The sequence below is a fragment of the Sorangium sp. So ce124 genome (assembly GCF_051525235.1).
Classification (GTDB): domain Bacteria; phylum Myxococcota_A; class Polyangia; order Polyangiales; family Polyangiaceae; genus Sorangium; species Sorangium atrum.
In genome coordinates this window covers 403700-634385 of the sequence record NZ_CP150312.1, presented here as the reverse complement: position 1 = coordinate 634385, position 230686 = coordinate 403700, and the positions used below count along the sequence as shown (strand labels likewise).

Here is a 230686-nt window from a genome sequence, read left to right as displayed (position 1 = left end):
GGCTTTCGGGCCTCGAACAGCTCGGCGACGCGGGGCAGACCGCCGGTGATGTCCTGCACCTTCGTCGTGTCGCGCGGGATCTTGGCGATGACCTCGCCGGCCTCGATGAGATCCCCCTCCTGCGCGACGATGTGGGCGCCGACAGGGAGCAGGTAGCGCGCCTCGAGCTCGCTGTTCGGGAGCTTCAGCGTCCTGCCCGACTCCGGGTCCTTCAGCGAGATGCGCGGGCGGACGTCGGCCGCCTTCGACTCGATGACGACCTTTCGCGAGAGGCCCGTCACCTCGTCGAGGCGATCCTGCACGCTGACGCCCTCGATGAGGTCGCCGAACTTCACAACGCCGGAGACCTCTGTGAGGATCGGCGTCGCGAACTGGTCCCACTCGGCGAGCAGCTCGCCGGGCTTGGTGCGCTCGCCGTCGGCCTTCTTGAGGATGGCGCCGTAGACGAGGCGGTTGTGCTCGCGCTCGCGCCCCGTCTCGTCGACGACCACGATCTCGCCGTGGCGGTTCATGACCACCATGGTGCCGTCCTTCTTCTTCTGGACGACCGCGCGGCGGAGGCGGACGGTGCCCTCGGTGCGGGCCTCGAGGTAGCTCGCCTCGATCTTGCCGCGCGCCGCGGTGCCGCCGATGTGGAAGGTGCGCATCGTGAGCTGCGTGCCCGGCTCGCCGATCGACTGGGCGGCGATGATGCCCACCGCCTCGCCGATGTTGACCCGGTAGCCGCGGGCGAGGTCGCGCCCGTAGCACAGCGCGCAGACCCCGCGGCGGAGCTGGCACGTGAGCACCGAGCGGATGACGACCTCCTCGATGCCGGCGTCCTCGATGGACCGCACCGCCTGCTCGTCGAGCTCGGTGTTCGCCGTGATGAGCACCTCGCCGGTGAGCGGGTCGACCACGTCCTCCAGCGCGACGCGGCCGAGGATGCGGTCGCCGAGCGGCTGGATGACCTCGCCGGCCTCCTCGAGCTTCGCCACGCGGATGCCGTCGAGCGTGCCGCAGTCGAACTCGGAGATGACCGCGTCCTGCGCCACGTCGACGAGACGCCGGGTGAGGTACCCCGAGTTCGCCGTCTTGAGCGCCGTGTCGGCGAGGCCCTTCCGGGCGCCGTGCGTCGAGATGAAGTACTGGAGCACGCTGAGACCCTCGCGGAAGTTCGCGGTGATCGGCGTCTCGATGATCTCGCCGGACGGCTTGGCCATCAGGCCGCGCATCGCGGCCAGCTGCCGGATCTGCTGCGTCGACCCGCGCGCGCCGGAGTCGGCCATGATGTAGATGGGGTTGAAGCTCGGCTCGATCGACTCCTTGCCGGTCTCGTGATCGACGACCGTCTCCTTGCCGATGCCGCCCATCATCTCGGTCGTGACCTGGTCGGCGATGCTCGCCCAGATATCGACGATCTTGTTGTACCGCTCGCCGTCGGTGATGAGCCCCTCCTGGTACTGCTCGACGACGCGCTCGACCTCCTTCTGCGCCTCGCCCAGGAGGACCTTCTTGGCCGCCGGGATCACCATGTGATCCATGCAGATCGAGATGCCCGCCCGCATCGCGTGGTCGAAGCCGAGCGTGCGGAGCCGGTCCGCGAGGAGGACGGTCTCCTTGTTGCGGTGGATGCGGTAGCAGACGTCGATGAGCGCCGAGAGCGCCTTCTTGTCGAGGGTCTTGTTCGCGTACTCGAACGCGACCCCCTTCGGGAGGACCTCGGAGATGATGACGCGGCCCACCGTGGTCTCGACGATGCGGCGCTTCACGTGGCCGAACTCGTCGAGCTGCGGGTTGCCGTCGTCGTCGATGATCGGAACGCGGACGCGGACGCCGGCGTGCAGCGCGACCTCGCCGTTGTCGTACGCCATCCGCACCTCCTCGGGGGAGGCGTAGATGCCCCGCAGGTAGCCCTGCGCCACGCCGTCCTCGCCGAAGGCGAGGGTGTCCGCGCGGTACGACCCCTTCTCGAACTTCCGCTCGCGGGTCGCGTAGTAGAGCCCGAGAACGATGTCCTGGGTCGGGTTGATGATCGGCTTGCCGCTCGCGGGCGAGAGGATGTTGTTCGTGCTCATCATGAGCACGCGCGCCTCCATCTGCGCCTCGACCGACAGCGGCACGTGGACCGCCATCTGGTCGCCGTCGAAGTCGGCGTTGAACGCCGCGCAGACCAGCGGGTGCAGCTGGATCGCCTTGCCCTCGATGAGGACCGGCTCGAACGCCTGGATGCCGAGGCGGTGGAGCGTCGGGGCGCGGTTCAGGAGCACCGGGTGCTCGCTGATGACCTCCTCGAGGATGTCCCAGACCTCCGGGCGCTCCTTCTCCACCATCTTCTTGGCGCTCTTGATGGTGTTGACGTAGCCGCGCTCTTCCAGCTTGTTGTAGATGAACGGCTTGAAGAGCTCGAGCGCCATCTTCTTGGGCAGACCGCACTGGTGCAGGCGCAGCGTCGGGCCCACGACGATGACCGAGCGGCCCGAGTAGTCGACGCGCTTGCCGAGCAGGTTCTGGCGGAACCGGCCCTGCTTGCCCTTCAGCATGTCGGAGAGCGACTTGAGCGGGCGCTTGTTCGGGCCGGTGATCGTCTTGCCGCGGCGGCCGTTGTCGAACAGCGCGTCGACCGCCTCCTGCAGCATCCGGCGCTCGTTCCGGATGATGATCTCCGGCGCGTTCAGCTCGAGGAGCCGCTTCAGGCGGTTGTTGCGGTTGATGACGCGGCGGTAGAGGTCGTTGAGATCGCTGGTCGCGAAGCGGCCGCCGTCCAGGGGGACGAGCGGGCGCAGATCCGGCGGGAGCACCGGGATCACGGTCAGCATCATCCACTCGGGCCGGTTGCCGCTCTCGCGGAACGCCTCGACGACCTTGAGCCGCTTCGCGAGCTTCTTCCGCTTGGCCTCGCTGGTCGCGGCGCGCATCTCCGTCCTGAGCAGCTCCGCCAGGCCGTGGACGTCGACCTGCTTGAGCATCTCGAGGATCGCCTCGCCGCCCATGCCGGCGCTGAACTTGTCGTCACCGTACTCGTCGAGGAGCTGCAGATACCGCTCCTCGCTCAGGAGATCGCCCCGCATGAGGCCAGTCTCCTTGGGATCGATGACGATGTACGCCTCGCAATAAAGCACCTTCTCCAGGTCCTTGAGCGTGATGTCGAGCATGTTGCCGATGCGCGACGGCAGGCTCTTCAGGAACCAGATGTGGGCGACCGGCGTGGCCAGCGAGATGTGCCCGAGCCGCTCGCGCCGGACCTTCGACTGGATGACCTCGACGCCGCACTTCTCGCACACGATCCCACGGTGCTTCATGCGCTTGTACTTGCCGCAGTTGCACTCGTAGTCCTTCACAGGCCCGAAGATCTTCGCGCAGAACAGACCATCGCGCTCCGGCTTGAACGTCCGGTAGTTGATGGTCTCCGGCTTCTTCACCTCGCCGTGCGACCACTCGCGGATCTTCTCCGGGCTCGCGAGCGAGATGCGGATGGCGCTGAACGACAGCGGGTCCTTGGGCTTCTCGAAGAAGCTGAAGATGTCACGCATGGAGACCTCCGGAGACAGAAACGAAACCGATGAACCTGTCCGCGCCCACTGCTTGAGCGCTCGGGAGCGCGCCGCCCGCGCGGCGCGCCTCCCCTGCCGTCACCGAAAAGGCGCGCGGCGCTCGTGACGTGACGAACTGCATCACTCCTCTTCCTCCGCGGCCGACGCCTCCACGCCCGCGCTCGTCTCGACCAGCTCGACGTTCAGGCACAGCGACTGGAGCTCCTTGATGAGCACGTTGAAGCTCTCCGGCAGCCCCGCCTCCAGGGTGTAGTCCCCCTTCACGATGGCCTCGTACATCCGGGTGCGGCCCATCACGTCGTCGCTCTTCACGGTGAGGAACTCCTGCAGCGCGTAGGCCGCGCCGTAGGCCTCCATCGCCCAGACCTCCATCTCGCCGAGCCGCTGCCCGCCGAACTGCGCCTTGCCGCCGAGGGGCTGCTGCGTGACGAGCGAGTACGGCCCGATCGAGCGAGCGTGGATCTTGTCGTCGACCAGGTGGTGGAGCTTCAGCATGTACATGATGCCCACCGTGACGTTCTGATCGAACGCGTCGCCCGTGCGCCCGTCGAACAGGATCGCCTGACCCGAGGTCGGGAGACCCGCGAGATCGAGGGCGCCCTTGATGTCCGACTCGTGCGCGCCGTCGAACACCGGCGATCCCATGAACACGCCCTCATCGACCGTCTTGACGAAGCGCTTGACGTCGCCGTCATCGAGGTTGTCGAAGAAGCCGTTCATCGTCTCGTCGCCCGCATAGATGGCCTTGAGGTGCTCCTTGATCTCGGCGCTCGCCCGCTGCTGCTCGATCATCCGCTGCAGCTGGTTGCCGAGCTCGAAGGCGCCCCACCCGAGGTGGATCTCGAGGATCTGACCGACGTTCATGCGGCTCGGCACGCCGAGCGGGTTCAGCACGAGATCGACCGGCCTGCCGTCCTGCAGATACGGCATGTCCTCCTCGGGGAGGATGCGGCTGATGACGCCCTTGTTGCCGTGGCGGCCCGCCATCTTGTCGCCGACCTGGAGCTTGCGCTTGATGGCGATATAGACCTTCACCATCTTGATGACGCCCGGCGGCAGCTCATCGCCCTTGGAGAGGCGATCGATCTTGTCGCGGAAGTGCTCCTCGCGCGTGCGGACGAGCTCCTCGAGATCGCGCAGGATCTGCTGGACCCGCTCGGCGTCGTCGACGGGGATCTCCCCCCAGTACTTGCGGGGGATCTCGGCGAGCGAGGGCTCGTCGATGATGGCGCCCTTCTGGAAGAGCACCTTGCCCTTGTCGTCGACGAGCTTGCCCGTCGTCTCCTTGCCGAGGAGGAGCTCGCGGATGCGGCGGAAGAACGAGTCGCGGAGGATCTTGATCTCCTCGTCGCGCGTCCGCTCGATCCTGGCCCGCTCCTGATCCTCGATGTCCCGCGCGCGGTCGTCCTTCTCCGTCCCCTTGCGCGAGAACACGCGGGCGTTGATGACGATCCCGCCGACGCCGGGCGGCACCTTGAGCGAGCTGTCGCGGACGTCGCCGGCCTTCTCACCGAAGATCGCCCGGAGCAGCTTCTCCTCGGGGGAGAGCTGGGTCTCGCCCTTCGGCGTGATCTTGCCGACAAGGATGTCGCCCGGCCGCACCTCGGCCCCGATGCGCACGATGCCGGAGTCGTCGAGGTCCTTGAGCGCCTCCTCGCCGACGTTCGGGATGTCGCGGGTAATCTCCTCCTTGCCGAGCTTCGTGTCGCGGGCGACGCACTCGAACTCCTCGATGTGGATCGAGGTGAACACGTCGTCCTTGGCGATGCGCTCGGAGACAAGGATCGAGTCCTCGAAGTTGTAGCCCTGCCACGGCATGAACGCGACGAGCACGTTCTGGCCGAGCGCGAGCTCGCCCATGTCCGTCGACGGGCCGTCGGCGAGCACGTCGCCCTTCTTCACCACCTCGCCCGTCCTGACGACCGGCTTCTGCGTGTAGCAGGTCGACTGGTTCGAGCGCTGGAACTTCATGAGGTGGTAGATATCGGGCACCTCGGCGCCCTCGCCCTCGGCGCGGACGACGATGCGCGTCGCGTCGACGCTCTCGACGACCCCGGGGCGCCGCGCGATGACGCAGACGCCGGAGTCGCGGGCGAGCCGCTCCTCCATGCCGGTGCCGACGAGGGGCGCGTGCGACTGCACGAGGGGCACGGCCTGACGCTGCATGTTGGCGCCCATGAGCGCGCGGTTCGCGTCGTCGTGCTCGAGGAACGGCACGAGCGCGGCGGCGACCGACACCATCTGGTTCGGCGCGACGTCCATCAGCTCGACCATCTCGGGCGTGACGATCTTGAACTCGCCGTTGTAGCGGGCCGAGACCAGCGACTCCTTGAAGCGACCGCCCTCGTCGAGGTTCACGGTCGCCTGCGCGATGTACTTGCCCTCCTCTTCGAGCGCGGAGAGCCAGATCACGTCCTCGGTCACCCGGCCGTTCTCGACCTTCCGGTACGGCGTCTCGACGAACCCGAACTCGTTCACGCGGGCGAAGGTCGACAGCGAGGCGATGAGGCCGATGTTCGGCCCTTCCGGCGTCTCGATCGGGCAGATACGGCCGTAGTGGGTCGCGTGGACGTCGCGCACCTCGAACCCGGCCCGCTCGCGGGTCAGGCCGCCCGGGCCGAGCGCCGAGAGGCGGCGCTTGTGGGTGACCTCCGAGAGCGGGTTGGTCTGGTCCATGAACTGCGAGAGCTGGGAGCTCCCGAAGTACTCCTTCACGACCGCGCTGACCGGCTTCGCGTTGATCAGATCGTGGGGCATGAGCGTGTCGATCTCCTGCGACATGCTCATGCGCTCCTTGATCGCGCGCTCCATGCGGACGAGGCCGATGCGGTACTGGTTCTCCATCAGCTCGCCGACCGCGCGCACGCGGCGGTTGCCGAGGTGGTCGATGTCGTCGACCGAGCCGCGCCCGTTCTTGAGCTCGATCAGGTGGCGCACGGTCTCCAGGATGTCCTGGGGCGTGAGCACCGTGAGATCGAGACCCGGCCGCTCGTCCTCGGGGACATCCCGGTAGAACTTGTAGTTCAGCTTCAGCCGGCCGACCTTCGACAGGTCATAGCGCTCGGCGTTGAAGAACAGGTTGTGGAACAGGGTCTTGGCGGTCTCGAGCGTCGGCGGATCGCCCGGCCGCAGCCGCCGGTAGATCTCCAGGATCGAGTCCTCCATCGTCTTCACCTTGTCGGTGAGCAGCGTGTCGCGGAGGTACGAGCCGACGTTCAGGCCGTCGATGAAGAGGATGCGGAACTGCTCGATGTTCGCGTCGCGCAGCCGCTCGAGCTTCGCCTCGGTGAGCTCCTCGTTCACCTCGACCACGACCTCGCCGGTCTCCGGGTCGACGATGTCGTGCGCCGCGACCTTCCCGACGAGCTCCTCCGGCTCGAGGCTGAGCCGCTCGAGCTTCGCCTCCTTCATCTTCCGGATGGCAGCGCGGGTGAACTTGGTGTTCTTCTTGACGATGACGTCGTTGCCGATCTTGATGTCGCGCGTCGTCCGCTGACCGGCGAGGAGATCGTACTCGATGCTCTTCGCGTACTTCCCACCCTTCTCGAGGTACACGGTCTCGGTCGAGTAGAAGTAGTTCAGCAGGTCCTGGGTCGAGTACCCGAGCGCGCGCAGGAGCACCGTGGCGTGCATCTTCCGCCGCCGATCGATGCGAACATAGATGATGTCCTTCGGGTCGAACTCGAAGTCGAGCCACGAGCCGCGGTACGGGATCACGCGCGCGGAGTAGAGCAGCTTGCCGCTGGAGTGCGTCTTGCCCTTGTCGTGATCGAAGAAGACGCCGGGGCTCCGGTGCAGCTGGCTGACGACGACGCGCTCGGTGCCGTTGATGATGAACGTGCCCGTCTCGGTCATCAGCGGGAGCTCGCCGAAGTAGACCTCCTGCTCCTTGATGTCGCGCACGATCCGCTCCCCGCCGTCGCGGGTGTCGTAGATCATCAGCTGGTTCGTGACCTTGATCGGCGCCGAGTAGGTCATGCCGCGCTGGCGGCACTCATCGACGTCGTACTTCGGCGGCTCGAGGTTGTACGAGACGAAGACGAGCTCGCTCGTGCCGTTGAAGTCTTTGATCGGGAAGACCGAGCGGAACACCGCCTGCAGCCCGACCTCCTCCCGCTCGTTCGGCGGAACGCTCATCTGGAGGAATTTGTCGTAGCTCGACTTCTGGATGTCGATCAGGTTGGGGACGTCGATGATGCGACGAACGCGACCCAGGTTCTTACGGACGCGGAAGTTGGATTGGACGACCGACGGCATCGATTTCCTCCGGCTCACACGAGCCGTGCGGGGCGGGCGCACGGCTCGAACCGAGCAACGAACACGAAGCTACGCACGAATGGCGAGCGAGCGTCCCCAGGGAATGAGGACCCAAAACATCTTGGCTGTGGGGGCAGAGCGGACCGCGTGGCGACCCATTGAGCTCCGACGTTGGCCGAGGACCCGCACCCGCGGTCCTCTTCAGAGTTGACCGAGGACCCGTACTCGCGGTCCTCTTCAGCGTTGCGCGAGGGCCCGCATCCGCGGTCCCGTTCATCAGACAAAAGCGGGACGTGCGGCAGGGACGACCGCCCCTGCCGCCGTCCGCCGGCGGATCCCGATTTCCCTAGCAGGGAGCGGTGATCGTTACTTGAGCTCGACGGTAGCACCTGCCTCGACGAGCTTCTTCTTCATCTCCTCCGCGTCCGCCTTGGAAACCTGCTCCTTGACGGTCTTCGGCGCGGCCTCGACCAGGTCCTTCGCCTCCTTCAGGCCCAGACCGGTGATCTCGCGGATCGCCTTGATGACGCCGATCTTGTTGCTGCCGGCGTTCGCAAGGATGACGTCGAACTCGGTCTGCTCCGGGGCCTTCTCGGCCGGAGCGGCGCCGGCCGCGGGGCCGGCGGCGACGGCCACGGCCGCGGGGGCAGCCTTGACGCCCCACTTGTTCTCGAGGTCCTTGATGAGCTCGGCGATCTGGATGACAGGGAGGTTGGAGAGGTAATCGACGACCTGCTCGCGCGTGATCTCAGCCATTGCAAGACTCCTTCAAACTCTTCTGCGCGCCCCGGGGAGGGGGCCATGTAAACCAAAACCAGACGGGCGCAAGGCCCAATTGATACGAAAGCACCCTCTCAGGCCTGCTTGCCCGCTTCCTCTTCCTTCGCCTTCAAGAGATAAGCGAAATTCTGGAGAGGCGCGTTGAGCTGCTGCACGAACTGCTGGAGCGGCGCCTGCAGCGTCGCGAGCAGCGTGGCACGAAGCTCATCCTTGCCGGGCATCGTCGCGAGCTGCGTCTCGACGGCGTCGCCCGAGAGGATCTGCCCCTCGATGAGCCCCGCCTTGATCTGCAGCTTCTGGTTGTCCTTGCGGAACGCCTTGACGACCTTGGCTGCCGCGCTCGGATCCTCGTAGCTCCAGGCCACGCCGGTCATGCCGGTCAGGCTCTTCGAGAGGGTCTTCGCCCAGGGGTGCTCCTTGATGGCGTGGCGGACGAGCGTGTTCTTCACGACCCGGTACTCCACGCCGGACTTCCGGAACTCATCGCGAAGCTTGGTGACCGCCTCGACGTTCATCCCCTTGAAGTCCAGGAAGACCGCGGAAGACATCCGCTCGAACTTCTGCCGGACGGAGCCGATCAGCACTTCCTTCTGGGACCGTTCCATGGGCTACGCCTCCTCCGTCTTGCCGATGAAGTGGACCGGGTCGATACGAACCCCGGGGCCCATCGTGGAAGACAGCGTGATGCTCCGGAGGTAGATGCCCTTGGCCGTCGCCGGCTTGGCCCGGACGAGCGCCTGGATCAGCGCGTCCGCGTTCACGTGGAGCGCGTTCTCCGCGAAGGAGACCTTGCCGATCCGCGCGTGCACGATGCCCGCCTTCTCGACGCGGTACTCCACCTTGCCGGCCTTCGCCTCCGAGACGGCCGTCTTCACGTCGAACGTCACGGTCCCGACCTTCGGGTTCGGCATCAGGCCGCGCGGACCGAGGATACGGCCGAGCTTGCCCACCAGACCCATCATGTCGGGCGTGGCGATCACGCGATCGAAGTCCATGAAGCCTTCCTGGACCTTGTTCACGAGATCTGCCTCGCCGACGAAGTCGGCGCCGGCCGCCTCGGCCTCCTTGGCCTTCTCACCCTTGGCGAAGACCAGGACCCGGAGCGACTGCCCCGTCCCGTGCGGCAGCACGACGGCGCCGCGGACCATCTGGTCTGCGTGCCGCGGGTTGACGCCCAGCCGGACCGCGAGGTCCACCGTCTCGTCGAACTTGGCGGGCGCCGCTTGCTTCACGAGCGCGCACGCCTCCTGCAATGTGTACTTTCGCGCGCGGTCGACGACTGCCCGCGCAGCGACTTTCTTCTTGGCGACTTTCGGCACATGCCCTCCTTCTTAACGGCTCTCGCCTCCCACGGTGCGCCTAAACTACCGTGGTAAGTCTTGCTTCTGGCCCGCCGGGCGCCCCTCGGAGCGCCAGCGCGGCGGGGGCGCATCCCCGACGGCGGGGAGCGCGACCACCTCAGTCGACGACGTCGATGCCCATCGAGCGCGCCGTGCCCGCCATGCTGCGCATCGCGGACTCGAGGTTGGTCGTGTTCATGTCCTGCATCTTGAGCTGGGCAAGCTCCTGCAGCTGCTTCTGCGTGACCTTGCCCACCTTGACCTTGTTGGGCTCCTTGGAGCCCGCGCCCGGCTTCTTCTTCGTCTCGAGCCCCGCCGCCTTCTTGAGGAGCACGGAGGCCGGCGGCGTCTTCATGATGAACGTGAACGAGCGGTCCGAGTAGACCGTGATCACCACCGGGATGATCATGTCCCCCTGCGCCGCCGTCCGCGAGTTGAAGTCCTTGCAGAACGCCATGATGTTGACGCCGTGCTGGCCGAGCGCCGGACCGACGGGGGGCGACGGGTTGGCCTTGCCCGCCGGAAGCTGCAGCTTCACGTACCCTGTGACTTTCTTCGCCATGATGAATCTCGCACCCTATCGAACCGCCGCCCGACGGGCGGTCTACTATTCAGAGAAACAGCGAAGCACCGCGGAGGCGCGGTGCTCGCCCGCAGGTTTGCAGCCGTCCGTTCCGGCTAGCGCTTCTCCACGGCTGAGAAGTCGAGCTCCACGCTGGTGGGTCGGCCGAAGATGCTGACCTTCACCTTGAGCTTCTGCTTGTCCATCTTCACGTCGTCGACCGTGCCGGTGAAGTTCGCGAAGGCGCCATCGAGGACCCGCACCTCCTCACCCACCTCGAACGTGAGCCGCGGCTTCGGCTTGACCGCCCCTTCGACGATCCCCCGCCGGAGATTGTCGATCTGAACGATCGGGACCTCCTGCGGCGTCTGGTTGCCGATGAAGCCGGTGACCTTGGGGGTGTCCTTGACCAGGTGCCAGACCTGCTCGTTCATCTCCATCTCCACGAAGATGTAGCCGGGCAGGCTGAGCTTCTGACGCACGCGGGTCTTACCGCCGGGACGGTTCTCCGTGACCGTCTCGCTCGGGATGAGGATCTCGCCGAATCGATCTTCCAGGCTGTACTGCTTCACGCGCTGCTGGAGCGCGTCGCGCACCTTCGCCTCGTATCCCGAGTAGGTATGGATGACGTACCACTTCTTGGCCATGGCGCTTGATTCCCTCAGGATCTCCCTGCTTCAGCTTCCATCGCCGTAAACGATGTTGGTCACGAATGCCCAGAAGCGGTCGAGCAGCGCCAGGTAGAGGGTCGCCACGGTGGTCGTCGCGATGACGACGAACGTCGCATTCGTCACCTCTTTCTTGGTCGGCCACTTCACCTTCGCCAGCTCGGCGGCGACCTCGTCGCTCCAGGCGCGGAGCTCGGCGTTGCGGAACGCGCGCAACACGACGACCAGCGCGACGACGCCGCCGGCGATCATGCCGTACGTCGTCTTGTCGTCGTCACCCACCGCGGAGAGCGCCGGAAGCGTCCGGCTGAACCAGTCCTTGTTGGCCAGGGTCGCCCAGACGCCATGGACGACCTTGCCAAGCAGGTAGGCGAGCAGCATCCCCGCGGCGAAGAAGCCGGCGAGCACATAGCGCTCCGAGCCGAGCTGAGCAGCCGCGACCTCTCCGTCCTCGGCCTCATCGGCCTCGTTCGACTCATCGGCCCGCGGCGCCTCGGCGTCCTTCGCGTCAGCAGCCCCCGTCCTCTCGCTCTGCGCCACGAGGGACGAGTCCTCGGCGGGCGAGCTCGGTCCGGATTCTTCCGGCTCCTCGTCCTCCGCGACCTTCGGCGGCTGCTTGTCTTTTTGACCCTTCGCCATAACAACACCAAACGCGCCGACCCGCGGCAGACAGAGGCCTGCTCGGTGGGGATCCAAGGGCGGCCATGAGGCACCCACATCCCCCGGCAGGGGCAGAGAGGCTCGAACTCCCGACCTGCGGATTTGGAATCCGCTGCTCTACCAACTGAGCTATACCCCTAGAATCGCTGCGCCTTCCTGAGCACCCGTTCACTTCGTCTCGTCGTGAACCGTGTGCTTCTTGCACTGCTTGCAGAACTTCTTGAGCGACACCACCTGGTCCGGCGCCTTCGTGGTCTTGTAGTTCCGCGACTTGCACTCGCGGCAGGCCAGTGAGACGGCGATGCGCGCCGCACGCCACCCACCGGCCTGCTCGCCCACGTCGGCCTCCTACGCGAGGATCTTGGTGACGACGCCGGCGCCCACCGTCTTGCCGCCCTCGCGGATGGCGAAGCGCATCTGCTCCTCCAGCGCGACCGGCGCGATGAGCTCGATCGTCATCGTGATGTTGTCGCCCGGCATCACCATCTTCACCCCCTCGGGGAGGTTCACCGTGCCGGTCACGTCCGTCGTCCGGATGTAGAACTGCGGCCGGTAGTTGGTGAAGAACGGCGTGTGGCGCCCGCCCTCCTCCTTCTTGAGGACGTACACCTCACCGGTGAACTTCGTGTGCGGCGTGATCGACCCAGGCTTCGCCAGCACCTGGCCGCGCTCGATCTCTTCCTTCTCCACGCCGCGGAGCAGACACCCGACGTTGTCGCCCGCCTGCCCCTGATCGAGCAGCTTGCGGAACATCTCGACGCCGGTCACGACCGACTTCTTCGTGTCCTTGAAGCCGATGATCTGCACCTCGTCGCCGACCTTGATGATGCCGCGCTCGATGCGGCCCGTGGCCACCGTGCCGCGGCCCTTGATCGAGAACACGTCCTCGATGGCCATCAGGAACGGCTTGTCGATGTCGCGCACCGGCTCGGGGATGTAGCTGTCCAGCGCGCTGAGCAGCTGCTGGATCGTCTCCTCCCACTTCGGGTCGCCCTGCAGGGCGGGCAGCGACGCGCCACGGACCACCGGCGCGTTGTCGCCGTCGAACTTGTACTTCGACAGCAGCTCGCGGACCTCCATCTCGACCAGGTCGAGCATCTCCGGGTCGTCCACCGCGTCGCACTTGTTGAGGAACACGACGATGTGGTTCAGGCCGACCTGCCGGGCGAGCAGCACGTGCTCGCGCGTCTGCGGCATCACGCTGTCGAGCGACGACACGACGAGGATCGCCCCGTCCATCTGCGCCGCGCCGGTGATCATGTTCTTGATGTAGTCGGCGTGCCCGGGGCAGTCGACGTGCGCGTAGTGGCGGTTCGCCGACTCGTACTCGACGTGCGCCGCCGCGATGGTCACCGTCTTGGTCTCGTCACGGACCGTCCCGCCCTTCGCGATGTCGGCGTACGAGATCGCCTTCGCCAGGTTGCGCTTCGACTGCACCTTGACGAGCGCCGCCGTGAGCGTGGTCTTGCCGTGGTCGATGTGGCCGATGGTGCCCACGTTCACGTGCGGCTTCGTACGAGTGAATTTCTCCTTGGCCATCGAGATGTCTCCTGCCGAAATGAAGTTCGCGACTGCGTTTCGCTGTCCTCGCTGGAGCCCACCATCGGGATTGAACCGACGACCTCGTCCTTACCAAGGACGTGCTCTGCCAACTGAGCTAGGTGGGCAAACGACCGACCACGGAGCGGGCGACCGGGTTCGAACCGGCGACGTTCAGCTTGGAAGGCTGACGCTCTACCAACTGAGCTACGCCCGCGGGCTTCCGTCGGGAGTGACCCCAGCGGATCTGTATCCTGGTCGGACCGCCTTCGGAGCGTAAAGACGCCCCGGTGGAGGGTGATGGATTCGAACCATCGTAGGCATTGCCGGCAGATTTACAGTCTGCTCCCTTTGGCCGCTCGGGCAACCCTCCAGATTTTCTCTATTTATTAGATTTTGCCGTCTTTGTCTCTGCCGCGACCTCCCGAACCATCGACCTGTTGCCTTGCATCGGAGCTGACGAGGGGACTTGAACCCCTAACCCCCTGCTTACAAGGCAGGTGCTCTACCGATTGAGCTACGCCAGCGGCATCCACCCGCTGCCCGTCCCCGGGCTCCGGGAAACGTGCGTGCTGACCTAGCGAAATGTCCCAAGACCGATCACTTCTGTGCGAGCAATCAACTCCCGGCCCTGCTGGACCGCCACCTGCACGGTTCGGAGTGCCCCGACCGGGCTGGACCGCAGCGAGGTGAAGCAGTTGGTGCCGCTCACGTCGCTCCGAAGGTAGACGAGTCCCGCGAAGGGAGGAGGCTCTTAGCCCCCTGCAAGAGACGTGTCAAGCGGTGTGCATCGTTTTCGTCCGTTTCGCTGGAATCGGCTTCGAGAGCGCGGGGCTGGCCGCGCCGTCGAGGTGGGCGGTCCAGAGCACCGGCGTCCTCCGGCGGCGCCGATCTCGCTCGAGCGCTCCCGGTTTTCAAGTGCGGACGTCGAGGAGCACGCTCCCGCGGCGCGCGGAGCGCAGCGGCGCGGCCCGCGCGGGGTCGCCCGGGCAGCGTTCCCCACGCCGAACGCCACGCGCAGCGACGACGCGGCGCGGGCGAGCAGCTGCGTGAGCGCGAACGCAAGCGAACGAGGACGACGACGACGACGAGGAAGCGCGCTGGCGGCGGCTCGGGCCGGCGAGAGGTCCCTTGCGCTCCGCTCGCGGCTGCTGCGATCCTGCCCGGCGCACGTTCGCTCGGGCGCGCCGCGGAGCGGCCCGAGGCGACGATCGCGTTCCGTCACGCTTCGGGGGTAGAGGTTCGATCGCATGGAATGTCCCGCTTGCCATCAGCCAAACATCGATGGGGCGCGCTTCTGCGCCACGTGCGGCGCGCTCCTCCCTGTCGCGCCGGTGGAGGCAGACCCGCTCATCGGCGCGATCGTCGGCGGCCGGTTCCGCATCATCGGCGTGCTCGGCGAGGGCGGGATGGGCCGCGTCTACAACGGCGAGCAGCCGATGGGGACGTCGGTGCGGAAGGTCGCCATCAAGACGCTCCTCTCGCAGCACGCGAAGGATCCGCAGGTGGTCGCGCGCTTCATGCGGGAGTGCGGCACGGTCAGCGAGCTCGAGCACCCGAACACCATCAAGGTCTACGACTTCGGGCAGACGAACACCGGGGAGCTCTACATCGCGATGGAGCTCCTCAACGGACAGTCGCTGGAGACGGCGCTCGAGCGGGGCGGCGCGCTCTCTCCAGAGCGTGTCGATCGCATCATCGCGCAGACGTGCGGGTCGCTCCAGGAGGCCCACGAGAAGGGGATCGTCCACCGCGACCTGAAGCCCGCCAACATCTTCTTGACCAAGCGCGCCGGCGAGGAGGACTACGTCAAGGTCCTCGACTTCGGCATCGCGAAGCGCGACGAGCGCAGCGCCAAGGCCGAGCAGAAGCTGACCCAGCAGGGGACGGTGCTCGGGACCCCGCCGTACATGAGCCCCGAGCAGTTCACGGGGACCGAGCTTGACGCGCGGAGCGACATCTACTCGCTCGGCGTGCTGACCTACGAGATGCTCACCGGGCGCCTGCCGTTCGACGCCGACACGCCATGGGCGTGGGCGACGCAGCACATGACGGCGCAGCCGTTCCCGTTCGAGGCGGTGCCGATGGGCGCCGCGGCCCCGCCGAAGATGAAGGCGGCCGTCATGAGGGCCCTCAGCAAGAGGCGCGAGGACCGGCAGCAGTCGGCGCGGGAGTTCTACGAGGATCTCACGATCGGCGCGGGCGCCCGCCTCTCGGTGCTCGCGGCGGCGCCCCGCACGCTCGTCGGGAGCGACGCGCCGACCAGCGGGACGGCGCTCATGCCGTCGCGCTCGGGTCAGACGCAGCTCGGGGAGCCGCTGTTCGTCGCGGGGCCGCCCACGGGATCGGGACCGGTGAGGACCGTCGTCAACCATCAGGCCCATCAGGCCCATCAGGCCGCGACGGTCATGGATCAGGCTGTCGTCCCGGCGCACCCGGCCGTGCCCACGGGCAGCGGCCAGGTGTTCCCCGCGCCGCCGCCGGCCCCGCAGAAGAGCAAGGCAGCTCCGATCCTCGCCGCGGTCGCGGCCGTCGCGGTGCTCGGCGTCGTGGGCGTCGTCATGATGACGAAGGGGAGCGGCGGGAGCACGACCGAGGAGAGCACGTCGACCGCGATCCCGCTGCCCACGGGCGCGCCGTCGGTCACCGTGGCGTCGGATCCCGTGGGCACGCCCACGAGCACGCCCACCACCACCCCGGAGCCTACGCCGCCCGAGCCCAACGGCCCGGACAAGACGGCTCCCGACACCCCGAAGCACACGTCGACCCCGACGACCCCGGCCGCGACCACCGGGCCCAAGGCCCCGCCGCCTGGCAACGAGAAGGCGGAGCAGGAGTGCAGGGCCGCGATCAACCTGGCGAACGGCGGCAACACGGATCTCGCGGTGAAGCGCTTCGCGGCCTGCGATGGCCCCAAGAAGGCCGAGGCGAGAGCCGCTATCAGCGGTAGCGCCAAGCGCGCGGTCGCGTCCAAGGGGTGCGCGGCGAAGTCCCACGCCTTGGCCGCCGCGCGGATCGGGGCAGGCGAGGCGATGTCCCAGCTGCCAGCGCAATGTCGGTGAAGGACGTGGGCCGGATCGAGCACAACGCCCAGAGGGTCCGGGCTGTTCCAGGCTTGCCTTGACGCCCGATTTTGAGCGGTGCTAGATCCTGCCCCGACAGTTCTGAAAGTTCAGTGCACGCCGCGCCCTGGCTTTGCTTGGTCGGCGCTTGACTTTGGAACATGGGGGAGAAGGTCGCTCACGGGAAATGGGCAGTAAGATTCGTTTGGTCGCGCCTCGAATGAGCTGGCGCGACATATGTCGATCTGAACAGTTCGCTGGGCGATGGATCGCCCTTGACAATGTTAGATACGTTCAAGGCGGTTCCCAGCCGGCCGAAGCCGACGTTGTGGACGCCGACGATGACCTGGCCGACTTATGCGCGAGGATGCGCGAGGCCGACCGCACGGCGTGTGCGATCCTCTTCGTCGAGGACGACGCCGGAGTACCTGCGCGGGTCCAGCGGCTGCCGCAGCTTTGGCGCCGCGTCGCACATCACTGATCCGCCGGAACATCCTCATCCGCCCAGCCCAACCGTCTGACGCGGCGAGCGCCCTCGGGAACGTCTCAGCCAGAGCGGGGCGCGGTTTCGTGAGATACGGGCTCAGCCGTTAGGCAGGCGAGCGAGGCGTACGAAAGTACGCCGCAGCGAGCCGAACCACGCGGATGAGCCCGTAGCGCACGAAGATGCATCCCGCTCTAACCGAGCTTGGCTCGGAGAGCTCATGCTCCTGGCGCTTGCCGCGCCGAACGCTGCTCGCGCGTCGATCGCTGCCTTGGGATGTCGCGTCCGCGCTGCTGCCAGCCGATCTCAGGCTACTTGAGGATCGGCTTCAGCAGGGTCTTGCCGTCCTTGACGACGACATCGTAGTCGACGGACTTGGCCGGGTTCGTCGCACGCAGCTTCGCGGCCTGCGCGCGGAGGCTCTCGGCCAAGCGCTCGTAGGTGACGCCGGCCGTCGACTCACGCGCGGCGCGCTTCGTCTCGACATACTTCGCGTAGATCTGACGCAGCCGCTGCTCCGGGAGCTCGTCGTCGCGCGCGGCAGATCGCTGCGGGGGCGGCCCGGGTCGCGCGCGCACCGCGGTGTCGAGGCCGGCGCGCGCGGCCTCCGGGGGGCGCGACGGCGTCCGCGGCGCCGGGCTCCGAGCGCCGCTCGCCGCGCCGGCCTCCGCGGCAGGCGGCGCGGTGGAGCGACGGCGCCGGGCCGACGGCGGGCGCTCCGAGTGCAGGCGCTCCTGCCGCCTCGCTCCCGCGCCCTTCGCCTCGCCCGTCGCGGCAGCGACCGCTGAGGCTTCGGCCGGAGGGCCGGGAGAAGGCTTGACGGGAACCGGGGGCGGCGGTCGCTTCGGAGCGGGCGGAGGCTCGGGCGCGACGTCTGTCAATGCGTCCGGAGGTCCGGCCGCGGCCTTCGCCGCGTCGCCGGTCTTGGTGCGCTGAGCGCGCATCTCCGCCGCGAGCTCGGCGAGCCGCTGGCGGCTGTTCCCGCCCGCCGCGGGCTGGGCCTTCTCGACGGCAGGGCGCGCCGAGGTCTTCGCGCCCGCCAGCGAGGCCTCGACCGGCTTCGCCTCTGCCGGCTTGATCTCCGCCGGCTTCTGCTGCGGCCTGGTCAGACCGAGCCCCCGGGGCAGCCCTCCGAGCGGAGCGGGCTTCACGGCCGCGGCGGCCTGCGGCATGGCAGGCGGCGCGAGCGCGGGGCGCACCGGCGAGCTGGCGGGCGCCGCGCTCGCCGCCTCCGGCGCGGTCAGCGGCGCGACCGCGGCGCGAGGCGCGGCCTCCTCGGCGGCCAGCGCGGCCAGCGATCGCTTCCCCAAGAGCGACGCGGCGGGCAAAGGAGGGGGCGCCAGCGTGACCGCCTCGTCGTCGACGTCGATCTCGTCGTGATCGCCGCCGTCATCGGCGCGGTGGACCGGCTCGCGCGCCGTCTCCTGCTGCTCGGCGAGCTCCGCGTAGCGCTCCGCCCGCTTGCGGCCGACGATCGTGAGCGCCTCCTTCGCGCCGACCCGCTTCGCTGCGCGGATGACGTCGCGGCGGTACGTGCCGTTCTCGATCTCGCGCGAGATGCGGCCCCAGTACTGCTGGAACGTGTTGTAGCGCTGGATGAGCATCTGGAACTTGAACCGGAGCCCGGTGTTCCTGATCTGCTCCCGCCGCATCACCCAGATGCGACGCTCGACGTCCTTGCGCGGGATGAGCGGCTCCAGCCGCTCGATCCCCATGAAATACTGCTCGTAGAGCGCGCGCAGCCGCTCGATGCGCGTCTCCAGCTCCTCGAGCTCCCGCTCGACCTCACCCGATTCCATCGCGGCTACAGGGGCGTGATGCGCAGGTTGTCGAAGCAGACCGGCGCATCCCATGCGTTGAAGCCCATGTGCTCGTGCCCTGGACCGGAGAGCGGAGCAGGGTCGCTGAGCTCCAGATACTCGACGTCGTTCACCGACCAGGAGAGGGTCCTGCCGTCACGACGCTCTATCCGGAAGCGATACGGTTGCCCCGGCGCGACCGGGCGCGCTCGGTCGTCGTCGCTGTCTGGATCCACGTCGATCTCCAGCCGATCGGCGCCATGCTCGTCGAGGCGCGCGAGCACGTGCTTGGTGTTCTTCCATCCTCCGAGGATCACGAGGTAGCTCGTCGCGTTCGTGTAGCTCGCCGCCGTCGCCCCGCTCCGACCGTCTCCCCAGAGCTCGGCCTTGAGATCGCCGTCCGGGGCCTCGGCGATGGCCTCGAACTCGATCCGGGCGTTCTCCGGCAGCGGCCGATTCAACCACACGCCGCGGTTCCTCGCGGCGCGCACGCAGAGCTGCCCCTCGTCGATCGCCCACTTGGAGCTCAGGGCGTTCCAGTCGGGGCCGAGCGCCGACCGGTTGAAGTCGTCCTCGAACACGCCCGTCCCCTGCGCTCCCTGAGCTGCACCCGCGGTCGAGGAGACCGACGGCGCGACCGTCCCGGCCGGCCGCGCGCTCGCGTCCCCCGTGGCCGGCCCTTCGGGAACACACGCCGCGCTCACGAGCAGTCCAGGCACTGCGAAGACCCCGACGGTGGCACGGCCAGAGAGCACGGAATCGATGCTAGCAGCGGCGCGCGCGGACTTCGAGGGTCGCTTCGCGGGCGCCGTCGACAGGATGGGGAGAGCGCCGCGCTTCGCTGATGGCCCGGGCACATCGAGATCGCCCGACGCGGTTGGACCAGCGTCAGCGAGCGCCTTGGCTCGCTGCGTCATGCGCGAGAGACGATGCTTGATGGTCCCCAAGCCCAGGCGTAAGGAGAGGCGCCATGCATCCCATCCTGTTCCGCGTCCCGCTGCCCGCCTGGACCGTGCCCCTGCTCTGGGTCTTCCTGATCGCTGCGGGCATCGCTTTCGCGGGCGCGATCGGGCTGCTCATCGCGAAGAACAAACCAGGCGCGACGACCGCGGGCATCGCAGGCGTCGCGCTCGCCGCGATCGCCTCCCAGGTCAAGGAGCAGACCTACACCCTGGGTCCGCTGCCCATCTACAGCTACGGTGTCATGCTCGGGCTCTCGCTCGTGGTCGGCTGGTACCTGACGCTCGGGCTCGCGGAGCGCGACGGCCTGCCGAAGGAGACGATGGCCAACTGCTACGTCGTCACCGCCCTCGCCGCGGTCGTCGGGTCGCGCGTGCTCTACATCCTCACGAACCTCGACGAGTTCGACTCGTTCGGCGCGATGTTCGACATCCGACGCGGCGGGCTCGTGGCGTACGGCGGCTTCCTGGGCGGCTTCCTGGGCTCGTACCTGTTCCTGCGCTCCCATCGCATCCCGCTGCTCCCCTGGGCCGACGTCGCCGTCCCGAGCCTCGCCTCGGGCCTGATGATCACGCGCATCGGGTGCTACCTCTTCGGCTGCGATTTCGGCCGTCCGCTCGGCGAGACGGCGCCCGCCTGGCTGAAGAAGCTCGGCACGTTCCCGCGCTGGGCCGAGGGCACGCTGGACCACGGCAGCGGGTCCCCCGCGTGGGTGCAGCACGTCAAGGAGCGCGGGCTGGATCCGACCGCCGAGGCGTCGCTCGCCGTGCACCCGACGCAGATCTACGAGTCGCTCGTCGGCGCAGGGCTGCTCGCGCTCCTGCTCCTCGCGCGCCGACGGCAGAAGTTCCGTGGCGAGATCTTCCTCATCTTCACGTTCTCCTACGGCGTCTGCCGCTACCTGCTCGAGCTCCTCCGCGACGACGCGGAGCGCGGCTCGATCCCGCCGACGCTCCCGGAGCACGTGTTGCTCCCCGCCGGCCTCGTGATCTTCGCCGTGGGGTACACGATCGGGTTCTCCCACCTCCTCCGCGACAACGTGGTGCGCAAGGTGACGCAGGTGCTCTCCTTCGTTCCCGCGGTCGCCCTGTACCTGGCCCTCAGGCCCGAGACGTTCGCCGCCTCGGCGACCCTCCAGTACTCGACCTCCCAGGCCGTCGCGCTGGCGACCGGGATCGCCGCGTCGATCGCGTTCGCGGTCTATTACAAGGCCGCCCTGGCCCACCCGGAGCAGGCGATGGCGCTCAGCCTCCCGGAGAGCCCCGCCGCGGCCGCCGACAGGCAAGCAGACGGGGACGACGACGAGGACCAGGACGACGAGGACGAGGACGACACGCCGAGAAAGAAGCCGAGCGCGCCGTCGAAGGCCGGCGCCAGGCGCAGCAGCGCGAAGGACGAGGGCCGGGCGACGGCCCGCGAACACGGCGCCGCCGAGGCGCCCGACACCACCGGAGAGGCATAGACCGTGAAGATCGCATTCGGAGAGGGCAAGCTCGTGCCGGCTGTCGTGCAGGATCGGCTGACCGGGCAGGTCCGGATGCTCGCGTACATGACGCGGGAGTCGCTCGCCAGGACGCTCGAGACGGGGCGCGCCACCTTCTTCAGCCGATCGCGCGGCGAGCTGTGGGAGAAGGGGGCGACGAGCGGCAATACGCTCGCGGTGACGAGCATCCACGCCGACTGCGACGGGGATGCGCTCCTGATCCTCGCGGAGCCCCGCGGCCCGACGTGCCACACGGGGAGCGCGAGCTGCTTCTTCCGGCAGGTCGATGCCCGCGGCGACGGGGAGCCCGAGGCCGCCGACGAGGGGCAGGACGCGTCCGCGCTGCTCGAGGCCCTCGAGCGCGAGATCGAGACGCGCAAGGCGTCGTCGGCGACGAAGAGCTACACCCGGAAGCTGCTCGACGGAGGCGCGCCGCTCATCGGCGCAAAGCTCCGCGAGGAGGCCGGCGAGCTGGCCCAGGCGATCGCCGGAGAGAGCGACGAGCGCGTCGCGTCCGAAGCGGCGGACGTCATCTACCACCTGCTGGTCGGCCTCGCGTCGCGCGGCGTCCCGCTGCGCGCGGTGCTCTCGGCGCTCGCGTCACGCATGGGCACGAGCGGCCTCGTCGAGAAGGCGTCGCGGGCACCGAAGGACAGCGCCGGAAAGCCGTGACGCGCCGAGAGCCGCTGCCTCGATGTGGCGGCGGCTCGCTGTTCGTATGCCGAAGCGCTGCGCTGCCAGCAGCCGCATGGCCCGTTGTAGACGGACGAGATTTCGCCGCCGCAACACGCTTCTGGCGCCGCCGCAGCTGCGCGCCGGGCCGTGCCCTCCGCGAGGGCAGCGCATGGGCTATTCTGGAGGGGTGAGCCCGTTCCGTGAGCCGCCCGGCGTCGAGCTCGGCCCGCTGGAGGTCGGCCTCGGGCGCGCGGCGCGGCGAGCCATGGTGGGCCTCATCCCGAGCGGAGGACGGCTCATCGCGCCGGATGGCTATGCGCGGACCCTCCACGGCGAAGGCGGCTCCTGGCGCGGCCGCTCGCACACCGCGGGCGCGCTGGGCTCCCTGGGGCTCTTGCTGGTGTCCGCCTGCGCCTTCATCGCGGCGACCGGCGGCTGGGAGCTGCACGGCCTCGAGGCCACGGCGGTGACGGTCGCGCTGGTGATCGCGGGCGGGGTGTCGCTGGCCGCGGTGCTGCGCGCCATCGATGCGCCGCGCGAACGCCTCACCGTGCACGGCGCGGTGGTCGGCAGGGCGGCGAGGCGCGCGCTCCGCAGGGCATGGCGCCTCGCGCGCCACGCGGCGCGCGCGCCGGAGCGGTTCGGTCCTCGCCGCGTCACCGCGCTGCGCAAGACGCTATCCATGCTCGCGGATCCGCTCATCGCCGACTGGATCCCCGCGGACGTGCGCGGCCGCGCGGAGCTCCTCCTCGCCCGCGCCATCGCCGCGAGCGTCGGCGCGCGCTGGGCGCGAGAGGCCAGCGTCCGGACCGAGGTCCGGGCGCTGCTGCTCGCCGCGGCCGATCACCTGATCGAGCCGACGCCGGCCCGGCTGGACCTGCTCGTGCTGGCAGAGCACACAGAGCCCGCCCCGACGCCCCGCGATGCTCGGTGGCCACAGCGCGTGAGCGCCGCAGCGCAGATCCGCCGCAGGGCGCCGTCGCGCCCTGTCCCCACCGACGCCGTCGCGGAGGACGCCGCGGCGGGGGTCGATCTCGACGCGACCGATTCCTCCGGCGAGGCGATCGATCGTGCTAGGGTGCGTGGCTGAAGGGCGCGTCGCCGACGCCTCGGCAGGCTCCGGCGGCGTTGCAGGAATCCTGTGAATCCACCTCGATTCCGGAGCTCTTCACGCTCCCGGGCCGTCCCCCTGCCCTCTGCGCTCGGCCGCGCCCACCTCGCGCTCTGGTGCGTGTTGCTCCTGGGGACGTGCCCGAGGCGCGCGCTCGGGCAGGGCGCGGAGGCCGCCGCCGGCGCAGGGCCCACGGCGCCGGAGCGAGCGCCGCACGCTGCCGCGTCCCCCCACGCGGCAGCGCTGTCGCCCGGCGCGGCGCTCCAGGAGAGACATCGCGTCCGGTACACCCTCGACGGCATCGAGATCCGAGGCAACGTGCGGACCGCCGCGCGCGTGATCCTCCGCTACGTGAGGTTCCGCGCGGGGGACCTGCTCGACGTCGAGGATCCGGAGATCGAGCTCACGCGCTACCGCCTCCTCGGGACCGGGTTCTTCGCCTCGGTCGGGTTCTCGCTCCGCAAGGGGGTCGAGCGCGGGAGCGCGACGCTCGTGATCGACGTCGTCGAGCGCAACACGTTCGTCGTGCAGGACCTCTGGCTCGGCATCGCGGCCGACGAGGACACAGCGGGCAACGCGAAGCCGCTCTCCGCGTTCACCGGCGTGCAGGTCGCCGAGACCAACCTCGCCGGGACAGGGATCACGCTCGGCGCCGGCGTCGGGCTCGCGGCGGACCAGCTCGCGCTGAGGACCCGCTTCGTCGACCCCGCGTTCGTGGGGACCCGCTGGTCGGCCACGGTGACGCTTCTCTACAACGACGCCCGTGACTTCTTCGGCAACCGGGCCGTCGTCTTCGAGTCCCCGTTGCTCGAGCAGCGCGAGGTGACGGGCTACGCCGTCGTCGCCTACAAGCGGTTCGGCGCGACGCTCGGCACAGGTCACGACGTCTCCTCCTCCTCGCGGCTGTCGCTCGATTACCACCTGGAGCAGATCGACGCGACGGTGCCCACGGTCGCCTCGCACATGCGCGGCAACAGCCGCGAGCCCATCGAGTTCGACATCCTGGGCGGCAAGACGGTGCTCTCGTCGCTGCACGCCGCGATCGATCACGACACGCGCGACGCGCCCTTCCTCGCGACGCAGGGCACGCTCGCCTCGGTCTCGGTCACGGTGGGCGTACCGCCGTTCGGCAGCGACTACGGCTACCAGAAGTTCGAGTTCGGCGCGCAGCGCTGGTTCCGCCTGCCGCTGCGGCACGTGCTCCGCGTCGAGGCGTTCGCCGGCGCGATCGCCGGGGACGCGCCTTTCTTCGAGAAATTCTACGTCGGCGATCTCACCGACCTCCTGCCGGATCGGCTGCTCGACCTCGCGCCCGATCGGAGGCAACCGCCGAACTTCCTCAGCACGGACATCATCGAGGTCCGGTACGGAGACTTCGCCGCGAAGCTCGAGGCGGAGTACCGGATCCCGGTCTACGCCGGCCGCGGCTCCATCTACGGCGTCGATCTCTTCGGCGCCGCGGGCCTGTACGGCCTCGCGACGCGCCGCGAGTTCACCGACGCGCCGACCGGATACGAGGGCTTCGCCCGCGTGCCCGTGGACATCACGTACAACCTCGGTCTGCGGGTCGACACCGCGGTCGGCGGCGTGACGCTCGCGTTCTCGAACCTGCTCGGGCTGATCCCGGCGCGGCGCGGTGAGCGGAAATGATCTGCTCCGACGCACCTCGCGGACCGAGGCGCGCGACGCACGGCGCGCGGCGCTCGGGCGGTGGCCGCCGCGCCTGGCACCTCCGAGACGCGCGGCGAGCGCTCGTGGCGCTCGGCCGCGGCGCGGCGCGCTGGCTCGGGATCGCGCTGCTCGCGACGCTCGCCCTCCGAGCGAGCTGGTCGATGGCCCAGGAGGGGCCTGGGCCCAAGGAGATCGCCGACGCGGACGCGCAGCAGGCGCTCGGCGCGCCGGCCGCGCTGCCCACCCGGGTGGCGAGCTTGACGCTGGACAAGACGATCGTGCAGCTCACCGTGGGTTTCCGCGACGTCGTCGACGGCGAGATCTCGAAGAAGCTGCTCAGCGGGCTCCCCACCGTCATCACGATGCGCGGCTACCTCTTCCACGAGAGCGGAGGCAACCCTGTCGCGCTCGCCGCGAAGAGCTGCCGGATCGTCTACGACCTCTGGGATGAGGTGTTCCGGATCCAGCTGATCCAGGCCGGAGGTCAGTCGAGCACGGTCGCGATCAACGTCGAGGGCGTGCTCCGCAACTGCGCCGAGGCCCGGCGGCTGCCGCTCGTGGAGCGGTCGCTCATCCGCGACGGCAGCCGCTATTTCGTCGCCGTGCTGGTCGAGGTGAACCCCATGAGCGCCGAGATGCTCGATCGCATCAAGCGGTGGGTGACCCGGCCGCCCGGCTCGACGGCGATCGGGCCGGGCGACTCGCTGTTCGGCTCTTTCGTCGGCCTTTTCGTGACGCGCATCGGCAACGCCGACCGGAGGCTCGCCTTCCGCACGCAGCCCTTTCTGCCGCCGGTGCCACCGCCCAGCCCGCCTCCGCCTCCCCAGAGGCCTCCCGGCCGCTGAGCCCCACACGCGGCGGCCTCGCTCGCCGTCACGCCCCTCGCCCGCCGGGCGGCGCGTCGGTCTACAATCGCCGCGCGGCCCCGCGTTCGTGGCCGCTCCATCCCCATGCGCCTCTTTCCCATCGCGCTCGCTCTCAACGGCCAGCGGGCCCTCGTCATCGGCGCGGACGGCGAGGCGCCCTACACGGTGGAGCGCCTCCTCTCGGCGGGCGCTCGAGTCTCCGTCGTCGCGCCAGGGCAGGTCGACGGGTCGATCGAGCGAGCCAGCCGGGAGGGGCGGCTCGATCTGCACCGGCGAGCGTTCGTGGAGGACGACCTCGCCGGTGCGGCGATCGTGTTCCTCGTGCCGGGCGACGAGGCGCTCTCGCGGCGCCTCCACCGAGAGCTCGCGGGCGCCGGGCGCCTCGTCTGCACCCTGGATCGCCCGGAGGTGTCGAACTTCGCCAATCCTTCGGTGGTCTCTGCGTCCGGACTGACGATGAGCTTCAGCAGCCATGGCGTCAGCCCCGGAACGATACGGCGCATCCGGGAGGACCTCGGCGCCCTCTTCTCGGATCCTCGGTTCGCCCGCTACATCGAGGCGCTGCGGCGGCTCCGCGAGAGCCTCCCTCGGGGCCCGGAGCGGGCGGCGCGCATGCGCCAGGCGACCCTGGGCTTCGGGCTGGAGGCAAGGCTTCGGTTCCCTGCATGGCTGGAGCGAGGCGACGAGCCTTGATGTCCGAGGAGGCCGCGCCGGAGCAGCGGGGGCGCGGGCCTCGGCGCGGACCTAGGCCAACACGCGCGCGCCCCCGGATGAACGCGAAACCCCTTGTGTAGAGCGGCCTTCAAGGCTTAAGTGGGCGCCCACGCGACACTATCCGCGGAGGAGGGCTTACGGTATGCGTTCACGATCGGGCCGGCTGACGATGTTGACCTCGGCGGCGATGGTCTCTGGGCTCCTGACGCTGACGAGCGTCAGTCCGGCATCTGCGCAGACGGATGCCAAGCCGGCAGCGCCCCCGGCGGGTAAGCCGGCCGCCCCGGCGGCGGCTCCTGCGAAGCCAGCCACATCCGCGGCGCAGGCGCCCACCACCGCTGCGACGCCGGCCGCGGCCGGCGCGACACCTCCCGCGGCCGGCGCGACGCCGCCCGCGGCCGGGACGCCCGCCGCGGCTCCCGCGAAGGCCGGGACGCCCGCGACGGCTGCCCCTGCGAAGGCCGGTGAGCCCGCGACGAAGGTGACCACCACCAAGCCGAAGAAGGCGCTGACCGAGAAGCAGAAGAAGGACGAGGCCAAGAAGCTCTACAAGGAGGCCGAGGCCAGGTTCGACAAGGGCGAGTTCGCCGTCGCGGCCGACCTGTATCGCCAGGCGGACGAGTACGTGCCCGGCGCCGCGCCGAAGTACAAGCTCGCCCTCTCGCTCGACAAGCAGGGCCTCGTCACCGAGGCCGTCGCGGCCTGGCAGGCGTTCCTCGATTCGAAGCCGGACGCCGAGAAGTTCAAGGAGAAGATCGCCGAGGGGCAGGCGCGCGTCGAGGCCCTGAAGAAGACGCCGGCGAAGGTGAAGGTCGCGACCGTCCCGGAGGCGCCGCCAGGCCTCAAGGTCGCGGTCGACGGCGTGGCCCAGACCGGCAAGGAGCTCTCGGTCCCGCCCGGCAAGCACACCCTCACCGTCTCCGCCGAAGGGTTCGCCGACGCGAGCCAGGAGCTCGATGTCACCTTCGCCGAGGCGCGCGAGGTCAACGTCACGCTGACGCCGCAGGCGCCGGCGCCGGTCGCTGCGGCGCCCGCGCAGCCCCCCGCCCCGCCGCCCGCCGAGGCGCCGCCCGCGCAGCCGCCGCCGCCGGCAGCGCCGATCGAGCCGCGCTCGCCGGTGCCGGCCTACGTCACCCTCGGGCTCGCCGGCGCCGGTGTGGTGGTCGGGACGATCTTCGGCATCCAGGCGCTCGGCGCGAAGAGCGACTTCGACGACGCCCCGACGACCAAGACAGCGGACAAGGTCGATCGCTTCGCGCTCATCGCGGACATGTCCTTCGCGGTGGCGCTCACGTTCGGCGTCACCGGCGCGGTCCTGCTCCTCAGCGACGACCCGGCCCAGGCGAAGGCCGCAGCGTCGAGCGTGACGAAGAAGGCGTTCGTCACTCCGTTCGTCAGCCCGACAGGCGGTGGCGCCGCCGCGCGGTTTACCTTCTAAGGGGACTACTATGTGGAAGAAACAGCACCTTCTCGCGGTGGCGCTCTGCGCTGGCGCGCTCTCGACCCTCGGCATGGGTTGCGAGCTCATCGCCTCCGTCGATCGCTCGCGCATCCCGGGGGACGTGGGTCCCGACGACGGATGTTCTGACGGCACGAAGAACAACGAAGAGACCGACGTCGACTGCGGCGGCTCCGTCTGCCCTCAGTGCGACAACGCCAAGGCGTGCACCGCGGCCGGCGACTGCACGAGCGGCTTCTGCGCCGACGAGGTCTGCTGCGACACCGCCTGCGACGCGGACTGCGACGCCTGCACCGCCGCGCTCAAGGCGTCGGGTGAAGACGGCACGTGCGGCCCCTCGAAGGCCGAGACCGCGTGCGGCGAGGCGACGTGCTCCGAGGGCGTCGAGACGAGCCGCGGCACCTGCGACGGTGAGAGCGTGGAGTGCGCGCCCGGCGAGGAGAAAGAGTGCGAGGAGTTCGCCTGCGATCCGAAGGCCAACGCCTGCTTCACCGAGTGCATGGAGGACGCGCATTGCGCGAAGTGCCACGAGTGCGGCGCAGACGGCGCCTGCGCGCTGGCCGCGGCCGGCACGGACGGCCTGGGCTGCGACGAGGGCCAGGCGTGCGACGCCGCGGGCGAGTGCAAGCCCGCGAACGGCGTGGAGTGCACGGAAGCGAGCGAGTGCGCCAGCGGGCTCTGCGTCGACGGCGTCTGCTGCAACGCCGCCTGCGACTCGGCGTGCATGGCCTGCAACGTCGAGGGGTCGGAGGGCACATGCTCGAACGTCCCGCTCGGCAGCGAGGACGGGACGGATTGCAGCGAGGCCAACGTCTGCGACGGCAAGGGCGCTTGCAAGCTGGCCGCTGGTGAGGACTGCACCACCAACGAGCAGTGCGCGAGCAACAAGTGCCTCCCCACGCTCTTCACGTGTGACGCCATCCCGACGCCCTGAGCTCTCCCCGGCTCCCGCCGGGCTCCCCAGGGAGCCCGGCGGAGCTCACGCCTCGAACGTCCCTCTCACACGCGAGCTGATCTCCCCTGCCCGGGAGCTCGAAGGCGGGCCCAGCACCGTCATCGACTCGGCTTCCCCCTCGAACAGCCCGCCGTCCCCGAGCTCGCCCTCCGCGGCTTCCACCTCGTAGGTGGGCACCATCGCGGCCTCTTCCCAGCGGCTCTTGAGCCGCTCCGCGAGCTTCGCGAGCAGCTCCCGCGTCGTCTCCCGGTCCGTGGCGGACAGGACCACCGCATCCGGGTGCCCGAGCAGCAGCCGCCGCCCCTCCGCCGGGGCGATCAGGTCCGCCTTGTTGAACACCACGATGCGGGGGATGCCGATGAGATCGAGCTCGGTCAGCAGCGCCTCGGTCGTCTCGATGTGCTGGTCGCGCGCGGGATCGCTCGCGTCCACGACGTGGAGCAGGAGGTCGGCGTCGGCGGCCTCCTCGAACGTCGCCCGGAAGGCGGCGAACAGGTCCTTCGGCAGCTCCCGGATGAAGCCGACGGTGTCGGTGATCACCACCTCGCGCTCCTCGGGGAAGCGCAGCCGCCTCGAGCGCGTGTCGAGGGTCGCGAACAGCTTGTTCTCGGCGAGCACGTCGGCGCCGGTCAACGTGTTCAGCAGCGTGCTCTTGCCGGCGTTCGTGTAACCGACGATCGAGACCACCGGCACGCCGAGCCGGGCGCGGCGGCGGCGGCGCTGCTCCCGCTGGCGGGAGAGGCGCTTCAGCTGCGCCTCCAGGAAGCTGACGCGCTCCTTCGCGCGGCGGCGCCCGATCTCCAGCTTCGTCTCGCCGGGACCGCGCCCGCCGATGCCGCCCGTCAGGCGAGACAGGGAGTCGTCCTTCTGCCCGAGGCGAGGGAGCGTGTACTTCAGCTGGGCCAGCTCGACCTGGAGCTTGCCGTCGGACGACTCGGCCCGCTGGGCGAAGATGTCGAGGATGAGCTGCGTCCGGTCGAGCACCTTGAGGTCCGTGTGCTTCGCGATCGCCGAGGCCTGGGAGGGGGTCAGATCCCTGTCGAAGACCAGCGTCTCGGCGTCGAGCTCCGAGGCGCGCAGCACGACCTCGTCCAGCTTGCCCTTGCCGAGCACGAGCCGCGGGTCGAGGCGATCGCGCAGCTGGAGGACCGTGTCAGCGACGTCGACGCCCGCGGTGCCGGCGAGCTCGGTCAGCTCGCGCAGGCTCTCCTCGGCCCGGGCGAGCGCGCCCGCCTTGGATTTCTCGGCGACGTGGACGAGGATCGCGCGGCCGTCCTTCGCCGCGACCGACCGCGTGCGCGACCGCTTCGTGAACTCGTCCTCGAGCGCCTGGATGAGCGCGCCGAAATCGACGTCGGCGCGGCCGATCGCAACGGGGCCCACGGTCCAATACGGCAGCGCCGCCTCCCCGCGGCCGTCGCCGCGCCCCTGGGCCTCGTCCACGGTCACCGTGACCGCTTCCTTCCCGTGGACCGGCACGTTGTACGCGTACTGGAGGGTCCGCGGCTCGCCCTGCGGGGTGAGCTGCACGGCCGCGACGAGGTCGAGCCGGAGGCGGACGAGATCCACCAGATCGTCCCGGGTGAGCGGCTCGTTGAAGAGGTGCGTGTGGATGAGCCGTAGCGCCCTGAAGCGGCCCTGCGCGGCGCGGAGGCGCCCGATGTCCGGCAGCATCAGCCGGGTCGCGTCGCCGACGATGACGTAGTCGATCTCGCCCGAGCGGTGGACCAGCGCGCCGACCTGGCGCCCCGTCTCATGCGACGCCTCGGCGAGCGCCTTGATGAGCTCGGGGGTGGCGATGCTGGCGAGCGGGACCTTGCGGCGGTAGATGCGCTCGAGGGTCTTGGTGGCCTGGGGGCTGAGTCCGGTGGTGTTTCCGTAGAGGGTGGGCATTCGATAATCGAAGGGGGATGTTGCTCCCGCTCACTCGATTTCATAACGCACGCTGGGCCGGTCCGCGACCAGGGGCACCGTGGATCTTCGTGAGGAGCGCGCATTTTCTCATCGCTCGTCCCCCTTCCGTTGCTCCCCGTCCCTCCTCGCCTCCCGCTCGGCGCGCTCCTCCAGGTTCCTATGGAGGCCGCGCGCGAGACGAGGCTACCCTGCGCCGCGATGGCCATCCTGACCCCCCTCTCGCTCGCGGATGCCCGCCGCATCGGCGCGCTGTACGGCCTGGAGATCGCCGACGTCCGCGGCCTCCTCGCCGGGAGCGTCAACTCCAACTTCGCGTTGACGCTCGCCGACGGCCGCGGACAGGTGTTCCTGCGGGTCTACGAGGAGCAGCAGCTCGGCGCGGCGTCACGCGAAGCGCGCATGCTCGAGCACCTCGCGGCCGGGGGCGTCGCCACCCCGCAGCCGCTCCGGCGCCGCGACGCGGCGCCCTCCGACGCGGCGTCCGTGTCGGAGGGGGCCGCGTCGGAGGGCGCCGCGTTCGTCGCGGAGCACGCAGGAAAGCCTGTCGCGCTGTTCCCGTGGGTCGCGGGCGCGTCGCTCTGCCAGGCGCGCGTCACGCCGGACGCGACCCGCCGCGTCGGCGCGGCCCTCGCGCGGGTGCACCTCGTCGGCGCCTCGTTCGAGGGGGCGAACGCCAGCCGGTTCGACCTCGACAGCCTCGACCAGCGGCTCCGGGGGCTCCGCTCCCCTGCGCCCGCCGCGGGCGCGAGGTCGACGGCCCCCGCTGCCGCCCCGGCCCTCCCGCCCGACGTGGCCGCCGCCGTCGACGAGCTCACCGGCCGGCTCGAACGGATCCGCGCCGCGGCGCCGAGGACCCCCGGCCCCCAGACGCTGATCCATGGCGACCTCTTCCGCGACAACGTGCTCTGGGAGGCCGGCGAGATCTCCGCGCTGCTCGATTTCGAGAGCGCCTCGCGCGGGAGCGCCGCGTTCGACCTCGCCGTCACGATGCTCGCGTGGTGCTTCGGCGACGATCTCGACCCGGACCTCGTGTCCGCGCTCGGCGCCGGCTACACGGCGGTGCGGCCGCTCTCAACCGAGGAGCGCGACCGTTTGTTCCACGAGAGCGTGATCGCGGCGCTGAGGTTCTCCATCACGCGCATCACCGATTTCGAGCTCCGCCCGAAGGGCAGCGGTGTCTACAAGGACTTCCGGCGCTTCCTTGCGCGGCAGCGGACGCTCGAGCGCCTCGGCCCGGAGGGGCTCCTCGCTCTGCTCGGCGTCTGATCCGCGTCGACCCGCGCCCGGTCCGCATCGGGCCCGCGCCCGATGTGCTTCCGCTGTCTGATCACCGTCTGCTTACCGTCTGCTTGGCGTCCGATTCAGATGTGAGCGGAGGTCGTCTGTGATTTTGCGTTAACTTCGCTTCGCCTGACGATGGCGGCGTTGCGCGGTCCCGGCCAGGCCGTTACCTTCGCCGAATGGCACAGGTCGGAACGCTCGATTTCAAGGGCTTCATCGAGAGACGGAAGGGCCAGCGCGCGGGCGGCGGGGACGGCGCGGGCAACGCGTATGCCTACGTGTCCGACAAGAACACGCGGCTCGCCTTCGAGAAGATGCGTCCGGTCGAGCTCGCCGTGACCGCCGCGGTCAGGCTGTTCAAGACGGTCGGCAAGAACGAGCTGCTCGGCCACGCCGTCAAGGTCGGCCCCGCGCAGTTCCCGCGTGTCCACAAGCTCGCGGTCCACTGCGCCGAGACGCTCGGGATCGCGACCCCGACGATCTACATCGTCAACAGCCCCACCCTCAACGCGGCCACCTACGGGACGAACGACGACTCGTTCATCATGGTGCACTCGGCGCTCGTCGATCATTTCACCGACGACGAGCTGCTCAGCGTCATCGGCCATGAGTGCGGCCACATCCACAACAGCCACGTGGTCTACCTGACCGCCATGCACTACCTGACGCGGATGGCGTCGGTCTTCGTGAAGTGGATCGTCGGCCCGGCGATGCTCGCGCTCTCCGGCTGGTCGCGCCGGGCCGAGGTCACCTGCGACCGCGCCGGCCTGCTCTGCGCGAAGAGCCTCGACGTCTCGACGCGCGCGCTCACCAAGCTCGCGCTCGGCTCGACCAAGCTGTACGAGGAGCTCAACCTCGAGGCGTTCATCGCCCAGCACGAGGAGGGCAAGGGCGGCGTCGGCAGGTTCGCCGAGTTCACGGCCAGCCACCCGTGGCTGCCGAAGCGCGTGCTGGCGCTCCGGGCCTTCGCCGAGAGCGAGCTCTACAAGCGCCACGCCGGGCTCGGCGCGAGCGGCCTCTCCATGGAAGAGGTCGACGAGAAGGTGCACGAAGTCATCAAGATCTGGGGCTGAGGGGCTCCTGCTCCTGGCAAGGCGCAAGGCCGAGGTAGACGCACATGCTCGAATCCTTCCACAGCCGCAAAGACGACGTGACCGGGGCGCTCAGGGATCTCGTGACGTTCGCCGAGTCCCTCGGCGCCAAGAGCGTCGCGGCGCGCATCACGAACGATCTCGTGAAGAAGCTCGACGCCGATCGGTTCCACCTCGTCGTTGTCGGCGAGTTCAACCACGGCAAGACGACGTTCGTGAACGCCCTGCTCGGCGCCTCGATCCTGCCCGTCGGCGTGACGCCCACGACGGCGGTGATCCACCACCTCGAGTACGCGGCCGATCCGCGCGCCGAGGTGGTCTACGCGTCGGGCGAGCGCACGGGCCTGCCGTTCGAGGACGTGCGGGCCTTCACGGTCGGCGGAGAGCGCTCGTCGAGCGCCGGCGAGGTGAAGTTCCTCGAGGTGGGGTACCCGGCCGAGCTCCTGCGCGAGCGCGTGGTCCTCGTCGACACCCCCGGGGTGAACGACCTCTCGCTCCAGCGCGCGGACATCACCTACAGCTACATCCCGCGGTCGGACGCCGTGCTGTTCCTCATCGACGCAGGCCAGCCGCTCAAGGAGAGCGAGCGGGTCTTCCTCCAGGAGAAGCTGCTCGGGCAGTCGCGCGACAAGATCCTGTTCGTCGTGACGAAGCGCGACATCTGGAGCCAGGACGAGGAGGTCGAGGCGCTCGCCTACATCCGGAGCGAGCTCGGGAAGCTCGTGAAATCGCCCGTGGTCTTCCCGATCTCGAGCGAGCGGGCGCTGGAGGGCGATAGGCCCGGCAGCGGGATGCCGGAGCTGCTCGATCACCTGACCCGGTTCCTCGCCGAGGAGCGCGGGCGCATCCTGCTCGACAACGCGCTCGGCGAGGGCCTCGAGTCCGCGCGCCTGCTCGGCAAGGGCGTGGACGCGCGCCGGCGGGCGACCGCGATGTCGCGCGACGAGCTCAGCCGCCGCATCGAGATGATCGAGAAGGATCTGGCCGGCCAGTCGCGCACCATCGAGGAGCGGCGCGCCGGCATCCGCGAGGAGGTGAGCGCCATCCGGGCGTGGGTGCACCGCGACCTGGATCGCTTCGTCGACGATGTGCTCCGGCAGCTCCCGGCGATCATCGACGAGGCCCACACCGACGAGATCAAGGTCTACCTCGGGGCGTTCCTGGAGCGCACGTTCGCCGAGTGGGCCCAGGCCGAGACGAAGGAGATCGCCACGGCGCTCGAGGCGCTCGCCGAGAAGACGATCGCGCTCGTGCGCGAGGACGCGCACGACGTGGCGAAGCGGGTCAGCGAGGCGCTCGGCGGCGACGTGAAGACGCCGAACGTCGAGGTCGACACGTTCGGCTACGATGTCGGCGTCTTCGCGCTCTTCACCATCGGCCTCGGCGTGATGTTCACGAACGCCCTTCTCGGGGGGATCCTGGCGCTCGCGGCGCCTGTCCTGGCCGTATACGTGAAGGAGAAGGTCGAGGCCGAGACCCGCAAGAAGGCGAAGGAGATGGCGCCGGTCGCGCTGCGCGAGGCCGCCACCCGGATCGGGCCGAAGCTCGACGAGATGATCCAGGAGTTCGCGAGCCGGCTCGACGCGTGGGTGGTCACGGCCGGCCAGGAGCTGCACCGGGAGGTCATCGAGGTCCTCAAGGCGGCGCGTGAGGAGCGGGTCCAGGCCGAGCCGAGCAGCGAGAGCCAGCTGAAGGCGTGCGACGCCCAGGCCGAGGCGCTCCAGGCGCTGACGTCGCGCCTGGAGGGGCTGCGGAGCGCGCTCTGGACCGTCGAAAACGGCGAGAGCAGGCCGATCCCTCCGCCCGTGTCCAGCGTGCCCAACGCGCCCGGCGGCTCGGCCTGAGCGGGGCGCACGCCTCCTGACAAGGGAGGAGATCCGGCCCAGCCGGACCTCCTCCGCCATGCGCCGTGGCCATATCCAATCGTCGGGCGCTCATGCGAGAATGCGGCCGTGCAGCTCGACTTCGCAGCCCGTGAAGTGACGATCAAGCTCGTCTATTACGGCCCGGCGCTCAGCGGCAAGACGACGAACCTCGTCTCGCTGCACGGCCTCGCCGGGTCCGACGCTCGCGGACGGTTGATGACGCTCGAGACGCAGGACGATCGGACGCTGTTCTTCGATCTCCTGCCGCTGACCTTCCGCGCGAAGGACGGCGACGTCTCGCTCCGCATCAAGCTGTTCACCGTGCCCGGCCAGCCGATGCACGCCGCCACGCGGAGGCTCGTGCTCCAGGGCGCGGACGGGGTCGCGCTGATCGCCGACTCGCAGATCTCCGAGACGCAGCGCAACGCCGAGGCGTTCTTCGACCTCCGCCAGAACCTGCGAGAGAACGGCCTCGATCTCGCGAGGATGCCGCTCGTCATCCAGTTCAACAAGCGCGACCTGCCCGACATCCGGAGCGACGAGGAGCTGGCGCGGCTCGCCGCGCGGGGCAAGGAGCCGGTGTACAAGGCCGTCGCGACCCGCGGCGTGGGCACGGTGGAGACGCTCATGGGTCTGCTCCACCTCACGTGGGAGACGCTCGATCAGACGCATCAGCTCTCGAAGCGGCTGTCGATCAGCGGCGAGGAGCTCCTGAACAGCGCGGCGCGCCAGCTCGGGGCGACGAGCTCGGTGAACGACCTCCTGGCAAGGCGAATGGGCGGCAGCCTCGAGAAGAGCTCCCGGATCGTTCCATGAGGCCCGACGCCCACAAGGGGACGCCGGCGGATTTCGGCCTCGACGACGAGGATCTCCTCAGCATGCCGGGCTCCGCGCCGATTCCGTCGGCCCGGGTCGCGGACGGGCCCAGCTCCTCGAAGCGCGACGGCGCGACCAGCGCGCCTGAGCCCTCGACGCTGCCTCCCCCCGCGGCGGCGCCGGTGGTCGACCTTGTCGGCATCGGCCCGCTCTCGCTCGAGGATCTCGTGGATCGCCAGGCCCTCGGGGAGATGGCGGCTTCATTTCACAAGCTGTTCGGCCTGCCGATCCGCATCCAATCGATCAACGGCGCGACGCTCGCGGAGTCGGGCGCGCTCGCGCCGCTCCCGCCGCTCGGCGGCCTGACGGGCGGCGAGCAGGAAGGGCGGCGGGCCAGCGCGGCGCCGGCGGATCGTGCGGCAAAACAAGGCACGTCGGCCGGCAGCGAGGTCGCCGATCCCCGCTTCGAGGGCGCGCTCTACCAGGTGTTCCCGATCGAGTACGACGGGCGCGCCATCGGCCGGTCGATCCTGGGCCCGTACCTCCCCGACGGCCTCGACGAGCCCCCTGCCGCGCAGATCGAGGCGGCGTCCCACCTCGATCTCGCGCCTGCGGCGGAGGGGTGGCTGCGGATGCCGCGGCTCCGGCCGGAGCGGCTCGGCGCGATCGCGGACCACCTCCGCTCGGTCCTCGATCTGATCCTGTTCAGCGGGCACAAATCGCTCCTCACCTCGACGATGCACGTCGCGTCGATCCGCGAGAGCTTCCGTGAGCTGTCGCAGAAGAACGCCGAGCTGGAGCAGGCGTACGAGCGGCTGAAGGAGCTCGACCGGCTCAAGTCGAACTTCCTGGCCACGGTGTCGCACGAGCTCCGGACCCCGCTCACGTCGATCATGGGGTACAGCGAGATGCTCGCCGAGGGCATCGGCGGGCCTCTGACCGATGAGCAGCGCGAGTTCATCGATACGATCCGTTCGAAGAGCGAGCAGCTGCTCGGGCTCATCATGAGCCTCCTGGACCTCTCGAAGCTGGAGAGCGGCACGTTGATCGTGCACCGCACCGAGGTGGCCGTCGGCCCGGTGCTCGTCGAGGCGGCGTCGACCATCGCGCCTGCCGCTTCGAAGAAGGGCGTCGAGCTCCGGATCCAGGCCGAGGACGATCTCCCGCCGGTGCTGGGGGACGGCGACCGGCTGCGGCAGGTGTTCATCAACCTCGTCGAGAACGCGGTGAAGTTCACCGAGGCGGGGGGCGAGGTGCTGCTCGTCGCGCGCGCCGTGAGCGAGGACATGGACGACCTCCCCGGGCTGGTGCTCGTCGCGCCGCTCCAGCAGGCGGTTGAGATCCGCGTCGTGGACACGGGCATCGGCATCCCTGCCGGCGAGCGGCTGAAGGTATTCGACCCGTTCTACCAGATCGATCAGAGCTCGACCCGGGAGCACGGCGGCACCGGGCTTGGTCTCTCGATCGTCAAGCGCCTGGTCGAGGCGCACAGCGGCACGGTCCGCATCGAGCCGAACGAGCCGCGCGGCACCGTGTTCGTTGTCAAGCTGCCCACGGTCGCCGGCTCGCCGGCGAACAGCGTCCTGCCGCCCATCTTCCAATGAGCGGGCGCTCCGAGTGGAAGCGCATCGACATGCTGCGCGCCGTGCTCGGGGGCGCGGCGGGCGATCACGTGCTCTGCGCCATCGGCGATGACGCCGCGATCCTCGCGCCCGCGGCCCCGCGGGTCGGCGCCCTCCCGGGCCCCCCGGAGCCGCTCGTCTGGACGGTCGACAGCGCCGTCGAGGGCGTCCATTTCCGGCGCGATCTCCTGGGCTTCGACGATCTCGGCTACCGCGCGACGATGGCCGCGGCGAGCGATCTCGCGGCGATGGGGGCGCGCCCTGTCGGCCTGCTGGCCGCGCTGGTGCTGCCCCCGAGCGTGAGCGACGACGAGCTCGGCGCGCTGGCGAAAGGTCAGCGCGCCGCGTGCGACGAGATCGGCACCGCGATCATCGGCGGGAATCTCTCGCGGGGCGGCGAGATCTCGATCACCACGACGGCGCTCGGCGTCGCGGCGCTGCCGCTCAGGCGCGACGGCGCGCGACCGGGCGACGCGCTCGCGCTGGCGGGTCCGGTCGGCCTCGCCGCGGCCGGCTTTGCGCTGCTCGATCGCGGCGTCTCGCCGGCCAGCGCCGCGGCCGAGCACGCGATCCGCGCGTTCCGCCGCCCGGTGGCGCGCATCGACGCGGGCCTCCGCGCGGCGGCGTGCGCCCGTGCGGCGATCGACGTCTCCGACGGCCTCGTCGCCGATGTGGCGCACCTCGCGCGCGCGAGCGGCGTGCGCGCGCTGCTCGATCCCGCGGCGCTCGTGAGCGCCGACCTCCGCGACGCCGCCGCGCAGCTCGGCGTGGATGCGCTGGATCTCGCGCTCTACGGCGGCGAGGACTACGCGATCGTGGTCGCGGGCCCCGACGTCGGGGAGCTCGCCGGCTTCGTGGCGATCGGCCGCTGCGCGGCGCGCGAGGAGGGCGCGAGCGACGTGGCGTTGCTCGGACCGGACGGGCAGCTCACGAGCCTCGTGGCGCGGGGATACGACCACTTCGCCTGAGTCTGTCTGTTCCAGCGGCAGCGCTCGCGAGCGCGCCTCGGGTTCTCCCAGCCGCGTCCGCGGCGCTCGCGAGCGCTCCTGGCGCTCCCCCAGCCGCGTCCGCGGCGCTCGCGAGCGCGCCTGGCGCTCCCCCAGCCGCGTCCGCAGCGCTCGCGACGGGCCCAACCTTGCGCGCCGTGCCCGTCGGGCGCTGCCCGTGCCGCGCTTCGTTTTCCGGGCGTTCCTTCCCGTTGCGGCGACGGTGCGCAGGCCGAACCCGAGACAGGCGAGGCGCCCGCGGGCGACCAGGTACCGGGCCAGCAGGGGCGGGAGGCGAGCAGCGCCGCTCGATCCTGGGCGCTTCCTGCCCCGTTCTTGACCGCTTGCCACCCGTTCGCTACCCGAGTCAGGTGAGCCTCGAAGCGTTCGGCGTGAAGAACCTGCGGTGCCTGACGGACACCGGCCTCGTGCCGATCCGGCCCATCACCGTCCTGGTCGGCCGCAACAGCTCGGGCAAGAGCACATTCCTTCGAGCCTTCCCGCTGCTCCGGCAGAGCGTGGAGACGCCCCGAGACAGCCCGATCCTCTGGTATCACGAGCGGTATGTGGATTTTGGCTCGCTGAAGGACGCCGCCTCCAGCCGGCTCAGCGAGCCGGAGGTGACCTTCCAGTTCCGGCTGCGGCTGCCAGAGCAGGCGGAGGTCGCTCTCGGCGACCCTGCCTTCGACATCGCGGTAACGCTCGCCGGAGGCGAGACCCCTCATGTGAGGGGCTACGAAATTCGCGCGGAGGGCCATCTCGTCCGGTGGGAGCTCGACGCCACGGGCCGGCTCCTCAGGCTCGTCGCGAACGACGAGACAATCCAGACGGAGGCGCCCCTCTCGCTGGGAACGAAGGCGTACCTGCTGCCGACCTTGCAACCAGGCACGGAGCCGACCCTGAGCTACCACCAGGTGCCGGAGGTGCTCCCATCCGACTCGATCACCTACCAAACGAAGGCAGATACGGTCCTGATCAAGCCGCTTGTCGCGCTGCTCATTCCTTTTTTTCATGGGAACACGTCGGCGGATACGATCGACTCGGTGGCCTACGGGATGCTCCTTGGCGAGCGGAGCGCCATGCTGAAACAGCTTGCCACCCTCTCGGCTCACGCTCAGTTTCAGAAGAGGGTTATTCAGAAGAGATTCGGCGGTCTCGGGCCCGGCGAAGACGAGTTCGAGCGCATCGCCTCCGCGACAGCGGCGTACATCTCGCCCTTCATCATCGAGGCAGCCGATCTCGTCCTCGCCGACCTCATGAGCCGCGTCGCGTACCTCAAGCCCCTGCGCGTGAGCCCGGAGCGCGCCTACCGCATCCAGAACCTCGCGGTCGACGAGGTGGATCCCGACGGCAAGAACCTCCCCATGTTCCTGCGCTCGCTCTCCACCCCCGAGGCAGAGGACTTCGCCCGCTTCACACAGACCACGCTGGACTTCGAGACGAAGGTCCGCACGACCGGGATCCACGCCGAGATCCTCGTCAAGGAGGGCCCGGCCAAGGGCTTCGTCAACCTCGTCGACGTGGGCTTCGGCTACTCCGAGGTCCTGCCGCTGGCCGCCGCCCTCTGGGCGGCGTGCATCCGCCCCCGCATGCAGAAGCGGGCCCCCGCGCCGCTCGTCGCGATCGAGCAGCCCGAGCTGCACCTCCACCCCGCCGCCCAGGCGAAGCTCGCGCGAATGCTCGTGGAGGCGGTGTCCGGAAGCGGCTCGAAGATCATCGTGGAGACGCACAGCGAGTCGCTGATCAACGGCCTCGGCAAGCTGATCCACGAGGGCCATCTGAAGGCCGAGGACGTGCAGATCGTCCTCTTCGACAAGGACGAGGAGACCGGCGAGGCCGAGGTGCGCCTCGCCGGCTACCGCGACAGCGGCGCCCTCCACGACTGGCCGTATGGCTTCCTGTCCCCCGTCGCCGACCGACGTGTGCGCGCCGCGGAGTGACGCGCGGTGCTCCTCCACCTCCACGAGTCCGCGCCGGCGGACGCGCTCTCGAACAGCGCCACCGCGCGAAGCTCGCACGCGTCCATCGAGAACCTGCTCCTCGCGCACTTCGACGGCCATCACGTGATCTCGCTGCGCCCCGAGGACGCCGATGCGCTCCTCGGCTCGGCGCACGGCTGGTCCCCGCGCGCGCGGCGGGCCCTCCAGCACGTGGACGAGAACTTCGCCCAGATCGCCGGCCTCCGTGACGAGGTCCCCTGGTCGATCGAGCTGGGGATCGGCGCGGCGTTCGACGGTACGGCGCGCGAGGTCCCTGGCGGCCGGATGGTGATCCGCGCGCCGCTCTCGGCGTTCGACCGGACCCACAAGACGGCGTGCTGCGTGCTCCTCGGCGAGAACCGGACCGACGCAGGCCTGTTCGCAGAGCTCGGCCTCATGATGCGAGCCCAGCGTCGCTGGGAGGCGATCGATATGGTCCACGAGGCTCGCGGCGGCGGCGGAGACACGATCGCGGGCGAGTTCCGGAGCCTCGCCGATCAGGGTCGTATCGTGCTCGCCATCGGAGATACCGATCAGCGACACCCGGGTGGCGCCGTCGGCGGCACGTACCGCAAGCTGGATGAGGCCGCCAAGGACCGTCCGACCTACCAGCGTGCCCGCCCGCTCCACGTGCGCACGGCAGAGGCGCTGGTGCCGCTCGCGATCTACCGCGAGGTGCTCTCGTCCCCCGAGCGCCTCACCCGCATCGACAGGATCGCCCAGCTGCTCCGCTCCGCGCCGGCCGACGTCCTCCGCTATGCGCACCTCAAGGACGGGCTCCGACTCTACCAGGTCGACAACCCGAGGACGCCGGAGGAGGGCGAGTACTGGCGCCCAATCGCGAAGAACTGCGGGCGTGACCGCTGCAACCAGGCATCCCGCGAGCAGTGCACGAAGCGGGAAGCGTGCAGGTGCTACGTCGTCGACGCGCTCGGCGCGGACGCGCTCTCCGACGTCGTGAGCTGGGTGCAAGCCCGCAAGTCGAAGCGAGATCTCGCCAGGCGCTTTCACCTACTCGCTAACGAGGACGCCGCCCTGAAAGAGCTCGCCGACGAGGTGCTGGCCTTCGGCCTCGCGCTCGCGCCGCTATCGACGTGAAATCCGAGCGCCTGCTGTATCGCGGCGGCCTTGGCGAGAAGCGTCGCCTCGGCCTCATCGCTCTCGGCTCGCGAGGCAGATCCCTGGCAGGATTTCTGAAGCGCGGAACCAACTCCTCGTCAGCCCAGGGGTGAATTGCGGCAGGTGAGCGCTCATGGTCGCTCGGGCTGTCCGCCGCCGGCGCGCTCGATGCCGATGCGCAGCACGACCTCGCCGGCGCCCAGGTCGACGCCGAGCAGCGCAGCGTCGCCCATGGCGAGCAGGAAGCGCAGCGCGTGCGGGGCGATCCGGAGCGGCGGCGACAGGCGCAGCGCGTCGCTCCCCTCGTCTACCCACGCGATCCGGCAGGCGTCGCCGACGTCGAGCGCGAGCGTAAGGTGCGACGCCGAAAAGGCGTGCAGCACGGCGCGCCCGGGCAGCGGGATCCGCCGGGGCGGCGCGCCGGCCACGCCGCAGCGGACGATCGCGCGCCCGCCCGCCTCAAGGTGATCGCGCCCCACGACCCGCGCCGAGGGCGGCGCGCCGAGCCCGAGGTGCACGAGCGCCTCGAACGCCTCGCGCTCCTCGGGCGTGGGGCCGAGCGGCTCGCCCAGGGGCGGCGCCGAGGCCGGCGCGGACCAGGCTGCGGTGATCGCACGCGCCGCGGCCGCCTGCTCTGGGGTCGCGGCGGGGTGCACGGCCACGACGTTCCCCCGCGCGTCGAGCTCCTGCACGCCGCCGCCCTTGCCCACGAGCAGCCGGCCATTCCGGACCGCGAGGACGGCGTCGCCAAGGAGCTTGCCGAGGACGGTGCGCGCGCCGCTCTCGAGGCGCACGATGTCCTGGAAATCCACCGCGTATACCGCCGCGTCGCCAGCGGCCACCGGGCGGCGCAGGTGCAGCGTGCTCGATCCGCCGACCAGCGTGGTGGGCTCCGGCGGGGCGAACGGCGCCGGGAAAAGTCGCTCGCGGAGCAGATCCGCGTCCTCGCTGGACGCGAGCCGGCGCACCGCGTCGATGATCGCCTCGCGGAGCCTCCCGTCGAGCGGCGCGAGCTGGGCGCGGGCGCCCGGGGAGAGCGGCCCGAGGTCCAGGAGATGGCGCCCGGCGCCCGCGAGCGCCTGGTCGCTCGGACGGGACTGGAGCGCGCGCTGGAGATCCTCGCCGAGGAAGCGACCGAGCAGGCGCCGCGGGAGCAGCTCGTAATCGGGCCGGCGCGCGAACGGCCCCGACCCGGCACCGTACCATTCCAGGAGCCCTCGGGCCTTGCGCATGTTCGCGCCGGCCTGCTCGATCCACGCCGCCGCCTCCAGGGTGTGCCAGGGATCCAGGAGGCGCTCGATCGGAGCGCACCAGGGGCCCTTGAGGTTCGGCGGGATCGCCTTGCGCCATTCGCACCGCGCGCGCTCGCCCTCCTCGCTGCTCCAGCGCGTCACGTCCTCGAGCGGCTCCGGTACGCCGTGCGCGGCGAGCCACTCGAGCAGCGCGCGGTCGTCACGCAGCTCGGCCCAGCCGCACCACTGCTTCCAGTCGAGGCCCCGCCAATAGATCGAACGGTTCTCCGGGTACAGGTCCACCCGGCCTACCGACCCGCCCTCCGCCGCAAGCACGATTCCGAGTTGCGGCAGCCCGTACGGCGCGCGGCCGCGCTCGTCGAAGGAAGGCTTGTGCTCGTCGATCTCGAGCGCCCCTCCGAGGACCTGCAGCGCCGTCCGGTCGAGCTCGACGAGGACGCGATCGCCCCCGTCGACCACGTGGCCCCGGGACGCCGCCGCGAGCGCGCGCTGGAGGTCCTCGTTCCGGGGAGGGCGGCCGTAAGGATAGGGATTGATAAAACGCACGAGCTCGTCTCGCTCCTTGCTCCGGGCTGATCAGCGCCGGCGCCGGCCGCGGCCCCCTTGCCGGCCGGGGCGCGCCTCGACCCAGGTGCCCTGATGCACGTACGGCGTCGTTCCGCCCGTCCAGTTCGGCGCCATGGAGCTCCTCCACGAGCCCGCCCGAGGTCTCGAGCTTCGTCACGCGACCGGCGCCGTCGCGCTCGTAGCGCACCCACGTTCCGTCGGCGTGGGTCGTCCGGACGAGGTGGTTCGATCCGTCGTACTCGTACGCCGTGATCGAGCCGCCGAACGAGGTCTCGCGGGAGAGGTTGCCGCAGCCGTCGTAGTCGCGCGCATGGCGCTCGCCCGCGGCGTTCTCGATCCAGCGGAGCCGGAGGAGCGCGTCGTAGCCGAGCCGGAATCGCCTGCCGTCCGGGCGCACCACCTCGACGAGCGCGCCGGCGACATAGCGGTACCTGGTGATCCCGCTCGCGTCGGAGCGCGCGGTGACGCGGCGGCTGGCGTCGATCTCCAGCTCCTGGACGTTGCCGTTCGGCTCCTCCAGGCGCACCAGCGCGAAGCGCGAGTCGTACGCGAATCGGTAGACGCCGCCCTTCGGGGTGCGCGCCTCGACGGGGCACCCGAACAGATCGAAGACGTACTCGTAGACGTCGCCGGCCGGCGTCTCGACCCGCAGCGGGTTGCCGTGCGCGTCGTAGTCGTACGTGAGCTCGGCGCCGTCCGGCCCGGTGGACGCCCGCACGAGGCCGTGCGCGTCCCACTCGAGGGCGTGCTCGCGGCCGCGCCAGTCGACGCTCCCGGTCGGGACGCCCCTCCGGTACGTGGTGCGGGTCTTCTTCCCGTCGGGCCGCGTGCGGACGATGGCCTGCGCCTCTTCGTCGACCGCGTCTCGCCAGGTCGCGCCGCCGGGCTCGGTGACGCTCGCGAGGTGCCCCGTGGCGTTGTACGACAGCCGGGTAGTCCGCCCGCCGCCGTCGCGGATCGAGAGCAGCCTGCCGACCGTGTCGTACGTGTAGGTGCGCGCGTGGCCGCGCGGATCGACATAGGAGGTCACGAGGCCGAGCGCGTTGCCCGTGTATGTGTGGGTCGCGCCCTCCCCGTCGATGACCACGGTCCTGCGCAGGGCGGTGTCGTACGAGAGCCGGGCGTGGTGGATGCCCCGGGCGCCCGGGAGGCCGGGCCCGCCGAGCTCCGCGAGCACGTCGCGGCCGGCGATCTCGCCCCACGTCTCGACGCACCGCCTGACGCCGTCGATCGCCTCGTACCTGAAGCGGAAAGCAAGCCCGTCGGGCAAGACCTCCCGGATGAGGTAGTGCTCCTCGTCGTACTCGTACCGGATCTCGGCGCCGCCCGCGTCGATGACCCGCACGAGATCGCCCGCGCCGTCGAGCTCGTAGGTCACGGCGCGGCGGGTGTGCGGGGTGCCATGCTCGTCGGTCGCGGTCACCTCCCACCAGGCGAAGGGTCCCTGGCGCTCGAGCCGGGCGCGCCGCCCGACGGCGTCGACGATGCCCGTGAGCTCATCGCCTCGCCATTCCAGGGTGGCCTTGTTGCCGAACGCATCGCGGAGCTCGACGAGCGCGAAGCGCTCCTCCGGGCCGGCGCGGCGCAGCACCCGCACGAGGCCGTCATCGTCTTCGACGAGGAGATCCTCTCCGACGGCGGCGACGCGAACACCGAACGGCAGGAGCAGGACCTGATCCTGCGCGGGCCAGGAGAGCACCTGGGTGCGACCGCCCGGCGACGTCAGCTCGAGCGCGTCGCCGCGGCGCCGGGCGCTCCAGGCGAGATCGTGCGACCACCCCCACCCCATGCCGCAGCGGTGCCGCACCGCCGCGGTCGAATAGCTTCGCTCCAACGTCACGACCAGGGGCCCCGGCAGCTCGACGTCCGCGACCGGGTTCGTGTACATGGCCCCTGTCACGACGTCGACCGGGTGCCCCGCAGACGCCTGGCCGTCCGCAGACGGCGGCGCGGGTGGGCTCGGCGGCCCCGCGCCCTGACCGCTGCCCCCGCCGCCCCCACCGCCGTTGCTTGGGCCCTGAGGGCCGCCGCCGCCCGGAGCGCCGCCGCCCCCGCCGCCCCCGCCGCCCCCGCCGCCCCCGCCCGCGGCGTTGCTCGCACTCGCGCCTGCGCCGACAGTGATGCTCTTGTTCATCTGGCCCATGCTGCCCGTGATGCCGGCCATGCCGAGCTCGATGAGGACGTTGGGCGCGCCCAGCCAGGGGAAGCACGGTCCTCCCGTGTTGAGGCTGACAACCTCTTTGAGCGTGCCTGGCTCGTTGCCGTGACAGGCCTTCATGCAGCCGCCGACCGTGAGGATCTTCGCCCCTTCGATCTTGGTCCGCATGCACGGATCGATGATCCCCTCGGCCACGGTGCCCATCGTCGGATACGGGATCGGCAGCGGACTCGGCGCCGCGGGCGTCAGGCACACGCTGACGGCCATGCCGGTCATCTGGTGGCCCGACTTCTCCGTGATCGTGTCCATGTGAAGGGCGGTGACCTTGGCCATGGCGCTCTCGAGCGTCTCACGGGAGGTGCCCCGTCCTCAATGCGGAGGTCGGCGTGACGCGCGCGGTCCGTGTCAGCCGACCTCGCGATCGCGCCCGGCGTTCTCCCGGCCGCGTCCGCGGCGCTCGCGCCCGGCGCCGCGACGACGGCGACGGCGCTCACCCGCCGAGCGGCGCGGCCTCCTCGGGCGCCACCGGGGCCTCGCCACCCGGCTCTGCCGGCGGCGCGTCGGCCTCGATCTGGCCGGGCCGCCGCGAGGACGGGCGCACCCGCGCGGCCAGCTCCGCGTGACCCGCGAGCCGGAACAGCCCCACGAGGAACGTCGCGGCGCGGCTGAACCGCTCGTCGTACGCCGCGATCGCGGCGGTCTTGGCGAGCAGCGTCGCCTCGGCCTCGCGCGCCTCGCGGGCCACGTCCTTGAGGTGGCCGCGGAGCGCGCCGCGCAGGCCCTCGATCCGGAGCACCGTCTCCTCGGCGTCCCAGCGGATCCCCTTGCGGCGCGGCTTCGGCAGGTCCTTGGCGCCGAGCGCGCGCGCCACCTCGCCGGCGAAGCGCTCCAGCTGCGCCGGGTCGCGCGGCGTCGCGTCCGTGAAGCCGAGGCGCGTCAGCGCCGCGGCGCCGTACAGGCCGGTGAGCCACTCGCGGAGCTCGGTCAGCTCGGTATACAGCGCGGCGGCGGCCTCGTCGCGGGCCTCCCGCGGGGCTGCGTCGTCGGCGAGCTCCGCCTGGTGCGCCTCGTCGGCCGCCACCATGCGATCGCGCGCCTCGGCGAGGGCGCGAGCGACGATGTGCGTGAAGAGCGAGACGTCCGGCATCTTCTCTCCCTTGCGCAGGTGCGGAGAGAGCAGCGCCTCGAGCTCCGCGGCGATCCGGCCGGCGTGGGCCTCGCCGGACGCGACGACGGAGTTGGCGCTCTTCTGACGATCGGTGACCAGCTTCGAGGGCATGAAAGCTCCTTCCCGTGAGGGTCGACGCGCGACGGCGGGCGCCGTCGCGGCGCGGACGAACGCCGCGCAACCGCGCAGGGTACAGGGTCCGGCCGCGCGCCCTCCATGACCGGGCAGGTTTGCGGCGTTCGAGATCGCCGGATCGGAGTGGGGCGCCGCAACCCGGGACGAGACGTCGCCCGCGCCGCCCGGCTCAGTTGCACTCGGCGGGCGGCGTGCTCCCGGCGAGGCTTGCTCGGATCTGGGTGAGCGCCTTGGCGCGCGGGGTCTTCCCGCTCTTCACGAGCTTCTCGATCCCGGCGCAGAGATGGGATGCCGTCGCCGCCTTCGACTTGGCTTCCGGCGACTTGCCCGACTTGGTGGCGACCGCGTGGAGCGCCGTGCAGCATGCCTGGATGGAGGCGCCTCCCCCCCGTGACGTCGCCCCCGTCGCCCCCTCGGCCGTCGCCGCCCCCGCATCCGCTGTCGCCGCAGGCTCGGCGGAAGCCGCCGCCGCCGGCTCCTGGGCCGCCGCGGGCTCCTGCGTCGCCGCCGCCGTCGGGTTCGCCGTCGGCACCGGATCGGCCGCCACGGGCGCGACAGTCGGAGTAGGCGCCGGGATCGTCTCCGGCTCTGCTTCTTCTTTCCGGCAGGAGCTAGACAGGATGCTGCAGACGACAACGACGAAGGCGATGGACGAACGCGACCGGTTCATGCCCGTCTTCTACAGAGCTTCTCCGAGCGCATCCATACGGCTGCCCGAGTACAAGCCCGTACGGCCGTACCCGCCGCGCTCTCGCGCCCGCCCCACCCCAAACGCTCGGCGATCTCCCCCACCCTCCCCGTTTCCCCCGAGTCGGCGGGGGTGGGGGTGACGAGGGAGGGGCCGGCGGGGGAGGGCCCCACGAACCCGAGCGCCGGCCCGCATCGCAGCGGAGCCTCTCAGACCCGTCTCCCCCCGTTCACGAGGCAACAGCCACGAAAAGGCGCGAGTTCGTGGGAGGGCCCCCCGCCGGCCCCTCCCTCGTCACCCCCACCCCCGCCCGTCGCAGCTCAGCTGCATCCCATGCTGTTGCCGCAGTTGAGGCACTTGTAGCAGGCCCCGTTCCGCACGGTGATGTGCCCGCAGCCGTCGCAGACCGGCGCGTCGCCCATCATGTCCTCGAGCTGCGCGTCGAGCGCGCTCGCCGTCCGTCCCCCGCCCTCGACCAGCGCCGCCGCGGCCGGCGTGGTTGGCGAGAACGTCACCGCGCCGCTCTCCTGCGCCCGCGACTCGACAGGGTCCTCCATGGCCGAGCTGACCGGCTGGACGTGGGCGAGATCGTAGCGGTTCAGGTACTCGACCCCGAGCACGCGGAAGAGGTAGTCGACGATCGACGTCGACATCTTCACGTAGTCGTGCCCCTCGACGATGCCCTGCGGCTCGAAGCGGGTGAAGGTGTACTGCTCGACGAAGGTCTCGAGCGGCACGCCGTACTGGAGCCCGATCGACACCGCCATCGCGAAGCAGTTCATCATCGAGCGGAACGCGGCGCCCTCCTTGTGGAGGTCGATGAAGATCTCGCCGAGCGTCCCGTCGTCGTACTCGCCGGTGCGGACGTAGATCTTGTGCCCGCCGACGCGCGCCTCCTGCGTGAAGCCCTTGCGCTTCCTGGGCAGGCGGAACCGCTCGGGCGCCGCCGCCGAGGGCGAGCGCGGGCGCGCCAGCGCTGTCGCTGCCTGGACGATGGGCGCGGGGACCTCGGCCTTGTCGGCCTTGCCCTTGCTCTCCTTGCTGTCGCTCGAGGTCGACGAGAGCGGCTGCGACGCCTTGCAGCCATCGCGGTAGAGCGCGACCGCCTTGAGCCCGAGGCGCCACCCCTCCTCGTAGATCCGCTGCACCTCCTCGACCGTCGCGTCGTTCGGCAGGTTCACGGTCTTCGAGATGGCGCCGGACAGGAACGGCTGCGCGGCCGCCATCATGCGGACGTGCGCCATCGGCGCGAGGTACCGCCGGCCCTTCTTGCCGCAGCGGTTGGCGCAGTCGAACACCGCGTAGTGCTCCTCGCGGAGGTGCGGCGCCCCCTCCACCGTCATGCGGCCGATGATCGTCTCGTTCGCCTCCTCGATCTCCGCGGCCGAGAAGCCGAGGTGCTGGAGCAGCGAGAAGCCGAAGCGCGCCCGCGACTCCTTGGAGACGCCGAGCCTGTCATAGGCCTCCTCGCCGAGGATCCAGGGACCGAAGGCGAGATCCAGATCGAAGACGCCGGGGATCGCGGCCTCGACCTTCGCGAGGTCGTCGCTCGTGAGCCCCCGCGCCTTGAGCGACGCCCGGTTCACGTGCGGCGCCGCCAGGAGCGTGTTCGTGCCGGAGACGTAGGCGACGATCTCCTGCACCTCGGCCTCGGGGTACCCGAGCCTCCGGAGCGCCTCGGGCACGGACTGGTTCACGATCTTGAAGTAGCCGCCGCCCGCGAGCTTCTTGAACTTCACGAGCGAGAAGTCGGGCTCGATGCCCGTCGTGTCGCAGTCCATCAGGAGGCCGATGGTGCCGGTCGGGGCGAGCACCGTCGCCTGGGCGTTGCGGTAGCCGTGCTCCTGCCCGATCCGGACCGCCTCGTCCCAGTCGGCGCACGCCGCCCGCCAGAGCGACTCCGGGCAGCGGTCGCGGTCGATCGCGTAGGCGGCGTCGCGGTGCATGCCCATCACCCGGAGCATCGGCTCGCGGTTCCTGGCGAAGCCGGCGAACGGCCCCTTCGCGGCCGCCATCTCCGCCGAGACCCGGTAGGCGTGGCCGCAGAGGATCGCGGTGAGCGCGCCCGCGACCGAGCGCCCCTGATCGGAGTCGTACGGGATGCCCTGCAGCATGAGCAGGGTGCCGAGGTTGGCGTAGCCGAGCCCGAGCGGGCGGTAGTCGTGCGAGTTCTTCGCGATGGTGCGGGTCGGGTACGCCGAGAAGTCGACGAGGATCTCCTGCGCGACGAAGAACACCCGCACCGCGTGGCGGTAGCCCTCGATGTCGAACGAGCCGTCCTCGCGGAGGAACTTCGTGAGGTTCAGGCTCGCCAGGTTGCAGGCCGAGTCGTCGAGGAACATGTACTCCGAGCACGGGTTCGAGGCGTTGATGCGCGCCGTGTTCGGGCAGGTGTGCCAGCGGTTGATGGTCGTGTCGTACTGCACGCCCGGATCGGCGCAGCCCCACGCCGCCTCGGCGATCTGGCGCCAGAGGTCCTTGGCGCTCAGCGTGTCGACGACCTCGCCGGTCGTCCGGGAGCGCGTCTCCCACGCCGCGCCCGTCGCCGCCGCGCGCATGAACTCGTCGCTCACGCGCACGGAGTTGTTCGAGTTCTGCCCGCTCACCGTGTGGTACGCCTCGCCGTTGAAGTCGGAGGGGTACCCCGCGCCGATGAGCGCCATCGCCTTCTTCTCCTCGCGGACCTTCCACTGGATGAAGTCGACGATCTCGGGGTGGTCCATGTCGAGGCAGACCATCTTCGCGGCGCGCCGCGTCGTGCCGCCGCTCTTCGTCGCGCCGGCGGCGCGGTCGAACACCTCGAGGAAGCTCATGAGCCCCGAGCTCGTCCCGCCGCCCGAGAGCTTCTCCTGCTTCCCGCGGATCGCGCTGAAGTTCGTCCCCGTCCCCGACCCGTACTTGAACAGCCGGGCCTCGCTCTTCACGAGGTCGTAGATGCTCATCAGGTCGTCCTGGACCGCCTGGATGAAGCACGCGGAGCACTGCGGCCGCTCGTAGGCGTTCCGGGTCTCGACGATGTCGTCGAGCGCGCCCGCCGCGCCCGCCGCGTTCGCTCGAGGCGCCGACGCCTTCCCGTTGGCGCTCCCGTTCCCCGCGTCGGCCGAGGCCTCGTTCCAGGCGAAGTTGCCGCCCGACCCCTCGATGCCGTACCGGTGGTAAAGCCCGCAGTTGAACCAGACGGGCGAGTTGAACGCGCCGTACTGGTGCACGAGCAGGTAGGCGAGCTCCGCCTCGAAGGTGTCCGCGTCCTTCGTCGAGGCGAAGTAGCCACCGAAGTGCTCACCCGCCTCGCGGATGGTGCGCGCCAGCCGGTGGACGACCTGGCGGACGCTCGTCTCGCCGAGCTCCTTCTTGCCGTGGATCCCCGCCTTGCGGAAGTACTTGGAGACGACGATGTCGGTCGCTAGTTGCGACCAGCCGGCGGGGATCTCGGCGCCTTCCATCTTGAAGACGACCGAGCCGTCGGGGTTGGTGATGACGCTCGATCGGCGCTCCCAGGTGACCTCATCGAGCGGATCCGCGGCCCGGTGCGTGAACCGCCGGTCGAACCCGAGCCCGCGGGGGCGCGAGGCCCCCTTCTTCGCGCCCTTCTTCGAGGCTGCGCCGTCGACCTGCGCCTTGGTGGCCCCCCCGGTCACCGGACGCCCACCCCCATCTTCCTTCGTCCGTGCCGTCATCTTGCCGTTCCCGGCGGGGAGCTTACCGCCGTCACCCACAACTGCCGACTGGGCCATTTCCAAGTCCTCCTGTGAACCACCGCACCTGGCGGTGACCCGGGTCCTACCGAAAGCACAAAGAGTTCCCTGGAGAACTGCGAGGCCTCATCGCCTCGATCTCCACAGGTCTCGTCGCTTCTCCCCTACTACCTGCTCAAACGTTCCGTCTTCCGACCAGTGAGCATAGTTTCAGGTGCAATGTCTGAAAGGCGTGCGCCGACATGCGGGAGCGCCTGACCGCCTGCTATCCAAACTCGCGAACCGTCCGTGCGTCAAGGAGAACCGCTACAGGTTGGGATCTCCCTTCGAACAGGGCCCACATATAGGGTCTCTCTGTCCGCTACGGGATTCCTAGCGATCCGTGATCAGTTCTGAACAGGTGCTACCCACCGGGCGCACAGATTACGCACAGCTTCTCCCGCGACAAAATCCGCCTCTTCCATGGAATGCGCCCAACCAACCACCAGCGCTTCCATGGAGCCGGCCGTCGCCGCCTAGTCCAGGTCGTCGGCCTCCGCGCAGTACGCGAGCACCCGCTCCCCCTCGCAGTGGATGGCGAGCGCCACCTCCCGGGCGATCCCGCGAAGCCCGACGAGCTCGAGCAGCGTGGGCACCGGCGCGGGCAGCAGCGGCGGAGGTGGGATGTACCTCGACGCGCGCACGATGGCCGGCTCGATGGCGGCCGCCTTGGGCCCGATCATCTGGCGCAGCTCGTGGAGCGCCCGCTCGAACCCGCCGAGCATGTCGACGAGGCCGCGCGCCTGCGCCTCGGCGCCGCTGTAGACGCGACCCTGCGCGAGCGGCTCGATCTCCTCGACCGGGCGGCGGCGGCCGCGGGCGACGACGCGGAGGAACGCCGCGTAGATCGCGTCGAGCTCGCGCTCCACCACCGCCCGCTCCCCCGCGTCGAGCTTGCGCGACGGCGAGAACAGGTCCGCCCGCGCGCCGCGCTTCACGACGTCGGTCGAGACGCCGAGGCGCTCGAGCAGCGGGCCGAGCGCGAAGCGCGCCGACACCACGCCGATGCTCCCCGTGATCGTCTGCGGCTGCGCGACGATCGCGTGCGCGGCAGCCGCCACGTAGTAGCCGCCGCTCGCCGCCACGTTCGACAGGCACGCGACGACGGGCTTCACCTCCGCGAGGCGGGTGACCTCGTGGTGGATCCTGTCGGAGGCGAGCGCGGAGCCGCCCGGCGAGTCGACGTGAAGGATGACCCCCTGGACGCGCGGGTTCTGCCGCGCCGCGCGCAGGCTCGCGACGAGCCGCTCCTCGCTGGCCAGCGAGGCGCCCCGGAAGTGGGCGCGGCTGACGATCGCGCCGTGCACCTCGATGACGCCGAGGACGGGCCGAGGCCACACAGGCGTCAGCGAGAGAGCGCGCCGCGCGCCCAGGTAGCGGTCCGCCGACACGAGGCGGTTCTTCGAATGCCGCGCAGCAGCAGGAGCTCCTCCTCCTCCTCCGCCCAACGCGCGGTCCGCGTCCTGCGCGCCGATCGCGGCGCGGCGCGGCGCCGCGGTCGCGGACGGGAGCGACCCCGCCACGAGCATGTGCTCGAGCTCATCCTCGTACGCGACAGCGTCGACGATGCCTCGCGCGACGGCCTGCTCCGCGCCGAAGGGGGCCTCGTCGATCCACCGCGCGGCCGTCTCGCGATCGACGCGGCGCCCCTGGGCGAGCGCCGCGGTCAGGTCCCCGAGGCGCCCGTCGAGCAGGGCGCCCACCTGCTCGCGCTGCGCGGCGCTCATCGTGTCCCGCACGAGCACCTCGCCGGCGTTCTTGTACATCCCCTTCGCGAACACCTCGGGCTCGACGCCGACCTGCTCCAGCGCGCGGCGCACGTAGCGGCCCTCCACAGCGAACCCGAGCGGCGACACCATCGTCTCGGGCCCGACGACGATGGCCCGCGCGGCCGAGGCGAGCAGGAGCGTCGTGGTGTCGGCGCCCATCGGCAGGTAGGCGACGACGTCCTTGCCCCCCGCCCGGATCTCGAGGAGCGCGTCCCGCAGCGAGGCCGCCACCGCCGGCCCCGCGTGCACCGACCGCATCCGGAGGAGCAGCCCCGCCGGGCGCGGATCCTTCATCAGGTGCTTGCCGAGCTCGCGGACGCGCTCCACCGAGAGCGGTGCCCTCTTCCTGGGACGCCACGAGAGCGCCAGGCGGACCCTGGGCGGCTGCAGATCGACCACGCGGCCGTCGATTTCGAGAACGACATACCCGCCCCGGGGTGCAGCAAACGCCCAGCGGAGCGCGCTGACCGGGAGCAGCAGCAGGCGGAGGAAATTGACGAGCAGGGCAGCGATCACCGGAGGCTCCTCGAAATCTGGGGAAAGGCGGCTCGGCGTCCGCCGGCGGTCACGACGTGGTGGGGGGCGACAGGGTGTGCAGGAACCGGTCCGCGCGGCACGAGATCCGGTGGCGAGGTCGGCGCCGCCTGGCCCCGGCGCCGGAACTGGAAAGAGAGAGCGTGACGCAAGGGGCCACCCTGTGGCTACACTGTCGCTCCAAGTTTCGAAGGGGACGGCGAGCCGATGTGGGTTACGTCTTGAAGAAGTCGTCCTCTCTCTTTCAGACCAGCTCAGCAAGCCGCGGGCCGTAGGCCCCCGGCGCCCTGGGTGGCAGACCCCCTCCACCGAACGTGCATCCCGAGCAGAGCGCCCCCGCCCCGAGCCAGCTCCCCCTGCCACCGCCGTCCACCCTGCGGCTCGTGCCCCTCGGAGGGCTCGGCGAGGTCGGGATGAACTGCCTCGCGCTCCAGCAGGCGGATGGGCTGCTGCTCATCGACTGCGGGGTGACGTTCCCGAGCACGGACCTCGGCGTCGACGTGTACCACCCGCGCTTCGATCACGTGCTCGCGCTCCGCGATCAGGTGCGCGGCATCGTGCTGACGCACGGCCACGAGGACCACATCGGCGGGCTGCCGTTCCTCCTGCGTCACCTCGACGTCCCCGTCTGGGGCCCGCCGCACGCGCTGGAGCTGGTGCGCTACCGGCTCGCGGAGCACGCGCTCGAGGACAAGGTGCGCCTGCTGCCCACGCAGGTCGGGCGCGAGGTCGCGATCGGCGGCTTCGTCGTCGAGCCGCTCCGGGTGACGCATTCGATCGTCGACGCGACGGCGCTCGCGATCCACACGGCCGCGGGGCTCGTCGTCCATACCGGGGACTTCAAGCTGGACCCGACGCCGCTCGACGGCGAGCCGACCGACGAGGCCCGCTTCCGCGCGCTCGGCGACGCCGGCGTCCGGCTGCTCCTGTCCGACAGCACCAACGTGGACTCGCCCGGCGAGGCGGGGAGCGAGCGCGCGGTCGCCCACGCGCTGGCGGAGCTCGTCGAGACCGCGCCGGCGCGCGTCGTGGTCGGCGTCTTCGCCTCGAACGTGCAGCGCCTCCTCGCCCTCGGTCAGGCCGCGATCCGCGCGCGCCGCAAGATCTGCCTGCTCGGCCGCAGCGTGCAGACGCACGTGCGGGCAGCGCAGACCGTGGGGAGGCTCCCGTGGCCGAGCGACCTGCTCGTCCCGCCCGAGGTCGCCTCGTCGATGCCGCGCGAGCGGCTCCTCGTCATCGCGAGCGGCACGCAGGCCGAGCGGGCCTCCACGCTGACGCGGTTCGCCTCGGGGACGCACCCGCTCCTGCGCCTCGAGGAGGGGGATCGGGTCGTGCTCTCGAGCCGCGTCATCCCTGGCAACGACCGCCCGGTCGTCGACATGATGGCCGGGCTGCTCCGCCTCGGCGTCGAGCTCGTGACGTGGTCGACGGACCGGCGCGTCCACGCGAGCGGGCACGCGCACCGGACGGAGCAGGCGCGCATGATCGATCTCACCCAGCCGCGCGGCTTCCTCCCCGTGCACGGCGCGCTGCACCACCTGACGCGGCACGCGGAGCTCGCGCGGGAGCGCGGCGTGGCCGAGGTGCTCGTCGCCGAGAACGGCCACGTCGTCGAGATCGGCGAGACGCAGCCGCTCGGCCGGAGCGGCCGGGCCGTCGCCGGCCGGGTGGCGACGGCGGGCGGCGAGGAGCTCGGGGAGGAGGTCCTCCGGGAGCGAGCGACCCTCGGTCGCCAGGGGGTGGCCTTCGTGTCGCTGGTCGTCGATGTGCACGGCGCCCTCGCGGCGCCGCCGCAGGTCCTCGCCCGCGGGGTCACCGGGGAGCTCGAGGGCGGCGCGCTGAGGGCCGCGGCGCGCGCGGTCGCGCAGGCGATGAACGACTGCGAGCCGCGCGCGCGGCGCCGCGACAACGACCTCATCGAGATCGCCCGGCTCGCGGCGCGCCGGACGCTCGAGGCGAAGCTCGGGAGGCGCCCGCTGGTGACGGTGGCGCTCACGCGTCTGTGACGCCGCTCGAGGGGAGCCCCCCGCCCTCGGGTGGCGCCGGAGCCGGCGACGGCGGCGGCGCGAGGCTCTCCGCGCGAGATTTCCTGGGCCCGGTGCTGCTCGCCCACATCGAGCGCGTCCGCGCCGATGCGCGGCGCGTCGTCACCGCGAGCGAGCAGGGCGAGGGCGCGGAGCCGGACGCGGAGGCGGTGCACGACTTCCGGGTCTCGCTTCGCCGGCTCCGGACGCTGCTCAAGCCGGCGCGACGCATCTACGGAAGGAGGCGGCTCCGCCCCGTGGCCGAGGGGCTCCGGGAGTTCGCGCGGGCGACCGGCGCGCTGCGCGACGAGGAGGTGCTGCGCGAGACGCTCACCGCGCTCGATCTGGACGAGGCGGCCCGGGCGGCCGTCGCGGGGTGGGTCGCGCAGCGCGCGCGCCGCGAGCGCGAGGCGAGGGCCCACATCGTCGAGCTGCTCCGGCAGGATCGCCCGGACGACACGGGCGCGACGCAGGTCGACGCGCCGGCCGAGGGCGAGACGGGCGCGACGCAGGCCGACGCGCCGGTCGAGGGCGAGACGGGCGCGACGCAGGCCGACGCGCCGGTCGAGGGCGAGCGGCTCCGGCTGGAGCCTCACCTCGCGCGCCTCGAGCGGCGCATCTCGCGCCGGAAAGCGAGGAAGCGCGGCGCCGAGGCGCTCGCGAGGAGAGCGATCGGTGATGCCCTGGACGACGTGCGCGCGCTGGCCGCGAGCGACCCGGGCGATGGGGCAGCCATGCACGCGCTCCGGATCCGCTTCAAACGGCTGCGCTACTCCGCGGAGACCTTCTCACCGCTCTTCGGAGAGCGCGCCGAGCGGACCGCGAAATCCGCGTCACGGATGCAGCGCCGCCTCGGCCAGCTGCACGACGCCGATGAGGCGCTCGCGCAGATGACAACAGCGGAGGCCCTGGCGCCTGACGCGCGCGCTGCCGTCCTCGAGGCGCTCGCCGCAGAGCGGGCGCGGCTCGCTCACAAGGCGACCGAGGAGCTCGCGCGAGAGCTCGATACGCTCACATCGCTCTGGTCGGGCGATCCCCGCGCGCTCCCGAGCGGATGACGCAGCGCGCGGGGCGCGGTGCAGCAAGGAGCGCCGCAGCAGGCGCGCTTCGGACTGGGGAACGGGCGCCGGGATCGCCGGCTGCGGAGCTCGCCGTGCGGACAGGCGCTTCGTGGTACCGTCGGTCGGGCTCCTTCGAACCGAGGCGAAGCCCGCCGATCCCGGAGGTCGTGTTGCGCCGCTCTGCGTTCCAAAGCGTCACCGCGCTCGTCGCTCTCCTCGCGGCGAGCGCCTGCACCCAGGACTTCGACCAGTTCGAGCCCGCGCTCTTCCCGGGGCCGTCCGGGAGCGGCTCCGGCGGGGCCAGCAGCTCCGGCGGAGATGGAGGAGGCCAGACGGCGGCTGGGAGCACCACGAGCAGCGGCGGCACCGGCGGCGGCGAGCGGTGCACCAACGGCGAGGATGACGACGGCGATGGCGCCGTCGACTGCGCCGACGACGACTGCGGAGGGTTCGCCTGCGTCGCCGCGCCCGAGGACTGGCAAGGGCCCGGCCTCCTGTACCAGGGCCCCGACGCCGCGGACGTCGCCTGCCCCGAGGGCTTCTCCGAGCGGGTGGACGTGGGCGGCCGCGAGCCCCTCGACACGCCCGCGACCTGCAGCGCGTGCGCGTGCGGCGCGCCGACCGTGGCGTGCGAGACGCCCGCGGTCACGGTGTACACGGATGGCGCGTGCGACGGGGCGAACACGACGCTGCCGGTGCAGACGGAGAACTGCATCAACCTCGGCGGCTCCTTCCAGCCCGGCAGCTACAGCGGCGAAGCGCCCGGCGTGGATTCGGCGACGTGCGCTCCGTCGGGCGGCGAGCCGACGTTGCCGCCGCCGCGCTTCGGTATCGAGGGGCTCGTGTGCGCCGCCGGGCCGGACGCCGGCGGATGTGAAGCCGGCGAGGCCTGCGCCCCGCGAGAGATCGACGCGCCGTTCGAGCAGGGCGTCTGCGTCTGGCGCGACGGGGACCAGCGCTGCCCGGACGGGTTCGGCGAGCGACACGTGTTCGCGAGCTCGATGGTCGACAACCGCGGCTGCACCCGATGCACGTGCGACACGGGCGGCGTGCGCTGCGCGGCGACGCTGACGCTCTTCGAGCAGAGCCGCTGCCGGGGGCGCGGCGAGACCGTGCCGTTCAACGGGGCCTGCGTCGACGATCCGCCCCCCGCCGTCTCGGTGTCGCTCGAGGTGACCGGAACCGGCAGCTGCCAGCCGCGCGGCGGCGCCCCCACAGGCGAGGTCGACGAAGGCGAGGACAAGATCACCGTCTGCTGCGCCCGCTGAACGAGCGGAGCGCTGCGCTGGCCGCGCGGCGCTGAACGGCGCCGCGCGGCGCGCCGCGCGCTTACTGCCGGAAGATCTCGACGCGCTCGAGGACGACGTCCTGGTTGGGCCGATCGCGCGTGGTCGCCACGTTGGCGATGCGGTGGACGATGTCCTGCCCGCTCACGACCTTGCCGAACACCGTGTGGCGGTTGTCGAGGTGCGGCGTCGGCCCGTCGGTGATGAACCACTGCGCGCCGTTCGTGTTCTTGCCGGCGTTGGCCATGGAGAGCACGCCGGCGCCCTCGTGCCTCAGCGAGGGGTTGAACTCGTCTGCGAACTTGTACCCGGGGCCGCCCGTGCCCCAGAGCGCCGCCTTGTCCGGGTAGCGCGAGAGCGGATCGCCGCACTGGATCATGAACCCCGAGATCACGCGGTGAAAGCGGACGCCGTCGTAACAGGGAGTCCCCTGCATCCCCTGGCCGGTCTTCGGATCGGTCCAGTTGATGGTGCCCGTGGCGAGGCCGACGAAGTTCTTGACCGTGTTGGGGGCGCCCTCTTCCTCGAGCCGGACCGTGATGTCACCGAGCGAGGTCTTGAGCCGGGCGTGGAGCTTGCCGGTGCCGGGCACGTTGATCTGGGGGAATTCCATCGGGACTTCTCCTTGTTTTGGCCGCCGAGGCGGCGCCGTCAGCCGAGGGAGGTGAGCCGCGGGCCCCCCTTCCTGCGTTCTGCTGCGCCGGTCTTATCTCATCTGGCGCCGCGGACGAGCGGCGAAATCACCTCACGCGCGCTCGAAGAGCGTCGCGATGCCCTGGCCGACGCCGATGCACAGCGAGGCGACCCCGACCTTGGCGCCGCGCGCGCGCATCGCATGCACCAGGGTGCACGCGATGCGCGCGCCCGAGCAGCCGATCGGGTGCCCGAGCGCGATCGACCCGCCGCGGACGTTCACGCGCGCCGGGTCGAGCTCGAGCGCGCGCGAGCACGCGAGCGCCTGCGCCGCGAACGCCTCGTTGAGCTCGAACAGATCCACGTTGGGTACGCGCAGCCCGGTCCGCTGAAGGAGCTTCTTCACGGCCGGGATCGGCCCCTCCCCCATGAGGTTGGGATCCACCCCGGCGGCCGCCGTCGCGATCACCCGCGCGCGCGGCGTCGCGCCGGCGGCCTGCACGGCGTCGCCCGAGGCGAGCAGGAGGGCCGCGGCGCCGTCGTTGAGGGGGGACGAGTTGCCCGCCGTGACGGTCCCGCCCTCGCGGAAGGCGGGCTTGAGCTTCGACAGCGCCTCGAGCGAGGCGTCGGCGCGCACGCCCTCGTCGCGCTCGAACAGGACGGGATCGCCCTTCTTCTGAGGGACGAGAACGGGGATCACCTCGTCGGCGAAGCCCCCCGACTCCCAGGCGAGCGTGGCGCGCTCGTGGGAGAGGAGCGCGAACCGATCCTGCTCGTCGCGGCTGATGCCGTGCTTCTTGGCCACGTTCTCGGCCGTCTCCCCCATCGACTGGAGCTCGAACCGCGCGGCCATCCTCGCGTTCGGATAGCGCCAGCCGAGGGTCGTATCGTAGAGGGTCGGCGCGCTCCGCTCGAAGCGCTCGGCCTGCTTGGGCATCGTGAACGGCGCGCGCGTCATGCTCTCGACGCCCCCCGCGATCGCGCAGTCGGTCTCGCCGGTGGCGATCATCCGCGCGGCGTCGGCCACCGCCTCGAGCCCCGAGCCGCAGAGGCGATTCACCGTGACGCCCGGGACCTCGTAGGGGAGGCCGGCGAGCAGCGCGGCCATGCGCGCGACGTTGCGGTTGTCCTCTCCGGCCTGGTTCGTCGCGCCGAAGACGACGTGATCGAGGCGCGGCGCGAGCGAAGGATTGCGACGCACGAGCGCGTCGAGGACGTGCGCTGCGAGGTCGTCGGGGCGGACCGTCGCCAGCGCGCCGGCGTAACGGGCGATCGGGGTCCGGACGGCGTCGACGACAAAGACAGGGCGCAGGGCAGCAGCCATGACGAGAGCGTAGCGTCGCCTGGTCAGCGCGCAGCGGGAGATCGCGCGCGCCCTGGAATCTCCGCTCGGCTCGACGCGCGCCGCGCCAGCGTCGATGCCGCGTGTGCCCGCCCGATCGCGCCAGGGGCGAGCACGGGGGCCGATCGGATGGCCGGCGCGGAGGACGACCGATCGGCCTGGTCCGTCCTGCACAGGGTGGAAGAGGCGGCGCGCAGCGGCTCAGTAGCTATCGCTGGATCCGCCCCCGCCGGAGCGACCGCCGCCGCCGCCGCCGAACCCGGACCCACCGCCGCCACCGCGGCCGCCGCCGCCACCTCGGAAGAGGAGCGCCTGGAGGACGAGCCACAGGAACCAGCGGAAGGAGGGCGAAATCAGCGCGAGCACGAGCGCCGCCGCGATGGCGACGACCGTCACGCCGATCCTGATCGGCGAGACCGGGGCGGGCGCCGGCTGGGCGCCGGGCGCCGGGCGCCGTTCCTCCTCGGGTGTCCCGGCGACGAGCGTCCTGGCGATCTCTGCAGTTCCCTGGTCGATGGCCTCGCGGAATCGATCCTGCCTGAGCAGCGGGTTGATGGTCTGCCGGATGATGTCGTTCGACTGGAGATCCGTGAGCGCTCCGCCCACGCCCTTGCCCGTCTCGATCCGGACGCGCCGCTCGTTCGGGGCGATCACGAGGAGAACGCCGTTGTCGGCCCCGCGCTGGCCGAGCTGCCAGGTGTTGAAGGCCTCGTAGGCGACGTCCTCGATCGTCTCGCCTTCGAGGGATCCGGCCACGAAGGCGACGATCTCGAACCCCGTCTCGCGGCGGATGCGATCGAGCTTCGCGTCGAGAGCGCGGATGTCGGACGGCTCGAGCCGTCCAGCGGTGTCGACGACGTGCCCTGTGAGCGTCGGCGGCGTGAAGTCGGCGAGGGCCGGCCGCGCGACGAGCGCGCAGACCAGCGCGAACGCGGCCGCGACGGCCCTGGCCACGGCCCGGAGCCGCGCCCCGCCCATGCCGATCCGGCGCATCGCCGCGCCCCTCATCAGAACGAGACCTTCGGCGCCGACTGGACCTCGGGAGACGCGGTGAAATAGACGCGCGGCTTGAACGGCTGGCCCGTCGCCTTGTTCACCACCTGGCCCCGGATCTTCAGGAGCTCCGCGTTGTACTCGCGCGCCGCCTGGTTGTACTCCTGGCGCGCCCGGAGGATCCGGTTCTCGATTCCCTCCAGCTGGATCTGGAGGCTGTGGAAGTCCTGGTTCGCCTTGAGATCAGGGTATTGCTCCTGCACGACGAGGAGCCGCGAGAGCGAGCCGCTGAGCTGCTCCTGCGCCTTCTGGAAGGCCTGCACCTTCTCCGGATCCGTCAGATCGTCGGCCTTGAGCTGGACGCTTGTCGCGCGGGCGCGCGCCTCGGCGACGCTCGCGAGCGTCTGCTCCTCGTGCTTGGCCGACCCCTTCACGACGGCCACCAGGTTCGGGACCAGGTCGTAGCGCCGCTGGAGATCCGCCTCGAGATCGGACCATTTCTGGGCCGCGATCTGATCTTTCTCGACCAGCACGTCGTAGCGCTGGCAGCCGACGACGGACGTCATGACGGCGAGCACCGCCAGGAACAGGGAGGCCACCGCGAGGCGCTTCCGAAATGTCGATTTGTGAACAATCCGCATGACTGGCTCCAGGGTCGCTTGCATTACCCGTCGGGTAAGCGTCGCGAGACGCCTTGCAAAACCCGGCCCCATGGCGCCCGCGGCGGGCTGGCGTGCTGCGGCGCCCCCGCGACGTGATACCCTTTCCGTGTCGTGCCCTCGGTCGGCGCGCCATGCACCGTGCAGGAGGGCCGCAGGGAGGCCACACGCGTGGCGCGCCGCCACAGTCGCCCATTACGATGAGCCACCGCCCGCGCATCGCAGCCCATTCGCTCAGCCCTGCAGCTTATGCGCCGTATGGCGACATCCTCATGGCCTCGCCGCACGGCGAGCCCGGGAGGCCCGCCAACCAGGGGACGGCGCGGCGCTTCGATCACCTCGCCGCGATCGAGAACCTCCGCCCCGGGCACGCCTCGCTGAACGTCTCGGTGTTCCGCTGCGCCCCGCGCTCGAGCTTCCCGCTCCCGATCGCCCTGCTCGAGAAGCACCCCGGCTCGACCCAGGCGTTCGTGCCGATGAGCGCGCGGCGCTACCTCGTCGTCGTGGCGCTCGGCGGCGACCGGCCCGAGCTCGCGACGCTCGGCGCCTTCATCGCCCACGGCGCCCAGGGCATCACCTATCGCCCCGGCGTGTGGCACCACCCCATGATCGCGCTCGACGCCGAGGCCGACTTCGTCTGCCTGTCCTGGGAGGACGGCTCTCCCGGCGACTGCGCCGTTGTCGAGTACGCAGAGGGCGAGCGGATCGCGGTCACGATCGACGCGCTCGACGCGCTCGATCGCTGACGGCCGGACGTCTCCTTCCTCCTCGCCGATCCCGCGCGGCGCGATGGCCCGCGCCGCCGCTGCCGGGAGGGACCGCGGCGGCCTTGGGGGGCGGTCGCCTCCGGGTCGCGCTGCGCCGCAGCCTCCGGGCGCGCGCCGCGCTATAGAGGCGCCCCCCCGCCATGCGCCGCTCGACCCCCAATTGCTCGTTCGTCGCGCAGGAGCAGCGAAGGCTGCTCGCCGCGCTCGACTCCCTCGACGTCGCCGATGTCGCCCGCATCCTCGAGGAGTTCGTCACGGACGAGCGCAGGGCCCGGCTGCGCGGCGTCATCGCGGCGCGGCTCGACGCCGTCACCGTGGCCATGGATGCGCCGCACGATCCGCACAACGGGGCCGCCGTGCTCCGCTCCTGCGACGCGTTCGGCTTGCAGCGGCTCCACATCATCGAGCGGGCCGAGCAGTTCCTCGTCTCGAACACGGTCTCGCGCGGCTCCGAGCGCTGGGTCGACGTGCGCACGCACGCGACCACCGAGGCCGCGGTCGCCACGCTCCGCGCCTCGGGGCACGAGCTCGTGGCGACCCACCCGGAAGGCGAGCTCACCCCGCGCGACCTCTCGAGCATCCCCCGCCTCGCGCTGGTCCTCGGCAACGAGCGCGACGGCATCCGCCCCGACCTGGCCGCCGGCTGCGCCCGCGCCGTGCGCGTCCCGATGCGCGGCTTCGCGGAGAGCCTCAACGTGAGCGTCACCGCGGCGATCCTGCTCGAGCACGCGACGAACGGCCGGCCCGGCGACCTCCCGGAGCCCTACCGGATCCATCTCTATGCGCGCGCGCTGGTGCTCACCGTCCCCCACGCGGCGGAGATCCTGGCCGCGCGGGGCATGCACCTCCCCCAGCCCCTCGGAGGAACGCCGCCCCCTCCCCCGAAGCCGCGCGGCCCCAAGCCGCGGAGGCCGCCCGCCCCGCCCGCGCTGCCCGCGCTCGAGCCGCGCAGCGCCGGCGCCCCGCGGGAGCCTGAAGGCGGATAACATGCAGCTCCCCATGCGAAGCCCCGGTCCCCCGCGGCGCGAGCCGCGCGCCCGCCGCGACGCGACGCGCCTTCCGACACCTCACGGCCTCCGCGCGCGCCTCGCCCGCGCGGCGATCGACGTCGCGCGCGGCGCGGCCGCCCTCGCCCTGCTCCTCGCCGGCTGCATCGAGGTGCCGCCGCCCCCGCCCAGGGCGCCCCTCCAGCCGAAGGACATCAAGGTCTCCGAGGGCGTCGGGCTCGAGATCGCCTGCACACCGACGGGGGTCGAGCTCTGCTTCGACGCCCGCGACAACAACTGCAACGGCGTGATCGACGAGGGCTGCGGGCTCCACACCGGGATCCTCCAGTTCACGATCGCGTGGGAGGAGCCCGAGGCCGACGTCGATCTCAACGTCTATGACCCGGCGGGAGAGCTCGCGCGCGTCGGGGAGCCGACGGCGAGCGGCCTCATGAAGGATCGCGACTGCCCGCGCGTGAGCGGCGAATGCCAGGAGCAGAACGTGGAGAACGTCTTCCTCACCGAGGGCGAGCCGGCGCGGGGCCGCTACCGCGTCGTCGTGCGGCTCGACAAGCTGAACGACGCGACGGCCCCCATCCGCGTCCGCCTGAGCGCGCGGGTCGGCCAGCGCTCGTACAGCATGGCGCTCGATCTGTCTCCCTCCGCCGCGACCGAAGAAAAGAGCGTCGAGTTCACGCTCTGAGCCGCCCACGCGGCGCGCCGCCCGTGTCCCCGGCGCCGCGCGAGGAGCCACCCCAGCGCGCGCCGACGTATCCGCCCTTGCAAGAACAGAAATCCGGCGAAGGACCTCCGCGCGCTCCATCGCCGCCGCGCGGTTGACGTCCGGCAGCCGCCCACCTTAAAAGATGTGGCCATTTTGCACCTGGAGACGCCCCGCGAATGAATCCCACGTGGATGCTCACATTGCTCGTCGGCCTCTTCGCCGCCTTTGCGTGGAGCGCCAACCGGCGTTGGCAGCTCCTCAAGGTCGGGCGCGGAGAAGACCGGCTCGACCGGATCGCCGAGCGCCTCAAAGGCACCTGGGAGTACGCCTTCCGGCAACGGAAGATGGGTTACTACCCGCTCGCCGGGCTGGCGCATAAGCTCATCTTCTTCGGATTCCTGGTTCTCCTGCTCCGGACGCTGATGCTGTGGGGGCGCGGCATCGACCCGTCGTTCGACCTGTGGATCCTGGGGCACGAGCCGGTGCGGCTTCCGGGCATCGGCGCGGTGCCGCTCGGCGGAATCTACGAGTTCGTGAAGGACGTCATGGCCACGCTGGTCGTGGCCGGCGCGCTCGTGTTCATCTACTACCGGGCGATCAAGCGCGAGCGGCGCATGACCCTGTCCGGCGAGGGGCTCCTCATCCTCGGCATCATCGTCACGATGATGGTGAGCGACATGCTCTATGACGGCGCCTCGCTGGTGCTCCACCACCGCTGGTCCACGGCGGCGTGCGGCCCCGCGGACGCGGCGCTCTGCGAGCGCGTCGCCACCGTGACGGCCCCGTTCGCGGGCGTCCCCGCGGACCCGGCGGCGCTCCGCTGGCACCTGTTCCCGGCCCCGGCGGGCTCGCTGTTCGCCGTGCTCCTGAGCGGCGCCAGCCCGGGGACGCTCGTCGTGCTCGCGCACATCGGGTTCTGGACGCACGTCACGCTGGTGCTCGTGTTCCTGAACCTGCTCCCGCACTCGAAGCACTTCCACATCATCACGTCGATCCCGAACGTCTTCACGCGCAACATCGAGGCGCGCGGCCGGCTGCCGCTCGTCGCGGGCAGCGCCGAGGCGATCGGCGAGATGGTCATGAAGGCGGCCGAGGAGCCCGAGAAGGCCGCCCCGGTCGGCGTCGCGCGCATCGAGGATTTCACCTGGAAGGCGATCCTCGACTTCTACACGTGCACCGAGTGCGGCCGCTGCAGCGACAACTGCCCGGCCCACAAGACGGGCAAGATCCTGAGCCCCAAGCAGCTCACCCTGGACCTGCGCGATCACCTGTACGGCCGAGAGGGGGAGTTCATCAACAGGCCGGGTGGCCCGCGCGGCGACGGCGACGGCCACGCGGCCAAGGCGAACGGGCAGGCCACCGACGGGGCGGCGCAGGACGGCCAGGCGGCGGAGGCGGCGGAGACGCAGGAGGGCGCCGAGCACGCCGAGCAGGCGGCGCCGGAGAACCCGGTCCCGATCCCCGAGGTCGCGTACAAGCCGGTCGACCTCGTGGCGAACGTCGTCCATCCGGACGTGCTCTGGGCCTGCACGACGTGCCGGGCCTGCGAGGAGCAGTGCCCGGTGATGATCAGCTACGTCGACAAGATCGTCTCCATGCGCCGCCACCTGGTCCTCGTGAAGGGCGAGTTCCCGGCGGAGCTCGGGAATCCGTTCAACGCGATGGAGGTCAACGGCAACCCCTGGAACCTCGCGCGCCTCGACCGCGGCAACTGGGCCGAGGGGCTCGAGATCCCGACCATGGCCGAGAAGCCGCAGGCCCCCGTGCTCTACTGGGTCGGCTGCGCGGCGAGCTACGACGACCGCGCGAAGAAGATCGCCCGCGCGACCGCCAGGCTCCTGAAGGCCGCCGGCGTCGATTTCGCCATCCTCGGCCAGGAGGAGACCTGCACCGGCGATCCGGCGCGCCGCGCGGGCAACGAGTACCTCTTCGCGATGCTCGCCGAGCAGAACGCCGCGACCCTGAACGGCTACAAGGAGCAGGGCGGCATCCGGAAGATCGTCACGACCTGCCCGCACTGCTTCAACACGCTCGCGAACGAGTACCCCGACTTCGGCGCGAAGTTCGAGGTCGTGCACCACACCGACTTCCTGCTCGGCCTGGTCGCCGAGAAGAAGCTCGTCCCCAGCAAGCCGGTCGAGGGGAAGGTGGTCTTCCACGACTCCTGCTACCTCGGCCGCTACAACGACGTGTACGAGCAGCCGCGCGACATCCTGAAGCGCATCCCCGGGCTGCAGCTCGTCGAGGCCGAGGGGTGGAACCGGCAGAAGGGGCTGTGCTGCGGCGCCGGCGGCGCGCAGATGTGGATGGAGGAGCAGAACAAGGACCGCGTGAACGTCAAGCGGACACTGCAGCTGCTCCAGACCGAGGCGAAGACCATCGCGACCGCCTGCCCGTTCTGCCAGACGATGATCACCGACGGCCTCAAGGATCAGTCCAAGGAGGAGTCGATCCGCCAGCTCGACGTGGTCGAGCTGCTCGAAGAGAGCTGCGCTCTCGACCGCTCGGCCGGCAGCCGCTCGGCCGCCGCCCAGGACGCCGCTGAGACGGCCGCGTCCGCCAGCGCCTGATCCCGCCGAATTCCGTCACTAGTGCACGCTGGAACGGTACGCCCTGCGGTCCATGACGCACCGTTCCAGCGCGTTCGCCCACATGTGCGCCCTGGAGCAGGCCTGATGGTGTTCAGGCGCAGCCTTCTCGTGCGTCCCGTCTCGGCCTGAGCTAGATTCGGCCCTGCCGCCGGAGGTGGATGTGATTGAAGGCGCTCTGAAGGGGACCCCGAACCTGGACCCCTGCCCTACGCCGGAGGGGACCGCAAGTGCGGATTACCGGCTCACAGGGATACTGGCCCATCCGATTTGCGTCTCGGTCGACGCGATCGCCGACAATGCGCTGCGCGCGCGTCAAGCAGCCTCAGGCGCAACCGAGCACCGCTGCGACGTGTGCGACAGGGCCATCGCGGGCGAGCCCCACGGGCGCGGCCTCTACGTGTGGTCGCGCGGCGACGAGCTCCGGTTCGAGGAGCCTGCCCTGTGCTGCCTCTGCTCGGTCGCCATCGGGATGACCGCGCTGTCCGCCTGGAACGTCGAAGAAGAAGAGGGCTGATCGCCCGCGGCCTGCGCCGGAGGCGCGGGCCCCACCGCCCTCCGTCGCCCGCCGGACGGATCACCGCACGTCAGAACGCCTCGCCGATCGCCAGGTTCACGGCGATGGGCAGCACATCGAACAGCTTGCCCGGGTGCCGCTCGTCCTCGGGCCAGCCTGCTGCTTCTGTCTCGTTGCAAACACCGAGCACCTGCAAGCAGGGGATGCGGTAGCCGACGTCGAAGCGCAGCGGTCCGACCGGCGTGACGTAGCGCAGCCCGAAGCCCGCCGAGAGGTGCAGGCGCTGCGCTCCCGAGCGGAACAGCCGGTGCTCCCGGGTGACATCGCCGGCGTCGGCGAAGATCACCGTACCGAAGCTCTCGCCGAGCGGTATCCGCAGCTCCAGGCTCGTCTCCCACAGCAGGCGGCCTCCGATGGGGACCAGCGGGGCCTCCTCGTCGGTGCTGCCGCCGGCTGTCAGGCTCGGCACGCGGGCGTGCGGGCCGACCTCGTTGTACCCGTATCCGCGGTTGCTGGTCGCGCCTCCGCTGAAGAACCCACGGAACTGCATCAGCTGAAGGTCGGCCCCCACGTCTCTCCGGCAACGGTCCCTGTCCACGCCCGCGAGGGCGTCGCACTGGGCAGGATCCACGGAGGCGTCGCCGTAGTGGCCCGTGAACAGCCACCCGGTCATCAAGCGGAAACCCAGGGTCCATCTCCTCGAAACAGGGAGGTAGGCACGAAACTCGGGTTGAAGACGGATGTCGCGCGCGGAGTGAAACCGCTTGTCCCGCTCGTCCTGCGCCTTCTCGCCGACCAGGGCCTCCGCGATCGCGGTGTCGAACCCCAGATAGCCGGCCAGCTGCGTGTCCAGCGCGATGTAATAGCCGTGATGGGGGGTGACCCTGTCGGGCTTCCCCGCCTGGTTCAGGCGGCGGTCATAGGACACCTGCGCCTGGAGGTAAGGGATGAAGAGGGTCCCGAACCCGGAGGGCAGCCGCGCCGAATTGTAGGTGAACGGGCTGTTCAGCTGGACGTTGTAGAGGAGGGCCGCGTTCAGGTCCGATTTCAGGAAGGGCCGCTCGACGCCGATGGACCCGACGTACTCGCGGTAGCCGACGATCGCGTGCTCCGGAGCCTCCTGGGCAGCACCTGGTGCAGCTCCTGCCCCCCCCTCGCCGGCGCCGCCCTGCTTGTCCGGCTTGGTGCAGAACTCCCCTGTCTGGGGGCAGTAGAGCTTGAACGAGCCGCGCAGCACCGCGGCCGTGCGCCGCTCGATCGCCCCGGGCTGGCGGAGCTCGGACCGGAGCTGGATCTCCGGCAGGAGGCGGAACGTGTCCCCGAGCTCCTTGCCGAACAGGTTCGAGAACTCCACCGGATAAAAGACGAGCCCCGGCCGGGCCTCGACGCTGAAGCGGCGCAGCCCCCCGAGGAAGTTGCGATCCTCCCATCCGGCGACGAGGTGCGCCTCGACGCGCGAGCCGACCTCGGCGCCTCCGCCGAGCCTCACGGCGCGCAGCGCAGACGGCTGCACGGAGAACGTCACGGGGACGACCGGGTTCCTGGGCTGTCCGGGCGGCGCGAGCTCGGGCTTCACGGCGACGGCGCCGAACACGCCGAAGTCGGCGAGCGCCTGCTCTGCGTCCGCCAGCTCCGCGGTCGAGAAGCGCTCGCCCTCCTCGATGCCGATCGCCGTCCTGACGGGCGCCTCGGGCAGCTCGCCGAGCCCCTCCAGCTTGACCTTGCCGAACCTGCACTCGGGGCCGAGCTCGATCGTGTAGCGGATGCGCGCCTCGTTCTTCACGAGGTCGACGTCGACGTGCCCCTCCACGTTCGCGTAGGCGAAGCCGCGATCGGTGAGGACCCGGAGCAGGCGCTTCTTGAGCTCCTCGTACCGAGCCTCGTCCATGCGCTCGCCGACCTTGAGCTCGCCCTTCGCCTCGGTCACCGGCCGGTCGATGTCCCTGCCCTTCTCCAGGGTCCAGTCCCGCCACGCGAGATCCACCGACGCGATCTTCACGGGCGCGCCCTCGGAGACGACGATGCGCACCCGCACGCGCCCCTCCTTGCCGGGGCCGCCGAAGCGCTGCACCCGCGCCGCGCGCACCCGCGCGCCGTAGAACCCGCGCGCGCGGTAGTACCGCTCGATGCGGGCCAGGTCCCGCTCGAGGACGAACCGGTCGAACCGCTCGTACTCGACCGTGAGCGCGTCCCAGATGCTCAGGATCGGCACGGGCTCGAGCGCGCCGGCGAGGAGGCGCGAGCTCTCGGCCGTCGCGATCCGCGCGGCGAGCTCGTCGCCGCTGATCACCTCGTCGCCCTCGAACGAGACGTCCTCGATGGCGCACCCGCTGAGGTCGGGACGCGTACACGCCGGCGGTTGACGCGAAGCGGCACAGGCGGAGGCCCCGAACACGGCGAACATCACGAGCGCTGCGGCGATGGGGCGAGGCATCGGGACAACTGAAGGAGAACTTTCGGCTGTGCCGGCCGAAACGCAATCGCCCCGATGTGCGCGATGGCGAGGATTCAACGTTACGCCTGTGTTTTCGATATGCTGCGTCCGCTTCGGCCGCCGAGGGCCCCGCTCCAGTCTGGGCGGCATTCGGAGAGCGGCGCGAGCGAGGGAGAGCCTACGAGATGGCAGAGCCGACGCAAAAGGAACCTGGTGCCGGTGGGTACCTGGGACATGGATTGCCGCACGAACCTGGGCCTCACGGGGTGCTAGCGGGCGCCGGCGCGCCGTCTGCAGGCCCCGCCCCCGAGGAGCGGCGTGGCGCCCTGAAGGCGCTCGTGGCCATCGGCGGTCTGGCCTGCGCCGGCGCGATCGCCGTACCGGCGGCGAGCTTCATCGCGGCCCCCGCCGCAGGCAGCGCCGGCACCGCAGGCGGGCGCGAGCGCTGGGTCCGGGTCGGGCGCCTCGCGGACCTCCCGCCGGGCGAGCCGCGGCGGCTCAAGGTGATCGGCGAGGAGCGCGACGCCTTCACGGTCGCGAAGGACCAGATGCTCGGCGCGATCTGGGTCATCCGGGAGGGCGAGAAGATCCGCGCGATGAGCGCCACGTGCCCGCACCTCGGCTGCGGGATCGAGCTCAACGACGACAAGAAGAGCTTCAACTGCCCGTGTCACGCGTCGCGCTTCGGCCTGTCGGGCGCGCCTGAGACGGGGCCGTCCCCGCGCGCCATGGATCCGCTGGCGACGAGGGTCGTCGACGGCTGGCTCGAGGTGGACTTCCGGCGCTACCGTGACGGGGTCGCCGAGCTCCAGGAGATCGCAGGATGAGCCTCGGCGACTGGCTGAACGATCGCATAGGGCACCGCGAGCCGCTGCGCCGGTTCCTCGACGAGCCCATCCCTGGCGGCGCGCGCATCGGTTACGTGTGGGGAGGCGCGCTCGCGCTGCTGCTGCTCATCGAGGCCGTCACGGGCGCCCTGCTCATGTCGGCCTACGCCCCGAGCGCGACGACGGCGTGGGCCAGCGTCGCGCACATCAACTTCACCCTGCGCGCCGGGTGGCTCATCCGAGGCCTCCACTACTTCGGAGCGCAGGCGCTCGTCGTCCTGGTCGCGATCCACGTGGCGCGGATCGCGCTCCACGGGGCGTACCGCGCGCCGCGCGAGATCGGCTGGTTCCTGACCCTCGGCCTGCTCGGCGTGATCCTCGGCTTCGCCTTCACGGGCAACCCGCTCCCGTGGGACCAGGACGGCTACTGGGGCGCGCGCGTCGAGACCGGCATCATGGGCTCGGTCCCCGTGGTCGGGTCGTTCACGCAGCAGCTCGTCATCGGCGGGAGCTCGCTCGGGCACCTGACGCTGACGCGGCTCTACGGCCTGCACGTCTTCGTGCTGCCGGCGGTCATGGCCTTGCTGCTCGCCGCGAGCTTCGCGCAGTTCCGCAGGCACGGCTTCGGCGCGCCGCACGGCGCCGACCTCGGCAAGGCGGATCGGTTCTACCCGAAGCAGCTCGGCCTGATCCTGGTGGCCGTGGCGCTCGTGCTGGTCGTCGTGTTCGATCTCGCGGCCATGGAGCACGGCGCCCCGCTCGAGGCGCCCGCGGATCCCGTCAGCGACTACAACGCCCGCCCCGCCTGGTACTTCCGCCCGCTCTTCGAGCTGCGCAAGTTCTTCCCTGGCTCGCTGGAGCTCATCGCGACCGTCGGCCTGCCGGGGGTCATCGGGCTGTACCTCGCCCTGCTCCCGTTCATCGACAGGAAGCCCGGCCCGCTCCGCGCGCGGCTGCCGGCGCTCGCGCCGCTGCTCTTGATCGGCCTCGGGGCCGTCGGCCTGCTGGGGAAGTCGCTCGTGAAGGACGCGAAGGACGAGGCCTTCCAGCGCTCGGAGGCGCAGAGCGCCGCGCGGACCGCGCGCGCGGTGGCGCTGTTCAAGCAAGGCGTCCCGCCCGAGGGCGCGCTCGCGATGCTCCGGAACGATCCGGAGACGCGCGGCGAGGACCTCTACAAGAAGGAGTGCGCGAGCTGCCACCGGCTGAACGATCTCGGCCCGCCCAAGGAGAAGCAGACGGCGCCGGATCTCACGGGGTTCGGGACGAAGGCCTGGGCGCTCGAGGTGCTCAAGGATCCCGACGCCGACCACCTCTTCGGCAAGACGGCGTTCAAGGAGATGATGCCGTCGGCGGTGAAGCCGCCCGCGGATCCCGAGGCGGCGAAGGTGTTCACGCCGATGAGCGCGGCCGACCAGGAGACGATCGCCGCGTTCCTCGAGGGGCAGGCGCGCGGGGAGCCCGGCGCCGGGACGCCCGGAGAGAAGATGGTCCGGCAGCGGTGCACGAGCTGCCACCGGCTCGACGGCAAGACCGACGACGAGGAGTCGGCCGCCCCCGAGCTCCGCGGCTGGGCCTCGGTCGCGTGGATCGAGGCGCAGATCACGAACCCCGGCAGCGGCAAGGCCTACCCGCCGGCAGCCATGGCGAAGGATCTGGAAGGCCACATGCCGGCGTTCGAGGAGAAGCTCTCCGCGAACGACCGGAAGGTCCTCGCCGCCTGGGTCTACCGCCGCGGCCGCGGTGAGTCCGGGACGACGGTCGCCGCCAAGACGCCCGACAAGAAGCCCTGAGCGAGCCGCCCGCCGGCGCTCGCTGCCCCCACTCTCCTCCTCCCGATCACCCTCTCGATGAGCGCCACCGCGGCGCGCGCTCGGCGCTCGCGCGGCTCGTGGACGCGCGCCGATCCGTTCGGGTCAAGGCGCGCGATCCGACAGGCGCTCGCGCGGGGCGCGCGATCTGCCAGGTGCGCGCGCGGGCGCGACGGGCCGGCACGCGCGGTGCTGCGCGTCCCGAGAGGGAGGGTCGGTGGCGACATTGTGCACGGTCGCCTCCACGCCGGCGTGCGCGCGGCGCCCGCCTCGAGCGCGGGCGGCGATCGAGCCCCAGAAAGAGCAGGACCCGTGGACCTGGATGCGGCTGTAAAGCACCACTTCCTGTGGATCGCGGGCACGATGATCGCGTCCGCTGCCTACTTTCAGGCGTCGGGGGTGTCTCACCTGCTCGGGAAGACGATCATCCCGGACAGAGCCGCCAGGCTCTCTTCCACGCCCCCTGCGCCTCACCGCGCGCTGCGCGACGGCCTCCACGCGACGAGCGCCGAGGCGATCCTGCAGCGCAACCCCTTCGACTCGGCGACGGGGCCGCTCCTCCCGCCCCCGGGCGGCGCTCCCGAGGAGCGCGCGCCCGTGGCGCACGGCGATCCGTGGAGCGATCCGACCTGCGACGCCGGACGCGTGGTGCTCATCGCGGCGTCGCAGGACGCCGCGTGGTCCTTCGCGGCCATCGAGGGGCCCGACGGGCAGACGCAGCTCCGCCGGCTCGGCGGCGACGCGGCGGGAGGCACGCTCACGCGCATCGCGTGGGACCGCGTGTGGATCACCGCGGGCGGCGCGCGCTGCCAGATGCAGCTCGGCAAGGCCGGCAAGCTCGGCAAGGGCGCGCGCGAGGAGGCGCCCGCCCCGCAGCCCCGGCCTCAGGCGAGGCCGGTCGGGAGCAACGACAACCTGAACACGATCCCGCCGGAGATCGCCGCCCGCATCCGGCGGGTGAGCGCCACGGAGTTCAACGTCGACCGCGCGGCGGTCGATCAGATCCTCGAGCAGCAGGCGCTCCTCATGCGCTCCGCCCGGGTGATCCCGGAGCGGCGAGGTGACCAGGTCGTCGGGCTGAAGCTCAGGATCAGGCGAGGCTCGCTGCTGGAGACGCTCGGGCTGGAGAGCGGAGATACCCTGAGGTCGATCAACGGCTTCGACGTCACCGATCCCCAGAAGGCGCTGGAGGCCTACGCGCGGCTCCGGACCGCGAACCGCCTGTCCGTCGCGATCGAGCGCGGCGGACAGCTGATGACGGTCGACTTCAACATCCGCTGAGGACCTGCGCCGGGCGCGCGCGGAGCTCAGCCGAAGGCGTCGACGGCCGCCCTGGCCGCCTGGCCCGAGAGCGACGGCGGCGCGACCGTCTCCCACCACGCCGCCGCGTGCTGCTCGGTCCAGTCGGCGTCCATGTGGAGCGCGGCGAGCCGCTCGGACAGCTCGCGCGCCGACTGCGGCCGCCGCGCGGGATCCTTCTCGAGGCAGTCGAGCACGATGCGATCGAGCGCGGGCGGGATCGCGCGCGCCGCGCGCTTCGAAGGCGCGACGGGCGCCTCCGTCGCGTGGAGCAACATCGTCTTCATCGACGTCTCGGCCTCGAACACGAGGGCGCCCGTGAGCAGCCAGTAGGCGACGCACCCGAGCGCGTAGATGTCGGTCCGGCCGTCGATCGGGCGGTCGCCAAGCACCACCTCCGGGGCCATGAACGCGGGCGTGCCGGTGATCGCGTTGTCCGCGGTCAGCTTGGAGGGGTCCGCGTCCTTCTTGCGCTGGGCCACCAGCCCGAAATCGAGCACCTTCAAGAAATCGAGATCTGCGCCGTAGCGGCACAGGAAGAGGTTGGCCGGCTTGATGTCCCGGTGCACGAAGAAGGCCCTGTGCGCCTCGTGGAGCGAGTGGCAGGCCTGCCGGAGCAAGTGGACGACGCGCGCGGGCGGCTGCGGGCCGTCCAGCTTGACGAGGGTGTCGAGGTCCATGCCGTCGAGCAGCTCCATCACATAGTAGAACGACCCGTCGCGGGCGACGCCGAAGTCGAAGATGCCGATCGTGTGCGGCGATCGGAGCGCGGCGGTCGCCTGCGCCTCGCGCTCGAACCGCGCCTTCGCGTTGCCGTTGCTCGATGGCTCGCCCTGGAACGCCTCTGGCCGGATCAGCTTCACGGCCGCGGGGCGGGCGAGCATCCGGTGCTTCGCCCGCCACACCTCGCCCATGCCGCCGCCGCCGAGCCGCTCGACGAGCCGGTAGCTGCCGAGCTCCCGCGCCGCGTCGAGCTTGCGCCCCAGCCCGAAGACGACGCGCGACACGAGGACGGAGAGCGCGAGCGCGATGACGCTCGGGAAGAACCGGCGGAACATCGCCTCGCGCGAGGGCGGCTCCATGAAGCCCGAGCGGACGAGCACCCAGAGGCAGGCCGGATCGGTGAGGATCGCCAGCGTCGAGGTGAACAGCGTGCGCACGCTCGGGGCGGGGACGATGATGGGGAACATGAGCACCCAGACGGCCACCGGCGGCCATCCCGGCAACATCGGCCCCTCCGGCCACGGCTGCGCGTTGGAGATGACCGAGAGCAGCGCGGCGCCCAGGATCTTGTAGGCGAACGAGAGATCGACGATCCGCGGCGGCGACAGGAGCCCCTTCCGCGCGATGACGAAGAGCGCGGCCGAGACCAGCATGAACGGCAGGAAGACCGCGACGCGGATCGGGTAAGGGCCGAGCTCGAGGCCCGGGATGAGCTCCGAGACGAGGAAGCCGAGGGCGCCCGCCACGATCGTGCAGAGCGCCATCCACGCGACGCGCCTCGTCGCCTCCTGCTCGAGGTCCGGGGGGAGGCGCGGCGACAGCCACTCCCAGCGCGGCCTCGCGCAGGTCTTGCTGGCGTCGGGGCCGAGGAAGACGGTCTCGCTCATGGAGTCGCGCGCGAGGCCCACGGCCTCATCCGTTCTGCTCTAGGGGAGGACGCAGGCCGCGGGAATAGAGGAGTCGCGCGCGAGGCGCACGCCTCTCGGCATGCGCACGGCGGTGCTCCTTGGAGTACGGGCGGACGCGGCCAGCCCGAGCGGGGGAGCGTTACTTGATGAAGACCTGCGCGGCCGCGATCCCCGCGCCCTTCGTCGCCTTGAGGATCACCTTGCCCGGGCCGCCGATCGGCAGGGGGTTCTTCCAGCAGCCGGAGGCCTTGCCGCCGAGCGTCGCCGCGGCGCCGGTGGTGCTGTCCTGCGCGAGCACGACGGGCGGCAGCGCGGGCGCGGGCTGCGAGACGAGCTGGATGTCGAGCTCCTGGACCCCGAGGCCGATGCCGACGACCGTGTAGCACTTGCCGGGCGAGATGTTGATCTGCTGCTCGAGCGCCTGGCCCTCCTGGAACTGCCCCGCGAACGGCCCGCCGTCCGGCTTCATCCCCGGGGCCTCCGTCGTGCCCATCCCCTGCAGGATCGGCGTCGCGGCCACCGCGGCGACCGGCGGGATCGGCGTGGCGGCGGAGCCCGCGGGCGCGGCGGTGGTGGTGGGCGTGGGCACCGCCGTCGCCGGCGTGGTCGGCACGGCGGAGGCGCACCACTGGCCCGGAGGGCACGGGTTGTTCGGGTCGATCGTCGGCTCGGGAGTCGATGAGCACGCGAGCGCTCCGAGCGCGGCGAGGGAGAGCGGGAGTACGTGGAAGACACGCATCATGAGAATGCTCCTTCGATGGGCATGAGCTCGCCCGATCGCAGAACGAGGTGCCAGCGCTTCTTACACCGGCTGCGGTTCGACGTGTGGGTCGAGCTCACGAAGCAGCGATCTCGACAGTGCGCCGGGAGCAACCCCTGCGGAAACGGAGGCAACCGGATGGGTCGGATGCGAGCGGTTGCAAGCAAACAGAGTGCAGACGGATGGAAGCGAAACGCAACCGCGCCGCTTTGCGCCGCGCGCACGGCGTGCTACCGAAGTCGGGCACGCGTGGTCTTGCAATCCCGAGTAGTTAAACTATACACGTGATCCGCGTCACCCGCGCGGGGACGGCAGCGCGCGCCCAGTGGCGGACTCCGCAGCGTGCCTTGCCTCCTGGCCACCTCTGGCCCGGGCGGCGTGCTCACGCCGCACAGGGCCCGATCCGCTGCATCCTGTGCGCCCGGCGTCGTCGCGCGGACAACGCGCATCGCCGGAGCAGCCATGAGCCAGGATCAAAAGCCCCCTCCCGTCGAAGGCAGCGCCCTCTGGTACAAGGACGCTATCATCTACGAGGTCCATGTCCGCGCGTTCAGCGACTCGAACGCGGACGGCATCGGCGACTTCGAGGGGCTCGTCGACAAGCTCGATTACCTCCAAGATCTCGGCGTCACCGCGATCTGGCTCCTGCCCTTCTACCCCTCGCCGCTGCGCGACGGCGGATACGACATCGCGGACTACGCCAACATCAACCCGTCTTACGGGACCCGGCGCGAGTTCGCCCGCCTCCTGCGCGAGGCGCACCGCCGCGACATCCGCGTCATCACCGAGCTCGTCCTGAACCACACCTCGAACGAGCATGAGTGGTTCCAGCGGGCGCGGACCTCGCCCAAGGGCTCGCGCTGGCGCGACTTCTACGTGTGGAGCGACACCCCGCACCGCTACAAGGACGCCCGGATCATCTTCAAGGACTTCGAGACGTCGAACTGGGCCTGGGATCCGGTCGCCAACGCCTATTACTGGCACCGCTTCTACTCCCACCAGCCCGACCTCAACTTCGAGAACCCGGACGTCCACGCCGCCGTCTTCAAGGTGGTCGACTTCTGGCTGGAGATGGGCGTCGACGGGCTCCGGCTCGACGCCGTGCCGTACCTCTACGAGCGCGAAGGGACGAACTGCGAGAACCTGCCGGAGACGCACGAGTTCTTGCGGAAGCTCAGGCGCCACATCGACGCGAATTTCGCCGATCGCATGCTCCTCGCGGAGGCCAACCAGTGGCCCGCCGACGCCGCGGCGTACTTCGGGAGCGGCGACGAGTGCCACATGAACTTCCACTTCCCGCTCATGCCCAGGATGTTCATGGCGGTCGAGCTCGAGGACAGCTTCCCGATCGTCAACATCCTGAAGCAGACGCCCGTGGTCCACGAGAGCTGTCAGTGGGCGACGTTCCTCCGGAACCACGACGAGCTGACGCTCGAGATGGTGACCGACGAGGACCGGGACTACATGTACCGCGTCTACGCGCAGGAGCACACGGCGCGGATCAACCTGGGCATCCGCCGGCGGCTCGCCCCGCTCATGAAGACGCGGCGCAGGATCGAGCTGATGAACGCCCTGCTCTTCTCGCTGCCGGGGACCCCAGTCCTCTACTACGGCGACGAGATCGGGATGGGCGACAACATCTATCTCGGCGATCGCGACGGGGTGCGCACGCCGATGCAGTGGAGCGCCGATCGGAACGCCGGATTCTCCAGGGCGAACCCGCAGAAGCTCTATCTGCCGATCATCATCGATCCCGAGTACCACTACGAGGCGATCAACGTCGAGGCGCAGCAGCAGAACCCCGCTTCGCTCCTCTGGTGGATGAAGCGGCTCATCACCCTTCGCAAGCAGAACAAGGTGCTCGGCCGCGGGACGATCGAGTTCCTGCACCCGGACAACAGCAAGGTGCTCGCGTTCATCCGCGCGCACGCGGACGAGCGGCTGCTCATCGTCGCGAACCTCTCTCGGTACGCCCAGCACGTCGATCTCGACCTCGCGCGCTTCGAGGGCATGGTGCCTGTCGAGCTGTTCGGCAGGAGCCGCTTCCCGGAGATCACGAGCCGCGGTTACTCCCTCTCGCTCGGGCCGCACGACTTCTTCTGGTTCGCGCTGGAGCCGGCGACCCCGGCGACGTCCGTCGGCGACGCCGAGGCGGCGCCCGCGATCTCGACGAAGGGCTCGTGGCGGACGCTCCTCTCCCCGGAGGGGCGCAGGGTGCTCGAGCCGGCGCTCGGCAAGTTCATCGCGGCGCGGCGCTGGTTCCGCGGCAAGGCGCGCACGCGGCGCGCCACGACCCTCGCGGACGTCATCCCGATCCTCCGCGGCGAGCAGACCGCGGCGGAGCACTACCTCCTGCTCGTGCGCGTCGAGTACACGGACGGCTCGCCGGACACGTATGTCGTGCCGATCGGCTTCGCCACGGGCGACTATGCGCGGACGCTCGCGACGCGCACGCGCCACGCGGTGATCGCGGACGTCACGATCCGCGATCCCGAGCCGGAGAGCGCGGCAGCGCCGGAGGGGATCCTGTACGACGCGCTGACGACCCCGGAGTTCGCCGCGCTGATCCTCGCCGCGATCCGGGCGCGGGGCGTCGCGACGGGCACGGCCGGCGAGCTCCATGCGCTGCCGCTCGGGACGACGCTCGAGTCGCTCGGCGAGGACGGAGAGCTCCCGGCGCGCATCTCCGAGAGCGAGCAGAGCAACACGACCATCATTTACGGCGACAAGCTGCTCCTCAAGATCTTCCGGCAGGTCGAGGAGGGCATCAACCCGGAGCTCGAGATCGGCAGGTTCCTGACGGACGAGCAGTTCCCCGCGACGCCGCGGATCGCCGGGGCGATCGAGTACCAGGGCCGCGGTCGCGAGGCGACCACGGTGGCGATGCTCCAGGAGTACGTGCGGAGCCAGACCGACGCGTGGACGAGCACGCTCGAGGCGCTGAACCGCTTCTTCGAGCGGGTGCTCACCGACGAGGGATCGGTGAAGGGCAGCGCGCCGCCGATGCCGGCCGGCACGCTCGTCGACGCGTCGCGCGCGGCGCCGCCCCCGGTGGTGAACCAGCTGATGGGCACCGAGCTCGTGAGGATGCGGCTGCTCGGCGTGCGCACCGCGCAGCTCCACCTCACGCTCGGCAAGCACAGCAAGGACCCCGCGTTCGGGCAGCAGTCGTTCACGACGCTGCACCAGCAGTCGATCTTCCAGTCGGCGCACGGCATGCTCGCGCGCACCTTCGCGCTGCTGAGGAAGCGCGAGCGCTCGCTCCCCGAGAGCGTGCGGGAGCAGGTGTCGGCGATGCTGCCGCGCGAGGCCGAGATCAACGCGAAGCTCCAGCAGATCGTGTCGAGGAAGTTCGACATCCCCCGCATCCGGACGCACGGCGACTTCCACCTCGGCCAGGTGCTCTCGACGGGCGACGACTTCATCCTGATCGATTTCGAGGGGGAGCCGGCGAGACCGCTGAGCGAGCGCCGCTACAAGCGTGGCCCGCTCCGGGACGTGGGCGGGATGCTGCGCTCGTTCGACTACGCCGGCGCCTCGGCGCTCCGGGACGCTCGCCTCCGGCCCGAGGACGTCGCCGTCCTCAAGCCGTGGACCGACGCCTGGGTGGCGTGGATCTCCGCGAGCTACCTCGCGGGATACATGGAGACGGTCGCGCGCGCCCAGGCGACCGCCGAGCCGCGGGCCGACGAGACGGCGCCGTACGTGCCCGCGAGCGACGCGGACACGACGCTCCTGATCGACTTCTACATGCTCGAGAAGTGCATTTACGAGGTCGGCTACGAGCTCAACAACCGACCTGACTGGCTGGACATCCCGCTGCGCGGGCTGGAGCGCCTGATCACGCCCAGAGTATAGGTTGCTCCGGGCTCTCTATCTCTTCCTCTCCTCTCTTCCCGACCTTTTGGATGCGCCAGCGACGCTGGACGCAGCGGCAGGCGCCGTTATGCTCGGAGCATTGGTGGCGCGATGATCCGGCTCGAGCTCGCGGGCATGCACACGCGGCTGCACTCGACGTTGTGCGGCTCATGCCCGCAGGGCCCGACCGGCTGCTGCGCCAGCCCGCCCGGGGTCGAGTGGTCGGACATCGGGCGAATCGTCTCGCTCGGCGGCGCCGGCTGGCTGCTCGAGCAGATGGTCGCGGGCAACCTGCGCCCGGGCCAGCGCGGCCTGCTCATCCTGCGGGTAGAGCCCCAGGACAGCGATGGCCGAGCGCTCCCCAAGAGGTGCGCTTTCCATGGTCACGAGGGCTGCACCATCCCCCCCGAGCGGCGCGCGGCGACGTGCAACTACTATGTTTGCGATGACGCCTTCGCGCACGGAGGCGAGCCTCGCGGGGCCCCTGAAGCGCTGGCCGGCCGCAAGGCGCATGACGCGCTCGTGGATCTCTACGGGAGCTGGGATCTAGAGCTCGCGGACCGCATACGCGAACGCTGGCCCGACGGGCCTCCGTGGAACCACGATTTCCTCGACTGGCTCGGTCGAGAAGTCCGCCGCCTCGCCGCCAGGGCGGCCCCCTCCATGCGGGTCCTCAGGCCCGGCACCCGCTTCTGAGCGGCGGTCACCCGCACAGGAGACGGGCCCAGATCGGCGTTTTCGGCGCGGAAGCGCACGGAAGGGAGCTGAGCACCGAAAACGTCGAGATGGGCCCGTATCCGAAGCGGGTGCCCGCCGCTCTAATTTGACGGTATCGTGCTGACGTCCTGACGCCGGAGCGCGACGGTGCGCTCGACGACGTCCGACGCGGAGAGCTGCAGGAAGATCGACACATCGACCCAACCGGCCCTGGACACCACGACGACCTGCATCCCTTGAGGCAGCTCGACGCTGAGGGGCGTCTTGCCGAGCATGGTCCCGTTCCAGCTCACGTTCGCGTCCGCGGGCTCGCTCTTGATCGTGACCTTGGCCTTCATCGGGCTCGCTTCGAGCGCCGTCGCAGCCGTGGACACGGCAGCAGGCTGCTCCGACGCGACGGGCTCCACCGAGCGATCGCGGAACATCGCGAAGGCCCCCGCGGCGAGCAGCGCGACCACGCCGAGCGCAGAGGCGAGATACCCACGCTGCCGCCAGGACGAGGCGCGCCCCACCGTCGCGCCCAGGCTGCCCGGGTCGACGGCCGTGGGCTCGTGCTGGTGGTTGGCGGGGAGGCTGTGGCTGTTATCGCTGAGGAGGGGTAGACCGGCCGCGGTCGCGGAGGGCCACATCGAGCGGTTCATCCCCATGACCATCGAGGCTCGGGGGAACTCTCCGACCATCGAGGCGCGCTGGATGTCGCCCGCGACGTCCAGCGAGGACAGGTACTCGAACTGCGCGGTGACCTGCTGGCGCACGAGCGCCCTGCTCTCCGCGAACATCTCGAGCACGTTCGCGCCGAGCTGCTCCGTGCGGACGTCCTCGCCCGAGGCCCGCAGGTAACTCTCCAGCGCGTCGCCCATCTCCTGCGCGGTGGCGAACCGCCGATCCGGATCCCGCTGGAGGGCCCTCGCCACGATCTCATCGAGCGCCGGGTCGATGTCCGGCACGACGGTGGAGAGCCGCGGGATGTCCCGCGTGAGCAGCTGGTGCATCACGGCGACGTGGTCGCCATCGAACAGCCGCCGCATCGCAAGGAGCTCCCAGAGCACGATGCCGATGGCGAAGATATCGGCCCGCCGGTCGACGTCGGCGCTCGCCATCGCCTGCTCGGGCGCGGCGTAGGCCATCTTGCCCTTGAAGGTTCCGCTCTCGGTGTGCGCATCGTTGAGGGCTGCCTTCGCGACCCCGAAATCAACGATCTTCACAGCTCCGTCGTACGTGATGAAGATGTTGTGCGGCGAGACGTCGCGGTGCACGACGCCGAGCAGACCGCCATCGAAGTCCGCGAGCTCATGCGCGTAGTGCAACCCGCGCAGCGCCTCGACGATCGTCCTGACCCACGCCCCCCGCGTGAAGCTCGCGGCGCCAGGACAGCCGCTCACCACCGCCCTCACGACGTCCTTGAGCGGCTGGCCCTCGAGGTACTCCATCACGATGAAGTACCCGCCGCTCTCGCCCCCGATCTCGTAGGTCTGAACGACGTTGGGGTGATTGAGCCGGGCCGAGAGCTTGGCCTCGTCCAGGAACATCAGGACGTAGCGCGGGTCATCCGCCATCCCGACGCGGAGACACTTCACGACGACAAGCTTGTTGAACGACCCGGGCCCGCGGGAGACGGCCAGAAACACATCTGCCATCCCTCCACGGCCTAATTTTGCAATCAGGCGGTATCGACCAAGCAAGCTGTTGCTCGCTTGCTGGGTCGAAGAGATGGTTTGGCCGCCTGCATTCACGACATCCCCCGCTATAAGAGCTTAATTAGCCCGTTGACCTGGAGTTTGCAAAGACTTTTACGCCTGGAAACAATCCGCGCCCCCTGTAGAGACGCGTGCCGCATTGCTCCATCGCCTGGCCATCCATCATGGCTCATCGATGGCACATCGCAGCGTTCTGGCGCAGCGCTCCATCGCCGGATTGCTGCGCCAGGACACCCCCGCCCAGGCTGTGGATGTCATGGCCCTAACGAAATGACCACAATCGAACCGGCAAGCACGTGACCACACACACATGGTGCCCCTGTCGGGTCACCCGGTGTTCGGTCACCGCTTCATTGTACACCAAGCGCTTCACGAGCGGTGAAACTGGATGCGTGTCGCAGGTCGATCCTCGAGACCCTCCTCGGGGTCGCACAAGGCCAGCGGGACACAGGCCCGCAGGCTCGAGACAGGGCCAATCCGTAATGACGCATACATGTTTGGCGTGGAGGGCGGCGGCTCCCGAGCAGGCCGGACGACCTCGGCTTCCCTGCGGCGCCTGGGGCTCCGCAGGAAATCGACGTCCGCCCTGCGCGGAGCTCTCTACAAGGCTGTCCTGGTCGTTCTGTGGAGGAGATCTACCAAGGGTCCTGCGCCCAGAACCTGCGCACGGCATCGAGCGTGGCGTCGAGCTGCTCGAAGTGCGGGAGACCCAGCGTCGGCGCGATGCGGGCGACCTCCACGCGCGCGTTCTGCTGCGTGAGCTCGCCGAGGCGGTCGAAGCGCGAATAGGGGTCACGGTCGTGGAGGATCAGCGTGGCGACGGGCAGACGCGCATACAGGCGCTGGAAAGCGTCGTCCGTGAACAGGTCACCGGCGATGAACGCGAGGGGGGCCCTGTGGGCAAAAGGCTCCTTCGACGCGCTGATGGCATAGTCGACGAGGCCCGGATCCGGCGCGCCGACGAAGCTCTTCTTCAGGAACCAGCGAATGCTGGGCGGCGCGGCCAGCACGCGAAAGAGCGCCTCCGCGACGTAGGGGACGCGCGAGACAGCCCGGAAGAGGGCGCTCGCGCCGGGAGGCTCACGGCCGAGCCCCGTCGGGGACACGAGCACGAGGCTGTGAACGATGCTCATCTCCTCGCAGGCGACGGCGGCGGCGAACTCCGAGGAGAGGGAGAGCGCGATGACGTCGGCGCCGCCCGGCGCGCGGACCACGTCCGTGAGGAAGCGGCGCAGCGCGGCGCGGTAGAGCTCGCGATCGTACACGCGGTCCGCTCGCTCCGAGAGGCCGAAACCGGGAAGATCGAGCGCGTAGACCGGCCGCTCGCCGCGGAGCGCATCGAACAGGGGCGCCATCTCCCTGGATGAGGCGGCCGCGTCGACCCCGTGCACGAGCACCACGGGGCGCCCGGCAGCGCGGGTGTCCACGTAATAGGCGAGGCGCCCCGCGCTCCACGTGTCCACGTGCCGTACCTCCGCGTCGAGCGCAGGGGCGAGGGGCGCGCGCTCCGCGGGGCGGAGCGCGCTCGGCACCAGCCGGTCGACGAGCCCATCGAGGCTCATCGCGCGTACGCTCATCACGTCTCCCCCGGCGGCAGCATCCCCTCGTTGTCCGCGCGCTCTAGGTCGGCGATGCTCGGATTCCTCGGCGCCGGCCGCGACTTGACGCCGCCGTCGCCCGGCCTCGCCTCCTGGCCGGCGTCGCTGCGCTTCTCGCGCTCTCGACGCTCTGCTTGACCAGCGACCTCCTGCGCTGCGCGCACCAGCCGCTCCAAACGATCCTCCTCCTGGTGATGGCGAGCTCCATGGGGACCACCGTGCCGATCCTCGAAACGGTGGTGCCCAGCGTCGACATGGCCATGAGACACCGCGCGATCAGGTCGAACTGTCATGCTCAGCTCCTTCCGCACGAGGTCAAAGCATGGACCGTGCCCCCGCGGACCGCGGCCCCATCAGCGCTCGCCGAGCCGATACCGGGCTGAACAGGAGCCAGGACGCCTCGAATGTGACCATTTGCCTCGGTCACCCGCGCTGATGCGTGTGACGGCAGCAGGGGAGCAGGTGATGAGCCGTATCGGGAGCGGATGGAATCGGGTCCTCGGCGCCGATCCGGAGGGGACGTCGTCGCCAGTCAACCTCGCTGTTGCTGCGCCGCCGGCGCCGAGTTTGCGCAGGTCCTGGAAGGTCTGGCACGGATGGAGAAGGCGGGCGGCCGGCCCGCGGCCGCGCCGGCGCTGGAGGCCGAGGGGAGCTGCCCGGCCGCGATCCCCGGGCTCCGGACGTCAGCCCGTGACGTCGAGCTTCCGGCCGGCCGGCTTGTTGATGTCGGCGAAGAAGTCGTTGCCCTTGTCGTCCACCACGATGAAGGCGGGGAAATCCTCGACCTCGATCTTCCAGACGGCTTCCATGCCGAGCTCGGGGTACTCGAGCACCTCGACCTTCTTGATGCAGTCCTTCGCGAGGCGCGCGGCCGGGCCGCCGATCGAGCCCAGGTAGAAGCCGCCGTGCTTCTTGCACGCCGCGGTGACCGCGGGCGAGCGGTTGCCCTTGGCGAGCATGACGTAGCTGCCGCCGTTCGCCTGGAAGAGGTCGACGTACGCGTCCATCCGGCCGGCCGTTGTGGGCCCGAACGAGCCGGAGGCGTAGCCCGCGGGCGTCTTCGCGGGGCCGGCGTAGTAGACCATGAACTCCTGCAGGTAGCTCGGCATGCCGTCGCCGCGGTCGAGGCGCTCCTTGATCTTCGCGTGCGCGATGTCGCGCGCGACGATCATCGGGCCGCTCAGCGAGAGCCGCGTGCGGATGGGGTACTTCGAGAGCTCCGCGCGGATCTCGCGCATGGGACGGCGGAGGTCGAGCTTCACGACCTCACCCTCGAGATCCGCGTCGGTCGTGTCGGGCATGTACTTCGCGGGATCGGCCTCGAGCTGCTCGAGGAAGATGCCCTCGCGCGTGATCTTGCCGAGCGCCTGACGATCCGCAGAGCAGGAGACGGCGATACCGACAGGGCACGAGGCGCCGTGGCGCGGCAGGCGGATGACCCGCACGTCGTGGCAGAAGTACTTGCCCCCGAACTGCGCCCCGATCCCCGTCCGCTGCGCGAGCTCGAGCACCTTCTGCTCGAGCTCGCGGTCGCGGAAGCCGCGCCCGCGCGCGTTGCCCTCGGCCGGGAGCGTGTCGAGGTAGCGCGCCGAGGCGAGCTTCGCGACCTTGAGCGTGTACTCGGCCGACGTGCCGCCGACGACGATGGCGAGGTGGTACGGCGGGCACGCCGCGGTGCCGAGCGCGCGGATCTTCGCCTCGAGGAAGGACAGCAGGCTCTCCGGGTTCAGGAGCGCCTTGGTCTCCTGGTAAAGATAGCTCTTGTTCGCGGAGCCGCCGCCCTTCGCCATGAACAGGAGCTTGTAGGCGTCGCCGTCCGTCGCGAAGATCTCGATCTGCGCCGGAAGGTTGTCGTTCGTGTTGACCTCCCGGTACATGTCGAGCGGCGCGAGCTGCGAATAGCGGAGGTTCTGCGCGCGGTAGGTCTCGAAGACGCCGCGCGCGATCGCCGCCTCGTCGCCGCCCCCCGTGAAGACGAGCTGGCCCTTCTTGCCCATGACGATGGCCGTGCCGGTGTCCTGGCACGACGGGAGCACGCCCCCCGCGGCGATGCTCGCGTTCTTGAGGAGCTCGAGGGCGACGAAGCGATCGTTCGAGGAGGCCTCGGGATCGCCGAGGATCCGCGCGAGCTGCGCGAGGTGACCGGGCCGGAGGAGGTGGGCGATGTCGCGCATCGCCTCGCGCGCGAGCAGGGTGAGCCCCTCCGGCTCGACCTTGAGGAACGTCGAGCCGGCGGCCTCGAAGGTCGAGACATGGTCGCGGCTGACGAGGCGGTACGGGGTCTCGTCATGGCCGAGGGGGAGCATGTCCTGGTACTGGAAATCGGTCATCGATGGGGTCTCCGGGGAATCAGAGAAGCAGAGAGGCAGAGAGGCTGCGGGTCGCTCCTTCTTTGCATGGCTCCCGCCCCGGGCTCAACACCCACCCAGCGCCGGTCGTCACGCGGGGAGCGCGCGCTCGACGTCGTCGAGGACGGCCGAGATCGACCGCAGGAGCGGCTCCCGGGCGCTCCGCAGGAAGAAGTGTCCGCCGCGGAACATCTCGACCCGGAAGGCGCCGAGCGTGTGATGGCGCCAGCCTTCGAGCTCGGCGCGGCCCGCGCGCGCGTCCTCGAGGCCCCCGAACGCGGAGATCGGGCACTCGATCGGGGCCCCAGGGACGAACGGCTCGACCTCGTTGACCGCGACATCCGCGCGCAGGACGGGCAGGAAGAGCGCCAGGAGCTCCGGGTCGCGCAGCACCTCGTCGGGCGTGCCCCCCATGCGGCGGATCCGCTCCAGGAACTCGGGCTCGGGCAGGCCGTGGAGCGGATCCGAGCCAGGCTCGTGAGGCGGGCGCCGGCCCGACACGAAGAGGTGGCGCGGCAGCGGAGCCCCCCGGCGGCGGAGCTCGCGCGCGAGCTCGAAGCAGACGAGCGCGCCGAGGCTGTGGCCATACAGCGCGAACGGCTTCGTGAGCCATGGATCGAGCGCGGTTGCGAGGGCCTGGACGAGCGGCGTGAGGCGCTCGAACGGCGGCTCGCTCATGCGCGCCTCCCGGCCAGGGAGCTTGAGCGCGCAGAGCTCCGTGTGCGCGGGGAGCTCGCGCCACCAGGCGCTGTAAATCGACGAGCCGCCGCCAGCATAGGGCGCACAGAAGAGGCGAAGCCGGGCAGCAGGGTTTGGCCGCGGCACGCCGACCCAGGGGTCGCGGCTCGGGCTGGCGGTCGTCATCACGGGGCGCTCAGCGTAGCCCGCCCCTTCGGCGCTCGCCCCCTACCATTTGCTGCCCAGGGCGACGCGGATGGTGGCGACCTTCCCCTGATCGAGGCCGAAGCCGAGGTCGTCGTCGAGCGCGACGAGCGCGCCGACGCGGGTGAAGGAGCCCTTCACGAGCGGCTCCCAGTCGACGAACGGCTCCGCCGCCAGCTGGGCCGAGTTGGTCGAGGAGAGAGGGAACGCCGCCTGGAGGCGCACACCGATGCCGAAGCTGCCGAACGGGCGGAACGCGATCTCGTTGCCCTGCTCGATCACGGTCTTCGTGTCCTCCCCGTCCCGGGTCGGAAAGAAGACCTGACTCGCGAGATCGTGGGTGAGGAACAGGACCTTGCCGACGTTGATCTCGGTCCCGACGCGCGCCCGGAAGGCCCAGTGCGCGAGCAGCACGCGCTGCGCATCGAAGTAAGCCCGCGCGGGGAAATTCGCCACCGACGCGACCTCGAGCTCCGTGCCCGGATGCGGGTGGAGCGGGATCGTGAAGCTCATGCCGCCGAAGAGCGCGAGGATGGGCAGCGCGTTGGCAGCGTAATGGAGGCCGAACGTGGGATTCCCGATGAAGAACTGGCTGTATCCTGCGCTGCTCGTGAACGGCCTTCCGAACAGGTCTGTGGACTGGGGGCCCGAGACGTCGCCGTAGACGAACGGGATCTCCGCGTCGAGGTGGAGACCCGCGAAGAGCTTGTACTGGGTGGCGGCGGTGATGGCGACGCCGAGCCGCGACGACTCCTCGACGGAGGCCTCTTCGCCGCTCGCCGCCGCGATCTCCCGCTGGTAAGACGAGCTGAGGACGTCGATCTCGAACCCGAACCGGCCTCCCTGGCTCTTCGCCCAACGCTCCTTCGTCTTGTCCGTGACGGGCTGCCGCGGCGCCGCCTCTTGCCCGAGCGCAGGCGCGGCCAGGGAGAGCATGAGGAACAGGGTCCCAAGAGACGCTTTGGTCGTGCTCACCTGGTGTCTCCCATCTCGTTCTCAACTCGCGGGCAGCGCGGGCGATTGACCACCTTGTCGCACCGTCGCCGCGGCGTCGCACGGGAGAGGCCCCCATGACCGCGGCGATCGCCCGGATCAATGCAGCTCCAGCGCCCTGGATGCAAGCGTTTTGACCGTCGCGACCCTGCGACGCTCTGCGTCGGTCTAGAAGGAGCCCGCGAGCTCGAGAGACGCCGGCGCGATCTTGAGGCTCACCGGAGGAGAAGACGCGCGCGCTGCGTCGACGCGCTCCGGGCCTGCACCAGCGACAGTGAGGTAGATCGAGATGCCGCCGGCGAGCACAGCGGCGCCCGCGAGCAGGTCGGTGGTGAGCGCGAGCGCCTCGCTCCTCGCCCGCGCTCGCTCGATGGCGCGGGCGTCGCCGGGATACCGATCGAGCTCCGCGCCGAGGTCGCCGGAGGCGCCGAGCGCGAGGACGCCGGTGGCGGCCGCGCCCACGGCGAGCGCGCCGGTCGCGAGCCAGGGGAACAGGGGCACGCCCCGCTGCTGGCGAGGCGCGCGGTGGTCCATCAACGACGCGCCCGGCGGCGCCCGCGGCGGAGCCGATGCGCCGCCCGCGCCCTCGCCGGGGCCCTGCGGGGTCCGCGCTTCGGGGAGCTCGATCTTGAGCTGAACGCGATCGCCGCCGGCCACATCGACGACCCGCAACACCGCCGGGCGGCCCGGCGCCTCGGCGACGATGCGGCGGCGGCCGGCGCTCATCAGGAGGGGCTCAGGGAGCGGCGTCTCGCCCACCGGCATGCCGTCCACGGAGATCTCGACGCCCGGCGCCGATGTCGAGATCTCGACCGTCGCGACGCGGCTCCGCAGGACGGCGATGTCCCGCTCCACCTCGGCCCGCCGGCCGCCCGGGATCTGCTCGCCACCGTCGGCGAGGTACTTCTCGAAGGCGCGCAGCGCGCAGGCGTAGTCCTTGAGCTGATAACACGTACCCGCGATGTTGTAGAGCACCTGATATGCGGGCGCGAGCGCGTAGGCGCGGCGAAACTCGGTGAGCGCAGCGCCATAATCAACCTCGTTATAAAGCTCGACGCCTCGCCGGAAGCGGGCGTCGGCTTCCTCGGTCTTGCCGGCACCGGCAGGCTGAGCGAGCGCGCCGAGCGGAGCGCTGAGCACGATCGCGGCGCAGAGCGCGAGCGCTCTCGGGGTTTTCATCGGGCGTACGGGCTCTCCAGGTCGATGCCACGCTTCAGCTTCTGCTCGGCAGACGGCGGCGACAGCGGCGCAGGCGCGCTCGCCGGCGGCACGGCGGACGCAGGCGGCGCCGCGGCGGCGCCCGCCGGGGCGCCCCGACCGATGGGGGCGAGTCTCCCCGGCTGCGCTTCCGGTCCGCTCTTCAACAACGCGAGGCTCAAGAAGAGATCGTTGCTCGCCGTGATCTTCTCTTCCTGCGCGAGGAAACCCGGCGCCTCCACGCGGATGACGTGCACGCGGCCATCCCTGGCGAGGCGGCCCTCGTAAGCGCCGCTCGACGTCGGGGAGCCGTCGATGGAGACCTTCGCGTCGACCGGCGAGACGCGGACGACGAGGCGGATGTCCTCCTCCTGCTTCGGAGAGGGCTCCAGCGCGGGCGGCGCGGCGACCTGCGCCTGGCGGTGATCGCCCGCGGCGAGCCGCCATGGCTGCGCGCGCAAGACCCCGACGCTCACGGTGCCCCCGATGGCGACGAAGGTGACCGCGACCAGGAACATGGCGCGGTTCGGGCGCGCGGCGCGCTCCTTCGCCTCGGTCGCGCTCACCGAGGGCACCATCGAGGTCGCGTCCGAGGAATGGCTGATGGCCGCGGGCGCGGTCATGGTCGGTGTCGTCGACATCCGACCGGTGCCCAGCTTCGGTAGATCGGGCGTCAGCGTGACCCTGGGATAACTCCCGGTCCAGCGCACGCCGCGCAGCTGCTCCTCCACGACCTGCTTGATCCGCGCCCGATCGTCCGCGAACTGGCTGGCGACGATCTCGCCGGCTTCCCGCGCGGTCATGCCCCGATGGCGCTCGACCAGCCAGCGCTCGAGATCCGCCTGCAGCTCGGCCGCGGTGGCGTAGCGGCCTTCGAGCGCGGGCGCGAGCGCCTTCTGGCAGATCCGCTCGATCTCGGGGTCGACATCGATTTTGGACGCTTCTTCCCTGAGGCTCGGAACCTCCCCGATGGCGAGCCGCCCGAGGATCGCGAGGTCGTTGAAGCCCTTCCACATGCGCCTCCGGGCGATCGCCTCCCAGAGGATCACACCCACCGAAAAGACGTCGGATCGCCGGTCGACGCGCTCTCCGCGCGCTTGCTCCGGCGACATATACGACACCTTTCCCTTGAGCATTCCGGTGCGCGTCTCCGTCAGCGAGTCGGCCGCCTTGGCGATCCCGAAGTCGACCACCTTGATCACGCCGTCATAGGTGACGAAGATGTTTTGCGGGCTCACGTCGCGGTGGACGACCTGGATCGGCGTCCCGTCGAAATCGCGCAAATTGTGCGCATAATGGAGCCCGGCGAGCGCGTCGCACAGGACGCGCACCTGGAGCGGCAGCGGGACTTTGTCGTGCCCCATGCGAGAGCGAACGCTGCCGAGCGGCTGGCCGTCGAGGTACTCCATGGCGATGAAGAAGCGCGCTCCCTCGTCGCCGACCTCGTGCGTCTGCACGACGTTCGGATGATTCAATCGAGCCGCGAGCCGCGCCTCGTCGAGGAACATGGCGAGGATATCGGCGTCCTCCACGAGCTCGGCGCGCACCCGCTTCAGCACGACAAGCTTGTTGAATCCCGCGGGACCCTGGGCGACCGCGAGGCAGACGTCGGCCATGCCTCCCCTGCCGATCTCGGCAATCGGGCGATATTTCCGCCAACCGTTGGGATCGCTGGGAGCGCTCATTCGACCTGTGCCGGATCGATCCCCAGAGGGAGGCCAGCCCGGGCGGGAGAATGCCCTCGAGCTGTTACCTCGAAGCGGCTGCCATGTGACGTTCTCGCGAATAGGATGGGCTCTTGGCACCGGTTTTCCCCACCTCCTGTCAGCCGGACAGCGCGGTCCTGCTTGACAAAAACGATTCTCTTGCCATCGGGTCATTGCAATGAACCGCAAGCGCAGCCTCGTCGACTCATCACCTGCCGCCGCCCTCGCGCTCGCCATGGGCGCGCTCGCCACGGGCGCCCTCGCGTGCTCGTTCATCATCGAGCAGCGTGATGTGCAATGCAGTTCCGACGCGGACTGCGCGCAGTTCGACGGCGCCATCTGCAACCTCACGGACAGCATCTGCGTCCCCTCGTCGAGCGGCTCAGCCGGCGGCGGGGGCGGCAACCCGCCCATCGGGTGCGCGGCTGCCGACAAGCCGCCCGTCGAGATCACCGGTGATATCACGGAGGATTTCACGCTCAAATGTGACAAGAATTACATCCTCAAGGGGCAGGTGAACGTCTCGGCCGGGGCGACGCTGACCATCGAGAAGGGCACGACCATCCTCGGCGAGACGAACCCGCAAGTCCCCGCCGCCCTCGTGGTGCACCCGGGCTCCAAGCTCATCGCCGTGGGCACCAGGGATGAGCCCATCGTGTTCACGAGCAGCAAGCCCCCGAAGGATCGCATGGCAGGCGATTGGGGCGGCGTCATCCTCCTCGGCAACGCGCCGACCAACCACGTGGACGCGAACGGCGCACGCAGCCCGGGCCAGATCGAGGGATTGACGAACAACGGACAATACGGGGGCATCGACGAGAACGACTCGAGCGGCACGCTCAAATACGTGCGCATCGAGTACTCCGGCGTGAAGCTCGCGCCGAACAACGAGATCAATGGGCTCACCTTCGGCGGGGTCGGCAGGGGGACGATCGTCGATTTCGTCCAGGTGAGGCACGTGTCCGACGACTGCTTCGAGTTCTTCGGGGGCACCGTGAACGCAAAGCACCTCGCCTGCCAGTACAGCGGCGACGACGCCTTCGACTGGGATCAAGGCTATCGCGGAAAGCTCCAGTTCCTCGTGGCGCAGCAGGACCCGGACGTCGCGGAGGAGACGAACGGGTTCGAAGGGGACAACGACCCGCTCGCGCTCACGCCGGCGCTCGAGCCTCGGAGCGAGCCGACGATCTACAACGCGACGCTCTGCGGGAAAGGCGTGGACGTGGGCAAGGAGCAGTACGGGATCCTCCTCCGCCGGTCGACGAAGGCGAACATCTTCAACACGATCGTCACGGGCTTCGAGTCGGGCCTCGACGTGCGCGACCCGGACCACGAGCAGAACATATCGAGCTCGATCTTCTCCAATCTGGTGAATGACTTCGCCTATGCCGAGACGAGCGACGGGACAGGCATTCTCCAGGACGACGACGGCGGCTTCGATGAGATCGCGTTCCTGAGCGAGCCCGATCGGAAGAATCGGGAGGAGGACCCCGGTATCCCGGGCTGCTTCGACCCGTCCGCGCCGGTCTTCGGTCCCGCGACGTCCCTGACCAAGGACGCGGTCGCGCCGCCGGGCGACTTCTTCGACTCGAGCGCCGCGTTCATCGGCGCGTTCAAGGATGCGAGCGACACATGGGCAACGTCGGGGAAGTGGGCCGTGTGGAGCCCGAAGTAGCACGGCTGTGGGAAATCAGACCGAAAGCCAACCGCCATGACGCCAAGAAATCGGGGGAATAGGACCGAAGAGTGTCAGGGCCCCCCATCGAGCTCTCTCTTGGCGGCCTTGGCGGCCTTGGCGGTCGTTCTGCTGATCCGGCGCAACTTCCCACAGGAGAGCTAGCCCGGGCGGCGCTCCAGCCGCCTGGCGAGGTTCCCGCGCTCCTCCGACTCCGCGCCCCCCCGCGCGCGCAGCGCGAGCGCGAGCACGCGAGGGAGATCGAGGGCCGCGCCGCGCGCGCGCATCTCCAGATAGGACCGCTCGTAATCGCGGGGGACCCGCAGAGACCAGTTGTGGTCGCCCACCGTCCCGGGCGTGTTGTAGATCTCCTTCATCCCGAGCAGATCGGCGAAGAAGACCATCACGTTCGACGCCCGGCTGGCGAAGAGGTCGGCGAGCTTGGCCTGCGCCAGCGCGCGGGGGTCGGACGCGAGCGCGCGCGCCATCGCGCCCTCCTCGGCCGGCGAGGGCGCGAGGCGCGTCGCCAGGTACGCCGCCTGCCGCCCCAGCGCGGCGGCGCGCTCCCAGGTGTCGAGGAGCCTCCAGAGCGGCGGCGTGTCGTGGGTCCCCACCATGATCCAATCGGCGGGCGCGGCGTTCTCGCTGCGATAGACGTCCTTCGGGTTGTCGAGATCGGCCTTCTGCGTGACCCGGAAACGCCCCAGCCCATGCCGCTCGAGGACGGCCCCGAGCGGGAACGGGAGCGTGCTCAGGACCTCGCACACGACGTCGGAGATGGCGCGCCCGCGGGCCTCCGCGCAGCGCGCGATCGTGTCGAAGACGACGCTGTAGCGCCCGACCTGCTCCGGGGACAGCGAGGTGACCCAGTCGTCGGCGTACCGGGGCACGGCGCGGTTCAGCTGCCCAGGAGAGACGATGGCGTACCGCGCGAGCAACGGGTGCTCCGGCAGGTCGGGCGACGAGAAGAGCCGCGCCCCTCCCTGGACGGCGCGGAGCGGATCGGGGGCGTCGGCGGCATAGACCCAGGGGCAGACGAGCCCGTGCGGGTGATCGAGGCGCACCCCGTCGAACTCGTCGAACATCTTGTCCATCCGCGCCCGGACGAGCGCGAGCCCGCCGGACGACGCATCCGCGTACTGCGCGGGATCCAGGACAGGATAGCTCCACACCTGGCCCTCCGGGTTGGTCCGGCTCGGCGGCGCCCCCATCAGATAGCCCCTGAGGAAGACCGATTGATAGGCCCAGGCATCCTGAGGCGAGTAACCGATCTGCAGATCTCCGTAGAGCTTGAGCCCGAGATCGGCCGTCACCGCCCGGAGCGCCGCGTGCTGCTCGTGCGCGAGGAGCTGGCAGAAGGCGTGGAAGCGGAGCTCGTCGCGGTACCGGTCGAGGAGCGCTCTCCTGCGCTCCCCGCACGCGACCACCTCGCCAGGGCCAGGCGCGTAGAGGCGCCGGTCCAGATCCGGCTCGCCGGACCAGCCGTGAAACCAGCCGCTCCGGTGCTCGGCGCAGAGGGGGCCGTAGAGCCCGTCCCTCTCGAGCCACGCCGCGTTCCGCCGCGTGAACGCGTCCAGGCGGCGCTCGATGTCGCCAAGCTCGCCAAGGTCGCCGAGCTCGCCGCGCCTCCGCCGGCCCTCGAACGACGCGTACGCCTCGCGGAGCGCGGCGCGCTGCGCGCGGTAGGCATGGCCGTGCTGCGCGCGAGCCTCGCTGCCAGGAGGCCGCCCCGCGACGATCTCCCGGAGCGACTCGGGGCGGAGGAGCGCGCCAGAGGGGCCGTCCTCGACCAGCCGGGCGAGCGCGATCGACAGCGTGCTCCGCGAGAAGATGGTGCCGTCGTACGGAGATGCGTTGTCGGCGGAGGTCTCCCCCTGCGGACCCAGCTGAACGCCGTTGAAGCCGAGATCCCGGACGAACCGGAGGAATCGGCGCCCGCCCTCGGTATACGGGGACCCGCGCCCGATGTCCTCCGCGTCGTCCGAGGGAAAGCTCGGATCGTGGATCGCGAGCACGAGGTTGCGGATGCCCAGCAGCCGCAGCGCGGCTTCCACGAGCCCCCTCTCGTCATCGCCCCATCGAGCCTCGGCCGGCGCCGCATCGCCCCTGTCGTCCCCGACGTCCTTCATCGTGGCAAGGTATAGCGATGAACGGATCGGACCGCCAACGCGCAAAGCGAAGAGACAATCTGCCTCGGTGATGTGATTACACCGATGTACGGCAAACCCCGAATGCCGCCGTCAGGCCCCGAGGCGCGTGCCAGCCGCAACTCCCGAGGTCGCGCTCGTGGCCTCCACCATCGGCAGCGTGAAGAAGAACGTGCTGCCCTCGCCCACCTTGCTCTCGACCCAGATGCGCCCGCCGTGCACCTCGACGAGCGCCTTCGCGATCGAGAGGCCGAGCCCCGTGCCCTTGTGGGCCGTCTCCTTCGCCTGCCAGTAGCGCTCGAAGATCCGCGCCCGCTGGTCCTCCGGGATGCCCGGGCCGGTGTCGCGCACCGAGAGGCGCACCTCCCGGCCCCACGGCTCGGCCCGGATAGCGACCTCGCCGCCGGCCGACGTGAACTTGATCGCGTTGCCGACGAGGTTGGCGATCACCTGGAGGATCCGCTCGCGATCGCAGAGCGCCCGATCGACGCCGAGCTCGACGCTCTGCTCGAGGCGCAGCGACTTCTCCGCCGCCTCCTCCCGCAGGAGCTCGATGGCGTCGCCGAGCAGGCCGGCGACGTCGTGGGGCACCGGCTGGATCGAGATGTGGCCGCCGTCGAGCTTCGCCAAGTCGAGCAGATCGCGGATGAGGCGGTTCATGCGATCGGCCGCCTTCTGGATGCGCTCGACGGGGCGCCGCACCTCGACGGCCTCGTCCGCGCCCGGCAGCTTCCGGCGCAGAAGGCTCGTGTTCATGACGATGGTGGCGAGCGGGCTCTTGAGATCGTGCGACACCACCGCGACGAGCTCCTCCCGGGCCCGGATCGCCCGCTGCGCGCTCTCGTACAGCCGCGCGTTGTCGATCGCCAGCGCGGCCCTCCGGCCGAGATCCTCGGCGAGCGCCCGGTCCTCCACGCCGTACAGCAGATCGTCGCGGCCGGACGCGATGGTGAGCACGCCGAGCATCGTGCCGCGCGTGACGAGCGGCACGGCGATGTAACGCCGGAGGCCGAGCTCCATGAGGAGCGCCTCGCTGGCCGACACCGGCGGCTCGCTGTCGTACGAGCCGCGCTCGCTCTCCGGGGCGAGGGGCGCGCCCGCGACCTCGCAGAGCGCCGCCTCGCCCGTCTCCAGCACGCGCGCGACGCCGGACGGGAGGACCGAGTCCATCGGCGTCTGGCCCTGCAGGAGGCGCGCGAGCTCGCTCTTCTGGGGATCGGCGTGGACGACGACCGCGCGCCGGAGCATCGCCTCGCGCTCGATGATGTCGACCATGCACCAGTCCGCGACGAACGGGACCGGCAGGCGCGCGACGCGCACCAGCGTCGCCTCGTAGTTGAGCGAGCTCGAGAGCAGCCGGCTCGCCTCCGAGAGGAACGCCGCGCGCCGCTGCGCCGCCTCCGCCGCCGCGCGCCCCGCCTCCGCGGCGGCGAGGTTCCGCGCCCGCTCGCGCTCGTTCTCGAGCATGCGGGCGTAGAGCAGGCGGTGCACGAGCGCCGTGCGGAAGGTCGCCGTGAGCCGGCGCATCATGCCCCGGTACCGAGGCGCGAACGGGGGCTCGCTCTCGAAGCAGAGGAGGAGGCTGGATGCGCCGCTGTCGCCCTGCCCCTCCAGCGAGAAGTGCCACGTCACGAGCCCGGGCCGCGCGAGCTCGGGGTAGGGCAAGGAGAGGCCCGCGCCCCCGCCGGTGGGCTCGCCCGCCGCGGCGGGTGAGCGCGGCGGGATGGGCAGCGCGCGCGAGCTCGCCGACAGGCCGGCGGCGTCGAGGAGCCGCGGGGCGAGCGGGGCCGGCTCGACGAGCACGAGCACGGCGATGCAGCTCAGACGCTCGGCGAGCCGCTCCAGGAAGACCGCCATCGACTGGTGCGGATCGAAGAGGTCGAGCGCCGCGACCGTGAGCTCCTGGAGGACGCTGAGGAGCGCCAGCCGTTCCTCCTGGATCTCGTGCTCTTCGCCGCTCGCCATGACAGGGCTCCAACCGCTCCGGCGCTCAGGCCCCCAGGGCGAGCACGACAGCGGTCTTGTTGTGAAACTGCGGTACTCCTCGGCCCAGCGTGCCGACTTCTCCAAAGGTCAGACAGCCCATCACCGGGACGCTCTCGCCGAGCTCGCTTTCGAAGGTGGTCAGCTCGTCGCGCACCGTCTCGCCGAGCATCATGCACCGCGAGATGCAGTCGAACACGAACGCGCCGGCGATGGGCCCGGCCACCGCGTCGCGCGCCGTGGTCGCGGCCTCGCGCGCGGCGCCGACGAGGCCGATGGGGTCGCCCTCCATGACGCGGATGAGGCACCCGTCCGGGACCTCGCCGACGCAGTAGAGCCCCCCCGGCGAGACGACGCGCAGCGGGTCGCGGATGACGTGCTCGCCGTCGGCCTGCGGGATGCCGAGCGGGTGGGTCATGGCGAACGTGGCGAAGCCGTCGATGTTCACCTGATGCCCCCTCGCGCGCGCGGTGCGCTGGTAGACCGAGAAGGCGCCCTCGTACTCGAGCTCGGCGAGGACCGTGCCCTCGGCGCGGGTGACCATCGTGGGCGGGCCATACGGCCGGAAGCCGTGGCGGATGCCGGTCGCCATGCGCGCCGGCGAGTCGATCGCGACAACGACAACGCTGTCCGAGTAGGCCCTGCCCCCCGCGAACTGCGCGGTGCGCACGAAGCGGAGGTTGTCGCCCGCGCCGCCGCCGGCCCAGACGACGCCCGTCCCGCCGACCTCGACAGCGCCGCGCACCACGTCGGCCCCGTTGCCCGTGACCGCGTCCGGCAGCACGATGAGCGCGCGGCTCCACCCGGGAGCGACGGACGACGGGAACGCCTCGAGGGCGCGCGAGGCGGCCAGCACGCCGGCGCGCCGCCCGTCCTGGCTCACCGGCTGCGCGACCCCGACGCCGACACGCACCGTCTCCGAGGCGACAAGCCCCACCACGAGCCCCTGCCGGAGCAGCCGGCTGCCGGCGAAGACCCCTGCAGTGCAGCACCCCGCCCAGGGGACGCCCGGCAGCTGGCTCGTCACGGCCGCGGCGAGCGCGTCGGCGTCGTACTGGTCCGTCGATAAGACGAGGGCGAACGCCGGTCGCGCCACATGCTCCGTGCGGGAAGACCCGCGGAGCGCCGTCGCCACGGCCTCTGAGGCAGCCTCTTTCGGATCCGCCGCGGAGCTCGCCCCGACAAATACCTGTGTCGCCATGTTCCCTCCCCCCCTCGGAATTTCGGCACTCGCGTTATACTGGAGATTCATCCGATCGTCACGGCGGGTGATCCTCCCGTGATGTCATCCGTACAGGGCGCTCCCGTCGTCGAGCGACTCGCGTCTTTTCACGTCTTTTCACATCTTCCCTGGGCGCGACGCCCCTTGGCGAAGAGCCAGGCAGAGCCGTGGGGAGGCCTGCGAAGCGCAGACCCGCGAGGAGAGAGGGAGGCGCCTGAGGCCGAGGGGGCAGACCCCTCATCCTCCGATAAGACAACGTGCGCCGCAAGCTCGACAGACACGCCGGACACACTCGAATCGGCCGTACAGAAGCAATCAGGGTCTTGCGCAAATACTGGACAACACGGCACCACACGGCAGCAGCGTGGCATTGCGAACCGCTCGATGGAGCCTTGATGCCCGAGGCGGAATCAAGGAGAGTCCACGGCGCGCTGCCGGGCGAGGCGTTGTCGTTCCGTCCGACGAGAGACGGTGAACACCGGAAGCTCGCCGGGGATGGGATGATTCGGGGACGAGCTCAGGGATTCGCCCGCACGAGCGAGTACGTCAGGGGGTGCCAGAACCCGCCCTGCTCCGCCCCCGGAGCAGCCCCGACGGCCACAAGCACGAACCCGAGACCGTCCCCGATGTCCGCCGCCGGCACGTCGCTGCTCGCCAGGATCTCGCGCATCGGCACCGACGACGTCACCGCCCCCTCGATGGGATCGCGGGTCTCGATCGTGACCTCCTCCAGCGCGCCGAGGTCGCCCACCGAGAAGCCGGTGGACGGCGGGAACGGGGCGATCGCGCCGTACGAGAGGTCCTGCGCCAGCGTCGCCCCTGTCGCGCCCCCGCGCCCGGGCGTCAGCTCCACATGGACCACCGGCGTCGCCGCGCTCGCGTGCGCGATCTGCAGGCTCACCCTGTCGAACCTCGTCCGCCGCGACATGGCGACCGCGACGAGCCCGGCGGTCGGCGTGTCGATCGTGTAGGCGTCGCCGCAGCCTTCCTTCTCGCTGGCGTGGGTGTGCCCCTCGCCGCCGAGGCATCCGGTAGCGACCAGGAGGAGGCTCTTCTCCTCGGCGAACACGGGCGCCGGCAGCACGGGGAGCCCCGCGGCCACGATCGGGGCCGCGCTCTCCGCGGCGAGCGCGAGGATCTCCGCGCAGTCGAGCCCCTCCGTCGCGCGGAGGTCGCCGGCGATCACGTGCGCGCGCAGGCTCGTCCCCTCGGGGATCGCCGAGCCGAGCGGCTCGACCGCCTGCGCCCGGGCGAACGGGAGGCCCGCGGCGGCGCTCGGCCAGGGGTCGACGCCGGCGCCGGTCCCGTCGGGGTACGCGAGGAAGCAGAAGCGGACCGCGTCGTGATCGCCGACGCCGTTCACCACCGTCAGCTTCGTCGGCCCCGGCGGCTCGACCTCGCCGCCGCCCGCGCCCGAGGTCGTCGTCGCGCCGCTCGTGGTCGCCGCCGGACCGCCGCCGGCGCCGGAGGTGCTCGCCCCGCCCGACGGATCCCGGCCGAGGACGCCGTGGTCCTGCGTGCAGCCTGCCGCGACGGCAAGCGCGATCCCCCCGAGGCAGGCCCATCCGGACGAACGAACTCGGTGCAGCACGCTGCGAGCTTACCGTGCTAGGCGGGGTCGATGCGGGTCCATCTCACCGCGACGGCCGCGGCCGCCGTCCGCCGCGGCCACCCATGGGTCTACCGAGACGGCATCGCGGACGGCGGCGGGCACGGGAGCAAGCGCGGCGACGGCAAGCGCGGAGAGCGCGGCGACGGCAAGCGCGGAGAGCGCGGCGACGGCAAGCGCGGAGAGCGCGCGCATCGCGGGGGCGCCGCGGCGTCGGGCGACGTCGTCGAGCTGTCGGCCGAGGGGGCGCCGTTCCTCGGGCGAGGGCTCTGGGACGCGGACTCGGCGATCGCCGTCCGCGTCTTCCAGCGCACGCAGGCGCCGCCGCTCGACGAGCGGGCCATCGCGGAGCGGCTCGAGCGCGCCTTCGCCCTGCGCGACGGCTGGTTCGCCGGCCGCGACACGACGGCCTACCGGCTGTGCAACGGCGAGGGGGACCGGGTGCCGTCGCTCGTCATCGATCGGTACGAGCGCGCCGCGGTGATCCGCCTCGACGGCGACATGCTGGCGCCCTGGCTCGATCGCCTGCTCCCGCACCTCGCGCGCGCGCTGGGCGCCCGCGGCGTGCGCTCGATCGGCCTGCGCGCGCGCGCGTCGGCGGCGGGCGAGGACGCCGACGGGAAGAAGCTCGCGCACCTGCACGGGCCGCCGCTGCCGGATCGCCTCTTCGTGAGGGAGACGGGGGTCGCGATGGAGGTCGATCTCGCGCGCGGCCAGAAGACGGGGGCGTTCCTCGACCAGCGCGACAACCGCGCCCGCGTGCGCGCGCTCGCGGCAGGGCGCCGGCGCGTGCTGAACCTGTTCAGCTATGCGGGGGGCTTCTCGGTGGCCGCGGCGCTCGGCGGCGCGGGCCGGGTCACCTCCGTCGACTCGGCGTCGGCCGCCCACGCGTCGGCGCAGCGCACCTTCCGCGAGAACGGCGTGGATCCGGCGGCCCACGAGTTCGTGACGGCGGACGCGTTCGACTTCCTCGAGAAGGCCCGCGCGCGCGGCGACCGGTACGATCTCGTCATCTGCGACCCGCCGAGCTTCGCGCCGAGCGAGCGCGCCAAGCCGCGCGCGCTCGGCGCCTACCGGCGGCTGCACACGGCGGTCGCGCGCGTGCTGGATCGGGGCGGCATCTTGTGCGCGGCGTCGTGCTCGAGCCACATCACGGCGGAAGACTTCCTGGCGACGCTGGACGACGCCACGCTGGAGCGGGACGACCTGCGGATCCGGGCGATCCACGGGCAGCCGGAGGACCACCCGACGCTGCCGGCGTGGTGGGAGGGGCGGTATCTGAAGTTCGTGGTGCTGGAGTGAGGGGCTGACGCGCGCGCGCGCGCTATTGATGAACGCGCGGCGCGCCGCGGCGCGCCGTGGCGCGTCCAATCCGGCACGGTGGAAATGGCCGTGCCTGGAATTCGCTGTCGATATAAAGACATGACCGCCGCGCGCCGCGGCCGTATCGGCCCCGCGGCGCGGCTCTCCGCGCCTCGGCAGCATCGCGCCTCGATGCTCCCTGTTTCGGCGTGATGTCGGCCTTCCGTGGCCACACTACTATACCGGCCCAGTATTGCCCATTACTTGGCCAACGCACTGCTTACCTGCGACAAGGCTGAGCAATAAAGCAGCATCCAAGCAGTCGTTCATCGAGCGCACCGCCATAATCCGCGGTACCTTGGCGAAGAGTCGCGCCGAGTACGCCAGTAGCTCGGACGCAGAAGACAAGGGGGTCTATCATGAAGACGCTGAGGATTACCCCGGAGCAGATGCGCTCGCGCATCGCGCGGTTCGGCGAGCTCCGGGCTCACATGAATCACACCGTCGACGCCAGCATCCCACAAGAGGCGTTCGACGCCGTGAACCCTCCCATGTATCTCCTGATGGCGCACGCGGCGCAGGGCGTCGGCGAGGGGATGGAGCCGGCGATCGCCGGCCCCAAGGGCATGAGCGTGGGCATCGTCAGCTGCCGGCCCGGCGATAAAGTTCTGCTGCACGTACACCATCGCTCGCGGGAGGTATTCCTGTGCCTCAAGGGCCGCTTCGCGCTGCGATGGAACGAGGGCGGCACGGACGAGACGACGCTCGAGCCGTTCGATATGATCGACGTCCCCGTGGGCGTCTACCGGCAGTTCGAGAACGTCGGCCAGGAGCCAGCGCTGCTCCTCGCCATCATCACGGACGAGCACGAGGACGAGCCCGGCGACATCGCCATCGCCCCCGAGGACAGGGCGCGCTTCGCCGAGCGCTTCGGGCCCGCAATCCTGGAGAAGCTCACGGCGGCGACTGGCCTGCTCTTCACCGACCCTCCCACGAAGTAGCGCCTGCCCTTGTGGTCCATTCGCGGAAGGCAAACCACCAAGCCGCGGATGTGCTGAATACTCATCGCCAGACCCGACCCTCTGCCGGCGCGGCGCCGGGCAGCGCGCGGCGCGCGGCGCGCGTGAACTAGCGCGGAGAGGATCGAAGTGAGCCCGCCGCTCATCGGTCGAACGATTTTCATGATTCCGCTTGGCAAGTCCAAAACCAAAGATCATTATTAATTCTGCAAACTAATAAATCGTCTTGCCGGGGGAGGCATAGACGTCGAGACCTCGCGCCCTGGACTCGTCGCAGGCGTACACCAGCTGCGCGCTCGGGATGGATCGCGCGTTCGGGAGGGGAAACGCCCGAGCGCCGAGGGCATCGCTGAGCCGACAGCCCGCGCGCGGGGAGGGATGGAGTGGTTGACAAGCTGCATGGCACCGCGCACGCGGCGCGCGTGAACGCAGCGCGAGGGCCCGCTCCGAACGCTCGAGCGTGAAGAGAGAGGGGAGCCCTGACATCGACGGACAGGAGGGCATGCGCAATGGTTGAGCTGACGTACGCGCCACTTTCGTTGGAGCAAGAGACGAAGTGGCTGCTTGCCCGGATCCACGGCCCCACGCCGGTGATCCATGAACGAGGCGTGGCCTGGCTCGACGGGGATCTCGACGTGCAGAGGCTGATCCGCGCCGTCGAGGCGATCGCGGCGCGCCACGAGCCGCTGAGGACCTCCTTCGTCGAGCGCGAGGGAGAGGCCGCGCAGGTCGTCTCACCCACGGTGGCAATCGACCTCCGGGAGGTGGACCTCGCCGCGGACCGACAGACCACCTCGGACGAGGAGGCGCTCGCGGCCGCCCGCGAGGAGGTCGCTCGTACCATCGATCATGAGCGCGCCCCGCTCTGGCGGGTGGCGCTCATCCGAGCGCGCCCGCGCCGCCACCTGGTCGCGCTGTCCATGCACGGCCTCATCTGCGACGGCGCCTTCAGCGTGGGTCTGTTCTTCTCGGAGCTCTTCGCCCTCTACCATTCCATGACGCCTCCGGCGCTGCCCATGCGCTACCAGGACCACGTGCGGCGGCAGCTCGGCCGCGCCGCGGGCGAACGCCTCGACGCGCGGCTCGACCACTGGGCGCGAGAGCTCGCCGGCGCGCCGACTGCCCTCGATCTTCCGACGGACCTGCCGCGGCCCGCCGCGCAGACCTTCGCCGGAGGATCAGCCGAGCGCGCGCTCGATCGAGAGCTCCTACAGCGGCTCGAAGCAGCGGCCCGGGATCAAGGAGCGGGCCTGTTCACGGCGCTGCTCGCGGGGATGCTGGCTGTCCTGCACCGGATCACCGGCCAGGAGGACGTCCTGATCGGCGTGCCCTCGCCTGGACGCGAACCGCCGGACGTTCAGGGGCTCATCGGCCTCTTCGGCGGCCCGGTGATCGTGCGGGGCAGGTTCGGCGCAGCGCCCTCGTTCCGAGAGCTGCTGCGCCAGGTACACCGATCCATCGAGGAGGGCAGAGCGAACAGCGAGGTTCCCGCCAGGGCGCTGCTGGAGAGGCTCGCGGCGCCGCGCGACCCGGGCCGCACGCCGATCGTCCAGGCCCTCTTCGAGGCGCGGACACCCAGCCCTCCGCCGTGCGAAGGGCCGCTCCTCACGCTGACCCGAGCGGACCTCGACCTGCCCTACGTCGGCTACGATCTCGTGGCGAGCATCCACGACGCCGCCGCAGGGGTCGTCGCGAGGCTCGATTACCGCCGCGATCTCTTCGAGCACGCGACGGCGGCCAGGCTGCTCGACCACTGGGAAGCGCTGCTCGGCGGCGCCGCGGAGGACCCTGACCGGCGGATCTCGGAGCTGCCTCTCCTGTCGGCCGACGCGCGGCGGCAGCTCCTCGTCGAGTGGAGCTGCGGCGCATCACACTCCCGGCCGCGCGAGCGGGTCGACGAGCAGATCGCGGCGCAGGCGCGCCGCGCCCCCTCCGCCGTCGCGGTGGCGTTCGAAGGCGAGCGCCTCACGTATGCCGAGCTGGATCGGCGGAGCAACCAGATCGCCCACCTCCTCAGGAAGAGCGGCGTCGGGCCAGACGTGCTCGTCGGCGTCTGCCTGGAGCGCTCGCCGGACATGATCGTGGCCGCGCTCGGCGTGCTCAAGGCGGGTGGCGCGTATGTCGCGCTCGACCCGGCCTATCCCCCGGATCGGCTCGCGTTCATGGTGGAGGACGCGAAGGTGTCGGTGCTCCTGACCAGCGAGCGCCTCGTCGGCCGCGTGCCGGGCCACAGGCTCGACGTCGTTCGCCTCGACGCGGATCGGGCGACGCTCGATCGCGAGCCCGCGCACGAGGTGCCTCCCGCTGCCGGCCAGGCGCCGGACGACCTGGCGTATCTCATCTACACGTCAGGCTCGACGGGCCGCCCCAAAGGCGTGCTCGTGGAGCACCGGGGGCTCACCAACCTGGTGGCCTGGCACAGGCGGCGGTTCGCCCTGTCCAGCGCGGATCGAACCACCCTCGTGGCGAGCCCGGGCTTCGACGCCTCGGTCTGGGAGATGTGGCCCCCGCTCTGCTCCGGGGCCTGCCTGCACATCCCCTCCGAGCCCCTCCGCCGCTCGCCCCTGGAGCTCAAGCAGTGGCTCCTCGATCAGCACATCACCGTCTCCTTCGTCCCCACCCCCATCGCCGAGGAGCTGCTGCGCCTCGAGTGGCCCGCGCGCTGCGCGCTGCGCTCCCTGCTGACCGGAGGCGACAGGCTCCGACTCTGGCCTCACCGCGCCATCCCCTTCGAGGTCGTCAACAACTACGGCCCCACCGAGGCCACCGTCGTCACCACCTCCTGCGCGCTCCCCAGCGCCGCCCCCGAAGACCTCGGCGCCTCACGCGAGCCGCCCATCGGCCGACCCATCGACAACGTGCGCGTCTACGTCCTCGACCCGCGGCGCCAGCCCGTCCCGATCGGCGTCGCCGGCGAGCTCCACATCGCCGGCGACGGCCTCGCCCGCGGCTATCTCCACGACCCGGATCTCACCCGAGACCGCTTCGTCCCCGACCCCTTCTCCGCGTCGCCCGATGCACGGATGTACCGGACCGGCGACCTCGTCCGCTGGCTACCCGACGGCAACATCGGGTTCCTCGGCAGGCTCGACCACCAGGTCAAGATGCGCGGCTTCCGCCTCGAGCTCGGCGAGATCGAGGCCGCCCTCCGGCAGCACCCGGCCGTCGACGACGCTGTCGTCCTCGCCAGGGAAGACGGACACGACGACAAGCGCCTCGTCGCCTACGTGGTCGCGAGGAACCGTGAGGCAGCTTCCGCGCAAGGAGCGGAGGCGTCGCCGGCGGCGCTCCGCGCTCACCTCCAGGGCCGGCTACCCGAGTACATGGTGCCGTCCACCTTCGTCGCGCTCGACGCGCTGCCGGTGACGGCGAACGGCAAGATCGACCGCTCCGCGCTCCCTGCCCCCGCCGCCGCGTGGACCGAGCTCGCGCGGGGCTTCGCGGCGCCTCGCTCTCCGATCGAGGCGTCGCTCGCCGGGATATGGCAGGAGGTGCTGCGGCGAGAGCGCGTGGGGATCCACGACAGCTTCTTCGAGCTGGGCGGCAGCTCGGTCCACGCGGTGCGGCTGCTCTCCCGGGTCCGCGGCGCGCTCGGGGTGGACCTCAGGTTCGAGGAGCTCTTCCGCCACCCGACCATCGTCGATCTCGCGCCCGTCCTGGAGCGGCAGCGCGCGGCGCGGCGGGCCGAGCGCGCGATCACGAAGGTCCCGCGCCTCGGGCCGCTGCCTCTGTCCTTCGGACAGGAGCGCCTCTGGTTCCTCCAGCGGCTCTCGCCCGAGAGCCGGGCCTACAACTGCCTCTTCCCGTTCCGCCTGCGCGGGCAGGTCGACGTCCGAGCGCTGGACAGGGGCGTCCGAGAGCTCGCGGAGCGGCACGAGATCCTGCGGACGACCTACGCGGAGCGCGACGGGCGTCCGGTCCAGGTCATCGCCCCGCAGAGCTCCCTGCAGCTCGACGTGGTGGATCTCCAGCACCTCGCCGAGGGAGAGCGAGAGGTCGCGGCGCACCAGCGCATCAACGCGGAGGCGCGCGCCCTCTTCGACCTGGCGCGCGGCCCCGTGCTCCGCGCCTGCCTGCTGAAGCTCGGGCCGGAGGACCATATCCTCTGGCTCCACATCCATCACATCGCGACCGACGGCTGGTCCATGGAGCTCGCGTTCCGGGAGCTCGCCCTGCTCTATGACGGCCACCGCCGGGGCGCCCCCGCCGCGCTGCCCGAGCTCGCGATCCAGTACGCCGATTTCGCGGCGTGGCAACGCGAGCACGTGAAGGACGACGCCCACGCAGGGCTGCTCGCCTGGTGGAAAGAGCGCCTCCTCCACGCGCCGCCGCTGCTCGATCTCCCGAGCGATCGCCCGCGGCCGGCGGTCCAGAGCCTGCGCGGCGGGGCCGTCTCCTTCCGGATCGAGGCGCCGCTCATCGAGGCCCTCCGGGAGCTCGCCGTCCGGCGCGGCATGACGGTGACGATGGTCCTCATGGCCGCTTTCAGCGTGCTCCTGCACCGTTACACGCACCACGACGACATCCTGATCGGAATGCCGAGCGCCAACCGGGCGCGCATGGATCTCGAGGCGCTCATGGGCTTCCTCGTGAACACGGTGCCCGTGCGCCTCGATCTATCCGGCGACCCGAGCTTCGACGATCTGCTCCACCGGGTGCGGCAGGTGTGCCTGGAGGCCTACGAGCACGACACGCTGCCCTTCGACGTGCTCGTGCACGAGCTCCGGCCCGAGCGCAGCCCCAGCTACAACCCGATCGTGCAGATCGCGTTCGCCCCGCAGATGCCGGCGGAGCGCGATCTCGCGCTCGCCGGGGTCGAGGTCCGTCCCATCGAGGCGGACGCCAAGAAGACGATCTTCGATCTCTCGCTCTATTCCTGGGAGAGCGAGGGCGGGGTGGCGGCGATGTTCGAGTACAGCGCCGATCTGTTCGAGCGATCGACCATCGAGCGCATGGCGGATCACCTGCTGACCATGCTCGGGACCGCGGCCTCGGAGCCGGGGCTGCCCGTCTCGTCGCTGCCGATGCTCACGCGCGCCGAGCAGCGCCGGCTCGTTGTCGAGATGAACGACACCGCCGCGGACCACCCGAGGGACCGGAGCGTCCTCGACCTGTTCGAGGCGCAGGCGGCGCGGGCGCCGCGCGCCCCGGCCGCGGTGTCCGACCGCGGCGCGCTGACGTACGGCGAGCTCGATCGCCGGGCGAACCAGCTCGCCCACCGCCTGCGCGAGGCCGGGGTGGGGCGGGAGACGACGGTCGCGATCTGCGCGGAGCGGTCGCTCGAGATGCTCCTCGGCATCGTCGGGATCCTCAAGGCGGGCGGGGCGTACGTCCCGCTCGACCCGGACTCTCCGCAGGACCGGCTCGCGTTCATGCTGAGCGACTCCCGGGCGCCGGTGCTCGTCGCCGAGGCGCGCCTCGCAGACCGCATCCCCGGGTTCGGCGGCGCGGTGATCCGCCTGGACGCCGGCGGGGCGGCGCTCGCCGGGCTGCCCGGCTCGGCGCCGCCGAGGAGCGCGGGCCCCGCCGACCTGGCCTACGTCATCTACACGTCGGGCTCGACGGGACGCCCCAAAGGCGTGCTCGTGGAGCACCGGGGGCTCACCAACCTCGTGGCCTGGCACAGGCAGCGCTTCGCCCTGTCCGGCACCGATCGGACCACGCTCGTGGCGAGCCCGGGCTTCGACGCCTCGGTCTGGGAGGTGTGGCCTTCGCTCTGCTCCGGCGCGTGCCTGCACATCCCCCCCGATCCGGTCCGCCGCTCGCCCCTGGACCTCAAGCAGTGGCTGCTGGAGCAGCAGATCACCGTCGCGTATGTCCCCACGCCGATGACGGACGAGCTCCTGCGCCTGGAGTGGCCCGCGCGCTGCGCCCTGCGCGCCCTGACGACCGGCGGCGACAAGCTCCGGCTCTGGCCCCACCGCGCCATCCCCTTCGAGGTCGTCAACAACTACGGCCCCACCGAGGCCACCGTCTGCACCACCTCCTGCGCGCTGCCCAGGCTCGCGCCCGACGACGCCGCGCGCGAGCCGCCCATCGGCCGGCCCATCGACAACGTGCGCGTCTACCTCCTCGACCCGCGGCGCCAGCCCGTCCCGATCGGCGTCCCCGGCGAGCTCTACATCGGCGGGGACAGCCTCGCCCGCGGCTACCTCGGCGACCCCGCCCTCACCCAGGGCCGCTTCCTCGACGACCCCTTCGCCGACGCGCCCGGCGCCCGCATGTACCGCAGCGGCGACCTCGCCCGCTGGCTGCCCGACGGCAATATCGAGTTCCTCGGCAGGCTCGACCATCAGGTGAAGGTCCGCGGCTTCCGCGTCGAGCTCGGCGAGATCGAGGCCGCCCTCCGGCAGCACCCCGGCGTCGACGACGCCGTCGTCCTCGCCAGGGAGGACACCCCCGGCCACAGGCAGCTCGTCGCCTACGTCGTCCCGGGCCTGCGCGGCGAGCGGCTCGCGGCAGGTGACGCGGGTCTCGACGCGGACCACGTCTCGGCCTGGCGCGCGCTGTATGACGACGACACGTACGCGAAGGACAGCGCCGGCGCCGATCCGGATCTCGACACGGCGGGCTGGAGCAGCAGCTACACAGGCGCGCCGATCGATCCGGCGGAGATGCGCGTATGGCGCGACGTCACGGTCGACCGGATCCTGTCCTTCCAGCCGAGGCGGGTCTGGGAGATCGGCTGCGGGACCGGCCTCTTGCTGCTGCAGGCGGCGCCCCGCTGCGAGGCCTACCTCGGGACGGACATCTCCGAGCAGGCCCTCTCGCGGCTCCGGGCCCGGCTCGCGGGCAGCGCGTACGCGCACGTGACGCTGGCGCGCCGCGAGGCCAGCGACTTCGATGACGTCGCGCTCGATAGCTTCGACGCGGTCGTCCTCAACTCGATCGTCCAGTACTTCCCCGGCGCCGACTACCTGCGCTCGGTGCTCGAGGGCGCCGCGCGCGCTGTCGCGCCCGGCGGGCACGTCTTCGTGGGCGACGTGCGGAGCCTGCCGCTGCTCGAGGCCTTCCACGCGTCGGTCGCGCTGCACCGGGCGTCGCCGGACACCCCGGCCGCGGCGCTGCGGAGCCGGGTCGAGCGGGCGATCTCGGCCGAGGAGGAGCTCGTCGTGGCGCCCGGGTACTTCCACGCCCTGCTCGGCCGGATCCCGGGCGTCTCGCACGTCGAGATCTGGCTCAGGCGCGGCCGCGGCGCCGACGAGATGACCCGCTACCGCTACGACGCCGTGCTGTTCGTCGGCGAGGCGCCGGAGCCGGTCGTGATCACCCGATCGCTGGGCTGGCCCTCGGCGGACCTGGAGGAGCTCGAGCGAGCCCTGCGCGACGACCGCCCCGAGGCGCTGGAGGTGCTGGGCATCCCGAACGCGCGCGTGCACGCGGACCTCGCCGCGGCGGCGGCGCTCGCCGCGGCGAGCGGGACCAAGGACGACGTCCTCGCGGCGGGCGGCGCGCTCCCGGGCGCCGCGATCGACCCGGAGGCGCTCTGGGAGCTCGGCGGCAGGCTGGGCTACACGATCCGCGTCACGTGGTCGCGCGACGGGGCGCCGGGGCGCATGGACGCCCTCTTCGAGCGCGACGGGGACCCGCGCAGGCCGCGCGCCTGGCGCGAGGCGCGCGCCGCGCGCGTCGCCGAGGAGCAGGCGCGCGCGCCGCTCACGAACGACCCGGTCCGCGCCAGGCAGGCGCGCGCCCTCGTCCCGGCGCTGCGGGCGTTCCTCGCCGCGAAGCTGCCCGAGTACATGGTCCCGACGGCCTTCGTGAAGCTCGACGCGCTGCCGCTCAACGCGAGCGGGAAGGTCGACCGGCGGGCGCTGCCCGCGCCGGAGCGCCCGGCGCCGAGCGCCGCGCCGAAGGTCGCCGCGCCGGCCTCGGACCTCGAGGCGGTCCTCAGCGAGATCTGGCGCAAGGTGCTCGACCTCGACCGCGTGGGGCTCGACGACCGGTTCTTCGAGCTCGGCGGCCACTCGCTCCTGCTCGTGCAGGTCCGCGCCGCGATCCAGGCGCGCCTCGGCCGGGACGTGCCGATCGTGGAGCTGTTCCAGCACCCGACGATACGCAGCCTGGCCGCGCACCTCGGGGCGGCGCCACCCGCCGCGGAGGCAGACGAGAGCGAGGCGCCCGCGCCGCCGACGCAGCCCTCGAGCCGCCCGGGCCCCGCGCCGGCGCGCAGGAGGGCGCCCGAGAACGCCGTCGCGATCATCGGGATGGCCGGACGCTACCCCAGGGCGCGCGACATCGACGCGCTCTGGTTCAACCTGCGCAACGGCGTCGAGGGCATCCGGTTCTTCACGCCCGAGGAGCTGGAGGCCTCGGGCGTCGATCTGGACCTCATCCGCGCGCCGAACCTCGTGCCGGCGTGCGGCGTGCTGGACGACGCGATGTGCTTCGACGCGCGGTTCTTCGGCTACAGCCCGAACGAGGCGACGCTGATGGACCCGCAGCATCGGATCTTCCTCGAGTGCGCCTGGGAAGCGATGGAGAGGGCCGGCTACGACCCGCTCTCCTGCAAGCAGTCGGTCGGCGTCTTCGCCGGCAGCGAGGCCCCGCTGTACTGGCTCGAGCACATCGGCGTGCCCAAGGCGCCGCTGAGCGCCGAGTATTACCAGGTCCTCACCGGGAACATCACCGACGGCCTCACGACCCGGGTGGCGTACAAGCTGGGCCTCCGCGGGCCCGCGGTGACGGTCCTGAGCGCGTGCTCGACGTCGCTCGTCGCGGTCCACATGGCCTGCCAGAGCCTCGCCGCGAAGGACTGCGACATGGTCCTCGCGGGCGGCGTCGTGGTCCTCCCGCTGACGCGGCTCGGTCACGTCCACGAGGAGGGCTCGCTCGCCTCGCCGGACGGACACTGCCGGCCGTTCGACGCCGACGCGCAGGGGACCGTGGCCGGCAGCGGCGTGTCGGTGGTCGTGCTCAAGCGGCTGGAGGACGCGCTGAGCGACGGCGATCACATCCACGCCGTCCTCCTCGGATCCGCGATCACCAACGACGGCTCGCGCAAGGTCGGCTACGCCGCGCCGGGGCTCGAAGGGCAGGTGCAGGCGATCCTCAAGGCCCACGCCGCCGCGGGGGTGGAGCCGGAGAGCATCGGCTTCGTCGAGGGCCACGGCACGGCCACGAAGCTCGGCGATCCGATCGAGGTCGCCGCCCTGTCGCGCGCCTTCAGAAATGGCACTGACAAAGTCGGGTTCTGCGCGCTGGGCTCGGTGAAGAGCAACCTGGGGCACCTCGGGGCCGCCGCCGGGGTCACCGGGCTCGTCAAGGCCGCGCTCTCGCTCGAGCGCGAGCTGATCCCGCCCACGCTCCACTTCCGGCGCCCGAACCCCGAGCTCCACCTGGAGAGCAGCCCGTTCTTCGTCAACTCCGCGCCGCTCGCCTGGAAGCGCGGAGCGATCCCGCGCCGCGCCGGCGTGAGCGCGTTCGGGATGGGGGGCACGAACGCCCACGTGGTCCTGGAGGAGCCCCCCGCCCGGGAGCCGTCCGGCCCATCGCGGGCCTGCCAGCTGCTGGTCCTGTCCGCGCGGACGAACGACGCGCTCGAGCGGGCCACGGATCGGCTGGCCGGGCGGCTGCGGCACGCGGCGGACCTCTCCCTCCCCGACGTCGCGTTCACGCTCCAGCAGGGCCGGGCGCCGTTCGCGCATCGCCGAGCGGTCGTCTGCCGCGACCTGGCCTCGGCGGCCTCCCACCTGCGAGCGCGCGATCCCGCCCACGCCTTCAGCGATGTGGCCGAGGGCCGCTCGCCGAAGGTCGTGTTCCTGTTCCCCGGCGGGGGCACCCAGCGGGTGGACATGGGGCGAGAGCCGTACGAGAGCGAGCGCGTCTTCCGGGAGAGCATCGACAGGTGCGCGGCGCTGTTCGAGCGCGAGCTGTCCATGGACATCCGGGCGCTGCTCTTCCCTGACCCCGAGGAGCGGGAGCGCGCGGCCGAGCGGCTGCGCGCCCCCTGCGCGAACCTGGCGGCCATCTTCTCGACCGAGTACGCGACGGCGCAGCTGCTCCTTTCGTGGGGCATCCGCCCCGCGGCGGTCAGCGGGCACAGCCTTGGCGAGTACACGGCGGCCTGCGTCGCGGGCGTGCTGTCGCTCGAGGCCGCGGTGAAGCTCATCGCGGCGCGCGGGCGCCTGTACGAGCTGCTGCCCGAGGACACGGCCACGCTCGTCGTGCACCTCTCCGAGGACGCGCTGCTCGCTCGCCTCGGCGACGGCCTCTCGCTGGCCGCCGTCAACGGCCCGGAGGCGTGCGTCGTCTCCGGCATGGCCTCGGCGATCGATCGCCTCGAGCGGGAGCTCGCGCTCGAGGGCCACGAGACCCGGCGCCTTCCGGTCGCCATCGCGGCGCACTCCTCGCTCGTCGGCCCCCTCGCGGACCGCTTGACCCGGCTGGCGGCCTCCCTCGAGCGGCGGGCGCCGCGCATCCCGATGCTCTCGAACCTCACCGGCACCTGGATGACGGACGCCGATGCGCAGGATCCGTCGTACTGGGCGCGGCACCTCCGGGGGACCGTCCGCTTCGAGCGAGGGATCGCGGCGCTGCTCGTCGACCCGGACCACGTCTTCGTCGAGGTGGGGCCCGGGCGAACCCTGGCCGCGTTGACGAGCCGGCACCCCGACGCCGGCGAGGGGCGGCTCGTCCTCACGACCCTGGCGAGCTCGGGCTCCGATCGGACGGACCTGGAGGCGCTGCTCGCCGCCGTCGGCCAGCTCTGGTGCGCCGGCGCCGACGTCGACTGGGCGGCGTTCTGCCGGGACGAGCGGCGCCGTCGCGTCCCGCTGCCCACCTACCCGTTCGAGCGCACGCCGTACGTGATCGGCGCCTCGCGCCCGGCGCCCGCGTCCAGGGCGGCGCCCTCGTCGGCGCTCGACAGCCGCGACGCTCCGCCGGCCCCGGCGCCTGTGTCCCAGCGGGTCGGCGCGACCTACGAAGAGAGGGACGGAGCGCCCGCCGATCACGTGGCGCGCGCGCTCGCGGACATCTTCAGGAAGGTGCTCGGCGTGGTCAGGGTGCGGCCGCACGACAACTTCTTCGACCTCGGCGGGAGCTCCTTGAGCGCCCTCCAGGTGCGGGCCCAGATCAAGGAGCGGCTGAAGGTCGAGCTACCGGTGCACGTGCTGCTGGAGCTCCGCACCGTCGCGGCGCTCGCCGAGCACATCCGCGGCAGCCAGCCCCCCAGCGCGCCCGCGCCGCTGAGCGCCCCGCCCACCTGCAGGAGCGCGAGCGCCGTGGCGTCGGATCGCGGGGGCGGCCGGCTCCTTGTCCCGCTCCAGGTCGGGGCGCGCCGGAGGGCGCCGCTGTTCCTCGTGCAGCCCATCGGCGGCACGATCTACATCTACCGCGAGCTGGCGCGGCAGATGGGCGCCGAGCTGCCCATCTATGGGATCCGGGCGTCGGGGATGGAGCCCGACGAGCCCGTCTTCACCGAGATCCCCGCCATGGCCGCGCGGTACATTCAGGAGCTGCGCGCCGTCCAGCCGGAGGGCCCGTACCTCCTGGGCGGTCACTCGGCCGGCGGCGTGATCGTCTACGAGATGGCGCAGCAGCTCCTCGCGGAAGGGCAGAAGGCGCAGCTCCTCCTGCTGGACACCGGATCCCTCGCGTCCGCGCGGCGCAGGTCGATCGAGGGCGCCGAGGACATGGTCCAGCAGATGAGCGCGCTCCAGGAGACGGCGCCCAAGGCGTACGAGGGCTTCGTCGCGGCGCTCCAGGAGGACACGCCGTTCCGCGCCATCGTGCTCAGCACCTGGCGCGCCATGACGCTCTACGAGCCGCGCCCGACGCAGGCCAGCGTCCTGTTCGTGCGCGCGCGCGAGCAGCTCGAGGCGGAGTCCGACGACGTCGGCTACTGGATGAACCTCACCCGCGGCCCGTTCGCCATGCACCAGGTCCCCGGCAACCATTTCACGATGATGGAGCCTCCCCAGGTCGCGTCCGTGGCCCGCGTCATCCGGGAGCACATCGCGGCGCGGAGCCACGCGCGGGCCGCGATCCCCTCGGCCGCCGCCCGGGCGAGGACGGGCCGCTGGGGCTCGCAGAGAAGCGGCCCGGACAGCAGCCCCGACAGCGGCGACACGACGCACTGAGGCGGCCCTGCCAGCGCTGCGCTCAGCGCGCAGCGCTCTTCGCGAGGGCGTCGGGCCTCCCCGTCCTCTGCAGCGCGTACGCGATGCCGCTCTGGAGCGTCCCCCGCGTCACGATCTCCTTGAACTCGATCTGCAGGCCCGTGAGGGTCGTCGCGACCTCGGGGCGGATGCCGGTGAGCACCGCCTGCGCCCCGAGCATCCGGAGGGCCTTCGCGGTGGACATCAGCGTGCTCGCGACGTCGGTGTCGACGAGCTTCACGCCGGTGATGTCGATGATCACGACCTCGGCGCCGTTCGATTCGACCCCGTGCAGCGCGGTGCTGAGCGCCTGCTGGGCCCGCGCGCGGTCCATCATCCCGATCAGCGGCATGACCATGATCCGGTCGGTGATCGGGATGAGGGGGGTGGACAGCTCCGCGAGCCGATCGTTCTGCACCCGGATGATCTCTTCCTGCAGCGACAGGCGCTCCCGCTCGCTCCGCTCTCGCCCGGCGAACTCGACCCCGAGCCGCTGCTCGGCCTCCTGGAGCGCCGCCGTGCGGTGCTCCAGGTGCTCGTAGAGCAGCGCGTTCTCCACGGCCGTCCCGGCCTGGGACAAGAGGAGCCTGACGAGCTCCTGCCGCGCCGGCTTGAAGGTGCTCGGGGCGAGCCGGTTCTCCAGGTAGATGATCCCCTTGGTCCGGCCCTGGTGGACCATGGGCAGGCACAGGATCGACCTCGGGGCGCACGCGGCGACGTACGGGTCGCCCGCGAACCGGGGCTCCTGCGTCGCGTCCGCCAGGATCACGGGCTCCCTCGTCCTCGCGACGTACTGCACGATGGAGACCGGCACGTCGTCGCTCCCCTCGAGCGGGATGGCCAGGCCTGCGCGGAGCGAGCTCGGCTCCGCCGTGACGACCGCCTCGACGAGCAGGTGCTGCTCGCGATCGAGGATGAGGGCGCCCTTCTGCGCGCCGGAGTTCTTGATGACGATCTCCATCAGCCGGCTCACGACGCTCTCCAGGACGACCTCGCCCGCGAGCGCCTGCGCTGCCCGGATGACCGCTTCCACGTCGAGGATGCTCGTGCTGAGCCGCGTCGTCGACGTGGTCTGGGCCCGGCTGGAGCGCGATGACGACGCGGTCACGCTGCGCGGCCCGAGGAGCCCTCCGTCGGGAGGCACGAGGTGGGGCGCGACCCGCGCCAGGCTCTCCACCTTGGCTGTCGCGCCCCACAAGAGGTACGCGTGGTACGCGTCCGTCATGAAGGCTCGAGCGCTCCGGAGCAGCCCCTCGGCCTCGTACAGCTTCGCCGCGAGCTCGTTCGCGATCGCCTCGTCGCGCACGAACCGGTTCGCCCTCGCCCCGTCGATCGCCTTCTCGTAAAGCATCATCGCGTCCCGCGTCCGCCCCGAGAGGCGCGCCACCTCGCCCGCCACGAGGGTGCTCTTGTGGGCGTAGTTGGACGGGCTCAGCTCCGCCCACCGGCGCAGCTTCGCCTCGAGCGTCGCGAGCGCCTCCATGTGCTGCGCCCGCTCGCCGTCCGGCGCCGCGTCGCACGACGCCGCGAGCGTCAAGCAGCCGAAGAACACGATCTCCGTCGCCCAGGCGTGGCTCGACCACCCCGCGCCCTGCCGCTCGGCCGCGGCCAGGAACGAGCGCGCGGCCTCGTAGTCCCCGTGAAGGTAGCTCAGCTGAAGCTTGAAGGCGCTGTACCAGCTGGCCACATAGCCGAACTCCGGCCGCTCGATCGACCTCGTGAACTCGGCCTCGTCGAACGAGCCGCCGCTCAGGGAGTGCCCCCCTTCGGTTCGGCCCGTGAGGTTCGCGACCACCTGCTTCGCGCAGATCAGCGTGTGGATCGTGGTCAGATCGCCGATCCGCCGCACGAGCGCGAGGTTCTGCTCGATCTCTTCCGCGAGCGCGTCCAGCTCGTCGCCGAGGTTCAGCTTCGCCGCCGCGATATGCATGCAGCAAAAAGACGAGAAGACCGGGTCGCCGCTCGCCAGCCCGGCCTCGCGGGCGCGCCCGAAATAGTCGATCGCCACCGTGAGGTGCTCGAAGAAATGGAGTATCGCCGCGAAGTAGATCAGGAGCTTGCAGGTGAGGCGGATGTCGTTGAACTTCTCGTTGAGCTCGATCCCTAGCTTCGCGAACGCGTATCCCTCCTCGTGCCGCCGCGGATTGCCTCGGAGCTGGGGTAGGTCGTTCACCAGCATGCTGCCGTACGTGACGTACCCCACGGCGGACATGGCCGAGTTCCCGTGCTTCATCGACAGGTTGATCTGCTTGACCACCGCGAGCAGCGCGAGGGTGGGATCCACGGCGTTCGCCGGCGTCGCCAGCTCGCCCAGGAGGCTCAGGATCTTCTGCGTCTCCGCGCTGGCGGCCGGCGGAAGGTCGATGAGCTCGGCGATCTCGCGCCCCTCCAGGCCCGCGCGCATCGCGGCGAGCTCTTTGCGCAGCATCGCGTCGCGCTCCTCAACGCCCTCGGGGATGTCGATCCCGAAGAGGCCGAGCGCCTCCAGCGCCTGGCTGATCACCTTGCCGATCTGGCCGGTCATCACGTAGAAGGTCATGCGCAGGACGCAGATGTTCGCGCGATCCAGCGTGCTCTTCGCCTGGGCCGACAGGACGTCGAGCAGCGGCTCGGCCGCCTCGAAGCTGCCGTTCAGACACCTGCACTCCGCGAGCTCGGCGTGGAGCCCGAACGTGAGCTCGTACTCGCGCTTCCAGCTCTCCTGATCGAGCAGCGATGTCCCGATCTCGAGGTAATGGACCGCGGCGTCATAGGCGGCCCCCATCTTCGCCCGCTTGCCTGCGTCGAGGTTCAGCCCCGAGAGCGTCCGCTTCTCGCGCTCGTCCGTGATCAGGGCGACGCCCCTGTTCATGTGGCCCACGATGTCGAACAGCTCGGCCTCGGACTGATCTCGCCTGCTGTCCTCCAGCATCAGCCGCCCGATCTGGAGGTGCGCCGCCTGCTTGTCCGCGTCGTCCATGAGCGCGTAGGCGGCCTGCTGCACGCGATCGTGCAAGAACCTGTAAGAGACGTTGAGCTCCTCGCCGGAGCCGTCCTCGGCGACGGCGAGCTCACCGTCCATGGCGATATCGAAGAACCTGGACTCCGCGTCCACGGGGAGGATGAACCCCTCGCGGAGCACGCCCCAGAGCTCGCGGGCCGCTTCCTGGCGCGACCGCCTCGTGACGATCGCCAGCGTCGTCAGATCGAACTGGTGGCCGACGCACGCCGCGAGGGAGAGGACACGCTGGGCGCGCTCGGGCAGCCGGCGCATCTTGCCCACCATGAGCTCGATCACGTTCTCCGAGGCCTTCGCCTCGTGGATGCGATCGACGTCCCATGTCCACGAGAAGCGGGTGGGGTCGAACGAGAGGAGCTTCTCTGCGTGCAGGCTCTTCATGAGCTGGCTCATGAAGAACGGGTTGCCCCGGGTCTTGTCGAAGATGAGCCTCGCGAGGGGCTCCGCGCGGTGAGGATCGCAGCTCAACGTGTCGGCGACGAGCTGGTTCACGTCGGAGAAGGCGAGCGGCTTGAGCGAAAGCTCGCTCACCCCCGCCGCCTTCGTGCGGAGCTCCCCGAGGACCACGGAGAACAGGTGGCTCGCGTCGACCTCGTTGTCGCGGTACGCGCCGATCATGAGCATGTAGGCGATGCGCGCTTCGGCCGCGATGGTCTGAAGGAACTTGAGCGACGCCGCGTCCGCCCACTGTAGGTCATCGAAGAAGAGGACCAGGGGGCGATCCTTGGAGGGGAAGGCGCGGCAGAAGTTGTGGAGCGTCAGCTGAAACCGCGCCTGGGACTCCGTGGGGCCGAGCGCCTGGACGGCCGGTTGAGGGCCGATGAGGAGCTCGAGCTCCGGTATCAGGTCGACGAGGAGCTGCCCGTTCGAGCCGACCGCCTCCCCCAGCCTGCTCTTCCACTGCGCCAGCGCCTCGGCGGGCTCCGCCATGATGTTGCGGAGGAGCTCCTGGTAGACGTGCGCGACGGCCGCGTACGGGGTGGTCCGGTTGAGCTGGTCGAACTTGCCGGTCGCGAAATACCCTCTCTCGCGAACGACGCTCTTCTGGAGCTCGTTCACGAGGACCGACTTGCCGATCCCGGAGTAGCCGGAGACCAGGACGGACTCGCTGCCGCCCTGCCTCGTGCGGCCCCAGGCGTCGGAGAGGAGCGCGACCTCGGTCTCCCGGCCGTAGAGCTTCTGAGGCGCCCGCAGCTCATCGACGTAGTCGTATCGGCCGGCGGGGAACGGCTCGATCTTCCCCTTCGAGGAGAGCTGCGACGAGCACTCTTCCAGGTCGACCTTGAGCCCGTGGGCGCTCTGGTACCTGTCGTCGGGGCTCTTGGCGAGCAGCTTCATCACGATGTCGGAGACGGCGCTCGGCACCGCGGGCGACACGGCGTGCGGCGCCGGCGGGGTCCGCGCGATGTGGCTGTGAACGAGGTCCATGAGGTCCGTCGTCCGGAAGGGGAGGACGCCCGTCACCATCTCGTACAGGGTGACGCCCAGGGAGTAGAGGTCCGTGCGGCGATCGATGACGACGTTCAGCCGCCCGCTCTGCTCCGGCGACATGTAGGCCAGAGTCCCCTCGAAGGACGCGAAGCGGTTCGCTTTGTGGGCTTCCTGCGATAGGCGCGTCGCGCTGCCGAAATCCGTCAGCTTGGCCTGCAACGTCTCCGCGTCGACGAGGATGTTGTGCGGCTTGACGTCCATGTGAGTGACGCCCCTCCGATGGATCGACTCCAGGACGTCGGCGATCGAGATCGCGATACGGAGCGCGTCCTCGAGCTTCAGCTTGCTCGCGCCGATGATCTCGTTGAGCGGGCGCTCGCCCGCGTCCTCCATGATGAGCGCGAGGCTGCTCCCCACCTTCTCGATCCCATAGACCCTCACGACGCCCGGCAGCGCGAGGTCTCGGGCGATGGCGTATTCGTACTTGAGCTTCGCGATCTCGACCGGCAGCGGGCGCTCGCTCTTGAGCCGCTTGATCGCCACCGGCGAGCGGTCGCTCTCTCGAACTCCCCGGTAGACCGTCGTCGCCGTGGATTCGTGGATGACCCCCGTCAATGTGTAAGCAGCCCCACTTGTCATAAATACATTCTCGCGGGTTCGGGTCATCGCAGCAAGGGGATCCCTTACAGGCGCGGCCCGAGGCAGCCGCCCAGGTGATCCAATGGGGTCGCACGTGGCAGCCCGCGGCAGGCGAGCGTCGGAGTCGCGCGCGCCGCCCGTCAGCCCCTCAGGCGCGCCGGCCCAGCAGGAACGCCGCCAGCGCCTCCGCCTTGGGGACCAGCGTGCCCACCTCGACCAGCTCGTCCTTCGTGTGGAAGCCGCTCCCCCGCGGCCCCAGCCCGTCGATGGACGGGATCCCGATCTCGGCCGTCGAGCTGGCGTCGGATCCGCCGCCGAGCAGGGGCGCCTCGGCGTCGCCGAGCCCCGCCGCCCGCGCGCAGGCCGCGTACTCACGGTAGAGCGCCTCGCTCGCGTCGGTCCGCACGAGCGGCGAGCGCGCGATCTCGCCGTCGACCTGCGCGGCGGTGCCGGGCACCTCGGCCGCCGCCTCGCGCGCCGCCGCGGCGAGCGCCGCCAGGATCGCCTCGCCGTCCGCGCGGCTCACGAAGCGGAAGTCGACCTGCGCCTCCGCCGCGTCGGGCACCGTGTTCCTGCCCTGCCCTCCGCTCACCTTGCCGACGTTGACGGTCACCCCCCGCCCGTAGTCGGTGAGCTGCTGCGCCCGGTCGATGAAGCGCGCGAGCGCCCAGATGGCGTTCGCGCCCTGCCGGTGCGCGTTGCCGGCGTGCGCGGCCTTGCCCAAGGCCCTCACCGTCGCGCCCCCCGTGCCCTTGCGCGCGGTGATGATCCGGTCCCCCTCGCGCCCCGCCTCGAGCACGAGCGCGCACGCGGCGCCCGCGAGCTCGCGCTGCAGCAGCGGCCGCCCCTCGGGCGACCCGACCTCCTCGTCCGCCACGATCGCGAACCGCACCGGGATCGCAGGCAGCGCGCCGATCCGCTCGAGCGCCCTGAGCGCCTCGATCGCCACCACGAGCCCGCCCTTCATGTCGAGCACGCCGGGCCCGCGCGCGAGCTCCCCGTCCAGGCGGAAGCCCTCGAAGACCCCCGGGGGGAACACCGTGTCGAGGTGCCCGACGACGGCGACGTGCCCCGCCGGGGACGCCTTGGCCGCCTCGCTCTCCGCCACCCAGTGCGCGGCGTAGCGCGCGCTCGCGAACCGCCGCACGCACAGGCCGGGGATCGTCGAGAGCTCGTTGGCAAGGACCTCGCCCACGGCGTCACCGCCGCGTGGATTGTCCGTGAACGAGTTGAGGTTCACCAGCCGCTCGAGGAGCGCGAGCATCGGCTCCACGCGGCTGGACAGCGCCTGTCGGAGGGCCTGGATCACCGCGCAAGCATGCCACGGAAGCCGCGGAGGGCCGAGCGCCGCCCCGCGCGAGGTCGCCGGCGCCCGCTCGCGCTGCCACCCGCCCCGCGCGCGGCGTGGGCGCTCACCCGCCCCCCGCTACCCCGCCACCCCGCCGCGCGCGAGCGCGGGCGACCTCTGCCCTGGCCGTTTCAGAAGTGGTACGTGTGCCCCTCATGAAATGTCCCAGAGCAGCGCGGAGGCACCCGTGACCACGGCGACAGGCCCGCTCGTCATCAAGCTCGGCGGTGAGGTCGTCGGCGGCCCTGCCCTCGCCATCCTCTCCAGCGACCTCGCGGCGCTCACCCGCGCGGGCACGCGCGCGATCGTCGTCCATGGCGGCGGCGCGCAGGCGACCCGGCTGCAGGAGCGCCTCGGCATCCCCGTCCGGCAGGTCGCCGGTCAGCGGGTCACCGACGCGGACACGCTCGACGTCATGAAGATGGTCGTCGCCGGCAAGCTCAACGTCGACCTGTGCGCCGCGCTCGTCGCCGCGGGCGCGAGGCCGGTCGGGCTCCACGGCGCGAGCGGGCCCGCCCTGTCGGCGGTCAAGCGGCCGCCGCAGGTCTACGCCAGCGCCGGGCCCGAGCCGGTGGACCTCGGCCTCGTCGGCGACATCACGGGCGTCGATCGCGGGCTGCTCGAGCTGCTCGGGAGCGGCGGCTACTTGCCCGTCCTCGCCTGCCTCGGGGCCGGCGCGGACGGGCAGGCGTACAACATCAACGCCGACACGGTCGCCAACCGGGTCGCCGTCGAGCTCGGCGCGGCGGGGCTCTTCCTCGTGAGCGACGTGCCGGGCGTGCTGCGCGACGTGTCCGATCCCGCCTCGCGCATCCCGAGCCTCACGGTCGCCGAAGGGCGCGCCCTCATCGCGAGCGGCGCCGTCACCCGCGGGATGATCCCGAAGCTCGAGGAGTCGTTCGCCGCGCTCGCCGAAGGGGTCCGCCGCATCCACATCCTGGGGCGGCTCAAGCCGGGCGATCTCGCGCGCGAGGCGAGCGAGCCGGGCTCGATCGGCACCGTGCTCATCCCCTGAGCGGCCCGCCCGACTCGCCCGAGCCGGCCTCGCGCCGTATGCTCCCCGCCTCACCGCCGTATGTTGCCCGCCTCGTCGATGACGGAATCCGCCCGAGCAGCGCTCGCGTTCGTCGAGTCGCACCGCGAGCAGTTCGCCATCGGCGTGGGCGTGTGCCTCGTCAGCTTCATCGCGGGCATGGCGCTCGCCGCTGTCGTGCTCGTCCGGTTGCCCGAGGACTACCTTGAGAGGGAGGAAGAGGCGCCCTTCCTGGAAGGGCGCCCGGCCTGGGTGCGCGTGGCGGCGCGCATCGGAAAGAACCTGCTCGGCGTGATGGCCGTCGCGCTCGGGATCCTGCTGTCGCTGCCCGGCGTCCCCGGTCCGGGCGTGCTGGTGATCGTGATCGGCGTGATGCTCCTCGACATCCCCGGCAAGCGGCGCCTGGAGCGGCGGCTGCTCGGGGCGCCGCAGGTGCGCGCCGTCGCCGACCGCGTGCGCGCCCGCTTCGGCCGCCCTCCGCTGCGCGTTCAGGCGGGGGCCCGCGGCTCTTCACCCGGCGCGCCCTGAGCGCCGCGGGCGCCCTGCGCGAGCGCCGCCGGCCCTCCCTTCGGGGCCCCGGCGCGCCGCCGTAGGTGCCACCCGAAGAGCACCGCCGCGAGCGCGAGCGCGAGCCCCGACGAGATCCACTCGCGCGGCGCGAGCAGGATGCAGCCGGCCGCAAAGGCGCAGCTCGCGAGCGCGAGGCGCTCTTCAGCGTCGGGCGCGTTGAGCGCTTCGGGCGCTTCGGGCATCGGGCGCACGTCGCCCTCCTCGTTACCGTCCCGCGCCGCGCACATCAAGAGCGCCGTGCGGTCGCGATCCTGCCCACAGGCGTGACGCGGCGCGCTCGCCCGTCGCGCCCCTGGTCGCCTCGTGCGGCGCCAGCGCGGTTGCGGTAGGTAGGGGATCGGAACGGCGAGCGCTCCGCTCGCGCAGCATCGATCTCGACGCCTTATGAACGCAAAAGACGATCGCGACGAGGGTGGGCCCGAGGGCGCGCTCCGGAACGAGGACCCCGGCGAGAGCCGCGAAGCAGGCCCGGAGGCCGCCGCCGCGAGAGGCTCCGGCGCGAGCGAGGGCGCGCGCGCGGACGACGGCGCGGCGCGCGAGGCGCGGCGCGAAGGGGTCGCCGAGGACGATGGCGCCGCGGAGGGCGAGCACGACGAGGAAGACGACGCGGAGCCGGAGCCGCCTCCCCGGCCGCGCGGGCCCTCGATGTGGGACATCCTCCGGGACAGCTTCTTCACGTTCGACCGGCGCACGCTCGGCTTCACGCGCATCCTGCTCGGCTTCTTCCTCATCGGCGACCTGTTCCGCCGCAGCTGGGCGTGGTCCGACATGTTCGCGGACATCGGCGTCCTGCCGAACCACGTGAACCTCTGGCGCCCGCAGGGCGGCGGGAACTTCTCGCTCGTCAACGCCTTCTCCACGCCGGGGGAGCTCTGGGTCCTCTGGGCCGTGATCTTCGCCACCTACGTCTGCCTGCTCATCGGCTGGAAGACGAAGCTCATGCAGGTGCTCTCGCTCGTGTTCGTCACGAGCATGAACGGGCGCGTCCTGCTCATCGAGAACGGCGGCTACGTCGTCCACAACCTGCTGCTGCTCTGGACGTGCTTCCTGCCGCTGGGCGATCGCTTCTCCGTCGACGCGCTCCTCGCGTCGCTGAAGCGGAGCCGCGAGCGGACCGCGGACGATCTGAACGACCGCTCCACGCTCGACGACCCCCGGAAGCCGGACGCCCACGTGACCGTCCTCGGGCCCGTCCTGCTGATCCAGCTCGCGGCGATCTACTTCTTCAACGTCGTGCACAAGACCGGCCCCGCCTGGAAGAACGGGACCGCTGTCCACTTCGTGCTCTACGTCGACCGGATGGTGACGCCGATCATCGCGGACGTCCGCGACTACGCGCCGAACTTCCTCATCCTGTTCATGACGAGGATGGTCATCTCGTTCGAGGCGGCCATCCCGGTGTGCCTGCTGTCGCCGCTCGGCAGGGTGTGGGCGCGGCGGCTCACGCTCGTGATGATGAACCTGCTCCACGTCGGGTTCGGCACGACGTTCGTGCTGGGCCCGTTCGCGTGGGCGCTCTGCGTCTTCTCCACGCTCCTCATCGGCCGCGAGGACTGGGAGATCGCCGCGCGCACGATGCGGCGCGTGCACCGGGCCCGCGTGGTGCTGTTCGACCCGAGGTCGCCGGGCGCCGTGCTCGCCTGCCGCTTGCTGAAGCGGATGGACCGCTTCGGGCTGCTCACCTTCGAGGCGTCGGACTCCGCGGCCCACGGGCTCGCGGTGCGGCGTCCGGGCGGCGAGGCGGCCGAGGGGGCCGCGGCGCTCGCCGACATCGTCTCGGCGATCCCGCTCGGCCCCGTCGTGGCGTGGGTGCTCCGCCTGCCGCTCGTGCGCGACGCGGCGACCGCGGCGATGGCCGCGGCGCACCGCCGCAGCCTGGGCCGGGCGCTCGGCGCGCGGATCCCGGAGCGCTCGGAGATCGCGCCCCCGCCGGCGCCGCTCCGGCTCGCCGGCCGGAAGGTGCTCGTGGCGCTGCGCGAGGTCGCCGTGCTCGTGATGTTCGTCGGCGCGATCAACCAGGCGGCGGTCGAGCTCTGGGTCATCAAGAACCGCTGGAAGGTGCCTCACCCCGAGCCGACGCGGGTCCTCGCGCAGAAGCTCCGGTTCCTCCAGGGCTGGTTCATGTTCTCGCCGAACCCCGTGATGGACGACGGGACGATCGTCGTGGACGCGGTCACGGTCGACGGCCGCCACATCAACCCCTTCACCGGCGAGCCGCCGAACTTCGACCTCCTGCACGCGAAGAGCTTCGGGTACACGCAGATCTGGTGCGACTACTTCGCCCGCATCAAGCTGCCGGCGAACACCTCGTACCGGGACGCGATGAAGGAGTACATGTACCGCTACCCGGACCGCACGGGCCGGCCCGAGGACGCGATCGTCTCCGGGGACGTGTACTGGGTGAAGGACTGGAACCCGAAGTGGGGCAGCACGGAGAGCTACGGGGAGGAGCGCGAGAAGCTCTTCTCCTTCCAGAACCCGAAGGCCCAGGCGCGCGCACAGGCCGAGCCTCCGCCGGTGCCCGGCGCGCCCGCGGAGCCGCCGAGCCCTGCCAACTAGGGCGCGGGGAGCAGGGGAACCACGGCAAGCAAGGGGACCTGGTGGGGCGCCCAGGGTCCCCCCGAACGATAGAGCGGCGGTGGAGAGAAAACCGCCATCCATGCTTGACACCAGCGCCCCGGCGAGTAGAGTCCGCGCTCTCGAAAGCGAGGGCCTGTAGCTCAGTTGGGAGAGCGCTAGAATCGCACTCTAGAGGTCGCAGGTTCGATCCCTGTCAGGTCCACCCTCGAAGCAGTTCAATTCTCTTTCTTAGCAGTTCTTCTTATCCTTCGCGCCATCGCACGTTCTCGGACGTGGGGTTCGCACGCGAAGCGGTCCGCGGAGAGCGTGCGAGCTCACGCAGGCGTAGGGCCAGCGCGAGGCGGCCGCGCGCCGAGGTGTCCCCGTCAGCACGGAGGGCAGATCGCAGCGCGCTGCGCTGAGCGCCCGCTGCGGGGCGCTCCTCGACGTCGCCCTGTGCCTCGCTGCGCTGCGAGCGCCCGCGTGGCTACGGCCGGCGCTCACGCCGCCGCGTGCGTCACGCCGATCCGCTGTCGATGAGGTGGAGCGCCCACCGGGACCGCGCGCGGCGCGATCCGATGAGCTCATCGGATCGCGGAGGCCGCGCAGCCGATGAGCTCATCGGATCGCGCCTCCGCGCTGCCTGGGACTCGGCTCGCCGAGACGGCGCGGAGGCTCGGATCGCTCACTCGTCGATCGGCTCGAAATCGGCCTTGGTCGCGCCGCACTCCGGGCACATCCAGGAGTCGGGCAGGTCCTCGAACGAGGTCCCGGGCGCGATGCCGGTGTCGGGGTCACCGACCCCCGGGTCATAGACGAATCCGCACACCAGACACCGATATTTCTTCATCCGTGATCCTCTCCTCAGGGGCTCGACGAGCGGCGCAAGACGCTACCACGAGGGCGGACACGACCGCAGATGAACCTTCTTCTGGTCCGCAGCTCTCGCCGCGGCGCCCAGGTCCGCGCCTCGGCGCGCCGCCCCGCCGATCGCGGGCCCGAGGGGCGGGCGCCTCACGGCGGCGCCGGAGCGCCGCGCACCGCGAGCTGCTTCTTCCGCAGCACGCGCGCGATCGGCCAGTAGGCGAGCCGGAGCACCCACCGCGGGCAGATGACGCCGAGATGGATGACGAGCCACGCCACCACCCCGGGCACCACGAGCGCGCGGCCGCGGTCCACCGCGCGGACCAGCGTGCGCGCGCAGCGCTCCGGGGAGATCGAGAGGAGCGCTGGAGGCTCGAGGCCCGTGAAGTTGCCGGCCACCTCGTTGAACTCGGTCCTCACGGGCCCCGGACAGACCTGCGTCACCCGCACGCCGGTGCCGGCGAGGTCGAGGCGGAGCGCTTCGGTAAAGCTCGTGACGAAGTGCTTCGTGCCGACGTACGAGGCCATCCCGGGCCCGAACGTCATCCCGAAGCCGGAGCTCACGTTGGCGATCGCGCCGCGCCCGCGCGACACCATCGGGCCGACGAGCCGGTGCGTGAGGTACGCGAGGCTCGTCACGTTCAGCGCGATCATCTGCTCGGTGCGCGACCACGCGGAGAGGTCGAACACGCCGAGGTCGCCGAAGCCGGCGTTGTTGACGAGGACGTCGACCCCCCCGACCTCGGCCGCGACGGAGAGCAGCATCGCATCGACAGCGGCCCGATCGGTGACGTCGCAGCCGAAGACGAGCACGGCGAGCGCCGGGCGCGCCGCGACGAGCTCGGCGCGCAGCGCCTCCAGGCGATCCTTGCGGCGCGCGACAAGCACGAGCGCCCGGGCGCGATGGGCGATCTCGTGCGCCAGCGCGCGGCCGATGCCCGACGACGCGCCGGTGATGAGCACGACCCCGCTGTCGATCGGCGATTGCACGGCCGGAAGGGTTGCCCGGCGCCCCCCGGGCGCGCAAGGGGCCCCTCGCCGGCCGGCCTCGTGTCGCCCACGGTCCCGCGCTTCCGCCCTCCCGCGCTTCCGCCATCCGGCGTTTCCGCGTTTCCGCGCTTCCGTTATCCGGCGTTTCCGCGCTCCCACGCTTCCGCCCTCCTGCAGCCCGCCCGCTACGCTCCGCAGGCCGCGCGAGCGCGCCCCGCGGCATCTCGGAGAAATCGGGCGAAGCGGAGAAGCGCACCTCGGAGGAGATAGGCGCGCAGGAGGCACCTCGACATCCATTGCGCTACCCTCGAGACCACGAATCGCAGCCGACCGGTAACACGCATCACCCCGGGGGCACCCCCGCGACCGCCGCCGGCACCGCGCCTTGGCCGGCGAGCGCGGAGGCGGCGCGGCCGCGGCGCGCGTTGACGTCCACGGCGGCTCTCTCATACCGTGGACGGCGTCCTCACGAGCCAGGAGACCTCATGCGTTGGCCCTCATCTCTCATCAGTGTGCTCTTCCTCGCCGCCGGGCTGGGCGCCTGCGAACGATCCGCGGATTACGAGCACAAGGCCCCCCCGGCCTCGAACACGGCGAAGCCGGCCGCGACCGCCGCGGCGACAAGCGACGCGAAGCCGCTCGTCTTCGATCCGAAGGACGTCAAGTCCTTCAAGGTCCTGCCCGCCAAATTCGAGAGCGACAAGAACCCGATCACCGATGACAAGGTGACCCTGGGAAGGATGCTGTGGTACGAGACGCGCCTCTCGAAGAACCAAGAGCTCTCCTGCAACTCGTGTCATGGCCTCTCGACCTACGGCGTCGACAACAAGCAGTTCTCCTCCGGGCACAAGGGCCAGCTCGGCGGCCGCAACTCGCCCTCTGCGTACAACGCGGGCTTCCACGTCGCCCAGTTCTGGGACGGCCGCGCGGCCACGCTCGAGGACCAGGCCAAAGGGCCTATCCTGAACCCGGTCGAGATGGCCATGCCGGACGAGAAGCGGGTCATCACGACGCTCAAGTCGATCCCCGACTACGTGAAGCTCTTCAAGGCGGCCTTCCCCGACGACAAGGAGCCGATCACCTACGACAACATGGCCAAGGCGATCGGCGCGTTCGAGCGCGGCCTGGTCACGCCGTCGCGCTTCGACAAGTTCCTGGGCGGCGACGACAAGGCCCTTACCGCCGAGGAGAAGGCCGGCTTCCACAAGTTCATCTCGCTCGGGTGCCCGACCTGCCACACGGGCGTGGCCGTCGGCGGCTCGACGTTCCAGAAGCTCGGCCTCGTGAAGGAGTACCCCGGCCTCAAGGACAACGGGCGCTTCGACGCCACGAAGGACGAGAAGGACAAGTTCTTCTTCCGCGTCCCGAGCCTCAGGAACGTCGAGAAGACCTTCCCGTACTTCCACGACGGCTCGCTCGCGACGCTCGACGAGACCGTGACCAAGATGGCGTGGCACCAGCTCGGCGTGGAGGCCAAGCCCGAAGAGGTGAAGTCGATCGTCGCGTTCCTCAAGTCGCTCACCGGCGACCTCCCGACCGACTACATCAAGCAGCCCGAGCTGCCCAAGAGCGGGCCGACCACGCCCAAGGCCGACCCGACGTGAGCTGTTCACGCTGATCACGCTGTTCACCTGATTGCGCCGGGAGGGCGGATCGGCTCTGCTCCGCCCTCTCGGATGAGCATGAGCTCCAGCGACGACGGACAATCCGCGCCCGCTCCAGAGGACGGAGCGGGCGCGTCCGCGGAAGGGGCTCGCGACGCGAGCGAGGGGCGCACCTCGAGGGCGCTCGTCTTCGTGCGCGAGCGCTTCGACGGCGCGTGCCTCGCCTTCCCCGTCGCGGCGCCGGGCGTCGCGAGCTTCGGCCGCGACGAGGACGTCCTCGTCGAGCAGCAGCTCTTCCTGCGCGAGCACGCCGCACGCGCCCGGCCCGAGGCGGTCTCCCGGCTCTCGTTCCCGCAAGGGACGGGCCTCCTCTCCGTGAGCGTCCCCGTCCCGCGCGACGATCTGCCGCGCAAGCTGCGGAACGAGGTGCCGGTGAGCTTCCCCTGCGTCGTCGTGCCGGCCAGCGAGCTGAGCGGGCGCGGGCAGGGGGACGCGGCGGCGGAGCGCACCGCTAGCGACGCGTGGGTGCTCGTGCCGAGCCTCGGGCACGCGTTCTACGTGGAGGCGGGCGAGCCGATCGAGGCGGCGATCCGGCACGAGGTGCGCCGGCTGCTCGCGTCGCAGGTCCTGTCGACGTGGGAGCACCTGGGGCTCCTGCCCGGGAGCGCGCACCGCCTGGAGGTGCTCCATACGCGGCTGCCCGAGCCCGAGCGCGCGGGCGGGCACGGGCCGCGCGGCGCCTCGATCGTGGAGCGCGCGCGGCGGAAGAAGGCGGTGGAGACGCTCGTCGCGGTGGCGACGCCGCTCCACGTGGCGGCGCAGCGGAGCCCGCACGCGGCGCCGCCGCTCGCCTGCCGCGACGCGGAGCTCGCGCGCCTCACGGCGCTGCTCGACGGCGAGGAGCGCCTCGGCGTGCTGCTCGTGGGCCCGGAGCACGCCGGGAAGACCGCGCTCGCGCTGGCGTACGTCGCCCGCCAGACGCGGCTCGTCTACGCGACGTCGGGCGCGCAGCTCATCGCGGGCATGAGCGGGCTCGGGCAGTGGCAGGAGCGCATCCACGGCGTGATGGAGGCCGCCGCCGCGCTCGACGCGGTGCTCTACTTCGAGAACCTCGACGACCTCCTGGCCGAGCGCGTCGACGGGGGGCACGTGGATCTGGCCGGCGCGATGCGGCCGTACCTCGACGAGGGGCGGGTGCGCGTCCTGTGCGAGCTCCGGGACGACCGGCTCGACGCGCTCGAGGGGCGGCACTGGGCGTTCTTCGCGGGCCTGAGCCGCATCCGGATCGATCCGCTCTCGGCCGCCGATACCCGGAAGGCGCTCGGCGCGCGCGCCGAGCGCGACGGCCGCGTCGAGCCGCACCGCCCCGCGGTCGCGGCCGACGCGCTGACGGCGCTCGTCGATCTCGCGGAGCGCTACCTGCCGTACAGCGCGTTTCCCGGCAAGGCGGTCCGCCTCTACGAGGACCTGCGCGCCGTGCACGAGCGGGAGCGGACAGCGCAGGGGGAGCCGGTCACGCTCGGGCGGGGCGACCTCTACGAGCTGTTCTCGATGCGCACGGGGATGCCGGCGTTCCTGCTGCGCGACGATCTCCCGCTCCGCGTCGACCGCGTGGCGCGCGACCTCGGCGCGAGCGTGGTCGGGCAGGAGCGCGCGGTGCGCGCGCTCGCCGAGACGATCGCCGTGGTGAAGGCGGGGCTCTCGCCGCCGGACAAGCCGCTCGCGGCGTTCCTCTTCGTGGGGCCGACGGGCGTCGGCAAGACCGAGCTGGCCCGCGCGCTCGCCGGGCTGCTCTTCGGCTCGCCCGATCGGCTCTCGCGGTTCGACATGAGCGAGTTCTCGAGCGAGGGCGCGGCCGATCGCCTGATCCGCGGGACCGACGGCGCGGGCGGGCTGCTCACGCAGCGCGTGCGCGAGCAGCCGTTCTGCGTGCTCCTGCTCGACGAGATCGAGAAGGCCCACCGGGCCGTGTTCGATCTCCTGCTGCAGGTGCTCGGCGAGGGGCGCCTTTCCGACGCGCGCGGCAGGACGGCATACTTCCACAACGCGATCGTGATCATGACCTCGAACCTCGGCGCGGCGGAGCGGCGCGCGCGGGCCGGGTTCGCCGGCGAGCGGGGCGCGGAGCGGCCGGAGGAGCAGGCCGCGCTGGACGAGGCGCACTACCAGCGCGTCGTCGCGGGCGCGTTCCGGCAGGAGTTCGTGAACCGCATCGATCGCGTCGTGCCGTTCCGGGCGCTGACCCGCGCGGAGCTCGCCGAGGTCGCGCGCCTCACGGCGCAGCGCCTCGCCCAGCGCCGCGGGCTGTCCGAGGCGGGCGTCGCGCTCGAGGTGTCGGAGCGGGCGCTCGCGCGGCTCGCCGAGGACGGCCACGCGCCGGCGTACGGGGCGCGGGCGCTGCGCCGGCACGTCGAGGAGCACCTCGCGGCGCCGCTCGCGCGGCTGCTCGCGAAGCTCGGGGGCCACGCGCGGGACCTCACGGTGTGGGTGGCCGAGGCGGGCGAGCCTGACGCGGCGGCGCCCGCCGACGGCGCCGTCGTGGCCCGCGCCGAGACGCCCGCGCTCCGCCTCGTGGCGCGGCGGCGGCGCGCGGCGAAGGCGGCGCAGCAGGCGTTCGGCGTCGAGCAGCTCGGCGAGCTCCGGCGCGAGGTGGACCGGTGGATGGGCCTCGGGCCGCTCGAGCAGCTCAAGGAGCAGATCGACTTCCTGCTGACGCAGCTGAGCCTCGCGAGCGGGCCGTCGCGCGATCGGCGGAAGGAGATCGACGCCGCGGCGCTGCAGGCGGAGCACCACCGGCTGAGCGAGCTCTGGGGGCAGCTCGAGCGCGCGCAGGAGGAGATGCACGGCGTCGAAGAGCTCGCCCTGATGGCGCTGCTCGAGGGCGAGGAGGTGCGCGGGCTCGCGGGCGAGGCGCGCGCGGCGTGGGACGGCGTGCGCAAGGTGCTGCCCCGCGCGCTCGTCGCGACCGAGTCGCGGCGCGACGCGATCACGCTGATCCTGGAGGAGCTCGACGCGGGGGCGTTCGAGCGGTGGCTCGCGCCGCTCCTCAGGCAGCTCCCGCGGCGCGGGTGGGGCGCGACGCTGCACATCGACGGCGACCGGGCCGGGCCCGGCGACGGCGCGTGGCCCGCGAGCCGGCGGTGGGGCCCGCCGCGCGCGCCGGGCGACGTGCTGGAGGCGCTCGACAAGCCGAAGCGCGGGTTCCGGAGCGTGCTCCTCCGCTGCACCGGCGCGTACGCCGGGGCGTTCCTCTCGCTGGAGCGGGGGCTCCACCGGGTGGTCGCGCGCAAGCGGGACGCGGGCGAGGCTTCAGACGACGGCCGGCTGCACGTGTTCGTGCACTTCGTCGCGCACGCGGCCGACATCGCCGAGGACCAGTGGGAGCACAGGTCGCTCGCCCCGCCGCCCGCCGGCTCGGCCGCGGCGCGGCGGCGCGGGGCGGCCGCGCGCGAGCTCGACGAGGTCGAGGGCGCGGCGCTGATCGCGGGGCGCAGGGCGCGGATCGCGATGGATCCGGCCTGGTACTGGGAGCGGCTCGACGAGGTCGCGCTGACGCACCTGCTCCTGTTCGAGGACGAGGGGAGCGGGCTGGATCGGAGCGAGTACTTCAGCGCAGGCGGGGACGGCGCGGCGCTGGATGATTTGCACGACGCCTGACCTGGCGTAGCCACTACCCTGAGGCCGTGCACTTCACGATCCCGCTCTTCGAACGGCGGACCACGAACGTCGAGTGCGTGACGCTCGGCCTCGGCCCGAGCACGCGCTCGCGGGAGGGGCGGCACTCGGAGCGCGTCCGGCGCCTGCTCACCGACGAGCTCAGGCCCGTCTTCGAGAAGGCGCGCGCGGCCGAGATCGCGCGCTTCGAGTTTCCCCGCGGCATCCGGCTCGAGAAGGTGCGCCTCGAGCTCACGCTCTCCGGCGCCGCCGACCGGCGCAAGGTGAGCGGGCTCTGCCCCGTCGTGCTCGAGCCGCGCTGGGCCTCGGAGCAGGAGCGCATCGTCTTCGCCTACCACCCCGCCCGCCAGGGCGAGGCCGCGCCGATCCGCGAGGATCTCCCGCTGGACGAGCAGCTCCGCGCGCTGTTCCAGGTCGCGTGGGCCGCGCTCGACGACGACGAGATCGCGCGGCTCTGGAGCCGGGGCAAGGAGCGCATCACGGCGCTGTCGTTCTCGTGCGCCCCGCGCTCGGCGCTCGCCGATCTGCCGGATCGACCGGGCGACGACGACACCGGCGCCGATCCGGCGTTCCGCTGGAAGAAGCGCCGGGGCCTCAAGGTCCTGCCGAGCCTCGGCGTGAGCCTCACGCAGCGCGCGGCCCAGGGCAACCTCGACGCGGGCGTGCCGCGATCGCCGCAGCGCGAGCAGCTCGCGCTGCTGCTCGGCGCGGGCAGGGCGCAGCCGGTCGTCGTCGTCGGCCCGCCGGGGTGCGGCAAGACGACCTTGATCCACCGGGCGGTGCTCGATCTCCTCGCGGCCGACGGGTACGGCGCGCACAAGAACCTCGACCGCGTCCGCGACGTCTTCGCCGTGAGCGGCCGCAGGCTCATCGCCGGGATGAGCCACCTCGGCGACTGGGAGAAGCGGTGCGTCGAGCTCGTCGACGACGCGCGCAGCCGCGGCGCGATCCTCGTGATCGACGACCTCCACCACTTCGGCCGGATCGGCAGGTCGCGCGAGAGCGAGCGCTCGCTCGCCGATTTCTTCCGCGGCCCGCTCTCCCGCCGCGAGATCGTGATGGTCGGCGAGTGCTCCCCCGAGGCGTTCCGCCTCCTCGAGCAGGAGTCCCCGTCGTTCGCGGCCCTGTTCACGCCGCTCTTCCTCCCCGAGGCGACGCCCTCCGAGACGTTCCGCCTCATGGTGCGGGAGGTCCGCGCGCTCGAGCAGCGCCACGCCGCCCGCGTGAGCCCGTACGTGCTGCGGACGATCCTCGATCTCGGCGGCTCGCTCCTCTCGGCGCAGGCGCTGCCGGGCAAGGCCGTCGACCTCCTGCGCGAGGTCGTCCGCGCGGGCGTGACGCCGTCGCCCTCCGGGGAGCCGGGGCCGGCGCGCGGCCACGCGCCGCGCCCTGTCGGCTCGCAGGACGTGCTGCGGCTCCTGTCGCAGAAGACCGGCGTACCGCCGCTCCTCCTGGGCGGTGACGAGCCGCTCGACGCCGGCGCGCTGGAGGAGGAGCTCGGCCGGCGGGTGATCGGCCAGCCGGAGGCCGTGCGCGCCGCCGCGGACCTCGTGGCGCGCATCAAGGCGGGCCTCGTGGATCCGCGGCGCCCATACGGCGTGTACCTGTTCACAGGGCCGACGGGGACCGGCAAGACCGAGCTCGCCAGGTGCATGGCGGAGCTCATCTACGGCAGCGCGTCGCGCCTGCTCCGCTTCGACATGAGCGAGCAGAGCGGCCCGGACGCGCCGGCGCGGCTCGTCGGCGATCGCTACGCGCCCGACGGGCTCCTGACGCAGCGGGTGCGGGAGCAGCCGTTCTCGCTGGTGCTGCTCGACGAGATCGAGAAGGCGCACCCGTCGGTGCACGGCCTCTTGCTCCAGCTCTTCGAGGACGGGCGGCTCACGGACGCGGCGGCGAGGCCCGCGCACTTCCACCACGCGGTCGTGGTGATGACGTCCAACCTGGGCGCGCGGTCGCGCGCGCTGGTGGGCTTCGGCGGCGCGGGGCTGTCGGAGGCGCGGGCGCTCGCGATCGCGGAGGAGTCGGCCCAGGAGGTCGCGCGGGCGGTGCGCGACTTCTTCCCGCCGGAGCTGTTCAACCGGATCGATCGCGTCGTGCCGTTCCGGCCGCTGACGCCTGAGGTGGCGGTGCGGGTGGCCGAGAAGGAGCTCGACCGGCTGCTCGCCCGGCGCGGGCTCGCCGAGCGGAGCGCCTTCGTGCGCCGGGGCGCCGGCGTGGCCGAGCGGATCGCGCGCGAGGCGTTCGTTGCCGAGGACGGCGCCCGCTCGGTGAAGCGGTTCATCGAGGACGAGATCGGATCGCTGCTGAGCGACGCGCTCACCCGCGGCGCGCCCGCCGCGATGCAGGTGATCCGCATCTTCACGACCGCGCGCGGCGACGGCGTCGCGCCCCCCGGGTCGCTCGCGTCACCCGGGTCGCCCGCGTCACCCACGTTTGCGCTGCACCGCGAGGCGCTCGCGGAGGCCGAGCCCGCGGCCGCGGCGTGGGCCCTCGCGCCGCTCATGGCGAGGCCGCTCGGCGCGCTCACGGCGGAGCTCTCGCCGCTGCTCGAGTTCGTCGACGCGCTCGATCGGAGCGACGACCTCGCGCGCCTCTCCGAGCGGATCCGCTACCACCTCGCGGAGCACAGCCGGACCGCGGCGGAGGGGCCCGAGGCGCACGAGCACGCGGAGGCGGTCTACAACCTCGACGCCATGCGGGGCGCGATCCGGGCGTTCCGCGAGCGGATCGACCTCGTCCGGCGGCGGAGCGGCGACGACGACGAGCAGCAGCACCTCGACCTGGAGGTGCGGCGGTTCGGCTACGTGACGGTCGAGGACGAGTGGAGCCGCTCCCGGGTGCGCCTGTTCCACCGGCGCCAGCTGCCGGGCCCGCTGCGCCGGCCGGCGAAGCAGGAGGTCCTCGAGTGCATCGCGGAGGGCCACGCGCTCCGGCGCGCGCTCCGCAAGGTGGACGAGCCGGGCCAGCACGCGGTCCTCATCGAGCTGCTCCGCGCGGCGCGCTTCGACGAGAGGCCGGCCAGCGCACGCGACGAGCCCGAGGAGGGGCTCTTCGAGGCGCTCGCGCGCGCCTACGGCGAGGCGGGGGGCGAGGTGGAGGGGTGGGCCTGCGCGCCCCTCTGCAGCGCGTCCGACGGCGACGGGCACGCGCGCGAGGTCGAGCAGGGCCGCGGGGCGGCGGGGCTCGAGGCGATGCTCGCCGCCCCCGGGCGCGGGGCCGAGCTCCTCGTCCTGAGCGTCGTGGGCCTGTGCGTGATGGACTTCTTCGATCTGGAGACGGGCGCCCACGTCTGGACGTCGCTCTCGCGCGGCCCCGAGGTGGTGCGGGTGCGCGTCCTGCCGGCCCGGCCGGGCCTCTCGCCGGCGGGCGCCGTCCGGGAGCACCTCGAGCTGCAGGCGGCGTTCGACGAGGCGGCGCGGCGCGGGCGAGCGCTCCCGCCGAACCCGGCCGAGCTCCTCCCGGTGGTGCGGCGGGTCCGGTTCGACCCGCCGCGCCGCCCGGGCGCCACCGCGCCGATCGAGATCGAGGACTACGTGATGGGGTATGCCGAGTCGTCGCTGGTGCGGAGCCTGTCGCAGGCGCTGGCGCCGCTGTGGCTGCTCCGGATGAGCCGGGAGGACGTCGCGTAAGCCCGTAAGCCGGCGCGCCCCGGGCTGCTGCTCCGGGAACGCGCAGGCCGCGGTGGGCGGCCTCTCAGGGCAGCCGGAAGAGCGGGCGACCGTACTCCATGAAGGGCCACGGGATGGCGGCGAGGATGACGAGCAGCGTGATGAGGACGCCGAGCGCCAGGCGCCGGTGCTGCGCGGTGGGGTCCGGGGCTCGCTTCACCCGGGCCCAGGCGACGTGGGCGACCGCCACCGCCACGATCATGGTGAAGATGTGCTCGACGGCGAAGAAGCGCAGCGCCGCGATGGGCATGGCGGCCTTCAGCGCGGCCAGCGACGTGGGCCTGAGCGGGCTGAGCGCGGTGTAGAGCAGGATGCCGAGGAGGAACTGGGCGTCGAGCGAGCCGACGAACGCCGCGCCGACTTTGCGATCCGCTGCCGTCCACGGCCCCCGCTGAGCCCAGCCACGGACCGACCGCGCGAGCGCCAGGAGCCCGAGCAGCAGGACGACCCAGCGCAGCCACGAGTGCGCGACGAGGACGAACGAATAGATCATGGCCCCTGCTTTCCGGCCGCGGTGCCGGCCTCGATGATGTACTGCGCGATGTCGGCGAGATCCGACTCCCGGACGCCGCGGAAGCTGGGCATCGGGGGGACGTCGGCGCGCTTGCGCCCCGGGGTCACGGCCCAGCGGACGATGCCCGCGGGATCGGCCCTGTAGAGCCCTGCTATCTCGCTGAGCGGAGGGCCGACCAGCTTGGAACTGGGGGCGTGGCACGCCGCGCAGAGGGTGGAGAACATGGCCTTGCCCTTCGCGGCCTGCGGCGAGAGCGCGACCGCCTCCTCGGCGGGCCTCTTGCACGCGGCCACGAGCAGGAGCAGGGCGGCGAGGATCGGCGACCACTTCATGCGGGCGGCCCGGAACATAGCGCGCGACGGACCGCGTGGGGCCGGCGTCGCGCTGCGAGGATCACCAGGGCGCCGCGCGCCCGGCCAGCCCGAGCTGGCGACCGCGGCGCAGGGCGCAGGGAAAACGCCGTCGCATCACGACGGTCACTGCGTCTTGAAGAGGTCCAGGATCCCCTGCCCGATCGCGGCCGGGTCCGGCACCGCGACCCCGGTCGGCTCGGTGCCCTCAAGGAACACCTCTTCCACCGCGCCCTCCTGGCCAGGGAACGCCGGCATCCCGCTCTCCGGGTCGATCGGGAGGCGCACGATTCCGAGCGGCTCCGGGAAGTCGGTCGCCGGCCGCCCCGCGTGCGCCTTCTCCATGAACGCGATGAACGCCGGCAGGGCGGCGCTGCTGCCCACCTCGCGCGCGCCGAGCGTCGAGGCGTCGTCGAAGCCGGTCCACACGGCGCACGCGATGTCGGTCGAGTAGCCCACGAACCACGCGTCCCTCGCGTCGTTCGTCGTCCCGGTCTTGCCGGCGATCGGCCGGCGCAGCGAGAGCGCCTGCTTCGCCGTGCCGACCTTCACGACCGAGGTGAGCAGGTCCGTCGTGATGTACGCCTCCGCCGCGGTCATCACCGGGCGCGGCGGGGGCCGCGCCGGCAGGGGCAGCGCCTCGCCGCGCGGGCCCGTGATCCTCGTCACGAGGACGGGCTCCTGGTACGCGCCGCCCGCGGCGAACGTCGCGTAGGCGGCCGCCATCTCGCGCGGGGTCACCTCGTAGGAGCCGAGCGCGAGGGACAGATCGGCGCCGAGCTTCGACGCGATCCCGAGCTCGCGCGCCCACGCGACAACGCCCTCGGGGCCGACGTCCCGGAGCGCCGACACAGCGGCCACGTTCACGCTGTGGGCGAGCGCCTCGCGCAGGCGCTTCGGGCTCTGCCCTTCGCTCTCGTCGTAGTTGCCGGGCCGATAGCCCTCGAGCGCCGCCGGGTCGGTCTCGAGCATCGACGCGGCCGTGAGCTTGCGCGAATGGATGCCGTAGCCGTAGACGATCGCCTTGAAGGTCGATCCTGGCTGGCGGTGCGCGTTGCTCGCCCGATCGAGGCCGCCGCGCGCGCCCTCGTAGCCGCCGGCGAGCGCGACGATCTCGCGCGTGCGCGCGTCGATCGCGACGAGCGCCCCCTGCGGGCCGAGGTCGAGCCGGAGCTTGCCGGCCTCGGGGCCGCCCTCGAAGCGCACGCGCAGCACCTTGCCGACCTCGGCGAAGCGGCTCGGCGGGAGCCCGCGCGGGTTGTACCGGCGCTCCTTGCGCAGATCGACGGTGCCCTGCGCCGTGCCGACGCTGACGGCCAGCGTCCCGCGCGCGTCGTCGGCGCCCGTCACCGCGCCGAGGTAGGCGCGGCCCGCGTCCTTGGGCGCGCCCTGGAAGGGCGCCGGATCCCCCTTGGCGCGGGTGAACGGCGCGACGAGCCCGTGCCGCGCGGCGTAGGCGTCGAGGTTCTGGCGCACCGCCGCGCGCGCCGCGGCCTGCATCTTCGGGTCGATCGAGGTGACGACCGTGTAGCCGCCGTACCTCGCGTCGGGCCCGACGGCCTTCCGCAGCGCGCGCTCGGCCTCGGCGAGGACCTCGGGCGCGAGCTCGTCCAGGTGCTCCGGCTCGGGCGCGAGGCGGATCGGCTCCGCGAGCGCGGCGTCGATCTGCGCCGCGGGCAGGAAGCGCTTCTCGCGCATCTGACCGAGCACGAAGGCGCGGCGCTTCTCGGCGCGCTCCTTGTTCACGCGCGGCGAGTAGATGGAGGGTCCCTTCACGAGGCCCGCGAGGAGCGCCGCCTCGGCCAGCGTGACCTGACGGACGCTCTTGCCGAAGTAGAACCGCGCCGCCTCCTCGACCCCGTAGCGCCCGTGCCCGAAGTAGATGTGGTTCAGGTAGAGCTCGAGGATCTGGTCCTTCGTGAGCTCCTGCTCGATGCGGCGTGCGAGGAGGAGCTCGCGCATCTTCCGGTCCAGCGTGCGCTCGTGCGTGAGCAGCACGTTCTTCACGACCTGCTGGGTGATCGTGCTGCCGCCCTGGCGCGCCTCCGCCGAGCGCAGATTGACGAGCAACGCGCGGAGCATGCCCAGGTAATTGAGGCCGTCGTGTTTGTAGAACCTGGCGTCCTCGGCCGCGAGCGCCGCGAGGCTCATCACCGGCGGGATCTCGATGACGGGCACGAGCGTCCGGCGCTCCACGAAGAGCTCGCCGATGACGGTGCCGTCGCGCGCGAGGAACCGCGTCACCTGCGGCGGGTTGTAGCTCTTGAGCTCCTCGGTGGTCGGCAGGTCGCGCTCGTAGTGATGGACGGCGAGGAAGAAGGCGACCACGGCGACAGTAAGGAGGCAGGCGAGGGCGATCGCGAGCCGCTTTCCCCAGCGGAGGAGCAGCGCGCGGGGCGGCAGCTTGGGCCGCGGCGCGCGAGGCTCCCGCCGCAAGAGCGCGCCCAGCGCCGCTCGCAAGAGCGCGCCCAGCGCCGCTCGCGCACGCTCGGCCGCGGACCGCCGCGGGGACCAGAGCCGCGTCGGCGCGCGATCGCTCGGCGAGGGGCCCGAGCCGTCGGCGCCACCGTCATCGGGGAGCGTACGCTCCACGGGTGCGGCCCGATCGCTCGATGCGTCGGGCGGCACGGCGGGCTTTCGCGGGAGATCCGAGGCCATGCGTCAGCGCGCCGGAATCACCAGCCTCCTCGCGGCGGTGAGCCAATCCAGCCACGCCACAATATCACGAGCCCGGGCATCGACGCGCGGGCCTCATGGCCGCCAGCGTCCGAGTCGTGGAGCGCAAAATTTTTGGTGCTGGCATCAGCCCATGGCAGGCTGCGGCGAGACCTGGAGAAGAGGCGAGAGGCGGCGCGCCGCGCCCTCGCCGGCCCGATCAATAACGCCGTGCCCATGACGAAGCTCAAGATTGGCTCAAGTGGAGAGAGGGGTCTCGGCGTCTTCGCGCGCGGCCTCATCGCGAAGGACGAGACGGTCGAACGTGTGCCGGTGATCGTGCTCCCGGATCCGCAGTGGGAGCTGCTCGAGCAGACGGCGCTCCACGCGTATTACTTCCTCTGGGGAGAGCACGCGGCGGCGATCCCGACCGGGCTCGGGATGCTGTACAACCACTCCCCTGAGCCAAACGCAAAGGTCATCCGACACCTCGCGTCGAGGGAAATGGAGATCGTCGCCGTGCGCGACATCCATCCAGGCGAAGAGGTGACGTTCCGTTACGAGTCCGTCTGGTTCCCTCTGAAGTAATCTCTTCCGAGGTGCTCCATGGCGGGGCGCATCTTCGTGCGTCACGGGCTCATCAGCGCCGTTCGGCTCGATCCATTGGATCCAGAACCGTGGCGCACGAAGTATCGCCGCTGCCCGCTGCGACAACTCTCGGACGTCGATCGAGGCGTCGTGGTGCGCGATGCTGGGCACCGTCGCATGCCACCGGCAGAGTCGAACTGTGACGTCCGTGCGGAGGTGAGGACGGGATTCGAACCCGCGTATAACGGTTTTGCAAACCGTTGCCTAACCACTTGGCTACCTCACCGACTGTTCGAAGCGGCGGGTGGTCATGCCTCATCTCTGCCCGGCTGTCAACGCCTTTGGTGCCCCCGTCTCCATTCACGCGGCCGAGCCGCCTCTTCCGCCGGCGCTCCGCCGCGCTCGTTCAGTCGCCGTTCCCGCTCTCGCTCTGTCTTCCAGCTCCCTCCGTCCCGATCCTGGAGCCGGCGGAGGGGGGAGAGGGCCTCCGCGCGTTCCCCCGCAGCCCTCCAGAACCCCCCGCACCGCACCCCGGCGCCGCCCCGCTGATTACTGTTCGCGCCCGCCGCGCCGCGTCCTTCTCGCGCGCGGCACCCTCTCCCGCCCCCCCAGGGCTCGCCCGATGTAGCTGGCCATGTAGACCGCCCGCCGCGTCGCCTGGAGCAGCCCGCGCGGCACGATCCCCTTCCCCGTCTGGAACGGGTTGAAGCGGAGGGCGCGCTGGTCGATGTCCACCGGCTCGTACAGTTCCATATCGGCCACTGCCATCCACCGCGCGCGCGATCCCCCTCGCCTCACCTCGAGGCGCATCAGCGCGAGCCCCGCCGCAGCGGCGCGCTCCAGCTTCTCCCGGCGGTTGCCTTTCACCACCGACGCGCGCAACGGCACCAGGCGGAACTCCGCGCGACCGAGGCCGGCCACGTCGAACCGCGCCAGCGCGTAGTAGTCGTTGTCCAGGAAATCGTGCCTCTTCGTCGTGAAGAGCGCGAACGGGAGCAGCCAGAATCGGCGCGCGCTCACGAAGAGGAGATCCTGATCGCCGGCGCTCGCGACCGGCGTCACCTCTTCGCTGGTCCGGAAGCGCACCGCGACCCCCAGCACCTCCGGACGGCGCTCGCCCTTGCCGTCCCGCCACCGCCATATCCCGCCCGAGAGCCGCACGAGCGCCGGCCCCGCAAGCCGCTGCGCCAGCGCGCCGACCTCGCCCTCCGCCGCGAGCGCCTTCACCCCGGCGCAGTAGACCACGCCGTCGGGATGGAACAACCTCGCTCTCCGGATGAAGCTGCCTCCCAAGGCGATGGGAGACAGCGCTCCGCCGATCACACGCCCAACCGCTTCCAAGAACCGCATGGTGACCCCTCCCTCGAACCTGGAGCGCCGGGGGCCAATCGCAAGTTGGGCGCAGCCCGACAGCGGCGCTCACGCGGCGCTCACGCGGGTCGAGGCGTCGAGATCCGCTGTTCTCCGCGCGCGCTCCGTTCTCCCGCGCAACGGCGATTCCAGGGAAGCGCCGTGTCCCCGGCGCTCCCTCTCATGCCGCTCGCGCCGAGTCCTCCAGCGGCCCTCGCTCCTCCGCGCACGCCCTGTCCCGCGCGAGCGCCGGACAGCGCGCGCGCGTCACCCCGCGCCGGCCTTCGCCGCCGGGTCGATCGCCGGAGCGGCGTCTCGCTCCGCCCGGTACTCGATAAGGCGCTTCGCCACGAGCGTCAGGAGCGCGAGCAGGACGAGCAGCGAGGCGACGGCGAACGCCGCCGAGAAGTGGAACTCGTTGTAGAGCACCTCGACGTGCAGCGGCATGGTGTTGGTCTGCCCCCGGATATGCCCCGAGACGACCGACACCGCGCCGAACTCGCCCATCGCCCGCGCGTTGCAGAGCACCACGCCGTAGAGCAGGCCCCACTTCGCGTTGGGGAGGGTGATGCGGAAGAACATGCTCCACCCGCTCGCGCCGAGCGACAGCGCCGCGTGCTCCTCGTCGGCCCCCTGGCTCTCCAGGAACGGGATGAGCTCGCGCGCGACGAACGGGAACGTCACGAACGTCGTCGCGAGGATGATCCCCGGACGATCGAAGATGACCCGGAGGTCGTGCTCGATGAGCCAGGGGCCGAGCACCCCTTGCGCCCCGAAGAGCAGGACGAAGATCATGCCGGAGATCACCGGCGAGACCGCGAACGGCAGATCGATGAGCGTGACGAGCAGGCTCTTTCCCGTGAACTCGAAGCGCGCGATCGCCCAGGCCGCGGCCACGCCGAAGACGAGGTTGAGCGGCACGGCGACGATCGCGGTCGTGAGCGTCAGCTCGATGGCGGCCACGGCGTCCGGCGCGGTGATCGCCCGCCAGTACCCCGCGAGGCCGTCCTTCAACGCCTCGATGAACACCGACACGACCGGCAGGAACAGGAAGAACCCGAGGAACGCGAGCGCCACCGCCGTCAGCGCCCAGCGCACCAGCGGGGGCTCGGACGTGGCGCCGCGCACCGCCCCGCGCGACCTGACCCGCAGCTTGCCCGCCGCGCCAGCCATTACGACGCGACCCCGGGCGCTCTGGCCCCCGCGGGCCGCTCGGACGCAGGCTTGGGCGCTTCGACAGGGCTCCGCGACGACACGCGCGCGCCGCTCCAGGACTGGAGTCGGTTGATCAGGAAGAGGAGCACGAAGGAGCAGAGCAGCATCACGAGCGCGAGCGCCGTCGCGCCCGCGTAGTCGTACTGCTCGAGCTTGGTCATGATGACGAGCGGCGTGATCTCCGTCTTGAGCGGCATGTTCCCGGAGATGAACACGACCGACCCGTACTCGCCGAACGCCCTCGCGAACGACATCGCGAACCCGGTGAGGATCGATGGCCAGAGCGCAGGCAGGAGGATGCGACGGAAGATCTCGAATCGGCCCGCGCCGAGCGACGCCGCCGCCTCTTCCTGGTCGACCTCGAGCTCCTCCATCACCGGCTGGACGGTCCGAACGACGAACGGGAGCCCCACGAAGGTGAGCGCGATGACGACGCCCAGGCGGCTGAACGCGCTCTGGATCCCGAGCGGGTACAGGAACCGACCGACCCACCCCTGCTGCGCATAGATGGCCGTGAGCGCGATGCCGCCGACCGCCGTCGGCAGCGCGAAGGGCAGGTCGACGAGCGCGTCGACGATCGATTTGCCCGGAAAGCTGTAGCGCACGAGCACCCACGCCACGAGGACGCCGAAGACCGCGTTGATGCCCGCCGCGATGAGCGACGCGGAAAAGCTCATCTTCAAGGAGGCGACGGCGCGCGGCGACGTCACGACCGCCCAGATCTCGGCGGGCTGGAGCGTCGCCGTCTTGAGGAAGATCATCGACAGCGGGACAAGCACGAGCACCGACAGGTACGTTACCGTAATCCCCATCGCCAGCCCGAAGCCGGGCAGAACGCTCTGTCGCCGCCAGAGGAGAGCCACGAAGTCTACTTACCGGCCTGGTAGATCTGGTCGAAGACGCCGCCGTCGGAGAAATGCGTCTTCTGGGCTTTTTGCCACCCGCCGAACACGTCGTCAATCGAGAAGAGCGCGACCTTCTGGAAGACCCCCTCCGACTCGGCCGCCGCGAGGATCGCCGGGTTGCGCGGGCGATAGAAGTGCTTCACCGCGATGCGCTGCCCCTCCTCCGTGGAGAGGAAGGCGAGGTATGCCTCCGCCGCGGCCCTCGTCCCGCGCCTGTCGACCACCTTGTCGACCACCGCGACAGGCGGCTCGGCGAGGATGCTGATCGACGGCACGATCACCTCGAGCTTGTCCTTGCCGTTCTGCCCGCTCTGCTTCACCGCGAGCAGCGCCTCGTTCTCCCAGGCGATCAGGACGTCGCCGAGCCCACGCTCGACGAACGTCGTGGTCGAGCCGCGCGCCCCCGTGTCGAGGACGGGCACGTTCTTGAAGAGTCGGCCGACGAAATCCTTCGCCTTCGCCTCGTCGCCGCCCGCCCGCTTCAGCTCGTACCCCCACGCGGCGAGGTAGTTCCACCGCGCCCCGCCGGAGGTCTTGGGGTTCGGGGTGATGACCGCCACGCCCTCCTTCACGAGATCGTCCCAGTCCTTGATGCCCTTGGGGTTGCCCTTGCGCACCAGAAAGACGATGGTCGACGTGTAAGGAGCGCTGTTGTCCTTGAGGCGCGCCTGCCATCCCTCCTTGATCAACCCGGCAGACGCGACCGCATCGACGTCGTAGGCGAGCGCGAGCGTGACCACGTCCGCCTCGAGCCCGTCGATCACCGACCGGGCCTGCTTGCCCGAGCCGCCGTGTGATTGCTTGATGGTGACGTCCTGTCCGCTCTGCTCCTTCCAGCGCTTCGCGAAGGCGGCGTTCACCTCTTCATAGAGCTCACGCGTGGGGTCGTACGAGACGTTCAGTATCTGCAGCGACCCCGACTTCGAGGCGCCGGCCGCATCGCCCTTCGAGCACGCCGAGAGCGCCAGCGCCAGCACACAACAAAGCATCGTCATCAAGCATCCCATCGATCGTCCCTACTCCCTCATCCAGCCGCGAGATACCGCGATTCCCGCTGCGCGAGCGCGTCGAGCAGCTGCTGGAAGCGCGAGGCGCCGCAGCGCCGGGCCATGAACGCCGCGCGGCCGAGCTTCTGGCAGAGCTTCTTGGCGAGGAGCACACCGCCGTGGCTGTTCACGTCGGTCAGCACGATGACGAGATCGGCCCGCTCGATGGCCGCCCGCAGCTCGGCCGCCCCGCGGCCGCCCGTGTTGCCCGTATGAAACTCCAGATGGTGCCCCGCCTGCAGGGCCATCCGCTCCAGCTGAGCCTGGTTGCGATCCAACCCACCAATCCAGGTGATCCGCATCGCTCCGCCTCCTTGCTCCTCGCAGCGGGTAACCGCCGCTATAACGGACATATCTCACGCTAAAGCAGAGGACGCAAGGGAGTTCTGCCAAAATAACGGAGGACATGTCTTGGATACCGGAGGGACACGAGGCCGGTGGGGTCCGGAAATGCGGCCGGGCTACCTACCCGCGCGAGCCGTAGGTCATGACGAGGTACATGACGGCCTCGGAGCTGCCCGGGTTGCGGTAGCTGTGCGGGCTGTCGGCCTCGAACAGGATGGCGTCGCCGGTCTCGAGCAGGCGCCGCTCGCCGGCCACGGTGATCTCCACCGAGCCCTCGGTGACGATCAGGTTCTCCGCGGTGCCCGGGGCGTGCGCGTCGGCGTGCTCGACCGAGCGCGGCGCGAGGCGGAGCTCGTAGAACTCCACGTTGCGCGGCCGGTCCATCGGGAAGAGCGCCCGGGAAGAGAAGTCGCCGTTGCGCGAGCGCAGGATGCGCGCGTGCGAGGCCTGCATCACGGTCGTGACGGGCGAGGTCGCCTGGCTCATCAGCGCCGAGAAGGGGACCCCGAGGGCGCGCGCGATCTTCCAGAGCACGTTGATGGTCGGCGTGCTCTGGCCCAGCTCGATCTGCCCGAGCATCGCCCGGCTCACCCCGGACGCCTTCGCCAGGCGCTCGAGCGAGAGGCCGCGCTCGGCCCGGAACCGCTTCAGGTTGGAGGCGACGACCGGCGTGAGGTCCGACGCCTCGTCGAACGCCGGGTCGTCCCCGCCAGGCTCGCTCGCCGGGGGCGGGGGTGGGGACGGCGGCTCGGCAGCCGCCGATCGCGCGGGGGTCTGGGCTCTGCGTGCCTTCACTGGACGCGTATCCGCCATGGTGGAGGGCGCGCGTCAAGCAAGCGGGGGGAAAGGCGCGCTCAGGGGCCGCTGGAGACGGCCTCCACGGCCGGACTCGCGGCCGACGGGCGACGCAGCGAAGGCGCAGGCGCCGCCAGCAGCACCGGCGAGGTATGGCCGGTGATGAGGCGGGCGCCGCGCTTGAAGGTGATGTACTGCCACATCCACGCGAACATGACGGTGAAGCGGTTCCTGAAGCCGATCAGGAACAGCACGTGGACGGCCAGCCAGGCGAGCCACGCGAGCGTGCCCGACATCTGCAGGCGCCCGACCTTCGCGATGGCGCGCGAGCGGCCTATGGTCGCCATCGTCCCCTTGTCGAGGTAGGCGAACTGCCCGCGCGGGCGGCCCTCGAGATCGCCGAGGATGCAGCGCGCGACGAAGCGCCCCTCCTGGATCGCGGCGGGGCTGAGGCCGGGCACGTCGACGCCGTTCCGGTCGCGGAGCATGGCCATATCGCCGATCGCGAAGACGTTCGGGTGCCCGGGGAGGGAGCAGTCCGGCCCGACCTTCACGCGGCCGACGCGATCGAGCTCGACGCCGAGCGCGTGCGCGAGCGGGGTGCCGCGGACCCCCGCGGCCCAGATGACTGTCGCGGCGCGGAGGCGCTCGCCGTCCTCGAACTCCACCCCCTGCTCGTCGATGCGGCGGAAGCGGCGCCCCTTGATGACCTCGACCCCGAGGGACGTGAGCTGCTCCTCGGCGCTCGCAGAGAGGCTCTCCGGGAACGCCTGGAGGATGCGGGCGCCGATCTCGACGAGCAGCACCCGCGAGAGCGAGGGGTCGAGGGAGCGGAAGTCGCGCGCGAGGATGTAGCGCGCGAGCTCGGCGAAGGCGCCGGCCATCTCGACGCCCGTGGCGCCGCCGCCGATGACGACGAACGTGAGCAGCCGCCGCCGCGCTGCGGGGTCCTCCTCGCGCTCGGCGGCCTCGAAGGCGAGCAGCATGCGCTCGCGGATGGTGAGCGCCTCGTCGAGGTTCTTGAGCGCCGGCGCGAACCGGGCCCACTCCTCGTGGCCAAAGTAGTTGTTCGTCGCGCCGACCGCGAGGATCAGGAAGTCGTAGTCCAGCGGGTCGCCGTCGACGGAGACGCGCCGGCCGGCGAGGTCCACGCCCGTCACCTCGCCGAGCAGGACCCGGACGTTGCGCTGGCGCGACAGGACCGATCGGATCGGGACCGCGATGTCGGCCGGCGAGAGGCTGGCCGTCGCCACCTGATAGAGCAGCGGCTGGAACAGGTGATGATTGGTCCTGTCGACGAGGGTGACCCGGACGGGCGCGTCACGGAGCGCCTTTGCCGCGTTCAGGCCGCCGAACCCTCCGCCGACGATCACGACGTGAGGCTCTCTCGCGGTCGTTGCCATGATGCCTCCTGGCGAGGAACGCTTCCTCGGTGGCACGACGATGGTAGGGGGCGCAGATCACCGCGGCAAGCAGGCGCAGCGCGCGAGCGCGGAAGGCAGGCGCGGCGCGCAGGCGGCCCAAAGAGCCCTCGTTGGGGCGGCGAATCGGGCCGCAGCGGCGCAGCGCAGGAGCGGCGTGACGCCCGGTCGCGGGCGACGGAGATCGCCGCCGCGATCGCTCATGCCGCCGCGGCCTTCACGTCGCTCCTCGCCTCGGTCTTGGCGCCCGGCGCTTCGCCCTGCAGCACCTCGGCGAGCAGCTTCCGGCCGCGGTGCAGGCGGCTCATGACGGTGCCGACCGGGACGCCCAGCCGCGTCGCTGCGTCCTTGTAAGACATCTCCTCGAGATCCACGAGCACCAGGGTGTCACGGAAGGTCGGCGGGAGCGTCGCGAGCGCGCGCCGCACGCCGGGCGAGAGGGCGTGCACGTCGGCGCAGCGCTCCGGCGCGGTCCACGCGCACGGGTCGCTCGCGAGCACGTCGAGGGCGTTGCGCTCGCGACGGCTGCGGCGGCAGCGGGTGATGAAGACGCTGAAGAGGATCTGGTGCACCCACGCCCGCAGGTTGGTCCCGGGCTCGTAGCTCCCCGCGAACCGGATCGCGCGCTCCACCGTGTCCTGCACGAGGTCCTCGGCCGTCGCGGGCGTCCGGGAGAGCCGCAGCGCGCGGCCGAAGAGCTCCGGTGTCATTTCGACAAGGCCCCGGAGCAGCTCGTCGGCCGCTCCCCGCGAGCCCTCTCCTGGCGCCGTCCGCGCCGCGCCGAAGGACGGCCCGCGCCCGAGCGCGCGCGTCGCGCCGGGCGACGGCGGCGCTGGGTTCGAGGACCGGGCGGGGGCATGAGCGGCGTGGACGAGCATGGCGGGACCTCCTGTCGTACCGGCACTGGCAAGGCAGGTGCCACCGTGCGGACCTCGCGAAGGCCGCGAATCACGCTGAACGGCGCGGGCGGAGACACGCGCGCGCGTGTCAAATCGACAGCAGGGAGAACGGGCGCGCCAGGGTGGCGAGCCGCCCCGCGGCGCGCCCGGCCCGGCGGCCCCACCCGCGCGGGCGCCTGGCCGGGCGTCCCGCGGAGCGGGCGCCGGGCGGGGCGTCCCGCGGAGCAGGCGCTCGCGTCACGTCGAGAGCGGGTCGCTCCCGGCGGCCAGCGCGGCGATCAGGCCCGGGACCAGCTCGGCGATCTCGCCCGCGAGCAGCCCCCGATCGCTGCCCGTCTGCGCGCGCCACACATCCCCGGCGAGCGCGTGGATCAGCACCCCGGCGCTCGCCGCGGCGGAGGGATCCATCGAGCACAGGAGGGCCGCGATCATCCCGGTCAGGACGTCGCCCGAGCCGGCGGTGGCGAGCGCGGGGTTGCCCGCCATGCAGATGAACATGCGGCCGTCCGGGAGCGCGATGACCGTGCGCGCCCCCTTCAGCACGACGATCGCCCGGGTGAGCGCCACGGCCTCGCGCACCGCGCCGAAGCGGTCCTCCTCGACGGCCCGAGCGCTCCGGCCCAGGAGCCGCCCGAGCTCGCCGGAGTGCGGCGTCATGATGAGGCTCCCGCGCGCGGTCGCGAGCGCCTCCGGGCGGCCCACGAAGTGCGTCAGGGCGTCCGCGTCGACGACCTTCAGGCCGTCCCAGCCGAGCACGACGTGATCCACCGCGGCCCGCGCCCGCTCGTCGAGGCCGAGGCCGGGGCCGATGGCGACCGCCCGCCGCCCGGCGAGCGCGCCGTCGAGCGACGCGGCGATGCGGGCCGGATCGATCGAGGTCGTCATCAGCTCCACGACGCGCGACTCCATTGCGCGCGCCGTGTCGGCCCAGGTGCAGATCGTCACGAGGCCCGCGCCCGTCCGCATCGCCGCGCGCGCGGTCAGCAGCGCGGCGCCGAGCTTGCCCGACGAGCCGGCGATGACGAGCACGTTGCCCGCCTGGTGCTTGTAGACGCTCGCCTCGCGCGGGCGCAGCGACGAGCCGATCGTCTCCTTGCGGAGGACCTCCGCGACGTATCCCACCTGCGCGAGGATCGGCCGGTCCGGGACCCCGAGATCGACGACGTGGACGTTGCCCGCGAGCCGCGCCCCCTCGGGCGTGAGCAGGCCGATCTTGAGGTGGCCGAAGGTGACGGTCTCGTCGGCCTGCACCGCGGCGCCGAGCGGCGCGCCGCTGTCGGCGTCGAGGCCCGAGGGCACGTCGAGCGCGATGCAGAGGCAGGTCGCCGTGTTGAGGACGCCGATGACGTCGGCGAGGTGGCCCTCGATGGGGCGGTCCAGGCCCGTGCCGAAGATCGCGTCGACGACGAGGTCGGCCTCCGCGAGCGCGACCTCGAGCGGGGCGAGGGACGCGCCCGGGGGGAGCTCGGTCAGCGCGCCGCCGAGATCCACGTACGCGTCGTGGTTGATGCGGCTGTCGCCGGTGACCTTCTCGGACCGGGCGGCGAGGAAGACCTGGACCTCCGCGCCGCGGGCGATGAGGTGGCGCGCCACGACGAAGCCGTCGCCGCCGTTGTTGCCAGCCCCGCAGACGACGACGACGCGGGCGTGGAGGGGGTACGTCGCGGGCTGCCCCGGGCTCGGGACATGCCGCACCGGGAACGATCGGATGCGCGCGGCGCGGGCCTCCTCGGCGTCGCGGCGGCCGTTCGGCGGCGGGACGCTCCCGGGGCGGCCCCGGAGACCCGCCCCGGAGGGCAACGTCGCTGGCCAGAACGCCCGCGCGGGCGAAAGGCCGGACGCGGGCAGGTGCGGCGCGCGGTGCGCGGCGTCGCCGGGCTGCCCGGCGCTCCGCCCCTCGATGATCGCCGAGATCACGTCGGCGGCGCCGCGGCCGGCGTTCTCCATGAGGACAACGCCGGGGACGTGGCACTGGTGGATCGCGTGTTTGTCGAAGGCGCGCATCTGCGCGCGCGATAGGACCGGAATCACGAGCGCTCTTTCCCTTCGTCGTCCAGGCTGGATCGGCTCTCGCCGTCCTCGTCCGCTTCGGTCGGGGATCGGCTCTCGCCGTCCTCGTCCGCTTCGGTCGGGGATCGGCTCTCGCCGTCCTCGTCTGCTTCGGTCGGGGATCGGCTCTCGCCGTCCCCTTCCAGGATAGCCACCGCCGCCGCCACGCCTGCGTCATGCGTGATCGACAGGTGGACCCGCCGGACGCCCATGCGCTCGGCGAGCGCGCGCGCCGGCCCGTGGAGCGCCATCGTCGGCGGCATGCGCGGCGCGCCGCGCACCTCCAGGTGGTGCCAGCCGACGCCCGGCGCGCCGGCCATCGCCTTCACCACGGCCTCCTTCGCGGCGAAGCGGCCCGCGAGCGCCGTCGCCCGGTCCACGCGGTGCGCGAGCGAGCGGCGCTCCGGCTCGGACAGCACCCGCTCCCAGAACCGCTCCCCCCACCGCGCGAGCGCCTCCTCCATGCGTCCGATGCCGCACACGTCGATGCCGATGCCGAGGATCACGTGACCCCCTCGCTCGACCGGGCGTCCGGGCCGGCGGCCGGCGGTTGCACCGCGCCTCCGCGGGCGACGCTCGCCGCGATGCGATTGGCGGGACAGACAGACAGGGGGAACGCCATGAGGCGACTCTACCCTATTCGATGGCGACGCCCCCTGAAACGCGATCCGCGCCTCGCCCCGAGCGCGGAAGCGGAAGGAGAAGCAGAAAGCGCCTCGACGGCGGCACGCGAGCGGAGAAGAGGCCCGGCGCGAGGCGGCCGGCCGCGGCCTCGGGCGCAGCGACCGCGCGGCGAGCGCTGCCGTGGAGCGTCGCCCGCGCGCGCCGATCGCGGCTACCATGCTGGCGGCGCCAATGCAGACAGCCCTCGATCTGACGGTCATGCTCCCGCAGAGCGCCTACGATTACGGCGAGCGCTCGTCGGGCGAGGCCCACGGCGTGGTGCTGACCAAACCCCACGTCGTGAATCTCATCCTCGATCTCGCGGGCTACACCGCGGACCGGGATCTCGCGTCGCTGTCGCTGCTCGAGCCAGCCTGCGGCCACGGCGCGTTCCTTGTCCCCGCCGCCGAGCGGCTGATCCAGTCGGCGCGCCGCCACGATCGCGACCTCCTCGAGATCGAGCCGGCGATCCGGTCGTACGACGTCGAGCGAGATCACGTCGACCGCGCGCGCCTCGCGGTCGCCGGCGCCCTCGCGCGGCTCGGGCTGCCGCACGCCGACGCGACGCGCCTCTCGGAGGCCTGGATCGCCCACGGCGACTTCCTCCTCACCAGCCAGGGACGCCGGTTCGACGCGGTGGTCGGCAACCCGCCCTATGTCAGGATCGAACAGCTCTCACCCGAGCTCCAGGAGGAGTATCGACACCGGTACAGGTCGCTCTACGACCGCGCCGATCTCTACGTGGCGTTCATCGAGCGCGGCCTCGATCTCCTCGCGCCCGGCGGGGTCCTCTCCTTCATCTGCGCCGACCGTTGGACCCTCAACCGGTACGGCGCGCCGCTCCGGCGGATGCTGTCGAGGTGGTTCCAGGTGCGGTGCTACGTCGATCTGCGCGGCGCCTCTCCCTTCGAGTCCGAGGTCGTCGCCTACCCGTCGATATTCGCCGTGTCGCCCGGCAAGACGGGGAGCGTCCCTGTCGCGACGCTGCGCACCGCCTCGCCGGAGGAGTGCGAGGCCGCCTCCGCCGCTCTTCGGCGCGGTGAGCGGCGCGGTGAGGCGGGCGCGGCGGAGCGCGGCTCCGGCGTCGCCGTGTCGGAGTACGCTTCCTGGTTCGAGGGCGACGACCCGTGGGTGCTCGGCTCGCCAGAGCACCTCGAGGCCCTGCGCGCGCTCGAGGCGCGGTTCGCGCCGATCGAGGAGGTCGGCGGGACCCGCGTCGGCATCGGCGTCGCCACCGGGAGCGACAGGATCTACATCGTCGGCGAAGAGGTGGATATCGAGCGAGATCGCCTCGTGCCGCTCGTCATGCGAGACGATATCGAGGACGGCCGCATCCGCGACGCAAGGCGGTTCGTCATCAATCCTTTCGGATCCGACGGCAAGGTGGTCAATCTAGAGGAGTACCCCAGGCTCTCCGGGTACCTGCACGCGCACGAGTCCGAGATCAGGAGGCGCTACATCGCCCGGCGGGGCGGCGCTGGCTGGTTCCGCACCATCGATCGCGTCTATCCGGGGCTGGCCGCCGCCCCGAAGCTGCTCGTCCCCGACATCGCGGGCTCCAACGAGGTGGTCTATGACGAGGGCAGGTTCTATCCGCACCACAATCTCTATTTCATCACCTCGGAGGGCTGGGACATGGAGGCCCTCGGCGGGCTGCTCGGCTCCAGGGTCGCCCTCTTCTTCGTGTGGTCCTATGCGGTCAAGATGCGCGGAGGCTACCTGCGCTTCCAGGCCCAGTACCTGCGGCGGATCCGCCTGCCGCCGCCGGAGAGCGTCGCGGAGGAGCTGATGAGCGATCTCCGCAGCTCCTTCCAGCGGCGCGATTTCGACAGGCTCGACGAGCTGGCGCTGCGCGCCTACGGCATCGACGCGCTCCCCGGGTTCGGCTTCCTCGACACGCGGAGATAGCCCGCTATCCGGGCCCACGCGCGGCGTGATACCGTCGCGCTCTCGCGGGGCGTTCGCGGGCGAGGGGACGAGCGATGACGGCCGAGAAGATCGAGTGCGCTAGCCGTATCGAGGGGGTCGTCGTGTACGCGCGCGGGGCGATCGTCACCCGCCGCGTCGAGCTCGCGGCGCCGCTCCCCCGGGGGGCGGTCGAGATCTCGGTGCCGGGGATCACGCCCCTCGCCGAGCCGGGGAGCTTCCGCGCGCTCATGGACGCCGCGGGCGGCGCCGCCGCAGGCGCCCCGGCGGGCTCCGGGCCCCCGCGCAACGTGCGCGACGTGATCGGCGTGCGCGCGCGGCTCGTCGTGCCCCCGGCGCCCGTCTCGAGGACGGCGCTCTCCGCCGAGCTCCGCGAGCTCGAGCTCGCGATCGCGCGCCTGTCGGCGGAGCGCGACCACCACCGCCTCTGGCGCGACCAGCTCGGCGCCGTCTCGCTCGATCCGGAGCTCGCGCGGCGCTTCCGGCCGGGCGACCCGGCGGCCCGCATCCGCGACGCGCTCGCGGTGAGCCACCTGCTCTCGGACGAGCTCGCCGCGCTCGACGCCCGCGCCGCCGCGCTCGACGCGGAGCTCGAGCGCGCCCGGAAGGAGCTCCTGGCCGCCCAGCTCGACGCCGCCCAGGCCACGAGCGGCGAGGTCGAGGAGCGCGACCCGGCGCGCCTCGACGTGGTCGTGCGGCTCGCGCCGGAGCGCGACGGCGCGACAGGGGAGCCGGCGCTCCGGCTCGAGTACGCCGTGTTCGCCGCGCGCTGGTGGCCCGCCTACGCGGCGCGGTTCTCGCGCGGCGCGACCGAGGTCGCCTTGCAGCTCGACGCCCTCGTCGCGCAGGCCTCCGGCGAGGACTGGAAGGACGTGCGCCTCGCGCTCGCCACCGCCGATCTCGTGCAGGACACGCGGCTGCCGGAGCTCGCCTCGCTGCGGCTCAGCCGCGCGCAGCGCCCCCCGCGCCGCGGCTACCGTCCCGCGCCCGAGGGGCTCGACGCCATGTTCGAGGGGTTCGACAGCTTCGTCGCCGCCCTCCCCGAGCCGGCCGCGCAGACCACCGCCGCGCCTGGAAAGCTCCCGCGCACGCGTGGGGGCGACGAGACCGCGCGGAAGCCGGTCAGCCCGGAGCCCCTCGCGGCGATGAAGAGGCTCGCACCGCCTGCGCCGTCCGGCGCGGGCGCGCTGCCGCCCCCGGTGCAGGCCGCCGCGCCGATGGCATTCGCCCCGCCGCCCCCGATGCCGGCGGCCGCGCCGATGCCGCTCGCCGCGCCGGCGCGCAAGTCGCGCGGGCTGTCGCTCCCGTCGTTCGGCGGCGGCTACGGGGCGCCGCCCCCGCCGCCGGCTCCCCAGGCGAGCGCGCCCCCGGTCCCCCGGAGCGCCCTCGGCTCCGCGGCGAGCGCCGAGATCACGGCCAGCCTCGAAGAGGAATGGCTCGCTCCCGAGCAGGCGCTGGACGGCGGCGGCGCGGGCCCGGCGCCGCTCGAGCCCGCGCAGGTGGAGGAGTGGCTCGACTTCGACGCGCTGCACCTCCCTGGAGCGGGCAAGCAGCGCGGCCGGCTCGCGCGCGACGAGCCCGGGCCGTCGAGGGGCGCCGCGCGGCGGGCGGAGCAGGACATCGCCGACCTCGGCGCCCCGCCGCGGGCCGTGGATCCGCGCGACTCGCGCGGGCAGTTCGACCACCTTTACGTCGGCGAGAGCGCCGCCGACGTGCCGTCGAACGGCAGGCTCCACCGCGTCGCGCTGGGCGCCGCCCGCGCCCCCGCCGCGCCCCGGTTCGTGACCGCGCCCCGCGAGGCCGCCGAGGTCTACCGCGAGGCGCGCGTCGAGAACCCGTTCGACGCCCCGCTGCTCGCGGGGCCGGTCGAGATCTTCGTCGACGGCGCCCTCGCGGCGCAATCCTCGCTCGGGCGCGTGGACCGGGGCGGCCTCCTCCGCGCCGGCCTCGGCGTCGAGGAGCGGATCCGGGTCGCAAGGAACGCGCGCGTGGACGAGTCGAGCGCCGGCCTGCTCGGCGGCTCGCTCGCCGTGGAGCACGCGGTCGTCATCGACCTCTCCTCGTCGCTCGGGATGGGCGTCGAGGTCGAGGTCCTCGACCGCATCCCGGTGACGGACGACAAGGACGTCGAGATCAAGCTCCTCTCGTCGCAGCCGAAGGCCGAGCCGTACACCCAGGAGGAGCTCGGCGAGCCCGTGCGCGGCGGGCTGCGCTGGCGCGTCCCGATCGCGCCAGGCGGCAAGGCCTCCGTCGCCTTCACCTACCGCGTTGTGTTCTCGTCCAAGAACGAGATCGTCGGCGGTAACCGTCGAGAATAACAAAGGAAACGAGCGCACCATGGCAACGGATGCGAGCGGTTCGGACCGGGCTGGGCGGAGCGCGAGCGGAGGCGAAGGGAGCGGCGGGCACGAAGGCGCCCGCGCGCCGCACCCGAGCGTGGCGCGCGCGGTGACGCTGTTCGAGGATCGCGCCGAGGTCGTGCGCGCTGCGCGCGTCGAGGTCCAGGCCGGGGCGCAGTGGATCGCGATCGGCGGCGTCTCGGTGTTCGTCGACGAGCGCACCGTGCAGGCGCGCGTCGCGGGCGCGGGCGCGGGCGCGGGCGCGGACGAGGTGCGCGTGACGGCGGCGCGCGTACGGTGGAGGGCGCACAGGGAGGCGGCGCTCGGTCGCGAGGCGATCGACGCGCTGGAGCGCGAGGAGCGCGAGGCGTCGCTGCGGGCCGGCGCCGCGGAGCGCGCGCGGGACCGGGCGTCACGCCGCGAGGCCCACCTCGACCAGCTGCTCGCGAAGTGGGCGCGGGCGATGAGCGAGGTCCCGAAGGACGCCGGCGAGCCCGCGCGCCTCGCCTCGTGGCGCGGCGGCGCCGAGGCGCTGCACGCGGCGCTCGCCGAGGCGCTCGGCGCCTCAGCCGACGCGCGCGCGGCGCGGGCGCGCGCCGAGGAGGACGCCCGGCGCGCCGCGACGCGGCTGCGCGAGGGGTCGGTCGAGCAACCCCGCTATGAAGCGGTGATTGAGGTCGAGGTGCACGCCCCCGCGCCGCAGCCCGTCGACATCGAGCTGACGTACCGCGTCGCGTGCGCGATCTGGCGCCCCGAGCACCTGGCGCGGCTCGCTGCGGGCGCCGCGGGCGCGAGCGCGGGCGGCGCGGCGGCGCAGGGGCCGGGCGGCTCGATAGAGCTCACCACCTGGGCGGCGGCGTGGCAGGCGACGGGCGAGGTCTGGGAGAACGTCACCGCGCGCTTCTCGACCGCGCGGCCGTCGAGGAGCGCCGAGGCGCCGCTGCTCGAGGACGACGTGCTCCGTGCGCGGCGCAAGACGGAGATCGAGCGCCGCCGCGTGATCGTCGAGGCGCGCGACCAGGCGATCGCCGCGGCCGGACTCGACCGCGGGGCGCGGGCCGTCGACGAGATGCCGGGCGTGGACGACGGCGGCGAGCCGCTGATCTTCGAGGCGGCGGAGCCGGTGACCCTCGCCTCCGACGGCCGCCCGACGCGCATCGAGATCGCGCGGCGCTCGCTCCCCGCAGAGCTCGCGCTGGTGCTGTACCCCGAGGTCCACCCCGCCGCTCACCTGCGCGCCACGGTGACGCTGGACGGCGGCGGCGCCGGTGGACGGCCGCGCCCGCTGCTGGCAGGCCCGGTGCGCGTCGCGCGGGGCGGCAGCCTCATCGGCCGCGCCCGGCTCGATTTCGTGGGTGCCGGCGAGCCGTTCGAGCTCGGCTTCGGCGTGGACGACGCCGTGCGCGTGCGGCGCACCGTCGACGAGGAGCAGGACACCGCGGCGATCACGGGGAGCCGCAAGATCCGCCGGCGAGTGAAGCTCTCCGTGTCCAACCTCTCCGGCAACGTGAAGCGCGTGCTTGTCACCGAGCGGATCCCTGTCAGCGAGGTGGCCGAGGTAGAGGTCGCGCTCGGAGAGGCCCCCGGCTGGACGCTGGACGAGAAGGACGGATTTCTCCGTGGCCATGTCGAGCTGCCTCCGAAGGGGTTGAAGACGATGTCGTTCAGCTACGAGCTCCGCGCCGCCGCGAGCGTGGTGTTGCCCTTCTGAAGCCAGGAAACGCAGAGAACGGGAACGGGGAAGGAGAGAAGCTGGGAAGCTGAGAAGCTGAGAGTCCGACGGCCGCCGTCGCACGGTTTGCGAGGAGCGCCGTTGACAGGACGCGGTGCGCTTCTGTAACGGTTCGATCTCTCAGCGGCTTCACTCGTGAAGGAGAAGGATCGCCATGAGGCAGCAGCTCGACGGGGCCGTGGTGCTGACCGCGGCCGACGAAGATGTGATGGAGTATTTGCCCAACCGAGGCGTCTTCATGGCGCAGCTGCTGGGAAGAGATCGCGGGCACGCCTTCGGCTTCTACAGGGGCACGATGGCGCCCGGCTGCGAGATCTCGCGCGAGCTCCACACGGAGACCACCGAGACCATCTACATCCTGGCCGGGCACGCGCTCGGCATCGTCGGCGACCGCGAGGTGCCCCTCGGCCCCGGCCAGATGATGCACGTCGAGACGAACGTACACCACGGGCTGCGCAACACGGGCGCCGGTCCGCTCGAGTTCCTCGTCATCGGCCATCCCGATTTCTGATCGCGCGGTCCGCTCCTTGAGGTGCGCCGCGACCCTCCGGTTCGCCTCCAGCGCGCTCGCCGTGACGGCGCTGCTCGGCGCTCGAGAGGCGCGCGCCGAGCCGCCTGCCGCGGCGCGAGCCGAGCTGTCCGCGGCGCCGTCCGGCGCGGCGACACGGGGAGCCGGCGACATCACCGCTCTCCATTCCGGGGCGGTGGTGCCGAGCGCGCCGCGCCGGGCCGCGCCGGAGCGGCCCTCGCGCGCGCGGCCCGAGGTCGCGTGGGATCCGGCCTGGCCGCGCTTCCGCGTGAGCGAATACGTGGCCACGGGGCTCCTGGCCGCGACCGCCTTCGGCACGCTCGCCATCCCGCCGTCGGAGGGCCGGTGGACGACCGTGAACGGCTTCGACGGCTCGGCGCGCGACGCCCTGCGCATCCGGAGCGATCGCCAGCGCGAGATGGCGCGGGACGCGAGCGATCTCCTGCTCACGCTGATGACCAACCACCTCGCGGTGGACGCCCTGCTCGTGACCTGGTGGGGGCACGGCCGCGGCAGCGTCGCCTGGGAGATCGCGATGATCGACGTCGAGGCGCTCGCGTTGAACGCGGCCCTGAACGGCGTCATCGCGGGGCTGACGAGCCGCGAGCGCCCCTACCGCGCCGGGTGCGCCGGGCCGGAGGAGCAGCAGGACCTCGACTGCCGCGGGAGCAAGCGGTACCGGAGCTTCTTCAGCGGCCACAGCTCGACCGCGTTCACTGCAGCGGGGCTCGTGTGCTCACACCACGCAAACCTGCCCCTGTACGGCGGCGGCGCCCCCGACGCGCTCGCGTGCGCCGCGTCGCTCGGGACGGCGACGGCCGTGGCGACGCTCCGGGTCGTCGCCGACCAGCATTTCGCGACCGACGCGCTCACGGGCGCGGCGGTCGGCGCCCTGACCGGCCTCGGGCTCCCGTGGCTCCTGCACTACCGCGGCGGCGCCCCCGCCTCGGGCGCGCCGCGCGGGGACGGCGTCGCGCTCAGCTTCGCGCCCGCGCCGCTCGGCGGGTACCTGGTGGGCAGGTTCTAGCGATGGCGCTCCGCCGCGCGCTGGCCGCCGCCGCGGCGCTCGCCGCGCTCACCCTGCTGCCTCGCGGGGCCGGCGCCCAGGATCCGGCCGACCTGCCGTCGACCGCCGGCGAGCCGCCGCCGGTGCCCTCGGGCATCGACCTCCTGCAGAAGCGCTCGTACTGGGCGCGGAGCGCGGCCGCGCGCCCGTTCCTCTCCGCGCTGATGGATCTCGGCGTGATCTATTTCAGGCCGAGCCTCGCCCTCGGCGTGGGCAAGCCGCACTGGTCCTGGCTCGGGATCGAGGCCTACGCGAGCGGTTCGCCGAGCGGCGGCGCGGAGTACCTGGGCCTCCGCGCCGCGCTGCCCAGCCTGGAGATCCGCGGCGGCGCGCGATACGCCTTCTCGACGAGCCAGTATTTCCTCGAGCCTCGGGCGTCGTACACGCGCAGGGACACCGAGCTCATGCAGGGCCCCCCATCGCGGTACGTCGCGGGGGAGCTCGAGGTGTCGGGCTCGATACCCTTGCTCGGAGGCAGCCTGTTCGGCGTCGCGACCGGCTATGCGGTGCTGGGGACGCCGAAGGGGTTTTACCTTTACGAGGAGGCGCTCCACGCGGTGATGAAGCCGCCGTACCTCTACCGGGCCCGGCTCGGCTACATGGCGGAGATGGACCGGTTCGGCGAGCTCCGCCTGGGCGCCGCCGCCGAGGTGCTCGGCAACCCTGGCCGCGACAGCCTCGTCGTGCGCGTCGGCCCCGTGCTGGCGGTGTCGTTGACGCACCACCTGGACGCGGTGGGGACGGTGATGGTGGTGGCGGCGACGCCCGATCGGCTCGGCCTGCTGGGCGCGGATCTCGGCCAGCTCGGCCTTCGGTACCGGTGGGCGACCGGCGATCGCTGGCCGGAGTTCCCGTGACGCATGCGCCTCCCGCGACGCGTGGTAAGCGTCCCTGGATGAACAAGCTCATTTCCCTGACGTTCCTCGCCGCGGCCCTGGCGGCGTGCACCCAGCCAGGCGAGGCGAGCGCGCCCGCGGCCGCCGGCGCCGCCGCGCCGCAGCCCGCCAAGGCCGACGCCCCGAAGGCGAAGGCCGCGGACGCGCCGGCGGCTCAGGCGAAGGCGGCCCAGGCCAAGATCGGGCAGCCCGCGCCCGATTTCACGCTGCCGGACCTCGACGGCAAGCCCGTCAAGCTGGCCGATCACAAGGGCAAGACGGTCGTCCTCGAGTGGTTCAACCCGGGTTGCCCGTTCGTGCAGCTCGCGCACCGCCAAGGCGGCCTGAAGGACGTGCCGGCGCAGCACGCCCAGAAGGGGGTCGTGTGGCTCGCCATCAACTCGGGCGCCCCGGGCAAGCAGGGCACCACCAAGGAAGAGAACGTGAAGGCAAAGGGCGAGTTCGGGATGAGCTACCCCGTCCTCATCGACGAGAAGGGCGATGTCGGGCGCGCCTACGGCGCCCAGCGCACACCGCACATGGTCGTCATCGATCCGCAGGGTACGGTCGTCTACGCCGGCGCCATCGACAGCACCAAGGGCGGTGAGCCCGAGCCGGGCGAGCAGGTCACGAACTACGTCGATGCCGCGCTGGCCGAGCTCGCCGCCGGCAAGGCGATCTCCACGAAAGAGACCGAGGCGTTCGGCTGCACCGTCAAGTACTGAGCAGTCCGCCGGCGGGCGCTCGAGCAGCGGAGCCGCGGAGCGGCTGAACCCACCCACCTCGGCGTCATGTCGCGCGCCCCACAAACGGCGTCGCGGGCTCCAGGGATAGGCCCCGTCCGGGGTGTTGACATGGACGTAAACTCAGGTTTACCGTTGGGTGACAGTTCTGTCATATCGCTCGTAGCTCACGCCTGAAACGAGACGCTCACTGGCAAGCGGCCAGGCGGTCCGGGATGATGGCGATTCGAGGCCATGCGCTGGGGGGGCTCCACCTTCGCTGTTGAAAAGGGTCCGAGTCATGAGCCGAATGGGAGGAGCGGGCCCGGAGAGCGCGGACGCCGCGTGGTCGGCGAACGAGGAGCCCACGTCCCGCCCCGTCGCGATCGCGCCCCAGAGCAGGCCGCCCCGCTCCGCCCCGCCGGGGAGCTCGGGCGCCGCGCAGGAAACGGTGTTCATGTGCGTCGAGCCGCCCTCGTCGCACGTGCCGAGCAGGTTTCCGATCCGCAACTGGGATCGGTATGAGTGCGAGTCGCTGCTCGGGAAAGGGGGAATGGGCACGGTCTACAAGGCCAGGGACCCCCGACTCCACAGGTACGTGGCGCTCAAGCTGATACGGGGCAACGATCCGGAGCTCGCCCAGCGCTTCATCTGGGAAGCGCGGGCCCAGGCCCGGGTCGAGCACCCGAACATCTGCAAGGTGTACGAGGTGGGCGAGGCGCAGGGCCAGCCGTTCATCGCCATGCAGTACATCGACGGCCAGCCGCTCCACCGGGTGGCGCAGCAGATGTCCCTCGAGCAGCGGGTGAAGATCGTGGCCGACGTCGCGGACGGCCTGCACGCCGCCCACCGGCTCGGGCTGATCCACCGCGATATCAAGCCGGCGAACATTCTTGTGGAGCGGACGGCCGACGGCGCCTTCCGCCCCTACCTCCTCGATTTCGGGCTCGCGAGGGACACCGCGGCGGACGCCCGGGCGACGACGAGCGGCGAGGGGACGCCGGCGTACATGGCGCCCGAGCAGGTGTCCGGGGGCCAGCGCCAGCTCGACCGCCGCACGGACGTCTACTGCCTCGGCTCCACGCTCTACGAGGTCCTCGCCGGGCGCCCGCCGTTCGTCGACCCGTCGGTGACGAGCCTCATCGCCCGCGTGGCGCGCGAGCTGCCGGCGCCGGTGCGGAAGCTCGACAAGCGGATCCCCGTCGATCTCGAGACCATCGTCATGAAGTGCCTCGAGAAGGAGCCCCAGCGGCGGTACGACTCCGCGAAGATGCTCGCGCTCGATCTCGAGCGCTACCTCGAGGGGGAGCCGATCGACGCGCGGCCGATGGGCATCGGCTACCGCGCCCTGAAGCGCGCCAGGAAGCACAGGCTCGCTGTCGCGGCGGCCGCGGTGGCGCTCGTCGTGCTCGCGCTCTCGGGCGCCGTCGCCCTCCGCGCGAAGCTCGCCGCCGCGCGGCAGGCCGAGCTCGCCGCGCGTGTGGCGTCCCTGGCCGAGGGCTTCGGTCAGGACGTCAAGGAGATGGAGCTGTTCATGCGCTACGCCTACGCGCTCCCCCTCCACGAGGTGTCGCGGGAGAAGGAGGTCATCCGGGCGCGCATGGGCGAGATCGACCGGAAGATGCAGGGCATGCGCGAGACGACGGGCGATCTCGTCGAGGGCCCCGGCCGCTACGCGCTCGGGCGCGGGCACCTCGCGCTGCACGAGCCCGAGGAGGCGCTCACGCACCTCGAGGCGGCGCTCGCGAGCGGGTATGCCACGCGCGACGTGAAATTCGCGGCGGGCCTCGTGCACGGCATGCTCTACCTGAAGGGGCTCGATCGGGCGCGGCGCCTCGCCGACAAGGGGGAGCGGTCCGCGCACCAGCTCGAGCTCGAGGAGCGGCACAAGCAGCCGGCGATCAGGTACCTGAGGGACAGCGTGAGATCGGCCGCGGAGCCGCCGTCGTACGCCGTGGCGCTCATCGCGCTCTACGAGGGGCGGTTCGACGAGGCGCTCACCGAAGCGCGGCTGGCGTTCGCGCGATCACCCTGGGAATACGAGGCGAAGAAGCTGGAGGGCGACATCCTGCTCGCGAAGGGCACGGCGGCGCGCGACCTCGGGGAGCACGCGGCGGCGCTCGTCGAGTTCTGGGGCGCCGTCGCCTCGTACGAGGCCGCGGCGGAGATGGCCGAGAGCGATCCCGACGTCCACGAGGCGACCGCGCGCGCCCTGAGCGAGATCATGCTGATCGAGGCGCAGCGCGGCGGAGACGCGGAGGAGGTCGTCGCGCAGATCATCGCCCGGTGCGACAGGGCGCTCCAGGCCAACCCGCGGGCGAGCGGCGCGCTCGCCAAGAAGGCCTGGGCGCTCGTCCACCGCGCGAGGCGCGACCTGTCGCGCGGCTCGGACCCGAGGTCGGACCTCGTCGAGGCGGTCGCGGCCAGCGAGCAAGCGGTCCAGGGCGACCCGTCGGACGCGACCGCGTACGGCGCGATGGGGGCGAGCTTCTTCCTCCTCGCGTCGCACGAGAGCGCCGTGGGGCTCGACGCGTGGCCCTCGCTCGGCCGCGCTGTCGACAGCGCGCAGCGGTCGCTCGCCCTCGACCCGAACTCGTTCTGGGCGTGGAACGACGCCGCGATCGCCTACGGCATGATGGCCGAGTACGCCGCGTCCCGCGGCGCCGATCCCCTCCCCCTCTTCGAGATCGGCGCGTCGTACGCCGAGCGGGCGATCGAGATCGCGCCGAACGACATGCCGCCGCTCCTCAACCAGGGCTGGCTCTACGCGCGGCGCGCGCAGTACGAGCTCGACCACGGCGCGTCGCCCGAGGAGTCGCTCGACGTGGCCAAGGACAGCCTGGAGGCGGCGCTCCGGCGGCGCCCGGACAGCTACCGCGCCTACAACAACCTGGCCCTGACCTACCTGATCCAGGGCCGGCTCCAGCGGCTCACCGGCGAGAGCCCGGATGTCTCGCTCGCGCGGTCGCTCGAGGCATACGGCGCGGCGGCGGACCTCAACCCGGACGATCTCGAGGCGAAGCAGGGCACGGGCCTCGCGCGCATCGAGGCGGCGCAGTGGGCGCTCCTCCGGGGGGAGGATCCGACGGCCGCGCTCCGCGCCGCGAGGGGCGCGATCGAGCCCATCGTGGCCGCGAGGCCGCAGAACGCGGGGGCGCTCCTCGCGCTCGGGCACATCGAGCTGCTCTCGGCGCGGTGGGCCGCGTCGCGCGGCAGGAGCCCCGCGCCGGCGCTCGACGCCGCGGAGCGGTCGCTGCTCCGCGCCCACGAGGCGAACGGGGGCAACCCGAGGATCTTCGGCACCCTGGCCGAGGTCCACCGGCAGCGCGCCGCCCTGACCGGGCCGGGGCTCCTCGACGTGCGCTCGGAGGTCGAGGCGGGGCTCGCGCTGATCGATCGCACGCTGGCCATCGATCCGGGCTTCCCGCTGGCGAGCGCCAGGAAGGGCGCGCTGCTCCTCCTGAAGGCAAAGGCAGAGCGCGAGCGGGCGGCGCGCCTGGAGCTGGCCCGGCGCGCCGGGGCCCTGCTCGATCAGGCGCTCCGCGGCAACCCGCTGCTCACGCGCGAGTACGCGCCGCTCCTCGACGAGGCGGGGAAGGTCGCCGCGGCGAGCCACCCCTAGCTCCAGATCCCCGCAGCACCGCTACCGGCGCTTGGGCCGCGCCAGCCTGGCCATCGCCTCGTCGTGGGCCCACTTGACGCGCATGAACTCGCCGGCGTCGCCGCCGCGATCGGGGTGCGTGACGAGCGCGAGCCGGCGGAACGCCTGGCGGATCTCGTCCGCGCTCGCGGCCTCCGCCACGCCGAGCACCGCGAACGGCGACGCGCCGCGCGCGGACGCAGGCCGCGACGGCGCGCGCCTCGACGGCCCGGGTGGCGGCGGGGGCGCCTCCCGCCGCGCGCGCGGCTTGGGCCACGGGGGCTCGCCGCGCAGGATGCGCGTCCAGGCCGTCGCCCACGCCGGCTCGATCTCGACGAGCGGGCGCCCCGCCGCGCGCTCGGCCTGCGCCCGCGCCTCCTCGACGGTCCGCGCGCCGCCCTGGCTCGCGTCCGGAGGGCGGAACGGCTCGCGCGCCGGCTCGGACGTCCACCATGCGGCCCACAGGAAGCGGCGGCGGCGGGTCGGGGTCACCGCGTAGACACCGCGGAGCGGGAGCGTCATCGGGGCCGGGCCTTCAGAAGATCTCGGGGCACCACGGGGCGCGCGCGGCGCGGAACAGGCTGTCCGCGCGCTCGACGGCGCCTCCGGAGAGCTCCTCGACCTGGCCCGCGTCGGCCATGCAACGGAAGGAGACGCCGCCGAGGTACGCCGAGCCGAGCGCCGTGATGTCGAGGCGGAGGTCCGGCGCCGCCGCGGTCCGCGTCGCGCGCCGCTCGCCCCCGTGCAGCCGGAACCGGCCCGCGTTCGAGGGGCAATCGCGGTCGGTGATCTCGAGCGTGAGCGCCTCGCCGCTGCCGTAGGCGCGCGCCGCGAGCGCGGCCTCGACGTCCACGATGCGCACCCACAGCCCGTCGCTCGCCGTGAGGCGCAGCCGCCGCGGCTCGACGAGGAGCATGCCGAGGGGATGATCGGGCGGCAGGAGGCTCGCCTCGATCCGCTGCGCCAGATCGATGTCGAAGAGGTACCGCCAGACGAGCCTGGTCCCGAGCGGCGAGGCGCCGATCGCCTCGATGACGCGGACCGAGCCGACCGGGATCGTGGAGGCGTCCCACCGGTGATGCGCGCAGTACAGCGCGTAGGCCTCGGCGCGCCCGTCGACCTCGATCACGACGCGCTGGAGCTGGCCGCCCCCCTGGCGGATGAAGTCGTTGTCGCTCAGCCGCCGGCCCCGCCACCACGGCTCCGAGCGCGCCAGCATCCCGGGGACGAGCGGGCGGGCGCGCTCCCAGACCGGCGCGAACGCCTCGAGCGCCTCGGCTTCCCCGAGCAGCCGCGCCCGGCCCTCCGCGCCCGCCTCGCCACGGAACGCGGTGCGATCGCGCTCGATCGAGATGGAGCACGCCTGCGACGCGAGGCCGTAGCCGAAGCGGCCGTAGATGGAGCCCTCCGTGGCCCAGAGAGAGGAGATCGGCTGCCCCGCGGCCCGCGCCTCGTCGAGGTGTCGCCGGATGAGGCGCGTGAGGATGCCGCGGCGGCGGTGCGTCGGCATGACCGCGACCGCCGTGAGGCCGGCGACCGGGACGGCGCCGCCCGGCGTGGTCATCGTGAGCGAGAACGTGCCGGCGGCGCCGACGAGCGACTCGCCGTCATACGCGCCGAGGCGCAGGGTGAACTCCTGGAGCCGCTTCGTCCCCTCCATGCGCTCGGGGTTCATGAGCGCGCCGAAGGCGGTGAGGATCGGATGGACGAACTCGCCGTATCGCTCGGTGCCCAGCTGCCGGAGCTCGATGTTCATCAGGCTACGATAGCAGTCGCGCCGGCGCCCTCGCTTGGCGCCCTACGCGCTCAGCCGATCGCGCTCCCTCGCCGCCGCCCGCCGGATGCGCGTCTTCAGCCAGGCCTCGATGAGCGGCCACACCGTGAGCGGCGCGTCCCGGCCGACGACGATGTCGAGGTGGCCGCGCGGAAACGCGCGGTACGTCTTGTCCGAGGAGCGGCTGAAGTCGTAGGCCGGCTTCACCGACGCCGGCGGCGCGAGGTCGTCGTGCGTGCCCGCGATGACCAGCAGCGGCAGGTCGAGGTGCTCGAAGCGCTCGGCGTAGCCGAAGAGGCTCCCCATGTGGTGGCCGCTCTTCCGCGACGCCGCCGCGTCAAGGAACATGTTCCGGAGCACCGTGATGCTGCCGCTGTCCATCGCCAGCGACATGTGCTGCGTGAGCACCCGCGTCTCCATCGAGCCGGGCACGAACCCCCGGATCGGCAGCGGAAAGATCGGGCTCTCGACGAACGCCCGCACGAACCGGAACGGCTCGCCCCACGCCGACAGCGGGAGCGCCCCCTGTCCGAGCGGGACGCGCCGGTCGACCGTCAGCATCAGCCGGCCGAGCAGCGCGAGCGACCGCGACCCGTGCGTGAACAGGTACGGGCTCCCGAGCGTGACGATCCCGCCGACCGCGTCCCCCATCGTCGGCGCCGTCGCGTAGCTGACGAGCCCGCCGAGCGAGTGGCCGATCAGGTACACAGGCCGCGGGCCCGAGATGCGCCGGATCTCCTCGATCGCCGCCGGCACGTCCTCGCGGACGAAATCGGTCACGTGCGCCGGCCGCCGCGCCCCGAGGTGCCGCGACCGACCGTGCCCCCGCAGGTCCAGGTTGAAGACGTCGAAGCCCGCGCGCGCCAGGTAGTTGGAAAAGCTCCGCGACGGCAGGTGCCAGATGTACCGGTTCTGGCCGTACCCGTGGATCAACAGCACGCTCGCCACCGTGCTCCGGAGCCGCGCGCTCCGCTTGCGGATCATCGCCAGCGGCACGTCCCGCTCCACCGGCTCCGCGTCCTCCACCCCCGGCGCGCGCGCCCCCTCGATCCCACGGCTCGCCGGCGGGGACTCGTGCGCGGTGCTCCGGACCCGCACCACCACGAGCTCCTTGATGAACCTGTCCCGCTCGTCGCGGTCGACCGTCTGCTCGACCTGGGCCTGATGCAGGATCATCCTTTCCGTCTATTGCGGATTATTTTGCTGTGCGCAACCTCGTTTGGCCCGCCGGGGATGCTGCCGCCGTAGGGCCCTTGCCGCGCCAACATCGCACGGCCACCCACGCTGATCACGAGCAGGCGCGCTCTGGCACGCCGTCGTGGAAAAAGCTCCGCCGTGGGCGGTCCGCGGGCGTCACACGGCGCTGCGTCTCGTGTACCCTCCCCTCGCTGGTGCCCGGTCCACCGGGGCGCGCGGAGAACCCGAGGCTGGCCTCGGCGCGCCCGTTCCGTGGGCGCCGGAGCCCGGCCCTGAACTTACGCATCGCTAGGTGACCTACAATGTACCACTTGAAGATGGGTCGGCTGCTCGCGGTCGGGGTGCACGCCAGGGCCGCCGCGCTCGCCGCGCTGCTCGGCGCCGTGTGCTTCTCGTCGAGCGCCAGCGCGCAGCCCAAGAAGGACGACGCCGAAGGCAAACAGGACGACTCCGCTGCTGCCGAGAAGCAGGCCACGGACGAGAAGGCGCAGGACGACAAGGCGCCCGGCGAGAAGGAAAAGCCGCAGGAAGCGCCTCCCGAGGCGGCGGATGACAACGCCCCGTTCGAGAGGGAGGGCAAGACCTATCGGTTCGCCGGGCTCCGGTTCCGGAACCTCATTGTGCCGAAGGCCATGATCAACCTCTTCGCGGACGGCGGGGCGTCCGTGAACGTGTTCACGTTCGGCCCGGAGCTCGCCACACGCAGGGACGGGCTCGAGATCGATCTGGCGATCTCCTACGCGGACTACTCGATGGATCCCTTCCTCTTCAAGGGGAAGAACGACGGCAACGACGCCTGGGAGATGGTGTCGAGCGACATGAAGCTCGTCTACTTCACGACCGATCTCCTCTACGAGATCCCGCTCGACAAGGAGAAGGGCCGCTTCTCCCTGCTCATCGGCGGCGGCGTCGGGCTCGGCGTCGTCTTCGGCAACCTCTACCGCGCGCAGGCGTACCCGAACAACCCGTCGCGCCTCGACCCCGACGACGTGGGCTCGTGGAGCAAGTGCGCCGGCCCGACCGGCGGCTTCTGCGACGGCTCCAACGACCATTTCGGCAACTACGACGAGCCGAGCTGGATCAACGGAGGATCCAAGCCGTCGGTGTTCCCATGGATCTCGTTCCCGCAGCTCAGCTTCCGGTACAAGCCGATCAAGCAGCTCCAGACGCGGCTCGACGCCGGCTTCTCCATCACAGGGTTGTTTTTCGGGCTGTCCGCGGGGTATGGCCTCTGATCGAGGGATGAGGTGACGTCGCGTCCGCTGTTTCCCCCGCGCTATGAGCCGATCGGGGCGCTCGGAAAGGGCGGTGGTGGCGAGGTGTGGGCGGTGCGCGACCGCCTCACCGGCAAGACGGTCGCGCTGAAGACGCTCGGCGAGGAGGCGGACGAGCCCGAGGTGCTCGCGCTCGTCCGCGAGGCGGCGGCGCTGTCGGGCGTCGAGGGCCTCGGCGTGCCGCGCGTGCTCCGCTTCGGCCGGCTGCCGGCGTCAGGGCGGCCGTTCATGGTGCGCGAGCTCGTCGAGGGGACGAGCCTCGCCGATCTGCTCGCGCGCAAGGCCGACCTGGCCAGGAACCTCGCGGCCATCGCCGACGCGGCCGATCAGCTGACGCGCCTGCACCGCGCGCTCCTGCTGCACGGCGACGTGAAGCCCGCGAACATCATCGTCGGCGAGGGCGGCCGCGCGACGCTCGTCGACCTCGGCCTCGCCGCGCCGTTCCGCGACGACGGCTCGCGGCCCGTGGGCCTCACGCCCCGCTACGCCGCGCCGGAGCTCTTCAAGGGCGACGCGCTCACCGTCCGCGCCGAGGTGTTCGCGCTCGGCGCGACGCTCGCCGAGGCCCTCCGCGACAGCGGGGGCGATCGCGATCCGAAGGTCGTCGAGGCGCTCCAGGGGGTCGTCGACCGGGCGACCGCCAAGGACCCGAACGCGCGCTACCCGAGCGCGGACGAGCTCGCGAACGCGCTCCGGCGCGCGGCGCGGCTCCCCTCCGGGCCGGGCGAGGAGGCCGCGAGGACGGGCGAGGCGGGCGCGAGGCCCGACGCGGACGCGGGCGCCGTGGTCTGGCCCATCGTCGGCCTGGACGCGCCCTCCACGCGGCTGCTCGCGCAGATCATGGCGCTGCCCGCGGGCGGCGGGCTCTCGATCGACGGCCCGCGCGCCTCCGGGCGGAGCGCGCTGCTCCGGCGCATCGCGTGGTCGCTCGAGGTGGGCGGGTACGCCGTCGCGTGGGTCGAGGCGGCCGGCGTGGCAGACCCGCGCGAGGCGCTCTCGATCGAGCTGTCGGAGCACGATCTCGGCCGGGTGACGGCGCTCGTCGACGACGCGGACCGGCTCGGCGACGCGGCGCTCGAGCGCCTCGACGAGGTGCGGAAGGCCGGCGGCAAGCTCGTGCTCGTGCTCGGGGATCCATCGGAGGGCGGCGCGGGCCGGGCGCCAGGCGCGCCGCGCGCCGCGCGCGGCGCGCCCGTTGACGACGCGCCGCGTACCGCGCGCGGCGCGCCCGCTGACGACGCGCCTTCCCCCGCGCGCCTGGGCGCCGGGTTCGAGCGCTTCGAGATGGCGCCGCTCGACGAGCAGGTCGCCCGCGAGCTCGTGCAGCGCACCATCCCGTCGCTGAGCGACGCGGTGGCGGCGCACGTCGTCTCCCGCGCGGGGCGGTGGCCCGGGCGCATCCGCGAGATCGTCGCGCGCATCGCGCGCGCGCCCGTCGCGTCGACCGAGGACGTCGATCGGCTGCTCGACGCGCCCCCGACGAGCGCGGTGGCGTCCGGGCCGGGCGGCGCGGGCGCCGAGGGGGCGGCGCTGCCGCCGGCGGAGATCCACCGGCTGCTCGACCGCGGCCACTTCGACGCGGCCGCGGAGGCGCTCGGGCGGCACGAGGGCGACGGCTCGCCCGCCGCGGTGCCCACCTTGACCATCGCGCGCGCGCGGCTCGCCATGAACCGCGGCGACACGGCGAGGGCGCTCGCCGAGCTCGGGCGCGTGAAGGATCAGGTCGAGGCCTCGCGCGATCACGCGCTCGCGGCGTTCTGGTCGCTGCAGATGGCCCGCGCGCTCGTGCGCGCCGGCGACTACAGCGAGGCGGAGCGCCGCGCCGGCGAGGCCGTGGAGCGCGTGGGCCCGCTCAAGATCGAGGCGGAGCTCACGGGCGCGCCGCGCTCCGAGGTCGCGACGGCCGCCGCGTTCGGCGCGTCGCCCGAGGCGATCGTCGCCGAGGCGGTGGCGACGCGCGGGCTCGCGCAGAGCTTCGCCTCGCGGCACGAGGACGCGAAGCGCACGCTGGAGCACGCGGTCCGGCTCGCGCGGCTCACGGGAGAGCCGCGCATCCTGTCGGTCGCGCTCGTGTCGCTCGCCTTCGCGCTCCAGCGGGACGACCGCCTCAGCGAGGCGAAGGCGGTCTACGAGGAGGCGCTCACGGCCGCGGAGCAGGCCGGCGACGCGGGCACGCTCGCGACGACCCGCCTGAACCTCGCCGCGCTCACGAAGCTCCAGGGCGACCTCGGCGCGGCCATCCGCCACCTCGAGGCCGCCGTCGATCTGGGCCGGCGCTCCGGCCGCGTCGCGACGATCCGCCAGGCGCTCCTCAACCTCGCGAACCTCGACCTCTACCTCGGGCGGCTCGCGCGGGCCCGGGTGTCGCTCGACGCGCTCGCCGCCCAGCGCGCGGATCTCGCGCCGCAGCAGCAGGCGCAGCTGCTCGCGCTCGAGGCGGAGCACGCTGCGCGCTCGGGCGATCTCGAGCAGGCCGAGCGGCTCTGCCTCGAGTGCGCCGAGGCGTACGAGGCGATGGGCCGGCGCATCGACGGGGTCGAGGCGCGGCTCGAGCGCGTGCTCTTCGCGGTGGCGCGCGCCGGCGCGGATCCGCGCGCCCTCGGCGAGGAGATCGACGTGGCGTCGGAGCGCCTGGGGACGACCGGCGCCCACCGCGCCCTGCTCGCGCTCGCGCGCGGCCGCGTCGCGGCGCTCGCGCGCGACGAGTGGCGGGCCCGGGCGGCGTACGACGAGGCGCTCGACGCGGCGCGCGCCGCGGGCCAGCGCGACTGGATCTGGCGCGCGCTGGAGGCGCGGGCGCAGCTCGAGACGGAGCGGGGGCACCTCATCCGGGCGCGCCACGACCGCGAGGAGGCGCTGATCACGCTGGAGGAGATCGCCTCGAAGCTGCCGCGCGACCTCCGGGAGGTGTTCTGGAACGACGCGCGTCGCAAGGAGATCCGGGCGGCGGCGATGCTCGAGCTGATGAGCAGCCGCACGGTGCCGTTCACCCAGCAGAGCACGGGCGCTCAGGCCGGCGCGGCGCCCCCGCAGGGCGAGGATCGGCTGGCGCGGGTCCTCGAGATCAACCGCGAGATCGCGGGCGAGCACGATCTCACGCGCCTGCTCGCGAAGGTGACCGATCATGCGATCGCGCTCCTCCAGGCGGAGCGCGGGTTCATCATCCTGCAGCGGCCGCCGCGCGACGAGCTGCAGCAGGTTGCGGGCGAGGGCGCGGTCGATCTCTCGATCCACGCCTCGCGCGACCAGGCGGGGGACGACCCGCACGCGCGCTTCTCCAGCTCGATCGCCGAGCGGGTGATCTCCACGGGCGAGTCGGTCGTGACCGCGAGCGCGCGGGACGACGCGCGCATGAGCGATTACGTCTCGGTGCACCAGCTCATGCTGCAGTCGGTCGCGTGCGTGCCGATCCGGCAGCGGAGCGGGCAGGTGATCGGCGCGCTGTACCTGGAGACCCGGCTGAGCGCGGCGGCGAAGTTCGAGGTGGAGCTCCCGACGCTGACGGCGCTGGCCGATCAGGTCGCGATCGCCATCGAGACGGCGCGCCTCGTGAGCGAGAACGAGCGCCGCGCGCGCGAGCTCGAGCGCGCGAACGAGGAGCTGCGCGCGGCGCGCGCCAAGCTGGAGGAGCTCCTCGGCCACCGCACCGCGCAGCTGGCCGCGACGCGGCGGGATCTGCGCTCGGCGCGCGCGGTGATCCGCGGCCATTTCGGCTACGAGGGCCTGGTCGGCACGAGCGAGGCGATGCGCCGCGTGTACGCGCTCATCGACCGGGTGAAGGACACGGACATCCCGATCCTGATCACGGGCGAGAGCGGGACGGGCAAGGAGGTCGTCGCCAGGACGATCCACAACGCGAGCCCGCGGGCGAAGAAGCCGTTCGTCGGCGTCAACTGCGGCGCGATCCCGGAGCACCTGCTGGAGAGCGAGCTCTTCGGGCATGTCCGCGGCGCGTTCACGGGCGCCGACCGCGACCGGAAGGGGCTCTTCCGGGAGGTGACCGGCGGCACCATCCTGCTCGACGAGATCGGGGAGATGCCGCAGAAGATGCAGGCCGGGTTGCTGCGCGTGCTGCAGGAGAAGGTCGTCCGTCCGGTCGGCGGCGCGCGCGAGGAGCCGGTCGACGCGCGGGTCATCGCCGCGACGCACAGGGATCTCGCCGACATGGTCTCGAGGGGCACGTTCCGCGAGGATCTCTACTACCGGCTGCACGTCGTCGAGGTGCGGGTGCCGTCGCTGCGCCAGCGGATCGAGGACATCCCGCTGCTCATCGACTACTTCCTCGGGATCTTCGCCGCGCGCTACGGCCGCGATCGCCGCAGCGTGTCCCGCGCCGCGCTGAAGCGGCTGTCGGCGTACACCTGGCCCGGGAACGTGCGGCAGCTCGAGAACGTGCTGCTCAACGCGTGGGTCCTGTCGGATCGCCCCGAGCTGGAGAGCGAGGACTTCGAGCTCCCCGACGCGGCGCCTCGGTCGCTGCGGGGCTCGCTCGACGGCGGCGCGGCGCCCCCGCCGCGAGCGCCCGTCGGCGGCGGGGCGCCCGCGAGCGCGGGCCGGGCACCGCCGTCGAGCGATCCGCGCCGCGTCGAGACGTCGCTGGACGCGCACAAGGCGAGCGAGCGGGAGCGGATCTTGGTCGCGCTCTCGAGCTGTAACTGGAACCGGGTGAAGGCGGCGCAGGTCGTGGGCCTGCCGCGCCGGACGTTCTACCGGCGCCTCAAGGAGTACGGCATCCAGTGATGCGTGGGCCGCGCTCGGGGCGGGGCGCGGCGGTGAAGCTGGCGGAGCACCGGCTCCCCGGCCGGAGCACCCGTGTCAGCGCGGTGGCGTGTCACCTCGCCCAGAGGACCGAGAGATCGAGCTCGATGGCCTCGAAGGGCTCGGCGCGGACGCGCGCGGCGTCGCGGTGGACGACGGCGGGCCCCCAGCCCCGACCCGAGACGAGCGAGAAGACCTCCAGCGTCCGCTTGATGGGATCGACCAGCCACGCGTGCCGCACCCCCTCGCGCGCGTAGATAGGCATCTTCTCGTCGCGGTCGAGCTCCGCGGTCGAAGGGCTCAGCACCTCGCAGATCCAATCCGGGGCGAGCGCGAAGTAGGCCGTTTCGGGCAGCTCGGGCATGCGCTCGCGGCGCCAGCCGGCAAGGTCGGGCACGAGGGCGTCGATCTCCCCTGGCGCGTCCGGCTCGGGGAAGTGCAGCTCCGGCTCGTCCAGGATGATCCAGCCACCCGGGCCGCCGCGTCCACGCTGGAAGGGGCCGATCAGCTCGGCTCCCAGGCCCGACGACGTCCACGCGTGCTTCGGCGCCGGCCGGGGGAACACATGCAGGGTGCCGCGGATGAGCTCCGCCACCTTGTTCGGCGGGACGGCTTCGAGGTCGGCGTACGTCGCGCGGCGCGGCTTCTCGGCGGGCTGGCCCATGGACGAAGCCTGCCCGGGGGCAGATGGCGCGGCAAGGCAGCGAGACGTGCGGGGTCGACCCGCCAAATAACCCCTGGAAACGCCGCACTTCGCGGCGCATCATCCCAGCCACGGTATCCAGTGAGCGATCGTTCCAACCTCGCCGCCTCCATCGACGGCGCGCCCCTCGCCGACGAGGAGGCGCGCGATCTCTGGACGCGGTTCAGCCGGTACATGGATGAGCACCGCGGCGACATGGCGGGCTTCGCGCGGGAGAACGGCTACGTGAGCGTGACGCCGACCTTCGAGCGCGGGCGGGCGCTGCTCGTCGTCCGGACGACGGAGGCGCCGCCGGAGAAGCCGGCCCTGCGCCCCGGTGGAGAGAAGCCGGCCCTGCGCCCCGGCGGCGAGAAGCCGGCGCCGCGCCGCGGAGGCAGCAGCAAGCCAGCGCGCGGCAGGCGGCGGCGCTGAGCGCTCACCGGACGGGCGCGAATCGCGAGCTGCCCCGACCCCGGCGGTGAGGCACCCCGATCGGCCGGAGCCTCACCGCGACTTCCCGGCCCCTCCGGGGAAGTCCTTGCGCTTGATCTTGGCGCGCCGGCCGTCGGGGTGGTGAAACACGATTCCCTCGGCGAGGTGGCCCGGGGCGAAGCGGCTCTCCAGGTGATCGAACAGGCCCCGGAGGCCGTCATAGGTCCTCGGGATGTCGTCGTAGACGGGAATCTCGAGGTTGAACGGCACGACCATGTGCCTGGCGAGCCCGAGCGGGTTGCCCTGAATGCTCGGTCCGAGCGCCTCCGCCGAGTGCTCGCCGTCGGGCCAGCCCTGGAACTCCGTCCCGCGAACCGCCTCGAAGATCCACTTGTCTTCCGGCCCGTGCTCGTCCGCGTCGACGTACCAGCCGTCGATGATCCCCTGCTGCTTCTGGAGCTTGCTCGGGTTCCTGCGCTTCTCGACCCGGACCACGTGGCCCGAGCGAACGGTCAATCGCACGTTCGTGCCGTCGAGCTTCTCGGTGGGACGGCCCTCGCCCGCAAAGACCCACTCGCACCCCTGGCGCGGCTTCGGGAGCACCTTGAAGTCGTCGCCGCGATCGAAAATCGTCGGAATCTTCTCCATGACCTGAATGCCCTTTCGTACCTGGCCGAGCAGCTCGTCAGGCGTGATGACGCCTCCAGCGAGCCCGCTCGCCAGCGCACGCACCAGCTCCGCCACGGAGGTATTCGCCTCGAGCGCGACGCGCTTCAGCGCCATCCGCTCCTCCGGCGAGATCCACGCGACGAGGCGTGACCAGCCTTCTGGCGGAACCCATGTCGCGAGCTGCTGCGGATCCTTCCTCGGTCTGCCGCGCGGGCGGCCTGGCGATGTCACGAGCTTCAGGGTAGCCCTATTTTCTACTGTGTCAATTGGCAAAACAAGAATTGGGCGTGAGGCGAAAGTGGTGGGAGCAGGTAGGACGCCTGCCGCTGCCCTCCTGGAGATCGGGAGCCAGGGCGAGCTCCGCGAAGGCGCGCTTGGACGCGCGCCTCGAGACATCGGGGCTTCGTGCGCGGAGACGCCCTGGCCCTGCAATGGGGCAGCTGGTCTGTCGCCGAGGGTTCAGTCGAGGAGGGTCCAGGTGGCCTTGGCGGTGCAGCCGTAAGCGTCGAGCGCGCCGGGGTGTGTGAGGGGGACGAGCTTGGTCTGGCCCTTGGCGAGCGGCCCGGTGACCGAGCGGGTGATGGGCCCCGGATCGCCGTAGTAGTGCGTGACGGTGAAGGTGATCTTCGCCGAGTCCGGAACGGCGAAGAGCGAGGTGTTCTTGATCGCGGCGTTCGGGTTGAAGATGCTGGGATAGGTGATCGAGCAGGAGAGGTTCACGGCCTTCGTGACCGGACCGCCGCCGTCATCGCCGCCAGGACCGATGATCGCCTCTGCGCCCTCGCCCACGACCTCGGCGGCGTCGCTCGCGCCGTCATCGGCGCTGTCGCCCTCGAGCGGCTCGGCGATGCAGCCGACGAGGGAGAAGGACGAGATGAGCGAGCAGAGGAGCAGGTTCTTGATGTTCATGGTGGTGTGTCCTTTGGTCCGGTGTTCGCGCTCGCGAGATCGCGTGTCGGCGGCCTCCGGCGAGTTCGAGCTCGCCTCGGCGTCCCTCGTCGCTGTCTCGCGGCGTCGCATCCGGATAGAGCAACCGGCGGGCCAGGTTGTCGGGGCGCTCCGGGCCGCCCCCGGCGCGCCCAGGATCCGCGGGGAACACAGCCTATCTCGGGATTTTCGCGCTCCGCCGCGCCGCGCCGACGGGCGCCCGCGCGGCGCGGTGGAGGTCAGAGCCCCCACGCCGACGGCGTGGGCCTCCACCAGGTGTCCTCTGAGGTGCTCTCTGGTCCGGAAGATCGCGGCAGGTCCCGACTCGCTCCGCGCCGCCGCGAGGGCCGGTGCTCCCCCCGAAGCCCCGCGATCGAACGCTCAGCGCCGGCGCCGTCGCGACGCCAGCGCGCCGAGCACGCCGAGCACGCCGAGGAGCATGACCCCGCCGACATCGGCCGATCGGCCGGTCGTCGAGCAGGAGCACCCGGCATCGCCGCCAGACTCCCCATCGCCGCTCTCCTGCGTGTCGTCCGGATCGGCGCCGCCGCCGCCGCCCACCCCGCCGCTCGAGGCGACCGACGAGCTCACGGTCGCGCCCACGCTCGATCCGCCGCCGGCCGACGAGGAGGTCGACGTGCTGCTGCCGCCCGCTCCGCCGTCGCCCCCGCTGCCGCCGGCGCCGCCGGCGCCGCCGCCATCGAAGCCAACGCACTCGGTCGAGCACTCCGTCGAGCATTCCCCGCAGACGCACTCGAGGATGCTGATATACATGCGGGCCCCCTCGGCGTAGTCATTCAAGCATCCCTCGACGCACGCGTCGTCCGGGCACTCGTTAACACAGCCGATGAATCCCCTGCACGCGAGCGACGCGCCGCACGCGTCATAGGACGCCTTGCAGGTGTTCGCGAGCGAATCGTTCGAGCAGCTGTCGCAGCTGCCGCCGCCGGCGGCGGCGCTCGTGGCGCTCGCGGCGCTCGCCGTGGTCCCGCCGATGGGATACAGCGCGCACACGCCGTCGATGTCGTCTTGCTCGATGGTGCGCATCGACGAGCCCACGACATAGTAAGGCGTCATCGTCGCGCTCCGCTCGCTGGAGTGGCCGAGGCCCAGGAAGTGCCCCTCTTCGTGCGTGGCGATCGACTGTGTGTCGACACAGCCGTTGTTGCCGGTGTCGTTCCAGCAAAACCCGACGTCGTTGAAGACCATGTCGGCGTCCACGATGGCGCCGTTGAAGCTCCAGACCGGCATCGTGACGCCGATGACCGAGTTGACGTCGCCGAGCATGTTCGGCCAGGAGGAGCTGATCCACTGAAACACGTTCTTGCCGTCGTTGTAGTTGTAACGATCGGTGGTGTCGCCGAGGAGGTCGACCCGCCACTCCGTACACCCCGCGTTCGACCACGTCTCGAACCCGGACTCGACACGGGCGACGGCGAAGGCGGAGATCTCGCCCGGGATCGTCGAGCGGTTGATGTAGTAGGCGACGGGCAGCTTGTCCCAGCGGGGGACCACGTCATCGAGCGGCGTCCACGCGGCGGCCTCACGGGCCACGGCGAGGGACGAGGCGGCGCCGAGCAGGGCGGCGAGGGCGACGCGGCGCCTCACCTCACTTCCCTCCCGCGATGCGCACGACGTCCGTCATGAGGCTCTCGATGGGCTCGACCTCCTCGATGGGCGCCGCGATGGGCACGAGCGCGGCTCCGGTCCGCCGGACGAGGTTCAGCCCCTCGAGGATGCGCCGCGCCATGCCCTTCTTGTCCACATGATAGGCCGAAAGCGCCAGCGCCGTGAGGTGCCACCGCCCCTTGTCGCCCGGGCGCAGGAAGACCACCGCGTCCTCGCCAGGCGAGAGCCTGGCGTCGCCGAGCAGCCGCTGTGTCTTGCCGTTGTAGGTCCCGCCCATCTGCTCCAGCACAATCATCTTCGAGCCCCCCTTGTCCGCCGCGCCACCCTTGAGCGGCTGGGTGATCGTGAGCTCGGTGCGGGTCACGATCGATTTTCCGTCGTCGGATTCCGTCGCGTACGATCGGCCGACGATCACGCGCGCGACCGTCGTCGACTGGCGCACGAGCTCCTCCCGCGAGAGCAGGACGGCCGTCGTCGCGTCCGCGGGCGCGCCGATGCCGAGCAGAGCGAGCGCGGCCGACAGGGCGAGCACTGCTTTCAAGCCTCTCTTCATGTAGATGACTCCTTAAGACATTCATTTCTATCCCGAAGCGCGCGCGGCGGCCACACAGGAAACAGGACTGCGACGTGCTCGCGCTGCCGTGGTGTTGCCCATCTGTCGTGACGGCGGATCATCACGCTGCGACGCGACGGCGCGCCGACATGTACGGAGACGCGCACTACCACCCGCGCCGTGGTACGCCTGGATTTGTGCCGTACACGTAGACGGCGCACTCCGGAGCTCTCCCGGAGGCTCTCGCGGATGAGACACCCTTATCGGGTCATCCCCGCTCTCGACAGCATCGGGCGGAGTCAGGGTGGCTGTCCGTCGATCGGGTCAACTCGCCATCAGGGCCATCAAAGGCGGTCTCCGCTCGCCAGCGGCGCTCGGGCCCTCGGCGCGGCGCCGCGCCGCCCGCGGAGGCACGGGCGCGCGGAGGCCTCGCCCCGACGCCCTCCGCGCCCCGACGCGGCTCAGGGCCTCTCTCAGTCGAACCGCTTCAGGCCGTTCGGCGCCCTGGAGTCGCGCTTCGCGCCGGCCTCTCCCCGCGCCATGACGCGACCGGCGAGGACCGCCTCCGCGAGCTCGCGGCACTCGGCGCTCGTCGCGCGATCGGCCCGCGCGAGCGCCTGCTCCGCCGCGGCGCGCGCCTCGGCCGCGCGGCCCGCGAGCGCGTGCGTCCGGGCGATCTCCGCGAGGGTCGCCGAGAGCTCCGCGGCGTTGCCCGACACGTCCAGGAGCCGCTTCGCTCCGAAGTAGAGCGACAGCGCCGCGGCGAGATCCCCCTGGATGCGCGCCAGATCGCCCCGCGCCCGCAGCACGCCTGCCTGACCCGCGCCGTCCTCGAGCACCTCGAACAGGGCGAGCGCCTGCTCGTAGTCCGAGAGCGCCTCCTCCAGGTCCGACGCATCGGCCGCCGCGACCCCCACGAGCTCGGCCACCAGCTCGAACTGCTTGCGGCGGAGATCGCCCCGCACCTTGAGCGTCGCGGCCTGCCCGCGGCGCTCGAAGCCCGTGCGGAACAGCGCGAGCGCACGGTCGTAGTCGCGCACCGCGTCCACGAGGTCCTCCTGCACGGAGCGCAGATCGCCCCGCGCCTTCAGCACCGCGGCCTGGCCCAGGACGTCGCGCGTCGCCGTGAACAGCTCGAGCCCCTGATCGTAATCCTTCTCGGCGCCCGCAAGATCCCCCTGCCGCACCCGGAGATCGCCGCGCGCCTTGAGCGCGCCGGCCTGCCCGAGGTGGTCCTCGGTCGCCTGATAGAGCGTCAGCGCCCAGTCGTAGTCGCGCGCGGCGCCCGTCACGTTGTCCTGGCCGAACCGCATGTCGCCCCGCGCCTTCAGCACGCTGGCCTGCCCGCTCCGATCCCCCGTGTCCTGGAACAGCGCGAGCGCGGTGCTGTAGTCGCGCGCCGCTCCCGCGAGGTTGCGGAGCCGGACCCGCAGATCGCCGCGCGCCTTGAGCGCCCGCCCGTGCGCGGCGCCGTGTGGGCGAGCGCGAGGCGGCTCCGAGGGGCCAGGGGTGTCGGCGTCGGCGGCCCCGCGCGACCCGGCCCGGGGCTTGAGCGGCTCGCGATCGCCGAGCTGCAGGAACAGCTGGATCGCCAGATCGTAGTCGCACACCGCGCCGCCGAGATCGCCCTCCTCGGCGCGCGCGAAGCCCCGCGCCCTCAGCGCGTCGCCCTCCGCCGCGCGAGCGCCCGCGGCCTGGAACAGCGCGAGCGCCTCGTCGTAGTCGCGCACCGCCTGCGCGGGGACGCCCTCCCGCAGGCGCAGCGCGCCCCGATCCATGAGCACCTGGGCCTGCCCGAGCGCGTCGCCCGTCGCACGGAACAGCGCGAGCGCCTCGTCGTAGTCGCGCGCGGCGCCCACGTAGTCGCTCCGCCGGAGGAGCAGGTTGCCGCGCTCCCGCAGCGCGTTGCCGCGCGACTCCGGCGGGGTGCTGTTGAGGCTCGGGGGCGCCGCGCTCGAACGGGGCCCCCGCGTCACCCCCTCGCCGAGCACCTCGGCCAGCGATCCGCTCCTCGGCGTGCAGCGATCCGCCGCGCTGTCGAACGAGCGCTGTGTGGGAGGATCGCCATCCACGCCCTTCAGCTCGGACTGGACTTCGGGGAGGCGACGCATGCCAGGCGGAACATCATACCGCGCCGGCGCCTCTCTCGTGGAGACATTGCGCGGTCAGCGCGGCGGCAGCGCTCGGTTTCTTCATCGCCGCTTCATTGCCGCCGCCCGCGAGCGGACGCCGCCGCCCGCGAGCGGAGGCGCGCCGGCGGCTGGGGCCGCTGGCTTTCTGCACGTTGGCCCGCTCACGCAATCGGATGCGGGCCCGTGGGCTCGTCCACCCCGGCCGTGAAAAGCCGTAGACGGTCGATCGTCAGAGGCCCTTGCGCGAGACCAGCACCGCGTCCCGCTCGACCTCGTACATCGCGTGGGTCACGAGCGCCGCAGCCGTGCGCTCGCGCACATGCACGACCCGCAGCTCGGCGTAGGTCTCGTCCGGCAGCAGCTCCTCGTCGACGCCGAACTTCGGCTCGTCGACCTGCGCCGGGCGCTCGTCCTGCACCCGCGGCCGGACCGTCGCCAGCTTGCCCGCGCCCCCGATCTGCTGCAGCCAGCGGTCGCCCCGCCGGACCGCGAAGAAGCGCTGCCCCGGCTTCACGCCGTCCTTCTCGCCCTTGTCGATGAACACCACCTGGTGCTGCCCGACGAGCTGGTAGGGATAGACGGCCGCGATGATCCTCGCCTCGAGATCCGCCTCGGCGCCCACCGGCGGCACCACGTCGAGGCGCCGCAACACCGCGCCGACCCTGTCCGTGCGCTCGACCACGTCGAGCGACTCGATGAGCCGCGCGCGCACCATGTGCGTCTTCGGGTTGTAACGATCCACGCGCGCCGTGCCGCGCACCGTCACGAGCTCGCCCTTCACGTCCCCGCTCTTCACCTTCTTGATCTCGCGGAAGATCGTCAGCTCCTGGCCGATCGAGACGTCGTGATCGTCCGAGAGGCGGAGGTAGACGTCGTCGCCCTCGCTGAGGAGCATCTGGTCGTCGGGGCTCGCGACGAGCTCCCCCCACGTGTCCTTCTTCACGTCGTCGACCCAGCCGAGCTCGCGCAGGAAGATCGTCTTCGACGGCACCCGCCCCCCGCGCCCCAGCTGGTTCGCGCCGAACCCGATGCTGCCGCGGGTCGGGCCCTCGCTCGGGTCGCGGAGCCGGATCCGGTCGCCCGGGTAGATCCAGTGCGGGTTCTGGAGCTGCGGGTTCAGCGCCCAGACCTGCGGCCACGCATAGGGGTTCGTGTAGTACCTGCCCGAGATGTCCCAGAGCGTGTCGCCGCGCCGCACCGAGTGCGACTCGGGCACGAACTGCCCCTCGACGACGTAGCTGCCGTTCGCGCCGCCCTTCACCGAGGCGGGGCCCTCGCTGCGGCGGCCCAGATCGAAGCCGTCCGACGGGCGGGACGTGTCCGTCGTGCCCCGCGAGCTCGAGGGCAGGTGGGCGTTCGGATCGAACCCCGGCTGCGGATAACCCGGCACAACGACCTGCGTCTCGACGGTCGGCTCGCCCCTCGGGAGCTGGACCACGGTGACGCCCGGCCCCTGGCCGGCGCCCTCTTCGCCGCCCTGCTGATCCTGAGCGCGCGCCAGCGGCGGCGCCGCGACGAGCGCCAGGGAGACCAGGACCAGCGTTGCCTTCGGGGGGAACTTCATCGCTTGCGCCTCGACGGGGGTGAGGGTGGCGGGCTCGGCGGCGGCGATCCGCCCGGGGGCTCTTCGATCACGACGCCGCTCGCGGTCGAGCGGAGCACGGGCGGCCGCGCGCCGTCGTCCTCCGGCGCGAGCCGCACCACCTCGAGGTCAGGCCTGTCGGGCTCCTCCGGGGGCACGGCGCGCGCCCCGGCCTCGCCAGGGCGCGCCGCGCTGCGGACGCCGCCCGGCGAGCGCTCCAGCGAGCCCACCCGATCCGTGAGCACCGCGTTCTCCGCGCGCACCCTGACGAGCTCCGCGCGCAGCTCGGAGAGCTGTCGTTCGACAGCGTCCTGCCCTCCGCCGCAACCGACGTTGAGCGCGGCGAGCGCGAGCGCCATCGCGCCGATGCCCAGGCCAATCCTCATGGGACGCCCAGCCTACCCGCCGCCGCGCCGGCCGGCCAAACGCGCGGCGATCTCCGCGCCCCCGGCGGTGCGCCCCGCAACGGCGCGGCGCGCCGCGCGCGCCGGAACGACCCGCGCGACCCGAGGTGGGCGGCGCGACGTCACGCGTTACGGAGCGCGCGCAGTTCTGCTAGGGTCCCACCCCGACATCTGGGTGCGAGGGGTGAACGTGCGGAAATTCTTCCTGATTTTCCTTGTCGCGACGGCCTGCGCCGGCGCCGGCTGCGGCGATGACGGCCCCGGGCCCGCGACGGAGTGCTTCGACTACAGCAAGTTCGACGGCGCCACGCCCGAGGTGAGCTTCTCGGCCGAGGTCCTCCCCATCTTCCAGCGGTCCTGCTCGTTCAGCTCGACATGCCACGGCGCCGAGGCCGGCTCGGCCGGGTTCGCGTACCTCGGCCCGCCGCTGAGCGAGCAGGCCACGCAGGCGCAGATCGACGCGATCGTGGCCCAGAACGTCGGCGCCGCGTCGAGGGCGCGCTCCGGGATGCCGCGGATCACGGCCGGCGACCCCGCGAACAGCTTCCTCCTGCACAAGCTCGACGACACCCTGAGCTGCGGGGACCTCGAGTGCGCCTCCGACGGCTGCGGCGACCCGATGCCCTTTGGCGGCGATCCCCTGCCCTCGGCGGAGCGCGACGCCATCCGCAGGTGGATCCAGCAAGGGGCCAAGGTCAATTGATCGGCCGGCTCTCCGGCCACGTCGTTGAAGAAGGCGACGAGGGCACGGTCGTCCTCGACGTCAGCGGGGTCGGCTACGAGGTGACCGTCCCGCTCGGGGCCGTGGGGCGCGCGCGCGGCATCGCCGCGAACGCGAAGGCCGGCTCGGACGCGATCACCCTGTTCGTCCACACCCACGTGCGCGAGGACGCGCTCCTGCTGTACGGCTTCGCGACGCGCGAGGACCGGGCGGCCTTCCGCGTGCTCATCGGCATCTCCAGCATCGGCCCGAAGATCGCGATGGCCATCCTCAGCGCGCTCGGCGCGGGGGAGCTCGCCGCGGTGATCACCCGCCGGGAGACCGCGCGCCTCACCGCCATCCCCGGCGTCGGCAAGAAGACCGCCGAGCGCCTCGTCCTCGAGCTGAAGGACAAGCTCGTCCACCTCCCCTCGGCCCCGCTCTCCCCCGCGGCCCCGCCGCCCGCGGCCGCCGGCGCCAAGCAGGACCTCCTCCACAGCGCGCTCACCCGCATGGGCTACCGCCCCGCCGAGGCGGAGCGCGCCGTCACCGCCCTCGGCGCGCGCGTCGACAGCGCCCCGCTCGGCGACCTCGTGCGCGACGCGCTCGCGCTCCTGTCCAAGTGAGCCACGCCGCCGGCGCCCGACGAGCCCTGCGAGCCTGGCCGCCCAGGCCCGGCGAGCCGCGGCCGCCCTCGCCAGGCAAACCGCGGCAGCCCTCGCCCGGCAAACCGCGGCAACCCGCGCCGGCGAGCCGCGGTTTGCCGGGCGGGATCGCCCCGGCGGGCGGGCGGGCGGCGGCGCGCAACCCCCCTCGGGGAGGCGGAGGAGCGACAGACAGTCGACAGAGGGGCGCCGCGGCGAATATGCTCCCGCCGCCGTTCGCCCTGGGATCCAGTCCGGTCGCTCGTTGTGAGGAGGCGTGGTGATCACCTGCCCGAAGTGCTCCAAGGAAAATCAGGACCATTACAAGTTCTGCCTCGGCTGCGGCGCCGAGCTGCCTCGCGACGTTTCGCCCAAGAAGTTCGCGGCCGGCACCCCGCCCCACGGCGTGCCGGCGGCGACGCGGGCGAAGGACTACGGCGATGAGCCGACCGCCATCGGCACCGGCGCCCAGAAGGGCCCCGCGGTCGCGCCCCCGCCGCCCGCGCTCGTCGATCCCGCGGCGTTCATCGCCCCGGCCCGCGGGGAGGACACAGGCGCCGGCAAGAAGGCCGCGGCGGCCGCGGCAGCGCCCGCGACGCCGGCAGCGGCGGCCGGCGCGGGGACGGTCGTCTGCCCCCAGTGCCAGGAGCCGAACCCGCCGTCGAACAAGTTCTGCGCGCTGTGCGGCTTCAAGCTCGTCAAGCCGGCGGGCCAGGCCGCGCAGCCCTCCACGCCGGTCGTCTCCACGTCGGGCGCCGCCAACGTCGTGCTGACGGCGCTCCGGGCCGACGGCACCGAGGCCGGCTCGTACACGCTGCCCACGAACCCCACCGTGATCGGGCGCGACTCGGGCACGATCTTCGGCGGCGACAGCTACCTCTCGCCGCGCCACGCGACGTTCTCGATCAAGGGCGGGCGGCTCTTCGTCAAGGACGAGGGCTCGCTGAACGGCGTCTACCGCAGGCTGCGCAGGGACACGCCGGTGCAGCTCGACAACGGCGACGTCTTCCGCATCGGCCAGGAGATCGTCCGCGTCGAGCCGCTCTCCCCGGCGCCCACGACCCCCGACGGCGTCGAGCGGCTCGGCAGCCCCTCGAAGGGCTACGTCGCGCGGCTGGCCCTCATCATCGGAAGGGACGCGACCGGCAACGCGTTCCCGGTCCCCGACACCGGCCTGCACCTCGGGCGCGAGCGCGGCGACATCCTCTTCCCCGAGGACGGCTACGTCTCCGGGCTCCACTGCCAGATCTCGCTCCAGGGCGGCCGGCTGTTCCTCACGGACCTCGGCAGCTCGAACGGCACCTTCCTCCGCGTCCTCGGCGAGACCGAGATCACGGGCGGCGACATCCTGCTCATGGGTCAGCAGCTGTTCCGCATCAACGTCTGAGGGCGCGCCGCCGGCGCCCCGAGGGCGCGACCGTCCCGCTCGCACAACCCGACGCCCCATCGTACGCTCAGCAGCCCTGAGGCACTCGCCATGGAAATGGTCCGCACCATCCGCGTGGTCGCCGCCGTGATTGAACAGGACGGCCGGTACCTCATCACCCAGCGCCGCCCGACCGCCGTGCTCCCGATGCTCTGGGAGTTCCCCGGGGGGCGCGTGGAGGAGACCGAGACGGACGCGGCGGCGCTGAAGCGCGAGGTCCGCCACCGGCTCGGCGTCGAGATCGAGGTGGGCCAGCTGATCTCGTTCGTGAGCCACCCCTACGAGCGCTACGTCGTCGACCTGTACCTCTACGAGTGCCACATCAAGAGCGGCGAGCTCGCCTCGCTGGCCGTGAACGCCTTCCGGTGGGTCACGAGCGCCGAGTTCGATCGCTACCCGTTCACGCCGGCGGACGAGGCCAGCATGAACAAGCTCCTCGGCATGACCTGACGCGCCCGCGCCCTCACAGGCGCGGCGAGCGCCGCAGCAGCACGAGGAACATCGGCCCGCCGAGCACCGCGGTCACCGCGCCCACGGGCGGCTCCGTGCCGAGCCACCGGAACAGGAGCCGCGCGACGAGGTCGCACGTGGTGAGCAGGACCGCGCCGGCCACGAGCGACAGCGGCAAGAGCCGCCGGTGATCCGCGCCGCAGAGCCGCCGGATCGCGTGCGGGACGATGAGCCCGACGAAGCCGATGAGGCCGGTGCGGCTGACGATCGCGCCGACGACGCACGAGGACGCGAGGAAGACCCGGCGCTCGACGGCGCGGACGTCGACGCCCAGGGTCCCTGCCGACTCATCGCCGAGCGACAGGAGGTTCAGGCGCGCGGCGTCGGCGAGGAGCACGGCGCAGCCTGCGGCGACGTACGCGGCGACGCCGAGGAGGGCCGAGGTCGTGGGCAGCTCGACGAAGCCGATGAGCCACCGGAGCAGCTGCTGGGCGCGCGAGGGGGAGACGAGCGTCTTGAGGAACGAGATGAGGCCCGCCGCGATGGAGTTCACGATGACGCCGGCGAGGAGCATCGAGGCGCCGGAGGTGCCCTCGGCCGCGCCGCGCGCGATGGCGTAGACGAGCAGCGTCGCGACGAGGCCGCCGGCGAGCGCCGCCGCGGGCAGGAGCGTCGCGCCGAGGACGGTCGTCGCGCCGATGCCGAGCGCGATGGCGACCGCGGCGCCGAGCGCGGAGCCGCCGGAGACGCCCAGCACGTACGGCTCGGCCAGCGGGTTCCTGAGCAGCGCCTGGAACGCGGCGCCCACGGCCGCGAGGCCCGCGCCGGAGACGGCCGCGAGGAGCACGCGCGGCAGGCGCACGTCGATGAGCAGGGTCCGGTCGAGGCCGGGCTCGGCGACGGCGCGCGCGATCGAGACGGGCTCGGCGCCGAGGAGCACGGCGAGGAGGAGCGAGAGCACGAGCGCCGCGGGCGCCGCGGCGAGGACGAGCGCGCGGCGGAGGCCCTGGCCGGACGCGGGCGGCGCCGGGAGGGAGGGCGCGCTCGCTCGGCGCGGGGCGCGGCCGGACACGGGCGACGTCAATCCTGACCGCCTCCGCGCGCCGCGGGCGGCAGGGTGGCGGGCCCGCTGTTGCGCTCGGCGTTCCGCTCGTAGATGAGGCGCAGCCCGGTGAGCGTCAGGTCGTCGTCGACCTCCTCGATGGTCTCGGTCTGCGGCGCGATGAGCCGCGCCAGGCCGCCGGTGGCGATGACGCGGCACGGGTAGCCGAGCTCCCGCCGGAGACGGCCCACGAGCCCGTCGACGAGCCCCGCGTAGCCGTACACGATGCCCGACTGCATCGAGTGGACGGGGTTGCGGCCGACGACCCGGGGCGGGAGCGCGATCTCGACGCGGGACAGCCGCGCGGCGCGGGAGAAGAGCGCCTCGGCGCTGATCTGGATGCCCGGCGCGATGACGCCGCCCAGGTACTCGCCCTTCGGGGTCACGCAGTCGAACGTCGTCGCCGTGCCGAAGTCGACGACGATGGCGCCGGCGGGGTGATCACCCCGGTCGGGCTCGGTCGCGTGCGCTCGCGCCGGCGCGGCGCGGGGCGCGGGCTCGGGTTGCCGCCGCACCCACTCGTGCGCCGCGACCGCGTTGACGATCCGATCCGCGCCGACCTCGCGCGGGTTCTCGTAGAGGATGGCCATCCCGGTCTTGATGCCAGGCCCCACGACGAGCGGCTCGATCCCGAACGCCCGCTCGACGAGGCCCACCATCGTGTCGGTCAGCGTCGGCACGACGCTCGCGACGATCGCGCTGTCGATGCGGGCGAGGTCGACGCGGCGGAGGTCGAGCATCTGCCGGACGAGCACGGCGTACTCGTCCGCTGTGCGGGAGCGCGCGCTCTCGCAGCGCAGGTGGTGCTGAAGCACCTCGCCCTCCAGCACCCCGAAGCTGATGTTGGTGTTCCCGACGTCGATGGCGAGCAGCATGCTGGCGCGACTCTAGCGCCGCGCGCCCGGGATCCGGCCAGGATTTCGGACGCGCCGCCGGCGCTCGCGGCACGCTGCCGCACGCCCGCGCGCGCCCGGCCTTCAGCGCTTGCGCGCGAGCGTCACCCCGTCGCGCACGGTGAGCATGACCTTCTCGACGCGGTGATCGCGGAAGACGAGATCGTTGAAAGCGGCGATGGCGCGGCCGTCGGCGCTCTCGGGGGCGAGGACCTCGCCGCTCCAGAGGGTGTTGTCGGCGACGATCAGCCCGCCGCGGCGGAGGCGCGGGAGGGCCTCCTCGTAGTAGGCCGGATACCGCTCCTTGTCGGCGTCGATGAACACGAGATCGAAGGCCGGGCTCGCCGGCATGCCGTGGAGGGTGGCGAGCGCATCGCCGAGCGCGATCCGGATCTTCCCGCCGTGCTCGCTGCGGTCGAAGAACGAGCGGGCGATGCGGGTCACTTCGGGGTCGCGATCGCACGTGATGAGCTCGCCGTCCGGCGGGAGCGCCTCGGCCATGCTGAGCGCCGAGTAGCCGGTGAACGTGCCGATCTCGAGCACCCGGCGCGCCTGAATGAGCGCGACCAGCATCCTGAGCAGGGCGCCTTCGACCCGCCCGACCTGCATGACCGCCCTCGGCTCATGGGCGAGGGTGAACTCGCGCAGCTCGTCGAGGAGCGCGGGAGGCGGCTCGGAGTGGTCGTGAACGTAGCGATCCAGCTCTGGATTGACGATGGCGATCATGGCGCGGTTCCTCGGCCGGGCACCGTAGCATCGGTGCGCGCTCGCTCCTCGCCTCACCTTGAGCCGCCGGCGGCCTTCGCGGTAGCGTCGACCATGGCCTTCTCTTCCTGGCAGACGTGCGCCGCAGCGGCGCTCCTGGCGGCGGCCTGCAGCTCGACCGGCGGCAGCCCCGGGACGGGCAGCGCTGGCAGCGCCGGCCTGGGCGGCTCCGGCGGAGCCGGCCTGGGGGGCGCGGGCGGCGCTGGCGGGGGCGCGAGCGCGGGCGGCTCCGGCGGCGCTGGCGGCTCCGGGGGCGCTGGCGCTGGCGGAGGGGCGAGCTCCACGACGGCCGGCGGCGGCGCGGGGGGAGAGGCTGTCTACGATTGCGCGTCGATCGGCGATCCGTGCACGACCTGCCTCGCCCTGCGCTGTCAGGAGAGCTATTGCGCGTGCCAGCGGAGCACGGAGTGCGCCGCGCTGGGCAACTGCCTCCTCGGCTGCGCAGCGGAGGACGTCGCTTGCAAGCAGGCGTGCATGACGGCGCACCGGGCGGGCATCTCGGGCATCTTCCTCGAAGGCGGCTGCGCGTCCGAGCTGTGCAGGGCGCAATGCCCGTCGCGAGACGCGTTGTCCCCCTGCGCGTCCTGCCGGTTCACGGGGTGCGCCGCCGAGATGAACGCGTGCGTCGCCGACCCGTCATGCAGGGCGTTGCTCGCGTGCGTGGAGTTGTGCCGTGCGGACGGAGATGGTTGCCAGGAAGAGTGCGCGGCGATGCACGTGGACGGCGTGCAGACCGCCGAAGCGGTCTTCGCTTGCGAAGAGGCGCAATGCGGTGCGGTTTGCGAGTAACCGGTGAGCCGCGGGCCGCCATGCCGCGCGGCGCCGCGGGGGTCGACGCCCCGGGCGAACGGGCATACCATTCCGTCGTGGCGTTCCTCGGATTGCGCGAGATCGAGCGGGACCCGTACACGGCCGTCCATCACGACCCCGCTCAGCAGCTCGTGCTCATCAAGCGATATTCGCTGAACTATCCGAGCATCGCGGCGATCGAGCTGAGCTTCGACCGCATCAATCGGTCGCTCGAGGCGATCGCCAGGCGGCGCACGCTCCTGCTCGTCGACGCCCGAGACGCGCCGCTGCGCAACGACGACGGGTTCGAGAATGCGTTCGCGCACTGCCACACGCGGCTGACGGAAGGTTTCAAGAGGACCGCGGTCCTCCTGAAGAGCGCGACCGGGGTGCTCCAGCTCGGCCGGCTTTCGAAGGGCTATTCAAAGCCGATGGGCATCTTCACCCGCCCCGAGGACGCGCTCCACCACCTCGGCGTCAGCGTCGACCTGAAGCAGCTCACCGAGCCCTGACGCCCCTGCCGCCCAGAGCGGAGCGGGGCTCACCCGCACAGGAGACGGGCCCAGATCGGCGTTTTCGGCGCGGAAGCGCACTGTTGTGCGCTGAGCACCGAAAACGTCGAGGTGGGCCCGTATCCGCAGCGGGTGCGCCCCTCAGGAGAGCGGTTTGCCGCCGGTTACACCGAGTATCTCGCCGTTGACGTAGCTCGCCTCGTTCGAGGCCAGGAAGACGAACGCCGGGGCGAGCTCGACCGGCTGTGCCGGGCGCTCCATTGGATGATTCTTGCCGAAGGTGGCCACCTTCTCCTTGTCGAACGATTGCTGGATGAGCGGCGTCCACACGGGCCCGGGCGCCACGGCGTTGACGCGGATGCCACGCTCGATGAGGTCCTGCGCCAGGCCCTTGGTGAAGGTGACGATCGCCCCCTTGGTGGACGCGTAATCGAGGATATTCGAGCTCGGCTGGTACGCCTGGATCGAGGCGACGTTGATGATCGAGCCGCCTTCCTTCATGTGCGGAAGCGCGTACCGGACCATGTGAAACATGGCCAGGATGTTGACGCGGAAGGTGCGCTCGACGCGCGCAGCGTCGATGTCCTCGAACCGCTCGACGGCCTTGCCCTGCTCCGCCGCGTTGTTCACCAGGATATCGATGCGCCCGAACTTGCGCGCCGCCTCCTCGACGACCTTCCTGCAATGGCCCTCGTCGGCCAGATCGCCGGGTATCGTGAGCGCCTCCCGCCCCGCCTCCTTCACGACGCGCGCGGTCTCCTTCGCGTCCTCGTGCTCGCTCAGGTACGAGATCGCCACGTGGGCCCCCTCACGGGCGAACGCGAGCGCGACGGCGCGGCCGATCCCGCTGTCCCCTCCCGTGATCAGCGCGATGCGGTCCTTCAGCCGGCCGAGCCCCTTGTACGACGATTCGCCGTAATCGGGCCTCGGATCCATCCTGCCTTCGATTCCGGGACGCTCCTGTGTCTTGCCCTCGAAAGGCGGCTTCGGGCCTGCGCCTCTCGGATCCGCTGTCGGTCCAGTGTTCTGCATAACCTCCTCCTGACGCTGCGCTGTGGGGAGAGGCCGAACGCGCTCCCACCGAACCGTGGCCATAAGGGCGCCGGCACAGCCCAGCCATCGGTCGCTGCCTGCTCTCCAGATCGGAGCTCCCCCTACACCGGCGCAGCGACCGGCGAGCGGCTCGTGCCGTCGGATCCTCGCCGGGCGCTCGCGAGCGGACACGGCAGCAGGCCTCTCGCGGTGATGGACGTGGGGGACGTGATCGATGTGATCGACGAGATCGACGTGATCGAGCAGACGGCGCGCGCCCCTGTCGCCCGGTGCCGCGGCGGCCTGTCACGTCAAGGCTTGACAGGCGACAGCTGGTCCGGTGTCTTCACCCTGCGTCGCCTCGCGGCATGCCGCCGGCGAAGACGCGGAGGAGAACCGTGGTGATGAAACACATCGACGAGAGCCGTCTGGAGTCAGATCTCGAGTATCGGTTCGGATATCTCATCGAGTTTGTCGGCTTCGGCGAGGCGGACATCGCGGCGATCCACGGCGCCGCGCCGCACCTCGCCCCGCGGGTGGAGGCGCTCGTCGACGCGGTGTACGAGAAGCTGTTCCTCTACGACGCCACGAAGCGCCATTTCGTGCCGAAGCAGCACGGCTACGAGGGGGCGCCCCCGGCCGACCTGGCGTCGCTCACGCTGGACCACGAGCAGATCAAGTTCCGCAAGCAGCACCTCTCGGTCTACCTCGTCCGGCTCGTGACCCATCCGTATGATCCGAAGATGGTCACCTACCTCGACATGGTGGGGAAAATCCACACCACGAAGGCCGGCAATCCCGAGGTCGTCGTCCCGCTCGTGCAGATGAACGCGCTCATGGGCTTCGTGTCGGACGCCCTGCTCCAGACCATCCTGGCGCTGGGCCTCGACCGGGAAGCCGAGGTGCGCACCCTCCGCGCGTTCAACAAGCTGCTCTGGCTCCAGAACGACCTCATCGCGCGCCATTACCTCTCGGCGGCTTGATCCCCTCCCCCTCCGACCCCAACCATCGCCCGCCGGGACGGACCGCAGCGGCGGGCGGCGGGCGGCGCATCGCCATCCCGGCGAGCGGCGGCGCGTCGAGCGGATGGCCCATTGCGCAATTGCGCGACCGTTTGCGCAAGCGCACAACGGCTTGCGCTGCGCCGGCCCGCCCCGCGCACGGCGCGATGGCGCGGCCGACTGCGGCCCGCCTGGATCGACCGGGAATACTGCGACGACGAACCCGGCACATGCGGTGCTAGGCGCCCGGCCACCATGAACCGATTCTTCGATGGCATCGCGCTTCTCGTGGGGCTGTCCTTCATCCCGACGGTCGCCGGCTGCAGTGACGAGCCATCCGAGGAGGAGCGCCGCTTCGCCCGGCTCGCGAGGCGCGCCGAGCAGGTGCGCGAGCTGTCGTTCCGCCACGCCGTGCCTGTCGTCACGATATCGCGGGACGAGTACGAGGCGGACCAGGAGGCGGCCGCGGCCGACGCCGAGGAGGCCGATCTCGCGGAGATGGCCGCGACCTACGGCCGGCTCGGCTTCTTCGCCGTCGACGCGGACCTGCGGGGGACGCTGGCTCGCTCGGGAGACTGGGCCGCTGCCTGGTACTCTCCCGAGAGCGAGGGCATCGTGCTCATCGGCGAGGTGGACGACGCCGTCCTCGTCCACGAGTACGTGCATGGGCTCCAGGATCAGCATTTCGACCTGGCGCCGGACCAGGACGACGCGCTGACGAGCGACGCATTCCTCGCGCAGCGGGCGGTCACCGAGGGCGACGCGACGCTCGCGGAGGGGCGCTTCATCATGCAGGAGCGCCTCGACGCCGATCTGCACCTCGTGGACTGGGGGCCGCTCCTGTCCTCGGTGCACGCGCGTCGGGAAGAGCTCCTCGCCGGGAGCGAGCTCCCCCTCTTGTTCATGGCGTATCCATCGTTCGCCTACAGCTTCGGGCTCGAGTACTGCGCCCACAACCTGACCGGCGTGAGCGCGGTGACGCCCTTCATCGACAGGCTCCCGCCGTTCGACTGGTCGAGCGAGGACGCGCTCTTCACGACGCGGGCGCCCGCGAGCACCCAGCAGATCCTCACCCTCGACGCCCAGGACCCCGAGGTCGGCGTCGGACTCGACGAGATCCCGTCCGCGCTCGACGAGCGGCTCGAGCGGCTCAACTGGGACACCCTCGGCGAGTGGCTCACGTACCTGCTCCTGCGCCCGCTCGAGGGCGCGCCCGAGCTCGGCGACATGCGCGCGCTGGCCGCGGCCTGGGACGGCGATCGCGCCCTGTTCGTGCGCGATCGGAAGACGGACGCGATCGGTACGGCGTGGGCGTCGGCGTGGGACGACGCCGGCGCCGCGGCGAGCGTCGAGGCCGCGCTGTGGCGGCTCTACGACGCCTCGCCGATCGCCGGCGAGGAGCCGCGGCTCGGGCGGGCCGGCGACGGCGAGCTCATCTGGATCGAGCGGAGGGAAGAGCGCGTGGTCGCCGTCAAGAACGTCGATGAAGCGCTCCTGCCCTCGCTCGCCGAGGCCGCCTTCCCCTCCGGGCTCCGGCCGATGCGGCACGTGATCCGGACCCGCCCGTCGCTCGCGGCCAGGCTCTCGCGGCGCCTGCCCGGGCGACATCCCTGATCCAGCGACGGCGCGGCGCTCTCAGATGCAGAGCGAGTCGCAGTCGTGCTCTTCTTCGCACGCCGAGACGCAATCGCCGTCGTCGTCACATGCAGCGACGCAATCGTCCCGATCCGTCGAACACGCCGTGATGCAGTCGTCCCCTTCGTCCTTGTCATCGTCCGCGTCGACGAAACAGCCTGCCGCCAGGGGAACCGTGGAAACCAAGAGCACTGCGAGCACCTTGCGCAACATGAGTTGTCCTCCTTCGTGGTGTACTGTCCGCATGCGATGCAGGGGACATCGAACACCCAAGCAGGGGGCGTACCAATCGGCGTTCTGACGCGACTCACCTGTTGTTCCGCAGACCCGGAGAGCCGTTATGCCGCGCAAAGCGAGCTCGGCGCCGGACTTCCGGCTCACCCGAGCACGTCGGCCGACGGAGGTGGGGGGTCTGGCGAGAAGGCAAATCGCCACAGCGGAGCGGGCCTTGGCGGCGCTCGGCGCCGCCGGCGCCGGGATTTCCGGCGCGGCGCGCCGGGCGTGCGCGCTGGGCCAAAGTGTCACACCCGGCTCGACCGTGAGCGACGGACCTCCGTCCAGGCGAGCCCCCGGCCGCGCTGGGTCTCACCGCAGCGCGGCCCCGCAGCTCACCCCTCGCCTTCGGGCTTCTGCGGCTTGGGCGGCGGCCGGTCCACGGCGTAGCGCCGCAGATCCAGCGTGCAGGGCGCGTCGCCGTGGGCGAACGCCTGCTTCGCTGTCACCGGCCAGGGCGTCGGCCCCTCGATCGTGAACCGCTGCGCGCGCCGCGCCGCCGCCTCGAACCGCGTGAGCGGCGCGGCGTCGAAGGCGCGGCCCTCGGGGTGCCACACGTGGTAGGCGCACGCGCCGATCGAGCGCTTGCCCCACGTGTCCAGGATGTCGATGTGGACGGGGTGGTGGATGCCGAGGTGCGCGTGCAGGCTGTGCGGCGGCGCCCAGGCGCGGAACCGCACGCCGCCCACGTGCTCGCCCGCCGTGCCCGTCGGCCGGAGCGGCAGCACATGGCCGTTCACGAGCACCGTGTGGCGCTCCGGCGTGAGCCCCTGCACGCGCACCTCGATGCGCTCCATCGACGAGTCCACGTAGCGCGACGTGCCCGTCGTCGTCAGCTCCTCGCCGAGCACGTGCCACGGCTCGATCGCGTTGCGCACCTCCAGCACCACGTCGCCGGCGTGCAGCGTGCCCACCACCGGGCAGCGCAGCTCGATGAACGGCCGGTACGCGTCCGCGGGCAGGGCGAGCCCGCGCTGCTTTAGGTGATCCAGCACGTCCTCGAAGTCGCGCCACAGGTAGTACGGCAAGAGGAAGCGGTCGTGCAGCGCCTGTCCCCAGCGCACGAGCCGGCCCGAGTACGGCTCCTCGGCGAACGAGGCGAGCAGCGTGCGGACGAGGAGCGCCTGGGCGACCGCCATCCGGAAGTGCGGCGGCATCTCGAAGGCGCGCAGCTCGATGAGCCCCTGCCGGCCGTGCGCCGTCTGCGGATCGAACAGCTTGTCGATGCTCACCTCGGCGCGGTGCGTGTTGCCCGTCATGTCCACGAGCAGGTGGCGGAACAGGAGGTCCGAGAGCCACGCAGGCTCGTTCTGCCGGCGCTCGAACGCGCGCGAGAGCGCGATCTCCAGCTCGTAGAGGTTCTCGTGGCGCGCCTCGTCGACGCGCGGCGCCTGCGACGTCGGGCCGACGAAGAGGCCGGCGAACATGTACGAGAGCGACGGGTGGTGCTGGTTGAACGTGAGCAGGCTGGCCAGCAGATCCGGCCGGCGCAGGAAGGGGCTCGAGAGCGGCGTCGGGCCGCCGAACGTGAGGTGATGGCCGCCCCCGCTCCCCGCCATGCGCCCGTCGACCAGGTATTTCTCGCAGTGCAGGCCGCTGTGGAGCGACGCGTCGAACACCGTCTCGAGGAGCGACGCGTACGCGCGCACCCCGTCGGAGGGCGGCAGGTTCACCTCGAGCACGCCCGGGTCCGGCGTCACAGAGAAGCGGAGCACGTTCGCGCCGGGAGGGGGCGGGTACCCCTCGAGCAGCACGTCGATGCCCGTCTCCTGCCGGGTCGCGTCGATCGCGGCGACGAGGTCGAAGAAGTCGCCCGGCGAGAGGAGCGGCGGAAGGAAGACGTGGACGAGGCCGTCGCGCGTCTCGACGCAGAGCGCCGTGCGCACGCCGTAGCCCGATCGCCCCGCGGCGGGGGCGGCGCGCTGGGCGTGATGCGCGGCGCGCTCGCCGTCGTGGGCGTGCCGCTGGGCCGCGCGCGCGCGCGCCGTCTCGGCGTGCTCCGGGTCGCCGTCGCCGTCCAGCAGCTCGACGCGGCGCTGCTTCTCGTCCTCCTCGTCGAGCTCGAGATCGCCGCGCCGCGGGTCCTGCGGCGACACGAGCTCCTCGATCGGCGGCGGCGGGGCCACCGCGACGAGCGAGCGGAGCGGGAGGCGCAGGCCGATGGAGCTGTCGCCCGGGAGCAGGAAGAGGTGCCCGCGCCGGAAGCCCCAGCGCTCGCTGATCCACGACCCCCACTGGCGCGCGAGGGGCAGGACGAAGCCGACCTCTCGCCCGAGGCCGCGATCGAGGACCCGCGCGAGGCGCCGCCGCTCCTCCGGGTCGTCGAGGTTCGCCTTGAGCGGGTCGACGTCGGTGGGCAGGCTCGCCTCGTCCTGGAGGTGGCGCCAGGGGTCCTCGAGGGCCGGCATCAGGAAGTCGGCCAGCCCGAGCCGCGACGCGAGCGCGTCGGCGAACTTCCGCGAGAGCTCGACGCCGCGCCCGCGCGACGCGCTGGTCGCCGGATCGGCGTGGCGCGCCTGGGACATCTCGGTCCAGAGCGGGACGCCGTCGCGCCGGCCGATGATCTCGAGCGCCCAGCGGGGCAGGCTCTCGCCGGGGTAGTGCTTGCCGGCGCGGAGCAGCAGGACGCCGCCCGGCGTGATCCGGCGCCGGAGCTCGTGCGCGAGCCGGAGCCCTTGCGACCACTTCGTCGGGCCGAGCGCGCCCTCGGACCACTCGGGCGCGTCCGGGTACTCGCGCGAGTTGAACGTCGGCTCGCCGCCCATGGTCAGGGAGAGGCCCGCGGCGGCGAGCCGCTCGTCCGCGCGATCGGCCACGGACAGGAGCTCCTGCCACACGGGCTCCTCGTAGGGCGTGGTGGGGCGCGGCTCGTGGCCGAGCCGTCCGACCTTCATCTCGAAGGTCACGTCGGTCGCGCGCGTGTCGCTCGTGCCCTCGACCGGCGCCGCGAGCGCGGGCGAGGCGGTGCAGGCGAGCGGGATGTGGCCTTCGCCGCAGAGCAGGCCGCTCGTCGCGTCGAGGCCGATCCAGCCTGCGCCGGGGAGGAAGACCTCGGCCCACGCGTGCAGGTCGACGACGTCGCGGCTCACGCCGCGCGGCTGGTCGGGGATCATCCCCTCGTCCGTGAGCTGCACGAGGTAGCCGCTCACGAAGCGCGCGGCGAGCCCGCGCGACCGGAGCGCCGCGATGAGCAGCACCGCCGAGTCGCGGCAGCTGCCGCGCCCTTGCGCGAGCGTCTCCTCCGGCGTCCAGATGCCGGCCTCCTCGCGGATGACGTACTTGATGCGCCGGTTCACGGCGGTGTTCAGCGCGACGAGGAGCGACACGGTGTCGCCCTTCGAGGGCAGCCCGGCGAGGAACTCATCGAGCAGCGGGCCGCGGGCGAACGACGGGTCGGAGCTGTCGAGGAAGGGGGCCAGGTCCTGCTTGAGCTCGGCCGGATACGAGAACGGGACCTCCTTCGCGCGCTCGTCGAGGAAGGAGTCGAACGGGTTCACGGGGCGCACGCTGACCGCGAGCTCGACAAGGATGTCGAGGTGAGGAACGCGCTCGCCCGCCGGCAAGAGCACCCGCGCGACGTGGTTGCCGTACGGGTCCTGCTGCCAGCGCGCCGCGATCGGCGGGTCGATCTTCAGGCTGTACGACTCGATCTTCGCCTTCGCGTGCGTCGCGGGCCGCAGCCGGATGAGCTGCGGGCCGAGCGAGGCGGGGCGGGGATAGTTGTAACGGGTCCGGTGCTGGATGAGCAGGCGCACGGTGGTTTGTCTCCGGGGGTGGCCCTATCCAACCAGAAGTGCCCCGTTGCGTCTCGCCTTCCGTGACGCGCGTGAGGCGCGCTGCGAGATCGTTTCGAGGACGATTCGGCCAGGGATCGACCGCGTGGCGGCGCGTGGGCGAGAGCGTGTGGCGGCGCGAGCGCGTGGCGGCGCGAGCGCGCGGCGGCGCGAGCGCGTGGCGACGCGAGCGTGACGGCGCGAGCGCGGCGCAGCGCGCGGACGCGACGACACGAGCGTCTGACGGAGAGCGCGAGGCAACGCGACCGCGCAGCAACGCGGGCGTGTGATGGAGCGACCGCACGCCAACGCGGCCTCGCGACGGCGCGAGCCGCGTGACGAAGCGACCGTGTGGCGGCACAAAAACCGCGTGTTATGGCGCCTTTAGCGCCGTTCTGTCCCCCTCGCCGCGCCGCGCCCCGACACCGGCGCCGCCCGCCCTTGCCGTCCGCGGGCGAAGCGGTGATCATCGCCCGCTGTGTCGGGTTCGGAGACGAAACAGCCCTCGCTGCCCCCGGTCGAGCCGGGGACGGTGCTCGCCGGCAAGTACCGCGTCGAGCGGGTCATCGGCCAGGGCGGCATGGGCGTGGTCGTCGAGGCCCGCCACGTCGTGCTCGACGAGCGGGTCGCCCTGAAGTTCCTGCTCCCCGAGTTCACCCTGCACCCCGAGGGCTCGGCCCGCTTCCTCCGCGAGGCGAAGGCCGGCATGAAGATCAAGAGCGAGCACGTCGCCCGTGTTTCGGACGTCGGCACGCTCGAGAACGGCGCTCCCTACATGGTCATGGAGTTCCTGATCGGGAGCGACCTGGCGCGCCTGCTGCGGGATCAAGGCGTGCTCGGCGTCGAGGACGCGATCGATTACATCGCGCAGGGCAGCGAGGCGATCGTCGAGGCCCACGGGCTCGGCATCGTCCACCGCGATCTCAAGCCGGCGAACCTGTTCCTGACGGCGCGCGTCGACGGCTCGCCGCTCGTCAAGGTGCTCGACTTCGGCATCTCCAAGATGGCGACCGGCGCGGTCGACGTCCTGACGGGCACGGACGCGGCGCTGGGCTCGGCCCTGTACATGTCGCCGGAGCAGATGCGGCAGACGCGCTCGGTGGATCACCGGACCGACATCTATGCGCTCGGCGTCTCGCTCTACGAGCTGCTCGCCGGCAGGCAGCCGTACTACGCGGAGACGCTGCCGCAGCTCTGCGCGGAGGTGCTGACGGGCACGCCGACGCCGCTGCGGGAGATCCGCCCCGACGTGCCCGCCGCGCTCGCGGCCGTGCTGGAGAAGGCGTACGCCCGCGAGCGCGAGCACCGGCACGCGTCGGTCGCCGAGCTCATCGTGTCGCTCGCGCCGTTCGCGCCCGCGCGCACGTACACGACCCTGGCCCGGATCGCGCGCATGGGCGGCCTGTCGCTGCACGCCGCGATCCCCGGCGGGCAGCGCGCGTCGCAGCCGTCGTTCCCCGCCGTGGACTCGAGGCTCCCTGGGCCGGCCGCTCGCGAGCCGTCGTGGCCGGAGCTCGCCTCGCATCCGGCCGGGCAGCGCGACACAGCGCAGCCGCGCCCGCCGACGCCGCTCCCGCACGGGACGCCGTTCTCGCAGGCGCCGTCGCCCATCGCCCACGCCTCGACGCCTTACCCGCACCCGTCGTCGCCGTTTTCGCACCCCCCGTCGCCGGGCAACGGCGCCTTCGGGCCTCGCCCTGCCGAGGACGGCAGGCCGAGCCCGATCCCGCCGAACGGCTTCCCGGCGCCCACGCCGCAGCAGCAGATCGTCCCCGGTCCGTACAGCGCGCCGATGAGCTCGCGCGCCGCGGCGACCTTCGCCTCGTCGACCCACCTCGGGATCTCGTCGGACGGGCGCCGGATCCCTGGGCTATCGGTCTCCCCTTCCGCGATCCTCGCGATCGCGCTGATCTCCGCGACCCTCCTCCTGGGCCTCATCGTCGGCAGCGTCTACGTGCTCCGCCGGGGCGGCGCCGACGGGACGGAGGGCACGGCGGCGGCCCCCACGGTCGCCGTGAGCGCGGCGGAGACCGCCGCGCCGGCGCCGGCGCCGACCCCCGAGCGGCCCGCGCCTGCCGCCGCGACGACGACGCCGGACGGGCCGACGATCCGACCGACAGGGGCCGCAGCCGACGCAGCGACGACGGCCGACGCAACGGCGGCGAGCGCCTCCGCTGCCGCGAGCGCCCCCGCGTCGAACGCCGCCGCGGCCGCGAGCTCCCCCGCGGCGTCGCCGAGGACGGCGCCCACCGCCGCTCGGGGAGGCGCGCCCGCGGGGCGCACAGCGCCCGCCGCTCGCCCGTCGCAAGCTGCGACGACGCAGCGCCCTCCCAAGGGCATCGACCTGAACGACCCGCACTGAGCTCACAGCCATGATCCCCTCGACAGTCCATGCCCCCCGCGCGATCCGTCGCGCCCGCCTCGCCCTCGCCGCGGTTTTGCTCGGCTCGGCCGCCCTCCTCGCGCCCTCGAGCGCCGCCGCGCAGGCCGCGAGCGGCGATCCGACGCTCGCCCAGACGTTGTTCGAGGAGGGGCGCCGCCTGATGGAGGCGAAGTCGTACGCGCAGGCGTGCCCCAAGCTGGCCGAGAGCCAGCGCCTGCGGCCCGGCACGGGGACGCTGCTCAACCTGGCCCTGTGCAACGAGGGGCTCGGCAGGACGGCGACGGCGTGGGGGCAGTTCAAGGAGGCGCTCTTCGCCTCGAAGAAGGAGGGCAACGCCGCGCGCGAGGCGTTCGCGCAGGAGCACATCGACGCGCTGGAGCCGAGGCTCTCGAAGATCCAGCTCAACGCGGAGAACACGCCCGGCCTGCTGGTCCGCGTCGACGGCGGCGACATCCCCGCGGCCGCGCTCGGCACGCCGATCCCGATCGATCCTGGGGCGCACGAGGTCGAGGCGACGGCGAGCGGCTACACGGTCTGGTCGACGACCGTCCAGGTCGGCGAGAGCGCCGCTCTGAAGGCGATCGCCATCCCGAAGCTCCTGCCGGTGGCGGCCACGAGCAAGCCCGCCGGGCCGCAGGCTCCGCCGGTCAGCGGCGGCGCCGGCGGCCGGAGCGGCGGGAGCAGCCTGCAGACCGCGGGCTTCGTGATCGGGGGCGCCGGCGCGGCGGTGCTCGGCGTCGGCGCCGTGTTCGGCATCCTCGCCGCGGGGCAGGCGAGCGACGCGGAAAAGGACGAAGCGCTCTGTCCGGAGAAGCTGTGTACGCCGGAAGGTCGCAAGGAGATCGACGCGGCGGAGACCAAGGCGCTCGTGTCCACGATCGGCGTCGGCGTCGGCGTCGCCGCGCTCGCCGCGGGGGCGGTCCTCGTGCTGACCTCGGGCCCATCGAGGGCGGAAGGCGCGAGCGCCGCGGCGGCACGGCACGGCTCGCCGGCGCGGGTGCACGCGCGCATCGTGCCGCTCATCGGCCCGGAGGGCGGCGGGGTCGGGGTGCTGGGCGCGTTCTAGCGCCGGGGCGCGGCGGACGCGGATCGGCCGGGGACCGAAGAGCCGGCGGGCCGAGGGCGGAGGCGCCGGGCCCGGGGGCCGAGGCAGAGAGGTCAGGCCCGGGGGCCGAGGGTGGAGACGTCAGGCCCGGGCCCGGTGACGGTCACTTACGCGCCAATCAGGGGGTGTCCTCACGTGACATCCGCGCCGGCGAGCGCTCGCTTTGTGTCGATGGATGACGCCGGCCCGCTAGCAAAGACCTCCGCTGCCTCCCGGCTCCGCAGCTGCAAGCGCGACGTGCTCGATCGCTGGACGCGCCGGGTGCTCGACGATCCCAGGGCGCCGACGCCGCTGCGGGGCGAGCGCCCGGTGCTCGTCGACGCGGTGCCGGCGCTGCTCGAGCACCTCATCGAGGCGCTCGCTGCGAGCCGGCTCGCCGGCGAGGACGCGGCGCTCCGCGGCGCTTATGAGCGCGTCGAGGACCACGCGCGCCGCTGCGTCACGCGGGGCCGCTGCATCGCGGCGGCGCTGCGGGAGCTATCGCACCTCCGGGCTGCGCTGATCGAGGAGTGCGTCGCCCAGGGCATCGCGCTCGGGGTGGGGGAAGCGCAGGTCCTCCACGCGGTGGTGGACGCGAGCATGTGGACGAGCGCCCTCGAGATCGAGCGGGCGACGCGCGCCGCGCTCGAGGACAGCGGCGCGCGCCTGCGGCTCGCGACGCAGGCGGGCGGCGTCGGCATCTGGGATTACGACACGGTGACCGGCCAGCTGCGCTGGGACGACCGCTGCCGGGAGGTGTGCGGGCTGGAGCCGGCGTCGGACGTCGATTACGAGCTCTTCCTTTCGGCGATCCACCCCGACGATCGCGCGCGCGTGCAGGAGGCCGTGCGGCGCTCGCAGGCCCCGGAGAGCGGCGGCGAGTACAACATCGAGTACCGCCTCGTGGGGCTCCGCGACCGGATCGAGCGCTGGGTCTGCGTGCAGGGGCGCACCTTCTTCGACGCGACCGGGCGCAGCGTCCGGATGATCGGCACGGCGATCGACATCTCCGATCGCAAGCGGGCGGAGGCTGCGAGGCTGGACGATCTCGCGTTTCGCGATCGATTCCTGGCAGCGCTCAGCCATTACCTGCGCACGCCGCTCACGGCGGTCACGCTGGCGTCGAGCACGCTGGTGCGCCACGGCAACCTGACGCCGCGCCAGGCGACGAGCGTCGAGGGCATCGCGGCGAGCGCGCACCGCATGGCGCGGACGATCGAGGACCTGCTCGATCTGACCAGGAGCTGCTTCGGCGACAGCATCCCGATCGCGCGGAGGCCGGGGAACCTCCATGTCCTCTGCAAGGGGGCAATCGACGAGCTCCGGGCGACGCACGCGGGGGTGCCGATCCGGCTCGATCTGCGGGGGAGCGGCGCGGGGCTGTGGGATCCCGAGCGGATCGCCCAGATGGTGACGAACCTCGTGCAGAACGCGGTCGACCACGCCGAGCCCGGGAGCGCCGTGCGGGTGGCGATCCGGCCGCGCGGGGGAGACGTGCTGATCGAGGTGCACAACAAGGGCCCGGAGATCGCGCCGGAGCGGCTCGGGACGCTGTTCGAGCCCTGGCAGCAGGCGTCGCCCGCGGAGGGGCGAGCGAGCGCGGGGCGGGGGCTGGGGCTCGGGCTGTTCATCGCGCATCAGATCGCGCGGGCGCACGGCGGGGCGATCGAGGTGGCGAGCCATGTGGAGCGAGGGACGACGTTCACGGCGCGGCTGCCGCGGAGGGGGGCGGCGAAGGGCTGAGGGGCGGGGGCGAGGCGCGCATAGAATTGCGTGGCGTGAGGTGGCCACAGTGATGCCGCCCTACGGATCAAGTTTGCTCTTCCAGCCGGGCGAGCCGTCCGTCGTCGAGCAGCACCCAGGGGGCGGAAGCCGAGTACGCCTCGGTCCCGGCAATGGGCAGGCTTGGCGCATCCGTGAGCTTGTCGAGTCCCTTGTCCCGTAGCCGCATCCCACGTTCGGTGAGGCGATACACCTCCGAGAGCATGGGGTAGCCAGCATTGGGCGGCTTTGGACCAGGCGCGCGATCCACGGCCGCGCTCGAATCGTGGTCTGCCCAGTGCTCCAGCCGACGTGGCAGAAACAGATCGCCTGTACAGAAAAGGAGATGCCACATGTCTACCAGCGTCTCCGACTTCTGCGCGGCCACGCCCGCCGGAGTCTGCCACTCAGTCGACAGCCGAGAGAGAATGATCTCGTCGAATCGACTCAGGCGCAGGTCTCCCTCCGCAGTCCTTCTTGGAAAGAAGCAGGAGAGGAACGCCCACAGGGGAGCAAGCTCCGGAAAGCCTTCGACGCCAGCCCTGCAGCTCGCTGCGAACGACAAGGGGTTCTCGTCGACGTAGCTGTCCCAGAGGCGAATGGCATGTTCGAGGCGTTCCCCCGACCAGGACTGCGCCTTGCCAAGGCGGTCCAGGAGGGCCTCGTCCGCATGATCGGACACGGACTCGGAGCAGGTAAACGGACGAGCCAACATTTCACGGCTCGCTGCTCTCGACGGTGGAACGGGCTCAAAATCGAGAACGAAGATGTCGTGATGCGCGAACCCGAGATGGCGCAACCAGCCGCAAGTCCTCCAGAGGTTCACCCGCTCGTGAAGGCTCGCCGATACCCACAAGGCGATGGGGGGCTCCCAGTGGACATCCGACGAATAGAGCTTGTCCCATTCTGCGGTCGAATTCCACCACTCACAACGCGCCCGCGCATGTTCCAGAGCGTCCCGACGGCTCGGACCGATGACAAGACGGTCGGACGCGCGCACCACATGGGTCGCGCCAAGCTGCAACAGCCGCTCGGTGGTGAGCCCATCGAAAGCAACATGGGTAGCCCCGCCAAGTTCAACGATGGTCGCCATGCTCAACAGAGTCCACGCTTGCAGCGGTGTCTAAAGTTGTAATCATGGCCTTTCACTGCGGAGCGAGGGACGACGTTCACGGCGCGCCTGCCGCGGCGGGCGGCGGGGGCGAGGCGCTAAGGGGCGGCGAGGGCGGCGGTGCAGTGCGCTCTTGCGAGAGGGCTTCCAGGCGGAAACCAGTCATGACATGCAGCAGAAGGTGGAGGGCGCGCTCGCCTCGAGCTCGCCCACGGGCTCGCCCCCGTGCGGCGCGCACGCGCCCGGCTCGACATCCGCGATCACGGCCGACTTGCTGCCCAGGGCGACGCCGGGAGGCGTTACGACGCAGAACGGGACGCTGGAGCTGACGAGGCTCGACGCGAGCAGGTCCGTGCAGGCGGCGTCGCGGTACACGGAAGCCATGAGGGTGCACGAGGCGCCGGTCGGATCGCCGCAGCCGCAGGGGGTGCACTCGCGGCCATCGATCACGTCCTCGAAGAAGACATGCCTGACGGCGTACCCCTCCGGACAGCTGGCGTCGTCGCCCTCGTGGTAGACGCAGGTCAGGAAGCCCGACGGCGCCGCTGGCACGCATGTCGTCGCGTCCTCGCACGCGGTGTACGCGCCGGCGAGGCACGCCCTGGCCCGCGTCGCCCACGGATCGAGCCTGGGGACAGGCGGCGGCGTGTCGAGGCGCGGCGTGCATGCGCCGGTCATGACCGAGGGCGCCGCGATCGTGAGCGACTGCACGCAGGGCTCGCCGTTGCAGAGCTGATCTTCAGGGATCGGGTTCGCCGCGGTGCACGCGCCGTCCCAGCCGTCGGGCGCGGCGAAGGAGGTCATCACGGTGCCCGGCCCGTCGCCGGGGCACGCGGACGAGGATGCGGCCCAGCCGGTGGGGAGCGCGCACGAGGCTTCGGGCGGATCGCACGCGCAGACCGCGCAGTCCATCGGCGGCTGCTGGAGATCGGCGAAGCCTTCGTAGCCGAGCGTTGGCGCGTCGGCGGGGCAGTCGGGAACAGCCTCCTCCGGACCGAACCAGAGCAGCGCAGGGCCAAACCAGCCGAGCGGCGCGGGCGGGGTGCACTGGCCGGAGCACAGCGAGCTGTGCATGTCGCCGCCGGAGCCACCCTGGCCGCCGGCGCTGGTCTCGCCGCCGGCGCCGCCCTGGCCGCTAGCACCGCCCTCACCGCCCTCACCGCCGGCGCCAACCCCCGAGCAATAACCCAGTCTGATCTCTTCGGGTGTACAGGGCCCCGTGATGATGATGGGCTCCTGCTCGCAGCCAGCGATGAGCAGCAGCCCTGGAAGGACGAATCGTGCCGTGCGCATAGCTGAAACCTTACTTGAGCGCCGTTCTTCAGCGCAAGGCGAATGACGTACGACGACTTTCATGAACACCATTCCATGAAGCGAGAGGAATTTCTCTTTCCGCGCCAATCTGCCGAAGCGTTTTGCCGCGCTCACGATCGAATCACCCTCAGAAGCGCGCTTGTAAACCGATGCCGAGTGCCACGGCGAGAGCAGGCGCGCGCCAGACGGGGCGCTCGGGCTCAGGAGCGCCTGGGTGGCGAAGAATGGCGGCTCCGGCCACAGGACGAACGACATCCGCGTGTGCTCGGGCCGATAAATTTTCTGACAGAGGCCACTCGATACCCGCCCGTGCACCGAATCCACTGTGGAGATTCAGCCGTGATGTCGCGTTTAACGGAACGTTGGGAGCCGCATGGAGTATGCCGAGCTCGGCGAGGCCGCACGCGAACAGGCTGCGGCGGTCGAGACAGAAGACGACATCCGTCGTGAGGGTGGAGACCGACACGTCGACGGCTTCGACGTTTCCCGACAGCGAGGCGAGCCCGCGGACCTCCAGCGTAACGGACCACGCCGGCCAGCGTGCCCCGAAGGACAGCGCTGGCCCACCGGCAACGCCTGGTGTCATCCCGAGGCCCGTCACAGCGCCGAGGCCGGCCACCCAGGAGAGGCGACCTGCCGGAATCCGCGGCAACGCGCTGCTCCGGGGCGGCGCGCGCACCGGCGGCGCCGTGCGCGGGGGTGGTGGCGGCGCATGGGCTGGCTGCGGCGGGCAGGGCCGATCCGGCGAGCAGGGCTCCTCGGGCGGCGCGGGCGGCGAAGCGGGCTTCGCTGGCACCCCAGGTGGTGCGGCGAGCTCGGCGGCGTCGTCGAGCAGCACGGCGATGGACAGGGCCATGGCGGTGACGAGCACCTTGCAGTCATCGTAGGCGCTAAACCCGTCGAACCAGCGTCCGTGACCGTCGCCGTCGCGGAGGAACATCGAGGCGGCGAGCTTGCCGCGCCGGCGCTCGATGGACGCCGTCATCGTGAACGCAGCCTCCGCGTCATAGGGGTCGACCCCTCCCATCGCCCGGACCGTCTCCGCGCGCAGGAGCTGCTCGTCCGGGCACTCCTCGGCGCCTGGCCCACGGATGAACTCGAGCCGCACCCGGAGCGGCGTGGCCGGGGGCTCGGCCCGGACCGGCGCGACCCCGGCGGCCGAGATCGCGGCCGCGGCCATCGAGGCGAGCGCTGCGCGTGCTGCCCGCTTCCTGCGCGCGCCCTCGTCGTGAGATCTCCCGCGCATCGGCCTCGTCCGCGCGGTCACGGAAGCGTCTGCCCCGCCGCGCTGCCGGCCGGCGCTGCCTGCGCCGCCGTGGCCTTCGATCGCAGCCGCTCGCGCGTCAGTTTGAGCCGCCCCTCGGGGAACCGCTGCTCGTGGGCGGCTATGCGCTCCAGCGCGGTCGCTCTATCGCCTTGCAGCAGCGCCTGCCTGGCGGCGGCGAGCAGCTGCAGCTCGTCGGCGAGCGGCTCTCGATCCTGGTCGGAGGGAGCGTGCTGCTCCGGCGCGGCGGGTTTGCGCGGGCGGGAGACGCCCGCCCGCGCGGGCGTGGGCGCGCGAGAGGGTGGAGCTTCCTTGTCCGAGATGGCATCGGCTCGCGGCGCATCGGAGCGCGGCCTTCCCCCGGGACTCGTCGCCGGCCGCGCATCGAGGTCGACCGCACGCGAGAGGAGGAGCGGTGTCGCGATCGGGCCCAGGCGGTTGGCCCAGAGCGCCGGCGCTGGCGCGAGCGCGGCGAACAGCGCGGCGCCGCCGATGCCTGCCGTCGCCCACGCCAGCGCCGGGAGGATGAACCGGGCGAGCGCCGGGCGGACGAACCGGGCGAGCAGACGCGCGAGACGCGCGGCGCGCCCGGATCGATCTGCGAGATCCTGGGCTTCGACATCGCTCGGCAGCTCGGGACGGGCCGCGAGCGCGCTCGTCTCGACGATGGCGGAGGCGCCGGAGTGGACGGCCGGCGACGCGGCGGTAGAGCGCGAGGAGGCGAGGGAGAAGAGCGGGACCATGAGCAGGCCGGACCGGAGCGCTCGCTGCTCCTCGGGGCGCAGGCGCTTCACGGCGGCGCGGAAGTCTTCGCGCGCGAGGCGCAGCCGACTCGAAGCGGTGTTCTCGTTGAGCTCGAGGGAGCGCGCGATCTCGCGCACCGGGATCTCGACCATGTCGGCCATGATCAGGATGGCGCGCCGCTCGGGCGCGATCGTCGCCAGCAGGCGGGTCGCGATCGCGATCCGCTGGTTCGTGGCGATGCGCTGCTCGCTGCTCGGCGCGACGTCGGCGCCCTGGAAGCATGCCTCGTCTGAAAGGCCCATTGGCACCTCGAGGCGCCGATAGGTGCGCTCCAGATGGCGCCGGACCTTTCGCCAGGCGATCCCGAAGAGCCAGCTGGACTCGGCTCGCCAGCGTGGGCCGAGGCCGTGCGGGCGCGATGGCCGAGAGGGATCGCGCGGCGCCGGCCGAGGGAGCGACGCGGGGTCGTCCTGCTCCTGCTGCTCCTGGGCGGCATCCTCGGCGACCGCTGGCACGGCGGACGCGAAGTGCTGGAGAAGCGGCGAGGCGGCCGGCGGCAGGGAGGCAGAGCCGGGCGCCGAGGCGGGATAGGCGGGGTTGTACCGGGGAAGGCTGGTGTACGCGCCCAGGAGGACCTCCTGGGAGAGGTCGTCGATGTCGTCCTCGGCGACGCCGAGGTAGCGGAGCATCCCCGGGAGCACGTGGACGGCGGTCGCGTGCATGGACGTCCAGGTGCTGTGCTGGACGAGATCGGCGGGAGGGGGCGGGACGGGAGAGAGAGGGCTCATGCTTAGAATTGCGGGGGATTCTTGGGATCGTCACGGAATCGACGGGGGCTGGCGCCAAGGGGCGACATGCAGCGCTCCGGGGCCATGTCTTGTCCCTGGGGGACGGCACGGCTAGGGACGGGGAATGCGCAAGACCGTTTCGACTCGCAGCATCGTCTCGATCGCCATCACCGCATGCGTCCTCGCGACGACGGCCTGCAGCTCTGACGAAGAGTCGCCTGCTCCGGACGAGGAGGTCGTGGTCGCCATCTCCGAGGCCCGCGGCCTGGCCGAAGGCTCCACGGCGACGATCGAGGGTGTCGTGACCGTCGCGCCCGGCACATTCAATTCGGCGACCGGCGAGCAGGGCTTCGCCCTGCAGGACAACACCGGGGGCGTCTACGTCAGCCTACCCGACGCGCTCGATCTCGGCCTCGATACCCGGGTGCGTGTCACGGGGACGCTCGGGCAGGCGGCCCAGCAGACGGTGCTCAACGCCAAGGCAGCCTCGGTCACGGAGCTCGGCGAGGCCGGAGCCGTCGGCCCGAAGGACGTGACGACCGGAGCGGTCGGAGAGCCCGTCGAGGGCCTGCTGGTGAGCGTGGGCGGCCGCGTGACCAAGGCCGTGGAGGACGACCAGCCCTACGGCTTCAAGGTGTACATCGACGACGGCTCGGGCGAGATCCAGGTCTTCGTGCATATCGTGGACGGGCAACCCGTCATCGACACCGCGTCGCTTGCGGTCGATCAGGACATCACGGTGATCGGCCTCGCCGCGCAATACGAGACGACCTACGAGGTCGCGCCGCGCTTGGCAGGAGATCTCGTGGCGCAATGAGCGAGCCGGGCGGCGCGCCAACCCGACCCTGCGCCTCACCGCCTTGCCCCGCTGTGCGCCCCCGCGCAGACTTGGCCCCTATGCGCCAAGCCGCCGAGAAGCAGCGCCGCGCCATGTACGCCGACCTCGAAGCCGTTCCGTCGCACCAGGTGGCGGAGCTCGTCAGCGGCACCCTGCACGTGTTCCCTCGGCCGGCACCGCGACATGCACGGGCGTCGTCCAGGCTAGGCATCAAGCTGGGCGGACCGTTCGACCTGGGCGACGGAGGGCCCGGCGGCTGGCACATCATCGACGCGATCGAGCTGCGCTTCCCCGACCCGGACGCGCCGGGCGAGCTCGACGCGCTCGTGCCCGATCTCGCCGGCTGGCGCCGCGAACGCATGCCCGAGATGCCCGACACGGCGTACTTCGCGCTCGCCCCGGACTGGATCTGCGAGGTGCTTTCCCCTTCGACGGAGGGCGTCGACCGCGACGACAAGATGCCGATCTACGCACGCGAGGGCGTGCGGCACGCGTGGCTGGTCGACCCGATCGCCCGGACGCTGGAGGTCTACGTGCTCGGCGCGGATCGCGGCTGGGGGCCCGCCGTCGTCCACCGCGACGCCGCCCGCGTCCGCGCCGAGCCCTTCCACGCCATCGCGCTCGATCTCTCGGTCCTCTGGGCGAGGTGACCTGCAGCCGCGCTGACCTGTCCGAGCCGAGCCCGTCGCCTGTACGCACGCCGCCCGACGGACAAAGTGCCGTCCCGGCGTTCTCCCCTCTCATTTCCCTGGTTTCTTGGCGTCCTAGGCGTTTTGGCGGTTCATCTTCTTGCTGTTTGCATGCGGTTTCAACCCGATTGCAGCTCCACGGGGAGGCCGAGCCGCAGGAGAGCATCGCGGTCGGTCCACCGGCCGGGATGTCGAGGTGCCCTCCGGGCCCATCGCATCTCCTGAGTCATCCCATCACCTGCCTCCGGATCGCCGCCGGCGCAGCCCCAGCACGCCAAGGAGTGAGAGCGCTCCGAGCCACCGCGGGGGAGCCTGGCCAGGGCTCGCGACTCGGCAGCTCATCGACGTGTCGCCGCCGCCGTCCGGAGCGCCGGCGCCAGCGCCGCCGCCTCCAGCGTGGTCTCCATCGCCGCCTGAGCTTGGCTCTGGATCGCCGCCGGACGACTGCGAGGTGCTGCCAGCGCCGTCGCTGCTGCTGCCACCTTCGCCGGCGCTTCCAGCGGTGCCGCTGCCACCGGCGCCAGCGCTGCCTCCTTCACCAACGCTGCTGCCACCGGCGCCAGCGCTGCCATCGGCACCGCCGCTGCCACCGGCGCCAGCGCTGCCTCCTTCACCAACGCTGCTGCCACCGGCGCCAGCGCTGCCTCCTTCACCAACGCTGCTGCCACCGGCGCCAGCGCTGCCTCCTTCACCAACGCTGCTGCCGCCGGCGCCAGCGCTGCCTCCTTCGCCTCCGCTGCCGCAAATGTCGACGGCGCCTGCTGCGCACGCGCCCGCCTGGCAAATGTCGCCATCGGTGCACGCATCCCGATCGTCACAGGCGGTGCCCGTGAGCGGCGCACAGCGACCGTCCTCGGAGGCGCCGGCGACCACCACGCAAGCATCGCAAGGGCCGGCGTCACAGGCGGCATCGCAGCAGACCCCATCCACGCAGAAGCCGCTGTCGCAGGAGGCGCCATCGTCGCACGGCGCGCCGAGCGGAGACGTGGAAAGCACGTAGAGCTCCGCGTTGGTCGTCGAGACGAGCCCGGGGATGACGACGATGTCGACGACGTCGCCGCCGGCGATCAACACCGCGCCGTCGAGGAGCTGCGTGGCCGTGTGGCCAGCCCGGGGGAGCCTCATCGGCGCGGCCGGGGTCCAGCGCTGGGCGACCGGATCGAACATCCACACGGCACCAGAATACTTGTAGTAAACAGGGCAGTCCCACGGATGAGAAGTACCGATACACGCCTCGGAGTTGGTCTCGGGCGTGTAGCCGCCCGTGAACAATGCGCGGCCGTCCCGCAGCGCCGTGAGCGCCGGCGACACGAGCCCGCTCGCGGCCGGCAAGGCGAACGGCGGCATCTCGGTCTGGGTGTCCGTGACCGGGTCATAGACGCTGGAAAAGGCGTCGGGGCCATCGTGGCGCAGGATCATGAGCACCTTGCCGTCCGACAGCGACACGATGTCCTTGAAGCGGAGAGACGGCCCCAGGGTCCATGTCGCCGAGACCGGATCAAACAGCTCGGAGCGGGAGACACCATCGCTGACGAGGACCCTGCCGTCCTTCAGCGAGATCGCGCCGCGAACCGCGTTCATCGCGGTCAGCATGGGCGTGGTCGCCGACCATGTGTTGGTGGCAGGATCGTAGATCTCGGCGACGCCGCGGCTCGGAGAGGGTCCCTGCAGGACCCTCCCGCCGGCGACGAGCACACGGCCGTCTGCCAGCATGGCTGTGCCGCATGTCGAAGCGGCGCGAGCGGTGGGCATCCGGGCCGTGGAGGTCCACACATCGAGCGCGGGATTGTAGAGCTCGAACGAGACCCCCGACGCGACGAGCACACGGCCGTCCTGGAGGACCATGACGCGGGAGGCCGGCACGGAACCGGTGATCGCCCTCGGCGCGGCCGGAGCCCATGTCCCTGTCGCCGGATCGTACAGCGCCGTGCTGGTCAGGAGCGTGTCCTCGAACAACCTGAGAGGCTCGGGCTCTACGAGGATCCGCGTCGCGCCCCCGAAGACGAGGACCTTACCGCTGTGGAGCACGACGGCGTCGTGGTCGACCCGGGGCTCGGCCATCGTGGAGGTCGCGGCGTCGGCGGGCGGATCCTCGCCGGCCGGTTCGAGGAGGGGCGGATCGCGCCAGAGGCCAGCCGGCCCCCTTCCCACGTCGTCGCCCTGCGCGCAGCCGGCCAGGGCCGCGGTGAAGAGAGCGATCGCCGCTGGCCACACGGGCAAGGGCAAGCCCCCGGCCCCCGCCGCCGGGCCCCGGAAGCCAGGGCTGCTCCTGCTGCCAGGCTCGCTGTCCCGCGAGCCTCGATACGATTGAAGCGTTCGCATCCCGTAAGCTCCTGCGCCCGTTGCCGCGTCGGGCTGCAGGTCGTCGGGTGCGCCGGGGCTCGACCAAATTCATCCGTTCAATCGAGGGGGCCCTGCCAAGAGACCGGCCCGAACCCATCTCGGGATCAGCGCTTCTTGCTCGGCTCGCGCGCCGGATCGAGCTCCTGGAAGGGCAGCGGGGGCCGGGGGACGAACCGGCTCATCTCGGCGGTCCCGTGGAGGTTCCGCAGCGCGCCGGGCGCCGGCTCCGCGGGCGGAGCGGGCCACGGCGCGCTCGCGGCCTCCCGGGGCGCGCTCGCGGCCTCGTCGCGCAGGTACGACGGCCGCTCCGCCGCACGCTCGCCCTCGAACGCGCGCGCGCCGTCGATGTCCCCCTGCTGGGCCACGGGCTCGCCGAGCGACTCGATGCGCGGCGGGAACTCGCGAAGTCGCCGCTCCTGGGTCGCGAGGGCCTTCGCGAAGCGCGTCAGGATCTCCGGCTCGTCGCGGGCGAGCGCGCTGCTCATCGCCGTGCCCCAGCCGCGCGTCGCCGCGTCCCAGCGCGCCGGCTGGACGCCGAGCCGGAGCAGCACCTCGGTCGCGCGCGCCGCGGGGAAGTGGCGGCGATAGGCCATCACCTCCGCGTAGCGCTCGATCGTGAGCCCCTCGATCTGCGGTTCGCGCTGGTGCGCGCGCCCTGCCTGCCGCCCTCGCTCTGCCGCGCTCATCTCGGTTCCTCTGTCGCGGCGCCGCGCGCCTTGCGCTTCGCCAGCCGCTGCTCGCGCTCCTTCACCCATTTCGGGGTGTGGAGCGCGGGGTTCTTCAGCCACCCGCACGCCTCGCGATCGCCTCGATCGCACGCGAGCTGCGCGGTCTCGCGCGCCTTCTTCGGGTCCCTGGGCACGCCCCAGCCCTTGTCGTGGAGCAGGGCGTAATCGAGGCAGCTCGGACTGCTATCGCCATTGCATGCCTCGCGGAGACGCTCGGCGCCTTCGCGCATCCCTTCTCCCTCCCGTACCTCCTCGCCGTCGTGGGAGATGAGCCAGACTCCGAGGGTACGGCATGCATTCCTGTCGTGCCAGCCGCAGGCTCTTCGCCGGAAATCGAGCGATTTTTGGATATCGCGTCCCGTCCCCTCCCCGTTGAGATAAAGTGTACCGAGGATGTCGCAGGCAGGCGTATAGCCGAGCGCGCAGCTCCGCTCGGTGAGCACGAACGTCTTGCGCGGATCCTTCGGCACGCCGTAGCCGAATTTGTAAAACCTGGCGAGCTCGAAGCAGGAGGGCTCAGCGCCGCCTCGGCACGCGATCTCGAACAGCGCTGCTGCGGCCACGTAGTCTCTGTCGCCTTGCTCTCCCTCGTCGTACATCAGCCCGAGATCGTTACATGCGGCGATGTTGTTGCGGGTTCGGCAGAGCTCGCCGAGGACGCTCCGCGCGTTGGTGATATGCTCTTTGGCGACCAGGTTGCAAAATCGGCCCGTGTCCTCGCAGGCGGCCTTGCGTAGCGCCACCTGACGTTTGGCGAACTCGTTGACCCGCGCCCATCTCTCATGCTCCTTGATGTCGCCGAGGGCGGGGAGGTCCGCGCGGGCCCACATCTCGGCTGCATGGCCGCAGCTCCATTCGTTGCCCATGGCGCATCCTCTTGCGAGGAGCGCGGATCCCTTGGCCTGATCTTCCGGCACATGGATCGCCGTGAAATGGATCGCCCCCAGCGTACCACAGGACTTGGGATCATCGGCGTCGCAGGCGCGCTCCAGGAGCTTGATCGCGGCGGTGAACTCCTCGTCCGTGTGCGCCTCGATGCCCGGCTCGCTCCGGAAACGGAGGTCGGCCAGGCGACCGCAGGCAGGTTGATATCCGGCGTCGCAGGCTTTGGTATAGAGCGCCGCTGCGCGCGGATAGTCCCTCTCCAGCGCGCCGCCGAGGTAGAGCTGCGCGAGGCGCTCACAGCCGCTTTGCTCACCGCCGTTGCACGCCTTCTCGAGCACGGTCGCCGCCTCTTTGGGATCGGCCTGCGTCCGGATCTCCCCGACGCGGACGCAGCTCGCGAGCGCGCCGTGATTACACGCCGACGTGCACTCCTCGATCGTGGCGCTCTTCGCGCAGTCTTTCGGGCTTGCTGGCGGAGCGCTCGCCGTCGCTGCCGCCGTGGGGCGTGTCACCGCGGGCGGTGCGGACCGAAGCGGTCGGGGCGGCGGCGTTCCAGAGCAGCCGAACACGAACATGAGTCCGGTAAGCAGAGACGCTACCACCGATCTCATGCGAGCTCCACCTCACCCGGCGTCCTCGGTTCGTCGTCGATCATGCTCATCCTGAGCTCTTCGGCGTGGTCATCGTCGGTCGCGATGGGCTCGGCGTCATGCTCGCTCGCGCTCCTCGTGTCCTCGCCGTCACGGAACAGCGATGGAATCGTGATGTCGATATCGCTGTAACGGTCGTCGAAGCGCTCGCCGTTCCAGGGCACCTCGAGCTTGGGATCGCGCCCCTGCCGCGCCACGGGCGCCACGCTGTCCTTGATCGCGTTCGGCAACGGGTTGCCCTGGATCTGCTCGTTCGTCACCCCGAAGCTGAGCTCCGACCGAGCCCGGCTCCAGTAGAGCGCGCCTCCTCGGTCGTCGTTCGTGAGGATGATCTGCGCCACGTAGTCCTCACCGTAGCGGAGCCCTGGCGCGGGCGGGGGATCCTTCTTCGTCTTCTTCGCTTGCTCCTTGTCGAACCTCATGCGGCGGATGACGGACACGTCGCGTGCCATCTCCGAGAGCTTCCGGCTCCGTGCGCCCTTGGTCCACATCATCCTCGCGAGCTCCATGCGCGGGATGTAGATGATCCACCAGGGCTGGAGGCTGGTGAACCCGGGGGTGTTGCGCAGGGACCATGCGCACTTGCTCACCCAGAAATTCTGCCCATCGTCATCGTACATCCGCATGAGCTTGCTGACGAACAGCACATGCCGATCGCTGAGCTCGGGCCCAGGGCGGCGCTCCGCGATCACGAGGCGCATGAGGCTGATGGGCCGCGCGCGGCGGATGTGGTCGGCCATGGTGTCGAGCGCCACGGGGGCCCTCGGCAGCACGCCCATCCCGCAGAAAACGTTGCCTGGCGGGGCCGCGGTGAGGGAGATGCCATCGTAGATCCCCTCCTTGCCGAGCGGGTCCATCACGGTGTCCCCTACGTGCCTGTCGAGCGGGTGGCCGTTGCTGGTGTCGAACTTCTGGATCCGCTTCTTGTCCTTGCTCACGCGGAGCACGAAGAAGATGTGAGATCCCTTGCGCTGTCCGGTCGCGGGGAGGGGCACGCCGACGAGCATGTTCGCGGCGTCTGACTCCGACGTCGGTGTCGAGGGAGTAAAGTTCAGCTCCTCCACCTTCGTGAGCTGTTCCGTCGGATCATCGACTTGCCGCTTCGGCGTCCCGTACTGCGACTTGCGCTCGGTGATGTCGTTCAGCGTCCTTTCTCTGAATTGGGCCTTGATCGCGGGCGCGCCATGCGCATCGGTCTCGATCCACCCGATGGGAACGAAGCCGGTCACCATCTTGTTGTCCCCGAAGGGGTTATAGCAGTAGATCGTCCCGGGGCCGATCGGCGGCGTCTTCTCCAGGCCAGCAGCGACGTCGAGCGTCGCCTCCTTGGTCGGATACCACTTGCCGCCCGCGAACTGCCCGGCGTCGAAGATGGGGCGTCCGGGGTTCTGGCCCGCCGCCCAGCCGGCGCCATTCAGGTGCTGCTCGAGCGTGAAGCCCCGCATGATCGTTCCGTACGTGGCATTGTGCTCACACGCGCAGCAGATCGAGATGGCCGGGTCGTCGTTGTCCTCCATCGCCGACTCGATCCTGCGACCGTCCTTCTCGATCTGCTTCTCGAAGATCTGAACCTCGAGCCAGGTCGCCGGCGCGGTCGCCTTCTTGCGCACGCCCCACACCTTCTGGCTCATGTAGTCGATCGACGTCTTCTGCATCCGCGAGAAGATGAACGAGTCCCACTTCGAATCCCCGAAGTAGCATTGCCCCGGCCCCCCGTACCGCTGGCCGAACATCGCCTCGCTGAGCGCCTTGGCCCAGGCCTCCTCGGCGGGGTCGTCGACCCACTCGTCCTCGCCGTCCGTGCCCGGCGGGCCGGCCCACGCGTCGTCGAGAGGGGCGTGGATCCGCGCGTCGATGTGGGCGAGGATCTGCTCGATGCTCGTCGCGTCGGTGAGATCCAGCTCGTGCGCCGGGAACTCCGGCGCGCCCGTGGTCCCGTCGGGGTAGTCGACGGGCGTCATGTTGAGGCACGTCGTGAGCCGCGGCGGCTCGGCCTCGAACGCGGCTGGCGGCGAGGCGTGGCCAGGGCCGCCTGCGGGGACCTTGACTCCCATCGGTGCGCTCGGAGCAGGCATCGTCTCTTCTCTCCCTTGGCGTCGCGTCAGCTCCCGTGCCGCTCGACGATCGACCCGGCGGTCGCCCCGTCGAGCTCCCCCGTCGGCTCCAGCGCGTGGTCGCTCTGGAACCTCCGCAGCGAGGCGCGCGTCTCGTCGTCGATCTCCCCCTTGCCCGCGCCCCGGTAATAACCGAGGTTCTTGAGCCGGATCTGCGCTCCGGCGATCGACGTCGGCGCCGGCAGGTCCTCGATCTGGATCGAGTAGCGCCGCACCTGCCCCGTGGGGAACTCGCCGAGCCACAGCGTGATCTCCGCCGTCCTCGCCGCCTCCGGCACGTCCGCCTCGATGGATCCGTCACGGCCCGTCTCGCCGTCGAGCTTCAGGCCCTCGCACACCATCTTGAACCGCTTGCCGGCGTAGGGCTCGAACCGCTCGTCGGTCAGCCGGAGGCTGAACCTCTTCGTCCCCGGCGGCGCCTCGCCGTCCTCCGGCGGCTCGGGCGCGCCCTCGTCGCAGTTGAGGAGCACCTGCTCGCCCTTCACGCTCGCCTTCTTGCCGAGCTCGATCGAGGCCTCCTCGCCGTAGATCTTGACGACCTTCGACACGATCTCCGCGTCGCTCGCGAGCCGCACCGCCGGGCCCGGGCCCGACAGCGACGCGCGCTCCGAGCCCACGATCTCGATCGACCTCGCCCGGATGACGACGCCCTTCGGCGTGACCTCGATCGAGCTCTGGCCCGACTCGAGCACGATCGAGTCCTCGGCGCGGACGCGGATCACGCTGCCCGAGGAGAGCAGGTACTTGCGCGACACCGAGACCTCGGCCTGACCGTCGTCGCGGCCCTCGCCCACGAGCAGCGTGTGCTCGGCGTCGACGCGGAGCACGTGCGGGCCGCCCACCACGGTCGTCGAGCCGCCGTGGAGCGTGGCCGTGTCCGTGCCGTGCACCTCGACGCTCCGGTTCTGGAGGATCTCCTCCGCGACGCTGCCGGTGGTGCGGCCGCGCGCGTCGCCGCCGCAGCTCCTCGACGCGCCGCCCTCGACGACCTCGACGAGCGCCCCCGTGACGTGATCGTCGCGGTCGCCCTCGACGCGGATGACCTGCTTCCCCGCGACGTTGAGGGTCTTGTCGCGGCCGACGGTCTCCGTGGCGTCGTTCTCGATCGAGGCGTCGAGATCGCGCTGGGCGCGGATCACCACCTGCTCGCCGCCGGCCCGATCCTCGAAGGCGATCTCGTTGTATCCGCCGCCGCCCGGCGTCGACTGCGTGCGGATGCCGCTCCGCGAGCGCGAGCGCGGCAGCGGGTGCGTCGGCGCGTGGAGGCCGTTGTGGAGCGCGCCCACGACGACGGGGCGGTCGAGATCGCCGCCGAGGAAGCCGACGAGGACCTCCATCCCCACGCGAGGCACGAACTGGAAGCCCCAGCCCGCGCCCGCCCACGGCGTCGCGACGCGGAGCCAGCACGAGCTCCTGTCGTCGCGCGCGCCGTCGAGGTCCCAGTGGAACTGCACCTTCACGCGGCCGAGCGCGTCGGTGTGGATCTCCTCGCCGGGCGGGCCGACGACGGTCGCGGTCTCGAGCGCCTGCCGCACCGACGCGCGGGGCGCGGGCGGCCTCACCGGCACGGCCTCGGGCGCGCAGCGGAAGCGCGCCTCGTAGCTCGGCCCGTCGCTGCCCGAGAGGTGCGCGTTGTGGCCCTCGTGCTCGACCCGGGTCAGCACGTAGCGCCCGTTGAGCGCGGCGACGTCGTGGCCCTCCAGCGAGAACCTGTGCCCCGGCGCGAGCCGCCGGCACCACGACGCGCCCTCGCCGAGATCCGCGCGCGCCCGGGCCTGCTCCAGCACGATCTGCGCCCGCTCGGCGCCGGCGTCGATCCTCTCGTCGTGATCGTGGTGATCGTACGTCGTGCGCGCCCGGATCGCCTCCCCTCGGGTCGCGCCGAGATCGAGCGCCGGCCGCGCGAAGTCGAAGCCCTTCACCCGCGCGCCGCGGGGCGCCTTGGCCTGCCTCCGCACGAACCGCGTCACGTGCCGCTCCTCGGGAGCGAGCGCGGCGGCGCCGGTCGCCTGGCGGTAGGCGAGCGTGGGATCGCCGGCGATCTGCGCATAGGCCCCGGGGGAATCGGCGAAGACGATCACCTCGGGCGCCGCCGGATCGCCGCCCTCGGGCGGCTCGAACCAGAAGAAGACGCCGTCCTCCGCGCAGAGCCTGGCGATGAAGGCGAGATCGCTCTCCTGGTGCTGGACGCAGTAGACGCGCGGGGGCCGGGGCGCGGCGAGGGAGAAGCGGTGGGGCAGCCCCGCCTCGGTGAGCACGGCGCCGAGGACGCCCGAGAGGGGTTGTTCCTGGAAGATCCGGCTCTGCCGCCCCTCGCCGAGGAGGGCGAGCCGCGGCTCGATGCGCACGCGGACGACGGCGCGCCCGTCGCCGTCGGCGCCCTCGACGCTCACCCGGGTGACGACGCCGGTCACCGCGCGCGCCTCGGTCGCCGAGGTGGGCACGCGAAGGGACGCGGGCCGCTCCATCAGCGCCGCGGCGAGGGTCGCCTCATCGATCGCCCAGGCGTCGAGCCGCGCGGTGACATCGAAGGAGAAGCAGCGAGAGAGCCTCTCGATCCCTCGAAAGCGCACGACCTCCAGATCGGGTGTCCCGGGCGCGTCGACGCGGAGCTGGAAGAGGGCGGAGGGCGAGGGCGCCTGCACAGGAGCGGATGGTCGGCGGCCGGCTGAGCGGCGTCAACGCCGGTGGAGCGTCGGCGCGCGCCCTCGATCGCCGCGGCGTGGAGATCTGGGCCTGGCAGGACGTTCACGGTTCGGCTTCGCTACGGTTCGAGAGTCGCAACACAGCCATGGCGCGCGTCGCCGTCGGCTCACTCGTGCCCCGTGGGCGCGAAATCAAGGCTGAGATTACCTACCCCCTGGTCGAGCCTGCACACGCCGCGCCGGGCGTCGGGCTCCGCGCGCCTCCCTTGAGCGACCGCGCCGTCAGAGCAGAGGCTGCAACGCCGCGTACCACTGCTCGCCCAGCAGCACGTAGCCCTGGAGGTTGGGGTGCCACTGATCTTCGAGCAACGTGGTCTTGTTCGGATTGAAGGGCGTGTACATGTCGACGGAGATGATGTGTCGGCCTGCGTCCGCGCGGGCCTTCACCACCGCCGGAATGGCGTCGTCGTAGGTCTTGATGCGCGCGCTGAGCGCGGTGTCGTCGCCCTTGCTCGCATCGCCGCGCGACGGGACGGGCGCGGCCACCACGATGAGAACACTGGGGAGCTGCTCGTAGATGCTGTCAATCAACGCGCCCAGACGTTTGGGGGCGTTGGGCATGTCGTAATTGTCGATTGCGTCGTTGGTTCCAATCATCAAGAGCACGATGTCGGGCTTGTATTGCGGCATGACGGTCGACACCAGCGTCGAGATGCCGCTCCTTCCGCCGGCGGGGGCGATCGTCCAGCCGCTGTGGCCCTCGTGGTTGTGCGGGAACGCCACGCCGCCAACGGTGTTCGGTCCGTTCGATCCCGAACCGACGAACGTGATGTTCTTGCCCGCCGCGTGCGCGAGCCGGAACAGCTCGACGCGATAGCCGCCCGGCGTGTCCCCGTTGTATCCGTCGGTGATAGAGTCGCCGAACGGCATGATCTTGCACGCCGTACCGTCGGTCGGGCAGGGCCGATAGGTCGAGCCCGCGCCGCCACCGGCGCCACCCTGCGCGCCCGAATCGCCGCCGCTGCCGCCGGCCGCCGCGCCGCCGCCATCCCCGCCACCGCCCGTTCCCGCGAGCGATCCACCGGTGCCGGCCGCAGAGGTCGTTCCGCCGGTGCCCGCAGCAGCGCCGTCCGTGCCGCCGCCGTCGCTCGTTCCGCCTGCGCCGCCGCCGGCGCCCGCTTCGCCCGCTCCGCCGGCGCCCGCTTCGCCCGCTCCGCCGGCGCCCGCGCCGCCGCCGCTGCAGCCGAGAGCGATGACGACGAGCCCGGCCATGACCGGCCAAGATGTGATCCGCTTCATGCCGGAGGATGGTAACGCCGAAGGCTACGGCGTTGTCAACTGAGCCTGGATTTCGCGCGTCCTGAGCCATTCAAAAAAGTGGCAAACTGACGCCGCAAAACGGAATGCATTGAAGAAAAGGCTCGGCGTGCGCAGCCGTTGCGTTTGTTATGACCCAACGCAAGCGCACGCCGAGCACCTCGAAGGTGCGACGGCGCATCCGCCGAAACAAGCCTAAACCGACCCCGCCTCGACGCGCCCGCGTCCGCCGTCCCGATCCGCGTGCGGTGCACCTCCGCGCGACGGAGACGACGCTCACCGGCGTGGCGGGGCTGGTCGGCTTCGGTGTCTTCCTCCGTGAGCTCGATGTCGACGCCGAGCTCCGGCGCACGTTCGGTCGACTCAAGCCGGACAGCCGTGCGCAGCAGAAAACGCCTCCGAGCTGCATTCGCGGCCTCGCGCACCGCGAAATCGTTGCTGAAGGTTGTCCTCCAGGTTCGCGGCGTACACTTCCGCCGTCTGTCCGTCCACGCCCGTCGCGCCGTCCTTGCGTGTGCGTCGGTACGCTTCGCGCAACCAGTCTAGGTCGATATGATGGGCGAGCGTCGTGAACGCCACTTCGGGCACTTCCCTCGCCAGCTTCGCTATCCGTTCGAGTTTCGTAGAGATGGCATCGGAGCTCAGCGTCCCCGTCATCTTTCTCTCCAACAGTTCCGTGTTCCGGTGCCGCTCTTTGCTCTGCGGGATCCCTTGGGTCGGTTCCCCCACTTCTTCGCTCGTACTGCGGCACTCCGACTCCCCGGCGCCCCCGCTCCGCTCTGCGTTCGCTCTGCTCGCCGGTTCCAGCTCTCGGTGGAGGCGTCGGGGCCTCCCAGGTTCCTGGGGGACCCTCCCATGCATGCCCCGCTCTTCGACCCCGCTGGGTCCCTTCGCGAGGTTTCAGCTTATCCTACATGACGTCCTCCTCGCCCAGGCTTCGCCTGGCGCACCGAAATCCACGTTCAGGAACGCGTTGGTCTCCGCGAGCGACACGCCCATCCGGTCACGCAGCGCGATCTCCAGCGCCGCGCTGTTGGCCCTCCACGCCCTCACGTTCGCCACGAAGTCCGCGCGAAAGATCACTACCCGGCCGCTCACGTCCGCTTCTTCCAGCGCCGCGAGCACCGCGTCCGCGTAGGCGGCATAGGGATCCCTCCCGTCGTCGAACGCCCTGGGAGAACGTGCACGACCTGCGTCAGGACATGAGGCCGAGCACGAAGAGCGCATCGGCCCAGAGCGGCCAGAGCGTGCGGTAGGGGTGGGTGGCCAGAACGACGCCGCCGCTCGGCAGGCGACGCACGTGGAAGGGGGCGTGCTCTTCGAGGAAGCGGACGTGGCCGCGTGTCGTGATGTCTGCTCGCCAGGCGGGCGGGCCCTCGCCCTCGGCGGCCTCGTCGATCTGGCGGAGCAGATCCATGATTTCCTGCGCCTGGGGCTCGGCAGCACGCCATGCGTCGTCAGGCACCGCGGCCGCCTCGAGCGCTTCGAGCAGCGTCGCCGGCGGCGTTGTGAGCGCCTTCAGCACGGTCTCGCGCGAGATCGAACGCGTGAGTTCGCTACCGCCTTTCATGGGCACGCGCGCGCCGCGCGGCGCGGCGTCGACCCGCGCGTGCAGCGCCTCCAGCGAAATGCCCGCGATGCGCGAGACGTTCTCCTTGTCGTGGATGCTCACCCAGGAGAGGGCGAGGTCGCGCGCGAGTTCCGCGGCGTTCGCATTGTAGGTCGCGCACATCTCGACCGGGGCGCGCCATTCCTGGTTGATCGTGCAGGCGCCGGTCGGCACACGCCCGCTCGCATCGGGTGCGCAGAGGCGAAGCAGCAGCTCCTCGATGTCACCCTGAACCATGTGGTAGGCGACCACGGCCTCGGCCTCCACGAAGCGCGGGCCATAGCTGCCCACGAGGATCTCAAAGGGGAAAAAATCCCACGTGCGTTCGCCCGCACTCAAGCGGAGCGGGCCCCAAGGATGGCGAAGCTCGCATTCGTCGGTGTAGCACTTGAGCTCGAATATCATGTCGCGTTCGGAATCGTTCAGCCTCATGCCGGAGAGGAGATGAGCGTTGTTCGTTCCTCCGAAGTGGACGCGGATCATCGCGAGCACTTCGTCCACGGAGCGCGTCTCGCACCCCTCCTCGGAGCTCATCATCAGGCTGATGAGAGCCCCCGGGCTGACGAGCGCCGACAGCGCCGCGGCGAACGCGTCGAGCCGTTCTGCGTCGTTACACCACGCATAGAACCAAGGTTCTGATTCGCTCATAGCCGGATCACCATGATGATTTTGTCGGAGTCTATCAGGGTCACTCTCTTGCGCGTGCTTAAGTTGAACAGGTAGCCGTCCCGAACGACGATGTTTTCATCGTCGAATTTCGCGCCCTGCTCCATGATGAGCTCGTACCGCGCCACGTCCCCATCCAGCCCCTTCTCCTTCAGCGCCTTCATCGCGTTCGTGAGTTGCTTGCGCACCTTGCTGACCGGGATCTTTCCGCCCTTCGCCTCGCTCACGATCAGTTGGTGCCCGCTGGATATCGACACGAAGTCGGGCGCCGCCCCCTCGCTGCCACCAGGGCTTGAGTGCTTTGGAATGCCGACCACCTCGCGCACGCCGTCATCGCCGACCCCGACGAGCGATCGACCGTCGTCCACCAGGAACTTGGCCGCCTTCTTCTCGAAGATGTCCACCTCGAACTTCGTGATCGCCCCAGTGAGCGTCTTGTACCCCCTGACGCGGTTCGTCTTCACGATCTTGGCGAAAGCCTCCTCGATCTCCGCGATCTCCCCGGCCACCCGGATCGCGGCCGGCCGCAGCCCGCTGCTGGTCTTGACCGCGCGCCACATCGGCCCGATCGCCGCGACCCCGAACCCCACCCCAGAGAAGATCCGCTCCTCGTCGCTGAGCTCTCGTCCCGACGGCAGGCAGAATGCCTTCCCGGTCACGGCCTCGCACAGGTCGAGCGTCGGCCCGACCACGGGCACGAACCCCACCCCGATGCGCGTCGTCGCGTGCACCAGCGTCTGCATCACCTCCGCGTACGCCTCGAACCCCTCAGCGACCGTCGACATCGCCCCTGCGAACGCGCTGATCGTCTGGTAGAGCTGCGTCTGCTCCAGGTCGAGCCCGCCCCCCGTCCACAGGTTGAGGTTGTCCTTCATCTGGTCCGCGAGCGCATCGAACCGTGGCTTCAGCACCGTGTCCACCTGCGCCCGCAGGTCGGCAGGCACGGGCGAGTCCTCGAACCAGTCCGACGCATCCATGAACTGCCGCACGAACCCGGTGATCCGGTTCTGCGCCTTCAGGAACGCGTTGGTCTCCGCGAGCGACACGCCCATCCGGTCGCGCAGCGCGATCTCCAGCGCCGCGCTGTTTGCCCGCCACGCCCTCACGTTCGCCACGAAGTCCGCGCGAAAGATCACCACCCGGCCGCTCACGTCCGCTTCCAGCGCCGCGAGCACCGCGTCCGCGTAGGCGGCATAGGGCTCCCTCCCGTCGTCGAACGCCCCCTCCACCTCCGCGATGTCCGGCACATCGACCCACGGCACCTCGCTCTCCCCGAGCGCGTACGCCTGCGGGTCGTCCGGGTCCCACCCCTCGGCGCGTGCGTCTTCCGTCGCCAGGTCCGCGACCTCGTCCGCCTGCGCGCCGAACTCGTCCATCAGCCGCGCGACCTCGTCCTCGAGATCACTGACGCTCTTCTTCAGGTCGTCGACGAGCTGCTCCATCGCCGCGCGCGTCTCCGGCGCGACCGCGTCCTCATACCGGTCCAGGATCGCCTCGAGGTCGGTCCGCGAGATCTCGTCCAGCGGCCGGCCGACAAGGTCCTTGAGCTCGGTGTCGAGCTGCTGGAGCAGGTCCATCTTCTCCGCGAGCAGGCCCACCGCCCGTGCGTTCGCCACGAGCGCCGCGCGCTCCTTGGCGACCTCGGCCAGCAGGATCTCGATGTCGCGGGCCAGCGCCGGGTTGATCTCCGTCAGGCTCAGGTCGACGCTCCTGTTGCCCTCGAAGCCGGCCCCATCACGGCGGATATCGAAAAGCGGCTTGTTCAGCCCGAGCGGCTCCGAGACGAGGTGCACCACCTCGTGCGAGTGGGTACACCAGTCGCCGCCGTTGACGGTGTGGACCCGGAAGTGGAAGTCGTTGCTGCCCGTGCGGAGCAGCACCGAGTCGAACTCCGCGTCGAAGATGTTGCTCTGGGAGCCATCGGCTTCGATCCGCAGCGCGTCCGGAACCGAGTACGTGGGCAGCGGCGTCTGGTTCACCTCGAAGAATGCCTCCCCCTCCCTCTCCAACTCGGCCTTCCCGCATGAGGTCGCGTCCTCGCGCTCGTTCCAGAGCAAGGTGTACGGCGTTCCCGCCCACCCCACCGACGGCGCCAGCACCGCCACCATCGTGACCAGCGCGACAACCTTTTGCAGCACAGCGGCGCGAGCGCCACGCGGCGCAACGTTCTTCTTCGACCGCCTCATGTCCCCTCCGACCCGCGCACCGCGGCGTCATACGCGATCGCGGCGCCCTTCACGTCCCCCGCGTCGAGCCTCGCCTCGACCGCGTCGAGCGCCGCCGCGGCCATCCCCTTCTCTCGCAGCTTCGCGAGCCCCGCCGCGATCTTCCGCGGCAGCCCCGTCTCGAGCTCGGCCTCCGCGGCGTCGAACCGCCCTCGGAGCTCGGCGCACCCGGCCTCCCGCCACGACGACCCCGCCGCTTCGCAGAGCGAGCGCATCTGCACCATCGCCGTTAGCTCCCCGCACCGCTCGGCCAAGAGCGGCAGCCCGAGCTCCTCGCTCACCGGCGGCGCCGCCGACAGCGCCGCGACCTGCGCGCGCGCACGCTCCCCGAACGCCTCCGACGCCTTCCGGATCCGCGCGCCCGCGACCGCCTCGCGCGCCCCCTCGTCCATCTCCAGCACACGGAGCGCCTGCCGGCGCAGCGCAATGCCGCCGAGCAGCGCCGCCGCGGTCGCGTCGCTCCGGGCGACGCGACCCTTCACGTAACCCAGCATCGCGTTCAGCGAGCGCAGCGCGCCCGACGTCATGTCCGGCAGCACCGCGCCGTGCGTCGCGAGCAGCTCCCTGTGCGGCGCCATCGCCTCATCGAAGGAGGCCGCGAAGACCTGGAGCGTCGCCGACCACCTCAGGATCTCCGCGGTGAGCTCGCCGGGCGAGCGGCTCGCCTCGCGCGCCGCCGCGAGCACCGCCTGCTCCACGCCGTCGAGGCCGTCGATGTCCGACCGCGACGCCTGCGCCGAGAGCTCCGCGTATGCCGCCGTCTCCGCCGCCTCGGTCGCGCGGTACGCGGCGAAGCGCGCCGCGACGCCCGCGTATTTCGATCGCAGCGGGGCGGCCTCGTCCCGGGCCTGGTCGAAGATCACCTGCACGGCCGCCATCGCCTGCCTGTCGGCCGCGAGCGTGGCGGCGAGCGGCTCCCTCTCGGCGCTGGCCTTCTCGATCATCGCCGCCGTGAAGTTGCCGGCCGCGTCGACCGGCGTCTCCGCGAGCAGCACCCTCTGGCGGTCCCTCGCCTCGTCGAGTAGCCGTGCGAGCTTGCCCGCGAGCGTCGCTCGCAGGGACTCGGCGTTCCTCGCGTCGTCGCGCACGTACGCGATCGCCTCGTCGATGTGGCCGAACCAGACGCCGAGCGAGGTTTCGCTCGCGACGATCTCCCCCGGCGTCTTGTTGTTCGGCCAGGTGGCCCACAGCTCGATGGGCAGAGCGCCGTCCTTCTCGGCCTGGGCCCACGCGGCGCCCGGCCCCTGATTTTCGCCCACGCAGTGCTCCTCGCCGCCCACCGCCGCCGCGCAGAAGCTCCCGAACGTGTCGTCCCCGAACTTCCACAAGCACCCGGCCCCTGCCGCGCCGAGCGCCAGGGCGGCCACAGCGACAGCAAGGATCGTCCTCCATCGCCCCGGTCTGGATCTTTCGCCCATGCTCATTGCCTCCACCCCGCGATTTTTCTCTCTCGCGCACGCTCGCCCGCACATTCTCCAGAAGCAAGCGCCCCCACCAAAGCGCTAGGACATTGCTCGGCCGTGGATCGCGCCCCGAGCGCCAGGTTGTCCGTCCTCAATGCGCGGACAGTCGCCGAACCGGAGAGGTGTGCTTGGGGGTGCGTGGCGCCACGGCCTGTGGACCGGCCGCGGGGTCGAGGCGGAGGCCGCTGAGCTCGTGACCCTCGGCGGCGAGCTCCGCGAGCGAGGTCTCGGCGTCGTGCTCCTGGGGCGCCGCGCGGCTGTCCACGTCGCCACCAGCAGGCCCGCGGGTGCCCTCGTGGAGCTCCGAGCGTGCCACCGTCGGCGCCCTGTCACACCAGGGTTCGCCTGAAGTGTCGTGATCCTATTCAGGGAAACGCTGCGTCTCGACCTGGATGCCGTCTTCAATGGGGCCGCCGCCTTTCTGCGGCGGAGAGGGCGCCGCGCGGCTCCCGAGCGACCAGCCCCGGGTGAGGCTTCAATGGGGCCGCCGCCTTTCTGCGGCGGAGAGCTGGTGAATGCGTCGAGCAAGCTCGCTTCGCGGCTGCTTCAATGGGGCCGCCGCCTTTCAGCGGCGGAGAGCGCCCCGCGGCCAGCCAGGCCTGCTCGACCTTCTCCACGCTTCAATGGGGCCGCCGCCTTTCAGCGGCGGAGAGTCGCGAACAACGCGCACCCGAACCAGTTCAACTACAAGCTTCAATGGGACCGCCGCCTTTCAGCGGCGGAGAGTCCTGCTGCACATGACCTCGTGCAACCCCAGGCCAGCTTCAATGGGGCCGCCGCCTTTCAGCGGCGGAGAGGCGCGCCGCGATGATGCTCAAGCCGGCGAGCTGCCAGCTTCAATGGGGCCGCCGCCTTTCAGCGGCGGAGAGCGCCCACCTCGCCGATCCACCCGGAGCCCGCCCTTCGCCACGCTTCAATGGGGCCGCCGCCTTTCAGCGGCGGAGAGGAGGAGGCGATGGGGCAACCGGCACGGCGGTCGCCGAGCTTCAATGGGGCCGCCGCCTTTCAACGGCGGAGAGCGCCCACTACACGACGGGGCGCAAGGTGCCGCTGCTGCTTCAATGGGGCCGCCGCCTTTCAGCGGCGGAGAGAGCTCGTACGCCTCGATGACGGCGCGCCGGGGGGTGGGGCTTCAATGGGGCCGCCGCCTTTCAGCGGCGGAGAGCCAGGGGGACCTGGGTGCGTACTACATGGTGGCCACGGAGCTTCAATGGGCCGCCGCCTTTCAGCGGCGGAGAGCGGGAGCAAGGAGCGCCCCAAGTACTACACGGCCAAGGTCGCTTCAATGGGGCCGCCGCCTTTCAGCGGCGGACAGGAGCAACAGCGCGACGACCGCGACGACCAGGGAGAAGCTTCAATGGGGCCGCCGCCTTTCAGCGGCGGAAACGCGACTCAGTCCCTCGCTCCAGATGTCTTCGCGGTGCTTCAATGGGGCCGCCACCTTTCAGCGGCGGAGAGAGACGCGCCTTGTAGGCGTCTATGATGGCAAGCGCTATGCTTCAATGGGGCCGCCGCCTTTCAGCGGCGGAGAGACCGGGCGCGCGCCTGAGCCGCTCACCTCGCAGCCGCTTCAATGGGGCCGCCGCCTTTCAGCGGCGGAGAGCTCGCGTGGGCCTGCACCGAGGGCGCGGTGGACTTGCTTCAATGGGACCGCCGCCTTTCAGCGGCGGAGAGGATCGTGGGGTGGCTGCATGAGATGACGGGGCGCCTCCTGCTTCAATGGGGCCGCCGCCTTTCAGCGGCGGAAAGTGCCGGCGCCGTCGCCCTGGGTGGCGCGCTGGCGCGGGTTGCTTCAATGGGTCCGCCGCCTTTCAGCGGCGGAAAGCTCGATTGGCCTCGGGTCCGGTGCCGCCCGAGCTGCTCGCTTCAATGGGGCCGCCTTTCAGCGGCGGAAAGTCCGGAGGTTGCCGCGGCTGCCGTGGCGACCGTTCGGCTTCAATGGGGCCGCCGCCTTTCAGCGGCGGAGAGAGCGTTTCGAACGCCGTCTAGCAAGAGCACCCCCGACGGCTTCAATGGGGCCGCCGCCTTTCAGCGGCGGAGAGTGGCATCGTTGTGGCGCTCTGGTGTTCATCAGCGAGGGCAGGCTTCAATGGGGCCGCCGCCCTTCAGCGGCGGAGAGCATCTGTGGTGATGGTCGTCATCGCACGCCTCCGGTGTGCTTCAATGGGGCCGCCGCCTTTCAGCGGCGGAGAGCCCAGTCACGCCAGAGGTGCCGCTCGTCCTGGGATTGCTTCAATGGGGCCGCCGCCTTTCAGCGGCGGAGAGCTCGGGGTCGGTGACGATCCGCACGTGGCACGTCGAGCTTCAATGGGGCCGCCGCCTTTCAGCGGCGGAGAGGGCGTCCAGCACCGCCGCGAGCGCGTAGAGGAAGCGGCTTCAATGGGGCCGCCGCCTTTCAGCGGCGGAGAGCTAGCGGTGGAACTACGATTGCTGCGGGCGCTTCTGGCTTCAATGGGGCCGCCGCCTTTCAGCGGCGGAGAGGGCTCATCGTCAGCGCCGCCCGCCGGGAGGAGGGGGAGCTTCAATGGGGCCGCCGCCTTTCAGCGGCGGAGAGGTCTGCTGCACGTTCGCCTCGTGCGCGTGCTTCAGGCTTCAATGGGGCCGCCGCCTTTCAGCGGCGGAGAGCGCAACTACCGCTGCGGCGCCGACATCGTGCAGGCCGCGCTTCAATGGGGCCGCCGCCTTTCAGCGGCGGAGAGCAGGTTTTTCCGCTTCTACCTATCTGTCACGCATCCGCTTCAATGGGGCCGCCGCCTTTCAGCGGCGGAGAGTGCTCTCCCTGCGCTTGTAATCTGCCAGCATCGAGCCGCTTCAATGGGGCCGCCGCCTTTCAGCGGCGGAGAGAAAGCTCATGTCCGCCGGCCGGTAGTAGCCGATCGCGCTTCAATGGGGCCGCCGCCTTTCAGCGGCGGAGAGGCTCCTAGCAGCGCGCTAGCTCATCTGCTAGCTCTCGGCTTCAATGGGGCCGCCGCCTTTCAGCGGCGGAGAGCCCGCAGGCGCCGGCGCACGGCGGCACGCACTAGGCCTCGCTTCAATGGGGCCGCCGCCTTTCAGCGGCGGAGAGAAACTGGAGCTCCGCGAGCCTCAGCCCGACCGCCGCCTGGCTTCAATGGGGCCGCCGCCTTTCAGCGGCGGAGAGGACTCGCTCAACTTCGACTTCGGGTGGGTGCAGCGGGCTTCAATGGGGCCGCCGCCTTTCAGCGGCGGAGAGATGGTGTCCCACGTCCCGCGGCAGCCCGGCCATGGGCTTCAATGGGGCCGCCGCCTTTCAGCGGCGGAGAGGAGTTCGCGCTTCAAGCGGTCATGTCCGGCACGGTGACGCTTCAATGGGGCCGCCGCCTTTCAGCGGCGGAGAGGGCGTACTCGACGAGGCTGTCCGGGCCCATGCCCCCCTGGCTTCAATGGGGCCGCCGCCTTTCAGCGGCGGAGAGATGTCGGCCGGCGCCTCGAGCCCCGAGACGCGCTCCTGGCTTCAATGGGGCCGCCGCCTTTCAGCGGCGGAGAGAAGCGATCGTAGGGCGGGAATCCGGTGCGCGCCTTGCTTCAATGGGGCCGCCGCCTTTCAGCGGCGGAGAGACAGCAGCGTCGTGCATGATGCGGGCCATCTCCCCGATGCTTCAATGGGGCCGCCGCCTTTCAGCGGCGGAGAGCGTGGGGCCGTCGATCTTGCTGCATGGCTCGTGGTCGTCGCTTCAATGGGGCCGCCGCCTTTCAGCGGCGGAGAGGCGCCTTCATCGGGACGATCGCGGGGATCGCCTTCTTGCTTCAATGGGGCCGCCGCCTTTCAGCGGCGGAGAGGACGCGTTGACCTCGACCTTCGGGATCGGCCCGGCGGTGCTTCAATGGGGCCGCCGCCTTTCAGCGGCGGAGAGCAGGGGACATCGGCGCTTACATGGCCTATTGGCCGCAGCTTCAATGGGGCCGCCGCCTTTCAGCGGCGGAGAGAGGCCTCCCAGGCCTACCTGGCATTTCGCGTACTTGCAAACGGGTTTGCGAGAGGTTCCCATCCCGCCCCCCGTTCCGGCTGCCGGAGACCGCTCCGCGAGCGCCCGGCCATCTTGAAATCCATCGTCTTTTCAAACACCTGGCGGCCTTGCGAGCGCCCCCCGGGCTTTTCGCGCCACGCCACCGCTCGCAGCCGGTGCTCCCGCCCTCTTCTACCACACCTCCTCCTCCCCTCGCCCAACCCTTCCGTCCTTCCGGCCGCCCTGCCGCCGCGTCCCCCGCCTTCGCGGTTCGCCGCCCCGCCTCCGGCGCCGCCGCCCCCGGCGCGCCGGGCTCATCCCCCGCCTTGCGCCACGTCATCCCCGCGTCCACCGGCTCGCCCCCCACATCGCCCGACTCATCCCCCAGCGCGCCGGCCTGGCCCCCCGCGGGGCGCTCACCTTCCGAGCTGGGGACGCCGCTCGCCGACCCAGGGCTCCCGCCCGCCGACCCGGGGCTCGCGCCCGCCGCTCCGGGGCTCGCCCGCGCCAAGCCGGGGCCCCCGTCCGCCACCCTCAGCGCCCGCCCGTCCGTGCCGGTGCTCCCGCCCGGCGAGCGCGCAGAGCACGTTACGGACGCACTCCATGCATCGACAGCCATCCATCTCCTGATTACCTCCGCACGCTGGGAGGTGAATCATGGCCAAGCTCACGATAGGTCAGAAGGCCGAACGAGTGCTCCTGTTGCTCATGGGGCTCCGCAAGAACAAGGTCGCCGCGGCGCTCGTCGCCCACGGCTTCTCCGATGACGATCTCGCCGAGGGATGGCGCCTGCTCCAGCGCGTCACCCGCACCCGCCTCGGCTTCGTCGCCACCGCCGCCGCCGCCGACACCGGTTTGATCAACGAGCTCGATGCCTGGGAAAACAAGTGGTTCCCCATCGCGTCTGCCACCCTCAAGCGCCACACCCCACAGGCGTACGCCTTCGTCTTCCGCAACCTCGCCCAGACCGAGGGCGCCGCCGTCCTCGTCTCCGTCGGCACCTTCGTCGAGCGCTGGGAGAGACTCGCCAGGTCCAAGGAAAAGGGCGGCCCCGACGCCCAGGGCGACGATGCCCGCAAGATGCTCACCAAGCGCGGCCTGACCAAGGCCGTCGTCGACGAGGCAAAAGAGCTCCTCGCCCGCGCAGGAAAGCTGGAGCCCACCGCCGAGGTCCCGCCCGCCTCCGCCGCCGACGAGGACTTCGACACGGCCGAGCAGCAGCTCTGGGACTGGTACCTGGAGTGGAGCACCATCGTCCAGACCGCCATCAAGGACCGCAGGGTCCTCCGCGAGCTCGGCTTCCGCCGCGCCAGCTCCTCCAAGGCCGCTCCGGCCAGCGAGGCCGCCGACGAGGAGACTGACGACGACAGCGACAGCGACGCCGCCGAGCCAGAGGCCGAGCCTGGCGCGTTCCTCACCGGCGCCCCCGTCGCGAAGGCCAAGCGCAAGGGGCGCTGAGCACCGCGGGCGCGTCGCGCTCGCGTCCTCTCCCCTGCCACGCCCCCTAGCCTTCATCACACGCGTGCGCCGCTTCAGTTCGGCGCGGCGCCCCGATGGCAAGCAACCTCCGCGGGAGCGGCGTCGCCCGGATCAGCGGCTCGCGCTGCTCGTCCGTCACTCGCTCAGGAAATTCTGGCCAGCTCATCGGAACGCCCGGCAAGCGCAACCGTGTACCTCCGCGCGACTCCTCACCGGTAACGCCGCGCTGCGAACAGCGCTGTCCACGGGAAGGCCTGAATCCCGTCGATAGATCGCGCACGTCTCGCTTGCCTCTCCCCTGCCGACGCTCCCATGCCGCCCCCAGCTCGACTCCGGCTACGGCGGCCTGGGGCAGCCTGAGCTTCGACAAAGCAAGAAGAGCTCGGCTGCGCCCGTCACGGCGTCAGGCAAATTCTTATGGATTACGCAAATCTGCATAGTAGGGCATCGCCCCCTTCCCATTCACCGTCGCCTCTGCAATGAAAAGTATCGTCTCATCGGCCGCGCGTAACCGGCGCTCTGCCGCATGAGCTCGCCCCGCCGTGCGCCGCGTTGGAGCTTTTCGCGTTGTTCGCCCACATTCCGCCCACGGAGGACCGATGCGCTCTCTCGATCTCAATACCCTCGCGAACGCCGTCGCCGGCGACGTCGCCGCCATCCGCACGATCACGCGCCTCGATCCCGCGGGCGGCCCTGGAGACAAGGTCTTCCCGCCGACCTACGTGAAGGAGCGCAACGCAACCACGAAGTACGCGATGGAGCAGCGGCGCATCGACGGGCGCGAGGTGAGTACAGTGCTCCTCGACTCGGTAGCTTCTCAGGCGAACCGCCTCGAGGAGGCGCTGCTCGAGGGATGGCGACGGAGAGAGCTCTCCTTCCCGGTTGTGCAGGTCGACTTCTCGAAAGCGCCGGGGCTCGATGACCTTGAGCAGATCACCGCGCTGCAGGCCCCACACC

Annotated in this window: 154 protein-coding genes, 7 tRNA genes, 1 pseudogene and 2 CRISPR repeat arrays (2 of these 164 cut by a window edge); of the genes and pseudogenes, 68 read left to right on the top strand and 94 right to left on the bottom strand. The window is 71.5% G+C overall.

Annotation, left to right across the window (positions count from 1 at the left end):
- The 15 genes from rpoC to WMF19_RS02265 form a co-directional block, all read right to left on the bottom strand.
- On the bottom strand, positions 1-3512 hold the 5' portion of the coding sequence (rpoC, locus tag WMF19_RS02335; protein ID WP_437897589.1) for a DNA-directed RNA polymerase subunit beta'. Its footprint begins 772 nt before the window's first position; only the first 3512 of its 4284 coding nucleotides appear in the window; it begins with the start codon at positions 3510-3512; its stop codon lies off the left edge, out of view.
- A 141-nt stretch (positions 3513-3653) separates the two neighbouring features.
- Positions 3654-7790 (bottom strand): DNA-directed RNA polymerase subunit beta, encoded by a 4137-nt coding sequence (rpoB, locus tag WMF19_RS02330; RefSeq protein WP_437327273.1) that lies wholly within the window; start codon positions 7788-7790, stop codon positions 3654-3656.
- 366 nt (positions 7791-8156) lie between these two features.
- Complete coding sequence (gene rplL, locus WMF19_RS02325; RefSeq protein ID WP_272097522.1) at positions 8157-8546, bottom strand: 50S ribosomal protein L7/L12; 390 nt, start codon at positions 8544-8546, stop codon at positions 8157-8159.
- 98 nt (positions 8547-8644) lie between these two features.
- Positions 8645-9175 carry a 50S ribosomal protein L10 gene (gene rplJ, locus WMF19_RS02320; protein ID WP_012233043.1) on the bottom strand — a complete coding sequence of 177 codons (531 nt, stop codon included), beginning with the start codon at positions 9173-9175 and terminating at the stop codon, positions 8645-8647.
- 3 nt (positions 9176-9178) lie between these two features.
- The gene (rplA, locus tag WMF19_RS02315; protein WP_272097521.1) at positions 9179-9889 is read right to left on the bottom strand and encodes a 50S ribosomal protein L1; all 711 of its coding nucleotides are present in this window, start codon (positions 9887-9889) and stop codon (positions 9179-9181) included.
- A 139-nt stretch (positions 9890-10028) separates the two neighbouring features.
- Positions 10029-10472, bottom strand: coding sequence for a 50S ribosomal protein L11 (rplK, locus tag WMF19_RS02310; RefSeq protein WP_272097520.1), 444 nt, complete (start codon positions 10470-10472; stop codon positions 10029-10031).
- Positions 10473-10588: 116 nt separating this feature from the next.
- Positions 10589-11119 carry a transcription termination/antitermination protein NusG gene (gene nusG / locus WMF19_RS02305; RefSeq protein WP_012233040.1) on the bottom strand — a complete coding sequence of 177 codons (531 nt, stop codon included), beginning with the start codon at positions 11117-11119 and terminating at the stop codon, positions 10589-10591.
- Positions 11120-11149: 30 nt separating this feature from the next.
- Positions 11150-11779, bottom strand: a complete 630-nt coding sequence (gene secE, locus WMF19_RS02300; RefSeq protein ID WP_437897585.1) for a preprotein translocase subunit SecE — start codon at positions 11777-11779, stop codon at positions 11150-11152.
- Between the two features lie 87 nt (positions 11780-11866).
- Positions 11867-11939 (bottom strand) — tRNA-Trp (locus WMF19_RS02295).
- A gap of 29 nt (positions 11940-11968) precedes the next feature.
- Positions 11969-12139: a 50S ribosomal protein L33 gene (rpmG, locus tag WMF19_RS02290; protein WP_012233038.1), complete on the bottom strand. Its 171-nt coding sequence runs from the start codon at positions 12137-12139 to the stop codon at positions 11969-11971.
- Positions 12140-12148: 9 nt separating this feature from the next.
- Positions 12149-13339, bottom strand: a complete 1191-nt coding sequence (gene tuf / locus WMF19_RS02285; RefSeq protein ID WP_437327643.1) for an elongation factor Tu — start codon at positions 13337-13339, stop codon at positions 12149-12151.
- Between the two features lie 52 nt (positions 13340-13391).
- Positions 13392-13467 (bottom strand) — tRNA-Thr (locus WMF19_RS02280).
- Between the two features lie 16 nt (positions 13468-13483).
- Positions 13484-13556, bottom strand: a tRNA-Gly gene (locus tag WMF19_RS02275).
- Between the two features lie 74 nt (positions 13557-13630).
- A tRNA-Tyr gene (locus WMF19_RS02270) sits at positions 13631-13712 on the bottom strand.
- Positions 13713-13793: 81 nt separating this feature from the next.
- Positions 13794-13866: transfer RNA gene (locus tag WMF19_RS02265), tRNA-Thr, on the bottom strand.
- 723 nt (positions 13867-14589) lie between these two features.
- Here WMF19_RS02265 and WMF19_RS02260 point away from each other — a divergent pair.
- Positions 14590-16401: a serine/threonine-protein kinase gene (locus WMF19_RS02260; RefSeq protein ID WP_437897582.1), complete on the top strand. Its 1812-nt coding sequence runs from the start codon at positions 14590-14592 to the stop codon at positions 16399-16401.
- 795 nt (positions 16402-17196) lie between these two features.
- Here the strand turns inward: WMF19_RS02260 and WMF19_RS02255 are convergent.
- Positions 17197-18684 (bottom strand): MXAN_5187 C-terminal domain-containing protein, encoded by a 1488-nt coding sequence (locus tag WMF19_RS02255; protein ID WP_437897580.1) that lies wholly within the window; start codon positions 18682-18684, stop codon positions 17197-17199.
- Between the two features lie 5 nt (positions 18685-18689).
- Complete coding sequence (locus WMF19_RS02250) at positions 18690-19439, bottom strand: hypothetical protein (protein WP_437897578.1); 750 nt, start codon at positions 19437-19439, stop codon at positions 18690-18692.
- Positions 19440-19654: 215 nt separating this feature from the next.
- On the opposite strand from WMF19_RS02250, the gene WMF19_RS02245 reads away from it, so the two are divergent.
- The 8 genes from WMF19_RS02245 to WMF19_RS02210 all read left to right on the top strand — a co-directional run bounded on the left by WMF19_RS02245 (position 19655) and on the right by WMF19_RS02210 (position 28557).
- Positions 19655-21106, top strand: coding sequence for a prolipoprotein diacylglyceryl transferase (locus WMF19_RS02245; protein WP_437897576.1), 1452 nt, complete (start codon positions 19655-19657; stop codon positions 21104-21106).
- Positions 21107-21109: 3 nt separating this feature from the next.
- Positions 21110-21799, top strand: a complete 690-nt coding sequence (gene hisIE / locus WMF19_RS02240) for a bifunctional phosphoribosyl-AMP cyclohydrolase/phosphoribosyl-ATP diphosphatase HisIE (RefSeq protein ID WP_437897574.1) — start codon at positions 21110-21112, stop codon at positions 21797-21799.
- A gap of 172 nt (positions 21800-21971) precedes the next feature.
- On the top strand, positions 21972-22892 hold the full coding sequence (locus WMF19_RS02235; protein WP_437897572.1) for a hypothetical protein: 921 nt from the start codon (positions 21972-21974) through the stop codon (positions 22890-22892).
- A 51-nt stretch (positions 22893-22943) separates the two neighbouring features.
- On the top strand, positions 22944-24563 hold the full coding sequence (locus tag WMF19_RS02230; protein WP_437897571.1) for a BamA/TamA family outer membrane protein: 1620 nt from the start codon (positions 22944-22946) through the stop codon (positions 24561-24563).
- A gap of 104 nt (positions 24564-24667) precedes the next feature.
- Positions 24668-25429 (top strand): hypothetical protein, encoded by a 762-nt coding sequence (locus WMF19_RS02225; protein WP_437327262.1) that lies wholly within the window; start codon positions 24668-24670, stop codon positions 25427-25429.
- Positions 25430-25534: 105 nt separating this feature from the next.
- Positions 25535-26143, top strand: coding sequence for a precorrin-2 dehydrogenase/sirohydrochlorin ferrochelatase family protein (locus WMF19_RS02220; RefSeq protein WP_437897570.1), 609 nt, complete (start codon positions 25535-25537; stop codon positions 26141-26143).
- A gap of 163 nt (positions 26144-26306) precedes the next feature.
- Entirely contained in the window at positions 26307-27602 is a 1296-nt protein-coding gene (locus WMF19_RS02215; protein ID WP_437897569.1) for a PEGA domain-containing protein, read from the top strand.
- Between the two features lie 10 nt (positions 27603-27612).
- Entirely contained in the window at positions 27613-28557 is a 945-nt protein-coding gene (locus tag WMF19_RS02210) for a hypothetical protein (RefSeq protein ID WP_437897568.1), read from the top strand.
- A 45-nt stretch (positions 28558-28602) separates the two neighbouring features.
- On the opposite strand, the gene hflX is transcribed toward WMF19_RS02210, so the two are convergent.
- Positions 28603-30471, bottom strand: a complete 1869-nt coding sequence (gene hflX, locus WMF19_RS02205) for a GTPase HflX (protein WP_437897566.1) — start codon at positions 30469-30471, stop codon at positions 28603-28605.
- Positions 30472-30690: 219 nt separating this feature from the next.
- Between hflX and WMF19_RS02200 the strand changes: the two genes are divergently transcribed.
- The 8 genes from WMF19_RS02200 (at position 30691) to WMF19_RS02165 (ending at position 41230) form a co-directional block, all read left to right on the top strand.
- A complete protein-coding gene (locus tag WMF19_RS02200) occupies positions 30691-31758 on the top strand; it encodes a homoserine kinase (protein ID WP_437897565.1) in 1068 nt (355 codons plus the stop codon).
- 194 nt (positions 31759-31952) lie between these two features.
- Positions 31953-32846 carry a M48 family metallopeptidase gene (locus WMF19_RS02195; RefSeq protein WP_272097504.1) on the top strand — a complete coding sequence of 298 codons (894 nt, stop codon included), beginning with the start codon at positions 31953-31955 and terminating at the stop codon, positions 32844-32846.
- Between the two features lie 44 nt (positions 32847-32890).
- On the top strand, positions 32891-34708 hold the full coding sequence (locus WMF19_RS02190; RefSeq protein ID WP_437897564.1) for a dynamin family protein: 1818 nt from the start codon (positions 32891-32893) through the stop codon (positions 34706-34708).
- Positions 34709-34816: 108 nt separating this feature from the next.
- A complete protein-coding gene (locus tag WMF19_RS02185) occupies positions 34817-35545 on the top strand; it encodes a GTP-binding protein (RefSeq protein ID WP_272097502.1) in 729 nt (242 codons plus the stop codon).
- A complete protein-coding gene (locus WMF19_RS02180) occupies positions 35542-37149 on the top strand; it encodes an ATP-binding protein (protein WP_437897563.1) in 1608 nt (535 codons plus the stop codon). Before WMF19_RS02185 ends, WMF19_RS02180 begins: the two co-directional genes overlap by 4 nt.
- Positions 37146-38135, top strand: a complete 990-nt coding sequence (gene thiL, locus WMF19_RS02175) for a thiamine-phosphate kinase (RefSeq protein ID WP_437897562.1) — start codon at positions 37146-37148, stop codon at positions 38133-38135. The genes WMF19_RS02180 and thiL overlap by 4 nt, the downstream gene beginning before the upstream one ends.
- A gap of 389 nt (positions 38136-38524) precedes the next feature.
- Complete coding sequence (locus WMF19_RS02170; RefSeq protein WP_437897561.1) at positions 38525-40093, top strand: AAA family ATPase; 1569 nt, start codon at positions 38525-38527, stop codon at positions 40091-40093.
- A gap of 6 nt (positions 40094-40099) precedes the next feature.
- Complete coding sequence (locus WMF19_RS02165; RefSeq protein ID WP_437897560.1) at positions 40100-41230, top strand: hypothetical protein; 1131 nt, start codon at positions 40100-40102, stop codon at positions 41228-41230.
- Positions 41231-41382: 152 nt separating this feature from the next.
- Here WMF19_RS02165 and WMF19_RS02160 read toward each other — a convergent pair whose 3' ends face one another.
- The 6 genes from WMF19_RS02160 to sppA form a co-directional block, all read right to left on the bottom strand.
- Entirely contained in the window at positions 41383-42786 is a 1404-nt protein-coding gene (locus WMF19_RS02160) for a hypothetical protein (protein WP_437897559.1), read from the bottom strand.
- A complete protein-coding gene (locus WMF19_RS02155) occupies positions 42704-45562 on the bottom strand; it encodes a PAAR-like domain-containing protein (protein WP_437897558.1) in 2859 nt (952 codons plus the stop codon). Before WMF19_RS02155 ends, WMF19_RS02160 begins: the two co-directional genes overlap by 83 nt.
- Positions 45563-45719: 157 nt before the next feature.
- Positions 45720-46508 carry a hypothetical protein gene (locus tag WMF19_RS02150; RefSeq protein ID WP_437897557.1) on the bottom strand — a complete coding sequence of 263 codons (789 nt, stop codon included), beginning with the start codon at positions 46506-46508 and terminating at the stop codon, positions 45720-45722.
- Between the two features lie 193 nt (positions 46509-46701).
- On the bottom strand, positions 46702-47202 hold the full coding sequence (locus WMF19_RS02145; protein WP_437897556.1) for a hypothetical protein: 501 nt from the start codon (positions 47200-47202) through the stop codon (positions 46702-46704).
- A 338-nt stretch (positions 47203-47540) separates the two neighbouring features.
- Positions 47541-50954 (bottom strand): vitamin B12-dependent ribonucleotide reductase, encoded by a 3414-nt coding sequence (locus tag WMF19_RS02140; RefSeq protein ID WP_437897555.1) that lies wholly within the window; start codon positions 50952-50954, stop codon positions 47541-47543.
- Between the two features lie 476 nt (positions 50955-51430).
- Positions 51431-53239, bottom strand: a complete 1809-nt coding sequence (gene sppA, locus WMF19_RS02135; RefSeq protein WP_437897554.1) for a signal peptide peptidase SppA — start codon at positions 53237-53239, stop codon at positions 51431-51433.
- 332 nt (positions 53240-53571) lie between these two features.
- On the opposite strand from sppA, the gene WMF19_RS02130 reads away from it, so the two are divergent.
- The 3 genes from WMF19_RS02130 to WMF19_RS02120 all read left to right on the top strand — a co-directional run bounded on the left by WMF19_RS02130 (position 53572) and on the right by WMF19_RS02120 (position 57610).
- On the top strand, positions 53572-55263 hold the full coding sequence (locus WMF19_RS02130; RefSeq protein WP_437897552.1) for a ribonuclease J: 1692 nt from the start codon (positions 53572-53574) through the stop codon (positions 55261-55263).
- The gene (locus tag WMF19_RS02125; RefSeq protein ID WP_437897551.1) at positions 55260-56339 is read left to right on the top strand and encodes a CHAD domain-containing protein; all 1080 of its coding nucleotides are present in this window, start codon (positions 55260-55262) and stop codon (positions 56337-56339) included. The genes WMF19_RS02130 and WMF19_RS02125 overlap by 4 nt, the downstream gene beginning before the upstream one ends.
- A 170-nt stretch (positions 56340-56509) precedes the next feature.
- The gene (locus tag WMF19_RS02120) at positions 56510-57610 is read left to right on the top strand and encodes a hypothetical protein (protein WP_437897549.1); all 1101 of its coding nucleotides are present in this window, start codon (positions 56510-56512) and stop codon (positions 57608-57610) included.
- Between the two features lie 61 nt (positions 57611-57671).
- On the opposite strand, the gene WMF19_RS02115 is transcribed toward WMF19_RS02120, so the two are convergent.
- The 4 genes from WMF19_RS02115 to WMF19_RS02100 form a co-directional block, all read right to left on the bottom strand.
- Positions 57672-58241 (bottom strand): peptidylprolyl isomerase, encoded by a 570-nt coding sequence (locus WMF19_RS02115; protein WP_437327244.1) that lies wholly within the window; start codon positions 58239-58241, stop codon positions 57672-57674.
- Between the two features lie 132 nt (positions 58242-58373).
- The gene (locus tag WMF19_RS02110; protein ID WP_437897548.1) at positions 58374-59585 is read right to left on the bottom strand and encodes a thiolase family protein; all 1212 of its coding nucleotides are present in this window, start codon (positions 59583-59585) and stop codon (positions 58374-58376) included.
- 219 nt (positions 59586-59804) lie between these two features.
- Positions 59805-60596 carry a TPM domain-containing protein gene (locus tag WMF19_RS02105; protein WP_437897547.1) on the bottom strand — a complete coding sequence of 264 codons (792 nt, stop codon included), beginning with the start codon at positions 60594-60596 and terminating at the stop codon, positions 59805-59807.
- Positions 60597-60610: 14 nt separating this feature from the next.
- Positions 60611-61237: a LemA family protein gene (locus WMF19_RS02100; RefSeq protein WP_437897546.1), complete on the bottom strand. Its 627-nt coding sequence runs from the start codon at positions 61235-61237 to the stop codon at positions 60611-60613.
- Positions 61238-61455: 218 nt separating this feature from the next.
- Here WMF19_RS02100 and WMF19_RS02095 point away from each other — a divergent pair, with 218 nt between their 5' ends.
- The 5 genes from WMF19_RS02095 to WMF19_RS02075 all read left to right on the top strand — a co-directional run bounded on the left by WMF19_RS02095 (position 61456) and on the right by WMF19_RS02075 (position 66837).
- The gene (locus tag WMF19_RS02095) at positions 61456-62001 is read left to right on the top strand and encodes an ureidoglycolate lyase (RefSeq protein ID WP_437897545.1); all 546 of its coding nucleotides are present in this window, start codon (positions 61456-61458) and stop codon (positions 61999-62001) included.
- 161 nt (positions 62002-62162) lie between these two features.
- On the top strand, positions 62163-63008 hold the full coding sequence (locus WMF19_RS02090; protein ID WP_437897544.1) for a TrmH family RNA methyltransferase: 846 nt from the start codon (positions 62163-62165) through the stop codon (positions 63006-63008).
- Positions 63009-63021: 13 nt separating this feature from the next.
- On the top strand, positions 63022-63711 hold the full coding sequence (locus tag WMF19_RS02085; protein ID WP_437897543.1) for a hypothetical protein: 690 nt from the start codon (positions 63022-63024) through the stop codon (positions 63709-63711).
- A 212-nt stretch (positions 63712-63923) separates the two neighbouring features.
- Positions 63924-66302 (top strand): (Fe-S)-binding protein, encoded by a 2379-nt coding sequence (locus WMF19_RS02080; RefSeq protein ID WP_437897541.1) that lies wholly within the window; start codon positions 63924-63926, stop codon positions 66300-66302.
- Between the two features lie 370 nt (positions 66303-66672).
- The gene (locus WMF19_RS02075; protein ID WP_157906386.1) at positions 66673-66837 is read left to right on the top strand and encodes a hypothetical protein; all 165 of its coding nucleotides are present in this window, start codon (positions 66673-66675) and stop codon (positions 66835-66837) included.
- 70 nt (positions 66838-66907) lie between these two features.
- On the opposite strand, the gene WMF19_RS02070 is transcribed toward WMF19_RS02075, so the two are convergent.
- Positions 66908-69271 (bottom strand): autotransporter assembly complex protein TamA, encoded by a 2364-nt coding sequence (locus tag WMF19_RS02070; protein ID WP_437897540.1) that lies wholly within the window; start codon positions 69269-69271, stop codon positions 66908-66910.
- A 338-nt stretch (positions 69272-69609) separates the two neighbouring features.
- Here WMF19_RS02070 and WMF19_RS02065 point away from each other — a divergent pair, with 338 nt between their 5' ends.
- The 3 genes from WMF19_RS02065 to gspC all read left to right on the top strand — a co-directional run bounded on the left by WMF19_RS02065 (position 69610) and on the right by gspC (position 73187).
- Positions 69610-70098: a ubiquinol-cytochrome c reductase iron-sulfur subunit gene (locus WMF19_RS02065; protein ID WP_437897539.1), complete on the top strand. Its 489-nt coding sequence runs from the start codon at positions 69610-69612 to the stop codon at positions 70096-70098.
- Positions 70095-71888 carry a cytochrome b N-terminal domain-containing protein gene (locus WMF19_RS02060; RefSeq protein ID WP_437897538.1) on the top strand — a complete coding sequence of 598 codons (1794 nt, stop codon included), beginning with the start codon at positions 70095-70097 and terminating at the stop codon, positions 71886-71888. Before WMF19_RS02065 ends, WMF19_RS02060 begins: the two co-directional genes overlap by 4 nt.
- A gap of 330 nt (positions 71889-72218) precedes the next feature.
- Positions 72219-73187 (top strand): type II secretion system protein GspC, encoded by a 969-nt coding sequence (gspC, locus tag WMF19_RS02055; RefSeq protein WP_437897537.1) that lies wholly within the window; start codon positions 72219-72221, stop codon positions 73185-73187.
- A 26-nt stretch (positions 73188-73213) separates the two neighbouring features.
- On the opposite strand, the gene WMF19_RS02050 is transcribed toward gspC, so the two are convergent.
- The gene (locus WMF19_RS02050; RefSeq protein ID WP_437897536.1) at positions 73214-74836 is read right to left on the bottom strand and encodes a serine/threonine-protein kinase; all 1623 of its coding nucleotides are present in this window, start codon (positions 74834-74836) and stop codon (positions 73214-73216) included.
- 139 nt (positions 74837-74975) lie between these two features.
- Positions 74976-75578 (bottom strand): hypothetical protein, encoded by a 603-nt coding sequence (locus WMF19_RS02045; RefSeq protein ID WP_012232997.1) that lies wholly within the window; start codon positions 75576-75578, stop codon positions 74976-74978.
- 480 nt (positions 75579-76058) lie between these two features.
- Here WMF19_RS02045 and treS point away from each other — a divergent pair, with 480 nt between their 5' ends.
- The gene (treS, locus tag WMF19_RS02040) at positions 76059-79454 is read left to right on the top strand and encodes a maltose alpha-D-glucosyltransferase (RefSeq protein ID WP_437897535.1); all 3396 of its coding nucleotides are present in this window, start codon (positions 76059-76061) and stop codon (positions 79452-79454) included.
- A 111-nt stretch (positions 79455-79565) separates the two neighbouring features.
- Complete coding sequence (locus WMF19_RS02035; protein ID WP_437897534.1) at positions 79566-80150, top strand: hypothetical protein; 585 nt, start codon at positions 79566-79568, stop codon at positions 80148-80150.
- Between the two features lie 122 nt (positions 80151-80272).
- Here the strand turns inward: WMF19_RS02035 and WMF19_RS02030 are convergent, their stop codons facing one another.
- The 8 genes from WMF19_RS02030 to WMF19_RS01995 form a co-directional block, all read right to left on the bottom strand.
- Positions 80273-81904 (bottom strand): protein kinase domain-containing protein, encoded by a 1632-nt coding sequence (locus WMF19_RS02030; protein ID WP_437897533.1) that lies wholly within the window; start codon positions 81902-81904, stop codon positions 80273-80275.
- A 599-nt stretch (positions 81905-82503) separates the two neighbouring features.
- Entirely contained in the window at positions 82504-83445 is a 942-nt protein-coding gene (locus WMF19_RS02025) for an alpha/beta fold hydrolase (RefSeq protein WP_437897532.1), read from the bottom strand.
- Positions 83445-83759, bottom strand: a complete 315-nt coding sequence (locus WMF19_RS02020) for a hypothetical protein (protein ID WP_437897531.1) — start codon at positions 83757-83759, stop codon at positions 83445-83447. The genes WMF19_RS02025 and WMF19_RS02020 overlap by 1 nt, the downstream gene beginning before the upstream one ends.
- A 390-nt stretch (positions 83760-84149) precedes the next feature.
- A complete protein-coding gene (locus tag WMF19_RS02015; RefSeq protein WP_437897530.1) occupies positions 84150-85796 on the bottom strand; it encodes a fumarate hydratase in 1647 nt (548 codons plus the stop codon).
- Positions 85797-85904: 108 nt separating this feature from the next.
- Complete coding sequence (locus WMF19_RS02010; protein WP_437897529.1) at positions 85905-86678, bottom strand: thioesterase II family protein; 774 nt, start codon at positions 86676-86678, stop codon at positions 85905-85907.
- A 42-nt stretch (positions 86679-86720) separates the two neighbouring features.
- Positions 86721-87671 carry a hypothetical protein gene (locus WMF19_RS02005; RefSeq protein ID WP_437897528.1) on the bottom strand — a complete coding sequence of 317 codons (951 nt, stop codon included), beginning with the start codon at positions 87669-87671 and terminating at the stop codon, positions 86721-86723.
- Between the two features lie 186 nt (positions 87672-87857).
- Positions 87858-88868, bottom strand: a complete 1011-nt coding sequence (locus WMF19_RS02000) for a PEGA domain-containing protein (protein ID WP_437897527.1) — start codon at positions 88866-88868, stop codon at positions 87858-87860.
- The gene (locus WMF19_RS01995) at positions 88865-90571 is read right to left on the bottom strand and encodes a serine/threonine protein kinase (RefSeq protein ID WP_437897526.1); all 1707 of its coding nucleotides are present in this window, start codon (positions 90569-90571) and stop codon (positions 88865-88867) included. Before WMF19_RS01995 ends, WMF19_RS02000 begins: the two co-directional genes overlap by 4 nt.
- A 199-nt stretch (positions 90572-90770) precedes the next feature.
- Here WMF19_RS01995 and WMF19_RS01990 point away from each other — a divergent pair, with 199 nt between their 5' ends.
- Positions 90771-92267, top strand: coding sequence for a hypothetical protein (locus WMF19_RS01990; RefSeq protein ID WP_437897525.1), 1497 nt, complete (start codon positions 90771-90773; stop codon positions 92265-92267).
- Positions 92268-92428: 161 nt separating this feature from the next.
- Here the strand turns inward: WMF19_RS01990 and WMF19_RS01985 are convergent, their stop codons facing one another.
- From WMF19_RS01985 to WMF19_RS01970, 4 genes are all read right to left on the bottom strand, one after another.
- Positions 92429-94396 (bottom strand): 4-alpha-glucanotransferase, encoded by a 1968-nt coding sequence (locus WMF19_RS01985; RefSeq protein ID WP_437897524.1) that lies wholly within the window; start codon positions 94394-94396, stop codon positions 92429-92431.
- A gap of 111 nt (positions 94397-94507) precedes the next feature.
- Complete coding sequence (locus WMF19_RS01980; protein WP_437897523.1) at positions 94508-96379, bottom strand: sensor histidine kinase; 1872 nt, start codon at positions 96377-96379, stop codon at positions 94508-94510.
- A gap of 25 nt (positions 96380-96404) precedes the next feature.
- Positions 96405-97598, bottom strand: coding sequence for an FIST signal transduction protein (locus tag WMF19_RS01975; RefSeq protein WP_437327218.1), 1194 nt, complete (start codon positions 97596-97598; stop codon positions 96405-96407).
- A gap of 538 nt (positions 97599-98136) precedes the next feature.
- Entirely contained in the window at positions 98137-99210 is a 1074-nt protein-coding gene (locus tag WMF19_RS01970; RefSeq protein ID WP_437897522.1) for a hypothetical protein, read from the bottom strand.
- A 30-nt stretch (positions 99211-99240) separates the two neighbouring features.
- Between WMF19_RS01970 and WMF19_RS01965 the strand changes: the two genes are divergently transcribed.
- The 3 genes from WMF19_RS01965 (at position 99241) to WMF19_RS01955 (ending at position 113632) form a co-directional block, all read left to right on the top strand.
- The gene (locus tag WMF19_RS01965) at positions 99241-100530 is read left to right on the top strand and encodes a class I SAM-dependent rRNA methyltransferase (RefSeq protein ID WP_437897521.1); all 1290 of its coding nucleotides are present in this window, start codon (positions 99241-99243) and stop codon (positions 100528-100530) included.
- A 419-nt stretch (positions 100531-100949) separates the two neighbouring features.
- Positions 100950-101531 carry a cupin domain-containing protein gene (locus WMF19_RS01960; RefSeq protein WP_272097459.1) on the top strand — a complete coding sequence of 194 codons (582 nt, stop codon included), beginning with the start codon at positions 100950-100952 and terminating at the stop codon, positions 101529-101531.
- A gap of 527 nt (positions 101532-102058) precedes the next feature.
- Positions 102059-113632, top strand: coding sequence for an amino acid adenylation domain-containing protein (locus WMF19_RS01955; protein ID WP_437897520.1), 11574 nt, complete (start codon positions 102059-102061; stop codon positions 113630-113632).
- A gap of 22 nt (positions 113633-113654) precedes the next feature.
- Here WMF19_RS01955 and WMF19_RS01950 read toward each other — a convergent pair whose 3' ends face one another.
- Both WMF19_RS01950 and WMF19_RS01945 read right to left on the bottom strand, forming a co-directional pair.
- Positions 113655-118718 (bottom strand): protein kinase domain-containing protein, encoded by a 5064-nt coding sequence (locus WMF19_RS01950; protein ID WP_437897519.1) that lies wholly within the window; start codon positions 118716-118718, stop codon positions 113655-113657.
- Between the two features lie 148 nt (positions 118719-118866).
- Positions 118867-120027, bottom strand: coding sequence for a M20/M25/M40 family metallo-hydrolase (locus WMF19_RS01945; RefSeq protein ID WP_437897518.1), 1161 nt, complete (start codon positions 120025-120027; stop codon positions 118867-118869).
- Positions 120028-120226: 199 nt separating this feature from the next.
- On the opposite strand from WMF19_RS01945, the gene argB reads away from it, so the two are divergent.
- Complete coding sequence (argB, locus tag WMF19_RS01940; RefSeq protein ID WP_272097455.1) at positions 120227-121081, top strand: acetylglutamate kinase; 855 nt, start codon at positions 120227-120229, stop codon at positions 121079-121081.
- 78 nt (positions 121082-121159) lie between these two features.
- Positions 121160-121627 (top strand): hypothetical protein, encoded by a 468-nt coding sequence (locus tag WMF19_RS01935; RefSeq protein WP_437897517.1) that lies wholly within the window; start codon positions 121160-121162, stop codon positions 121625-121627.
- Here the strand turns inward: WMF19_RS01935 and WMF19_RS01930 are convergent.
- A complete protein-coding gene (locus WMF19_RS01930) occupies positions 121588-121860 on the bottom strand; it encodes a hypothetical protein (protein WP_437897516.1) in 273 nt (90 codons plus the stop codon). The genes WMF19_RS01935 and WMF19_RS01930 overlap by 40 nt on opposite strands.
- A 193-nt stretch (positions 121861-122053) precedes the next feature.
- Between WMF19_RS01930 and WMF19_RS01925 the strand changes: the two genes are divergently transcribed.
- Positions 122054-124228, top strand: a complete 2175-nt coding sequence (locus WMF19_RS01925; RefSeq protein WP_437897515.1) for a hypothetical protein — start codon at positions 122054-122056, stop codon at positions 124226-124228.
- A gap of 150 nt (positions 124229-124378) precedes the next feature.
- Positions 124379-124451 (top strand) — tRNA-Ala (locus tag WMF19_RS01920).
- A gap of 462 nt (positions 124452-124913) precedes the next feature.
- Here the strand turns inward: WMF19_RS01920 and rd are convergent.
- Both rd and WMF19_RS01910 read right to left on the bottom strand, forming a co-directional pair.
- On the bottom strand, positions 124914-125078 hold the full coding sequence (rd, locus tag WMF19_RS01915) for a rubredoxin (protein ID WP_012232973.1): 165 nt from the start codon (positions 125076-125078) through the stop codon (positions 124914-124916).
- Between the two features lie 164 nt (positions 125079-125242).
- Positions 125243-126082, bottom strand: a complete 840-nt coding sequence (locus WMF19_RS01910; protein WP_437897514.1) for an SDR family NAD(P)-dependent oxidoreductase — start codon at positions 126080-126082, stop codon at positions 125243-125245.
- A gap of 485 nt (positions 126083-126567) precedes the next feature.
- Between WMF19_RS01910 and WMF19_RS01905 the strand changes: the two genes are divergently transcribed.
- The 3 genes from WMF19_RS01905 (at position 126568) to WMF19_RS01895 (ending at position 134993) form a co-directional block, all read left to right on the top strand.
- Positions 126568-127686 carry a cytochrome-c peroxidase gene (locus WMF19_RS01905; protein WP_437327207.1) on the top strand — a complete coding sequence of 373 codons (1119 nt, stop codon included), beginning with the start codon at positions 126568-126570 and terminating at the stop codon, positions 127684-127686.
- Positions 127687-127764: 78 nt separating this feature from the next.
- On the top strand, positions 127765-131343 hold the full coding sequence (locus WMF19_RS01900; protein WP_437897513.1) for an AAA family ATPase: 3579 nt from the start codon (positions 127765-127767) through the stop codon (positions 131341-131343).
- Positions 131344-131369: 26 nt separating this feature from the next.
- Complete coding sequence (locus WMF19_RS01895) at positions 131370-134993, top strand: AAA family ATPase (protein ID WP_437897512.1); 3624 nt, start codon at positions 131370-131372, stop codon at positions 134991-134993.
- Between the two features lie 64 nt (positions 134994-135057).
- On the opposite strand, the gene WMF19_RS01890 is transcribed toward WMF19_RS01895, so the two are convergent.
- The 3 genes from WMF19_RS01890 to WMF19_RS01880 all read right to left on the bottom strand — a co-directional run bounded on the left by WMF19_RS01890 (position 135058) and on the right by WMF19_RS01880 (position 138488).
- A complete protein-coding gene (locus WMF19_RS01890) occupies positions 135058-135525 on the bottom strand; it encodes a hypothetical protein (RefSeq protein ID WP_437897511.1) in 468 nt (155 codons plus the stop codon).
- Positions 135522-135878, bottom strand: a complete 357-nt coding sequence (locus WMF19_RS01885) for a c-type cytochrome (protein WP_272097445.1) — start codon at positions 135876-135878, stop codon at positions 135522-135524. The genes WMF19_RS01890 and WMF19_RS01885 overlap by 4 nt, the downstream gene beginning before the upstream one ends.
- 144 nt (positions 135879-136022) lie before the next feature.
- The gene (locus WMF19_RS01880) at positions 136023-138488 is read right to left on the bottom strand and encodes a penicillin-binding protein 1A (protein WP_437897510.1); all 2466 of its coding nucleotides are present in this window, start codon (positions 138486-138488) and stop codon (positions 136023-136025) included.
- Positions 138489-138788: 300 nt separating this feature from the next.
- Between WMF19_RS01880 and WMF19_RS01875 the strand changes: the two genes are divergently transcribed.
- Complete coding sequence (locus WMF19_RS01875; protein ID WP_437897508.1) at positions 138789-139139, top strand: SET domain-containing protein; 351 nt, start codon at positions 138789-138791, stop codon at positions 139137-139139.
- Between the two features lie 214 nt (positions 139140-139353).
- Here WMF19_RS01875 and WMF19_RS01870 read toward each other — a convergent pair.
- The 11 genes from WMF19_RS01870 to acpS form a co-directional block, all read right to left on the bottom strand.
- Positions 139354-139425 (bottom strand) — tRNA-Cys (locus WMF19_RS01870).
- A gap of 263 nt (positions 139426-139688) precedes the next feature.
- A complete protein-coding gene (locus WMF19_RS01865; RefSeq protein WP_437897507.1) occupies positions 139689-140402 on the bottom strand; it encodes a hypothetical protein in 714 nt (237 codons plus the stop codon).
- 354 nt (positions 140403-140756) lie between these two features.
- Positions 140757-141662, bottom strand: coding sequence for a sulfate ABC transporter permease subunit CysW (gene cysW, locus WMF19_RS01860; RefSeq protein WP_437897506.1), 906 nt, complete (start codon positions 141660-141662; stop codon positions 140757-140759).
- The gene (gene cysT, locus WMF19_RS01855) at positions 141662-142516 is read right to left on the bottom strand and encodes a sulfate ABC transporter permease subunit CysT (protein ID WP_437897505.1); all 855 of its coding nucleotides are present in this window, start codon (positions 142514-142516) and stop codon (positions 141662-141664) included. Before cysT ends, cysW begins: the two co-directional genes overlap by 1 nt.
- Before the next feature lie 56 nt (positions 142517-142572).
- The gene (locus WMF19_RS01850) at positions 142573-143604 is read right to left on the bottom strand and encodes a sulfate ABC transporter substrate-binding protein (RefSeq protein ID WP_437897504.1); all 1032 of its coding nucleotides are present in this window, start codon (positions 143602-143604) and stop codon (positions 142573-142575) included.
- 29 nt (positions 143605-143633) lie between these two features.
- Entirely contained in the window at positions 143634-143957 is a 324-nt protein-coding gene (locus WMF19_RS01845) for a DUF2325 domain-containing protein (protein ID WP_272097438.1), read from the bottom strand.
- A gap of 163 nt (positions 143958-144120) precedes the next feature.
- Positions 144121-144795 carry a helix-turn-helix domain-containing protein gene (locus WMF19_RS01840; RefSeq protein ID WP_437897503.1) on the bottom strand — a complete coding sequence of 225 codons (675 nt, stop codon included), beginning with the start codon at positions 144793-144795 and terminating at the stop codon, positions 144121-144123.
- Between the two features lie 59 nt (positions 144796-144854).
- Positions 144855-146198 (bottom strand): NAD(P)/FAD-dependent oxidoreductase, encoded by a 1344-nt coding sequence (locus WMF19_RS01835; RefSeq protein WP_437897502.1) that lies wholly within the window; start codon positions 146196-146198, stop codon positions 144855-144857.
- 218 nt (positions 146199-146416) lie between these two features.
- On the bottom strand, positions 146417-147094 hold the full coding sequence (locus WMF19_RS01830) for an RNA polymerase sigma factor (protein WP_437897501.1): 678 nt from the start codon (positions 147092-147094) through the stop codon (positions 146417-146419).
- 258 nt (positions 147095-147352) lie between these two features.
- A complete protein-coding gene (locus WMF19_RS01825) occupies positions 147353-149146 on the bottom strand; it encodes an NAD(P)H-hydrate dehydratase (protein WP_437897500.1) in 1794 nt (597 codons plus the stop codon).
- Positions 149143-149670 (bottom strand): holo-ACP synthase, encoded by a 528-nt coding sequence (gene acpS, locus WMF19_RS01820; RefSeq protein WP_437897499.1) that lies wholly within the window; start codon positions 149668-149670, stop codon positions 149143-149145. Before acpS ends, WMF19_RS01825 begins: the two co-directional genes overlap by 4 nt.
- Before the next feature lie 349 nt (positions 149671-150019).
- Here acpS and WMF19_RS01815 point away from each other — a divergent pair, with 349 nt between their 5' ends.
- From WMF19_RS01815 to WMF19_RS01780, 8 genes are all read left to right on the top strand, one after another.
- Positions 150020-151735, top strand: coding sequence for an Eco57I restriction-modification methylase domain-containing protein (locus WMF19_RS01815; protein ID WP_437897498.1), 1716 nt, complete (start codon positions 150020-150022; stop codon positions 151733-151735).
- Positions 151736-151809: 74 nt separating this feature from the next.
- Complete coding sequence (locus tag WMF19_RS01810) at positions 151810-154071, top strand: DUF4139 domain-containing protein (RefSeq protein ID WP_437897497.1); 2262 nt, start codon at positions 151810-151812, stop codon at positions 154069-154071.
- 19 nt (positions 154072-154090) lie between these two features.
- Positions 154091-155803, top strand: coding sequence for a DUF4139 domain-containing protein (locus WMF19_RS01805; protein WP_437897496.1), 1713 nt, complete (start codon positions 154091-154093; stop codon positions 155801-155803).
- 175 nt (positions 155804-155978) lie between these two features.
- On the top strand, positions 155979-156335 hold the full coding sequence (locus WMF19_RS01800) for a cupin domain-containing protein (RefSeq protein WP_272097429.1): 357 nt from the start codon (positions 155979-155981) through the stop codon (positions 156333-156335).
- A 16-nt stretch (positions 156336-156351) separates the two neighbouring features.
- On the top strand, positions 156352-157380 hold the full coding sequence (locus tag WMF19_RS01795; protein ID WP_437897495.1) for a phosphatase PAP2 family protein: 1029 nt from the start codon (positions 156352-156354) through the stop codon (positions 157378-157380).
- A 2-nt stretch (positions 157381-157382) separates the two neighbouring features.
- Entirely contained in the window at positions 157383-158276 is an 894-nt protein-coding gene (locus tag WMF19_RS01790) for a hypothetical protein (RefSeq protein WP_437897494.1), read from the top strand.
- 38 nt (positions 158277-158314) lie between these two features.
- Entirely contained in the window at positions 158315-159019 is a 705-nt protein-coding gene (locus WMF19_RS01785) for a thioredoxin family protein (RefSeq protein ID WP_437897493.1), read from the top strand.
- A 298-nt stretch (positions 159020-159317) separates the two neighbouring features.
- Complete coding sequence (locus tag WMF19_RS01780) at positions 159318-162638, top strand: protein kinase domain-containing protein (protein WP_437897492.1); 3321 nt, start codon at positions 159318-159320, stop codon at positions 162636-162638.
- Positions 162639-162659: 21 nt separating this feature from the next.
- Here WMF19_RS01780 and WMF19_RS01775 read toward each other — a convergent pair whose 3' ends face one another.
- The 3 genes from WMF19_RS01775 to WMF19_RS01765 are packed head-to-tail and all read right to left on the bottom strand — an operon-like array spanning position 162660 to position 165606.
- Complete coding sequence (locus tag WMF19_RS01775; RefSeq protein ID WP_437327184.1) at positions 162660-163178, bottom strand: J domain-containing protein; 519 nt, start codon at positions 163176-163178, stop codon at positions 162660-162662.
- 13 nt (positions 163179-163191) lie between these two features.
- Positions 163192-164412, bottom strand: a complete 1221-nt coding sequence (locus tag WMF19_RS01770; protein WP_437897491.1) for a GNAT family N-acetyltransferase — start codon at positions 164410-164412, stop codon at positions 163192-163194.
- A gap of 42 nt (positions 164413-164454) precedes the next feature.
- Positions 164455-165606 carry an alpha/beta fold hydrolase gene (locus tag WMF19_RS01765; RefSeq protein ID WP_272097422.1) on the bottom strand — a complete coding sequence of 384 codons (1152 nt, stop codon included), beginning with the start codon at positions 165604-165606 and terminating at the stop codon, positions 164455-164457.
- Between the two features lie 323 nt (positions 165607-165929).
- On the opposite strand from WMF19_RS01765, the gene WMF19_RS01760 reads away from it, so the two are divergent.
- Entirely contained in the window at positions 165930-166862 is a 933-nt protein-coding gene (locus WMF19_RS01760; protein ID WP_437897490.1) for a hypothetical protein, read from the top strand.
- Between the two features lie 12 nt (positions 166863-166874).
- Positions 166875-171641 carry a sigma 54-interacting transcriptional regulator gene (locus tag WMF19_RS01755; protein ID WP_437897489.1) on the top strand — a complete coding sequence of 1589 codons (4767 nt, stop codon included), beginning with the start codon at positions 166875-166877 and terminating at the stop codon, positions 171639-171641.
- A 91-nt stretch (positions 171642-171732) separates the two neighbouring features.
- Here WMF19_RS01755 and WMF19_RS01750 read toward each other — a convergent pair whose 3' ends face one another.
- Positions 171733-172323, bottom strand: coding sequence for a Uma2 family endonuclease (locus tag WMF19_RS01750; protein ID WP_437897488.1), 591 nt, complete (start codon positions 172321-172323; stop codon positions 171733-171735).
- A 120-nt stretch (positions 172324-172443) separates the two neighbouring features.
- Between WMF19_RS01750 and WMF19_RS01745 the strand changes: the two genes are divergently transcribed.
- On the top strand, positions 172444-172773 hold the full coding sequence (locus tag WMF19_RS01745; protein WP_437897487.1) for a hypothetical protein: 330 nt from the start codon (positions 172444-172446) through the stop codon (positions 172771-172773).
- Positions 172774-172845: 72 nt separating this feature from the next.
- Here the strand turns inward: WMF19_RS01745 and WMF19_RS01740 are convergent, their stop codons facing one another.
- The 7 genes from WMF19_RS01740 to WMF19_RS01710 all read right to left on the bottom strand — a co-directional run bounded on the left by WMF19_RS01740 (position 172846) and on the right by WMF19_RS01710 (position 180651).
- Positions 172846-173556: a hypothetical protein gene (locus tag WMF19_RS01740; RefSeq protein ID WP_437897486.1), complete on the bottom strand. Its 711-nt coding sequence runs from the start codon at positions 173554-173556 to the stop codon at positions 172846-172848.
- 345 nt (positions 173557-173901) lie between these two features.
- Positions 173902-174351: a hypothetical protein gene (locus WMF19_RS01735; protein ID WP_437897484.1), complete on the bottom strand. Its 450-nt coding sequence runs from the start codon at positions 174349-174351 to the stop codon at positions 173902-173904.
- A 399-nt stretch (positions 174352-174750) separates the two neighbouring features.
- Positions 174751-175977 carry a matrixin family metalloprotease gene (locus WMF19_RS01730; RefSeq protein WP_437897483.1) on the bottom strand — a complete coding sequence of 409 codons (1227 nt, stop codon included), beginning with the start codon at positions 175975-175977 and terminating at the stop codon, positions 174751-174753.
- A 1-nt stretch (position 175978) separates the two neighbouring features.
- A complete protein-coding gene (locus tag WMF19_RS01725; protein WP_437897482.1) occupies positions 175979-176551 on the bottom strand; it encodes a hypothetical protein in 573 nt (190 codons plus the stop codon).
- Between the two features lie 473 nt (positions 176552-177024).
- Positions 177025-178662: a tetratricopeptide repeat protein gene (locus WMF19_RS01720; RefSeq protein ID WP_437897481.1), complete on the bottom strand. Its 1638-nt coding sequence runs from the start codon at positions 178660-178662 to the stop codon at positions 177025-177027.
- 250 nt (positions 178663-178912) lie between these two features.
- A complete protein-coding gene (locus WMF19_RS01715; RefSeq protein ID WP_437897480.1) occupies positions 178913-180247 on the bottom strand; it encodes a LysM peptidoglycan-binding domain-containing protein in 1335 nt (444 codons plus the stop codon).
- Entirely contained in the window at positions 180244-180651 is a 408-nt protein-coding gene (locus WMF19_RS01710) for a hypothetical protein (protein ID WP_437897479.1), read from the bottom strand. The genes WMF19_RS01715 and WMF19_RS01710 overlap by 4 nt, the downstream gene beginning before the upstream one ends.
- Positions 180652-180853: 202 nt before the next feature.
- Between WMF19_RS01710 and WMF19_RS01705 the strand changes: the two genes are divergently transcribed.
- The 4 genes from WMF19_RS01705 to WMF19_RS01690 all read left to right on the top strand — a co-directional run bounded on the left by WMF19_RS01705 (position 180854) and on the right by WMF19_RS01690 (position 183889).
- The gene (locus tag WMF19_RS01705) at positions 180854-181372 is read left to right on the top strand and encodes a hypothetical protein (RefSeq protein ID WP_437897478.1); all 519 of its coding nucleotides are present in this window, start codon (positions 180854-180856) and stop codon (positions 181370-181372) included.
- Positions 181369-181995, top strand: coding sequence for a Holliday junction branch migration protein RuvA (ruvA, locus tag WMF19_RS01700; RefSeq protein ID WP_437897477.1), 627 nt, complete (start codon positions 181369-181371; stop codon positions 181993-181995). The genes WMF19_RS01705 and ruvA overlap by 4 nt, the downstream gene beginning before the upstream one ends.
- Positions 181996-182293: 298 nt before the next feature.
- A complete protein-coding gene (locus WMF19_RS01695) occupies positions 182294-183400 on the top strand; it encodes an FHA domain-containing protein (protein WP_437327168.1) in 1107 nt (368 codons plus the stop codon).
- Positions 183401-183490: 90 nt separating this feature from the next.
- Complete coding sequence (locus tag WMF19_RS01690) at positions 183491-183889, top strand: (deoxy)nucleoside triphosphate pyrophosphohydrolase (protein WP_272097380.1); 399 nt, start codon at positions 183491-183493, stop codon at positions 183887-183889.
- Positions 183890-183902: 13 nt separating this feature from the next.
- Here the strand turns inward: WMF19_RS01690 and WMF19_RS01685 are convergent, their stop codons facing one another.
- The 3 genes from WMF19_RS01685 to WMF19_RS01675 all read right to left on the bottom strand — a co-directional run bounded on the left by WMF19_RS01685 (position 183903) and on the right by WMF19_RS01675 (position 186610).
- Positions 183903-184973: a FecCD family ABC transporter permease gene (locus WMF19_RS01685; RefSeq protein WP_437897476.1), complete on the bottom strand. Its 1071-nt coding sequence runs from the start codon at positions 184971-184973 to the stop codon at positions 183903-183905.
- Positions 184970-185866, bottom strand: coding sequence for a type III pantothenate kinase (locus WMF19_RS01680; RefSeq protein WP_437897475.1), 897 nt, complete (start codon positions 185864-185866; stop codon positions 184970-184972). Before WMF19_RS01680 ends, WMF19_RS01685 begins: the two co-directional genes overlap by 4 nt.
- A 102-nt stretch (positions 185867-185968) precedes the next feature.
- Positions 185969-186610, bottom strand: coding sequence for an O-methyltransferase (locus WMF19_RS01675; protein WP_437897474.1), 642 nt, complete (start codon positions 186608-186610; stop codon positions 185969-185971).
- Between the two features lie 93 nt (positions 186611-186703).
- On the opposite strand from WMF19_RS01675, the gene WMF19_RS01670 reads away from it, so the two are divergent.
- Both WMF19_RS01670 and WMF19_RS01665 read left to right on the top strand, forming a co-directional pair.
- Positions 186704-187438 carry a hypothetical protein gene (locus WMF19_RS01670; RefSeq protein ID WP_437897473.1) on the top strand — a complete coding sequence of 245 codons (735 nt, stop codon included), beginning with the start codon at positions 186704-186706 and terminating at the stop codon, positions 187436-187438.
- Between the two features lie 77 nt (positions 187439-187515).
- Entirely contained in the window at positions 187516-187950 is a 435-nt protein-coding gene (locus tag WMF19_RS01665) for a hypothetical protein (protein WP_437897471.1), read from the top strand.
- 141 nt (positions 187951-188091) lie between these two features.
- On the opposite strand, the gene WMF19_RS01660 is transcribed toward WMF19_RS01665, so the two are convergent.
- Positions 188092-188982: an SDR family oxidoreductase gene (locus tag WMF19_RS01660; RefSeq protein WP_437897470.1), complete on the bottom strand. Its 891-nt coding sequence runs from the start codon at positions 188980-188982 to the stop codon at positions 188092-188094.
- A gap of 404 nt (positions 188983-189386) precedes the next feature.
- On the opposite strand from WMF19_RS01660, the gene WMF19_RS01655 reads away from it, so the two are divergent.
- Together WMF19_RS01655 and WMF19_RS01650 are read left to right on the top strand one after the other, a co-directional pair.
- On the top strand, positions 189387-189965 hold the full coding sequence (locus tag WMF19_RS01655; RefSeq protein WP_437897469.1) for a protoglobin family protein: 579 nt from the start codon (positions 189387-189389) through the stop codon (positions 189963-189965).
- 273 nt (positions 189966-190238) lie between these two features.
- On the top strand, positions 190239-191597 hold the full coding sequence (locus tag WMF19_RS01650; protein ID WP_437897468.1) for a hypothetical protein: 1359 nt from the start codon (positions 190239-190241) through the stop codon (positions 191595-191597).
- A gap of 21 nt (positions 191598-191618) precedes the next feature.
- Here the strand turns inward: WMF19_RS01650 and WMF19_RS01645 are convergent, their stop codons facing one another.
- Positions 191619-191831, bottom strand: a complete 213-nt coding sequence (locus WMF19_RS01645; protein WP_272097371.1) for a hypothetical protein — start codon at positions 191829-191831, stop codon at positions 191619-191621.
- Positions 191832-192226: 395 nt separating this feature from the next.
- A complete protein-coding gene (locus tag WMF19_RS01640; protein ID WP_437897466.1) occupies positions 192227-195646 on the bottom strand; it encodes a DUF2126 domain-containing protein in 3420 nt (1139 codons plus the stop codon).
- Positions 195647-196142: 496 nt separating this feature from the next.
- Between WMF19_RS01640 and WMF19_RS01635 the strand changes: the two genes are divergently transcribed.
- The 3 genes from WMF19_RS01635 to WMF19_RS01625 all read left to right on the top strand — a co-directional run bounded on the left by WMF19_RS01635 (position 196143) and on the right by WMF19_RS01625 (position 200874).
- Positions 196143-198026: a serine/threonine protein kinase gene (locus WMF19_RS01635; protein ID WP_437897465.1), complete on the top strand. Its 1884-nt coding sequence runs from the start codon at positions 196143-196145 to the stop codon at positions 198024-198026.
- Between the two features lie 10 nt (positions 198027-198036).
- Positions 198037-199113, top strand: a complete 1077-nt coding sequence (locus tag WMF19_RS01630) for a hypothetical protein (RefSeq protein WP_437897464.1) — start codon at positions 198037-198039, stop codon at positions 199111-199113.
- Between the two features lie 210 nt (positions 199114-199323).
- Complete coding sequence (locus tag WMF19_RS01625; RefSeq protein WP_437897463.1) at positions 199324-200874, top strand: ATP-binding protein; 1551 nt, start codon at positions 199324-199326, stop codon at positions 200872-200874.
- 67 nt (positions 200875-200941) lie between these two features.
- On the opposite strand, the gene WMF19_RS01620 is transcribed toward WMF19_RS01625, so the two are convergent.
- The 4 genes from WMF19_RS01620 to WMF19_RS01605 all read right to left on the bottom strand — a co-directional run bounded on the left by WMF19_RS01620 (position 200942) and on the right by WMF19_RS01605 (position 206113).
- Positions 200942-201985 (bottom strand): hypothetical protein, encoded by a 1044-nt coding sequence (locus tag WMF19_RS01620; protein WP_437897462.1) that lies wholly within the window; start codon positions 201983-201985, stop codon positions 200942-200944.
- Positions 201986-202165: 180 nt separating this feature from the next.
- Positions 202166-203296 (bottom strand): hypothetical protein, encoded by a 1131-nt coding sequence (locus WMF19_RS01615; protein WP_437897461.1) that lies wholly within the window; start codon positions 203294-203296, stop codon positions 202166-202168.
- Between the two features lie 148 nt (positions 203297-203444).
- A complete protein-coding gene (locus WMF19_RS01610; RefSeq protein ID WP_437897459.1) occupies positions 203445-204563 on the bottom strand; it encodes a hypothetical protein in 1119 nt (372 codons plus the stop codon).
- A 17-nt stretch (positions 204564-204580) separates the two neighbouring features.
- Positions 204581-206113 (bottom strand): RNA polymerase sigma factor, encoded by a 1533-nt coding sequence (locus tag WMF19_RS01605; RefSeq protein ID WP_437897457.1) that lies wholly within the window; start codon positions 206111-206113, stop codon positions 204581-204583.
- Between the two features lie 124 nt (positions 206114-206237).
- Here WMF19_RS01605 and WMF19_RS01600 point away from each other — a divergent pair, with 124 nt between their 5' ends.
- Positions 206238-206930, top strand: coding sequence for a DNA-binding protein (locus tag WMF19_RS01600; RefSeq protein ID WP_272097361.1), 693 nt, complete (start codon positions 206238-206240; stop codon positions 206928-206930).
- A gap of 80 nt (positions 206931-207010) precedes the next feature.
- Positions 207011-207601 carry a Uma2 family endonuclease gene (locus WMF19_RS01595; protein WP_437897456.1) on the top strand — a complete coding sequence of 197 codons (591 nt, stop codon included), beginning with the start codon at positions 207011-207013 and terminating at the stop codon, positions 207599-207601.
- Between the two features lie 273 nt (positions 207602-207874).
- Here WMF19_RS01595 and WMF19_RS01590 read toward each other — a convergent pair whose 3' ends face one another.
- From WMF19_RS01590 to WMF19_RS01540, 11 genes and pseudogenes are all read right to left on the bottom strand, one after another.
- Positions 207875-209962: a Kelch repeat-containing protein gene (locus WMF19_RS01590; protein WP_437897455.1), complete on the bottom strand. Its 2088-nt coding sequence runs from the start codon at positions 209960-209962 to the stop codon at positions 207875-207877.
- A gap of 125 nt (positions 209963-210087) precedes the next feature.
- A complete protein-coding gene (locus WMF19_RS01585; RefSeq protein WP_437897454.1) occupies positions 210088-210669 on the bottom strand; it encodes a hypothetical protein in 582 nt (193 codons plus the stop codon).
- Positions 210666-212108, bottom strand: coding sequence for a tetratricopeptide repeat protein (locus WMF19_RS01580; protein ID WP_437897453.1), 1443 nt, complete (start codon positions 212106-212108; stop codon positions 210666-210668). The genes WMF19_RS01585 and WMF19_RS01580 overlap by 4 nt, the downstream gene beginning before the upstream one ends.
- Positions 212109-212203: 95 nt before the next feature.
- Positions 212204-214300, bottom strand: a complete 2097-nt coding sequence (locus tag WMF19_RS01575; RefSeq protein ID WP_437897452.1) for a hypothetical protein — start codon at positions 214298-214300, stop codon at positions 212204-212206.
- A 47-nt stretch (positions 214301-214347) separates the two neighbouring features.
- On the bottom strand, positions 214348-217005 hold the full coding sequence (gene tssI / locus WMF19_RS01570) for a type VI secretion system tip protein TssI/VgrG (RefSeq protein WP_437897451.1): 2658 nt from the start codon (positions 217003-217005) through the stop codon (positions 214348-214350).
- A gap of 282 nt (positions 217006-217287) precedes the next feature.
- Complete coding sequence (locus tag WMF19_RS01565) at positions 217288-218277, bottom strand: SGNH/GDSL hydrolase family protein (protein WP_437897450.1); 990 nt, start codon at positions 218275-218277, stop codon at positions 217288-217290.
- Positions 218278-218685: 408 nt separating this feature from the next.
- On the bottom strand, positions 218686-218979 hold the full coding sequence (locus WMF19_RS01560) for a hypothetical protein (RefSeq protein WP_437897449.1): 294 nt from the start codon (positions 218977-218979) through the stop codon (positions 218686-218688).
- Between the two features lie 306 nt (positions 218980-219285).
- Positions 219286-219492: pseudogene (locus WMF19_RS01555) on the bottom strand (hypothetical protein); the annotation flags it as partial.
- Positions 219493-219517: 25 nt separating this feature from the next.
- A complete protein-coding gene (locus tag WMF19_RS01550; RefSeq protein ID WP_437897448.1) occupies positions 219518-220579 on the bottom strand; it encodes a hypothetical protein in 1062 nt (353 codons plus the stop codon).
- The gene (locus WMF19_RS01545) at positions 220576-222783 is read right to left on the bottom strand and encodes a hypothetical protein (RefSeq protein WP_437897447.1); all 2208 of its coding nucleotides are present in this window, start codon (positions 222781-222783) and stop codon (positions 220576-220578) included. Before WMF19_RS01545 ends, WMF19_RS01550 begins: the two co-directional genes overlap by 4 nt.
- Complete coding sequence (locus WMF19_RS01540) at positions 222780-224189, bottom strand: hypothetical protein (protein ID WP_437897446.1); 1410 nt, start codon at positions 224187-224189, stop codon at positions 222780-222782. Before WMF19_RS01540 ends, WMF19_RS01545 begins: the two co-directional genes overlap by 4 nt.
- Positions 224190-224683: 494 nt before the next feature.
- A CRISPR array of direct repeats spans positions 224684-226110; the repeat unit is 36 nt; unit sequence GCTTCAATGGGGCCGCCGCCTTTCAGCGGCGGAGAG.
- 106 nt (positions 226111-226216) lie between these two features.
- Positions 226217-228230: a CRISPR direct-repeat array (repeat unit 36 nt; unit sequence GCTTCAATGGGGCCGCCGCCTTTCAGCGGCGGAGAG).
- Positions 228231-228907: 677 nt separating this feature from the next.
- On the opposite strand from WMF19_RS01540, the gene WMF19_RS01535 reads away from it, so the two are divergent.
- Both WMF19_RS01535 and cas7g read left to right on the top strand, forming a co-directional pair.
- Positions 228908-229708: a hypothetical protein gene (locus WMF19_RS01535; protein WP_437897445.1), complete on the top strand. Its 801-nt coding sequence runs from the start codon at positions 228908-228910 to the stop codon at positions 229706-229708.
- Between the two features lie 620 nt (positions 229709-230328).
- On the top strand, positions 230329-230686 hold the start of the coding sequence (gene cas7g, locus WMF19_RS01530) for a type I-G CRISPR-associated RAMP protein Csb1/Cas7g (RefSeq protein ID WP_437897444.1). 920 nt of this gene lie beyond the right edge of the window; the window shows 358 of its 1278 coding nt (coding positions 1-358); its start codon is at positions 230329-230331; its stop codon lies beyond the right edge, outside the window.

Bases quoted from the DNA above. Each gene is read 5' to 3' on its own strand.
- WMF19_RS01830 (WP_437897501.1), bottom strand. From the start codon at position 147,094: ATGCTCGTCCACGCCGCTCATGCCCCCGCCCGGTCCTCGAACCCAGCG.
- WMF19_RS01675 (WP_437897474.1), bottom strand. From the start codon at position 186,610: ATGATCGCCATCGTCAATCCAGAGCTGGATCGCTACGTTCACGACCAC.
- WMF19_RS01960 (WP_272097459.1), top strand. From the start codon at position 100,950: ATGAAGACGCTGAGGATTACCCCGGAGCAGATGCGCTCGCGCATCGCG.
- WMF19_RS01625 (WP_437897463.1), top strand. From the start codon at position 199,324: ATGGATGACGCCGGCCCGCTAGCAAAGACCTCCGCTGCCTCCCGGCTC.
- secE (WP_437897585.1), bottom strand. From the start codon at position 11,779: ATGGCGAAGGGTCAAAAAGACAAGCAGCCGCCGAAGGTCGCGGAGGAC.
- WMF19_RS01760 (WP_437897490.1), top strand. From the start codon at position 165,930: ATGTACCACTTGAAGATGGGTCGGCTGCTCGCGGTCGGGGTGCACGCC.
- WMF19_RS01725 (WP_437897482.1), bottom strand. From the start codon at position 176,551: ATGAAGAGAGGCTTGAAAGCAGTGCTCGCCCTGTCGGCCGCGCTCGCT.
- WMF19_RS02100 (WP_437897546.1), bottom strand. From the start codon at position 61,237: ATGCGGATTGTTCACAAATCGACATTTCGGAAGCGCCTCGCGGTGGCC.
- WMF19_RS02090 (WP_437897544.1), top strand. From the start codon at position 62,163: ATGCGCCGCTCGACCCCCAATTGCTCGTTCGTCGCGCAGGAGCAGCGA.
- WMF19_RS01965 (WP_437897521.1), top strand. From the start codon at position 99,241: ATGCGGGTCCATCTCACCGCGACGGCCGCGGCCGCCGTCCGCCGCGGC.
- WMF19_RS02180 (WP_437897563.1), top strand. From the start codon at position 35,542: ATGAGGCCCGACGCCCACAAGGGGACGCCGGCGGATTTCGGCCTCGAC.
- WMF19_RS01980 (WP_437897523.1), bottom strand. From the start codon at position 96,379: ATGGCGAGCGGCGAAGAGCACGAGATCCAGGAGGAACGGCTGGCGCTC.
- WMF19_RS02085 (WP_437897543.1), top strand. From the start codon at position 63,022: ATGCGAAGCCCCGGTCCCCCGCGGCGCGAGCCGCGCGCCCGCCGCGAC.
- WMF19_RS01850 (WP_437897504.1), bottom strand. From the start codon at position 143,604: ATGACGATGCTTTGTTGTGTGCTGGCGCTGGCGCTCTCGGCGTGCTCG.
- WMF19_RS02105 (WP_437897547.1), bottom strand. From the start codon at position 60,596: ATGCGCCGGATCGGCATGGGCGGGGCGCGGCTCCGGGCCGTGGCCAGG.
- rplJ (WP_012233043.1), bottom strand. From the start codon at position 9,175: ATGGAACGGTCCCAGAAGGAAGTGCTGATCGGCTCCGTCCGGCAGAAG.
- WMF19_RS01585 (WP_437897454.1), bottom strand. From the start codon at position 210,669: ATGAGCGCGGCAGAGCGAGGGCGGCAGGCAGGGCGCGCGCACCAGCGC.
- WMF19_RS01925 (WP_437897515.1), top strand. From the start codon at position 122,054: ATGAACGCAAAAGACGATCGCGACGAGGGTGGGCCCGAGGGCGCGCTC.
- WMF19_RS01600 (WP_272097361.1), top strand. From the start codon at position 206,238: ATGCGCAAGACCGTTTCGACTCGCAGCATCGTCTCGATCGCCATCACC.
- WMF19_RS01595 (WP_437897456.1), top strand. From the start codon at position 207,011: ATGCGCCAAGCCGCCGAGAAGCAGCGCCGCGCCATGTACGCCGACCTC.
- WMF19_RS01885 (WP_272097445.1), bottom strand. From the start codon at position 135,878: ATGAAGTGGTCGCCGATCCTCGCCGCCCTGCTCCTGCTCGTGGCCGCG.
- WMF19_RS01805 (WP_437897496.1), top strand. From the start codon at position 154,091: ATGGCAACGGATGCGAGCGGTTCGGACCGGGCTGGGCGGAGCGCGAGC.
- WMF19_RS01990 (WP_437897525.1), top strand. From the start codon at position 90,771: ATGAACCGCAAGCGCAGCCTCGTCGACTCATCACCTGCCGCCGCCCTC.
- WMF19_RS01620 (WP_437897462.1), bottom strand. From the start codon at position 201,985: ATGGCGACCATCGTTGAACTTGGCGGGGCTACCCATGTTGCTTTCGAT.
- rplL (WP_272097522.1), bottom strand. From the start codon at position 8,546: ATGGCTGAGATCACGCGCGAGCAGGTCGTCGATTACCTCTCCAACCTC.
- WMF19_RS01995 (WP_437897526.1), bottom strand. From the start codon at position 90,571: ATGAGCGCTCCCAGCGATCCCAACGGTTGGCGGAAATATCGCCCGATT.
- WMF19_RS02015 (WP_437897530.1), bottom strand. From the start codon at position 85,796: ATGACCGATTTCCAGTACCAGGACATGCTCCCCCTCGGCCATGACGAG.
- WMF19_RS01560 (WP_437897449.1), bottom strand. From the start codon at position 218,979: ATGACGGGGACGCTGAGCTCCGATGCCATCTCTACGAAACTCGAACGG.
- thiL (WP_437897562.1), top strand. From the start codon at position 37,146: ATGAGCGGGCGCTCCGAGTGGAAGCGCATCGACATGCTGCGCGCCGTG.
- WMF19_RS02110 (WP_437897548.1), bottom strand. From the start codon at position 59,585: ATGGCTGCTGCCCTGCGCCCTGTCTTTGTCGTCGACGCCGTCCGGACC.
- WMF19_RS01605 (WP_437897457.1), bottom strand. From the start codon at position 206,113: ATGAGCCCTCTCTCTCCCGTCCCGCCCCCTCCCGCCGATCTCGTCCAG.
- WMF19_RS01905 (WP_437327207.1), top strand. From the start codon at position 126,568: ATGCGTTGGCCCTCATCTCTCATCAGTGTGCTCTTCCTCGCCGCCGGG.
- cysW (WP_437897506.1), bottom strand. From the start codon at position 141,662: ATGGCTGGCGCGGCGGGCAAGCTGCGGGTCAGGTCGCGCGGGGCGGTG.
- WMF19_RS01790 (WP_437897494.1), top strand. From the start codon at position 157,383: ATGGCGCTCCGCCGCGCGCTGGCCGCCGCCGCGGCGCTCGCCGCGCTC.
- WMF19_RS01575 (WP_437897452.1), bottom strand. From the start codon at position 214,300: ATGGGAGTCAAGGTCCCCGCAGGCGGCCCTGGCCACGCCTCGCCGCCA.
- WMF19_RS01875 (WP_437897508.1), top strand. From the start codon at position 138,789: ATGACGAAGCTCAAGATTGGCTCAAGTGGAGAGAGGGGTCTCGGCGTC.
- WMF19_RS02245 (WP_437897576.1), top strand. From the start codon at position 19,655: ATGCATCCCATCCTGTTCCGCGTCCCGCTGCCCGCCTGGACCGTGCCC.
- WMF19_RS01615 (WP_437897461.1), bottom strand. From the start codon at position 203,296: ATGCGCACGGCACGATTCGTCCTTCCAGGGCTGCTGCTCATCGCTGGC.
- WMF19_RS02190 (WP_437897564.1), top strand. From the start codon at position 32,891: ATGCTCGAATCCTTCCACAGCCGCAAAGACGACGTGACCGGGGCGCTC.
- WMF19_RS01750 (WP_437897488.1), bottom strand. From the start codon at position 172,323: ATGGGCCAGCCCGCCGAGAAGCCGCGCCGCGCGACGTACGCCGACCTC.
- rplK (WP_272097520.1), bottom strand. From the start codon at position 10,472: ATGGCGAAGAAAGTCACAGGGTACGTGAAGCTGCAGCTTCCGGCGGGC.
- WMF19_RS01765 (WP_272097422.1), bottom strand. From the start codon at position 165,606: ATGATCCTGCATCAGGCCCAGGTCGAGCAGACGGTCGACCGCGACGAG.
- WMF19_RS01780 (WP_437897492.1), top strand. From the start codon at position 159,318: ATGAGCCGAATGGGAGGAGCGGGCCCGGAGAGCGCGGACGCCGCGTGG.
- WMF19_RS01720 (WP_437897481.1), bottom strand. From the start codon at position 178,662: ATGCGTCGCCTCCCCGAAGTCCAGTCCGAGCTGAAGGGCGTGGATGGC.
- WMF19_RS02195 (WP_272097504.1), top strand. From the start codon at position 31,953: ATGGCACAGGTCGGAACGCTCGATTTCAAGGGCTTCATCGAGAGACGG.
- WMF19_RS01690 (WP_272097380.1), top strand. From the start codon at position 183,491: ATGGAAATGGTCCGCACCATCCGCGTGGTCGCCGCCGTGATTGAACAG.
- WMF19_RS01645 (WP_272097371.1), bottom strand. From the start codon at position 191,831: ATGTTGCGCAAGGTGCTCGCAGTGCTCTTGGTTTCCACGGTTCCCCTG.
- treS (WP_437897535.1), top strand. From the start codon at position 76,059: ATGAGCCAGGATCAAAAGCCCCCTCCCGTCGAAGGCAGCGCCCTCTGG.
- WMF19_RS02080 (WP_437897541.1), top strand. From the start codon at position 63,924: ATGCTCACATTGCTCGTCGGCCTCTTCGCCGCCTTTGCGTGGAGCGCC.
- WMF19_RS01630 (WP_437897464.1), top strand. From the start codon at position 198,037: ATGATCCCCTCGACAGTCCATGCCCCCCGCGCGATCCGTCGCGCCCGC.
- WMF19_RS01740 (WP_437897486.1), bottom strand. From the start codon at position 173,556: ATGGCGCTGAAGCGCGTCGCGCTCGAGGCGAATACCTCCGTGGCGGAG.
- WMF19_RS01810 (WP_437897497.1), top strand. From the start codon at position 151,810: ATGACGGCCGAGAAGATCGAGTGCGCTAGCCGTATCGAGGGGGTCGTC.
- WMF19_RS01800 (WP_272097429.1), top strand. From the start codon at position 155,979: ATGAGGCAGCAGCTCGACGGGGCCGTGGTGCTGACCGCGGCCGACGAA.
- WMF19_RS01890 (WP_437897511.1), bottom strand. From the start codon at position 135,525: ATGATCTATTCGTTCGTCCTCGTCGCGCACTCGTGGCTGCGCTGGGTC.
- WMF19_RS02140 (WP_437897555.1), bottom strand. From the start codon at position 50,954: ATGGCCCAGTCGGCAGTTGTGGGTGACGGCGGTAAGCTCCCCGCCGGG.
- WMF19_RS02220 (WP_437897570.1), top strand. From the start codon at position 25,535: ATGCGCCTCTTTCCCATCGCGCTCGCTCTCAACGGCCAGCGGGCCCTC.
- WMF19_RS01775 (WP_437327184.1), bottom strand. From the start codon at position 163,178: ATGACGCTCCCGCTCCGCGGTGTCTACGCGGTGACCCCGACCCGCCGC.
- WMF19_RS02000 (WP_437897527.1), bottom strand. From the start codon at position 88,868: ATGAAAACCCCGAGAGCGCTCGCGCTCTGCGCCGCGATCGTGCTCAGC.
- WMF19_RS02095 (WP_437897545.1), top strand. From the start codon at position 61,456: ATGAGCCACCGCCCGCGCATCGCAGCCCATTCGCTCAGCCCTGCAGCT.
- WMF19_RS01650 (WP_437897468.1), top strand. From the start codon at position 190,239: ATGAACCGATTCTTCGATGGCATCGCGCTTCTCGTGGGGCTGTCCTTC.
- WMF19_RS02200 (WP_437897565.1), top strand. From the start codon at position 30,691: ATGGCCATCCTGACCCCCCTCTCGCTCGCGGATGCCCGCCGCATCGGC.
- WMF19_RS01565 (WP_437897450.1), bottom strand. From the start codon at position 218,277: ATGGCCGGGCTCGTCGTCATCGCTCTCGGCTGCAGCGGCGGCGGCGCG.
- WMF19_RS01710 (WP_437897479.1), bottom strand. From the start codon at position 180,651: ATGAGGATTGGCCTGGGCATCGGCGCGATGGCGCTCGCGCTCGCCGCG.
- WMF19_RS02045 (WP_012232997.1), bottom strand. From the start codon at position 75,578: ATGATGCGTGTCTTCCACGTACTCCCGCTCTCCCTCGCCGCGCTCGGA.
- WMF19_RS01900 (WP_437897513.1), top strand. From the start codon at position 127,765: ATGAGCTCCAGCGACGACGGACAATCCGCGCCCGCTCCAGAGGACGGA.
- rpoB (WP_437327273.1), bottom strand. From the start codon at position 7,790: ATGCCGTCGGTCGTCCAATCCAACTTCCGCGTCCGTAAGAACCTGGGT.
- WMF19_RS01545 (WP_437897447.1), bottom strand. From the start codon at position 222,783: ATGAGGCGGTCGAAGAAGAACGTTGCGCCGCGTGGCGCTCGCGCCGCT.
- WMF19_RS01815 (WP_437897498.1), top strand. From the start codon at position 150,020: ATGCAGACAGCCCTCGATCTGACGGTCATGCTCCCGCAGAGCGCCTAC.
- WMF19_RS01670 (WP_437897473.1), top strand. From the start codon at position 186,704: ATGGCCTTCTCTTCCTGGCAGACGTGCGCCGCAGCGGCGCTCCTGGCG.
- WMF19_RS02070 (WP_437897540.1), bottom strand. From the start codon at position 69,271: ATGCCTCGCCCCATCGCCGCAGCGCTCGTGATGTTCGCCGTGTTCGGG.
- WMF19_RS02155 (WP_437897558.1), bottom strand. From the start codon at position 45,562: ATGGCCAAGGTCACCGCCCTTCACATGGACACGATCACGGAGAAGTCG.
- WMF19_RS02260 (WP_437897582.1), top strand. From the start codon at position 14,590: ATGGAATGTCCCGCTTGCCATCAGCCAAACATCGATGGGGCGCGCTTC.
- WMF19_RS02035 (WP_437897534.1), top strand. From the start codon at position 79,566: ATGATCCGGCTCGAGCTCGCGGGCATGCACACGCGGCTGCACTCGACG.
- WMF19_RS01955 (WP_437897520.1), top strand. From the start codon at position 102,059: ATGGTTGAGCTGACGTACGCGCCACTTTCGTTGGAGCAAGAGACGAAG.
- WMF19_RS01535 (WP_437897445.1), top strand. From the start codon at position 228,908: ATGGCCAAGCTCACGATAGGTCAGAAGGCCGAACGAGTGCTCCTGTTG.
- WMF19_RS02025 (WP_437897532.1), bottom strand. From the start codon at position 83,445: ATGAGCGTACGCGCGATGAGCCTCGATGGGCTCGTCGACCGGCTGGTG.
- WMF19_RS02010 (WP_437897529.1), bottom strand. From the start codon at position 86,678: ATGACGACCGCCAGCCCGAGCCGCGACCCCTGGGTCGGCGTGCCGCGG.
- WMF19_RS01590 (WP_437897455.1), bottom strand. From the start codon at position 209,962: ATGCGAACGCTTCAATCGTATCGAGGCTCGCGGGACAGCGAGCCTGGC.
- WMF19_RS01950 (WP_437897519.1), bottom strand. From the start codon at position 118,718: ATGACAAGTGGGGCTGCTTACACATTGACGGGGGTCATCCACGAATCC.
- WMF19_RS01785 (WP_437897493.1), top strand. From the start codon at position 158,315: ATGAACAAGCTCATTTCCCTGACGTTCCTCGCCGCGGCCCTGGCGGCG.
- WMF19_RS01845 (WP_272097438.1), bottom strand. From the start codon at position 143,957: ATGCGGATCACCTGGATTGGTGGGTTGGATCGCAACCAGGCTCAGCTG.
- nusG (WP_012233040.1), bottom strand. From the start codon at position 11,119: ATGGCCAAGAAGTGGTACGTCATCCATACCTACTCGGGATACGAGGCG.
- WMF19_RS01550 (WP_437897448.1), bottom strand. From the start codon at position 220,579: ATGAGCGAATCAGAACCTTGGTTCTATGCGTGGTGTAACGACGCAGAA.
- WMF19_RS01985 (WP_437897524.1), bottom strand. From the start codon at position 94,396: ATGAAGGACGTCGGGGACGACAGGGGCGATGCGGCGCCGGCCGAGGCT.
- WMF19_RS02150 (WP_437897557.1), bottom strand. From the start codon at position 46,508: ATGCCCTCGAAGCTGGTCACCGATCGTCAGAAGAGCGCCAACTCCGTC.
- WMF19_RS01715 (WP_437897480.1), bottom strand. From the start codon at position 180,247: ATGAAGTTCCCCCCGAAGGCAACGCTGGTCCTGGTCTCCCTGGCGCTC.
- hflX (WP_437897566.1), bottom strand. From the start codon at position 30,471: ATGCCCACCCTCTACGGAAACACCACCGGACTCAGCCCCCAGGCCACC.
- WMF19_RS01835 (WP_437897502.1), bottom strand. From the start codon at position 146,198: ATGGCAACGACCGCGAGAGAGCCTCACGTCGTGATCGTCGGCGGAGGG.
- WMF19_RS01660 (WP_437897470.1), bottom strand. From the start codon at position 188,982: ATGCAGAACACTGGACCGACAGCGGATCCGAGAGGCGCAGGCCCGAAG.
- rd (WP_012232973.1), bottom strand. From the start codon at position 125,078: ATGAAGAAATATCGGTGTCTGGTGTGCGGATTCGTCTATGACCCGGGG.
- cysT (WP_437897505.1), bottom strand. From the start codon at position 142,516: ATGGGGATTACGGTAACGTACCTGTCGGTGCTCGTGCTTGTCCCGCTG.
- WMF19_RS02235 (WP_437897572.1), top strand. From the start codon at position 21,972: ATGGGCTATTCTGGAGGGGTGAGCCCGTTCCGTGAGCCGCCCGGCGTC.
- WMF19_RS02215 (WP_437897569.1), top strand. From the start codon at position 26,307: ATGCGTTCACGATCGGGCCGGCTGACGATGTTGACCTCGGCGGCGATG.
- tuf (WP_437327643.1), bottom strand. From the start codon at position 13,339: ATGGCCAAGGAGAAATTCACTCGTACGAAGCCGCACGTGAACGTGGGC.
- WMF19_RS01770 (WP_437897491.1), bottom strand. From the start codon at position 164,412: ATGAACATCGAGCTCCGGCAGCTGGGCACCGAGCGATACGGCGAGTTC.
- WMF19_RS01735 (WP_437897484.1), bottom strand. From the start codon at position 174,351: ATGAACATCAAGAACCTGCTCCTCTGCTCGCTCATCTCGTCCTTCTCC.
- WMF19_RS02210 (WP_437897568.1), top strand. From the start codon at position 27,613: ATGTGGAAGAAACAGCACCTTCTCGCGGTGGCGCTCTGCGCTGGCGCG.
- WMF19_RS02060 (WP_437897538.1), top strand. From the start codon at position 70,095: ATGAGCCTCGGCGACTGGCTGAACGATCGCATAGGGCACCGCGAGCCG.
- WMF19_RS01680 (WP_437897475.1), bottom strand. From the start codon at position 185,866: ATGCTGCTCGCCATCGACGTCGGGAACACCAACATCAGCTTCGGGGTG.
- WMF19_RS01655 (WP_437897469.1), top strand. From the start codon at position 189,387: ATGAAACACATCGACGAGAGCCGTCTGGAGTCAGATCTCGAGTATCGG.
- WMF19_RS02145 (WP_437897556.1), bottom strand. From the start codon at position 47,202: ATGAACCGGTCGCGTTCGTCCATCGCCTTCGTCGTTGTCGTCTGCAGC.
- WMF19_RS02255 (WP_437897580.1), bottom strand. From the start codon at position 18,684: ATGGAATCGGGTGAGGTCGAGCGGGAGCTCGAGGAGCTGGAGACGCGC.
- WMF19_RS01610 (WP_437897459.1), bottom strand. From the start codon at position 204,563: ATGCGCGGGAGATCTCACGACGAGGGCGCGCGCAGGAAGCGGGCAGCA.
- WMF19_RS02020 (WP_437897531.1), bottom strand. From the start codon at position 83,759: ATGACAGTTCGACCTGATCGCGCGGTGTCTCATGGCCATGTCGACGCT.
- WMF19_RS01935 (WP_437897517.1), top strand. From the start codon at position 121,160: ATGACGGAATCCGCCCGAGCAGCGCTCGCGTTCGTCGAGTCGCACCGC.
- WMF19_RS01975 (WP_437327218.1), bottom strand. From the start codon at position 97,598: ATGGCGACACAGGTATTTGTCGGGGCGAGCTCCGCGGCGGATCCGAAA.
- WMF19_RS02115 (WP_437327244.1), bottom strand. From the start codon at position 58,241: ATGGAATTCCCCCAGATCAACGTGCCCGGCACCGGCAAGCTCCACGCC.
- argB (WP_272097455.1), top strand. From the start codon at position 120,227: ATGTCCCAGAGCAGCGCGGAGGCACCCGTGACCACGGCGACAGGCCCG.